The sequence below is a fragment of the Acidimicrobiales bacterium genome, from assembly GCA_030747595.1.
In the GTDB taxonomy this organism is placed as follows: domain Bacteria; phylum Actinomycetota; class Acidimicrobiia; order Acidimicrobiales; family MedAcidi-G1; genus UBA9410.
In genome coordinates this window covers 1-185,017 of sequence record JASLKK010000002.1, presented here as the reverse complement: position 1 = coordinate 185,017, position 185,017 = coordinate 1, and the positions used below count along the sequence as shown (strand labels likewise).

The 185,017-nt window shown below is 66.3% G+C and carries 175 protein-coding genes, 3 tRNA genes and 1 pseudogene; 69 read left to right on the top strand and 110 right to left on the bottom strand.

The features are described from left to right. Positions 1-530: ABC transporter substrate-binding protein (locus QF777_02235; GenBank protein ID MDP6910370.1), on the bottom strand; the 530-nt coding region annotated here is incomplete at its 3' end. Between the two features lie 412 nt (positions 531-942). After that, positions 943-1,809 (bottom strand): fumarylacetoacetate hydrolase family protein, encoded by an 867-nt coding sequence (locus QF777_02230; GenBank protein MDP6910369.1) that lies wholly within the window; start codon positions 1,807-1,809, stop codon positions 943-945. Positions 1,810-1,900: 91 nt separating this feature from the next. Between QF777_02230 and QF777_02225 the strand changes: the two genes are divergently transcribed. Both QF777_02225 and QF777_02220 read left to right on the top strand, forming a co-directional pair. Further along, positions 1,901-2,710, top strand: coding sequence for an acetoacetate decarboxylase family protein (locus tag QF777_02225; GenBank protein ID MDP6910368.1), 810 nt, complete (start codon positions 1,901-1,903; stop codon positions 2,708-2,710). A gap of 11 nt (positions 2,711-2,721) precedes the next feature. After that, positions 2,722-3,993: a cytochrome P450 gene (locus QF777_02220; GenBank protein MDP6910367.1), complete on the top strand. Its 1,272-nt coding sequence runs from the start codon at positions 2,722-2,724 to the stop codon at positions 3,991-3,993. A gap of 81 nt (positions 3,994-4,074) precedes the next feature. Here QF777_02220 and QF777_02215 read toward each other — a convergent pair whose 3' ends face one another. Genes QF777_02215 through QF777_02205 form a run of 3 tightly spaced genes read right to left on the bottom strand, consistent with a single transcriptional unit; the run spans position 4,075 to position 7,810 of the window. After that, positions 4,075-5,112, bottom strand: coding sequence for a hypothetical protein (locus QF777_02215; protein MDP6910366.1), 1,038 nt, complete (start codon positions 5,110-5,112; stop codon positions 4,075-4,077). Between the two features lie 29 nt (positions 5,113-5,141). Next, positions 5,142-6,311, bottom strand: a complete 1,170-nt coding sequence (locus QF777_02210) for an acyl-CoA dehydrogenase family protein (protein ID MDP6910365.1) — start codon at positions 6,309-6,311, stop codon at positions 5,142-5,144. Then, positions 6,308-7,810 carry an aldehyde dehydrogenase family protein gene (locus QF777_02205; GenBank protein MDP6910364.1) on the bottom strand — a complete coding sequence of 501 codons (1,503 nt, stop codon included), beginning with the start codon at positions 7,808-7,810 and terminating at the stop codon, positions 6,308-6,310. The genes QF777_02210 and QF777_02205 overlap by 4 nt, the downstream gene beginning before the upstream one ends. Positions 7,811-7,925: 115 nt before the next feature. On the opposite strand from QF777_02205, the gene QF777_02200 reads away from it, so the two are divergent. Then, entirely contained in the window at positions 7,926-9,347 is a 1,422-nt protein-coding gene (locus QF777_02200) for an aldehyde dehydrogenase family protein (GenBank protein ID MDP6910363.1), read from the top strand. A 42-nt stretch (positions 9,348-9,389) separates the two neighbouring features. Here the strand turns inward: QF777_02200 and QF777_02195 are convergent, their stop codons facing one another. Next, positions 9,390-10,277: an alpha/beta hydrolase gene (locus QF777_02195; protein ID MDP6910362.1), complete on the bottom strand. Its 888-nt coding sequence runs from the start codon at positions 10,275-10,277 to the stop codon at positions 9,390-9,392. 42 nt (positions 10,278-10,319) lie between these two features. Between QF777_02195 and QF777_02190 the strand changes: the two genes are divergently transcribed. Beyond that, positions 10,320-11,732 carry an amidase gene (locus tag QF777_02190; protein MDP6910361.1) on the top strand — a complete coding sequence of 471 codons (1,413 nt, stop codon included), beginning with the start codon at positions 10,320-10,322 and terminating at the stop codon, positions 11,730-11,732. Between the two features lie 6 nt (positions 11,733-11,738). On the opposite strand, the gene QF777_02185 is transcribed toward QF777_02190, so the two are convergent. Then, positions 11,739-12,368 carry a class I SAM-dependent methyltransferase gene (locus QF777_02185; protein MDP6910360.1) on the bottom strand — a complete coding sequence of 210 codons (630 nt, stop codon included), beginning with the start codon at positions 12,366-12,368 and terminating at the stop codon, positions 11,739-11,741. Positions 12,369-12,447: 79 nt separating this feature from the next. On the opposite strand from QF777_02185, the gene speB reads away from it, so the two are divergent. The 3 genes from speB to QF777_02170 are packed head-to-tail and all read left to right on the top strand — an operon-like array spanning position 12,448 to position 15,831. Next, positions 12,448-13,413 (top strand): agmatinase, encoded by a 966-nt coding sequence (gene speB, locus QF777_02180; GenBank protein ID MDP6910359.1) that lies wholly within the window; start codon positions 12,448-12,450, stop codon positions 13,411-13,413. Next, positions 13,406-14,629 (top strand): MFS transporter, encoded by a 1,224-nt coding sequence (locus tag QF777_02175; GenBank protein MDP6910358.1) that lies wholly within the window; start codon positions 13,406-13,408, stop codon positions 14,627-14,629. Before speB ends, QF777_02175 begins: the two co-directional genes overlap by 8 nt. Further along, positions 14,626-15,831 (top strand): aminotransferase class III-fold pyridoxal phosphate-dependent enzyme, encoded by a 1,206-nt coding sequence (locus QF777_02170; GenBank protein ID MDP6910357.1) that lies wholly within the window; start codon positions 14,626-14,628, stop codon positions 15,829-15,831. Before QF777_02175 ends, QF777_02170 begins: the two co-directional genes overlap by 4 nt. Before the next feature lie 28 nt (positions 15,832-15,859). On the opposite strand, the gene QF777_02165 is transcribed toward QF777_02170, so the two are convergent. The 6 genes from QF777_02165 to QF777_02140 all read right to left on the bottom strand — a co-directional run bounded on the left by QF777_02165 (position 15,860) and on the right by QF777_02140 (position 21,841). After that, positions 15,860-16,351: an Lrp/AsnC family transcriptional regulator gene (locus QF777_02165; GenBank protein ID MDP6910356.1), complete on the bottom strand. Its 492-nt coding sequence runs from the start codon at positions 16,349-16,351 to the stop codon at positions 15,860-15,862. Between the two features lie 10 nt (positions 16,352-16,361). Next, entirely contained in the window at positions 16,362-17,729 is a 1,368-nt protein-coding gene (locus QF777_02160) for an aspartate aminotransferase family protein (GenBank protein ID MDP6910355.1), read from the bottom strand. Positions 17,730-17,860: 131 nt separating this feature from the next. Beyond that, the gene (locus QF777_02155; protein MDP6910354.1) at positions 17,861-18,964 is read right to left on the bottom strand and encodes a spermidine/putrescine ABC transporter substrate-binding protein; all 1,104 of its coding nucleotides are present in this window, start codon (positions 18,962-18,964) and stop codon (positions 17,861-17,863) included. Positions 18,965-18,969: 5 nt separating this feature from the next. Next, positions 18,970-19,827, bottom strand: a complete 858-nt coding sequence (locus QF777_02150; protein ID MDP6910353.1) for an ABC transporter permease — start codon at positions 19,825-19,827, stop codon at positions 18,970-18,972. Then, complete coding sequence (locus QF777_02145; protein MDP6910352.1) at positions 19,824-20,744, bottom strand: ABC transporter permease; 921 nt, start codon at positions 20,742-20,744, stop codon at positions 19,824-19,826. Before QF777_02145 ends, QF777_02150 begins: the two co-directional genes overlap by 4 nt. Then, positions 20,744-21,841, bottom strand: a complete 1,098-nt coding sequence (locus QF777_02140; protein MDP6910351.1) for an ABC transporter ATP-binding protein — start codon at positions 21,839-21,841, stop codon at positions 20,744-20,746. Before QF777_02140 ends, QF777_02145 begins: the two co-directional genes overlap by 1 nt. Positions 21,842-22,058: 217 nt before the next feature. Between QF777_02140 and QF777_02135 the strand changes: the two genes are divergently transcribed. Both QF777_02135 and QF777_02130 read left to right on the top strand, forming a co-directional pair. Further along, positions 22,059-23,501 (top strand): FAD-binding oxidoreductase, encoded by a 1,443-nt coding sequence (locus QF777_02135; GenBank protein MDP6910350.1) that lies wholly within the window; start codon positions 22,059-22,061, stop codon positions 23,499-23,501. Between the two features lie 47 nt (positions 23,502-23,548). Continuing rightward, the gene (locus QF777_02130) at positions 23,549-24,958 is read left to right on the top strand and encodes an FAD-binding oxidoreductase (protein MDP6910349.1); all 1,410 of its coding nucleotides are present in this window, start codon (positions 23,549-23,551) and stop codon (positions 24,956-24,958) included. 133 nt (positions 24,959-25,091) lie between these two features. On the opposite strand, the gene QF777_02125 is transcribed toward QF777_02130, so the two are convergent. Continuing rightward, the gene (locus QF777_02125; GenBank protein ID MDP6910348.1) at positions 25,092-25,349 is read right to left on the bottom strand and encodes a glutaredoxin domain-containing protein; all 258 of its coding nucleotides are present in this window, start codon (positions 25,347-25,349) and stop codon (positions 25,092-25,094) included. Next, the gene (locus QF777_02120; protein ID MDP6910347.1) at positions 25,346-25,990 is read right to left on the bottom strand and encodes a TetR/AcrR family transcriptional regulator; all 645 of its coding nucleotides are present in this window, start codon (positions 25,988-25,990) and stop codon (positions 25,346-25,348) included. Before QF777_02120 ends, QF777_02125 begins: the two co-directional genes overlap by 4 nt. 67 nt (positions 25,991-26,057) lie before the next feature. Here QF777_02120 and QF777_02115 point away from each other — a divergent pair, with 67 nt between their 5' ends. From QF777_02115 to QF777_02095, 5 genes are read left to right on the top strand one after another with little or no spacing between them, the layout of a single operon-like run. Continuing rightward, positions 26,058-27,233, top strand: coding sequence for an acyl-CoA dehydrogenase family protein (locus tag QF777_02115; GenBank protein MDP6910346.1), 1,176 nt, complete (start codon positions 26,058-26,060; stop codon positions 27,231-27,233). Positions 27,234-27,284: 51 nt separating this feature from the next. Next, positions 27,285-28,403, top strand: a complete 1,119-nt coding sequence (locus tag QF777_02110; GenBank protein ID MDP6910345.1) for an acyl-CoA dehydrogenase family protein — start codon at positions 27,285-27,287, stop codon at positions 28,401-28,403. Positions 28,404-28,454: 51 nt separating this feature from the next. Beyond that, a complete protein-coding gene (locus tag QF777_02105) occupies positions 28,455-29,264 on the top strand; it encodes an enoyl-CoA hydratase-related protein (GenBank protein MDP6910344.1) in 810 nt (269 codons plus the stop codon). Positions 29,265-29,287: 23 nt separating this feature from the next. Then, the gene (locus QF777_02100; protein ID MDP6910343.1) at positions 29,288-29,974 is read left to right on the top strand and encodes a nitroreductase family protein; all 687 of its coding nucleotides are present in this window, start codon (positions 29,288-29,290) and stop codon (positions 29,972-29,974) included. Positions 29,975-29,983: 9 nt separating this feature from the next. After that, positions 29,984-30,931, top strand: a complete 948-nt coding sequence (locus QF777_02095; protein MDP6910342.1) for an LLM class flavin-dependent oxidoreductase — start codon at positions 29,984-29,986, stop codon at positions 30,929-30,931. Positions 30,932-30,961: 30 nt separating this feature from the next. Here QF777_02095 and QF777_02090 read toward each other — a convergent pair whose 3' ends face one another. The 6 genes from QF777_02090 to QF777_02065 all read right to left on the bottom strand — a co-directional run bounded on the left by QF777_02090 (position 30,962) and on the right by QF777_02065 (position 36,504). Continuing rightward, positions 30,962-33,055 carry an amino acid permease gene (locus tag QF777_02090; GenBank protein ID MDP6910341.1) on the bottom strand — a complete coding sequence of 698 codons (2,094 nt, stop codon included), beginning with the start codon at positions 33,053-33,055 and terminating at the stop codon, positions 30,962-30,964. A 9-nt stretch (positions 33,056-33,064) separates the two neighbouring features. Then, positions 33,065-34,075, bottom strand: coding sequence for an alpha/beta hydrolase (locus QF777_02085; protein MDP6910340.1), 1,011 nt, complete (start codon positions 34,073-34,075; stop codon positions 33,065-33,067). Beyond that, positions 34,072-34,509 (bottom strand): PIN domain-containing protein, encoded by a 438-nt coding sequence (locus QF777_02080; GenBank protein ID MDP6910339.1) that lies wholly within the window; start codon positions 34,507-34,509, stop codon positions 34,072-34,074. The genes QF777_02085 and QF777_02080 overlap by 4 nt, the downstream gene beginning before the upstream one ends. Continuing rightward, the gene (locus tag QF777_02075; GenBank protein ID MDP6910338.1) at positions 34,509-34,745 is read right to left on the bottom strand and encodes a hypothetical protein; all 237 of its coding nucleotides are present in this window, start codon (positions 34,743-34,745) and stop codon (positions 34,509-34,511) included. Before QF777_02075 ends, QF777_02080 begins: the two co-directional genes overlap by 1 nt. Positions 34,746-34,816: 71 nt before the next feature. Continuing rightward, complete coding sequence (locus QF777_02070; protein ID MDP6910337.1) at positions 34,817-35,953, bottom strand: TauD/TfdA family dioxygenase; 1,137 nt, start codon at positions 35,951-35,953, stop codon at positions 34,817-34,819. Continuing rightward, the gene (locus tag QF777_02065; protein ID MDP6910336.1) at positions 35,950-36,504 is read right to left on the bottom strand and encodes a hypothetical protein; all 555 of its coding nucleotides are present in this window, start codon (positions 36,502-36,504) and stop codon (positions 35,950-35,952) included. Before QF777_02065 ends, QF777_02070 begins: the two co-directional genes overlap by 4 nt. Positions 36,505-36,593: 89 nt before the next feature. Here QF777_02065 and QF777_02060 point away from each other — a divergent pair, with 89 nt between their 5' ends. After that, positions 36,594-37,916, top strand: a complete 1,323-nt coding sequence (locus QF777_02060) for an acyl-CoA dehydrogenase family protein (GenBank protein MDP6910335.1) — start codon at positions 36,594-36,596, stop codon at positions 37,914-37,916. A gap of 53 nt (positions 37,917-37,969) precedes the next feature. Beyond that, complete coding sequence (locus QF777_02055) at positions 37,970-39,901, top strand: alkyl sulfatase dimerization domain-containing protein (protein ID MDP6910334.1); 1,932 nt, start codon at positions 37,970-37,972, stop codon at positions 39,899-39,901. Between the two features lie 24 nt (positions 39,902-39,925). Here the strand turns inward: QF777_02055 and QF777_02050 are convergent, their stop codons facing one another. Further along, positions 39,926-41,215 (bottom strand): CoA transferase, encoded by a 1,290-nt coding sequence (locus QF777_02050; GenBank protein ID MDP6910333.1) that lies wholly within the window; start codon positions 41,213-41,215, stop codon positions 39,926-39,928. Between the two features lie 44 nt (positions 41,216-41,259). Between QF777_02050 and QF777_02045 the strand changes: the two genes are divergently transcribed. The 6 genes from QF777_02045 to QF777_02020 are packed head-to-tail and all read left to right on the top strand — an operon-like array spanning position 41,260 to position 48,368. Continuing rightward, positions 41,260-42,828 carry a trimethylamine methyltransferase family protein gene (locus tag QF777_02045; GenBank protein MDP6910332.1) on the top strand — a complete coding sequence of 523 codons (1,569 nt, stop codon included), beginning with the start codon at positions 41,260-41,262 and terminating at the stop codon, positions 42,826-42,828. A 24-nt stretch (positions 42,829-42,852) separates the two neighbouring features. Then, positions 42,853-43,914: a dihydrodipicolinate synthase family protein gene (locus QF777_02040; protein ID MDP6910331.1), complete on the top strand. Its 1,062-nt coding sequence runs from the start codon at positions 42,853-42,855 to the stop codon at positions 43,912-43,914. Next, positions 43,914-45,410 (top strand): aldehyde dehydrogenase, encoded by a 1,497-nt coding sequence (locus QF777_02035; GenBank protein ID MDP6910330.1) that lies wholly within the window; start codon positions 43,914-43,916, stop codon positions 45,408-45,410. Before QF777_02040 ends, QF777_02035 begins: the two co-directional genes overlap by 1 nt. 30 nt (positions 45,411-45,440) lie before the next feature. After that, positions 45,441-46,760: an FAD-binding oxidoreductase gene (locus tag QF777_02030; protein ID MDP6910329.1), complete on the top strand. Its 1,320-nt coding sequence runs from the start codon at positions 45,441-45,443 to the stop codon at positions 46,758-46,760. Positions 46,761-46,788: 28 nt separating this feature from the next. Continuing rightward, positions 46,789-47,565 carry an SDR family NAD(P)-dependent oxidoreductase gene (locus tag QF777_02025; GenBank protein ID MDP6910328.1) on the top strand — a complete coding sequence of 259 codons (777 nt, stop codon included), beginning with the start codon at positions 46,789-46,791 and terminating at the stop codon, positions 47,563-47,565. After that, a complete protein-coding gene (locus QF777_02020; protein ID MDP6910327.1) occupies positions 47,562-48,368 on the top strand; it encodes an SDR family oxidoreductase in 807 nt (268 codons plus the stop codon). Before QF777_02025 ends, QF777_02020 begins: the two co-directional genes overlap by 4 nt. Before the next feature lie 41 nt (positions 48,369-48,409). Here QF777_02020 and QF777_02015 read toward each other — a convergent pair whose 3' ends face one another. The 3 genes from QF777_02015 to QF777_02005 all read right to left on the bottom strand — a co-directional run bounded on the left by QF777_02015 (position 48,410) and on the right by QF777_02005 (position 53,690). Continuing rightward, positions 48,410-49,078: a GNAT family N-acetyltransferase gene (locus tag QF777_02015; GenBank protein MDP6910326.1), complete on the bottom strand. Its 669-nt coding sequence runs from the start codon at positions 49,076-49,078 to the stop codon at positions 48,410-48,412. Beyond that, complete coding sequence (locus QF777_02010) at positions 49,075-50,166, bottom strand: C45 family autoproteolytic acyltransferase/hydrolase (GenBank protein ID MDP6910325.1); 1,092 nt, start codon at positions 50,164-50,166, stop codon at positions 49,075-49,077. Before QF777_02010 ends, QF777_02015 begins: the two co-directional genes overlap by 4 nt. A gap of 86 nt (positions 50,167-50,252) precedes the next feature. Continuing rightward, entirely contained in the window at positions 50,253-53,690 is a 3,438-nt protein-coding gene (locus tag QF777_02005; GenBank protein ID MDP6910324.1) for a bifunctional proline dehydrogenase/L-glutamate gamma-semialdehyde dehydrogenase, read from the bottom strand. 79 nt (positions 53,691-53,769) lie between these two features. Here QF777_02005 and QF777_02000 point away from each other — a divergent pair, with 79 nt between their 5' ends. Then, a complete protein-coding gene (locus tag QF777_02000) occupies positions 53,770-53,916 on the top strand; it encodes a hypothetical protein (GenBank protein ID MDP6910323.1) in 147 nt (48 codons plus the stop codon). Between the two features lie 100 nt (positions 53,917-54,016). Here QF777_02000 and QF777_01995 read toward each other — a convergent pair whose 3' ends face one another. After that, complete coding sequence (locus QF777_01995) at positions 54,017-54,352, bottom strand: hypothetical protein (protein ID MDP6910322.1); 336 nt, start codon at positions 54,350-54,352, stop codon at positions 54,017-54,019. A 131-nt stretch (positions 54,353-54,483) separates the two neighbouring features. Here QF777_01995 and QF777_01990 point away from each other — a divergent pair, with 131 nt between their 5' ends. Beyond that, complete coding sequence (locus QF777_01990; protein MDP6910321.1) at positions 54,484-55,443, top strand: pseudouridine-5'-phosphate glycosidase; 960 nt, start codon at positions 54,484-54,486, stop codon at positions 55,441-55,443. 3 nt (positions 55,444-55,446) lie between these two features. Next, positions 55,447-57,075 carry an amidohydrolase gene (locus tag QF777_01985; GenBank protein MDP6910320.1) on the top strand — a complete coding sequence of 543 codons (1,629 nt, stop codon included), beginning with the start codon at positions 55,447-55,449 and terminating at the stop codon, positions 57,073-57,075. Between the two features lie 49 nt (positions 57,076-57,124). Here QF777_01985 and QF777_01980 read toward each other — a convergent pair whose 3' ends face one another. Together QF777_01980 and QF777_01975 are read right to left on the bottom strand one after the other, a co-directional pair. Further along, positions 57,125-57,490, bottom strand: coding sequence for a cupin domain-containing protein (locus QF777_01980; GenBank protein MDP6910319.1), 366 nt, complete (start codon positions 57,488-57,490; stop codon positions 57,125-57,127). Between the two features lie 35 nt (positions 57,491-57,525). Then, positions 57,526-58,626 carry an aromatic ring-hydroxylating dioxygenase subunit alpha gene (locus tag QF777_01975; protein ID MDP6910318.1) on the bottom strand — a complete coding sequence of 367 codons (1,101 nt, stop codon included), beginning with the start codon at positions 58,624-58,626 and terminating at the stop codon, positions 57,526-57,528. Positions 58,627-58,780: 154 nt separating this feature from the next. On the opposite strand from QF777_01975, the gene QF777_01970 reads away from it, so the two are divergent. From QF777_01970 to QF777_01960, 3 genes are read left to right on the top strand one after another with little or no spacing between them, the layout of a single operon-like run. After that, a complete protein-coding gene (locus QF777_01970; protein ID MDP6910317.1) occupies positions 58,781-60,034 on the top strand; it encodes an extracellular solute-binding protein in 1,254 nt (417 codons plus the stop codon). A gap of 46 nt (positions 60,035-60,080) precedes the next feature. Beyond that, complete coding sequence (locus QF777_01965; GenBank protein ID MDP6910316.1) at positions 60,081-61,010, top strand: ABC transporter permease; 930 nt, start codon at positions 60,081-60,083, stop codon at positions 61,008-61,010. Then, a complete protein-coding gene (locus tag QF777_01960) occupies positions 61,007-61,882 on the top strand; it encodes an ABC transporter permease (GenBank protein MDP6910315.1) in 876 nt (291 codons plus the stop codon). The genes QF777_01965 and QF777_01960 overlap by 4 nt, the downstream gene beginning before the upstream one ends. A gap of 21 nt (positions 61,883-61,903) precedes the next feature. Here QF777_01960 and QF777_01955 read toward each other — a convergent pair whose 3' ends face one another. After that, entirely contained in the window at positions 61,904-62,947 is a 1,044-nt protein-coding gene (locus tag QF777_01955; GenBank protein MDP6910314.1) for an ABC transporter ATP-binding protein, read from the bottom strand. Positions 62,948-63,008: 61 nt separating this feature from the next. On the opposite strand from QF777_01955, the gene QF777_01950 reads away from it, so the two are divergent. After that, positions 63,009-63,605 (top strand): TetR family transcriptional regulator C-terminal domain-containing protein, encoded by a 597-nt coding sequence (locus QF777_01950; GenBank protein MDP6910313.1) that lies wholly within the window; start codon positions 63,009-63,011, stop codon positions 63,603-63,605. A 152-nt stretch (positions 63,606-63,757) separates the two neighbouring features. Here QF777_01950 and QF777_01945 read toward each other — a convergent pair whose 3' ends face one another. Further along, a complete protein-coding gene (locus QF777_01945) occupies positions 63,758-65,443 on the bottom strand; it encodes a thiamine pyrophosphate-binding protein (GenBank protein ID MDP6910312.1) in 1,686 nt (561 codons plus the stop codon). Continuing rightward, the gene (locus QF777_01940) at positions 65,440-65,658 is read right to left on the bottom strand and encodes a hypothetical protein (protein MDP6910311.1); all 219 of its coding nucleotides are present in this window, start codon (positions 65,656-65,658) and stop codon (positions 65,440-65,442) included. Before QF777_01940 ends, QF777_01945 begins: the two co-directional genes overlap by 4 nt. A 68-nt stretch (positions 65,659-65,726) precedes the next feature. Here QF777_01940 and QF777_01935 point away from each other — a divergent pair, with 68 nt between their 5' ends. Next, positions 65,727-66,467 (top strand): SDR family oxidoreductase, encoded by a 741-nt coding sequence (locus tag QF777_01935; GenBank protein ID MDP6910310.1) that lies wholly within the window; start codon positions 65,727-65,729, stop codon positions 66,465-66,467. A 234-nt stretch (positions 66,468-66,701) separates the two neighbouring features. Here the strand turns inward: QF777_01935 and hisC are convergent, their stop codons facing one another. From hisC to QF777_01920, 3 genes are read right to left on the bottom strand one after another with little or no spacing between them, the layout of a single operon-like run. Continuing rightward, positions 66,702-67,793, bottom strand: a complete 1,092-nt coding sequence (gene hisC / locus QF777_01930; GenBank protein MDP6910309.1) for a histidinol-phosphate transaminase — start codon at positions 67,791-67,793, stop codon at positions 66,702-66,704. Beyond that, positions 67,790-69,259 carry an FAD-binding oxidoreductase gene (locus QF777_01925; GenBank protein MDP6910308.1) on the bottom strand — a complete coding sequence of 490 codons (1,470 nt, stop codon included), beginning with the start codon at positions 69,257-69,259 and terminating at the stop codon, positions 67,790-67,792. Before QF777_01925 ends, hisC begins: the two co-directional genes overlap by 4 nt. Positions 69,260-69,307: 48 nt before the next feature. Then, positions 69,308-70,099 carry an SDR family oxidoreductase gene (locus QF777_01920; GenBank protein MDP6910307.1) on the bottom strand — a complete coding sequence of 264 codons (792 nt, stop codon included), beginning with the start codon at positions 70,097-70,099 and terminating at the stop codon, positions 69,308-69,310. A gap of 163 nt (positions 70,100-70,262) precedes the next feature. On the opposite strand from QF777_01920, the gene QF777_01915 reads away from it, so the two are divergent. Beyond that, positions 70,263-70,799, top strand: a complete 537-nt coding sequence (locus tag QF777_01915; GenBank protein MDP6910306.1) for a VOC family protein — start codon at positions 70,263-70,265, stop codon at positions 70,797-70,799. A gap of 36 nt (positions 70,800-70,835) precedes the next feature. Here QF777_01915 and xsc read toward each other — a convergent pair whose 3' ends face one another. The 4 genes from xsc to QF777_01895 all read right to left on the bottom strand — a co-directional run bounded on the left by xsc (position 70,836) and on the right by QF777_01895 (position 75,634). After that, positions 70,836-72,602, bottom strand: a complete 1,767-nt coding sequence (gene xsc / locus QF777_01910; protein ID MDP6910305.1) for a sulfoacetaldehyde acetyltransferase — start codon at positions 72,600-72,602, stop codon at positions 70,836-70,838. A gap of 198 nt (positions 72,603-72,800) precedes the next feature. Continuing rightward, positions 72,801-73,979, bottom strand: a complete 1,179-nt coding sequence (gene argE, locus QF777_01905; GenBank protein MDP6910304.1) for an acetylornithine deacetylase — start codon at positions 73,977-73,979, stop codon at positions 72,801-72,803. A gap of 2 nt (positions 73,980-73,981) precedes the next feature. Continuing rightward, positions 73,982-75,166 carry a M24 family metallopeptidase gene (locus QF777_01900; GenBank protein MDP6910303.1) on the bottom strand — a complete coding sequence of 395 codons (1,185 nt, stop codon included), beginning with the start codon at positions 75,164-75,166 and terminating at the stop codon, positions 73,982-73,984. A gap of 60 nt (positions 75,167-75,226) precedes the next feature. Continuing rightward, positions 75,227-75,634 (bottom strand): DUF983 domain-containing protein, encoded by a 408-nt coding sequence (locus QF777_01895; GenBank protein MDP6910302.1) that lies wholly within the window; start codon positions 75,632-75,634, stop codon positions 75,227-75,229. Between the two features lie 73 nt (positions 75,635-75,707). Between QF777_01895 and QF777_01890 the strand changes: the two genes are divergently transcribed. Next, entirely contained in the window at positions 75,708-76,535 is an 828-nt protein-coding gene (locus tag QF777_01890; GenBank protein MDP6910301.1) for a phytanoyl-CoA dioxygenase family protein, read from the top strand. A 123-nt stretch (positions 76,536-76,658) separates the two neighbouring features. On the opposite strand, the gene QF777_01885 is transcribed toward QF777_01890, so the two are convergent. The 8 genes from QF777_01885 to QF777_01850 all read right to left on the bottom strand — a co-directional run bounded on the left by QF777_01885 (position 76,659) and on the right by QF777_01850 (position 85,021). Continuing rightward, the gene (locus QF777_01885; protein ID MDP6910300.1) at positions 76,659-78,188 is read right to left on the bottom strand and encodes a trimethylamine methyltransferase family protein; all 1,530 of its coding nucleotides are present in this window, start codon (positions 78,186-78,188) and stop codon (positions 76,659-76,661) included. Positions 78,189-78,317: 129 nt separating this feature from the next. Next, a complete protein-coding gene (locus QF777_01880; protein MDP6910299.1) occupies positions 78,318-79,193 on the bottom strand; it encodes a phytanoyl-CoA dioxygenase family protein in 876 nt (291 codons plus the stop codon). A 10-nt stretch (positions 79,194-79,203) separates the two neighbouring features. Further along, entirely contained in the window at positions 79,204-79,881 is a 678-nt protein-coding gene (locus QF777_01875) for a DUF1028 domain-containing protein (protein MDP6910298.1), read from the bottom strand. A 21-nt stretch (positions 79,882-79,902) separates the two neighbouring features. Beyond that, positions 79,903-81,054: an aromatic ring-hydroxylating dioxygenase subunit alpha gene (locus tag QF777_01870; GenBank protein MDP6910297.1), complete on the bottom strand. Its 1,152-nt coding sequence runs from the start codon at positions 81,052-81,054 to the stop codon at positions 79,903-79,905. 38 nt (positions 81,055-81,092) lie between these two features. Continuing rightward, entirely contained in the window at positions 81,093-81,506 is a 414-nt protein-coding gene (locus tag QF777_01865) for a RidA family protein (protein MDP6910296.1), read from the bottom strand. Positions 81,507-81,564: 58 nt separating this feature from the next. Then, positions 81,565-82,818, bottom strand: coding sequence for an acyl-CoA dehydrogenase family protein (locus QF777_01860; protein MDP6910295.1), 1,254 nt, complete (start codon positions 82,816-82,818; stop codon positions 81,565-81,567). A gap of 13 nt (positions 82,819-82,831) precedes the next feature. Beyond that, complete coding sequence (locus tag QF777_01855; GenBank protein MDP6910294.1) at positions 82,832-84,022, bottom strand: M20/M25/M40 family metallo-hydrolase; 1,191 nt, start codon at positions 84,020-84,022, stop codon at positions 82,832-82,834. 81 nt (positions 84,023-84,103) lie between these two features. Further along, positions 84,104-85,021: a LysR family transcriptional regulator gene (locus tag QF777_01850; protein MDP6910293.1), complete on the bottom strand. Its 918-nt coding sequence runs from the start codon at positions 85,019-85,021 to the stop codon at positions 84,104-84,106. 41 nt (positions 85,022-85,062) lie between these two features. Here QF777_01850 and QF777_01845 point away from each other — a divergent pair, with 41 nt between their 5' ends. From QF777_01845 to QF777_01830, 4 genes are read left to right on the top strand one after another with little or no spacing between them, the layout of a single operon-like run. Beyond that, positions 85,063-85,896 (top strand): phytanoyl-CoA dioxygenase family protein, encoded by an 834-nt coding sequence (locus QF777_01845; protein ID MDP6910292.1) that lies wholly within the window; start codon positions 85,063-85,065, stop codon positions 85,894-85,896. Then, positions 85,893-86,657 (top strand): alpha/beta fold hydrolase, encoded by a 765-nt coding sequence (locus QF777_01840; protein ID MDP6910291.1) that lies wholly within the window; start codon positions 85,893-85,895, stop codon positions 86,655-86,657. The genes QF777_01845 and QF777_01840 overlap by 4 nt, the downstream gene beginning before the upstream one ends. Beyond that, positions 86,657-88,402 carry a thiamine pyrophosphate-binding protein gene (locus QF777_01835; protein MDP6910290.1) on the top strand — a complete coding sequence of 582 codons (1,746 nt, stop codon included), beginning with the start codon at positions 86,657-86,659 and terminating at the stop codon, positions 88,400-88,402. Before QF777_01840 ends, QF777_01835 begins: the two co-directional genes overlap by 1 nt. Continuing rightward, entirely contained in the window at positions 88,399-89,436 is a 1,038-nt protein-coding gene (locus QF777_01830) for an LLM class flavin-dependent oxidoreductase (GenBank protein ID MDP6910289.1), read from the top strand. The genes QF777_01835 and QF777_01830 overlap by 4 nt, the downstream gene beginning before the upstream one ends. A gap of 32 nt (positions 89,437-89,468) precedes the next feature. Here QF777_01830 and QF777_01825 read toward each other — a convergent pair. The 4 genes and pseudogenes from QF777_01825 to QF777_01810 all read right to left on the bottom strand — a co-directional run bounded on the left by QF777_01825 (position 89,469) and on the right by QF777_01810 (position 91,293). Beyond that, positions 89,469-89,753: pseudogene (locus QF777_01825) on the bottom strand (peroxidase-related enzyme). A gap of 18 nt (positions 89,754-89,771) precedes the next feature. Then, the gene (locus QF777_01820; protein ID MDP6910288.1) at positions 89,772-90,020 is read right to left on the bottom strand and encodes a hypothetical protein; all 249 of its coding nucleotides are present in this window, start codon (positions 90,018-90,020) and stop codon (positions 89,772-89,774) included. Positions 90,021-90,023: 3 nt separating this feature from the next. After that, a complete protein-coding gene (locus QF777_01815; protein MDP6910287.1) occupies positions 90,024-90,527 on the bottom strand; it encodes a hypothetical protein in 504 nt (167 codons plus the stop codon). 25 nt (positions 90,528-90,552) lie between these two features. Then, complete coding sequence (locus QF777_01810) at positions 90,553-91,293, bottom strand: MaoC/PaaZ C-terminal domain-containing protein (protein ID MDP6910286.1); 741 nt, start codon at positions 91,291-91,293, stop codon at positions 90,553-90,555. Positions 91,294-91,399: 106 nt separating this feature from the next. On the opposite strand from QF777_01810, the gene QF777_01805 reads away from it, so the two are divergent. Beyond that, positions 91,400-92,725 (top strand): FAD-dependent oxidoreductase, encoded by a 1,326-nt coding sequence (locus QF777_01805; protein MDP6910285.1) that lies wholly within the window; start codon positions 91,400-91,402, stop codon positions 92,723-92,725. 245 nt (positions 92,726-92,970) lie between these two features. On the opposite strand, the gene QF777_01800 is transcribed toward QF777_01805, so the two are convergent. The 7 genes from QF777_01800 to QF777_01770 all read right to left on the bottom strand — a co-directional run bounded on the left by QF777_01800 (position 92,971) and on the right by QF777_01770 (position 98,202). Further along, complete coding sequence (locus QF777_01800; protein MDP6910284.1) at positions 92,971-93,696, bottom strand: VTC domain-containing protein; 726 nt, start codon at positions 93,694-93,696, stop codon at positions 92,971-92,973. Between the two features lie 6 nt (positions 93,697-93,702). Continuing rightward, positions 93,703-94,251 (bottom strand): DUF4956 domain-containing protein, encoded by a 549-nt coding sequence (locus QF777_01795; protein MDP6910283.1) that lies wholly within the window; start codon positions 94,249-94,251, stop codon positions 93,703-93,705. A 39-nt stretch (positions 94,252-94,290) separates the two neighbouring features. Further along, a complete protein-coding gene (locus QF777_01790) occupies positions 94,291-95,700 on the bottom strand; it encodes a CotH kinase family protein (GenBank protein MDP6910282.1) in 1,410 nt (469 codons plus the stop codon). Between the two features lie 138 nt (positions 95,701-95,838). Beyond that, a tRNA-Met gene (locus QF777_01785) sits at positions 95,839-95,915 on the bottom strand. A 47-nt stretch (positions 95,916-95,962) separates the two neighbouring features. Continuing rightward, the gene (locus tag QF777_01780; protein MDP6910281.1) at positions 95,963-96,775 is read right to left on the bottom strand and encodes a PhnD/SsuA/transferrin family substrate-binding protein; all 813 of its coding nucleotides are present in this window, start codon (positions 96,773-96,775) and stop codon (positions 95,963-95,965) included. Next, positions 96,772-97,428 carry a hypothetical protein gene (locus tag QF777_01775; GenBank protein ID MDP6910280.1) on the bottom strand — a complete coding sequence of 219 codons (657 nt, stop codon included), beginning with the start codon at positions 97,426-97,428 and terminating at the stop codon, positions 96,772-96,774. The genes QF777_01780 and QF777_01775 overlap by 4 nt, the downstream gene beginning before the upstream one ends. A 39-nt stretch (positions 97,429-97,467) precedes the next feature. After that, entirely contained in the window at positions 97,468-98,202 is a 735-nt protein-coding gene (locus QF777_01770) for an IclR family transcriptional regulator (GenBank protein ID MDP6910279.1), read from the bottom strand. A 106-nt stretch (positions 98,203-98,308) separates the two neighbouring features. Between QF777_01770 and QF777_01765 the strand changes: the two genes are divergently transcribed. After that, the gene (locus QF777_01765) at positions 98,309-100,771 is read left to right on the top strand and encodes an FAD-dependent oxidoreductase (GenBank protein ID MDP6910278.1); all 2,463 of its coding nucleotides are present in this window, start codon (positions 98,309-98,311) and stop codon (positions 100,769-100,771) included. Then, entirely contained in the window at positions 100,768-102,354 is a 1,587-nt protein-coding gene (locus QF777_01760) for a trimethylamine methyltransferase family protein (GenBank protein MDP6910277.1), read from the top strand. The genes QF777_01765 and QF777_01760 overlap by 4 nt, the downstream gene beginning before the upstream one ends. 37 nt (positions 102,355-102,391) lie before the next feature. On the opposite strand, the gene QF777_01755 is transcribed toward QF777_01760, so the two are convergent. After that, positions 102,392-103,324 (bottom strand): RsiV family protein, encoded by a 933-nt coding sequence (locus tag QF777_01755; protein ID MDP6910276.1) that lies wholly within the window; start codon positions 103,322-103,324, stop codon positions 102,392-102,394. Positions 103,325-103,493: 169 nt separating this feature from the next. Here QF777_01755 and QF777_01750 point away from each other — a divergent pair, with 169 nt between their 5' ends. Continuing rightward, positions 103,494-103,994 (top strand): hypothetical protein, encoded by a 501-nt coding sequence (locus tag QF777_01750; protein ID MDP6910275.1) that lies wholly within the window; start codon positions 103,494-103,496, stop codon positions 103,992-103,994. A gap of 95 nt (positions 103,995-104,089) precedes the next feature. Here the strand turns inward: QF777_01750 and QF777_01745 are convergent, their stop codons facing one another. Next, complete coding sequence (locus QF777_01745; protein MDP6910274.1) at positions 104,090-107,047, bottom strand: UPF0182 family protein; 2,958 nt, start codon at positions 107,045-107,047, stop codon at positions 104,090-104,092. A 98-nt stretch (positions 107,048-107,145) separates the two neighbouring features. After that, positions 107,146-108,249, bottom strand: coding sequence for a S16 family serine protease (locus tag QF777_01740; GenBank protein MDP6910273.1), 1,104 nt, complete (start codon positions 108,247-108,249; stop codon positions 107,146-107,148). A gap of 33 nt (positions 108,250-108,282) precedes the next feature. On the opposite strand from QF777_01740, the gene QF777_01735 reads away from it, so the two are divergent. Further along, positions 108,283-108,561 (top strand): hypothetical protein, encoded by a 279-nt coding sequence (locus QF777_01735; protein MDP6910272.1) that lies wholly within the window; start codon positions 108,283-108,285, stop codon positions 108,559-108,561. A gap of 12 nt (positions 108,562-108,573) precedes the next feature. Further along, complete coding sequence (locus QF777_01730; protein ID MDP6910271.1) at positions 108,574-109,365, top strand: HEAT repeat domain-containing protein; 792 nt, start codon at positions 108,574-108,576, stop codon at positions 109,363-109,365. Here the strand turns inward: QF777_01730 and QF777_01725 are convergent. The 4 genes from QF777_01725 to QF777_01710 are packed head-to-tail and all read right to left on the bottom strand — an operon-like array spanning position 109,362 to position 112,254. Then, complete coding sequence (locus QF777_01725) at positions 109,362-110,366, bottom strand: rod shape-determining protein (GenBank protein ID MDP6910270.1); 1,005 nt, start codon at positions 110,364-110,366, stop codon at positions 109,362-109,364. The genes QF777_01730 and QF777_01725 overlap by 4 nt on opposite strands. Positions 110,367-110,370: 4 nt before the next feature. After that, positions 110,371-110,637, bottom strand: a complete 267-nt coding sequence (locus QF777_01720) for a hypothetical protein (GenBank protein ID MDP6910269.1) — start codon at positions 110,635-110,637, stop codon at positions 110,371-110,373. Continuing rightward, on the bottom strand, positions 110,634-111,194 hold the full coding sequence (locus QF777_01715) for a molybdenum cofactor biosynthesis protein MoaE (protein MDP6910268.1): 561 nt from the start codon (positions 111,192-111,194) through the stop codon (positions 110,634-110,636). Before QF777_01715 ends, QF777_01720 begins: the two co-directional genes overlap by 4 nt. Then, entirely contained in the window at positions 111,184-112,254 is a 1,071-nt protein-coding gene (locus tag QF777_01710) for an NAD-dependent epimerase/dehydratase family protein (protein ID MDP6910267.1), read from the bottom strand. Before QF777_01710 ends, QF777_01715 begins: the two co-directional genes overlap by 11 nt. 90 nt (positions 112,255-112,344) lie before the next feature. Between QF777_01710 and QF777_01705 the strand changes: the two genes are divergently transcribed. Beyond that, a complete protein-coding gene (locus QF777_01705; GenBank protein ID MDP6910266.1) occupies positions 112,345-113,664 on the top strand; it encodes a zinc-dependent metalloprotease in 1,320 nt (439 codons plus the stop codon). Between the two features lie 18 nt (positions 113,665-113,682). Here QF777_01705 and QF777_01700 read toward each other — a convergent pair whose 3' ends face one another. The 4 genes from QF777_01700 to QF777_01685 all read right to left on the bottom strand — a co-directional run bounded on the left by QF777_01700 (position 113,683) and on the right by QF777_01685 (position 117,805). After that, positions 113,683-114,987 carry an MFS transporter gene (locus QF777_01700; GenBank protein MDP6910265.1) on the bottom strand — a complete coding sequence of 435 codons (1,305 nt, stop codon included), beginning with the start codon at positions 114,985-114,987 and terminating at the stop codon, positions 113,683-113,685. Between the two features lie 13 nt (positions 114,988-115,000). Then, positions 115,001-115,828: a 5'/3'-nucleotidase SurE gene (locus QF777_01695; protein ID MDP6910264.1), complete on the bottom strand. Its 828-nt coding sequence runs from the start codon at positions 115,826-115,828 to the stop codon at positions 115,001-115,003. Positions 115,829-115,917: 89 nt separating this feature from the next. Next, positions 115,918-116,586 (bottom strand): PhoU domain-containing protein, encoded by a 669-nt coding sequence (locus QF777_01690; GenBank protein ID MDP6910263.1) that lies wholly within the window; start codon positions 116,584-116,586, stop codon positions 115,918-115,920. 115 nt (positions 116,587-116,701) lie between these two features. After that, positions 116,702-117,805, bottom strand: a complete 1,104-nt coding sequence (locus QF777_01685) for a Na/Pi symporter (GenBank protein ID MDP6910262.1) — start codon at positions 117,803-117,805, stop codon at positions 116,702-116,704. 253 nt (positions 117,806-118,058) lie between these two features. On the opposite strand from QF777_01685, the gene QF777_01680 reads away from it, so the two are divergent. Then, positions 118,059-118,385, top strand: coding sequence for a WhiB family transcriptional regulator (locus tag QF777_01680; protein ID MDP6910261.1), 327 nt, complete (start codon positions 118,059-118,061; stop codon positions 118,383-118,385). Between the two features lie 181 nt (positions 118,386-118,566). Here QF777_01680 and QF777_01675 read toward each other — a convergent pair whose 3' ends face one another. The 3 genes from QF777_01675 to QF777_01665 all read right to left on the bottom strand — a co-directional run bounded on the left by QF777_01675 (position 118,567) and on the right by QF777_01665 (position 119,502). Continuing rightward, positions 118,567-118,854 carry a hypothetical protein gene (locus tag QF777_01675; GenBank protein MDP6910260.1) on the bottom strand — a complete coding sequence of 96 codons (288 nt, stop codon included), beginning with the start codon at positions 118,852-118,854 and terminating at the stop codon, positions 118,567-118,569. Positions 118,855-118,925: 71 nt separating this feature from the next. Next, positions 118,926-119,126, bottom strand: a complete 201-nt coding sequence (locus tag QF777_01670) for a twin-arginine translocase TatA/TatE family subunit (protein ID MDP6910259.1) — start codon at positions 119,124-119,126, stop codon at positions 118,926-118,928. 91 nt (positions 119,127-119,217) lie between these two features. Then, positions 119,218-119,502, bottom strand: coding sequence for a WhiB family transcriptional regulator (locus QF777_01665; GenBank protein MDP6910258.1), 285 nt, complete (start codon positions 119,500-119,502; stop codon positions 119,218-119,220). Between the two features lie 303 nt (positions 119,503-119,805). Between QF777_01665 and QF777_01660 the strand changes: the two genes are divergently transcribed. The 7 genes from QF777_01660 (at position 119,806) to QF777_01630 (ending at position 128,258) form a co-directional block, all read left to right on the top strand. Beyond that, positions 119,806-120,651, top strand: coding sequence for a MaoC/PaaZ C-terminal domain-containing protein (locus QF777_01660; protein ID MDP6910257.1), 846 nt, complete (start codon positions 119,806-119,808; stop codon positions 120,649-120,651). Between the two features lie 21 nt (positions 120,652-120,672). Then, on the top strand, positions 120,673-121,959 hold the full coding sequence (locus QF777_01655) for a family 1 glycosylhydrolase (protein MDP6910256.1): 1,287 nt from the start codon (positions 120,673-120,675) through the stop codon (positions 121,957-121,959). 118 nt (positions 121,960-122,077) lie between these two features. Further along, complete coding sequence (locus QF777_01650) at positions 122,078-124,216, top strand: hypothetical protein (protein ID MDP6910255.1); 2,139 nt, start codon at positions 122,078-122,080, stop codon at positions 124,214-124,216. 169 nt (positions 124,217-124,385) lie between these two features. After that, positions 124,386-125,225, top strand: coding sequence for a succinate dehydrogenase cytochrome b subunit (locus QF777_01645; protein MDP6910254.1), 840 nt, complete (start codon positions 124,386-124,388; stop codon positions 125,223-125,225). Between the two features lie 23 nt (positions 125,226-125,248). Then, complete coding sequence (locus QF777_01640) at positions 125,249-127,204, top strand: fumarate reductase/succinate dehydrogenase flavoprotein subunit (protein ID MDP6910253.1); 1,956 nt, start codon at positions 125,249-125,251, stop codon at positions 127,202-127,204. A gap of 32 nt (positions 127,205-127,236) precedes the next feature. After that, positions 127,237-128,034, top strand: a complete 798-nt coding sequence (locus QF777_01635; protein ID MDP6910252.1) for a succinate dehydrogenase/fumarate reductase iron-sulfur subunit — start codon at positions 127,237-127,239, stop codon at positions 128,032-128,034. Beyond that, positions 128,031-128,258, top strand: a complete 228-nt coding sequence (locus tag QF777_01630; GenBank protein MDP6910251.1) for a multicopper oxidase domain-containing protein — start codon at positions 128,031-128,033, stop codon at positions 128,256-128,258. The genes QF777_01635 and QF777_01630 overlap by 4 nt, the downstream gene beginning before the upstream one ends. A 447-nt stretch (positions 128,259-128,705) precedes the next feature. Here QF777_01630 and QF777_01625 read toward each other — a convergent pair whose 3' ends face one another. Then, the gene (locus QF777_01625; GenBank protein ID MDP6910250.1) at positions 128,706-129,584 is read right to left on the bottom strand and encodes an alpha/beta hydrolase; all 879 of its coding nucleotides are present in this window, start codon (positions 129,582-129,584) and stop codon (positions 128,706-128,708) included. Positions 129,585-129,633: 49 nt separating this feature from the next. Here QF777_01625 and QF777_01620 point away from each other — a divergent pair, with 49 nt between their 5' ends. Both QF777_01620 and QF777_01615 read left to right on the top strand, forming a co-directional pair. After that, complete coding sequence (locus QF777_01620) at positions 129,634-130,071, top strand: thioesterase family protein (GenBank protein ID MDP6910249.1); 438 nt, start codon at positions 129,634-129,636, stop codon at positions 130,069-130,071. Next, positions 130,068-131,027 (top strand): DUF368 domain-containing protein, encoded by a 960-nt coding sequence (locus QF777_01615; GenBank protein ID MDP6910248.1) that lies wholly within the window; start codon positions 130,068-130,070, stop codon positions 131,025-131,027. The genes QF777_01620 and QF777_01615 overlap by 4 nt, the downstream gene beginning before the upstream one ends. 25 nt (positions 131,028-131,052) lie before the next feature. Here QF777_01615 and QF777_01610 read toward each other — a convergent pair whose 3' ends face one another. Both QF777_01610 and QF777_01605 read right to left on the bottom strand, forming a co-directional pair. Next, positions 131,053-132,210 (bottom strand): hypothetical protein, encoded by a 1,158-nt coding sequence (locus QF777_01610; GenBank protein MDP6910247.1) that lies wholly within the window; start codon positions 132,208-132,210, stop codon positions 131,053-131,055. Next, on the bottom strand, positions 132,207-132,608 hold the full coding sequence (locus QF777_01605; GenBank protein MDP6910246.1) for a PEP-utilizing enzyme: 402 nt from the start codon (positions 132,606-132,608) through the stop codon (positions 132,207-132,209). The genes QF777_01610 and QF777_01605 overlap by 4 nt, the downstream gene beginning before the upstream one ends. A gap of 94 nt (positions 132,609-132,702) precedes the next feature. On the opposite strand from QF777_01605, the gene QF777_01600 reads away from it, so the two are divergent. After that, positions 132,703-133,050 (top strand): SCP2 sterol-binding domain-containing protein, encoded by a 348-nt coding sequence (locus QF777_01600; protein MDP6910245.1) that lies wholly within the window; start codon positions 132,703-132,705, stop codon positions 133,048-133,050. A 16-nt stretch (positions 133,051-133,066) separates the two neighbouring features. Here the strand turns inward: QF777_01600 and QF777_01595 are convergent, their stop codons facing one another. From QF777_01595 to sucC, 10 genes are all read right to left on the bottom strand, one after another. After that, positions 133,067-134,056 (bottom strand): malate dehydrogenase, encoded by a 990-nt coding sequence (locus QF777_01595; protein ID MDP6910244.1) that lies wholly within the window; start codon positions 134,054-134,056, stop codon positions 133,067-133,069. A 140-nt stretch (positions 134,057-134,196) separates the two neighbouring features. Continuing rightward, the gene (locus QF777_01590; GenBank protein MDP6910243.1) at positions 134,197-134,979 is read right to left on the bottom strand and encodes a PIG-L family deacetylase; all 783 of its coding nucleotides are present in this window, start codon (positions 134,977-134,979) and stop codon (positions 134,197-134,199) included. After that, a complete protein-coding gene (locus QF777_01585; protein MDP6910242.1) occupies positions 134,979-136,763 on the bottom strand; it encodes an ABC transporter ATP-binding protein in 1,785 nt (594 codons plus the stop codon). The genes QF777_01590 and QF777_01585 overlap by 1 nt, the downstream gene beginning before the upstream one ends. Next, the gene (locus tag QF777_01580; protein ID MDP6910241.1) at positions 136,760-138,619 is read right to left on the bottom strand and encodes an ABC transporter ATP-binding protein; all 1,860 of its coding nucleotides are present in this window, start codon (positions 138,617-138,619) and stop codon (positions 136,760-136,762) included. Before QF777_01580 ends, QF777_01585 begins: the two co-directional genes overlap by 4 nt. A 20-nt stretch (positions 138,620-138,639) precedes the next feature. Beyond that, positions 138,640-139,836 (bottom strand): NADP-dependent isocitrate dehydrogenase, encoded by a 1,197-nt coding sequence (gene icd / locus QF777_01575; GenBank protein MDP6910240.1) that lies wholly within the window; start codon positions 139,834-139,836, stop codon positions 138,640-138,642. Between the two features lie 111 nt (positions 139,837-139,947). Further along, positions 139,948-140,799 (bottom strand): tetrahydrofolate dehydrogenase/cyclohydrolase catalytic domain-containing protein, encoded by an 852-nt coding sequence (locus tag QF777_01570; GenBank protein MDP6910239.1) that lies wholly within the window; start codon positions 140,797-140,799, stop codon positions 139,948-139,950. A 47-nt stretch (positions 140,800-140,846) separates the two neighbouring features. After that, positions 140,847-142,433, bottom strand: coding sequence for a bifunctional phosphoribosylaminoimidazolecarboxamide formyltransferase/IMP cyclohydrolase (purH, locus tag QF777_01565; GenBank protein MDP6910238.1), 1,587 nt, complete (start codon positions 142,431-142,433; stop codon positions 140,847-140,849). After that, a complete protein-coding gene (gene purN, locus QF777_01560) occupies positions 142,430-143,053 on the bottom strand; it encodes a phosphoribosylglycinamide formyltransferase (GenBank protein ID MDP6910237.1) in 624 nt (207 codons plus the stop codon). The genes purH and purN overlap by 4 nt, the downstream gene beginning before the upstream one ends. 61 nt (positions 143,054-143,114) lie before the next feature. After that, on the bottom strand, positions 143,115-144,005 hold the full coding sequence (gene sucD, locus QF777_01555) for a succinate--CoA ligase subunit alpha (protein MDP6910236.1): 891 nt from the start codon (positions 144,003-144,005) through the stop codon (positions 143,115-143,117). Beyond that, on the bottom strand, positions 144,002-145,168 hold the full coding sequence (gene sucC, locus QF777_01550) for an ADP-forming succinate--CoA ligase subunit beta (protein MDP6910235.1): 1,167 nt from the start codon (positions 145,166-145,168) through the stop codon (positions 144,002-144,004). Before sucC ends, sucD begins: the two co-directional genes overlap by 4 nt. Before the next feature lie 165 nt (positions 145,169-145,333). On the opposite strand from sucC, the gene QF777_01545 reads away from it, so the two are divergent. After that, positions 145,334-145,822, top strand: a complete 489-nt coding sequence (locus tag QF777_01545; GenBank protein ID MDP6910234.1) for a hypothetical protein — start codon at positions 145,334-145,336, stop codon at positions 145,820-145,822. Further along, on the top strand, positions 145,819-146,532 hold the full coding sequence (locus QF777_01540) for an alanyl-tRNA editing protein (protein ID MDP6910233.1): 714 nt from the start codon (positions 145,819-145,821) through the stop codon (positions 146,530-146,532). The genes QF777_01545 and QF777_01540 overlap by 4 nt, the downstream gene beginning before the upstream one ends. A gap of 109 nt (positions 146,533-146,641) precedes the next feature. Here the strand turns inward: QF777_01540 and QF777_01535 are convergent, their stop codons facing one another. Then, positions 146,642-147,511, bottom strand: coding sequence for an MBL fold metallo-hydrolase (locus QF777_01535; GenBank protein MDP6910232.1), 870 nt, complete (start codon positions 147,509-147,511; stop codon positions 146,642-146,644). Continuing rightward, positions 147,496-147,906, bottom strand: coding sequence for a hypothetical protein (locus QF777_01530; GenBank protein MDP6910231.1), 411 nt, complete (start codon positions 147,904-147,906; stop codon positions 147,496-147,498). Before QF777_01530 ends, QF777_01535 begins: the two co-directional genes overlap by 16 nt. Before the next feature lie 60 nt (positions 147,907-147,966). Here QF777_01530 and QF777_01525 point away from each other — a divergent pair, with 60 nt between their 5' ends. Then, positions 147,967-148,755 (top strand): SDR family oxidoreductase, encoded by a 789-nt coding sequence (locus QF777_01525; protein MDP6910230.1) that lies wholly within the window; start codon positions 147,967-147,969, stop codon positions 148,753-148,755. 28 nt (positions 148,756-148,783) lie between these two features. On the opposite strand, the gene QF777_01520 is transcribed toward QF777_01525, so the two are convergent. The 9 genes from QF777_01520 to QF777_01480 all read right to left on the bottom strand — a co-directional run bounded on the left by QF777_01520 (position 148,784) and on the right by QF777_01480 (position 158,750). Continuing rightward, positions 148,784-149,569 (bottom strand): 2OG-Fe(II) oxygenase, encoded by a 786-nt coding sequence (locus QF777_01520; GenBank protein ID MDP6910229.1) that lies wholly within the window; start codon positions 149,567-149,569, stop codon positions 148,784-148,786. Beyond that, positions 149,566-150,765: a hypothetical protein gene (locus QF777_01515; protein ID MDP6910228.1), complete on the bottom strand. Its 1,200-nt coding sequence runs from the start codon at positions 150,763-150,765 to the stop codon at positions 149,566-149,568. Before QF777_01515 ends, QF777_01520 begins: the two co-directional genes overlap by 4 nt. After that, positions 150,762-151,388 (bottom strand): dTMP kinase, encoded by a 627-nt coding sequence (tmk, locus tag QF777_01510; GenBank protein MDP6910227.1) that lies wholly within the window; start codon positions 151,386-151,388, stop codon positions 150,762-150,764. The genes QF777_01515 and tmk overlap by 4 nt, the downstream gene beginning before the upstream one ends. After that, complete coding sequence (locus tag QF777_01505) at positions 151,385-152,815, bottom strand: MFS transporter (GenBank protein ID MDP6910226.1); 1,431 nt, start codon at positions 152,813-152,815, stop codon at positions 151,385-151,387. The genes tmk and QF777_01505 overlap by 4 nt, the downstream gene beginning before the upstream one ends. Positions 152,816-152,884: 69 nt before the next feature. After that, positions 152,885-156,010, bottom strand: coding sequence for a type I DNA topoisomerase (gene topA / locus QF777_01500; GenBank protein MDP6910225.1), 3,126 nt, complete (start codon positions 156,008-156,010; stop codon positions 152,885-152,887). Next, a complete protein-coding gene (nhaA, locus tag QF777_01495; protein ID MDP6910224.1) occupies positions 156,003-157,397 on the bottom strand; it encodes a Na+/H+ antiporter NhaA in 1,395 nt (464 codons plus the stop codon). The genes topA and nhaA overlap by 8 nt, the downstream gene beginning before the upstream one ends. 108 nt (positions 157,398-157,505) lie before the next feature. After that, entirely contained in the window at positions 157,506-157,952 is a 447-nt protein-coding gene (locus tag QF777_01490) for an ATP-binding protein (protein MDP6910223.1), read from the bottom strand. Further along, complete coding sequence (locus tag QF777_01485) at positions 157,949-158,329, bottom strand: STAS domain-containing protein (protein ID MDP6910222.1); 381 nt, start codon at positions 158,327-158,329, stop codon at positions 157,949-157,951. The genes QF777_01490 and QF777_01485 overlap by 4 nt, the downstream gene beginning before the upstream one ends. A gap of 247 nt (positions 158,330-158,576) precedes the next feature. Then, complete coding sequence (locus QF777_01480) at positions 158,577-158,750, bottom strand: hypothetical protein (protein ID MDP6910221.1); 174 nt, start codon at positions 158,748-158,750, stop codon at positions 158,577-158,579. 98 nt (positions 158,751-158,848) lie between these two features. Here QF777_01480 and QF777_01475 point away from each other — a divergent pair, with 98 nt between their 5' ends. Both QF777_01475 and QF777_01470 read left to right on the top strand, forming a co-directional pair. Beyond that, complete coding sequence (locus QF777_01475; GenBank protein ID MDP6910220.1) at positions 158,849-159,634, top strand: HAD-IB family hydrolase; 786 nt, start codon at positions 158,849-158,851, stop codon at positions 159,632-159,634. Positions 159,635-159,859: 225 nt separating this feature from the next. Continuing rightward, positions 159,860-159,955: transfer RNA gene (locus QF777_01470), tRNA-Sec, on the top strand. 75 nt (positions 159,956-160,030) lie between these two features. On the opposite strand, the gene QF777_01465 is transcribed toward QF777_01470, so the two are convergent. The 5 genes from QF777_01465 to glnII form a co-directional block, all read right to left on the bottom strand. After that, positions 160,031-160,996 (bottom strand): sigma-70 family RNA polymerase sigma factor, encoded by a 966-nt coding sequence (locus QF777_01465; protein MDP6910219.1) that lies wholly within the window; start codon positions 160,994-160,996, stop codon positions 160,031-160,033. Between the two features lie 233 nt (positions 160,997-161,229). After that, positions 161,230-161,694 (bottom strand): hypothetical protein, encoded by a 465-nt coding sequence (locus QF777_01460; GenBank protein MDP6910218.1) that lies wholly within the window; start codon positions 161,692-161,694, stop codon positions 161,230-161,232. Then, complete coding sequence (locus tag QF777_01455) at positions 161,691-163,418, bottom strand: NAD+ synthase (GenBank protein MDP6910217.1); 1,728 nt, start codon at positions 163,416-163,418, stop codon at positions 161,691-161,693. Before QF777_01455 ends, QF777_01460 begins: the two co-directional genes overlap by 4 nt. Positions 163,419-163,487: 69 nt before the next feature. Then, positions 163,488-164,114 (bottom strand): hypothetical protein, encoded by a 627-nt coding sequence (locus tag QF777_01450; protein MDP6910216.1) that lies wholly within the window; start codon positions 164,112-164,114, stop codon positions 163,488-163,490. Positions 164,115-164,340: 226 nt separating this feature from the next. After that, positions 164,341-165,429 carry a glutamine synthetase GlnII gene (glnII, locus tag QF777_01445; protein MDP6910215.1) on the bottom strand — a complete coding sequence of 363 codons (1,089 nt, stop codon included), beginning with the start codon at positions 165,427-165,429 and terminating at the stop codon, positions 164,341-164,343. Positions 165,430-165,540: 111 nt separating this feature from the next. Between glnII and QF777_01440 the strand changes: the two genes are divergently transcribed. After that, positions 165,541-166,926 carry a glutamine synthetase family protein gene (locus QF777_01440; protein ID MDP6910214.1) on the top strand — a complete coding sequence of 462 codons (1,386 nt, stop codon included), beginning with the start codon at positions 165,541-165,543 and terminating at the stop codon, positions 166,924-166,926. Between the two features lie 111 nt (positions 166,927-167,037). Continuing rightward, the gene (locus QF777_01435; GenBank protein ID MDP6910213.1) at positions 167,038-167,718 is read left to right on the top strand and encodes a response regulator transcription factor; all 681 of its coding nucleotides are present in this window, start codon (positions 167,038-167,040) and stop codon (positions 167,716-167,718) included. Between the two features lie 30 nt (positions 167,719-167,748). Here the strand turns inward: QF777_01435 and QF777_01430 are convergent, their stop codons facing one another. The 3 genes from QF777_01430 to QF777_01420 form a co-directional block, all read right to left on the bottom strand. Next, positions 167,749-167,934 (bottom strand): hypothetical protein, encoded by a 186-nt coding sequence (locus QF777_01430; protein MDP6910212.1) that lies wholly within the window; start codon positions 167,932-167,934, stop codon positions 167,749-167,751. A 68-nt stretch (positions 167,935-168,002) separates the two neighbouring features. Further along, entirely contained in the window at positions 168,003-168,377 is a 375-nt protein-coding gene (locus QF777_01425) for a Rid family detoxifying hydrolase (protein MDP6910211.1), read from the bottom strand. 89 nt (positions 168,378-168,466) lie between these two features. Beyond that, positions 168,467-170,122, bottom strand: coding sequence for a 2Fe-2S iron-sulfur cluster-binding protein (locus tag QF777_01420; protein MDP6910210.1), 1,656 nt, complete (start codon positions 170,120-170,122; stop codon positions 168,467-168,469). Between the two features lie 80 nt (positions 170,123-170,202). On the opposite strand from QF777_01420, the gene QF777_01415 reads away from it, so the two are divergent. Beyond that, on the top strand, positions 170,203-171,168 hold the full coding sequence (locus QF777_01415) for a hypothetical protein (GenBank protein MDP6910209.1): 966 nt from the start codon (positions 170,203-170,205) through the stop codon (positions 171,166-171,168). Between the two features lie 72 nt (positions 171,169-171,240). Here the strand turns inward: QF777_01415 and erpA are convergent, their stop codons facing one another. After that, the gene (erpA, locus tag QF777_01410) at positions 171,241-171,561 is read right to left on the bottom strand and encodes an iron-sulfur cluster insertion protein ErpA (GenBank protein ID MDP6910208.1); all 321 of its coding nucleotides are present in this window, start codon (positions 171,559-171,561) and stop codon (positions 171,241-171,243) included. 117 nt (positions 171,562-171,678) lie between these two features. On the opposite strand from erpA, the gene QF777_01405 reads away from it, so the two are divergent. Further along, positions 171,679-172,875: an Mrp/NBP35 family ATP-binding protein gene (locus tag QF777_01405; GenBank protein ID MDP6910207.1), complete on the top strand. Its 1,197-nt coding sequence runs from the start codon at positions 171,679-171,681 to the stop codon at positions 172,873-172,875. A gap of 22 nt (positions 172,876-172,897) precedes the next feature. Here the strand turns inward: QF777_01405 and QF777_01400 are convergent, their stop codons facing one another. Next, positions 172,898-173,386 carry an FxsA family protein gene (locus QF777_01400; protein ID MDP6910206.1) on the bottom strand — a complete coding sequence of 163 codons (489 nt, stop codon included), beginning with the start codon at positions 173,384-173,386 and terminating at the stop codon, positions 172,898-172,900. Positions 173,387-173,494: 108 nt separating this feature from the next. Here QF777_01400 and selA point away from each other — a divergent pair, with 108 nt between their 5' ends. Together selA and selB are read left to right on the top strand one after the other, a co-directional pair. Continuing rightward, positions 173,495-174,877, top strand: coding sequence for an L-seryl-tRNA(Sec) selenium transferase (gene selA / locus QF777_01395; protein ID MDP6910205.1), 1,383 nt, complete (start codon positions 173,495-173,497; stop codon positions 174,875-174,877). Between the two features lie 3 nt (positions 174,878-174,880). Beyond that, positions 174,881-176,599: a selenocysteine-specific translation elongation factor gene (gene selB, locus QF777_01390; GenBank protein ID MDP6910204.1), complete on the top strand. Its 1,719-nt coding sequence runs from the start codon at positions 174,881-174,883 to the stop codon at positions 176,597-176,599. 7 nt (positions 176,600-176,606) lie between these two features. On the opposite strand, the gene QF777_01385 is transcribed toward selB, so the two are convergent. From QF777_01385 to QF777_01375, 3 genes are all read right to left on the bottom strand, one after another. Further along, the gene (locus tag QF777_01385; protein ID MDP6910203.1) at positions 176,607-176,861 is read right to left on the bottom strand and encodes a WhiB family transcriptional regulator; all 255 of its coding nucleotides are present in this window, start codon (positions 176,859-176,861) and stop codon (positions 176,607-176,609) included. 100 nt (positions 176,862-176,961) lie between these two features. Next, entirely contained in the window at positions 176,962-178,263 is a 1,302-nt protein-coding gene (locus QF777_01380) for an NfeD family protein (GenBank protein ID MDP6910202.1), read from the bottom strand. Between the two features lie 129 nt (positions 178,264-178,392). Continuing rightward, positions 178,393-178,737 carry an anti-sigma factor antagonist gene (locus tag QF777_01375; protein MDP6910201.1) on the bottom strand — a complete coding sequence of 115 codons (345 nt, stop codon included), beginning with the start codon at positions 178,735-178,737 and terminating at the stop codon, positions 178,393-178,395. A 109-nt stretch (positions 178,738-178,846) separates the two neighbouring features. Between QF777_01375 and QF777_01370 the strand changes: the two genes are divergently transcribed. Beyond that, entirely contained in the window at positions 178,847-179,242 is a 396-nt protein-coding gene (locus tag QF777_01370) for a response regulator (GenBank protein ID MDP6910200.1), read from the top strand. A gap of 103 nt (positions 179,243-179,345) precedes the next feature. Next, positions 179,346-179,422, top strand: a tRNA-Pro gene (locus tag QF777_01365). Positions 179,423-179,977: 555 nt separating this feature from the next. On the opposite strand, the gene QF777_01360 is transcribed toward QF777_01365, so the two are convergent. Beyond that, positions 179,978-180,634, bottom strand: coding sequence for a PD-(D/E)XK nuclease family protein (locus tag QF777_01360; protein ID MDP6910199.1), 657 nt, complete (start codon positions 180,632-180,634; stop codon positions 179,978-179,980). Between the two features lie 76 nt (positions 180,635-180,710). After that, on the bottom strand, positions 180,711-182,801 hold the full coding sequence (locus QF777_01355; GenBank protein MDP6910198.1) for a DUF1810 family protein: 2,091 nt from the start codon (positions 182,799-182,801) through the stop codon (positions 180,711-180,713). A 504-nt stretch (positions 182,802-183,305) separates the two neighbouring features. On the opposite strand from QF777_01355, the gene QF777_01350 reads away from it, so the two are divergent. Then, a complete protein-coding gene (locus QF777_01350) occupies positions 183,306-184,289 on the top strand; it encodes a DUF1214 domain-containing protein (GenBank protein MDP6910197.1) in 984 nt (327 codons plus the stop codon). A 402-nt stretch (positions 184,290-184,691) separates the two neighbouring features. Beyond that, positions 184,692-185,017, top strand: a 326-nt coding sequence (locus tag QF777_01345; GenBank protein MDP6910196.1) for a hypothetical protein, incomplete at its 3' end; no start/stop codon positions are given.

The following is a 185,017-nucleotide window of genomic DNA, read 5'->3' as shown; positions in this document are numbered from 1 at the left end:
AACGCATCCGGGTTCACGCCCGTATAGGGGATCCCCTCACCCTCGGTGAACACGATGGCCCGCGTGATGCCCTGGTCCAGCGCCCAACGCGCTGCCGCCTCTGACATCCCGTAGTCGTCAAACGTCACTAGGTACGAGTTGATCGACGCATCAGCCAACGTCGGCTCCGTCGACGCCGCTACGAACAACGGCACCTGACCACCGGTCGTCTGCAAAATCGGCAACGCGAAGTCCGCGAACGGTGGGCCAATAAGGAAATGGGCGCCCCAGTCCAGCAGCTCCTGGGTAGCCAACGCAGCGTCGTCACCAACCTCAGCCACGCGGACCTCCACTGGGCTTCCGTTGATGCCGCCTGCGCAGTTGATCAGCTCCGCCACATACGGCACGACCTTCGAGCCCGGGATATCCACGAACCCCACAACGTCGGAGAAGTCCATCGCCATTCCCACGCGGATCGGGTCACCCGACGGTGCATCGGCGCAATCCGAAAGGTCCGCCGCCAAGACCGCGTCCACATCTAGACCCGACATCGCCGCTGCTGAGCCGTCTCCTGATGCAGCGGTAGTCGCAGGGGCAGCTGTTGTTGCCGGGGCAGTTGTTGTTGCCGGGGCAGCTGTTGTCTGTGGCTCCGACGCCTCGTCACTACTGCTCCCGCAGGACGCAGCTGTGACTGCCAAGACTGTTAGCAAAGCCATCGTGAATTTCGTTTTCATATCGGGTCACCCCTCCGGATGGAACTCAATTAGAGACCAGTTAGTACTTCAGAATCCTTGCATCTAAATCATTCGGGTAAATCATTCGGGTAAATCATTCGGGAGTAAACGACGGTCAACCGAGCGGCCTACTGATGCTCCTGACCTGTCGCGTCGAGCGGGTTTGCAACGACGGCGCCATATTTACATACAAAATCTAAATGTGCACTAGCCAGTCGTTGCCACCACTTCAGCGCTCTGGAGAGCGGATACCACGGAACTCCCAGTCGCCACCGAGGGCGGTCGATAGGACCTCTTCGGACTCGGTGGGCTGGGCACCACAGTCGTCACGGATGGGCACTGGACCGGTCACGATGGTGTTGGTAAGCGCCCCGATGCCCTCAACCTCCACGGTGACCACGTCGCCGGGCTGCACGGGCCGGGAGTTGGCCGGCGTGCCCGAGAAGATCATGTCCCCTGGGAGCAGGGTGATTGTGCGGGCCAGGTCGGCCACCAAGTAGTGCATGTCCCACGTCATCTCGTCGGTGTTGCCGTCCTGGGCCACCTCGCCATTGACCAGGGTGCGGATGCCCTTGCCCCGGAAGTCCCAGCCCTCGACCAGGCCCGGACCGACCGGGCACATGGTGTCCGAGCCCTTGACCCGCAACATCGAGCCAGCATCGGTGTCACGGAAGTCATGCAGGCCGTAGTCGTTGCCGATGCTGTACCCAGCGATGAAGTCGCCCGCCTCGTCGGGGCTGACGTTGCGACACAGTCGACCCATGACGATGACGATCTCACCCTCGTAGTTGAGCCAACGGCATCGCTCGGGTCGCACCACCTCGCCACGATGTGCGTTCAACGAGGACGTCGGCTTTTGGAAGTAAGTGGGCGCCGCCGGCAATGAAACCTGGAACTCCTCGACCCGGCTGACGTGATTGAGGTGAACGCAGAGGATCTTGGATGGCTCGCTAGGAGGCAGGTGCATGGCGTCAGCCTCCGAGATTCGGCGACCGTCGCTGGTCACCAACTCTTTGCCATCCACTGTCACTGGGACCACCGACCCGTCCAGCATGATTCGCCGGGTCTCTCGCGATCCGCTTCCGTCCGTGGCCACCCGCAGCTCCCAATCGGTCAATCCCGCGCTATTGGCGGGAGCAGCATCTTTGCATGGAAGTCGTTAGGGACCAAATGATACGCTCATCATCATGGCAAACCTCCAAGGCTTTACGTTCCCCCGCTCGGCCACCGGCCTCTCCTCACTGGTCCCCTCGCCTCCGTGGCACTACTCGGGCGACATGCTCACCATCGAGTACCGCACCGACCCAGCGGCCGTGGCTGAACTACTTCCCGAGCCGTTGACACCGGTTGACGACGACCCGGGCGCGGTGGCCATCATCTGGGCCGACTGGCAGTCCTGCTCCGACGACTTCAATGAAGTCGTTGATCCCGACCGACTCCAGTACAAGGAGTGCTTCGTCGTCGTCCGCTGCACCTACGAGGGCCAGACGTACAGTCGCTGCGTCTATATCTGGGTCGACAAGGACTACGCAATGTTGCGTGGCCACGTGCAGGGCTACCCCAAGAAGTTGGGCGACATCTGGGTCACCCGACCAGTCACGGTAGGCAAGGCCGGACCTCGACTTGAACCTGGCGGCCACTTCGGCGCCACCTGCTCGGCCTACGGGCGCCGACTTATCGAAGCCGAATTCACAATCACTGGCCCCAGCGACCACGCCGGCTTCGTGAACGCTTTGCCAATGATCCACCACCGATATTTCCCGGCCATCGAGGCTGACGGCACCGATTCGCTGCACGAACTGGTCACCATGCAGGGCTACGACGCTGAAGTCAGTCCGGCATTCACCGGCGACGTCGATCTCCGGGTATTCGAATCTCCAGTCGAGGAACTCAACCGCCTCGCTCCCAAGGAAATGATCGCCGGATACTGGCGCAGCGTGAGCGCTTCGTGGAACGGAGGCACCACTCTTGCCGATCTCCGCCCAGAAAGGGAATAGTGACCGGCAACATGGAGACGAAGGTGGCCCGTCACCCCTGGACACCGGACTCCGACGACGGCCACGTTGACCTGTCGTCACATGACACCTGGGTGGCCGGCACGCCGTACTCCACCTTCCAGCGAATGCGCGATGAGGATCCGGTGGCATGGGTCGACGAGGCTGACGGCTCCGGCTTCTGGGCCGTGACTCGTTACGACGACGTGGTCGACCTGAACCGACGGTGGGGCGACTTCACCTCCTACCAGGGCATCCGTCTCGAAGAAATGGATGCTGAGGAGACCGAGGCTCGGCGCACCCTCATGGAGCTAGACCCACCCGACCACACCAGGTTGCGCCGGCTCGTCAACCGGGGCTTCACACGTATGACAGTCGAGTCCTACGAGGAGCCGATCCGGGAGCTCACAGTCGAGATTCTCGATGAAGCACTCACCCTCGGCGAGTTCGACTTCGTGGCCGAGGTGGCCCGCTTGCTTCCGATGCGGATGCTGGGTCGGCTTCTGGGGATCCCCGACGACCATGCCGAGCAACTCGTGGAATGGGGCGATCAGCTCCTGTCCAACTCCGATCCCGAGTACACCGACCACGTTGTCGATCAGGTCGACACCGACGAATTCCGACTTATCCCTTTCCGCAGCCCAGCCGGCCTGGAGGTCTTCCGCTACGCGCAAAAGGCAGCTGCTGAACGGCGGGGCTGCCCCCACGACGATGTGATCTCCCGACTATTGGCGACGACCACCGACGGCGAACCACTTAGTGATCTGGAGTTCAACAACTTCTTCGCTCTGCTGGTCGCCGCTGGCAACGACACCACCCGGTACTCGTTGACCGAAGGTCTACGGGCGCTCGTAGACCATCCCAAGCAAATGCAGGCTCTACGAAATGAGCAGACACTGATGGGAACGGCAGTCGAGGAGATCCTGCGGTGGACCACGGTCACCACCCACTTCCGGCGCACCGCTACCAGTGACCAGCGGCTCCACGGCCGCACCATCCGAAAGGGCGACAAGGTCGTGCTGTGGTGGGCGTCGGCTGACTACGACGAGCGGAAGTTCGACGACCCCTACCGGTTCGACATCCGACGGGACCCCAACGACCACGTTGCCTTCGGGCGCAACGGGCCGCATCTCTGTCTGGGAGCGTGGTTGGCCCGCATGGAGATCCGCATCACCCTGCAGGAACTGCTCGCCCGCACCACCGACATCGAGATCGTGCACGCCTCGGACCGCCTGCGTTCCAACCTCATCAGCGGCACCAAGCACCTCACCATCCAGACCGCCTGAGCTCAAAGAGGCAGTCCTCCGAGCCGCGTACCTACCCGGTCCCGGCCGTCAGCCCAGGCCTGGCCTGGCCTGGCCAGTCATTCAGGTCAGATCTGGAACCAGGGTTCCGTCGACCACTACGGACACACCGTCGAGGGCCACCGTACAGTTTCGCATCGGCAGGTCGAAGTGGCCCCGGCAGAATCGGTCGGCCACCTCGTTGGCCCCGGTCGACCACAGGAAGTTCCCGGCGAAGGCCCGTAGCTCCGTGCCGTTCAGGTCGGCCTTGTCGTACAGCGGCAGGACATCCCACCGGCAGGCGTGGTTCATGCCCCAGCCCACGTGGCTGACCGCGTAGGCCTCCGGTTCGTCCCATGCAGCCAGGTACGACGAGAAGAGTTCGGCGTCCAACCCGTCGCCGTCAACGGACACGACGTGATCGTCCACCAGCGTGCAGGTGATCGGTGATCGCACGTATTCCTTGAAGGTCAGGTTGGCGTCACCCGGGGCCATGACAATGGTTCCCGAGGTAGAGCCGGCGGCCGGAAAGCAGAGCACCAGCCCGCCTGGCCAGTGGGCGATACCGCCCGGCTCGGTGACCGTGCCGTCCGACCCAGCGACCACCGCTCCAGCCAGGTGGACCGTGAGGTCGGTTCCGGCCACGGAGGTGACCTGCATGGTCGACGCCCCGGCCAGCAGTTGGCGTCCATGGGCCACCCGGTCGCTCAAAGATTCATCGTGGCCAACGCGGTCGAACACCTCCGGGTGCTCGTTGGACAACATCAGAATCCGGGCGCCGTCGGAAAGGATGGCCGGGCGTTCCTCAGCGTGCAGCAGGCCCTCCACAGTGCAGTCGGCAATGAAGTCGGCAGCTGCCAGTCCTGCCAGCACCGCCGGGTTGTGGGCGAGAGCCACCGACGCTCCGGTGGAGCGGATAGGGACGGGGCCCCGGTTGGGGAGCGTGGGCAGCACCACGGTCGACACCGCGGCACCGAGGCGTTGCAGGGCGACCACGGCCGCCTTGACCAGTTCAGGACGGCTGTCGTCCTCGGCCAGCACCACGGCCGTCTCGCCGGCGTGCACTGCACAACGGGCGAAGTGGTCGGAGAACGCCTCAATCCGATGCCACGGCACACTCATGTCAGTCCCCCCATCCCTTCCTGATCGGTTCAGTCGTCGTAGAGGCCAGCCCGGCCCAGTCGATCGCGCGTCACCTCGACGCTCCACGGAAGCATCGTGGCACCGCAGCGGGCGTCGCGATACATCCGCTCTAGAGCGCTGGGTCGCAGAAGCGAGCGGCCGCCACACACCCGGACCGCGGTGGACGCCACCTCAGGCGCCGTCTCCATGGCCGTCACCGTGGCCGACCAGGCCCGATGGAGTTGGTCCTCGGTCGGATCCACCCCTACCTCGCCAAGCACCCGGTAGGTCAGGGCCTGGGACCGTTCCCACGCCAAGCGCATCTCCGCCCACCCGTTCTGCTTCTGCGGGTGGTCCCGGCGTTCCGTCGACCCACCGTCGCCTCGCAGGGCGGCTGCCGTGTAGTCCAGCACCGCCCGCTGGATCCCCAGGTAGGAAAACGACAGCGTCATGTAGAAGTACGGCCAGCGGGTGGCCACCTGGTCGAAGCAACCAGGCGGCAGTAACTCCTGGTCGGCACGTACGAACACGTTGTCGAACAGCAAGTTCTTGGAAACGGTGCCCCGCATGCCCAGCGGATCCCAGTCGCCTTGGATGGTGATGCCCTCCGCGTCAGCCGGTACCCCGAGGAACCGGACCCGATCGTCGCCTTCGACCATGCAAGTCACGTTGTGACTGTCGGCGGCTTCGGACAACGAGGCGAAGATCTTGCGACCCGACACCCGGAAGCCCCCGTCGACGGGAACGGCCTGCGTGGCGAAGCCCGCGGTCTCCCCGGGTGCCCGCCCCTCGCTGAACGGCTGAGCGTGGATCGTGCCGTCCTCGACCACGCCACGCCACACGGCGGTGCGGCGCCGGTCGTGCTCCACTCGCTCCTCGTCACCCATCGAGAGGTCGTCGGCTATCTGGCCGATCAGCAACATGGTGGCTGTGTGCATGTTGAAGGTCAGCGCGGTCGAACCGCAGTGCCTGGCCAATTCCTCGGATACCAGGGCGTAGGTCGAGAAGTCCGCACCCAGTCCGCCGTGTTCCTCAGGGATGCACAGGGCAAGGAAGCCCGCCTCGCGGAGATCGGCGTAGTTCTCGTAGGGAAAGGCCGCATCCCGGTCGACCTGATCGGCCCGGGCCGCGATGGTCGGCCCCAGCGCTGCCATCTGGCCCACCAGCTCTCGCCGGCGGGGGGTTATCAGGTCGCTCATGTGGTGGTGTCCTCACGTATCTGGAGGGTCTTGAGGTCGGCGTGGAACTCCAGGGCGTGATCACCACCCTCGCGCCCCAGTCCGCTGATGCCCAAGCCACCGAACGGCGCCGTCAGGTCGCGAACCAGAAAGCAATTGACCCAGGTGGTGCCCGCCCGAAGAGCGCCACCCACCCGCTCGGCCCGCTCGGCCGATCCGGTGAACAAAGTGGCCGACAGCCCGTAGGCCGTTGAGTTGGCAAGCCGGATCGCCTCATCCTCGTCGACGAACGTCTGGAAGGTCAGGACGGGCCCGAACACCTCGTGTTGGACGATCTCGCTGTCATTGGACGCCGGCGCGATAAGGGTGGGCTCAACCCACAGGGCGTCCTCGGGCCGCCCGGTCCAACCGTCGGGGACATGACGGTGCCCACCCCGGAGCACCTTGTCGCCGGCCGCCAGCGCCCGCTCGATGAACCCCTCGACGCGGGTCACGTGGGTGGGGTGGATCATCGGAGTGATCGTGGTGGCATCGTCATGGGCGTCGCCGAGGAGGTGCTCGTCGGCGTAGGCGTGGAACCGGGCCAGAAAGTCGTCGGCCGCCGAAGCCTCGACGAGTAGGCGGGTCCCGGCCAGGCAGACCTGGCCCGAGTCGTCGTACTGGCCGGCTGCCGTGCGGGCCGCTGCATCCAGGTCGCTGTCGGCAAACACCACCAGGGCGCCCTTTCCGCCCAGTTCCGCGGTGAACGGCACGATGTTGGCCGCGGCAGCCGTCCCGATCGCCCGGGCGGTGGCCGGCGAACCGGTGAACGACAGGCGCCGCACCCGCCGGTCCGATGTCAGTGGTGGACCGATCTGGGACCCGATGCCCTGCACGACGTTGAGTACGCCGGACGGCAGTCCGGCCTCGTCGGCTAGGTCGGCCAGCAAGCTGGCCGACAGGGGCGACCACTCGGCAGGCTTGAGGACCACCGGGTTGCCGGCAGCCAGCGCGGGAGCCAGCTTCCAGGTGGCCAGCATGAACGGGGCGTTCCACGGCGTGATGACCACCGCTGGACCAGCAGGGAGTCGCTGCACACGGTTGGCGGTGCCGTTGGACGACCAGACCCGTTCCTCGTGCTGTTCGGCCAGTTCGGCGTAGGCCCGGAAGTTTCTAGCCCCCCGGCCGATGACCCGGTTGCGGAGGCTCTCGTGGCGCATCCCCATGTCGACGCACTCAACCGCCGCGATATCGGCCACCCGCTCGTCGATCAGGTCGGCCAGACGGCGGAGGTGGGGTGCCCGCCCGGCGGTACCCAGGGCAGCCCAGCCCTCGAAGGCCTCGGTGGCCGCGGCCAGGGCAGCATCCGCTGTGGCGGCGTCACCGGCCGACACCTCGGCCAGCACCGTCGACCAGTCCAACGGGGAGCGATTCTCGAAGGTGGTGGGCGACGACAGGCGACGCCCTCCGACGTAATGGTCGACGGAGACCGATACCCCAGCCACGGAAACCCGTGACCGCACTCCAGCGTCGTCGCCCATCATCGCCCTCATCCCAGGGCCCGGCGGACCCACACCATCAGATTCATTCGGGTCCGAAGTATCTGCATCAGTGTAGGTTGTCCCGGTCACACGCGCGTCCCCGGAGGTCTTCCCCGTGAGCGAACATCACCTGATGATCATCGGCGCCGAGCGCGTCGACGCCGACAAGGCCGACGAGGTCCGGTCGCCTTACGACGGTCGTGTCCTGGGCAGTGTCCCGGTGGGCACGACGGAACACCTCGACGCGGCCATCGCCACGGCAAAGGCCACTCTGGCCGCCGGAGCGATCCCCACCCACGAACGCGCCGCCATCTTGGACCGTCTGGCCGAGGCCCTTACGGCCCGACAGGAGGAGTTCGCCCAGAGCATCTCGGCTGAGGCGGCCAAGCCCATCAGCACTGCCCGCGTCGAGGCCTCCCGGGCCGTCGACACGGCCCGGTTCTCGGCCGCCGTGGCCCGGACCATGACCAGCGAAGCCCTGACGCTGGACGCCAGTCCGGCTGGTGAAGGCAAGACCGGCTTCATCAAAAAGGTCCCGATCGGCGTGGTCGGAGCCATCTCGCCGTTCAACTTTCCGTTGAATCTGGTGTGTCACAAGATTGCACCGGCGATCGCCGCTGGCTGCCCGGTGGTCCTCAAGCCGGCCTCGTCTACCCCGTTGACCGCCCTCCTGCTGGCCGAGGTCCTCCTCGAGGACTGTGGTCTGCCGCCGGGCTGGTTGAACGTGGTCACCTGCCCGGGCCGTACTGCCGCACATCTGGTCGAACACGATGACGTGGCCATGATCACCTTCACCGGCTCGCCACCCGTGGGTTGGAACATCCGAGCTACCGCCCCCCGCAAGAAGGTTTCCCTCGAACTCGGCAACAACTCGCCGATCGTCATCGAACCCGACGTCGACGTGGCTGCTGCAGCCGCCAAGTTGAAGATGGCGGCCTTCGGCTTCGCCGGTCAGACCTGCATCTCCACCCAGCGCATCTACGTGCACGAAGATATCGCCACTGCGTTCACCGAGGCCATGGCCGACCAGGCCCGCAGCCTCACCGTGGGCGATCCAGCCGATCCGGCCACCGATGTGTCGTCGCTCATCGACGGCGGCGAGACCGAACGGGTCGCCGCCTGGGTCGATGAAGCCACGGCAGCCGGGGCCACGCTGGTCTGTGGCGGCACCATGACCGACGGCGTTCTGGCCCCCACCGTTCTGGCCGACGTCACCGATGACATGAAGGTCAGTTGCATTGAGGTGTTTGGACCGGTGGTGGGCATTGCCACCTATACCGACTACGAGGACGCCCTGACCAGGGCTAACGCCAGTACCTACGGGCTACAGGCCGCTGTGTTCACCAACGACATCGGCAAGGCCCTGCGGGCCACCGAGGTCCTCGAGTACGGCGGTGTGCTCATCAACGAGTCGCCGTCGTGGCGGGCCGACCACATGCCGTATGGCGGCATCCGTGACTCGGGCAACACCCGTGAAGGCCCCGCCTACACGGTGCGCGAGATGACCGAGGACCGCCTCATCATCATCCAGCCCTGATCGCCTGTCGGCCCGCAGGCCGACAGGTACCAACCGAAAGGGTCAGAGGGTCTCGGCCCGGGCAACCAGCGCACTGATCGGATCAAGGATCTGAGGCCACGCCGCCTCGGGCATCTCGTGCCCCATGCCCTCTATCCACACCAGTTCGGCACCCGGGATTGCATCGGCGGTCTCCTGCCCACCCTGAGGCACGACGAGCGGATCCTCGGTGCCGTGGATGACCAACGCGGGAACCGTCACCTCTGCCAGGCCGGGGCGACGATCCTCGTCGGCCAGTGCGGCGAAGGCCTGACGTACGCCACCATCAGGGTGCCAGGCCCGCTTCAGGTTGGCCAGTGATTGCCGGCGGGCTCCCTCCTCGTCGAAGGTGAACCCCGTTCCGGCGTATAGGCGGGCAGCCGCGACTCCCGATGCCACGACCGTTTCGTGGTCCGACGGGTCCACGTCAGGAGCCTGCAGCGACAGGGCCACCTCCAGATCCATGGGGATGACCCTGGGCATCGACATGATCGAGGTCAGACTCCGGACCCGGTCGGGATGTCCGATGGCGATCCGCTGGGCGATCATCCCTCCGAACGAGGCGCCCACCACGTGCACCGAATCGAGGCCGAGGGCGTCTAGCAGGCCGGCAGCATCATCGGCTAGATCGGCCATGGCGTAGGGCGATTCGACGGACCCGCCACCCAGGAACGTGAGGAAGGCCTCGACCGGATCACCCACCGGGCACTGGTCGAACCACGTGCTGAGGCCGACGTCCCGGTTGTCGAATCGGATCACTCGGTGACCCCGGTGGGCCAACTGCCGACAGAAGTCCTCGGGCCACACCGTCATTTGGGCACTCAGCCCCATGATGAGCAGGATCGGCGGATCGGCGGAATCACCGAACTCTTCGTACTCCAGTGTCAGCCCATTGGACTCTGCTTGCGGCATGTCGCCGTCCTCCGCTCTCCGGGTGGTGGTTAGGTTGCCACGATGACTGATCCACTCTGGCAACGGACCGGCACCGAACTGGCCTCTCTGATGGCCAGTGTCGACGTGTCAGCTCGCGAGGTGATTGAGGCCCATCTGGAACGCATAGACGAGGTGAACGGCTGGCTGAACGCCGCCGTGCTGGTAACGGCCGATGAAGCCCGGGCCGCCGCCGACGCCACGGACCGGGCCCGGGCCGCCGGCGAGACACTGGGCCCGCTGGCCGGCGTCCCCTTCACCGTCAAGGACGGGCTGGACTTGGCAGGCCACCCAACCACCTACGGCATCCCGACCTTCGCCGACAACGTCGCCCCGGTCGACGACCCCACCATCGGCCGACTCCGGTCCGCTGGGGCCATCCCCATCGCCAAGACCAACCAGCCCGAGATGGCCATGCGGTTGGCCACCGACAACCCCTTGTTCGGCCTGACCCGCAACCCCTGGCACCCGGACCGTACGGCCAGCGGATCGTCCGGTGGCGACGCTTCGGCCATCGCCTCGGGCATGACCCCCATGGGCATGGGCAGTGACCTCGGCGGGTCAGTCCGCAACCCGGCCTACGCGTGTGGTATCGCTGCGACCAAGACCTCCCTCGGACGCCTGCCCGTACACGGCACGTCACCCCGCGCATCCGAAGCTCTGCTGGGACGGCAACTCATGGCCGTCGCCGGCCCCATGGCCCGCTCGGTGGCGGACCTCGAGGCGATGTTGCGAGTCACCGTGGGGCGCCACCCGCGCGACCCCCGGTCAGTCGATGTGCCCCACGACGGCAGGAACTTCATCCGACGGGCCGCCGTGCCCACCGACCTGCCCGGTGAGCCAATCCACCCTGATGCCCGCGAGGCCGTTCGCCGGGCCGGCGAAGCTCTGGCCGCCGCCGGCTGGGACGTCGTCGACGCCACCCCACCCGAGATGGAGCGGTGCTACGACGTGTGGGGTCGGCTCCTCGGCGAAGACTTCCCGATGACCATGGAGGCCCTGTCCGCCGTGATGTCCGACGACGGCGCCCACCTGATCCGCTCCTCGATGGCGTTCTGGCCGGCTGGTGAGGTGGCACCCCAGGAAGTTCATATCGAACGCCACCGCCTGGCCCGCCAGTGGGCCTTGTTCCTAGACGATTTTCCGGTGCTGGTGCTGCCCACCTGGTACCAGCCGCCGTTCGGCCATCACGACGACCTCTCCGATGACCTGACCGTCGTCCGGGCCCTCTACGACGGCGTCTTCACACCCATCACCCCGGCCAACGTGCTCGGCCTTCCCGCCACCCAGATCCCAATCGGATGCAACGCCGACGGTGTGCCCCTCGGCGTGCAGTTCATGGCCGACCGTCACCGAGAGGACCGCACCCTCGCGGCGGCCGCCGTCGTCGAGGCAGCCCACCCGCCCATCACTCCCATTGATCCCGTTCAGGATTGACCTGCGTTAAACCGGCTTGGTCGCCCGAACGACCTTGGCCGGGACGCCGGCCACCACCTCGTAGGTACCGGCGGCATCCAGCCCCAGAGCCACCATGGCCACGGCGATGGCTTCCACGTCGACCGGCGTCAACTCGGCCTCGTGACCGGCAAACTCTCCATGGTCGGGATGGGTCGGGTCGTCATAGTCCTCGTCGACCAGTACCAGCCGGCCGCCTGGCGCCAACACCCGCGCAAACTCGGCGAACGCCGCCTCATGGTCGACCCAGTGGTGCATGGCGTTACCCGCCCAGAGCACTTCAGTGGATCCCCCGGCCACCGGCAGGTCCTCGGCCACCCCGGGTTCGACGGTGATCCTCCGCCGACTCCGGTTGAATAATCGTCGCCCCCGGGCCACCAGGCGCATGGTGCCGCCCGGCTCCACGGCCACCACGTGGGCACCACGCCTGGCTGCCAGAACCGTGGCTGCACCCATGCCGGCTCCCACGTCTAGACCACGCTCACCGGGCTGAGGAGCTGCCAGGTCGACGATGGCCCGGTTCAGGTCGGTCTGCCAGAAGGTGCGGATCTTTCGAAGCCATCGAAGCTCAGCCATCAGGCCCTTGTCGTGTTCATGTCGGTAACTCTCGTGGACCATGGTGCGGAGCCTGCCATGGCCCGACCGCCACCACCGATTCGAGGCGACTCACCAGGACCACCCGTGGAATACTCCCCCGATGACCCAGCGATTCAAGACAGGGAACCCCCAACCCCTCGGCGGCAACGAGATGCCCCGCTTCGGCGGCATTGCCACCTTCATGCGCCTTCCCGGCACCACCGAGCCGGCTGACCTGGACGTCGCCGTGGTGGGCGTCCCCATGGACATCGGCACCTCCAACCGGCCGGGCGCCCGCTTCGGCCCTCGCGACATCCGCTCCGAATCGGTGCTGCTTCGCCCCTACAACATGGCCACCCGGGCCGCCCCGTTCGACAGCCTCCGCATCGATGACACGGGCGACGTGGCAGCCAGCCCCTTCGACCTGGGGGCCGCCGTGGATGCCATCGAGGCCCACTACGTCGACCTGCTGGCCCACGACGTGATCACCGCGTCAATGGGCGGCGACCACACCATCGTGCTGCCCATCCTGCGAGCCATGGCCAGTAAGCACGGCCCAGTCGGGCTGATCCACGTGGACGCCCACACCGACATCAACGACACCATGTTCGGCTCCAAGGTGGCACACGGCACCCCGTTCCGGAGGGCCGTCGAAGAAGGCCTGCTGGACAGCAACCGTGTCGTCCAGATCGGTGTTCGGGGCACCGGCTATGCGGCCGATGACTTCGACTGGTCGCGGGAGCAGGGCTTCCGGGTCGTTCAGGCCGAGGAATGCTGGCACCGCAGCCTCGAACCGCTCATGGCCGAGGTGCGCGAACAGGTGGACGGAGGCCCCGTCTACCTGAGCTTCGACATCGACGGCCTGGACCCCGCGTACGCACCCGGCACCGGCACGCCCGAGGTCGGTGGCCTCACCATGCCCCAGGGCCTCGAGGTGATCCGGGGTTGCCGTGGTCTGGACCTCGTGGGATGCGACCTCGTCGAGGTGGCCCCCATCTACGACACCACCGGCATGACCAGTCTGGTGGCCGCCAACCTCCTCTACGAGATGCTCTGTGTGCTCCCCGGCGTCGACGTCCGTGGCTGAGGATCTGACGAGTAACGGTGAGCCCTCCAAGACCGGGCCCAGCCTTGCTCCCTACTTCCTGATCCTGTTCGGGGCGTCAGCGGGGCTGGGGTCGATCATCGTGCTGCTTGCCGAGATCCGCAGTGAGCTCGGGTTCACCGATACCGGGATCGGCCTGGCCATCGCTGCGGGATTCGCGGCGGCCTTCGTGGCCAACATCAGCATGGCCCCCCAAGCCGACCGGGGCCGGGCCCCGGCCATGCTTCGCGGCGGCCTCGCCCTCGGCGTCGTCGGCATGGTGCTCTTGGCCGTCGGCCAGGATCTTTGGCACTACGTGCTCGGGCGGGCGGTCTTCGGCTTCGCCCTGGGCACTGCCGGCCCGGCGGCCCGACGCACGGTCATCGTGGCCGATCCGACGAACCTGGGACGCAACATGGGTCGCCTTGGAGCGTGGGACGTCGGCGGCTTCGTGGCCGGTCCGATGATCGCCTCCCTGCTGGCCGGTATCGGTGGCTTTCGGTTCACGTTCTGGGCCATGGCCGTCGCATTGGCCATGCTGCTGCCCGTCTCCTTCCGGGCCCAACCCGACACGGCGGCACGAGACGAGGAGGGCCTCGGCCTCAAGGGCCTGCTTCGCATCCGCCGCCTGGTGGGCGCCTTCTTCGTGGTGGCGGCCTACTTCGTGTTCATCGGTGCCTTCGAGGCCGTGTGGGTCCTCGAGATGGATACCCGCGGCGCCACCCAGACCACTCTGGCGGTCGGGATCACCCTGGCGGCTCTCCCCATCGCCCTGCTGTCCCCACTGGGTGGCTCGCTGGCCCAGCGGTACGGCGCCCGCCGGTGGGCCATCGGAGGCCTGGCCAGCATCACCCTGCTGACCACCTTCTACGGCGTCGTCCCCGGAGTGGCCGCCCTGGTGGCCATCACCATGGCCACCTCGGTAATGGAGGGCTTCACCTTCCCGTCGGCCCCCATGCTGGTGGCCGCCGCAGTGGCCGAGAACCGACAGGCCTCCGCGCAGGGCCTCATGGGTGCCGTCGAGGTGGCCACGGCCGCGGTGGCAGCCATGATCATTGCCATGATCTACGACAGCCACGGTGACCTCACGGCCTGGATTGTCACCGCCTCCACCATGGCGATCCTTTTGCTGATTGGTGCCATACTCACGCGACCCACCGACCGTCAGCTCGTCCAACCCGGCGTCCCCACCGACCCGATCAGGAGGCCCTTTCAATGACCAACGCCCTGCTCCACCCGTTTTCCCCACCGGCCATGCCCGAGGGCGACTTCATCGACATCGTCCGCGGCGAGGGCTCGCTCGTCTACGACGCCTCCGGCAAGGACTATGTCGACGCCATGGCCAACCTCTGGCTCTGTCAGGTCGGCCACGGACGTACCGAGATCATCGACGCCGTCACCGCTCAGATGCACCAGATGGAGGCGTACAACACCTTCGCTCCGTTCACCAACGGTCCCGCCGCCCGGGTGGCTGAGATGATCGTGGAGCGGTCGCCGCACCCCGACGGACGGACCTTCCTGGGTTGCTCGGGATCTGAGGCTGTCGACACCGCGCTGAAGATTGCCCGACTGGTCCAGCAACGCCGGGGCACCGAGGGTCGCCAGGTCATCATCAAGCGCACCAACGGCTACCACGGAACTAACTTCGGAGGGACGTCAGCTCAGGGCATCGCCCCCAACCGTGAGGGCTGGGGCGACCTGGTCCCCCACTTCCTGGAGGTCCCCCACGACGACCTAGAGGCCATGGCGTCGATCTTCGCCGAGCAGGGTGACCGGATTGCCGCTGTCCTGACCGAGCCGCTACAGGGTGCTGGCGGTGTCTTCCCACCGGCCGACGGCTACCTCGAGGGCCTGCGTCGCCTGTGTGACGACAACGGGGCACTGCTCATCTTCGATGAGGTAATCTGCGGCTTCGGTCGGACCGGCGAATGGTTCGGCGCCCAGACCTTTGGCGTCACCCCTGACCTGATCACCTTCGCCAAGGGCGTCACGTCGGGCTACCTCCCGCTGTCCGGCGTCATCGTGTCCCGGGCCGTCTGCGAGGAGCTCGAAGAGCCCGGCTTCCTGCTCCGAACCGGCTACACGTACTCGGGACACCATGCCTCGTGCGCAGCGGGCATAGCCAACCTCCAGATCATGACCGACGAAGGCCTTGATCAGCGGGCCAACCACGTCGGCGAAAAGCTCCAGGAGGGCCTGCGTGCCCTGGCGGCCGACGGACACATCGAATCGTGGCGGGGCATGGGCGCGGTGTACGCCGCGGAACTGGGCCGCGACTCCATCCCGGTACGAAACGCCATCCTTGAGGAGGGGGTGATAGTGCGGCCCATCGGGACCTGCCTGGCCATCTGTCCGCCGCTCGTCATTACCGACGACGAAATCGGCCGCGTCATCGACACCCTGGCCAACGCTCTGCGTTGACCAGACCGGTGAGACCGGGAAGCAAGCGTTAGCCGGTGCCCCAGGAGAACGTCATCTTCTCCATCTTGAGTATGGGAAACACCTCGGTGGAGGCCACGCCGTCGATAGACCGGATTCGGTCGTTGACCAGCGACAGCAGAGCCTCGCTGTCCTCGCACAGAACCTCGGCTAGCACGTCGTAGCGGCCAGCGGTGATCAGGACATACTCGGCCTCCCGACACTCAGAGACCGCAGCAGCCACCGCCCGGACGTCACCGGAGACGCTGATACCAACCATGGCCTGGGTGGACAGGCCGAGGCTGAGGGGATCGGTCACGGCCACCACCTGCATGACCCCACGCCCGATAAGCCGGTTGACCCGCTGACGCACCGCTGCCTGGGACAGGCCGACGCGTGGCGCTAGGTCGGCGTAGGACATGCGCCCGTCCACCTGGAGTTCAGTGATGATCGCTCGATCCTTTTCGTCGAGAGGGAAGACCTCGCTCGTAGACCGTCCCGGGGCCCCCGTCAGCTCGTTCACGATGCCGGTCCTACACGCCCAACTCAGCCATGGCTTCGGTTAGCGCCTGACGGAGTTTCGAGTTGATCTCCGCGAACTCATCTGGGCCGGCGATGAGCGGTGGCGAGAGCTGGATAACCGGTTCACCCCGGTCATCGGCCCGACAGATCAGGCCTAGTTCCAGAAGGCGGTTGGACAGGAAACCTCGTAGTAGATGCTCGCGCTCGTCGTCGCTGAACGAGGCCCGGGTGTCGCGGTCCCGAACGAGTTCGATGCCGTAGAAGTAGCCGGCACCACGGATGTCGCCGACGATCGGCAGATCAGCCAGATCGTCTAGCGCGGCCCGGAAGGCCGACTCGTTCGTCTGGACGTGGCCGATGATGCCTTCGTCCTGGAAGATCTGGAGGTTGGCCAGCGCCACGGCGCAGCTCACCGGATGGCCCGCGAAGGTAATGCCATGCAGGAACGAGTCGCCGGTGCCCACGAAGGGCTCGGCCACCCGGTCACTCACGATCATGGCGCCGAGCGGCGCGTAGCCCGAGGTGAGGCCCTTCGCCGAGGTGATCACGTCGGGTATGTAGCCAAACCGCTCGCACCCGAACATGTGGCCGATGCGCCCGTAGGCGCAGATGACCTCGTCGGAAACCAGCAACACGTCGTGACGGTTGCAGATCTCACGGACCCGGTCGAAATAGCCGGGCGGGGGCACAAAGCAGCCGCCGGCATTCTGCACCGGCTCAACGAACAGGGCAGCCACGGTGTCGGGACCCTCCCTGATGATGGCCTCTTCGATGGCGTCTGCCGCGTGCAACGAGCAGTGCGGGTCGTCCTGACAGGTCGGGCACCGGTAGTGGTTGGTCTCGGGCACCTTGATCGCACCGGGCACTAGCGGCTCGAACACCGTCTTGATGGAATCAAGCCCGGTGATGGACAGCGCACCCATCGTGGTCCCGTGGTAGGCGAGGTTCCGACTGACGACCTTGACTTTGTCGGGCTTGCCCTTCAACTTGAAGTACTGGCGAGCCAGCTTCCAGGCCGACTCGACGGCCTCGGATCCACCGGTAGTGAAGAACACCCGGTTCAGGTCACCTGGCGCCAGTCCAGCCAGAATGGCCGACAGTTCAATGGCCGTCGGGTGCCCGTAGGTCCAGATGGGGAAGTACCCGAGCGTCGCTGCCTGGTCCCCGGCCGCCCGAGCCAGTTCAGGGCGACCGTGCCCCAGTTGGCTGACGAACAAACCGGCTAGACCATCGAGGTACCGGTTCCCCTCGGCGTCCCACACGTGGCAGCCCTGGCCGCGCTCGATGACCCGGGTCCCGTCAATGTCGTTCTTGAGGACAGAGAAGTGTCCCCACAGGTGCTTTTCGGCCAGTTCAGCCAGGCGCTGGTGCTCGCTCATCGTCAGGTTCCCATCATCGTTCGTTTGTTCATCTCGCCGTCCCGCCGCCCGAAACCGGCGGTGGGCCCGCCCGGTCGGCGGGCCGAAAGTGCGTCTTGCACCCCGACCCGCCGACCGGAAGGGAGGAAGGATCAGCCGCGCGCCCTGGTCAGAGCGTCGGTGTACTCGATCTCGAACTCACCGGTGTCCTCGATGAACTCGAGGCGCTCCATCGTCGCCGCGGACGGGTAGATGATCTGGTTGTCGAGCACCTCCTGGTCGATGAACTCCTCAGCGGCGCCGTTGGGGCTGGCGTACCAGTTGAAGTTCGTCAGTTGCGCACCGTTGTGGGCGTCCAACAGGAAGTTGATGAAGGCGAAAGCCGTGCAGGGATGCGGCGCGTCAACTAGGACGGCCATGCCGTCCACCCAGACCGTGCCACCCTCGTCGGGCACGAAGTAGGTGTACTCGCTCTCACCCTCCTCGAAGTCCCAGAGGAAGTTGCCGCTGTAACCGTGACCGGCGATGGTCTCCCCGGCTACCACCAGCTCGCTGTACTGGTCCGAATCGAAGGCGGCGACCCGGCTGACGGCGTCGGCGATGACCGCCTCGGCCTCGGCCAGCTCGTCGGCCGACGTGGAGTTCAGTGAGTAACCCAGGTACTTGAGCGCTGCACCCATGGTCTCGCGTGGATCGTCCAGCAGGCTGATCTTGCCCGACAGGCCGTACTGCTCGGCGAGGTCGGCGTCGAAGAGCAGGCCCCAGGTCAGCGGGATGTCGTGCCCGGTCACGCCTAGGTCCACGCCCACCCCGGTGGTGCCCCACTGATAGGGCTGCGTGTAGGTGTTCCCCGGATCGAACGGCGGATCGGCGAACTTGTCGGCGATGTTGACGTGGTTGGGTACCGCGTCCTTCTGGATGGGCTGGATCAGAGCTTCCGACCTCAGGATTGAGATCATGTAGTCCGACGGGACGATTACGTCGTAGCCCGTTCCTCCGGGCGAGATCTTGGCAAACATCTCTTCGTTGGACGGGTAGAAGTCCTCGGTCACGCTGACCCCGAACTCGTCCTGGAACGCCGCGATCAGGTCAGGGTCCATGTACTCCGACCAGTTGAAGAACGCCAGGTCACCGTCGGTCTCACCGGCGTCGCACTGCTTGAAATCGCCTGCAGCTTCCTCAGAATCGCTGCCGCAACTAGCGGCTACGACGCTGAGGATGCCCAACAGGGCGACGATTCGAATCCACTTCCTCATTGCACTCACCTTTCCTCCCTCTCCGAGCCCGTTGCCCGGGAGATCACGAGCGACGCCATGACGAATGCCATGGACGCCGCCAACATCACGACCGACACGGAGTTCACGAGGGGGGTGACCCCCTTGCGCAACATGCCGAACACGTACACCGACAGCGGGGTACCTCCCACCGCGGAGACGAAGCTGGACACCACCACGTCGTCCAGCGAGATGGTCACCGCCAGCAGGGCCCCACCGATCACGCCCGGCATGATTTGGGGCAGGGTGACCCGGCGAAAGGCCTGCCAGCGGTTGGCGTAAAGGTCGGCGGCCGCCTCCTCCATGGAGGCGTCCAGGTTGGCCAGACGGGCCCTTACCACCACCGACACGAACGAGATGTTGAACGCCACGTGGCTGAACACCAGCTTCTCGAGGCCGTTCTGGAGGTTGACGCCGGGAATCCAGTCGAACCATGACGCCGTCTCGCTGAAGAAGACCAGCATCATCACGGCCATGGTGACGTCGGGGATGATGATCGGCAGGTAGAGGACAGCGTCGAAGGCCTTCTGGCCCCACCACCGGAACCGTTCGAGGGCCAACGCTCCAGCAGTGCCCAGCACTACCGAGATCAGCGTCGACACCACGCACACCTTGACCGACACCCAAATCGAGGACTGGATGTTGTCGTTGGCGAACAGGTCTGAGTACCAGTCCAGCGTGAAGCCGTTCCAGTTTCCCACCGCGTTGCTGTCGTTGAACGAGAAGACGCAGAGCACGACGATCGGGGCGTAGAAGAAGGCGAACACGGCCGCCGAGTGGCCGCGAAGCAGCCAGCGACTAGCCCCCTGGGGTTCAGCGGTCGACTTGGCGACGCCCTTGCTCACAGGTTCTTCCCCCCGGCCCGGAAGTAGATGAGTGTGCTGACGAGCATCACGCCGAGGACCACCACCGACACTGCCGAACCCACCGGCCCGTTCCGGGCCGAAAGGAACTGCAGCACGATGTAACTGCCCAGCAGGCCCTCCTTGTTGCCGCCCAGGATGGCCGGGGTGACGTAGGCCCCGAAGCTGGGCACGAAGACCAGCATCGAACCAGCAATGACGCCAGGGCGCGACAGCGGCCACACCACCCGGCGAAAGGCCGCCCAGCCACTGGCGTAGAGGTCACGGGCACCTTCCACGAGGCTCCAGTCGACGCGCTCGATGGCCGCGTACAGAGGCAGCACCATGAACGGCAGGTAGCCGTAGACGAGGCCCAGGATCACAGCATTGGAGGTGAACAGGATGCGTCCATCCCCTAGACCGAGCAACTCCAGGCCCTGGGTCACGAGCCCGTCGCTGTCAAGCAGTACCCGCCAGGCGTAAGTCCGGATCAGGAAGTTTGACCAGAACGGGATCATCACCGCGACCAGGAGCATGTTGCGTACAGCCGGACTGCGGGTCGAAATGAAGTAGGCCAGCGGGTAAGCCAGCACCAGGCAGATCAGCGTGGCCAGCACGGCCATCCACAGCGACCGCCAGGCAACCGTCATGATGATGTCGTCGCCGAGGCGGGCGTAGGCGTTCAGGTTGAAGTCGCGTAACTCGGTCCGGCCGGTGCTGGTGCGGGTGGCGAAGGAGTAGGCCACCACGAATCCCAGCGGGGCAACGAAGAAGATCAGCAAGTAGACGATGGTGGGCAGCCCCAGCAGAAAGCCCTGACGCGCCTTGGCGCGTTCGGCCTGGTGCTCCAGACCAGGTGTGGCCACCTCGGTGGCGTCCTCCAGTTCCGGAGCGTCGCCCGGAGGTGCCTCGACGGGCATCAGCCGGTCACCACCGCGGCGTGGTCGGGCTCGAAGGACACCGTGACGTCGTCGCCCACGTCCCGACGGTCGCCGGCCAGGGTGGCTGGACAACGGACCTCGAGGTGCATCCAGTCCACGCCGATGCCGTAGACCACGGCGTTGCCCAGGTAGGTGACGGTCTCCACCCGGCCCTCGACGCAATGACGATCCGTGGGCGCCTCGCCCCGGCGGTGCACGGTGAGTCGCTCGGGTCGGACGGTGACGGCCACTGACGACCCGGCCGGCTGGTCCGACGACAGGCGGAGGCGGTCGCCGTTCGACAGCACAACCTCCTCGCCGCTGGCCACCGTGGCCTCGAGGAAGTTGGTCTGTCCGATGAAGTCGGCCACGAACCGGGTGGTGGGCCGCTCGTAGATGGCCTCGGGCGTGTCGACCTGTAGGAGGCGACCCTCATGCATGACGCCAATGCGGTCACTCATGGTGACCGCCTCCTCCTGGTCGTGGGTGACGTAAACGAAGGTGATGCCGACCTCGCGTTGGAGGTTCTTGAGTTCGAGTTGCATCTGCTGGCGGAGCTTCAGGTCGAGAGCCCCCAGCGGCTCATCCAACAGGAGCACCTCGGGCCGGTTCACCAACGCCCGGGCCAAAGCCACCCGCTGCTGCTGGCCACCCGACAACTGGGTGGGCTTGCGGTGGGCCATGGAACCCATCTCGACCAGGTCGATGGCCCAGTCGATGAGGTCCTTGCGCTCGGAAGCGGGGACCTTGCGCATCTCGAGGCCGAAGCCGACGTTGGCGGCCACCGTCATGTGGGGGAAAAGCGCGTAGCTCTGGAAGACGGTGTTAACAGGTCGCTTGTTGGGCGGACGGAGGCCCATCTCCTCACCGTGGATACGGATAGACCCGGCGGTCGGCAATTCGAGGCCGGCCACCATGCGTAGAGTGGTGGTCTTGCCGCAGCCTGACGGGCCGAGCAGGGAGAAGAACTCGCCATCGGTGATGGTGAGGTCAATGTGGTCCACCGCAGTCACCTCGGTGCCCGAGCGATCGCCGAAGCGCTTTACCACCCCGGCCAACTCGACAGCTGGGCCCTGCCCGTTCGTGGTTTCGTTCATCGATTCGGTCCTCCCCGTCCCTCATCTGGACCCGCCGGACCCATTCTGGAGTACCGGCCGAGCCACTCGCCCCCGAGCACGGAAGGACTACTCTCCATGCCGTGCAGCACACTACTGAATCCGTCGTCGAGCTGCTAGTTATGCAATGGATTTCGTCGCTCAGTAGCATTTCTGCTACCTGTTCCGTTGGAATGACGGAGGCCGGCAAGGACAGCCGATGAGGGCAGATTCCTTCCTGACCGCCGCCGGAGGAGGCCCGCGCAGCGACGTGGTGGATGCGGCGCTGGCCGACTCGGCCCCCACGGTGCTCTGGCTGGACCAACCCGCCCGACCGGTTCCCGCTCCAACGCTAGATGGTCCGACTACCGCCGACCTCGTGGTCGTGGGCGGAGGTTTCACCGGATTGTGGACCGCGTTGTGCGCGGTCGAGGCCGACCCCGGGCGGACGGTCGTGGTCCTAGAAGCCAACGAGACTGCAGCGGGTGCAACAGGGCGCAACGGTGGGTTTTGCGACGCCTCACTCACCCACGGCCTGGAGAACGGGGTGGCCCACTGGCCCAAGGAGATCGCCGACCTGGTCCGACTCGGCGATGAGAACCTGGGCGACATCGTGGCCACCATCGACCGCCACGACATCGACTGCGGAGCCGAGCGGACCGGTGAGTTGAACGTCGCAGTCACCGACTGGCAGGCCGTTGAGTTGGCCGATGCCATGGACGTGCACCTCGCCCACGGCATCGAGGCCACCCTGCTTGACGCCCCGACCACCCGGTCCCGGGTCGACTCTCCGCTGTACCGGGCCGGACTGCTGATACCCAACCGCACGGTGATGCTGGACCCGGCCCGCCTGGCCTGGGGCCTGCGGACCGCTGCCGAGAGCCTGGGCGTCCGGTTCCACGACCACAGCGCCGTCCGGTCGTTGGAGGCCACCCTGAGCAGCATCCGGGTCGAAACCGACCAAGGCACGGTCACAACGGACCGGGCGGTGGTGGCCACCAACGCCTACCGATCGCCGATTCGGGCCATCCGAAAGAGGGTGGCACCGGTCTACGACCACGTACTGGCTACCGAGCCCCTGTCGTCGACGCAGTTGGCGTCCCTGGGCTGGATAGGCCGGGAGGGACTGTCCGACGTGGGCAACCAGTTCCACTACTACCGCCTCACCCCCGACAACCGGATCCTGTGGGGTGGGTGGGACGCGCTGTACCACTTCGGCAACCGGGTGGACCCGGGCCACGAACAAAGCGAGTCGACCACCCGTACCCTGGCCCGACACTTTCTGGCGACCTTCCCCCAACTGGAGGGCATCCGGTTCACCCACCGGTGGGGCGGCCCGATCGCCGCCACCAGCCGGTTCACCTGCACGTGGGGCACAAGCCACCGGGGGCGGGCGGCATGGGTTGCCGGGTACACCGGGCTGGGGGTGGGGGCCAGCCGGTTCGGTGCCCGGGTGGCCCTGGATCTGGTCGACGGAATCACCTCGGAACGAACTTCGCTGGAGATGGTTCGACGGGCCCCGTTTCCGTTCCCCCCGGAACCGCTGCGCTGGCCGGCCATCCAGCTCACCCGTCGGGCGATCAAGGACTGCGACCGTCGGGATGGACGACGCGGGCCCTGGCTGTCACTACTGGACCGCTTCGGAATCGGCTTCGACAGCTGACCGCCTGGTGGTCAGACTCGAACCGCCCGCCGCCTAGGTTCGACCCGATGGACAACCTTGAGGAACCCCGCGACGACCGTGCCGTCTCGTTCTGGCACGACACCGTGCCCGGGTCTCTCGACCCCCGCCCGGCCCTTCAAGGCGACCGGGATGCCGACGTGGCCATCGTGGGCGCCGGCTTTACTGGCCTCTGGACCGCCTACCACCTGCTGCGAATCGACCCCGGCCTTCGCGTCGTGGTCGTGGAACGCGAGATCGCCGGATTTGGTGCCTCGGGACGAAACGGAGGCTGGGCCCTCGGCGAGTACAGCATCAGCCCTATGGACTGGGCCGCCCGATCCACCCCGGAGGCCGCGGTCCGCCAGATGCGTGGACTGTACGACGCCATCGATGACATCGGCCGAGTGGCCGAGACCGAGGGCATTGACTGCCACTACGCCAAGGGCGGCTGGATCGACATGGCCCGCAGTGGCCCCCAGGCCGAACGGATCGGCGCCGGCGTAAGGGCCCGGCACGCCCTCGGGCTAACCGACGACGACGTTCATTGGGTCGACGGCGACGAGGCCCGTTCATTGTGCAACGCCACCGACGTGGTCGGCGGTTGGTTCAACCGACACGTGGCGGCCATCCACCCGAGCCGGCTGGTGCGAGGTCTGGCCGAAACCGTAGAACGTCTGGGCGGCACCATCCACGAACGGACCGCCGTGTCGGCCATCCACCCTGCCGACCCGACCAGTTCAGCCCGGCTGGAGACCGACCAGGGCACAGTGCGGGCCGACGTCGTAGTGCGGGCCACCGAGGGCTACACCCGGGACCTGGTCGGCCACCGCCGCACCCTCGTCCCTCTGTACTCGATGATGGTGGCCACTGAACCACTGCCGAACGCCGTGTGGGACGAGATCGGCCTGACCGACCGACCCACGTTCGGCGATGGCCGCAATCTCATCATCTACGGCCAACGCACAGCCGACGGCCGCATCGCCATGGGGGGAAGGGGAGCTCCCTACCAGTTCGGATCGAAGGTCTCGTCGACCACCGGGGTTCACCACGAGGTACATGACAAGGTCGAAGCCTCGCTGCGGCAACTGTTCCCGGTACTGGGTGAAGCGGCGATTACCCACCGGTGGGGTGGCGTCATGGGCCTGACCCGCGACTGGGTCCCGTCGTGTGGCTTTGACCGGCCCTCGGGCATGGCGTGGGCTGGCGGCTACGTGGGCGACGGGGTGGCCACCGCCAAACTGGCCGGGCACACCATCGCTGAACTGATCACTGAGACGGCGAGTGGCCGCACGGACCTCCCATGGATCGGCCACCAGGCTCGGAGGTGGGAACCCGAGCCACTGCGCTGGGTGGGTGTCACCGCTGGCCTTTGGATGGCCGCAGGTGCCGACCGGGCAGAGGCCCGCACCGGCCAACCGTCTCGTCGGGTGGAATGGCTGAACCGGCTCCTGCGGTAGCAGCCACGGCCACTCTTGCACCCCACCTGGGAGCCATAGGCCTTCACAGGATCAGCCTCAGCGAGCCCATCGATCTCGGTTCGACCGATGACAAGCCATAGGCCACGGGGTCGGATCCCACCGGCAGCGCGACCTAGGAGCCCGCCGTCAGGTGTGCAATTAGTGCATCGGGGGACGGGTTGGTGATCGCCCGGCCGTCGGGCAGGACGACCGTGGGCACCGTCTCGGCTCCGTCGTTCACCGAGCGGACGAAAGCTGCTGCCTCCGGGTCCTCCCAGATGTCCCGCAGTTCAACGTCGACACCCGCGCCCTCAAGCGCGCCCAGTAGACGGGTGCAGAACCCGCACATCCGACGCCAATAGACGACCGTGGTACCCGTCTCGTCAGTCATGGCCTCTCGGTTCCAGGATCAAGGACGGCCACCAGTGCGTCAGCCAGTCGGGCACAGAGTCGACCACGATCGGTAGCGCCCAACAACACCGGGTTGTTGATCCCCTGACCCAGCACGATGAGCAGGTCGGCCAGCTCATCCGGATCGCCGTCGACGATCCGCCCCGCCGCTTGGCCCAACTCCACCAACCGCCTATTAGCAACTCGGGCCGTACCCTCGTGACGTCGGTATGCATCGCGTAGCGAGCGACTCTCGGGTAGCCGGGCCAAGGCGGCTCGCATGACCAGTGCGTCGGCAGAGAAGGCTTCGCACAGGCCGTCAACCAAAGCGGTCATCGTCCCGGACAACCCGTGGTCCAGTAGGTGCTCCGCCGTCAGTGGGCGGGTACTGGCCTCCACCACCCCGTCTAGCGCCCGGTCGAAGGCGGCGGCCAGCAGGCCGTCACGCCCATCGGGAAACCGGTTGTAGATGGTGGCCACGCTCACCCCGGCGTCGGTCGCCACCTGCTCGGCGGTGAACGAGCCATCACTCCGTAACCGAGCCAGTGTGGCCTCCACCAGGGCGGCCCGGGTCCGGGCGGACCGTCCGTCAGGGGCCCGTTCCGGCCCGACGTTCTCGAAGGCGACCTCCTGACTAGACATACTCAAACTGTAGATCACTTCTATCTAGATTTGACGTTTCTAGAAGGATATTCTATATTTGTGCCCCATGTCCTCCCTCCCTAGGGTGACCGCGTCCGATCTACTCCCCGCCGCCCAGGCACTCGGACCGTCGCTAGCCGAACGCGCCGAACGCTCCGAGGCCGAACGCACCCTGCCCGACGACGTGGTGGCAGACCTACGCAATGCAGGGCTATTTCGCCTCCTCACCCCCGCCGACCTAGGCGGGCCGGAGGCCGACGTGGCCACCGCATCTCAGGTGATCGCCGAGGTAGCCCGCCACGACGGCGGCGCGGCGTGGTGTGTGATGATCGCCGGGACCACCTCCCTCATGGCCGGGTTCCTGCCTGAGGACGTGGCCTCCCTGGTCTTCGGCTCCCCAGACTCCTGTGCCGGCGGATACGCCGCCCCTGTGGGAACCGCCACCCCAGTCGACGGAGGCCTACGCGTCTCAGGGACCTGGGCATGGGGCTCAGGTACCCGCCACTGCAACTGGATCGGCGGAGGTGCCCGCATCGTCGACCCCGATGGAAAACCGGCCCGCCGGGCTGACGGCCTGGTAGCTCCGTTCGTGTTCTTCGACCGCGACGACGTCGAGCACCTCGACACCTGGCACGTCACCGGACTCTCTGGCAGTGGGTCGACTGACTACCGCGTCGAGGACACCTTCGTCCCCGAGGGCCGGTGGCTCCAGATGATGGACGCCACCCCTCGCCTCGACGGCCCCACCTGGCGCTTCCCCTTCTACGGAATGCTGGCCATCGGCATCGCCTCGGTGTCCATCGGCCTCTTGGATGGCGCCGTCGACCGATTTGGCGAGTTGGCCACAGCCAAGAAGCCCGAAGGCTCGAAACGAACGCTGGCGGAACGAGCCTCCGGGCAGGTGGCTCTCTCCGCCGCTGAGGCCACCGCCCGATCCACCCGGGCCTTCCTGCACGACGCCATCGGCGAGGCGTGGACCACAGCAGCAGCCGGCGACCCCCTCACCCTCGAGCACCGACGCAGCCTCAGACTGGCGGCCTGCGACGCTGCCCAGCGCTGCGCCGACGCCTTAATCACACTCGGACGTGAGGCGGGTGGAGCAGCGGTGTACCTCCGAGAACCGCTTCAGCGAAAGATCCGCGACGGCCAGGTCGCCGCCACTCACGCAATGGTGGCTCCCCGCATTCACGAGCTCACCGGCCGGCTGGCCCTCGGTCTCGAGACCGACACCACCCTTCTCTAGGGACTGGTCTCTAGGGTCTCCGGAACACCACTCCCCAACCGGCAGAAACCCGTGGACTTCACTCTTCCTCCCGACGACGATCCGAGACGCCTCGAGATACGCGTCTGGCTGGACACCCATCCACACCCCGATAGGGCCACGCTGGCCGCCGGTGGATTCATTGCCCCACACTGGCCCGGTCCATGGGGACGCGATGCCGATGCCGTCACCCAACTCATCATCGATGACGAGTTCCAGCGGGCTGGGGTTCGCATCCCCGGTGCCTCCATCGGTGTCGGCTGGGCTGGGCCGACCATCATCGCCGGCGGTACCCAGGCCCAAAAGGAGCGCTTCCTCCCACCGATGCTGGCCAACACCGAGGACTGGTGCCAATTGTTCAGTGAGCCCGAGGCCGGCTCAGATCTGGCGTCGCTGCGTACCAGGGCCGTGCGCGACGGCGACCACTACATCGTGAACGGCTCCAAGATCTGGTCCACCCGGGCCGATGTCACCGACTGGGGCATCCTGCTGGTCCGAACCTCCGACGACGGCCCGCCCCAGAAAGGCATCTCGTACCTACTGTTGGACATGACCACACCGGGCATCGAGGTCCGTCCCATCGTGGAGATGACCGGTGGCCGGCACTTCAACGAGACGTTCCTGACCGACGTGGAGATTCCTGTCGAGAATCTGGTGGGCACCGAGAACGAGGGCTGGCGCCTCGCCAAAGTAACGCTGGCTAACGAACGGGTATCCCTCTCCCAGGGTGGCGTGCTATGGGGCCGCGGCCCCGACGACCCAACGGTGCTGGACCGCATCCGCGAACTGGGCTGTGAAGACCCGATCCTTCGCCAACGGGTGGCTGACCTCTACACCGAGATGGCGGTGTTGCGCCTTCTGAACCAGCGGGTCATGAGCGCCCAGTTGACCGGCGGCGATCCTGGGCCGTTGTCGTCAATCCGCAAGGCCATTGGCGACAAGCACGGACAGAAGGCCATGACGCTGGTGAAGGACCTCGAGGGACCGTCGACCATGCTGGACGGCCACTACCCGTATGAGGAGGACGAGGACCTTTGGGCATGGGGGCACTACTTCTCCCGAGCACTCACCATTGGAGGTGGCACCAGCGAGGTCCAACGCAACATCATCGGGGAACGCCTTCTGGGGCTCCCCCGTGAACCTCGACCCTGACCCTTCCTGAACACGACCCCTAGAACGACCCAGAGAAACAGGAGACAACCGGTGTCCGACGATTCCCGATTCGACGAGTTTGAGTACATGCGGTTCGAGCGCGACGGCGACGTCTTGGTCGTCACCGTTGACAAGCCCGATGACGACCTGAACAAGGTCGATGCCCAGATGCACCACGAGTTAGCGCTGCTGTTCAAGGAGTTGCGCGAGGAACGCGAAGCCCGAGCCGTGCTGCTGGCTGGCACCGAACAGGCCTTCACCGCCGGCGGCGACTTCGCCTGGTTTCCCCGGTTCGCCGAGCCCGGCTATGCCGCCGACATCCGCTTGGACGGCAAGTCAATCGTGTGGAACATGCTCGACGTGCACCTCCCCATAGTGTGCGCGGTGACCGGCCACGCCATGGGCCTCGGGGCCAGCATCGCCCTGCTGGCCGACATCACCGTGATGTCCGATACGGCCCGCCTCGGCGACCCGCATGTCAAGGTGGGGATCGTGGCCGGCGACGGCGGCACCGTGGCCTGGCCCCTGGCCGTCGGCCCGCAGTTGGCCAAGCGGTACCTGCTAACCGGTGACCCGGTCACCGCGGCCGACGCCGAAAAGATGGGGCTGATCGTAGAGTCGGCGCCCGACCCCGAGGCCTGCATGGCTGCCGGCCTGGCGTGGGCGAAGCGCCTGGCCGCCGGTGCCCCCCAGGCTGTGCAGTTCACCAAGCAGGCGGTCAACACGTGGATCAAACAGACTTGCGGCCCCGCCTTCGACCTGTCGACGGCCCTGGAGACGGTGACCTTCGCGTCGGAGGACTTCCACGAGGCCCTAGCCGCCCTAGCCGAAAAGCGCGAGCCCCGGTTCACCGGGAAATAGTCGATCAGAAACTGGAGAGCACCATGACCTTCGAGACGGGCGGAGCCCGCGGCAACGAGATCGGGCTGTTGGACGGCCTGATGACCAACCGGGCCATGCGCCGGTACAGCGACGAACCAGTGTCCGACGAGGACATCTGGACCTGTCTGCAGGCCGCCGTTCAGGCCCCCAGTGGCGGCAACATCCAGCCGTACCAGTTCGTGGTCGTGCAGGACCCCGTGCAGAAAGTCGGGCTGGCAGAGATCTACCGACGCGGTTGGCGGCGCTACGAACCGGCTATCGCTCCTACCGAGTTCCCCAACGACGCGGTCCGCGAGGGCTGGGAACGCAACAGCCGGGCCACCGTGCATCTGGCCGAAAACCTCGAACACGTACCGGTGCTAGTGCTGCTGCTCATGCCGTCCATCGACATGACGGTCCACGACGACGAGGGACCGATGCCCGTCGGCCCGACCCACGCCTCGGTGTACCCGGCTATCCAGAACTTCATGCTGGCCGCTCGGTCCCTCGGACTGGGTACGGCGATGACCACGCTGCACCGAATCTATGAGGACGACGTGCGCGAGTTGGTGGGCATCCCAGAGCGCTACGAGGTCCTGGCCTTGCTGCCCCTCGGTCACCCCACCGGAAAGTGGGGCGTGGCTCCCCGTTATCGAGGTGCCGAAAAGATCACCTCATGGGACCAGTTTGGCGAGAAGCGAACGCCGTGAACCACGGGCATGGCTAACCAGCGGGCCGGGAATCACATGGCCCAAGGGGTTCGGGTCGGCGTGTCCATCCCGCCGGCTGGCTTCGCATCGCATGACGACGCAACGGCCTACGTGCACGGAGCAGCTGATGCGGACCTCGACCACGTGTTCACCGCCGACCACGTGTCGTTCTTCGACGGTCGCGGCATGGACGGCCTCATGAAGGTCTCATGGCTAGCTGGCCTACATCCCACCATCGGCGTGTACGTCGGTGTGTACCTGCTGGCCCTGCGCCATCCGGTTGCCGTGGCCCGTCAGGTGGCAACGCTGGCCGAACAGGCGCCTGGGCGACTGACCTTCGGTGTGGGCGTGGGTGGCGAGGACCGCCACGAAATGGAGGTGGTGGGCGTTGACCCGTCAACCCGTGGACGTCGTACCGACGAGGCCCTCGACGTGCTGCGACCCCTGCTGGCTGGCGAGGCGGTCGACCACCACGGTGAGTTCTACGACGCGCCTGACGTCTCGATCCGCCCCGCGCCGACCCCACCGGTACCGGTAACCGTGGGTGGCCGGTCCGACGCGGCTGCCAGACGGGCCGGTCGGCGGGGGGACGGGTGGCTTGCCTCATGGTGCTCGCCACGCCGGTTCACCGAAGGCGTGCACATCGCTGAGCAGGCGGCCGCTGCGAGCGGCCGTGACGCCGTGGCGTGGCGACACGGCTACCAAATCTGGGTGGGCCTGGGTGACACGCCGACCGAGGGTGCGGCGCTACTGGCCCCCGCCATGGAGAAGTTCTACGGCGCGCCGTGGGCGGCCTTCGAGCGCTACTCGCCGGTCGGCACGCCAGCCGACATCGTGGAGTGGCTCCGACCGTTCATGGATGCCGGAGCGGTCGACTTCAACTTGGCTCCCATCGCGGCGACCGACGCCGAGCAGGTAGCTGGTGCAGCCGAGATCCGCCGCCTCCTAGTCGACTAACCACCCATGCCAGCCCGCGCCAGCTAGTAGTCAACCCAAGGACGCTGGTGCACCAGAGACTGGCATCGCGCTCTCCGGACCGACCACCGTCAATTGGTCGTCGGCCTCCAACACCAGGTCGTCCTCGACGGGGAGGGCCACACCGAAGCGACTCACCGCAGCTACCGAAACCTCCTCGGGCAAACTCAGATCACCAATGCGCCTCCCAATCAGGCCCGCATCCAGGCCCTCGGGTAACAAGGCGTACTGGCGGACAGTCTGTCCGGGTAGCAACGCCGTCTTCACCTCGTCCTCGGTGGCCGCCTGCCCGCACGCCCGTGCCCCGGTATGCAAGAACCCCGCCAACTCTCCGGCCAGGCGGAGCGCCCGGCCTGGCTCGGCGGTCGTCCCAGCAAGGAAGAACAGGGCGTTGACCCGCTCCCCCGAACCGCCCCATGCTGCCGGAATGCGGATGCCCGACGACGCCCGAACGATGACCAACTGATCGACGTCCAGCACCTCGAACAGGGCCACCGGTGTAGCCGTCGGATGGTCCGACGACGGCTGGATCCACAACGACCCGGTCTCCAAGAACCGTTCGGTAACCCGCTCCGTGGGCACCCCGATCCGATCCGACAGCACCGTCGATGCACGGGCGGCCGCCTCACCGATGTCGGCTCCCTCGGGAATGGACAGCACCACAGCCCGGGCGATAAGGCCTGCGTAGTCGTCCCGGTCCCGAAGGCCGTGGCCAGCCATCGCCGCGCTGATCTCTCGCTCCAAGGAGTCGTCGGCCTCCCGACCCCACCGGCGAAACACGTGGCGGATGGCGCCCGCCCTCTCGGTACGCGGCGTGGCATACAGGTGGTGCCAGGCCCATCCGACAGCGGTCACCACGCCCACGAACACCAAGGCAGCTGATCCCAAACGGGAGATCAGGTACCCGGAGATGGCGATGCCGACCAACTGGGTCCAGGGGTACAGGGGCGACCGGAACGACGGCGCGTACGATTTGATCTCGGAGGCCCGCAACACCAGTACTGCCAGGTTCACCAGGCCCAAGGTGAGCAAAACAAAGGCGCTGGCGAGTTTGGCGATTGACTCGGCGTCGAAGGCCAGCACCACCAATGCAATGGCCGCCCCCGTGGAGACAACGCCGAACACCGGAGTACCGAACCGGCCCAGACCACCCATCCAGGCCGGAAGCAGGCCGTCGCGAGCCATGGCCATCGGGTAGCGAGCGGCGGCCAGGATGCCGGCGTTGACCGCCGAGGAAAAGGCGGCCAGCGCCGCCACCACGACGAGCCACACCCCCACCTTCGGGAGCACGGTCTCGGCCGCCGTGTGGATTGGCGCCAGATCGCCGTGCAGTACATCGGCCGGCACCACGGCCACGGTCACCAGTACGCCGAGGGTGTAAAGCACCGTTGCCGTAGCCAACGAGAGAGCCATGCCCTGTGGGATGCGCTGGCTGGGGTCCTCAACCTCCTCAGCGGCGCTGGCCACCTTGGTGAGGCCGCCGTAGGACACGAACACCAGCCCGATGACCGCCACCAGACCGGAACCCCCGTGGGTGAAGAACGGGTCCAGGTTCGAACCGTCGACCCCCCGATCGGCGGTCTCCCACAGCCCCTGAACCACGAACCACGCCATAGCTGAGAGGACGACCACCACGAGTCCCAGTTGCATCGACGCGCTTGCCTTGGAACCGACCACGTTGACCAGCGTGAACAAGCCGATCAGGACGAGGGCCAGCATCGTGGGGTCGACGTCCACGATGAGGACCAGGTAGGCGCTCATCCCGACCATGGCGAAGGCGTCCTTGAGGACGAGCGACAGCCAGGTCCCGAAACCGGCCACCGTCCCCACCGCGGGGCCGAGCGCCCGCTCCAGGAAGTAGTAGGCACCCCCGGCCTTAGGTAGTGCGGTGGCCAGCTCGGACACGCTGAGCATGGCCGGCACGGCCAGACACCCGGCCAACAGGTAGGCCAGCACGGCCGACGGTCCGGCCTTGGCAGCAGCCAACCCGGGCAGAAGGAACAGACCCGACGAGAGCATGGCCCCGGTGGACAGAGCGAAAACATGGCGGAGGCCCAGCGAGCGCGTCAGCCGGCCGTGGTCGCCCTTACGCTCGGACTTCCCCATGAATGGACCCTAGATGGTGAGCGAAGCCAGGAAGTCCAGCAGCGCCGCGTTGGTGCCCACCGCATCCTCCTGCTGCATCCAGTGACCTACCCCGGGCAGGATCACCGAGTCATGCAGGCCGGGCAGGGTCTCGCCGTAGCGGGCGATGCTCCCGGCTCCCCAGATCGTGGGGCCGTCCTTTTCCCCGCCGATGTAGAGGGAGGGCTGCCGGATCGAAGCTTCACGCCATGCCCGCAGGTCGACCCAGTCGTGGTCCACGCAGCGATACCTGTTGAGGCCGCCGGAGAACCCGGCACGGGCGAACTCGCCAACATAGAAGGCGATGTCGTCGGCGTCCTGCCATGCCAACGGGCCATCCGGATAGTGGAACCGGTCGTCCAGCCGGCCCCCCGGGGCTACGGCAAACCCAGCCGGTGCTCCCGGCATCGGGGGCGGCGCGTCGCCCGAGGCGCTGAAGATCATCCCCTCCAACCAGTGGGCCGGGTCGGTTCCGATCTCGGCTTCGGCTACCCCGGGTTCCTGGAAGTACTCGATGTAGAACATGTCGTCACCACCCATCATCCGGAAGATGTCGGTGGGCCTGAACTCGTTGGGCGGGGTGTAGGCCACGCTCAGGAGTGCCACCGCCCGAAAGACGTCGGGTCGGAGGAGCGCTGCCGTGCTGGCAATGGGCGATCCCCAGTCGTGGCCAACGATCACCGCCTCGGTCGCCCCGAGGGCCTCTACCACCCCGACGCAATCACCGACGAGGTCGACCAGCCGGTAGTCGTCGATCGCGTCGGGCGCTTCGGACGAGCCGTAGCCCCGCACGTCAATGGCTGCCGCCCGGAAGCCTGCGGCAGCGACCGCCGGTAGCTGGTGCCGCCACGAGTACCACGATTCGGGGAAGCCGTGAACGAACAAGACCAACGGGCCGACCCCCGAATCACCTCCCATCTCGGCCACGTGGATACGCGTGCCGTGGGCGTCCACGTCGTGGCGGGTCAGCCCTGTCGCGTTCAGATCATCCAGTGTCGTCATGTTTGTGGTTTCCCGTTCGTCTCCGCTGGATCCTCAACCCGGACCCCACGCACGAGGCTGCCATGGGCCATTGCCTCGGTGACCATCCGGTCGCACCCGCCAACCACCGCGGCCTCCACGGCCAGGGCATCACGGATGTTCAGGCCTACCTCGTCGGCCGCGTCGGCAGCAGCCAGCACAAGCGAGGCATCGGCGGGTACCACGGTGAGTTCAGCCAACTCCGCTAGGGCACGCCGGGCCACCATGGCCGAGAGGGGGCGTGCCATCTGGGTGGTGACGACTTCCAGAAACTCGGCCAATACCGGACCCGATACGACCAACGCGGGGCCGTCGGTAGCCCCGATCGACGCCCGGGCTGCGGCCTGACGTTCTGGCTCGTCATCGTCGAACAGCCTGGTCAGGATCGAGGCGTCCACGAAGGTCCGAGCCGCCATCAGGTATTCCAGCCCGGATCGGGGCTCGCTCCGGTGATGGGTCGACCGCCAGAACCAGCCGCCGAGGAGACCGACAGGGCCACGAGCCGGCGGCGTGCCGCATCCACCCGGTCGGCAGCCGAGTAGGCGGTCAGAAGTTCGCGAACCACGGCATTGACCGAGGTGCCTTCCTCGGCGGCCCGGACCCGGGCCCGGTGTAACAAGTCATCGTCAACGGCCAGGGTCAGGTTTGCCACGGGTCGACTTCCTTTCTCGAATCCCTAGAATCCTGTGTTTCACATATCTCGTGTAGCACAGGATTCTAGATTCAAGTCAGTTGTCGACCGTGGATCCAGTCCCTATCGAGGTAGCAGCCCTGTAGATATCGCTCAGGATCGGCCTCACCATGCCGGCCGTGAAGTACCCGTTCGTTGTCGAACACCAGGCACTCTCCGGGCGCCAGAGTGAACCGGTACTCCAGATCCTCACGATGCAGCATCTGGGCAAAGGTCCGGAATGCCTCGTAGAAGGCTGTCATCTCGTCGAACGGCTGGTCGAACGGTGCGGCTGACCGGTTGTTGTATCGGACAGCCCGGACGGCCCCTGCCTCGGGCCCACCCTCCTCCACCTCGATCAACGGGCCCCGATTTCGTAGATCGAAACCGTCTCCCGACCAGCGGAACGGCACGCTGCGGGTTGATAACAGTTCAAAGGCCCCCGGCTCCTCATCTCGTAACAACTCGGCAGCCCGGAAGCCGTCGACCAGTACCGTCACCCCACCCACGTCGCTGGCGACTAGGCAGTGCAGCAACTGGTACCCGGGAACCGGCCGGCGATACGGGTTGTCGGTGTGCACGTTGAGTGCCCGCGACGTGAAGGCCAGATTGGTCGGGTTGGCCTCGGCCCGTACGTGAAAGATCTCGCCGTAGTTGGTCTCGCGGACCGGGCCCCACAGGTTCGCCACGTCGACGATGTCCGCCCCCGTGCCAGTGGCGCCCGGCCCCTCAGCATCGTTCCCCACGGCCAAGCCATCCACGATGGCCAGGCCGTCGCGCACGAGTGCCCTGGTGATGGCCTGCCACGCCTCGAGATCCTGCCGATCGGTCCATGGCAGCCGCTGGACCGACAGGTCGGCAGCCCCCCAGGAGACCGGTCGCCCAGATGATGTGGTCACGGAACCGTCGTAGCGATTGGCTTCCAGCCATACCTCGTCATAGACGCTGGTCACGCCATCAGGGCCGAACGCCACCACCAGACGACCGTCGACCACCTCAGCCGACATTGCGGAGACTTCGTCTGCCAACTCGGTGACGTCGAAGAGGCGCTGGTCGTTGTCCCCGTGACGCGACGCCTCGTCCCGGGCGTTGTCCCTAAGCCACAGGGCGTGGAACCGCACCGGACCGGCGGCCATCTCGACGGTGACCACGTCGCCGGCCGGGCCGACCGAGGCACCGAGGAGGCTCATCGCCGCAGCTCCGGCGCACCGAGCAGGTACTCCCAGTGCTCAATCGGCGGGATCTCCAACCCGTCCACCCGGTTCCCGTCGATCTTGCCACCGTCGTCCCAGCCTCGAACGGCGAGTGCGGCGGCGGCGAACGGCTCGGATTCAAATGCCGCCGCCTCGACGGCCGACATAGGCCCACCCTGCAGTCGAAGGGTCCCCACCGAGGCCGGGCTCAACTCGGCCTCATAGCCCGGGTCCACGAAGCACCGGTACCGCTTGGCTGCCACGTGCAGGCGTACCGGCTCGCTCACACCGTCCGCGAAGCGCACGGCCACCCAGGCCCCGCCGGTCGTCCCGTGGTCGGTCACCCCGAATGCCGAGTCCGGTTCGTCCAGGAAGTGCCCCACGTCGTGCAGTAGAGCAGCCAACACCAGGGCGTCATCGGCGCCGGCGACATGAGCCAACGCCGCAGCCTGACGGGCATGTTCGGCCATCGTCACCCTCTCGCTGTAGGTCTCATGGCCCCGGGCGGCAAACAGCGCCCGCACCTGATCAGGCACCGGATCCTTCATGTCGCGCATCATGCCCGCTGGGGACCCCGGCGACCAGCGGGAATAGGTTCGACCCGTTCGTCCAACCCACACACCCCCGGAGAAACACCATGGCAATCGGCCCCGGCCTCCACATCGAAGATCCCAGCGATCCGTCCCTCGACCTGCGCATGTCCGACGGCGCCCGCCCGCTCTACGAGCAGGTGAAGGCCTTCATCGCCGAGGAGATCGAACCAGTCACCCTGAAGTTCCACCGTCTGGGCACCGAACGCACCGAGCACTGGGGTCACCATCCCGGCCAGATCAAGATTATCGAAGCCCTCAAGGTCAAGGCACGCGAGGCCGGCCTGTGGAATTTCTTCCTCCCCGACGCCGAAACCGGAGAGGGCCTGTCCAACTTGGACTACGCCTACATCGCCTCCGAATTGGGTAAGAACCCGCTGGCCTCCCAGAGCATGAACTGCTCGGCCCCCGACACCGGAAACATGGAGGTCATCGAACGGGTCGGCACCCCCGAACAGAAGAAGCAGTGGCTCGAGCCGCTACTCAACGGCGAGATTCGCTCGGCGTACGCCATGACCGAACCCGATCTGGCCTCCTCAGACGCCAAGAACATTGCCTGCCAGGCCGTACTAGACGGCGACGAGTGGGTCATTAACGGCACCAAGTACTACATCTCTGGCGCCGGCGACCCCCGCTGCAAGGTGATGATCACCATGGTCCAGACCAGCCCCGACGGACCCCCGCACCGCCGCCAGTCGCAGATCCTGGTCCCCATCGACACCCCCGGGGTCACCATCGACCACCCCATGCAGGTGTTCGGTGATGACGACGCCCCCCACGGTCACATGCACATAACGTTCAAGGACGCCCGGGTGCCGGCCGCCAACCTCCTGCTCGGCGAGGGACGGGGCTTCGAGATCTCCCAGCTACGCCTCGGGCCCGGTCGCATCCACCACTGCATGCGATCCATCGGTGCTGCCGAGCGGGCCATCGAGTTGATGTGTCGACGGGGGCTCCACCGCGAGGCCTTCGGCAAGACCATCTCTCACCTGGGCAAGAATATGGAGGTCATCGCCCGGGCCCGCATCGAGATCGAGGCCATGCGACTCATGGTGCTTCGCGCCGCCAAGGCCATGGACACCATGGGCAACGCCGAAGCCCGGGTCTGGATCAGCGCCGTGAAGGCCATGGTGCCCGAGAAGGTCTGCCAAATCATCGACGCCGCCATACAGATTCACGGCGCCACCGGTGTCTCCCAGTGGACGCCGCTGGCCGCCATGTACACCCAACAGCGCACGCTTCGCCTAGCTGACGGCCCCGACGAGGTACACCACTTCGTGGTGGCCCGCTTCGAACTGAACCGCTACCAGGACGGCCCCGGCGACATCCCTATGACCTCGCACACCGGCCCGGTGTTCGCCGGACCCTGATCCTCTAGCCCGCCACCGACCTGCTCCGCCCAGCCACAGGAATAGAGACCCCGATGACCGACGACCCGCGCGCCCATAAGCCGGCCGCCGCCCAGACCCGTACCGACCTCGAGGCCTTCGCCGCCTCGCTGCCACCCGACGACGGCACCGACGCCGCGGACGTGGCTCGGGGCTTCATAGCCACCCGGACCGATCCGGTCATCGACAAGATCGAACCCAACCCGTGGCTGCCCATCAGCTGGGATCTCTCGAAGTCGGACTTCGTCCACGGACCCTGCCCCGACACCGTCAACCCTTCGTTGTGGCGTCAGGCCGGATTCAACGCCCAGCACGGCCTCTACGAGGTGATCGACGGCTTCTACCAAGTGCGCGGGTTCGACACCTCGACTGTGACCTTTATCCGGGGTCACGAAGGGTGGGTGGTAATCGATCCTCTCACGACCACGGAGACGGCCCGGGCCGCCTTCGAGCTGGTCACCGAGCAGCTCGGCGAACGTCCGGTCACCGCCATCATCTACACCCACTCCCACATGGATCACTTCGGCGGAATCCTCGGCGTGGTCTCCCAAGAGCGGATCGATGCCGGCGAGGTGCCCATCGTGGCCCCCGAGGGGTTCGTCAAGGAGGCCGTCTCCGAGAACCTGCTGGCCGGGCCGGCCATGGGACGCCGGGCCATGTACCAGTTCGGGATGCTCCTCGACTGGGACGAGCACGGGCACGTCGACCAGGGTCTAGGCAAGGGCGTACCCACCGGATCGTCGTCCCTCGTGCCGCCCACCATCGAAATCACCGAGACCGGCCAGGAGTTGGTGCTCGACGGCGTCCGGATCGAGTTCCAGCTCACGCCCGAATCCGAGGCGCCAGCCGAGATGCACTTCTACTTCCCGGACTACCGGGCCCTGTGCATGGCCGAGAACTGCACCGGCACCATGCACAACGTGCTCACCCTGCGCGGCGCCCTGGTGCGCGACACGCTCATGTGGAGCCGTTACATCGACGAAGCCATGGACCGCTGGGGGGACGTGTCTGACGTGGTGTTCGCCAGCCACGGCTGGCCACACTGGGGCGCCGAGGCCGTCAACGGCTACCTGACCCGTCAGCGGGACCTCTACCGCTGGCTCCACGACCAGTCCATGCGGCTCATCAATCTCGGCTACTCACCCAATGAGATCTCGGCCAACATCGACCTGCCGCCCGGGTTGTGGGCCGATTACCACTGCCACGGCTACTACGGCACGGTCAGCCACAACGTGCGGGCCGTCTACCAGCGGTACATCGGCTTCTACGACGGACACCCTTCCAGCCTCGACCCCTACGAGCCCGTGGAGGCCGGTCGGCGCTACGTCGACTTCATGGGCGGGATGGATCAACTCCTGGCCAAGGCGCGCGAGTCCTACGAGGCCGGTGACCACCGGTGGGTGGCGGAGGTGCTGCGCCATGCGGTGTTCGCCGATCCGACGTATGAGGAGGCCCGGCTACTTCAGGCCGACGCCTTCGAACAGCTGGCCTACCGGGCCGAGGCCGGACCGTGGCGCGACATATACCTCACCGGCGCCCAGGAGCTCCGCAACGGTTCCATCGCCATCGAATCGATCAACCGTCCCCGGCCCGAGATGATCATGGGGATGGACCTCCAGCAGGCCTTCGACCTGCTGGCCGCGTCTCTCGACGGGGTGGCCGCGGCGGCCATTGGCCCGCTGACCGTCGACTGGTACCTCAATGACACGGGCGAATTGAACAACACGGTGCGCCTCGAACTGTCCAACGGCACCCTCCATTCACTGCCCGGCGCCACGCACGCGTCGGCCGATGTGGTGGTGCACGGCAACCGGAGCCAGCTAAATCGGCTCTTCGCCACGGATGCCACGGGTGTCAGCCTGCTCGACGAGGGCGCCATCACTGCCGAGGGCAAGACCGATCGGCTGCGGGCCCTGTTCGCCTGCGTGACGGACTTCCCCCGCTTCTACAACATCATCGAACCCTAGGCCTGACCCGATCTACTGGGCCGATCAGTTGGCGGTCTCGGCACGGATTTCGGCGCCGTGCTCGTCGTTGGACGGCGGGCGCCGGCGAACCGTCGGTGGGGTGGTCGACATCCGGATCGGTGAGCGAACCGACCGGAACGCCTCAGTTCGTCCACCGGTCGACCCACCGTCGTCCAGGACGGCGATCGGATCTAGACCGAGGGCCTCGGCATCCAGGAACGCCTGACGCACCGTGTTGATGGGACCAGCCGGAATGCCCGCGGCCCGCAGAACCACCAGCCAACCAGCGGCCGTGTTGGTGGCCAACACCGACTCGATCTCGGCTTCCAGGTCGTCGGCATTGACCATGCGTGCCGCGTTATCGGCGAACCGCTCGTCAGTCCGCCAGTCGTCGCGGCCAAGGGCCTCACAGAGCTTCTCCCACAGGGCGGGGCTGGCCGCCGCGATGGCCAGCACCCCGTCGGCGGTGCGGTACGGCTGGTAAGGGACGATCGACGGGTGGCGGTTGCCCTGACGCCCCGGGTCGGTGTCGGCCACCACGTGCCCCGAACCCACGTTGAGCAGCCCGGCCAGGGCAGCCGACATGAGCGAGACCTCCACGTGCTGGCCTTCGCCACACTCCCGGCGCTGCTCGACAGCCGCCAGGATGGCGATGGCTGCGTAGAGGCCGGTCAGGTTGTCGACCATGGCCGACCCGATCTTGGTCGGTTCGCCGTCGGCCTCGCCGGTGATCGCCATCACCCCGCTCATCGCCTGCACCAAAAAGTCGTAGCCAGCCAGCGTGGCACCATCACCGGCACTACCGAACCCGGTGACCGAACAGGTGATGACGCCCGGATGCTCAGCGGCCAGGGTCTCCCGGTCCAGACCGAACCGGGCCATGGTGCCGACCCGGAAGTTGTCGACCACCACGTCGGCGGCCAGAGCGAGCCGGCGGGCCACCGCCAGGTCATCAAGGTCTCGCAGGTCGAGAGCGATGCTTCGCTTGTTGCGGTTCAGGCCCAGGTAGTAGGTGCTCGTCGCCTCATCGCCATCACCCCACCACGGTGGGCCCCAGGTGCGAGTCTCGTCGCCCACCCCGGGTTGTTCGACCTTGACCACATCGGCACCTAGGTCAGCCAGAACCATGGTGGCCATGGGCCCGGCCAGCACTCGGCTGAAGTCAGCCACCCGAAGGTGCCCGAGCGCTCCAGGGGGCGGCTGCGAGCTGGTCTCATCGGTCACGAGCCGGAGTCTCGCAGCGCCACTCCCGCCGTACAACAGGCCCATGTTCGAGCGGACGCCGGGACCGAGCATCAGAAAAATGCGGCTCATCTCTTGCATTGGGGCTTGATCGTGGAGAGCATCCCGCAGTGACCATGACTCCGATCAACGAGCCGTCCACCGGATCGGCAACCGGTCCCGAACTGGGGCAGGTCCGTCGGGGTCGCGATGCACGAGCCGCCAAGCGCCGTACCCGGGTGCAGACCTGGTTGCCCGAACTGGAGCGGAAAATCCCTTGGGTGGACCTGCTGACTGAGGAACAGGTCCAGACCATCCACGACGCCTCCATGGACGTCATCGAGGAGGTGGGCATCGAGTTCCGCTGCCCCGACGCCATCGCCATGTGGACGGCCGCCGGTGCCTCGGTTGACGGCGTTCGGGTTCGCATCGACCGCGAACTCCTCATGTCGCTGGTCGGCACCGCCCCATCCTCGTACACCATGGTGGCCCGAGATCCCGCCCACACCGTGACGGTGGGCGACGGGAAGACCATCTTCACCCCCTCCTACGGCGCCCCGTACGTCCTCGGCCTGGACGGGGTCCGGCGCCCGGGAAGCATCGAGGACTTCCGGAACTTCACGAAGCTCAACCACCTCTCACCCGCCCTGCACATGTCGGGCGGCGTGGTCTGCGAACCCATGGACATACCAGTCCCCAAGCGACACCTCTACATGACCGAGAGCCTGCTGAAGTATTCGTCCAAGCCGTTCATGGGCGCTGTGACGTCGATGGAGCGAGCCGAAGACAGCCTCCACATGGCCGGCATCGTCTTCGGGCAGAAATTCGTCCGGAACACCACCGTCATGACCTGTCTGGCTAACGGCAACACGCCGCTGGTATGGGACAAGACCATGCTGGACAGCGTCCGAGTGTTTGCCGGCGCCAACCAGGCCACCCTGTTCAGCCCCTTCGTGCTCGGAGGGGCGTCGACCCCGGCATCAACGGTCGGCGCAGTGATCCAGGTCAACATCGAGGCCCTGACCGGCGTGGCCTTCTCCCAGCTGGTCCGGGCCGGCGCACCCGCCCTGTACGGCCAGTGGCTGTCCACTGTCTCGATGAAGACCGGTGCCCCACAGGCCGGCACACCGGAGATCTGCCACATGAACCTGCTCACCGCCCAGATGGCCCGCCACTACCGGCTGCCATCGCGCTGCAGCGGCTCGTGCACCAGCTCCAAGATGGTCGACGCCCAGGCCGGCTACGAGGCGGCCCGCAACATGTACGGCGTGCTCATGGCTGGCACCAACTTCGTACTGTCGACCACCGGCTATCTGGAGAGCGCCATGTGCCAGAGCTACGCCAAGTGGGTGCTGGACAGCGAGCAGTTGGAGATGATGATGCGCCTCGGCGGCGGTGTCTCGTTCAACGACCTCGACGAAGTGCTGGCCACCATGCGCGAGGTCCCCCCGGGCGGCCACCATCTGGGAACTGCCCACACGCTGGCCAACTTCCAGACAGCGTTCTCGATGCCCGAGATGATGAACAGCGACAACTACGAACAGTGGCTGGCCGATGGAGCCCTTAGTGCCGAAGACCGGGCCGCCGCCAAGTGCCGACAACTCCTCGACGAATATGAGGAGCCCCACTTGCCCGACGACGTCCGCAACGAACTCGAGGAGTACGTGGCCCGCCGCGATGCCGAACTCCCCAATCTGGTTTCCTGAGAATCTGGCCGAGAAGGACCCACCATGAACACTCCAACCGACCCACCCCTGCTCCACGGCGTCTGCGCCGCCATGAGCTCCCCGTTCGACGACTCTGGCGAGTCGGTAGACGAGGGCCGCCTCCGCGACCACATCGACAGCCTCGTGGAGGCCGGTGTGCACGGTCTAGTACTGGCCGCCGGCACCGGCGAGTTCGCCTTCCTCTCAGCCGACGAGAAGGAACGGATCTTTCGCATCGGCATCGACCAGGTGGCCGGTCGCATCCCGGTGATCTGCCAGACGTCGGCCATCACCACCGTGGATGCCATCGAGAACTCCCGGGCCGCCATCGACCTCGGAGCCAACGCCGTGATGGTCCTCCCTCCCTACTTCGAGGGGCCGTTCGAACGGGGCGTCCTGTACCACTCCGAGACGTTGGCCCGGGCCGTCGACGCCCCGATCGTCCTGTACAACATCCCGGTCCAGTCCGGCTTCGACATCACGCCGGACCTGTACCGCCGGCTCATCGCCATGGAGAACATCGACTACATCAAGGATTCCACCGGTGACCTCATCCGACTCCAGCAGTTGGTCGGGATCGGCGGCCATGTGCTGGCCGGGGCCGACCCGCTGGCCCCCTTCGCCCTCATGGCCGGCAGCGCCGGGTGGATTTGGGGGGCGGCCAACGTCATGCCACATGAGTGCGTGGCCCTCTACAACCACATCACGGCTGGCCGCCACGCCGAGGCCATGGGACTGTGGCGCCAGATGCTCCCCGCCAACCTCTACTTCTGGGACAACCCGCACGAGGCCGAGTACAACGCAGCGGTCAAGACGGCCACCAACATGGTGGGTCGCGCCATTGGTCCCTGCCGTCGCCCGGTCATGCCCATGTCCCGTCAGGGCCGAGTCGCTCTGCAGGCCGCACTCTCAACCCTCCCCGTCAACGGGGTCGACCGCGACCGCCTCGTCTTTCGCGAATGGGAGGAAGAGCGGGACTGGCTCGTCCAGATGACCAGTCGCGCCGGCGTGGGCCGTGCTGGAGCCAGTCGCTTCGAAGTAGGCAGTACACGACCGACCACTAACCAAAACGGGAGCAGCAACTGATGGCACTCGACCTCGCCGATCCGACCGCACTGGCCGCGTCGATCAACCCACCCACCCGGGCCGTCATCGGTGGCCGCAGCGTGGAGTCAGCCTCCAGAAAGACGTTCGCCACCCTCAACCCGGCCACCGGCACCGAGCTGGCCCAAGTATCGGAATGCGACGCCGAAGATGTCGACCGAGCGGTCACGGCGGCCCGAACTGCCTTCGAAGACGGCCCATGGGGCCATCTGGCCCCCGCCGACCGTAAACGCCTAATCCTGCGATTCGCCTCGCTCGTCGAGGCCCACACCGACGAACTGGCCATCATCGAGACCCTGGAAGCCGGCAAGCCGATCAGCGACTGCTCGGGACTGGACGTCCCCGACCTGGTAGCCACCCTCCGGTGGCACGCTGAGGCGGCCGACAAGCTCTACGACCAACTCTCGCCGTCGGGCCCCGGTCGGGTCGGCATGGTGGTGCGCGAACCCATCGGTGTGGTGGGCGCCGTGCTGCCCTGGAACTACCCGCTGATGATGGCCGGCTGGAAGATCGGCCCAATCCTGGCCGCCGGCAACACGTGCGTCGTCAAGCCGGCCGAGCAAACCTCCATGTCGACCATCCGCATCGCCGAACTGGCCATCGAGGCCGGCATCCCCGACGGCGTGCTCAACGTGGTCCCCGGATTCGGCGAGACGGCCGGGGCGGCCATCGGCCTACACCCCGACGTGGACTGCGTGGCCTTCACCGGTTCGACCGAGGTAGGTCGCCACTTTCTGCGCTACTCGGCGGACTCCAACCTCAAGGAAGTCCTGCTGGAGTGCGGCGGCAAGAGCCCGGTCATCGTCATGGCCGACGCCGATGACCTGGACGCCGCAGCAACCGGAATCTGCGAGGGAATCTTCTGGAACGGTGGACAAAACTGCAGCGCCAACTCTCGTCTCATCGTGCAACGATCAGTGGCCGACGAGCTACTGGAACGGATTGCCGAACGCAGCCACGACTGGGTGGTCGGCGATCCCCTGGTATCTGAGACGACCATGGGCGCCATGATCGAGGAGGCCCACCTGGACAAGGTGCTGGGCCACATCTCTGACGCCCACGAGGCCGGCTCGACGTGTCTGGTAGGCGGCAACCAGGTCCGTCAGGAGAGCGGCGGCTGGTTCGTGGAGCCCACCGTGTTTACCGACGTGGACCCCGATAGCCGTCTGGCCCGAGAGGAGGTCTTCGGACCGGTACTGGCCGTGACCACCTTCGACACCCCGGAGGAGGCCATCCGTCTGGCCAACGACACCGACTACGGCCTGGCCGGCACGATTCACACCACCGACCTGCGTACCGCCCACCTGGCAGCCCGGGCCATTCGGGCCGGCACGGTAGCCGTGAACTGTTACGGCGAGGGCGACATCACTACCCCGTTCGGTGGCTTCAAGCAGTCGGGCTTCGGCGGACGCGACAAGTCCATCACAGCCCACGAGCAGTACACCGAGCTCAAGACCATCTGGATGGACCTGTCTTGACCCCGCTTCAAACGAAGCTGTCCTGATTCCATGGGCGCCGTCACCCTCCTACCCGACGCCCGTCGCGACAACGGGTGGTTCGAGATCCTCAAAGAGGTGCCACCCGCCGCGCCCCTGAGCGGCCCGACCGAGGCCGATGTGGTCGTGGTGGGCGCGGGGTTCACCGGCCTGGCGGCGGCCCGGCGGCTCGGCCAGTTGCGCCCCGACGCCCACATCCTCCTGTTGGAGGCCGGGCGTATCGGCAACAACGCTGCGGGCCGGTCGTCCGGGTTCGGCATCGACCACGCCCACAACATCCGATCCGAGGGCTTCGCTGACACCGCCGAATTTGAGAAGCAGCAGATCGCCCTGAACCGGGCCGGTCTCTCGTACTTGGAGGAGGCGGTGACCGCCCACGGCATCGACTGCGACTGGTCGTGGACCGGCAAGACCCATGCCGCCTGCACCGACCGCGGCGTCCGGGACCTGAAGCACTTCGCCTCGACCCTGGACCGAATCGACGAGCCGTACGAACTACTGGACGCCGATGCCCTGGTTGACCGGCTAGGTATTGACCACTACCACCAGGGTCTGCACACACCGGGAACCGCACTCATGCAGCCCGCTGCCCTCTGTCGGGGCCTGGCCACCACCCTGCCGGACAACGTGGTGGTTCATGAGGAAACCCCGGTGACCTGGCTAAACGCCGGACCACCCCATGAGTTGTGGACCGACGGGGGCAGCGTCCGGACCCCCGAACTGCTTCTGGCCAACAACGGCTTCCTGGCCGGGTTCGGCTTCTACCGAAAGCACCTCATTCCGGTCGTCACGTGGGGCTCGATGACCCGACCGTTGACCGACGATGAGTCGACGTCGATCGGCGGGCACCGCACGTGGGGGGTCATCCCGGCCGCACCGTCGGGTACGACGGTTCGCCGGCTGGCCAACGGCCGGATCCTCGTACGGAACGTCTACTCCTACAGTCGCCACTCACTCGCCGGAGGGCGCCGACGCCAGCGGGCCGGCCGGTCCCACCGGAAGGCATTCGAGGCTCGGTTCCCCAGTCTCACCGACGTGCCGTTCGAATACACGTGGGGCGGGGCCTTGAGTATGGCCCGCAACGGCGAACCGGTCTTCGGGACGGTCGCTGACGGCATCACGGCCGCCAGCGTCCACAACGGCACCGGACTCGCCAGGGGCTCCATCTGCGGGAAGTTGATCGCCGAGATGATGTGTGGCGAAGGCTCCGACCTGCTGGACGCCATGCTCGGCCGGGGTCGCCCCAATAAGAACGTTCCCGACCCGGTCCTCGGGTGGGGCGTTGAGATGTACGCCCGTCGGCTGCGCCTACAGTCCGGCCGCGAGATGTGATCCGGATGCCGGAACGAGGAAAGGCCGAATGACTGATTCATCTACCGGGCCAGCCACCGGGCCACGGGTCGCCCTGATCACCGGTGCCACGTCGGGAATCGGCCGGGCGTGTGCCTTGCGCCTCGCTGCCGAGGGCTTCACCGTGGTGGTCGGAGGCCGCGACGCCACCCGGGCCGACGCCGTGGTGGCTGAGGTCACCGCCGCCGGTGGGTTGGCCACCACCGCGCTGGGTGACGTGGCCGACCCGACCTATGGAGACGAGGCCGTCGGGTCCGCGATACGGGCCCATGGGCGACTCGACGTGCTGGTCAACGCGGCGGGCGTCATCACGAGGGCCAACGCCGAGGGCACCAGCGACGAGGAATGGCACCGGGTCATGTCCACAAACGTGGACGGCCTGTTCCGGTGTACTCGAGCCGCCCTTCCGGCACTTCGGGCCGTCGGGGGCGGAGCCATCGTCAACATCAGCTCGACCAACGGGCTGGTAGGCGGACCCGGACTGGCCGCCTACTGCGCCTCCAAGGGGGCGGTCACCAACCTCACCCGGGCCATGGCGCTGGACCACGCCCACGAGGGCATCCGCATCAACGCCGTCTGTCCGGGAGCTGTGGATACCAGCATGCTCTACTCGGAACGTAACGACTCGCGAGAAGAGGTACATGCCATGAACATCGGCGGTATCCCCGAGGGGCGAATTCCCGCCGGTGACGAGGTCGCCCACGTGGTGGCCTTCCTGGCCGACGATCGGTCCCGACATGTGAACGGTGCCAACATCAGCGTCGACGGTGGGTACACCGCAGCATGAATGACGACCCGGAGGGAAACGGCCGGGTCACCGGCCGCATCGTCGTGGTCACCGGCGGCGCCCAGGGCATTGGGCGGGCCATCGTGAACCGATTCGCCGCCGAGGGCGCCACCGTCGTCATCGGCGACCTCACCGATCCGGGCAACCTGTTCCTAGAGAGTGACGCAGCCGGCCACCGTGAGTGGGTGCCCCTCGACGTCACCAACGAGATCTCGATCCTGGAGTTCGCCGAGTCGGTGGCCGCCGTCCACGGCGGCGTCGACGTACTGGTTAACAACGCCGGGATCATGGACACCCGGGCCCTCGCCGATGAGACTGTGGCCGGCTGGGACCTCACCATGGCCGTCAACCTTCGGGGACCGTTCCTCATGGCCAAGCACCTCGTGCCGCTCATGGAAGGCCGATCCGATCCAGCCATCGTGAACATCGGCTCCATCGAGGGGCTGGGGGCCAATACTCTCCACTCCTCGTATGCGGCTTCCAAGGCCGGTGTACACGGCCTCACCCGCGCGCTGGCCGTCGAACTCGGTCCGGCGGGAATCCGCTGCAACGCCGTGGCCCCCGGCTGGATCGACACCGAACTAAACCGGGGTTACGTCGACAAGCACCCAAACCGTGAGCAGGCGGTGGCCGACCTAGCCACGCTGCACCCAGTGGGCCGGATCGGCGAACCCGCTGACGTGGCGGCCACCGTGTCTTGGCTGGCCAACCCGGACGCCGGCTTCGTGACCGGCCAGGTGGTGACCGTGGACGGCGGTCGCATGAGCCGCCTACCAATCCCCGCCTCACTCTCCGACGACTGAGCCCAGCCAGCCGACCCCCAATCCGGTCGGGTCGGGAGTGGTCAGACCAGGTCGGGATTTCGCCAGACGATGAGAACGGCGTTGCCGCCCACCGCTGGATCGTCCATGTAGTCGGGGATGGCACAGATGGCCTCGAACCCGTTCTCGATCTGGAAACTGAGCGTCGGGTCATAGAGTTCACCGGCCCGCACCCGGTCCACGTACTGGTCGGCCGACATTTTGTCGATCTGGTCCTTGTAGCCGGGGATGACCCCTCCGGCCACGATGCCCTTCTTGCCGAGGCGCCGGACGACATCCTTGCGGAGGACGTACAACTCCTGGCCGATCCCAAGACGGCGATAACCGGGATCCACGGCGATGGTCACGCCGTAGTACCAGTCCGAGTCGTCGGAGTGGTTGCCACACGAGTTGGCGCCGATCAGGTCATCCAGCGAGTGATGCGGGTCGTCGAAGTCGAAGTCGATGAGGATCCCGACACCCATGCCGACCGGCGTGTCACCGTCGAGGGCCACGAATCCGCCATCGGGGAATGTCTCGCACAGGGCCAGGATGTCCGGCACCTCGAGGAGGTCCTCGATGCCGGCCGTGGGGAAGGCTGCGCGTTCAATGGCCGCCAGTTCCTCTGCCCAACGGGCATCAATGGGTGCGTAGGTGATCTCCGGCGCGGAAGGTCCTCTGGCCGGGCGGCCCGTCCCAGGCGGCGTCTTCATGCAGGAAAAGGCACGTGGACGTACTCGTTCTGACTGGGCAAGCCCCAGACGGCCCAGAAGTCCAGCGTGGCGGGACGCATGATCGCCGCACCGCTGGACTCGATGTGGGTCGGTTCGACCGAGACCTGACAGATGGCCTCGTCGTCGCGGGTCACGGCCATCAGATCCTCGACGCCGATGCCGTCGCGGTCCAACAGTTCGACGGCCCGATCGCGCCGACGAGTCGAGCTGGCCATCAGGCCATCCTGCTTGGGTGCCTGCCGGGCCAGCGCCTCGTCCCAGATGGCGTGGTTGGTATGGACCTGGGCGTTGTCGGCCAACGCCTCGGTAGGCCGGGCCGTGGGGAAGGCCTCGATCATGTGGCCGTCGCCGCTGGCGTCGAACGTCAGGAAGCTGTGGGCACCGGCGAGGTCAGCGTCGAGGATGGCGTCGCGGGCAGCCGCCGCCGAGTCGCAGGTGAGGGCATCACGCACCACCGACGTCCACATGACGCCCCGGCAGCCGTCGGTGGCCACCAGGTTGTTAATACCCACGCACACGCCGGCCTCGTTCATGCCTAGTTGGCCCAGGCATCCCGTGGTGGTGAACACCAGAGCGGCCGGGCTGTTATCGGGCCGGATCCGCAGCAGGACCACGTAGGGGGTGGCCGTGTCGTGCATATCCCACGTCTGGCCGTAGAACCCTTGCCCGTCACACCGTGCATCGGGGACGATGAACGCGGTGCAGTCATCCTCCTGGACCTCCAGGGGATGCCTCCCTCCGACCACCGATCGCACGGTGTCGACGAAGTCGGTGAATCCGCCAGCCACCACAGCCTCCTCGGGCGTGATGCCGGCGCCGTCGGCCAGACCACACAGTTCGGAATACAGATCCACCGAGTGCGCCTCGTGGGCCGGCAGGCACGATCGGGCGATGTCGAGCACCTCGGTCCGGTCGATCTCGCCGCCCGCCCAGAAACTCGATCCAGCGAGGCGGACCCGTTCATCGGCGTAGGCCCGGATCTCATCTGCGTGGGCCATTCCGTGGGCGTGGCCCATGGCCTCGTGGCTTCCGGCCAGATCCAGGATCCGCAGGGGAGGTCGTCTCATTTCGTCAGTCTGGCTCAACCCCTTGCTGGATGCAAGGGATTCCGTCGCCATCATTCTCATAGACGACGAATTTCGTTGTTAACAATTTATTCTGCCACTGTTTCCGTCGTGTGACTGGAGGCCACTAGGTTGCCGAACCGGTGCAGGGTCCGGCTTACCGACTGCTCCCGTAGGTGGTGTCGAAGCTCCAGACGACCGCTGGACGTGACCGTCTCATCAACCACGTCGACCTCGGCGGTCACCGCGGCCCGACGCACCGTCTCGGACACGAAGCCCACTGCTCGGATTCGGCCGAACCGATGAGCCGACATGGACCTGACGAACGACGCGTCGTCCTCATCGCAAGCCCGACTCACCCGGGGAACCACTCCACAACGAGCCGCGGCTGCCAGCACCCGGTCGACCTCGGCAGGCGTCCCTCCGGGGCCGATGCGGATAATCAGGTCGGGATGGGGCCGATACCGGTGAACGTTCGCCTCACAGAACAATCCAGCCTGATCCTGATCCGTGCCGTAGTGGGTCTCCCACCATTCGCCGTCGGATGCCTCAACGCCGGCGGCGTCCACCTCGTCGAGACCGCCCGTCGACTCCCAGGTGCCCAACTGCAGCAGGTAGTCGGGCCCACCGGCCTTCGCGCCGGTTCCGACCGACGACCGCTTCCAGCCCCCGAACGGCTGACGCTGCACAATGGCACCGGTGATCCCCCGGTTGACGTAGGCGTTACCCACCTCGACGGCGTCCAACCAGCAGTCGATCTCGGCGGGGTCCAGAGAGTGAATCCCGCCGGTCAACCCATAGTCCACCGCGTTCTGAACCTCGAGGGCCTCGTCCAGGTCGGCCACCGCAATCAGGCCGAGAACTGGCCCGAAGACCTCCGTCCGGTGGAACGACGAGTCCGGGCGCACACCAACCTTGATGCCCGGCGTCCAGTGCCGACCCCACTCACCTCCAGGCAACGGGTCCAGACAACGGGGCTCCAGCAGCCACTCCTCGCCGGGGGCCAGCACAGTCAGCGCGTCCAGCAACTTGCCGGTCGGAGCTCCGACGAGCGGAGCCAGCACAGTGGCCGGATCATGCGCCGGCCCGGGTCGCAGCGAGCGAGCCGCGTCCACCACCTGGCGAAGGAAGCGTTCGTCGCCGGCTACCGACCCGACCAGGATTCCCAAGCTGGCCGCCGAGCACTTCTGTCCTTGGTGACCGAACGCCGAGGCCACCAGGTCGGCGGCCGCCAGGTCCAGATCGGCCTGCGGGGTGACCACCAGGGCGTTCTTGCCGCTGGTCTCGGCGAACAGCCGGAGGTTCGGGTCCCAGCAGCGGAACAGGTCGGCCGTCTCGTAGCCGCCGGTCAGGATCACCCCGTCGGCGGTGGTAACCAGGTGACGGCCCACCTCGTCGTCCGGCGTCCGGACAAACCGCAGAACGTCGGTCGGCACACCGGCCGCCCAGCACGCCTCGGCCACGATCTCCGCACACCGGGGCGTTTCCGGCGCTGGCTTGAATACCACGGCGTTGCCGGCGGCCAGCGCGGCCAGCGTCCCGCCCGCCGGAATGGCCACCGGGAAGTTCCACGGTGGGATGACGGCCACCACGCCCAACGGGCTAAACCGAGCGCCGTCGATCCGCTCTAGTTCGGGCGCCCGCTCGGCGTACCAACGGGCGAAATCAACCGCCTCGGCGATCTCCGGTGCGGACTCGTCGAAGGTCTTGGACGCCTCATGGGCCATGGCCACCAGCAGCTCGTCGTGACGAACGAGGAGCTCGTCGGCCACCCGCTGCAACACGGCACGTCGGCCGACGCCGCCCAGGGCCGCCCACTCGGACTGCGCGGCCCGGGCGGCGACCAGCACAGCGTCGATGCCGTCAGGTCCGTCGACCGTCACGGTCATCGGAGTCGCCGTCGGCTGGAAGGTCTGCCCGGTCACCGCGTCGATGCGTCTTCGCACCGAGGGCAGCGTCGGATCAGTGTCCGGTTGATTCCTGAAGGCACCGTCGTTGGTCGCCCGCCCCGTACGGGTGGGTATTTCACGGCGAGAGGCCTCCCGGCGAGGCAGGTCGCCGACTTCCCACCGATCGGCTACCCCCCGGCGGAACCCGTCAGCCTGTTCGGCGAACTCGGGGGTCCCCGGTCGAAGGGTGAATAGGTGACGCAGGAAGTTGTCGTCCGCCGCGTTCTCCTCCAAGCGACGGAACAGGTACGCCACCGCCACGTCGAAGTCGTCGCGCCCGACAATGGGCGTGTACAGCAGCAGCCCACCGACCTCGTCGCGGACCGTCCTGGCCTGGGCGGGGGCCATCCCCTGAAGCATCTCGAACTCCACCCGATCGGCGACGCCCCGGCTCTCGGCGAGCAGGTGGGCCCACGCCACGTCGAACAGGTTGTGGCTGGCGAGCCCGATTCGCACCGCCCGGGCATGGACGGGTCGAAGCGCCCAGTCGACACATCGCTTGTAGTTGGCATCGACCTCGGCCTTGGTCTCGTACGGCGTCTGGACCCAGCCGTGCACGGCGGCATCAACTCGCTCCATGGCCAGGTTGGCACCCTTGACGAGCCGCACCTTCACCTCGCCACCCCTAGTGTCGTGGCGGGCCGAGGCCCAGGAGCTGATCCGCTTGAGCGCACCGAAGGCGTCGGGCAGGTAGGCCTGCAGCACGATCCCCGCATCGAGGTGCCGAAGTTCGGGCTCGTCGAGCAGGTCGGTGAACGCCCGGATGGTCAGCTCGAGGTCACGGTGCTCCTCCATATCGAGGTTCACGAAGGTAGGCCTCCCCGACGGCGTGGGGGCCACCGCTGCACGCTGGTACAGCACCCGGAGGCGTTCCTCAATTCGGGCCAGCGTGTCATCGAACGCCCACATGTTGATCTGGCTGACAATGGCCGAGACCTTGACCGAGACGTAGTCGACCTCGGGGTCTTCGATGAGGGCAAGTGTCTTATTGAACCGTCGGGTCGCCTCGTCGTCTCCGAGGACAGCTTCGCCCAGCAGGTTGACGTTCATGGCGTAGCCCTCGGACCGCCGCTCGACCAGGTGCTCGTGGACTGGGCCGGGCGCCGCGTCGACCACCATGTGGCCGACCAGTTGGCGAAGGCGTCGACGGGCCAGAGGCATCACGATTCGCGGCAGCACTGGGGCAAGGCGGGCGCCGGCCCGCAAGAGCAACCGATCGACACGGCTCAGGAATTCCGGCAAGTCGCCGTCGTCGACCAGGGCGGCCAGCTGTTCGGCGGCCAGCGCGTCGTCGCGGTGTCGGGCCACCCGGTCCACGAACCGCATGGTGAATCCCACTCCGAACGGGTCCTCGATGATGCCCTGCATCCGATCGGAAAGACGGGCCTCGGCAGGTTGCTCGTCCGCGTGGGCCTCGGTCAGCCAGCGGGCCACCACGGCCACCGCATCCTCGGCGAGCGACTCGGGATCGGTCCGGGCACGGCCGGACGGGGGCACGGCCCGCAGGCCCGCCGTCTCCCGATCCGGGGTCGACCCGTCGTGAGGGAGCACAGTAGAGGAACTCGGGGCCATCTGCATGACGTCATCCTCGGGAAACCAGCGTCGGTGGTCTTATACGATCCGCTCCCCAATGGTCACCGAATCGGACAATCCCCCGGTGGATCCCCCGGCCGACGAAGCCGGCACCCGTTCAGATGACCGATCTGATGTCGTGCCCGCTGTCGATCCGGGTGCCGTGTCCAATGCGCTGGACGCTGCCTTCCTGCCCGCCGAGGTGGCCGCCGAGTGCAGGTTCTCGGACTAGCCGAGCCTCACCCGTCAGCTCGAAAGACCCATCGGCCAGACACCGGCCCGATTCTGGTCAAGAAGGGCCGGATGGCCGCCCGTTCTCCAGAGAGCCGGATTCAGGCTGCGGCGCGCTCCACGCGGATCGGCACACCCAGCTCCCACAGGCCCAGGGCGTCAGCCATCGGTACGGGCCGGTTCACCTCGCCGTTGTGGTTCACGCCGTACAGCTCGGCCGACACGTCGTCGGCGTCGGCCTTGACGACCACCGTGTAGACGTCGTGGAATGCCTTGAGCCGGCGTTCGGCACCCCGCACGTTGGGTTCGGCATCCAGCACCAGCGTCGACGTGCTGGATGAATCGCCGAAGCTCAGCACAGCACCGCGGTCGTCGAACTCGACGGATTTCACGATACCGATCGCTGCCGGCGTGCTCTTGGAGTTCTTGCCTGCCACTGGTGTACCTCCTGGAAACCGAGCCCCATGCGATGCCGCTGAAAACCACTCCGGGGGAGTGGCCAGTCTACCGGGGGTGTCCTTCGGGCCCGACGGGGTAATGGAGGCGTGCCGAGGGGCACACTGGACCTGTGGACCAACCCCAACCCCGCCCGCCCGGTCACCCGGCCGATCATCTAGTGGTGGCCGACGAGGTAGCGGCGACCTTGGCCGACGGCCGGGCCGTAGTGGCCCTGGAGTCCACGATCATCAGCCACGGCCTGCCGTCTCCGCAGAACGTCGAGACAGCACTGGACTGCGCAGCTCGCGTTCGGGCCTCAGGTGCCGTCCCGGCCACTGTGGCCGTCATCGACGGATCACTCCGGGTCGGCCTCTCGGTCGACGAGATTGAGCGCCTTGGCAGTGGGGAGGCCGAGAAGGCCAGTCTTCGCGACCTGGGACACCTGCTGGCGGAAGGTCGGACGGGTTCCACCACGGTGGCCGCCACCATGTTCGCTTCCCACCGGGCTGGGATCCGAGTGTTCGCCACGGGTGGGATCGGTGGTGTACACCGCGGTGATGGTCAGGATATTTCGGCTGACCTCACCGCTCTAGCCACAACGCCGGTGGCCGTGGTATGCGCCGGAGTCAAAGCGGTCCTTGACTTGCCCCGAACCGTTGAAGCCTTAGAGACGCTCGGAGTCCCGGTTGTCGGGCAGAAAACCGGCGTGATGCCCGAGTTCTGGACCCGGGGCGGCGACCTACCGGTGTCGGTCCGTTCTGACCGTCCAACAACCACGGCCGGCATTCTTCACGCCCACTGGGGTTGCGGTCTACTCAGCGGAGTAGTGGTAGCTAATCCCATCCCTGTTAGCGACGAGGCCGACCCACAGACCATCGCTGATGCCATCGCGGGTGGTCTGGCCGCAGCCGACGCTGCCGGAGTACACGGTCGCGACGTAACACCCTTCCTGCTGGCGCATATCGGCCAGACCACCCACGGTGCCAGCCTCGAGGCCAACGTGGCCCTTGTGAAGCACAATGCCGCTGTAGCCGCCGAAATCGCCGCTGCGCTGGCCGCCCTTCCGACCCTTGGCGTGGGGAGAAACTAAGAGGTGGTCAACCGCTATCCCGAGCAGGGCACGATCATCACCGGTGGACCTGCCTATCCGCTCGCGAAAGGCGGCCTCGGGACCGTTGAGGCGGTCCGGATCGACGGTGGCCGGATTACCCACGTCGGATCGCTGGCCGGTGCAAGAGCCCTCGGCGACGCTCAGGTTGTCGACCTAGACGGCCGCAGCATCCTCCCGGGCTTTGTCGACGCCCACACCCACCCTCTTATGCACGGCCAGTGCGCCTCGTGGGCCGACCTGACCTCGGCGGCCAGCATCGACGAGGTGGTCAAACTGCTCGGAGAACACGCCCGAACCGAGGCCCGCTCCATAGGTCCGATTCGCGGCTTCGGCTACGACCACCACCGCCTGGCCGAGGGTCGGCACCCCACAGCCGTGGAACTGGACCTGGTGGCTGACAACCGAACGGTCACCGCAATGCACGTAAGTGGCCACGGATTCTCGGTGAACAGTCACGGGCTGGCCGAGGCCGGTATCACCGCGGCGGCGCCCACCCCGCCCGGTGGCGTCATCGACCGTGACGAGGACGGACGGCCCACCGGTCGAGTATTCGACGCCGCCTGTGACCTGCTCACCGGACCCGACGGGGTAAAACTCGGAAACCACGGCCCCAACCTCCACCTGCCGGACGACCCGGACGACCTGGCCAGCATGCTGGACGACGCTCAGGAGGCGTTCCTGGCTGCCGGAATCACCACCGTGGGCGACTGCCAGGTCACCGAACGGGAAATGCGGGCCTTCCTGGCCGCTCGGGACGCCGGGCGCCTCGCGTTGCGCGTGGTGATGTACGTCCTGTCCAGTCACGTCGACGGCCTGGACCGCCTGGGGATCGAGTCGTGGCTGGGGAACGACCGCCTGTCGGTCGGCGGAGTCAAGCACTACGCCGACGGTGCCCTGACTGGAGGCACCGCCTACCTACCGTGCGGCTGCGGGGCCACCCACGGGCACCTGTACCACGGTCCGGGCGAACTGGAAGACCTGCTGGTCGCCTCGGCCACTGCCGGTCGTCAGACCGCCACTCACGCGCAAGGACCTGAGGCCATCCAACTGGTGCTGGACGCTCTGGGCCGGGCCCCGCTGCGCCCCGACCTCCGGCACCGCATCGAGCACTGTGGATTCCCGTCTGCCGACCAGCTAGCCGAGATGTATCGGCTGGGAGTGGTCCCGGTCCCACAGCCAACCCAGGTCCACCTTTACGGGGAGGGTGTGCGCCGCGACCACCCCGAGGTGGCAGATGGCATGTACCCCTCAGGACGGATCGCCGCGGCCGGCCTACCCGTCGTGCTGTCCTCGGACGCCCCGGTAACTAGGCCATGCGTGATGCTGTCCTGCTGGGCAGCTGAGACGCGTCTGACCTCCGCGGGACGCGTCCTCGGCGATGAAAACCGGATCACCCGGGCACAATCCCTCACCGGCTACACGGTCGGCGGAGCCCACGCTCTGCGGCGAGACGACGTCGGGTCACTGGCCGTCGGGAACCCCGCCGACCTCGTACTCCTGGCCGACGACCCGTTCACTGTCGCCGTCGACCGTCTCCCGGACGTAGCCGTCCTAGAGACCTGGGTCGACGGCCATCCCGCCTGGACCCTCATCGACGGCCGCACGCCGTGAAGACCGCCAGCGTAGAAAACAGCTGAAGAGGAACCAGCGGCGGAACCGGTCAGTCGACCAGGTTCTCCTCTGTCGTAGCAATGAAGACGGCGAGGGTGCATCCGGTCTCGGTTCTCGAGTCGTGCCGGGTCCCTGCGGCCAGCAGCACCAGATCTCCCGGCCGGTATACGTGACCGTCGTGGTCAATCAGCTCGCCCTCCAGCATCAGGAACTGCTCGTCGCAGGTGTGCTCGTGGGGTGTAGTCCGCGTGCCCGGGTCCATGCGGTAGACGTGGAAACCGCCCCCCAGCGGGTACGACCCGTCAAGCTGCAGGATCCACTCGCCGGGCGACGGCTCGCCGTCGACGATGAACGGGACGAACTCGGCCTCGAACCGGTTAGCTACCCGGCGTTCGGCGGAACCGATGGGGTCCATGTGCGGCCCCTGCCACTCCCCGTGCCCGTCTACGGTCACGACTCTGCGGCCAGATCGGCGAGGTATTGCTGGGTGAAGTCCCAGCAGAGCGAGTCCCGGGCAGCGAACATCCCCCGGTCGAACGAGCGCGAGCTCACCCCCCGCTGGGTGCGTTCGCAAACCGCGTTGTCCTGGGCCAGGACCAGGTTGCTGAAGTCACAGACCGCGCTGGGGTCGAAGTCGTCAGACTCAACTGCGGAGGGCTCGAACAGGTACTCGATCTCGTAGTCGGTCCGCGCCGGCCCCCGGGGGATTAACCGGGTCAGGATCACGCTGGTGCCGGTGATGTCGACGAAGAGGTTCGGATAGACGAACGCCGAGAGGTAGGACCGTTCGTCGCCTGGCGTCATGGTGGCGATCACCGGGAGTGGGGCCGTACCGTCAGCCGTGAAGCTGTTGGCCCCCTCAGCTAACCAGGCACCACCGTCATCCCGGCCCTCGTCAATCACGTCACCCTGTTGGTGAAGGGGGATTATCTCTACCAGTTCGGGGTGGACCTGCGGGCAGTGGAGACACTCGGCATAGTTCTCCACCACAACCTTCCAGTTGGCGGCCACCGTGCTGGTCTCCAGCCTCCCAAGCCGGAGACGGTCCAGCTGCAACCGCTCGAACGACAAAATCTCGTCGCTGCTTTCGGCCAGCCAGTCCACCAACGGCGGAGGGTCGTTGGCCAGGCTGACGAAGAGCATCCCCTGCCAGCTCTCCACCGCAACCCGATGGAGTGGGAACGCCATACGGTCAAGCTCCTCCTTCGCCACGTTCGGGGTCGCCACCAACTCGCCGTCCAGCGAATAGCTCCAAGCGTGGTACGGGCAGGTGATCGCCGCTCCGAAGCCGCCCCCGCTGGCGTCACACAACTGCGAACCCCGATGCCGACACACGTTGTAATAGGCCTGTAGATCTCCGTCCCGATTACGGAGTACGAGGACGCTCTCAGCACCGACGTCGACCACCAGGCGATCACCCACGTGAGCCAGCCGCTCGGAGCGCCCGACGTAGCACCACCGCCGGTGGAAGACGCCCTCGAGGTCGGCGTCATAGACCGCTGGAGACCGATATTCCTCCCCTCGCAATGTGGGCTTCATCGCCGTAGACACGTATCCCTCCTCCCGGAACCCCAGTGGGCCCCGCCTTGTCATAGCTTCCCCCCGGGTCCGCCTGGACTCTGACCGAAGGCACTGACTGGCGAGTCAGTCAGTGGCTGACTATAGTGCCGCGCCATCGCGAGAACTACCACGAGGGGGCCCATCCATGAAGAACCGCCAGCCTGAACGCCGACGCCCGACCACCTCTGCGAGCCGCTCTCCGGTCAGTAGGCGCCAGTTCCTCGGTGGTTCCGCTATGGCCGCCGGCGGCCTGGTACTCGGCCCGTCGATCCTCGCCGCCTGCGGAAGCGACGGCGGTTCGGGCACAGCCCTGAAACTGGCCCGGCCCGACAAGCCGGTCACGCTTCCCAGCGTCGGGGACGCCGTGGCTGCTGGGAAAGCCCACGAAGGCGGAACCCTGCAGATACTCAACTACGTGGACTACCTCAACCCGGACGTGGTCGCCCGGTTTGAGGAGACCTACGGCGTCAAGACCGCCGTCACCACCTACGACACCGAGGAAGGGGCACTCAACAAGCTCCGCTCCGGTGCCTTCACGCCCGACCTCATCATCGGGATGACCGACTCCGTCCTATCCCGGCTGGTGGCTGCTGAACTTCTCCAGCCCCTCAATCACTCCTACCTGTCCAATTTCGGCAACGTCATCGAGGGCCTCCGCGACCCCTACTACGACGTGGGTGCCCAGTACACGACTCCGTACATCATCTATTCGACGGGGATCGGCTACCGGACGGACATGGACGTCGACACGTCCTACTTCGAGTCGGGCAACGGGTGGGACATCCTGTGGGACCCCGCCTATTCCGGTCGCCTCGGCATCCTGGACTCCTACCGCGATGTAATCGGCTCGGTGTTGCACCGCAATGGTGAGGACATCAACACCGGTGACCAGAAGGTCCTGAACGCCGCCCTGGAGGACCTCCGGGAGATGTCGGCTGCCACAAACCCGAAGATCGACATCCTCGCCTACACCGAGGTCCCCGCTGGAACACGCGTAGTCAACCAGTGCTGGTCAGGTGACATGCTCCTCGGTGTCTGGTACCTCCCGGAGGATGCCTCATGGACCGAACTCGGCTATTGGCAGCCCGACGAAATGGTGACCGGAAACGACGTCTTCTGCGTGGCTAGGAACGCCGAGCGTCCCGTCCTGGCCCATGAGTTCATCAATTTCTTCCTCGACGTCGACAACGCCCTGGAGAACTTCGGGTGGACGGGCTACCAGCCGGCCCTGGAGGCCCTGGACGCCCAGACGTTGATCGACTGGGAATACGTCCCGGCCAATCTGGCCAACGCCCTGATAACCCCGGCGCAGTACGCCAAGGGCAACCGAGCCGTGGCCCTGGAGCCGGACGTGGATGCCCGCTGGACCGACGTCTGGGCCAAGTTCACCGCTGGCTGATCCTCGGCCCACTGCCGGGCGACCCCTTTCTCGCTGAGCAACGACGGTGACCGGCGCCCCAACTTCCGTAACAACCTCCGACGGGTCACGACAGCGCGGTGACCGGGGCACCCTTTGGGGGCTGTTCGCCCTCCCAGGGACGGTCTGGCTACTGGTGCTGTTCGTGGTGCCGTTCTACGCGCTGGTCTGCGTGGCCTTCGGAGACATCGATCCCGTCTTCCGCAACGCCGTCCCGGCCTGGAACCCTCTCAACTGGAGCTTCGGCACTGCGGGCGAGGTCCTCGGCGAGATCTTCGGGGGGAGCCTCCGGAAGGTGTTCCTACGCACCATTTCCTATGTGGTGTGTGCCGTCGTCCTCTCGTTCTTCGTCGGCTATCCGGTGGCGTACTACCTGGCTCGGCACGCTGGACGATGGCGCGGCCTCCTCCTAGCCCTAATGGTCCTGCCGTTCTGGGTCAACTACCTGATGCGGATGCTGGCCTGGGTCAACCTGCTACAAGTTGACGGCTGGGTAACCCGGGCCTTCTCGGTGTTCGGGGTCCAGGTGAACTGGTTAGACGGCCAGCCGGTCACCGTGGTGCTGGGTCTGGTATACGGCTACGTCCCGTTCCTAGTCCTCCCCCTCTACGCCGCCCTCGAGCGACTCGACGGCCGGCTCCTTGAGGCGGCCCGTGACCTGGGGGCCGGACCAGGCCGGACCTTCCGCCTCGTGACCATCCCACTGTCGCGTCCCGGGATGCTCGGGGCCGGTGTGATCATCGCTCTGCCCATGTTCGGTGACTACTACACGAACGACATGCTGTCGCGGTCGCCGGCCACTGAGATGGTGGGGAACCAGGTCGACTTCTACCTGAACGCCACCACCCAGCCCCAGAAGGGGGCCGTCCTAGTCCTGGTGCTGTCGGCCCTTCTGGTCGTCCTCATGTCCTACTACCTGGTCAGCACTATGCGGATGCAGCGGGAAATCCGGGCATGAGCAGGCGACGAGGTCGGAACCCGTGGCGGCGGCCGATCGGCCTTGCCACCTGGACGTGGGCCTACGTGCTCTGGATGTTTCTGCCGGTAGCCATCGCCGTCTTGTTCTCGTTCAATGGCGGGCGTAGTCGTTCGGTCTGGCAGGGCTTCTCGCTGCGCTGGTGGACCGGGGAACCTAATGCCTCGCTTCTCCACGACGAGACCCTGCACAGTGCCCTGCGTAACTCGTTGGTTCTGGCTCTCCTCACCATGCTGGTGGCAACCCCGATCGGCATCGCTCTGGCTATAGGCCTGGCCCGATGGCGGTCCCGGACGGCCAGCGGCGCCAACTGGTTGATGTTGGTCCCGCTCGTCACCCCCGAGATCGTGATGGGCGCCTCGCTGCTGTTGGTCTTCACGAACCTGTACACCGGAATCCCGCTGGGACGACCAGCCCAGCTGCTGGGCCACGTGACCTTCTCCATCTCGTACGTGGTTGTGGTGGCCCGCGGCCGGCTCCTGTCGATCGGACGGGACTACGAGGAGGCGGCTCGAGACCTGGGCGCTAGCCAGCTCCAGGCCATCCGACTAGTTCTCCTACCGCTGCTCGCCCCGGCCATCTTCGCCGGTTTCGTGATCGTGTTCGCCATGTCGATCGACGACTTCGTAATCAGCGCCTTCCTATCCTCGGGGGCTGGGTCGGAGACGGTGCCTGTCCGGATCTACTCGGCCGTGCGGACCAGCTCTACGCCAGCGCTAAACGCCCTAGCCTCGTTCCTCGTCGCCTCCACGCTGGTTGCCCTCGCCCTTGGAGCCAGCGTCATGTCGTGGTTCCGGCGTCGTCGCGGAACTAAGGAGTCGGCGCTGGCCGACCTCACCTCAGTCGGCATCTGAACCCAACAGTCTGGAAATCGGCTAGCTGGCCAGCAAGCGGAGGGCGTCGACCGGCATCTCCGCGTGGGTAGCACCTTCGCCTGCCACCCCGCCGCTATTGGCCAACAAGGCATGAAAGGTTACGTCCCCGCTCCTGAGATGGACCTGGGTGGTGGCACCAGTGAAGACCCGCCGCTCCACTACAACGGGCAGTCCGTTGTCTGGCTCTCCTTCGACCAGCCGGACCCGCTCGGGCCGAATGACCACGCGACAGCGCCCTACTGGTCCGTCACCTGTCGCCCGAAGCACTCGGTCCCCAACCTGGACCCTCCCCCCGCCCAGGTGTTCCACATCGAGGAGGTTGGCCACGCCCAGGAAATCGGCCACCGAACCGTCGATCGGCTCCTCATAGACCTCCCGAGGGGTCCCCACCTGCACCAGACGGCCCTCGTCCATCACGGCCAAGCGGTCGCTCATCGTCAACGCCTCCTCCTGGTCGTGGGTGACGTACACAAAGGTGATTCCGATCGCCTGCTGGAGGCTGCGTAACTCCACCTGAAGGGCCTTGCGGAGTCGGGCATCCAGCGCCCCCAACGGTTCGTCGAGCAACAGGACCCGCGGCTCCAGTATCAGGGCTCGGGCCAGGGCAACGCGCTGCTGCTGCCCTCCGGAAAGTTGGTGGGGGCGCCGGCCCTCCAAGCCACCGAGTTCGACCAGGTCCAGCGCCCGGGCGACCCGCGTCCCCACCTCATCGGTTGAGACCTTCTGGAACCGAAGCCCGAAGGCCACATTGCGCTCCACGGTGAGGTGGGGGAAAAGCGCGTAACTCTGGAAGACGGTGTTGACCGGGCGGTGTTCCGGCGCTAGGTCGGTCACCTCCTCACCGTCAATCCACACCGAGCCCCGGTCCGGCCGTTCGAAGCCCCCAATGATGCGCAGCGTTGTGGTCTTGCCGCATCCCGACGGCCCGAGGAGTGAGAAGAACTCCCCGGACGCTATGTCAAGGTCGATGCCCCGGACCACGGCCACGTCGTCGAACCGCTTCTCGAGGTCGGAAAGGACCACGTGGCCCGTGGCGACCGCCATTGGCGCAGCGTACCGGCTCGGACTGCGATGAACTGACGGGTCAGTCAGTATGGTGCAATCGGTGGAAGAGTCGCAGGGGCACAAGCCGGCCGTCGAGAAGCGTCGAATAGAGATCCTTGAGGCAGCCTGCGCGGTCATGGGCAAGCAGGGGATCGCCGCCACTCGGGTGGGCGACGTGGCGAAGCACCTCGGGATCTCGACCGGTCTCGTCCACTACCACTTCGACACCAAGGATGAACTCCTAGCCGCCGCGTTCAGGCACGCCGCCGAAAAGGAACTAGCGGCTTTACGGATTCTGGTGGAAACCGGCGGAACACCAAGAGAACTCCTCGACATAGTGATCAACAATTTCTACCCAGCCAGCGGCTTTTCTAGCTGGCGACTATGGATCGAGGGCTGGGCGGTCGCGCTGCAGTCCGAGTCCTTCCGGCAGACGGTCATGGAGTTGGACGAGGCCTGGGTCGAGGTTCTCGCTGAAGCCCTCACAGACGGTGTCGCCTCCGGGGACTTCTCCTGTGTCAACCCCCGGGACTCAGCATGGCGACTGGCCTGCCTAATTGAGGGGTTGGCCATCCAGCAGGTAGCCCACGGCGGGGTGATCAACGATGTCGAAACGCGACGCTTGGTTGCCGACGCGGTCGAGGCCGAGATCGGCTAGCCCCTCGCTCGACAGAATCCGGCCTGGTAACAGGTCATCAAGCCTGGTCCTCCAGCGGACGAACGCTTCGGAGCCACCGACGGCGTCGAGCATGTCGGTCACCGGAGCGTCGGCAGTGAAGCGACACAGAAGGTTCGAGATCCGCCACACGATCATTCCGGTCCGTCGGAGTTGCGCACGCCCTGGACCGTAAGGCGGGGGGTTAGCTGCTCGGTAGCAATCACCAGGTGCAGGAGGGCACCGGTGTCTGAGGCCAGTGCCCGCTCGAAGGCTGGTGCAAACCGGTCAGTCCGGTCGACCCGCTCGGCATGCATGCCGTAGGCACCGGCCAGGGCAACGAAGTCGGGGTTCACGAGATCGGTGGCCGAAACACGACCCGGATGGTGCAACTCCTGGTGCATGCGGATCGTCCCCCACGACGAGTTGTCCAGCACCAGGACGATGGGGCGGGCGTCGGCCTGCAGGGCGGTGCCCAGTTCCTGGATGTTCATCTGCACGTCGCCATCGCCAGCAAAGCAGATGACGATGCGATCCGGGTCGACAATCTTGGCCGCCACGGCAGCAGGCAGGCCGTAGCCCATGGTCCCGTTCTGGGGGGCCAGTAGCCGGGCCTCGGAACCGTAGAGCATGAACTTGTTGGGCCAGACCGAGAAGTTTCCGGCCCCGTTGGTGACCACCACGTCTGACGGAAGTCGTTCGCGCAACCACGCCGTGACCTCACCCATGTCCAGGTCTCCCAGCTGGGATGGACAGTCCAGAGTGGCCTCAAAGGCGGCCCGTCGTCCGGTCCGCCATCCCGCCCAGCGCGCACGATCCGCGCCCGCCGGAACGGCTCCCGCTAGCAGGGCAGCGGCCATGGCATTCGGGCCTGCCTGAACGGTGGCCACCGGTGTCACGACCTTCCCAAACTCGTACGCCGACGGGTGCATGTGCACGATCTGCTGGTCGTTGGGGCGACCATCCGTTCCGAAGAGCGTGTAGACGGCAGTCGTCATCTCGCCGAACCGGCAGTTCAGGGCCAGCACCACGTCGGCGGTCTCCAGGGTCTCCCGCACGGCTGGCGGCATCCCTACCCCCGCCTCACCCGTATACCGGGCGTTCGTGTTGTCGAACAGGTCGTGTCGCCGGAACGAGACGACCACAGGTAGATCAGCGGCCTCGGTGAAGGCGGCCAGCGAAGTCCGCCCGACATCGGTCCATCCGCCTCCCCCGGCGAGGACCACAGGTCGCTCGGCGCCAGCCAGAACGGACTGCACCGCAGCCACCCCACCATCTGTGGGGTCCTGCTCGGTGACCTCTACCGCCGGACCCGGTTTGGCCGTCGTCAGGTCACGCAGGACGTCCTCCGGCAGGGCAACCACGACGGGCCCCGGCCGGCCGCTGGTGGCAATGGTGAACGCCGCGGTTACCACCTGGGGTAGGTCTGCGGCGTTGTCCACCTCGACCACCCACTTGGCCAGGTCGTCGAAGAACGACGTGTACTCGACCTCCTGAAAGGCCTCCAATCCCCGATGGGGACGCCCCACCTGGCCGACGAATAGGACCATGGGCGTCGAACCCTGGTCGGCGGTGTGCACCCCGATGGATGCGTTGGTGGCCCCGGGTCCCCGGGTCACGAAACACACCCCGACCCTTCCGGTGAAACGGGCCCATGCCTCGGTCATATAGGCAGCGCCGCCCTCCTGGCGACAAGGCACGTACCGGAGACGATCCTCTACGTCGTGGAGAGCGTCCAGGACCGCCAGGTAGCTCTCGCCGGGCACCCCGAACGCCGTGTCGACCCCCTGGGCCAGGAGGCAGTCGACCAGCAGGGCACCGCCGGTGCGACGTCCGGTCATCCGTCCCCGCCGGACCCGCCGCCAGGTGACCCGTCATCAGAAGGCCGGTCCCTGCTGGCCAGAAATACGACGCAGGCCGATAGGAAGAGCACCGATCCGATGGTGAACAGGACGTCGCCGATCCGGATGGACGCCACCACGAACACCAATGCACACGCCAAGAAGAGCCACCAGCTCAGCCCTTCGGTGTCCCTCCAGAACGGCTGTGATCCCATGGGCCATAGCCTGCCAGTTCCAAACGTTGGGCTGCGACGTGGCGGCCGGCCACGACTACCGTCCGACCATGGACTTGGGCATTGCCGGACGTACTGCGCTGATCACCGGGGCCTCTGCCGGCCTTGGTCTGGCCTCTGCGCAGGCTCTGGCCGCTGAGGGGGTACGGGTAGCATTGGTCTCGCGGTCAACCGAAAAGCTGGCCGCCGCGCTACCCACTGTTGCCGGCGAGCCGGTCTCCGTCGCTGCGGACCTGACCGACGACGAGTCGATCGACGCCATGTTGTCCGAAGTAGTGGCAACCCTCGGCCACGTGGACATCCTGGTGGCCAACGCCGGCGGACCGCCTCCAGGCACGTTCACCTCCACTGACGACGACCTCTACCCGGCGGCCCTCCAGTTGAACCTGCTGGCCCACGTCCGGATGTGCCGGGCCCTCATCCCGCCCATGCGCGAGCGAGGTTGGGGACGGGTAGTGGCCATCACTTCGGCCACGGTGCGCGAACCGTCCCCGAACCTGATGCTTTCCAACACCGCCCGGGCCGGACTGACAGCGTTCCTCAAGACCACGGCCACGGAGGTGGCCGGCGACGGGGTGACGGTCAACTCGGTCCAGCCGGGCCTGCACGCCACCAGCCGCCTGCGCGAACTCTACGACGACCTGGACGCCGTAGCCGCCGACCACCCCATGGGGCGGATCGGCGACCCGGGCGACTTTGGGCGGATCGTGGCCTTCCTGTGCTCGGAGACCGCCAACTATGTCAACGGCACCGGCCTACCGGTGGAGGGCGGTTCTCTCAAAGGGTCCTGACCTTGTTTATTTGCAGCAGGTTCCCTCGCGAAGACGCCACCCACAGCAAACCGGAAAGCAGTACTCGGCAACCGCCGAAGATCCCGTTGAACGTCAGCGAACTCTTCGCTCCACCCTGCCCTTTGCCAGCCGAAAGTGGCTGAGATGATCACCATACGCAGCGTGTCCAATCCGGATCCTCATCGGTGCGGGCATACCTCCGCCCCGGCTGAATCGCGGCGGGACGGACCGCCGTCAGTCCAGGTCGGCCAGTACCTCCAGAAACCGATCGTTCTCGGCTGGTGTGCCTATCGTGACCCGGATCCCCACTCCTGGAAACGGTCGGACCACCACGCCCCGCCGTTCCAAAGCGGGAAAGACCTCGTCGGTACGCTCACCCAGAGGCAGCCACACGAAGTTGGCGTGGGCGTCGGGCACCTCCCACCCAGCGTCCCGCAGAGCCACCGCCACCCGGTCGCGTTCCGAGGTCAGCCGGTCGATCACGACCTGCACCTCATCACGGGCGGCAATGGCGGCTAACGACCCCACCTGGGCCAGATGGTTCACGGCAAACGGGATCAGGACCTTGTCGATCTGCTCGGCCACCGACGGGTCGGCCACGCCATACCCGGTCCGGAGGGCCGCCAAACCGTAAGCCTTGGAGAACGTCCGCAGCACCACCACGTTGGGATGATCAGGCACCAGGGCGGCGATCGGATCACCCAGGTCCGCGGTCACGAACTCCCGGTAAGCCTCGTCGACCACAACCAGCACGTCGTCGGGCACCCGCTCCACCAGCGAACGGATCCGATCCACGTGCAGCGCGGTCCCAGTCGGATTGTTGGGGTTGGCCAGCACCACCAGCTTGGTCCGGCGCGTCACGGCCGCGGCCAACGCATCCAGATCGGCGGTGTGTCCAGCCAGCGGAACCGCCACCTCGGTGGCCGCGGTGATCGCCACATCCACCGGATAGGCCTCAAACGACGGCCACGGATAGACCACCTCGTCTCCAGGGTCGACGTAGGCCAAGAAGAGCTGCTGAAGCAGGCCGACTGACCCGCAGCCCGTAACTACCCGTCCGACGTCGACACCCAGCCATCCGGCCAGGGCATGACGGAGCTCGACCGCCCCATGGTCGCCGTAACGGTTCACCTCGCCGACCGCCGCGGCCACCGCCTTGACCACCGATGCCACCGGCGGGTACGGGTTCTCGTTGGATGACAACTTGACCGCTTGGGCCTCGTCGGTCGAATCGAGGCCGTGCTCGTCGGCGGCCATGGCCACCGACTTTCCGGGCCGATACGAGGCCATGGCAGCGACGGATGCCCTCGGTCGCCCCACCGTCATGGCGTCTCCTCCTCGGTTGGCTGGTCAGCGGTCGACGGGACGGGAGCGCAGTGTGCACCCCGGCCGGGATTGAACAGGTCGTTTGGGTCCAGTGCCGCCTTAACCCGACGCATCATGTCCAACTCCACGGGCGACTTCTGACGTCCCACACGGTCCAGGAGGTCTTGGCCCACACCGTGTTCGGCACTCACCGTGCCGCCCATGCTCCACAGCAGCTCGTCGATGGCGTCGGTAATCGTGGCAGCCAGATCGGAATCCATTCGGCTGCCCCGCTCGAGGGCGGGTACGACGTAGAGGTGCAGGTTGCCGTCGCCTAGATGGCCGAATGAGTAGACGACGGCATGGTCGCCACACATCTCGACGGTCACCGCCTCGACGGCCCGCTGGAACTCGGCCACGCGGTCAATGGGCACCGCGGCGTCGAACTTTGCCCCCTTGGCGTCGAACAGGGTCTCGGGCGGAAGTTCGTCGCGCATCAGCCAGAGGTTCTCCTCCTGGGCGACGGTCATGGCCACCGTGGCGTCCACCACCAGGCCGGCACCGAGCGCGTCGGCCAGAAACCCCTCGGCAGTGGCGTCCATCGAAGAGCTACCGGAAAACCGGGCCAGCAAGTACCAGTCCGCCACCGTCGCCAGCGGACGCAGCACACCGAACGCGCCAATGGTGCCGGCCACTCCGGTCTCGGGGACCAGTTCAAAAGCCGTCAAGCCGCCGTGGTCCCGCGCGCAGGCCATGGCAAAGAGCTCGTGCACGGCATCTAGGTCGGACAGCGCGGCGAACATCGTGCGGTGGTGGTCCTGTCGGGGGTAGAGGCGTAGCACCGCCTGGGTCACGACACCCAGTGATCCCTCGCCTCCGATGAACAGGTGCTTGAGGTCGTACCCGGTGTTGTCCTTTCGCAGCGCCCGCAGCCCGTCGAACACCTCGCCGTCGGCCAGCACAACCTCGAGTCCCAGCACGCTGTCCCGGGCTGGCCCGTAACGCAGCACGTTTAAGCCACCAGCGTTGGTCGACACCGCGCCACCCACCGTGGCCGTGCCCCGGGCCCCCCAGTCCATGCCCAGCTCCAGATCTACCGCGGCGGCCGCCTGCTGGACCTGCTCGATGGTGCAGCCCGCCTCGGCGGTGATGGTGAAGCGGGCCGGGTCGACCGAAACGATCCGGTTCATGCGGGAGGTGGACAAGAGGACCGATGGACGATCCGTGGTGGGAACTGAACCACCAGACAGCGACGTGTGGCCTCCCTGGCTGACGATGGCCACGCCGGCCGCCGCGCACAGTCGCACCACGGCCCGGACCTCGTCGACTGAGTTGGGTCGGGCCACCAGGAGCGGCGTCCCGGAGAACACACCCCGGTAGTCGACGGTCAGATGCAGCGCGTCGGACGGCTCCAGCCATCCCCCGGCGCCAAGGATGGCCTGTAGTTCGTCGACCAGTCGTGCTTCCGGCGAGGAGACCTCAAGCATCGGCGCATCGTAGGACAACCCCACAAGGCCGATCCGTTGAGGGACCCGTCAGCCGGTGCCGTACACCGCGCCACCGTCAACCTTGATGACCGAGCCGGTGGCGAACGACGAAGCGTCCGACGCCAGGTACAGCGCCGCACCAACGATCTCGTGCGCCTCGCCGGCCCTCCCCAGGGCCAGCCGACGGCGGAACCCCTCATGTGCGCTTTCCGGCCAGTGGGTGGAGATGTCAGTCAGGAACGGGCCGGGTTGCAGGCAGTTGACCCGCACCGTCGGCCCGTAGGCCCGGGCGAACGACTCGGTCAACGAATGTACGCCAGCCTTGGCAGCTCCGTAGATGGCCTCGACGGCCGTAGGCGCCGATGCCGAGATGGAGCTCACGTTGATGATGCTCCCGCCACCGTCGGCCACCATCCGGGTACCAAAGGCGGCCGACAGGCGAAACGTGCCCCGTAGGTTCACGGCGATCGTCTTGTCGAAGAGCTCAGGCGTGACCTCCTCTAACGACGGGTAGAGCGGTGAGCTGCCGGCGTTGTTGACCAGCACGTCGCAACGGCCGAAGGCCTCATAGGTGGCCTGGACCAGGGCATCGCACTGGTCCCAGTCGCCGACGTGGCACACCACCGGGAGGATCCGGCGGCCCGTCGCCTCGGCCACCTCGTCAGCGAGGGCGGTGCAGTTCTCGAGCTTGCGGCTGGCCACCACCACGTTGGCTCCGCACCGGGCGAACGCCTCCACCATGGCCCGGCCTAGTCCCCGGCTCCCTCCGGTCACCACGACCACCCGATCGGCCAGATCGACGAGTTGCTGTTCAGGGTGGCGTTTGATCAGGTCCGGCACAGAAGCGATTCTGACAGCCCGCCTAGGGTGCGCCCATGACCGGAGCGGGTGACCACGATCGGGGGGTCCTCCCTCTACCAATCGCCATCCTGAACGGCCGCAAGTCACTCAGCATGCGGTTCACCCCCGACACTCGACATCCGGTGCGCGAGGATCAACAGCCATGACCGATGGATTCCGCACCCGGGGCATCAATCACCTGGCGTTGGTGTGTCGCGACATGGCTGCCACCGTGGCCTTCTACGAGGGCGTGCTGGGCCTGCCGCTGGTCAAGACCATTGAGTTGGGCGGCGGTGGGGGCCAGCACTTCTTCTTCGACTGTGGCAACGGCGACTCGATTGCCTTCTTCTGGTTCACCGATTCCCCACCGGCCGCTCCCGGGGTGGCCTCTCCAGCCGCCATGCCCGGCGAGGGTGACTTCCGCACGGCCCACGGCTCGATGAACCACGTGGCCCTCGATGTCGACCCCGCCGACATCGACGGTTACGTCCAGCGCCTACGCGACGCGGGCGTGCCCTGCACCGAAGTCATGAACCACGACGATTCCGAATGGGGAGTGGCCGCTGACCCCGGAGGAAGCGTGTTCGTCCGGTCGATCTATTTCATGGACCCTGACGGCATCCAACTGGAGTTCGCCGCCTGGACGCGCACCCTGGGGCCCGGCGACGTGTCTCACGCGCCGGCCCGAGGGTCTGACTGACGCCTTCGCCGGCGGTCCGGCACCACGGATAGAGGCTTAGACGAAGTCGGCGTACTTCTCGAGGTGGCGCACCGGGGTGGACAGTGCATCCTTGCGGAATGGGTCCCCCAGTTCCTTGGTGCACATGACCTCGATGACCGTGGTCTTGCCGTCGTTCATCTGGGCGTCGATAGCGGCTGTCAGTGCGGGACCGACGTCCTCCAACTGGTTCACCCTGACGCCCTCGGCTCCCATGGCCCGGGCGATCTCGGCGTAGTTCTCCTCGCCGTCCAGTTCGCCGGCCACGAACCGGTGGCCGTAGAAGTCGACCTGATTCTTCTTCTCGGCACCCCACTGGCGGTTGTGGAAGACCACCGCGGTAACCGGAATGTCGTGGCGCACTGCGGTCATCGTCTCGACCATACTCATGGCCCACGCGCCGTCACCGGCGTACGAGACGGCTGGTCGATCCGGAGCAGCGGCCTTGGCGCCGATGATGGTCGGCAGGGCGTAACCGCAGTTGCCCCAGCTCATGGCGGCGAAGAAGGAACGGGGCTCCTCGAAGCGCAGGTAACTGTTGGCAACCGAGTTGATGTTGCCGATGTCAGTGGACACCATGACCCGGGCCGGCATGGCCTTCTCCAGCTCGCGTAGGACCTGGCGGGGGTGCATCCAGTTGTCCTTCTCCTGGACGGCCTCCTTGATCATGTCGATGCTGAAGTCATCGGTCTCGTGCGTCCAGTCGTCCAGCTCGGCTTCCCAGTCAGCCTTCTCGTCGGCCATGAGCTGGGCCCGCTCGACCGTCGTAGCGTCGCAGGCCAGGGTGCGATCAGCCAGTCGGTCGGTGAGAGCAACGGCAGCCGCACCGGCGTCGCCGCAGATCCCGACAGAGATCTTCTTGACCAGGCCGAGCATCTTGTGGTCGGCGTCGACCTGGATGATCTTGGCGTCCTTGGGCCAATAGTCCATGTCGTGCTGGGGCAGGGTGCCGAACGGGCCGAGGCGGGTTCCCAGCGCCAGGACGACGTCGGCCTGGGCGATCAACTTCATGGCAGCCTTGGAGCCCTGGTAGCCCAGCGGGCCGCACCACTGCGGATGGCTGGCCGGGAACGAGTCGTTGTGTAGGTAACTGTTCACCACCGGGCAGCCCAGGCGCTCGGCCAGAGCAACGGCCTCGGCCATGGCGTCGCCCATGACCACGCCGCCGCCCGACACCATCACCGGGAACTTCGCAGCAGCGAGCATGTCGGCTGCAGCGTTCAGGCTGTCGTCGCCTCCGGGGCCACGATCGAGCACCATTGGCTTAGCGATCTCCACGTCGATGTCGCCGTAGAAGCGGTCGCGGGGGATGTTCAGCTGGGTGGGACCGATCTCAGACATGGCCCGGTCGAAGCAGCGGGCGGTGATCTCGGCCATACGATTCTCATTGGCAATGTGACCCTGGTACTTGACGAACTCCTGGAACATCGGGAGTTGGTTGGCCTCCTGGAAGCCTCCTAGGCCCTGGCCCATGGTCCCGGTCTCCGGGGTGATCATGACCACCGGGCTGTGGGCCCAAAAGGCCGCGGCGATGGCCGTCACGCAGTTGGAGACGCCGGGGCCATTTTGGCCGATGACCACCCCGTGGCGACCGCTGACCCGGGCATAGCCGTCGGCCATGTGGGCAGCACCCTGCTCGTGGACTACAGGCACCAGGCGGATGCCGGCCGGAGCGAAGATGTCCATGGCGTCCATGAACGCCGAGCCCATGATGCCGAACGTGGTGGTGACGTCATTGGCCACCATCGTCTCGACGAAGGCCTCGCTGGGGGTCATGCGGGTCATCGGTGCACTCCTACCGGGTGTGGGTTCGATCAGACACGCCACCGGGAGCAACTCTCGAGCGCGTGGAAGTGAGAGCCTATAACGGATCCGTGAGACTGTCTAGAGCCATCGTGCGATGGTCAAATCACCTACGACGGCCTGCTGGGAACTTCCACGACAGGGCGTCCCGGATGACCCGAGTCCCCGGCCATGCAGGCCTCAGTCGGTCAGGTGGCTGCCCAGTCCCAGGAGCAGTTCCAGGCAGACCTCGAGGTCGGACACCTCGACGAACTCGTCGGGTCGATGGGCCACAGCGATGTCACCGGGTCCCCACACCACCGAGGGCATCCCGGCCGCCTGGTAGAGACCGGCCTCGGTCCCGTAGGCCACCACCCCGACCGGTGGATCACCACCCAGCAGGGACCGCATGAGGTCCAGAGCCGGGGACGACTCCTCCCATTCAAGGCCGTCGATCTCACACACCGCCTCGGTCTCGATGGCGGCTTCAGGGTGCACGGCGCGCATCTCGGCCAATAGCCCCGACTCAAGTGCAGCCATCCGGTCCTTCACGAACCCGGCGTCGCTGCCCTGCACGGGGCGCATCTCCCAGTCGAACGAACAGCCCCCGGCCACTGTGCAGCGAGCCAGCCCACCGTTGATCACGCCAACGTTCGTAGTGGTATGTATCGGCTCGAACCGACTACCGGCCGGCGCCCGCTCGACCAGTTCTTCCTCGAGGCCCAGCAGACCGCCGATCCAACGGGTGGCGTAGTGCACGGCACTAACCGCCTCGGCCGGGCGGGAACTGTGTCCGTTCATACCGGTGACCGTGGTGGTGTACTCATAACAGCCCTTGTGGGCCCCAACCACTTTCAGGCCGGTCGGCTCGCCGACGATGGCCACGGCGGGCCGGGGCGCGTCGGCCAACGAATCAATGAGGATCGGAGCGCCGTGGAAACCGTCCTCCTCGTCGAAGGTGAGGGCCACGTGGACGGGCCGAACCAGATCGAGCGCCGCCCATCGGGGGACCAGGGCCAGCACGCAGGCCAAGAATCCCTTCATGTCGGCCGTGCCCCGCCCGTAGATGCGGTCGCCACGGCGGGTGGCAGTGAAGGGCGGCGAGGTCCAGTCACCAAGGTCGACGGGGACCACATCACTGTGGCCGGCCAACATGATCCCGCCGTCGACGACCGGTCCGATGGTGGCGAAGAGGTTGGCCTTCGTCTTGGTCTCGTCATGCGAGAGCAGAATCTCCGAGCAGTACGGCCGGAGCAGATCCTCCACGTGGGCTATCAGGTCGACGTTCGGGGTGAGGGCGACCGACGGGAAGGCGATCAGGCCGTCGAGGATGGCCAGCATCTGATCGACTGGTGACCCGTCAGTGGTCGGCGCAGGCACGGTCACCCCTTCACGTGGATGCCGCGAGACACGTCGGCCAGTGGCTCGCCGGGACCGTTCTCGACGACCACGAAGCTCTCGGTGATCTCCAGGCCCCAGGTGTCCATCCAGAGGCCGGGCATGAAGTGGAAGGTCATGCCCGGCTCCAGCACCGACTCGTCGGTATCTCGCAGCGAGATGGTCCGCTCCCCCCAGTCCGGCGGGTAGCTGATGCCAATGGGGTAACCACAGCGGCCCTCCTTGTGGAAGCCAGCGTCCTCCATCACCGAGAAAAAGGCTCGGGCCATGTCGCACGCCCGGCTACCGGCCCGGGCCGCGCCCAACCCTGCGTCGAGGCCGTCAAGCACGGCCTTTTCGGCCCGGCGCATCTCGTCGGGCGGGGTGCCTAGGAACGACGTCCGGCACAGCGGTAATTGGTAGCGACGGTGAGCACCAGCGATCTCGAAAAACGACCCCTCGCCGCTCTTCAACGGCTTGTCATCCCAGGTCAAGTGGGGGGCCGAGGCTTCGGCTCCAGTTGGCATCATGGGTACGAAGGCCGGGTAGTCGCCTCCGAACTCCTCGGTGCCCGATACGCCGGTGGCGTAGATCTCGGCCACGAGGTCGCACTTTCGCATACCCGGTTCGATGATGTCGCGGATCCGGGCGTGCATGCGTTCCACGATCCGGGCGCCCCGCCGCATGTACACGAGTTCCTGGTCGGACTTGACCCCGCGCTGCCAGTTGACGAGCGCCGTGGCGTCCACAACATCGGCGTCGGGCAACCTGGCACACAGGTTCTGGTGAGCGGCCGCCGAGTAGTAGTAGTTGTCAAGTTCAACGCCGACCCGGGCCGAACCATGACCCATCCCGTCCAAGAGGTCAGCTAACTGGCCGAAAGCGTGCTTCTCGGTCGACATGACATGGTCGTCGGAGTAGTCAAGTATCCGGGACTCATCCATGTAGACGGTGAGGCGGGCGCCATTGGCGTCCATACGTCGTCCCCACCACCACGGCTCGCCGTCGTGAGTGACCACCACGGCCTGCGGGGTATAGAACGACCACCCGTCGTAGCCGGTCAGCCACGACATGTTTGACGGGTCGGCGGCCACAAGAACCTCGATGCCGTGAGCCTCCATAGCTCTACGCACCTTCGCCAGGCGCTGTGCGTACTCCTCACGGCTAAACGGAAGCTCAACATCTGGCATGGTTTCCCTCTCCTCTCGGGTGTCGGCCCGGCTCGGTCATTGGGCTGAGGTTCGCGAAGGCTAGATCGGACGCGTGCCCACCGAGGGTGGGTCATCCGGTGGCAGAACGAGAACAACCATGGCCGTCCAGAGGCTGCGGCTAATCGGGGCGAAAGCCAACGGTGCCACCAGCGAAGTAGCGACCGTGGGTACCAGGACCTCGAGCACCTCTGGGTCGGGCCATGCCACGACGAACGCAACGACCAACACGATCAGGATCGCCACAGTGGACAGGACGGTGTTAACAGCCACGGCGCCGATCCAGTGACCGTGAGTGCGCTCAAAGACGAGCCCACAACTGGGGCACGCCTCACGGATCCGCAACCAGCCCCGACGGGACGGACGGCGGAACAAGCCCCGTCCCCCACATCCCGGGCAGGCTGCCACGATCCCCCTGGACAGAACCCGCATCCGACCTGCTCCGTCCATTATCCGAACATACTGGCGACCCGACCTCACCCACCGGTGTGGAACACCGGAGCCTCGGCTACCGTCCGCGGCCGTGCCGATACTCACCGACGAGCAGGTCTCCCGGTACCGGAACGACGGCTGGCTCGCCCCGATCAACGTACTTACGACCGCCGAGGCCTCTGCTGCCCTAGCCGCCCTCGAAGAGGCCGAAGCCCGATTCCCCGAGGACCTGCATGGTGACCACCGCAACAACGCTCACCTAGTCCTGCCGTTCCTGGCCGACCTGGCCCTCCACCCGACAATCCTGGGCTGCGTTGCGTCACTCGTGGACCGGCCCGCTGCCCTGCTCAATTCAGTGCTGTTCATCAAGGACCCGGATGCCACGGCCTACGTAAGTTGGCATCAGGACTCCACCTACATGGGGATCGAGGGGACCGACATGGTCACAGCCTGGCTGGCTCTAACTCCCAGCACGTCGGAAAACGGCTGCGTGGCCATGGCCCCGGCCACCCACCTAGACGGCATCCGCCCCCACGAGGACCGGTACGGGCAAGACAACATCCTCACTCGAGGTCAGCACGTGAGCGGGTTCGACCCCGACACGGCTGTCGACGTGGTGCTCCAGCCCGGCCAGATGTCGCTCCACCATCCACACCTGATCCACGGGTCACGGCCCAACGAATCCGATACCCGACGGGTGGGCGTGGCCTTCCAGTCCTACATCGGCGTCGACGCCCGCCCGGAACGAGGTGAGCACCACGTGCTGGTCGTAGGCAACGACCCCGTGGATCCGGCGTTCCTCGTCGTGCCCCGACCAGAAACCGAGATGACTGACGACGGCCGAGCAGTCCGGGCGTCGGCCAACGCCGCCCTGTCCGATGTGTTGTACCACGGCGCTACCGAGCGACGCTCCTACTGACGCCGTTCCTCCCGATCAGCCCACCAGCACCTGAGCCCGCCACATGAATTCGAACACGTCGACACCCACCCCGGCGATGACAAGGGCAGGGTGAAACTCAAGGTTCAGTTTCGGTATAGATGCTCAATACCAAGCGTCATCTTCGGAACCCTTGCGTTCGGCCATGAACGCCTGCAACTCGGAATCCGTCCCCGGATCGATCTCCGGCGGCTCGTAGTCGGCCAGCATGCGCTTCCAGAGGGCGTTGGCCCGCTGCTGCATGTCCCGCCCCCCATCCTCGGCCCACTGCTCGAAGGAGTTGGTGTCGAGGAGTACTGAGTTGTAGTTGGCTTCCTCGAAGTGGGCCAGGGTGTGGGCAGTCCCCAGATGGGCCGTTCCCGGCCCAGCCTCCCGATAACCCTCAACGGCCAACGAGTCGTCGTCGACCACTAGACCCCCCATGCGTCGGGTGAGCATCCCCAGGTGGTCGGCATCCATCACGAACTTCTCGTAACCGGTGACCAGCCCGCCCTCCAGCCAGCCAGCGGCCTGGTGCACGAAGTTGGCCCCAGCGTAGATGGACGCCCCCATGGCGTCGGCCGACTCCATCATCGCCTGGGCGTCGGCCACCTTGGACGCCGTGTAGTGACCGCCGCAACGCAGTGGCAGTCCCAGTCGGCGCGACAGCTGACCCATGGCGTAGGTGGCTAGTACCGCCTCGGGCGTCCCGAACGTCGGTGCTCCGCTGCGCAGGTCCATGGTGGTCAAAAAGCTGCCGTACACCACCGGTGAACCAGAGCGCACCAGTTGGGCCAGAGCGATGCCCACCATGGTCTCAGCGTGAGCCTGGGCGATGAGCGCCGGCTGGGTGACCGGACCCATGGCACCCCCGATGATGAACGGTGAAATCACGTTGGCCTGGTTGGCCCGGGCATAGGTCTTGAGCGCCCCGGTCATCACGTCGTCGAACACCAGCGGCGAATTGACATTGATGTTCCCCTGGACAACGCAGTCCCGTTCGAGGCGGTCGGCTCCGAAGACGATGCGGGCCATGGCGACAGAGTCCTCGGCCCGCTCCGGCGCCGTCACCGCACCCATGAACGGCTTGGTCGACCAGCGCAGGTGGGCGTACACCATGTCCAGGTGCCGCTTATTGACAGGAACGTCCACTGGCTCGCACACCGTGCCACCTGAGTGCTGCAGCCACGGCGACACGTAGGCCAGCTTCACTAGGTTCTCGAAGTCGACCAGCGTGGCGTAGCGCCGGCCGTCGTCGAGGTCCGACACGAACGGTGACCCGTAGGCCGGTGAGAAGACGACGTGGTCGCCACCGACGGTGACCGTATGGCGTTCATCGCGCCCGTGCATGGCGAACTCGGCCGGCGCCGTGGTGCACAGGCTCCGGGCCAGGCCTGGATCGAACCGCACCCGCTCCCCCTCGACGCGGGCACCCACCGCCCGGAACAGTTCGACAGCCTCCTCGTCCCCCCGGATTTCGATGCCGATCTCATCGAGGATCCAGTCGGCGTGGGCCTCGAGGCGGTCCAGCGACCCCTCGTCGAGCAGGTCGTAGGTGGGGATGCGCCGGCGAGGTTGCAGCACCCCGGCGACCGATTCAGTCGCCCGTGCAGCAGCGCGCGCACCCCGGCCTCCTCGACGGCGCTCACCGATCATCGACAGCCCCACATCTCAGACGACCCCACTTCAGACGATCGCTTCAGACAGTTTCGGTACGGTAATCGCTTCGAAGGCTTCGGGTTCACGATCGGAGCCGGTCGTCGACTGCCACCGGTCGACGTACCGTCACCCTCGCCCCGGATCTACTACCGAGGCCTCCTGCTGGGTGAAGAACGACGCTCCCGTCGGCGGTTCAGGCAGGTCCATCTCGAAGTCCCCGGTCCGGACCCGACCGGGGTCCGAACCCCGTACGAACAATCCCTGATGGGCCGTGGGCACCGGATTGGGGCCATACGGCACGGCATCGCCCGCCCCGTAGACACAGATGAACAGGGTCCGGGACCGATCCGACCGGTTGGGGGCCGAGGCGTGGGCCAACCGGGTGTGCATCAGACACACCGAACCCGCCGGGCCTGTGCACGATACGGCAGCATCACGCATCGCAGCGACGGCGTCTGGACAGATGGCGCCCGTGAAAACCCCGTCGTGCCACAGCGAGTGAATCGGGCCGTTGTGCGAACCAGGAGCCACTTCCAAGGGGCCGTTCTCCACAGTCACCTCGTCGACCATCAGCAGGGCGGTCATCAGGTCAGCGTTGGAGTGCGGGGTGAACGGGAAGTCCTGGTGCCACTGCACCTCGGTGGCCGCCCCCGGGAGTTTGGTGTTGACCTTGGTGTGGTGGAGCCGGACGTCGGGACCGATCAAGTCAGCCACCATGTCGACCATGGCGCTGTTGGCCATGACCTCGCGGTGGGCGGCTGAGACCTCCGTGGGCGCCGAGACCCGCCGCAACGCCGGCCGGTCCTTCGAATGACCCGGCTGCACGTCGAACCGGGGGCGCCCGTCGATCGTCTCCCCGTAGGGCCCGGTGTGGGCCCGACTCTCCTCGACCCAGCGGTCCATGTCGGCGCGCAGTGCTGCCAGTTGATCCGGCGTGACTGCGTTGGGAACCGTCAAGACTCCATCGCGCCGGAACGTTTCGACCTGTTCGTCGGTCAGCACCGGTATCGACTCACCGGTCGCCGGCCACGCCGTAGCTGGGCGCCACCCCCGGATCTACGGCCCGGTCCAAGTAGGGCTGCATCTGGGGTTCGTAATCGGTCCACAGACGGCGCAGCACGACCACTGGGTCGTCTTCGTTCCAATCGCAACGCAGGTCGACCAGTGCGAAGGGTTGCTCGTGGTGGACCAGAAGGGCTGCTGAGCGAACTGGACCCTCCTCTCCACCAGCGGCTAGCCCGGCCTCCAGGCCAAGTAGCAGGCGGTCGGCCAGGTGGGCGCCAGGGTCGGCCTCGAAGCCGGCCACCATGGCGGCAGGAACCTCCGGTGTCGACAGCAGATTGCCCGCTGCGATGCAGTGGTCACCCTCCACGACGCGGTTGGTGCCCAAGATGTGGGCCCCGGTGAAGTGTCCAGTCCGACCGGCCATGTCGACCACCGCCAGTTGTCGGTATTCGGCGTTGGCTCGACCGTCCATGACGGTGGCCACCGCCTCGGCGGCCGTTTCACCGGCCTGTAGGCACTCGAACACACGGGTGGCCAGAGTCGGGTCGGTGATGTTCTGGGTAGCCACGGCGCCCACGCCGGCTCTGGCATGGGGGCAACGCGACCCCACACAGATGGACGAGGTAGTGATAGCCACCCCGGCCATACCGGTCCTGGCACAGTGTCCGGTGATGGAGAAGGTCATGGTGGGCTCCCGGGTCGGGGGTCAGTCGGTGGACGTCAAGCGGTCGGCCAGATAGCCCATGAAGTGGTGGAGTTCATGCTCGAGCCAACTCAGCGGACCAGGTGTGGCCAGCGGCGAGCGGGATCCGACGTGGATGCCCTCCACCACCTTGCGGTCTTCCTCGCAGACCGCGGTGAAGAAGTCGACCATCTCGGTGATCCACGCTTCGGGTTCGACCAGCGAGGCGTGCACTTCGGGCGCTAGGGCAATCCCAAACCGCAGCTCGACCTGACCGGTTCCCCGGGGTCGTAGCGATAGGTACCAGAGGTGGTCGGGGGCGAGGATGTACATGTGGGCGGGGAACACCGTCGGCATGAACGTGGTGCTCCGCCACGCCCCCTCCAGTCGGTCGTTGTCCGGATGGGCGCGCCCATACACGGCGTTCTCGTCCTTCTCGAACATCTGGTACGTGAACGCTCCGTGGCTCTCGTCGGGGAACACCACCGAGTCCATGGGCATCCAGGTTCCGAGCGTGACCCGGTGGGTGACAGGCAGGTGGTAGCCCTCCATGAAGTTCTCAGTAAGGAACTTCCAGTTACCGTCCCACACCTCGTCCACCCGGTGGATCGGCACGTAGTCGGCTAGGCCGTAGGGCGCCACGAAGCCCTCGATGGGAGCCAGCAGATCGGCCACCGACGGGGCATCGTCGTCCAGAGTGCAGTAGATCCACCCCTCCCAGAGTTCGGTGCGGATCTCGGGCAGACAGATGTCCACCCGGTCGAATCCGTCGGTGCGCTCCATGTGGTTTGTCCCCACTAGTTGCCCACCTAGGTCGTATGTCCACGAATGGTACGGGCAGGTAATCCGGCGGGAATTCCCGTCGCCGGCCACCAAGGTCATCATCCGGTGCCGGCACACGTTGGAAAACGTCCGGACCCGATCATCACCGTCGCGGACGCAGAACACCGGCTGGTCGGCGATCGACCAGACCAGGTGGTCGCCCACCTCGGGGATCTCGGCGGCCAGCCCGGGCGACACCCAGTCCCGTCCGAAGGCCCGCTCTTGTTCGAGGGCCAACACCGCGTCGGAGTGGTACATGGCCGGTGGCATGTTGGTAGCCGCCGACAGCGGCCCGTCGGCCACGGTGCGCAGACCAGACAACAAGGCGCCAGTCTCAGGCTGGGGGGTCGTCACGTGGAGATCCATTCGGTCAGGCCGGTCAATCGAATCGGTCAGTCGGGGATCACCGCGGTGACCTCGATCTCCACCACCCACTCGGGGCGAGCCAAGGCGGACACGATGATTCCCGTCGAGCACGGGTGGACGCCCTGGAGCCACCTTCCCATCTCCTGATAGACGGCCTCCCTGTATCGGATGTCAGTCAGGTAGACGACGATCCGGCAGATATGGGACATCTCCGAGCCAGCCTCGGCCAGCAGCATGGCGATGTTCTCCATGGTCTTGGCCGTCTGGGCTCCGGCGTCGCCAGTGTGCAACGACTCCCGGGTGTCGAGGTCCTGGGCGACCTGGCCCCGCAGGAAGACCATGGTTCCGCGGGCCACCACACCCTGGCTGAGGTCGTTATCGAGGTTCTGCTCGGGGTACGTCTCCTTCGTGTTGAAGGGGCGGATGCGCTGATGGGTCATGGCGTCGGACGCTTTCTCATAACTGACGGCGTGGATGGCGGCGTTCGGGTGGAGCAGATCATGCCCCAGCGGTGGCCTGGGCCGTAGCCCCCGCCCCCTCCTCGAAGGGAGTGGATCCCCCGCGGCCGCCCTTGGGCAAGAAGCCCTTACCGAGGGCCAATTGGGCCAGGCGCTCCACGTAAAGGTCGTCCCTGAAGTGGAGGGTAAAGGTCCGGGCGTCACGCATCATCTGGCCCAGCGGGTACCGCTCGTGGCAGGCCCGGGCGCCTACCAGGTCGAATCCTTGGTAGGGGATGGTCAGTACCGCGTCCTTGGCCAGATGCATAGTGCGCACCGCATCGGCCTCGCACTCGTCAGGATCGTCGCCCCGGTCCAGCCGGGCCGCTGTGGCGTACAGGCAGGATCGGGCGGCGAATAGCTGGGCGTCCATCTGGCCTAGCTTCACCCGTACAGCCTCCGACCCAGCCAGGTCGGGGCGCCCGCCGATGTAGTCAGTCAGGAAGTCGAAAGCCCCCTGGGCCGAACCCAGGTGGTTGGCGGCGTATGCACAGGAGAAGGTGCGTTGGTCCTCGGTGACCCACCCGCCAGGGGTGCCCACCACGTGGCTGTCGGGCACGAACACGTCGTCGAACTTCACGCCACAGGAGATGGTGGATCGCATACCCAACATCTGCCAGTCGTCCAACAACTCGACGCCCTCCCAGTCCACCTCCACCACCGCGAACACCATCCGACCCGCATACGGCGTGTCACCCTCCACGGCACACCACACCATCAGGTACTTGGCGGCAGCGGCGACCGAGGCGAATCCCTTGCGGGCCGTCAGTCGGTAACCGCCGTCGACTTGGGTCAACTCGGACTCGAGGACCTCAGCGCCGTTCTCGTACAGGTGCGCCTCCGAGCCCAACGAGGCACAAAAGGCCCCATCAGCGATGTCGGGAAGGAACCGGTCGCGCTGCTCAGGCGTGGAGTGGAAGGCGATAATGCCCGCCGCATGGTTGTGCACCTGGAGCAACTGGGCAGTGTTGGTCTCCCACCGGGCCATTCGCTCCAGCACCTTGTACCAGGGACTGAAGCGACCGGGCAGCCACCAGCCAGCGCCGCCGTACTCGGTGGGGAGGCAGAGGGCGTGTAGACCGGCAGCCTTGGCCTCAGCGAAGTTCTCGTGCGGGAACTCGACGGCTTCGTCTAGAGCGCGAGCGCGCTCCCGCCAGACCGGGCCCAGGGCATCGACCCGGGCTAGGACCTCGCCGGTTTCGGGGGACTCGGGCCACGGGTCGGTGGTGAACTTCTCTTCGGTAGCGGTACTCATGGGGGGGTCTCCCTTAACTGAGACGGTCAACTGGGACAGTCCCTGCAACGGCCGAGCCGTCGTCGGAACAGAAACGGTGGATGGTTCGACGCAGCACGTCACCGCACCGCTCAAGTTGGTCGGGGGCCACCGTCTCGTTGGGACGGTGGGCGTCTGCGATGTCGCCGGGTCCGACGATGACCGACGGCACGCCCAACCGGTCGGCGTAAAGGCCGGCCTCGGTACCAAACGCCACGGTGCCCGGTGCGCCGCAACCCACCAGGTCGGCCATGGCGACGACCGGGGCCAGCGAGGGATCGGTGTCCAGGCCCGGGTAGCCAATGAACAACTCGGAGGTGGCACGTCCGCCCACGGCCGACAGTCGCCGATCGGCGTCGGCCACCGCGTCCAGGACACCGGCCAGCACCTCGTCGGGATCGGTGTCGGCCCGATGACGCACCTCGAACTCGAGCGTGCACGACGGGGCCAACACGTTGACCGCCACCCCGCCGTGAATCGATCCCACGTTGGCGCTGATGCCGCGATCGGAATCGTTCAGGCCTTGGACCAGCGCAACCAGAGCAGCGCCCTCGTGTACAGCGGTCGGTTCAGTCCCGGCCCGGCTGGAATGCCCGGAAGCCGCAGTGAGATCGATCCGGTGGGCGACCTTGCCGGCGTGGGCGTTGCATAGTCGCATCCCCGTAGGTTCGCCCACCACCACGACCTCAGGGGCACACGTTCCGGCACCCGTGGACCCGGTAGCCAGCACGTCGAGCAGACCCCGTACGCCGATGCAGCCGACCTCCTCGTCGTAACTGAGGCCCAGGTGGACCGGGGCCCGGAGGGAGTCAACGTCGATCTCCTCAAGCAGCACGAGTGTGGCGGCCAAGAAGCCCTTCATGTCGGTGGTACCGCGGGCGGCAAGTCGTCCGTCCACCTCGGTGAGGACGTAGGGATCTGTATCCCAACCAGTCCCGGCGGGAACCACGTCGGTATGACCCGACAACAGGATCCCGCCCGGTGCATCCGGACCGAAGCGGAGGTGCAGGTTGGCTCGCCCCGCCTCACCGGACACCACGTCGACCGCAGCGCCGATCCTCCGGGCCCGATCCGCGTAGTGGTCGATGAAGTCGACGTTGGGAGAGCAACTCTCGGTGGGGTACGCCACTAGCTCCCCCAGCAGGTCCGCCACAGCAGGGATCGAAGGGATGGAGATCGAAGGCACCCCCAAATGCTGGTGCATGTCGAGCCATCCGTCAAAGGGATGCTTTTGATCTACTGGATTCGTATTACCTATATAGAACGGTCAGTCTTCCAACTGTCGTGGGAATCGCAGCGACGAACTGGCGAACTCCGTGAAGGCATCCAGCACGGCCGGACCACGATCAGCGCTCCGGCAGGCCAAGCCAAGGCCCAACGGCGGTACGTCGGTCCTCAACGAGACATAGGCCACCCGGGAACCGTCCTGGGCCTCGTCCCGCGCCGGGACGTGGTTGCCCAGCGACCACCCAAACCCATTGCCGACCAGCGAACGCACCAACGAGAGGTCGGTCACCGTCATGGCCGGACGCATCGACACCCCGGCAGCCAGAAACAGCGACGTGTAGTACTCGCGGCTGGTCGACAGGTCCAGCATCACGAACGGGTCGTCGACCAGTTGATCGAGGCCCACCGCTACCTCAATGGCCAGTCGGTGGTCAGCGGCCACCAGCACGTGGGGTGCCGAATCGGCCAACCGGACGAAGCGGATACCGGAGCCCAGCCCCAGGTCGTAGGTCAACGCCGCATGAAGCGCACCGGACGCCACCGCCTCCAACAACTCGGCCTGGGCCCCGGTCCGAATCTCCACATCCACCCCCGGATGCCGGTCACGAAACCGACGGACCAGAGACGGCACCACGATGGGCGCAGCGGTGGTCAGAGAACCCAGCACCAGCCGCCCCGCCGAGCCGTCCGACGAGGCCGACATACGCTCTTCGAGTTCGGCCGCCCGGGCTAGCAGCTCCCGGGCCTCCACCAATAGCGCCTCGCCCTCCGCCAACAGGCCGAGGCCACGACCCCGGTGCCGCACGAACAGTGTCACCCCGAGAGCCCTCTCCAGCTCCTGCAGCGAGGTCGACATGGCGGGCTGGGACAGCCCGATGGCCCGGGCCGCCCCGGTCACCGAACCATGCTCGGCAAGGGCCACGAAGTGCTCCAACTCACGCAACGTCACCTTCCGCATCCCCCAAGCATCGCGGAGATGGGGCGACGTATCCTCCCCGGGTGACCGACCACGCGACCGCGCCTCCCATCTCCGACGAGTTGGCCGACGCGTTCGCCGCCGACGGAGCCGTGCACCTTGAGGGGCTGTTCGCCGACTGGGTCGACGAGTTGGCCGCCGGAATAGCCCGCAACGAGGCTGAACCCAGCGAGTTCTTCGACGACAACGGCACCGCTGATGACGCCGGACGCTTCTGGGACGACTACTGCAACTGGTCTCGCATCCCCGAGTTCGAGCGGTTCGCTTTCGATTCGGGCATTGCCGACGTGGCCGCCGGACTGATGCGCTCCGAGACCGTGCAGTTGTTCCACGAGCACGTGCTGGTCAAGGAGCCGGGTGCGCCCCGTCCGACCCCCTGGCACTGCGACGCTCCTTACTACTTCGTGGACGGCCCACAGACGGTCAGCATCTGGATCCCACTGGACCCCGTGCCGACAGAGGCCACCCTCCGTCTGATCCGCGGGTCCCACCTATGGGACGAGGCCGTCCATCCGGTGAGCTGGACCACCATGACCGGCTTTTACGGCGACGACCACACGACCCACAGCGGAGGCTTCCAGCCGGCACCAGATCCCGACGCCGAACCCGACCGGTTCGAGGTCATGGAGTGGGCGTGCGAGCCGGGCGACGCCGTGGCCTTCCACTACCGGACCGTCCACGGCGCCCGAGGGTCGGCGAACCTCCGGCGGGCGTTCTCGCTGCGCATGGTCGGAGACGACGCCCGCTACGTGCAGCGCCGGGGCACCACCTCGCCGCCGTTCGACGGCCACGACATGGTTGACGGTCAGCGCCTCCGCGAAGACTGGTTCCCCATGCTGCCCCTCGGATTCGGGTGACCGCTGCCAGCCCGCCGCTGGTCCTCATCCACGGGATCGGGCTGGACCGGACCATCTGGGACGGGATGCTCCCGGCGCTCGAGGCTGATCGTCAGGTGGTGTCCTACGATCTCCCGGGCCACGGTGTCGCCCCGGACCCACTCGTCGAGCCCACGCTGCGGGCCTTCGCCGACCATGCCATCACGGTCATGGATGACCACGGCATCGACCGGGCTGTGCTGGTCGGATTCTCTCTGGGCGGCATGATCAACCGTCGGGTGGGCATGGACCACCCGGACCGGGTGGCCGGTCTGGTGGTCATCGCGTCGCCGCATAAGCGGAGCCCCGAGGCTCAACGCCTGGTCGAGGAGCGGGCCACCGCCACTGCGCGGTGGGGCATGGCGTCCACCATCGACGTCACCCTGGACCGTTGGTTCACTCCGGAGTTCCGTGACGATCAGCCAGAGGTGGTGGCCGACGTCCGTCGACGTGTCCTGGCCGCCGACAGCGAAGCCCTCGCCCGGGCCCGTCATGTGCTGGCTACTGGCGTCGACGAGCTGGTCCGACCAAATTTCCTACCTGACCTGCCTCTACTCGCCATGACTGGGGACTACGACTCAGGCAGTACCCCCGACATGGCCCGGGCCATCGCCTCCGAGGCCTCCTCCGGGGAGGTCGTCATCGTCCCCGGGGTCCGCCACCTTGGTTTGCTGGAGGCACCCGACCGGTTCGCCGATCCCCTTGTGCACTTCCTCGCCGGATCGGGAAGACTCCCCGGCTGATGGCGACAGACCCGCAACGACGTACCGAACCGCAGGCCATGTCCGGTGGCCTTGCCGCGGTAGAAGCCCTGCAGGTCGAGGGGGTCCGCCACGTATTTGGACTGATCGGCTCGGCTGCCATGGAGTTGTTCGACGGGCTCCACGACGCCGACGACATCACCTATATCGGTGTCCACGACGAGCGCACCGGCACGCACATGGCTGACGGGTACGCCCGGGCCTCCGGCAGGGCCGGGGTAGTCCTAGCCGGGCAGAACGGCCCCGGTGCCACCAACTTGGTGACCGGAGTGGCCCAGGCCGCGGCAGCCTTCTCGCCGGTGGTGTCCCTGGCTGGTGCACTGGCAACCAGCCACGTCTACCGCGACGCCTTCCAAGAGGTCGATCAGGACGCCCTGTTTCGCCCCATCACGAAGCGGACCTGGACCGTCCCGTCTACCGAACGGATCCCCGAAATGATTCGCGAGGCGTTCCGGGTCGCGTTGTCCCCCCGGCGAGGGCCCGTCCACCTGAACCTCCCCCGCGACGTGCTGGCCGGCACCGCCAACTTCGACCCGCCGTGGGACCCCGCGGCTACCCGGGTGGTCGACCTGCCAGCCGGTGCCGACGTGCCGGTGCAGCAGGCTGCTGCCCTGTTGACCACAGCTGAGCGGCCGGTCATCGTGGCTGGCGCCGGGATCAAAAATGGGGGTCGATTCGCCGAGGTGATTGACCTGGCCGAGAAGCTGGACGCCCCTATCGCCACCTCGCCCGGCCACGGAGATGCGATCCCCGCCGACCACCGGCTGTGCGCCGGGCAAATGGGTCCCCGTGGCAATCCGGTGGCGTCCCGTCTGGTGTGCGAGGCCGACGTCATCCTCGCCCTGGGTACCCGGCTCGGGTTCAACTCAACCTTCTATTCGTGGGACAACGTCAACCGGAACGCTGCGATCATCCAGGTGGAGGTCGAGCCCACGGCCATCGGCCGGTTCTTCCCCGTCGAGGTCGGCATCCACGGCGATGCCCCGACGGTGGCCGGGCAGTTGGCCGCCGCCCTAGTCTCCGTTAGGGGAGACGGGACCACAGACGCCAAGTGGGCCCGGACTTTCGCCGACGACCGGGCCGCCCACCAAGTCAGGCGTGAGGAGCAGGCATCCAGCGCCTACCCAATCCAGCCCTCGGGCCTGTTCCGCGAGCTGCGAGCCGTACTGCCCCGTGACGCCATGATCACCTTGGATGCCGGGACGCTGTGCCTACAGGCCACCGACGCCCTCGACCACTTCGAGCCTCCCTGCCTGTTCAGTCCCCTGGACTTCGGCCTCGTAGGCTTCTCTTTCGCCTGCGGCCTTGGCGTAAAGCTGGCCCGTCCCGACCGCCCGGTGATCAGCCTGATGGGTGATGGCGGATTCGGTATGACGCTGTCGGAGCTGTCCACGGCGGTCAGCCATGACATCCCTACTGTCACCGTGGTCATGGACAACGGCTGCTGGGGCGCCGAAAAGGCCTACCAGCGCGACTTCTTCGACGGCCGATACATCGGCGCAGACGTGCACAGCCCCCCGTTCGAACGGGTCGCCGAACTCTACGGAGCCGTCGGTCTACGAGCCGAACGTATTGACGAGGTGGGCGAGGCCGTCCGGGCTGGGCTTGAGTCGGGTCGCCCCGCCGTGGTCGTCGTCGAGGTGGACGGCGATGCGCTCTATAGCTTCCGACGCGACTCGTTCGCCCATCGAACCCCCACCGACCCCAACTCGGAGAAACTTTCATGAAGTTCCAACTGGCCATCAACCTGGAGCGGCTCGACGACTCGCTCGCCATGGACGACGTGGCCCGCCACACCCTCGAGATGGTCCAGATGGCCGAGGCCGGAGGATTCACCACTGCATGGGCCGCTGAGCACCACGCCCTTGAGATGACCATCGCCCCCAACCCGCTGCAGATTCTGACGTGGTGGGCCGGCCATACCAGCCGGATCCGCCTGGGCACCGCGGTAGCCGTGGCCGCCTACTGGAACCCCATCAAGCTGGCCGGCGAAGCGGCGTTCCTGGACCTGGTGAGTGACGGCCGCCTCGAGTTCGGCATCGGATCGGGGGCCTACCAGCGCGAGTTCGACCGGATGCGCCCCGGCCTTAAGCAGTCCGACGCTTGGCGCTACATGCAGGAGATGCTGCCCGTCCTCAAAGAGTTGTGGGCTGGCGACTATGCCCACGACGGTGAGTTCTGGTCGTTCCCGACGTCGACATCGGTACCCAAACCAGTCCAGCAGCCCCACCCGCCGATCTGGGTGGCCGCCCGGTCACCCATCACGTTCGACTACGCAGTGGCCAACGGGTGCAATGTCATGTCGTGGCCCATCGCCCGACCGTTTGCCGAGGCCGAGCTCTACAGGGAACAGTTGGACGCCTCGATCGCCGCCTGCCCCGAGGCACCCCGGCCCACATGGGCGCTGATGCGCCACACCGCGGTGTACGACTCGGCCGATCAGTGGATGGTGCCCGTGAAGGCCGCCCAACAGCAGCTCAGCCAGTTCGAGAACCTGTTCAAGAACCTGGGCGACGTGCAAGACGGATTCCCGGCAACCATCCCCATGGACCAGGTGACCAACGCTGCGGACTACGAACCGGCCACGTTGAGCGAAAATCTCCTATTCGGCACCCCCGACGAGGTGATCGCCAAACTCCGACGCTACGAAGTGCTCGGCGTGGACGAGTTCATCTACTACGCCAGCCTCGGCCTGGGGCTCAACGAGCAGAAGCGGTCCATGGAGCTGTTCTGCGACGAGGTCATCCCCGCCTTCAGCTGATCCCCAGGTCCCCGTGACCCGACACCGACCGGTCAGTCCTCAGGGATCCACGACTCCATCGACACGCCAAGGCCGTCCACGATCCGGTTGGCGTAGGCGTAGTAGGCCACCACCTCACAGATGTCGAGCACGTCGCGATCACTGAAGCCGACGGACCGCAGGGCCTCCACGTCGGCCTCCACCATGTCGCCGGGATGGGCGGTCAACTTTTCCGCGTAGGCCAACATCGCTGTGCGCTGGTCAGACAGGCCAGCGGTGCGCCAGTCGTCCTCGATGGCGGCCAGCAGGTCGTCGTCCTTCAGGAGTCGGCGCAGACCGCGCCCGTGGTGAACCGTTCAGTAGTGGCAGTCGTTGTACCGACTGACTACTAGGGCCACCAACTCGCGTTCGACCTTTCGCAGCGTCTTCGTGCCGGCCATGGCCGACCGGTAGACGGCGAGGTGCCCGGCCAGAGCGTTCGGGTTAAGGGAGTGGATCTGCATGACGTTGTCCACCCGGCCATAGGCGTCATCGACCACCTGGCCGTAGAGGTCGGCCAGCGGGCCCTCCCACTCGTCCTCACGGATGGTTTGGATCCAAGCCACTGGTCAGTCCTCCCCGGCACCCGGGCGGCCCTGGCCGGGGGCGACGGTCCGGGCCAGGATGCCCAAGGTGGCCCGTAGGTTGGTCTCGCTAATCACCGGGAAGATGGCGTCGACGGCCGCCTCCCAGTCTGGGTGGACGTCGGTCCAGTCGTAGGTGGAGGTGACCAGGGTGCCCCCGTCGATTGGCTCCAGGTCGTAGCCGTAGACGTGGCCGATGGGGGGCTGCAGGTTGGCACTCTCGATGCCCCAGGCAATAGCCCGGTCAACCTCGAAGCGGGTGACAACCACCTCTACCTCGTACTCACCCAGGGGGAAGTCCTGCAGCGAGTCGCGGTCCATCTGTACGGTGAATCGGTCACCAACCGCCGACACCGGGTCGCCGTCAGCCGACATCAGCATCCCGGAGGCGTCAATTGATACGTGCCCGGCCGGACTGGCCAACACTTCGAAAATGGTTCCGGGTGATGCGCAGACCGCCCGTTGAACACAGATCTGTCGTTCGTCCATGGTCAAAGGTAGGCCCGCTGACCGGTCAGAGGGCGGTCGGCGTCAGGCTGACCAACGCCTCGTGTCGGACAGCCGCCACAGAGCCGCCGTCGACCGAGATATTGACATCAACCACGGCGCGGATACCCCGCCGGGTCTCGAACCGGTCCACCACCTTCGCCTCGACCAGTGCCGTGGCCCCGACCCGGACCGTTCCATAGTGGACGATCCGGCTAGAGGTGTGGATCCAGGGTCCTTCCACCAGGTGGCGGACCATCACCCCGTTGGCCAACGACGACCACAGACACGGATGCACGATCCCCGCGGTCGCATACAGGGCCAGGTCGTCTCCAGCCCGTCGGGCGTAATCGACCCAGCCATCGGCCAGAGATTCGACATGTGCCGGCAACGGCTCGCCGTCCCATTGGCTCCCATCGTCGATGGTGTCGGCTTCGGGCCGGGCGACCAACCGGGCCCGTAGCTCCCCACCCACCAGGGCCTGAATCTCGACCGACCCGTCGACAGCCACCACGGGAACGCAGTCCACCGGGTCATCGGCCAGCACTGGGGCCACGAACGCCACGGTGGACGAACCGTTGGCCAGCCAGGCCATCCCCCACGCTTCGACGATCGGCCTAGTCAGGTAGGCGTGCACGGTGGTCCCGGCCACGATCGCCGCTGGAAAACCAGCCGCCCTCGCCCCATCGTCGGTATGGATCGGGTTGTCAGCGTGCTCGGGCAGGTTCCGGGCCGTCACCGACCAAGTACGTGGCGTGGCCGTCGTCATAGGGCCCAGAACCTACCCCCGGGAGACCTCCGGTTTCCCACAACGAACTAGGTTCCGACGGACCTGAGCGCCGTCCTCAGGGTGATACGAATCCAAGGAGGAAGCGGTGACCCACGAGACAGCGCCGTCGTACGATTTCGACGCCGTCATCATCGGCGCCGGCGTGCTCGGCGGCGCCATCGCCGTCGAACTGGCCCGCCGCGGCCTGCGAACCCTGAACGTCGACAAGGCTCCTACGGCGGGTGCCGGGTCGACGAGCAACTCATGTGCCATCGTGCGCTTCAGCTACTCGACGGTTCCCGGCGTGTCCCTGGCCTGGGAGGCCATGCACTACTGGACCGACTGGCCCGCCTACATCGGCACCGACGATGAACTCGGGCTCATCACCTTCAACCGGTGCGGCCAGTTCAACCTGCTGGTAGGCGGAGACGACCACTCGGCGACCGTTCGGGCACTGTGGGAACAACTGGGCATCCCCTTTGAGGAGTGGACGCTCGACGACCTCACCCAACGGATGCCGGTGCTCGATCACGGCCTCTACGGCCCGCCCAAACGACCTGACGACCCCCACTTCTGGGACGACGCGCACGGAACCGTTACCGGGGCGTTGTTCTCGCCGGACTCCGGGTACGTGAGCGATCCCCAGCTGTCTTGCCACAACCTGCAACGTGCCGCCGAGGCGGCGGGCGGGGAGTTCTGGTTCAACGCCGAGGTCATCTCAGTGAACCGGGCCGAGGATCGGGTCTCCGGCGTGACGCTGGCCGACGGTCGCCGGGTAGCGGCCCCGATTGTCGTCAACGTGGCCGGCCCCCACAGTGCGGTCATAAACCGAATGGCCGGCGTTCACGACTCGATGAACATCAAGACCCGGGCGTTGCGCCACGAGGTCCACCACGTACCAGCGCCACAGGGCTTTGACTTCATGGCCGACGGCATGGTGGGCGCCGACGACGACACCGGCTTTTACTTCCGACCCGAGACAGGCAACAACGTGTTGATCGGCAGCGTCGATCCGACGTGTGACCCCCGGGAGTTCGTCGACCCCGACGACTACGACACCAGCCTCAGCCAGGAACAGTGGGAGGCCCAAGTGCTGCGGGCCAACCGCCGCATGCCCAACCTCGGGGTGCCCCATGAGAAGCGGGGCGTAGTCGACCTCTACGACGTGTCCGATGACTGGCTACCCATCTACGACCGCACCGACCTAAACGGTTTCTACGTAGCCATCGGCTCCAGCGGGAACCAGTACAAGAACGCCGGAGCCGTCGGCCAGCTCATGTCCGAGCTAATCGCCGCCGTCGAATCCGGACACGACCACGACGCCTCACCGGTGGTCATGACCGGTCGTTACACCGGTTGGGAGATCGACATCGGCTTCTACAGCCGCAATCGGGAGATCAACGCCGATTCGTCCATGTCGGTCCACGGCTGACGGCCTGGGTCGACATGATCGCCGAGGCCGACGCATCGCCACTGACCACCAGACGCGACCAAGACCCCGCTCTGGACCGGACCTCCTCGTTTGATGGGGTCTCGGTAGGTTTGTGTTTGCCCAGTATGTGAAGGGTTTCTGGGCTGTGGGGCCGGTGTCTGTCCCAGCAAAGTGCTGTTTCTATCCCATTTGGCCTGACCGCTCGGAGTGAGCATGAAGAGCGATGAGCAGTAAATCCAGTGCGCTCAGCTCACGTGCTGGTCCAGGGTTCGGTGCCATTTGTTGGCAGGGAGGTTGGGGCGCAGGGCGGCCAGCCCGGTGCAGTACTTGGAAAGCCGGATCGGCCGGTGGCCCTGTGCCCAAAGCCAGCGGTCGAACCGGCTAGGCGGCCCAGCGGTCTTGGTTTCGAGCACCACACCGACCACCGATGCGGTGGAATCGTCCCGGTCGATGCAAGTGACGGCCCGGTCAATGGTGAGGCGGGAGGGGCCGTCGAGGTCGACGAGGGTGGAGCGCCGGTACCGGGTGGTCAAAATGGGGACGAGCCTCTCAGCGGTGCCGGCACCGACCACGCCGTCAACGAACACCCGGCCGGCGGCCGAGAACAGATTGGCCCCGGCGCTGTCGGCCGGCAGTCGCAGTTTGGCGTTGCGACCTCGTCCTGTCCGGACCTTGACCTCCAGCATCGCTGAGCCGGCGTCGACGTAGTGGCGGTGGCGCACCTTGAACCGGCGTCGACGGCGATGGGCGGCCGCACGGTAGGACACCAGATCCGGGGTATCGAAGTAGAGCGACTCGTAGCCGAAGTCGCGCTGCCCGTCGATCTCTAGGGCCAGTACCTCTGGCCACAGTTCGCTGACCAGCTGATCCACGAGCGTCGGCGCTACCACGTACTTGCGGTCGCGGCGGGTCTGGAGGCCGGCGATATTTCCGATCTCCGCCAGCGAAACCGACGGCAGATCGTCGATCATGGCCGGTCAGCCGCCATTCATCCGGTAGCGCACGTCAACGATGGTGCTGTCGTTCACCAGATCGATGCGGCGTACCTTCAGCCGCACCACGGTGCCGCCCAGCATGGACTCGAGGCGGGTAACCAACTCGGTCTCGTCGGTGTGGGCCCGGTCGAGGGTGACAGTCTGGTTGCGGTTCCTTTCGTAGAGCCTCGGATGATCACCGACGTAGACGGCGACCAGAGTCGCTCCCATAAGAGTTGGGGTTGCCCATGCCGGGTCGATCGGCATGCCACCCAGTAGACCAAGGGCAAGGGCGGTGAAGTAGTAGGCGACCTCCTGCTGGCCCAGTTCTGAGGAGCGCAGGCGGATGATTGACAGCACGCCGAACAGGCCCAACCCAAGGCCGAGGTTCACCGTGCTGCGTGTCAGGGTCATGGCGATGCCGAGCAACCCGACGTTGATGCCGAGCAGTGCCACCACCATGTCGCGCCGGCCGTTGCGGGGGAAGTACAGGACGAACACCAACACCGCTACGGCAACCAGGTCGGAGACGATTAGCCAGGGTGTTGACATGGGGCAGTTACCTGTCTTCGGGGTCGTTCGCCAACAAAGTTAGGCGTCGGGGCCGTCTAGAGGCGACCGGGCGATGGACCGGGCATGGTCAAGAGCGGCTAACAACTCTTTGACAGCGCCGGCCCACTTGCGTACCGACACGGCGTCGTCGTGGATGTCGGCGGCTTCGGCGGTGGCGTCGGCGATCTGGGTCGCCCAGGCTTCAATCTGGGCTGTCACGAGTTCCTCGGCAAACGGTCCGTCGAGGAACTCGTTGAGGAGCCGTCCGTAGTCGTCGTCGAACATGGCCCAAGCGGCGAACAGCGGGTCACAGGCTGCTGATCGCTGCAGCAAACCCCAATCCCCGTAACCGAATGGAAGGCAGTTGGCGGTGATTTCGCCCCAGGCGTCGGCCACCGGGGTGACCGGGTTGGAGTCCTTGACGATGTTCTGAAAGGCATTGTCGAGGTCCCATGGGATGAGGTGCAGCGTGCCGGCCGTCGGGTCCTCGTACCAGTAGTAGTTGTGGGGGCGGCACCCGTCGAAGCAGTACCAGTGGAAGGGGCCGTCGTCGTTGCGGATGGTGCGGTCGACGACCGCCCAGGCCAGCACTTCGTCGATATCCATCCACCGGTCGACCACCTCGGCCGCCTCACCCGGCCCAGCAGCCTTCACCTCGGAACCGAAGTTCTTGATCAACTCGATGGAGGGGTTCTCGTCCTCGTTGGTCTTGAGCGCCTCCACGAATTCAAAGTCGTTAGTAATGGTGTCGCCGTCCCAGTTGAGCGGCCACACCTCCTTGTAGAGATTGCCGGTGCCGTCGTCGAAGTTGTGGCGGGTGAAGCGGCCATCGACCTGCTCGGTGAGGGCGAACACCCCGAGGTAGGTGCCGTTGACGATCAGTCGGGCGTGGACCGACCGGGGGGCCGGCACACCCATTTCACGAAATAGCCAGTAGCCGAGGCGCTCGTGCATCTGCGACGGGTCCAGGTTCATGGTGTGGAACTGCAGGCGCCGCAGCCCGTGGAACTCCCGGTTCGAGTCATCCCAGTTGACCTTGACCTTCATCGACAGCTTGGTGCAGACCTTGTGGCCGGACGGGTCCGACCAGTCCGGGTCGGAGAGGCAGCCGACCCATGCTCCAATCGAACCCTTGTACCGGATGCCGACCCGGTCGATGGTCTCACCCTCGAAGGTGAGCGAGCCCAGCACCCACTCCTCGGCCGACGGGTTTCGGTCGATCTGGGCAAGAGCCTCGTCGGACAGTGTCAACTCGAACGTGTGCAACCGCTCCTGGTCGAAGATGTAGCCGGAATCGTCGGCAGCGAGCACCGACACGTTCCCACCGGCTGTGGTGGTGGTCTCTGTGGCGGTGGTCGTCGTTTCGGCGGTGACGTGCGTCGAGACAACCGTCGTGGTGGTGCTGGGCGCAATGGAGGCCGTAGAGGAGCAGGCGGTAAGCAGAAACACGCCCAAAACTGTGCGGAGTGAGTTCAGATGCACTGGTTCACCGTAGGTCGTGACTGTTCTTCTGACACTCAGCCACTTCAGCGAACGATCCGGAGAACCAGAAGGGCCCGGAACCGTTGTGATCCCGGGCCTTCTGCTTGGTGGCGGGGGCAGGATTTGAACCTGCGACCTTCGGGTTATGAGCCCGACGAGCTACCAGACTGCTCCACCCCGCAGAAAGGAGGGTAACGGCGCCCCACTATCGCTCCTACCCGACGGTCGATCAGCGAACTGTCGGATAGCCAGCGGCTTCGGCTGCGGTCAGGCGTTCGGTGATCACCCTGTAGTCCGTTGTCGATCGGGGCCGGTAGCCGTAGAGGTGCAGCGTTTCCCGGACCGACAAGTCGAGGTCGGCGACCGCTTCAGCGACCGCTCGGTTCAGCCGATCGCGTAGGCCAACATTGGCCCAACCGGTGACCAGCGGGGGCGCCGGCGTGGGATCGGTCCAAGCCAGGACCCGTAGTTCATCGACAGCGGGTTCATGGTCGAGGCCCAGCCGCCAGCACACTTCGTCGATGCTTGCCAGGTCGGCCCGGCCCTCGGCCGTTGCCCGCATGGACTCCCGGTGCGAACCCGTCTCCACCACCTCGCCGAAGAACCGGGCGTCGGCCGCCAACGGTGCGACCTCGGCCGCCAGTGCGCCATGGCCCGACTGCGAATACCGACCGTTGATGGCCACTGGTCGCCCTCGAAGGTCGGCCAACGAGTCGGCCGGGTCGTCGTTACGGCACACCAGCACCGAGCGGTAATCGCCGGGCCGACAGCCGTCCACCGCATGATCCAGGACCCCGAGTACCTCGACTCTCCCAGCGAAAGCTCCGACCACCTGAGAGCCGCATGTCTCGCCGACTAGTAGGTCGGGGTGCGACCAGAGGTCCTCCGCAGCCGCTGGCCGCCAGAGCGTCGACGGTGCCTCCAGACCGGCTGCCCGGATCCGGGTGGCGATGGCCCGCCACAGGGCATCCACCTCAGCGGATACCTCGGGCCAGTCGTACATGGGGAGCCCAGCAACTGAGCCGGGTTCAAGGCCGGTCACCACTGCCGGACTGCCGTCCAGGTTGGCTCAGCGTTGGGCACAGGCCCGTAGTCCCAGTACTTGGTCTGGTCCAGCACGACCTCGTCGGACGATCCGACACCACCGGGTAACCGCCCATTGTGGATACGCACGTCGCGGTACAGCGTGGGCGACATCCTTACCGCACCCTTGTGGACCCCGCTGCCCCGCCAGTCCTCGGCATCGGACGGCACCGAGTGCAGGACCAGGTTGGCCCAGAACCCATCGTGCATCTCGATCGTCGAGTAACTGGCAATCCCCGGGTGGTTGCGGAACTCGGCCGTGAGTTGGGCATCCAGATCGTCAATCAGGTCGGCCTCCGGATCGAGCCCACCCTCAGACGCCAGTCGACGGCTCCCAAAGAACCCCACCACCTCCAGGTCACACCCATCGACCAACCGTTCCAGGTCGCACGGCACCAACCGACGCTTCAGGCCGTGCACCCACCAGATGATCGGCTCGTACGGCACGACATCGGTCGTCCCGTCTATCCACAGTCGAGCCAGCGCCCGGACATCCTGAAGCATGTAGGCCAGCAACCCCCGGTCCGCGGCGTAAAGGCCGGTGGCGGTGCACGAATGGCCGTCCACCACCTCAGCGGGCCCGATGACTACCGGTTCAGCGTCGACCCCCACACCCGTGGAATCTACGGAACGGCCACCCAGACCGCTCAGCTAGCCCCCCAGCAATGCCCCCACGCGCTCAGCTGTCTCCCGGACGACCCGTTCGATCTCGGTGGTGTCGGCGTCACCGGGGAACCTCCAACCTGGGCCGTAGACCGACACCGACGCCACGGCATCACCGTCCGGGTCGCACACCGGCGCCGCCACTCCGGTGATCTCCTCGGAGAACTCACCCAACGTCCAAGCCACGCCCCGCCGGCGCACCTCACCCACCCGTTGGCGAAGGCCCACCAATGTGGTCACAGTGCGCTCCGTGTACTCCGCCAGCCCGTTGGCCGCGTACCCGGCCACCTGCTCGTCGGTCCATGACCCCATAAAGGCCTGGCCCGCCGCAATGGTGTGCAGCGGGAACCGTTGACCCGTCCAATCGGTCACCTGTACGGGCCCGGGTGCCGCCACCTGGGTCACGTAAAGCCCCTCGCCACCATCCATCACCGACAGGGCCGCCGACTCACCCAGCCGCCCGGCCAACTCCCTCAGGTATGGCTCGGCCAGGTCGCGCAGCGTCCCTACCGGCGCCCCCGCTGCGGCCAACGCCCGCAGGCCCGGCCCGATCACGTACCGCCCGGCCTCGTCCACCCGTTCCACGATCCCTAGCTCGTCGAGGCTGGACAGGATCCGTGAGCACGTCGACTTGGCCAACCCGGTCGTCCGGGCCACCTCGGAGACGCCCACCGAGTCGCTCTGGCCCGCCAAGGCCCGCAGCACACTGAACGTTCGCTCAATCGTCTGGATTCCGGTAGTCTAGGACACCACTCACCGGAACGTTCCATTAAATGGAACAGTCTCTGGGCGGCCATCCCTGATAAGTCGCCCCGAAAGGCAGGCCACCATGCGCAACGACGCGCAGTGCGTGATAATCGGGGGCGGCGCCATGGGCGTCGGCCTCCTCTACCACCTGGCCCACGAGGGCTGGACCGACACCCTCCTCATCGAGAAGGGCGAACTCACGTCGGGCTCCACCTGGCACGCCGCAGGCCTCGTCCCGCACTTCATCGGCAGCCTCAACATGGCCAAGGTCCACGCCTACGGCGCCGAGCTGTACACCACCCTCGAAGCCGAGACCGGCATGTCCACCGGCTGGCACGGTTGCGGCGCGATCCGCCTCGCCGTCAACCACGAACAGGCCGAGTGGTACCGCTACGTCGACGCCATGCTCGATTCGATCGGCATCGAGTCGCACCTCATCGGACACGACGAGATCCGCGCCATGGCCCCCCTCATGGAGTCCATCGACGACGTCGTCCTGGGATTCCACACCCCCCACGACGGCTGGTCCGACCCCACCGGGTCCACCAACGCCATGGCCGTCGGCGCCCGCCAACTCGGCGCCCGAATCGCCCGCCACACGCTCGTCACGGACGTGACCCAACTGCCCGACGGCCGCTGGCAGGTCACGACCCAAACTGGAGACGGGAACGCCAGCGAACAGCAACAGATCACCTGCGACCACGTCGTCAACGCGGCCGGCCATTACGCCCCCCAGCTGGGCGCCATGTCTGGCATCGACGTCCCCATTGTTTCGATGATCCACCAGTACCTCATTACCGAACCGCTCGACGCCATGAAGGCATGCGACGTTGAGATGCCCGTCATTAGAGACCCCCGCTCATCGTGCTACTACCGCCGCGAGATCGACAGCCTGCTCATCGGCCCATACGAGACCCGCGACTCCATCACCTACGGCGTCGACGGCATCGACTGGAACCTTCACTTCCACCTGACCCCACCCGACCTTGAACAGCTCGCACCGTGGTTGGAGATCTCCACCGAACGCTTCCCGGTGTTCGCCGAAGCAGGTATCAAACAGGTGGTCAGCGGCCCCATCACCCACACCCCCGACGGCGGCTACCTCATGGGCCCCGTCGCCGGCGCACGCAACTACTGGATGTGCGCCGGCGCCTCCATCGGCATCACCCAGGGGCCGGGCGCCGGGAAGTACCTCGCCCAGTGGATGGTCCACGGCCAGACCGAGATCAACGTCCGCGAAATGGACCCCCGCCGCTTCGGCCCGTGGTCCGACCAGCAGTACACGATCGACAAGTCCGTGGACGAATACCACGAGATGTACCAGGTGCGGATGCCCGGCGAGTACCGCTCGGCGGGCCGCCCCATGAAACGCACGCCCATCGCCGATCGACTCGATGCCCTAGGTGCCCAGTGGCAGGACGTCTGGGGTTGGGAACGTCCCCGCTACTACGGCGAACCCGAGGACTACTCGTGGCGGCGCTCCAACGCCCATGACATCGTCGGCGCTGAATGCCATGGCGTGCGCAACCGGGTGGGCATCGCCGACCTAACCGCCTTCGCCAAGTTCGGCGTGTTCGGCCCTGACGCCGCAGCCCTCCTTGGCCGCCTCTCGGCCAACCGGCTCCCAACCCGCCATAGCGGCATCCGCCTCATCCACATGCTTACCGAGCACGGCGGCATCGAGTGCGAGATGACCGTCACCCGCATGTCCGACGATCGCTTCTACCTCAACTCGGCCATCGCCGGCTCCACCCACGACCTCGACTGGCTGCAGCAGCACGTGCTCCCCGACGAGGACGTAACCATCGAGGACTGGACCGACCAGATGGGGATCCTCGCCGTGACCGGCCCCCTGGCCCGCGACGTGCTGGCCGCCTGCACCGACGCCGACCTGTCATCGGATGCCTGGCCGTGGCTGACCTGCCAGCAGGTCGAGATTGGTGGGGTGGACTGCATCGCCCTGCGGGTCAGCTATGTCGGCGAGCTCGGCTGGGAGATCCACCACCCCATCGACCAAATGCCCCAGTTGTACGACACCCTGGTGGCCGCCGGCCAGCCCCACGGCATGGTCCACTTCGGCTCGTCGGCCATGAACGTCATGCGAATGGAGAAGGCCTACAAGGCGTGGGGCGGCGAACTCACCACCGAGATCACCCCTATCGAGGCTCGCCTCGAGCGCTTCGTCGACCTCGACTCGGGCCGCAACTTCCTCGGCCGTGATGCCACCCTGGCCCGGCGCCAACAGGAGGGCGACGCCGGCCTCGACATGGTCCTCGTGTACTGCGAGGTCGACACCACCGACTCGGACTGCCGGGGCAACGAACCCTGCTACGACCCGGTCGGCGACGGCTCGCGCTGTATGGGCATCACCACCGGCGGCGCTTGGGGCCACACCGTCGACCGATCACTGGCCTTCGCCTACGTCGAACCGGCCTTCGAATCACCCGGCTCTACATTCGAGATCACCCTGTTCGGACAACGCCACACCGCCACCGTGCTGGACCGTCCGGCCCACGATCCGACCAACGCGAGGCTGCGAGCATGAGCGCCACCACCCCTACTCCCGGGAAGCGTGCCGGCCGGACAGGGGGCCGGGCCGCACGTGTCGCCGCACGGACCGCCGGACTGTCCGACGACGAGAAGGCCGTCCACCCCGGTCAGTCCGGTGGCGCCTTCAAGCCGCTGACCGATTCGGAGTGCCGCACCGTCTACGAAACGGCGCTGACCATGCTCGAGGAGTTCGGCATGGGCACCCCCATCCCCGAGTTCATCGAGGTCGTGGTCCCAGCCGGCGGCTGGCTGGACGATGACGAGCGCCTCCACTTCCCCCGATCCCTCGTCGAGGACGCCGTCGACATGGCCGCCAAGGAGTTCACCTGGCACGGTTATGACGACGACCGCTCCATCGTGGTCGGCGGCGACCGCGTCCACTTCGGCACCGCTGGCGCCGCCGTCTCGGTATGGGACCACGAGACCCGCAAGCACCGTCCATCCGACCTCCAAGACGTGTTTGACGTGGCCCGCCTCGTCGACACCCTCGAGCACGTCCACTTCCACGTCCGCACCCTGGTAGCCCGAGACATGATCGAGTCACGTGATCTCGACGTGAACACCGCCTACGCGGTGGCCATGGGCACCACCAAGCCAGTGGGCACGTCGTTTTTCCAGCCCGAACACGTAGTCGAGGTGGTCGACATGTTCGATGAAATGCTGGGCGGGCGACCCGGATCCTTCGCCGAACGGCCGTTCTGCGTGGCCAACAACACATTCGTCGTGCCGCCGCTTCGCTATGCCGAGGACGCCGTGCGTTCCATGGTCGCCCAGGTCCAAACCGGCATGCCCATCAACCTTCTGTCGGCCGGGCAGGCCGGCGCTACGTCGCCCGCCGCGCTAGCCGGGTCGCTCGCCCAGGCCCTCGCTGAATGCCTGTCAGCGCTTACGTGCGTGAACCTGCTCAACCCGGGCCATCCATGCGTGATGGGCCTGTGGCCGTTCGTGTCCGACCTCCGCACCGGTGCCATGACCGGTGGCTCCGGCGAGGAGGCAGTTCTCAACGCGGCAGCGGCCCAGATGGCCAACTGGCTGGGCCTTCCCTCCGGCGTGGCCGCCGGGATGGCCGACTCAAAGGTTCCCGACAACCAGGCCGGCCACGAGAAGGGTCTGACCGTGGCCCTCGCCGGGCACGCAGGCGCCAACCTCGTCTACGAATCAGCGGGGATGCTGGCCAGCCTTCTGGCCTGCTCGTACGAGGCCCTGGTCATCGACAACGACATGCTGGGCGCCGTCAACCGGACCGTCCGCGGCATTGAGGTCACCCCCGACACCCTCTCGATCGAGACCATCAAGTCAGTCATATTCGGCGCCGGCCACTTCCTCGGCCAGGACCAGACTCTGTCGCTGATGCAAAGCGAGTACATCTATCCGGAGGTCGGCGACCGGCTGAGCCCAGCCGACTGGTTCGACGCCGGAGCCACCTCAGTTGACGAACGGGCTCGGCTCCGGGTGCACGAGATACTCGGTTCACACTTCCCGTCGCACGTGTCGCCCGACTTGGACGCCCGGGTCCGCGACCGGTTCGACATCAGGCTCCCGGTCGGAGCGCTCACCACATCGACCCGCTGGGGCTGAGGCGATCGGTGGCGACTCGCTCCGGACCTCGGTCAAATCAGCCCGCCGAAGCAGCGAGGTGCCCGGCTGGGCCATCCGGATCCACCAGCCCAGCCAACGACGCCCATCGCACAGTGGCATCCGGCATGCCGGCAGCGCCCGGGGCCACCTGGTACCGACCAAACCGGACCACCAACTCCGCAACCGTCAGACCGAACACCGAGTAGTTCGACGCCTCGGACTCCAGGCCCCGACCGTCCGGCCACAGGCCCATATCCCCTAGACCGTCCACCAGGTCCTGACGGGCGAAGAATCCGACCGTCTCCAGCCATGGGCTCCCCGGTACAAACAAATCCTCGAGGCCCAACTCGTCACCCATCTGCAGGTCAACCAGCACCGAATCCACCCGATCGTCTACACCGGCCGCGCCCGACCACTCGATCCGGAACTCGTACACCACGCTGACCAACCGGTCGTCCAGGAGGTAGACCTTGCCCGACCCCCGAAGCGAGTCGCCACCGATCACCTCACCTGAATCCTCGCCTGACCCCTCACCAGACCGTTCGGACATGGCCGCTACGAACTCGGCCCGCATCGCCTCGGTCGGACGCCGGAGCGCCACATTCACCGGGTGGTCCAGTTCCAGCCCATCTAGTTGCGGGTAGCTCAGGTTGTATGACCCCGCCCCACCGACCGTCCCGGCCATCGAATCCACGTACACCGAACCGTGCGCCGCTCCCGAAGCAAACCCGCCGTCATTGGCACTACCACCGGATTCAAGGATCGTTCCCTCAGGCAGCGAACTGGTCGGTTCGGGCTCCGGCTCCTCGACAACCGGCGCCTCGGTCGGTTCCGGCGTATGCCCGATGCCGTTGGCCACCATCTCGCGACCATCAGCAGCTGCACAACCGACTAGCAACAGCGTCCCCATCAATACGGCCAACACGCCGGTCCACATGCGGACCCTCCCGCAGGTCATCGCATCCACCATCGCCGCGCCCCGACGGCAGTCCCCGGACCGACCCAATCGGTTGGCTCAGACAGCGGCAGGGAGCACCGGAAGATCACGCACGGGAGGGTAGTCAGGCGGCGCCGGACAACTTGAACAAGCCATTCCGTGGGCGACCTGTCGGAAACCCGCTCGTCGCTAACATCGACCTATGGTCATCCGTCGGAACTCCAAGCGAGTCAAGTCCCATCGGGGTCGGCGACCCGTCGCCCAGACCGTGGCCAACGGACCCGGCGCCGACCAGACCCTCCTTGATTTAGTCAACGGTCTCCGCGAGATCGCCGAACGCGTCGACGTCCTGGAGCACCGGTTCGACGCCCTTGGCACCTCGGCCGCCATCGACCCCGACGGCGAGGACGTCATGGACCTCCGACTCCACGTGGCCCGGCTGTTCGCCGAGGTATCCCGGGTCACCGTCGGTCTCGAGGCCCGTATCGCCGAGGTGGCCGGCCATGCCGGCGTGGCAATGGCCGGCGACCCGGTCAGTGCCACCCTGTCTACGGTGGGCCTGCCCATCACCACTCCGGCATTGGCCGGCGACGAGACCTTCGAGGACCTCACCGCCGACTCCCCGGCTCGGGCCCGGGGTGCCAACTCCCCCTCGGGCACGTCCACAGCCCGCCGCACCAGCGGCTGGCAACCCGCCGACTGACCCCGGCAGGACTCGGTCAGATCTCACCGGCTGACCTACTCACCCAGCGGGGATGAGCCGGCCGGGATGAACTAGCGAGACGGACCCAATTCGAACTAGCCGGCCAAGTCCTCCACCAGATCCTGCATCCGGGCCTGAATGCGCCCGAACTCGGCCCAGTCGGCCGGATCCTCCGACAACGCAGCCGCCGACGCCGCCTGCAGGCGAGCCAACTCGGCCACCAGATCAGCCAGGTTGTCAGGCACCGATGATCCCGTCCCGATGCTGCTGTCCGACGAGGACCCGCTCCCCGAAGCAGCATCGCCCGACGAGCCCGATCCCGTTCCCGTGGCATCGGTGGCGGTGTCGGCGCTAACCCCAGTCGAGATGCCCCGAAACAGATCGCCTAGCGATGCGCCGGTCAGCTCCTCGAGAGCCTCCTGCAACGAATCGGCCATCACAACCTGCTCGCCGACGGCCACGATGACCCGTTCCAGTTCCGGCACCGTGCTATCGCCCTCGGCCTGCACGTACAGCGGCCGGACGTAGAGAATCGAATCCTCGATGGGTACCAGCAACAGCTCGCCGAACAACACCGACGACCCACGCTGGCTCAAGAGGGTCTGGAGACTGGCCACCGCTTCGTCGTTCCGTATCCGTTCCTCGGCCAACGCCGGGCCGTCGAAATTCGACGACGGCGGCCGGTAGACGACCAGCTCGCCCAGTCGATCCCCGTCGCTGCGACCCACCAGGTAAGCAGCCAGCTCTTTGCGGGCGTCGTCCTCGTCCAACGGCACGTACGCCCGCATGATGACGAACTCGGCGTCTTCAGACGACCCTGCATCGTAAACCCCGTCACCGCTGGCGTCATCGCCCTCCGGCAGCGACACCATGGTCCGGTACGGCGCCATCCTCCGGTGGCGGGTCCCAACCTGAAATCCCTGTTCATCGACCAGCATCACGTTGGCCGCACCCTCTCCGGTCCGGCCGGGATCCTGAGAGACCGCCCACTCGGAAGCCCGCTGGTAGAAGTTCTCGGTGTCGTCAACGTGGTAGGCACCCCAGATCTCGGACTGGAGTCGGAACAAGTCCTCGGCGTACCGCAGGTGGGCCACCAAACTCGCCGGCATCTCCGAGAGCGGCGTGAAGAGTCCGTCGAAGGCCGACGAGAACGCCGCCACCAGCGGGTCGGTCTCATCGACCACGTACAACACGACCTCGCCGGTGAACGCATCCACCGTGGCCTTCACCGAGTTCCGGACGTAGTTAAGGCCGTGACGCAGCCCACTCGACTTCGGTAGCTCGCCCACCGACGCCGGCTGCGAATACGGGTAGCGGTCGGTCGTCGTGTACCCGTCGACCACGTAGTAGATCCGACCATCGGCCAGCACCGGGTACGGGTCGGCATCGAAGTGCAGGAAGGGCGCCAGCTTCTCGACCCGGCTCCGGATGTCACGTACGTAAAACACCCGTGACTCGTCGGTGATGAAGTTCGAGATCAGTGGCTCCAGTTGGCCGAACCGCAGGGCGAACGCCACACGCCGCACTATCGAACCCATCCCCACGCCACCGTCGCCGCCAATGTCGGCATAACGGACAGCCTGCGTCTCCTGATTCTCATCGGTGAAGTCGACCTCGTCTCGGGTCGCACCGACCACCGCGTAGCCACCCAGACCCTCGCCCATGTACAACTGCGGCCGGTCCAGGACCACGTCCACCGTCGGGTCGATCGACACCGGCAAGTCGCCGACCAGGAAGTCCGGGTCGCCCGAGCCCTTGACTCGACTCACCGGCGCCATGGCCACGCCATAGCCGTGCGTGAACGCCACGTGCTGATTTTCCCACGATCGGGTCTCGTTCAACTCCAGCTCACGGGTACCGAGCAGCACCTGGGTGGTCTCGCCGTCGATCGTGTACCGATCAGTGTCCATCTCGTCGGCGAAGGTGTAGAACTCGCGCTCTCCCTGAAGCCGGTCGAAGGTCCCCTGCACCACGAGGGGATCCAGCGTCCGGATGTTTCGCACCGTGCCCGGATTGGCCCGCAGGTCAGCCGCCGTAACCCGGTTATCGAAGTCGGTGAGTTGCACCTCGATCATGGCGTCTAGGCCGTAGGCCGCACGGGTCGCCGTGATGTTGCGCTCGATGTACGGCGCTTCCTTCTCGGACTCCGCAGGCTCCACCCGGAGGTTCTGGATGACCGCCGGATAGATGTTCCCCATGATCAGGGCCACGAAGGCCCACAGGCCGACGGCCAGCGTGGGCAGCACCCAACCGCGCCGCCTGATGTTCACGATGAGTAACGCCACGGCGAACAGCGAGATGAGGATCAGCAGGTTGATGGCCGGCAGTTGGGCCTTCACGTCGGTATAGGTTGCGCCGGTCACCGCGCCGCGGTCCGACGTGGTCAACTCGAACCGGGCCAACCAGTAGTCGGCGGCCCGCACCAGGGCGACAAGTCCCAGCAACACCGAGAGGTGGGCCTTGACCGCAGGCTGCACCCGCTCACCGGTCGTCTGGAGGCGGATCCCGCCGTTGATGTAGTGAAACAGCGTGGTGACGACCAGCGTCACGATCAGCGTGGCGAACACCCACCCGACCACGAACGACAAGAACGGCAAACGGAACACGTAGAAGCCGATGTCGCGCCCGAACTGGGCGTCGACCACACCGAAGTCCACCCCGTTGGTGAACAGCAGCCACTCCTCCCACCGGCCGCTCACCCCGAACCCGGCGATCAATGCGAATAGGCCCGACAGCACGAAACGCACCAACCAACGACGCCGACCGACGATCAGGTGGTAGTTCCGCAGAAGGTCCTCTTCCGGACCCGGCGGACGGATGGGCGGTGCGAGGCGGTCAGCGACCGTGAGGTTGGTGAACAGGATCCCGAAGAACAAGGCGGTGAACAGGGCCACTAGCACCACCTGGGCGCCGAATACCGATACGAACACTCCCTCGTGTCCAAGGGCGTCGAACCAGAGGTAGTCGGTCCAGAAGCCGGCGATTCCCCGCAGCGACAGCATGAGGATGAAGAACGTCGACACCACCACGCCAGCGATCACCCGGATCTTCATGGAGCCTCCAGACCGGCGACGGACCCGGGGGAAGGGACGTGGACCTGGCGGCGGGGCGTCTTCTGGGCGCATGGACTCAGCCTACGGCCGATGACCCGTCAGCCAGTCGGGAGTCGGAGGTTCTGGGTCTGACCACCGTGTCGAGCCAGCGCGGCCAACGCGTCGTCGAGTGTGGCCACCCCTTCGACCGGCATGTCCCCTGCGTGCTGTCGAGCCTGGTCGGCCTCAGACGTCGGCACCAGGAACAGATCCATTCCCCCGTCGCGGGCCGCCACCACCTTCTGGACGATTCCGCCTATCGAACCGACCACGCCAGTCGGGTCGATGGTGCCCGTGGTAGCCACCTGCAGCCCACCGGTCAACTCACCGGGCGTAATCAGGTCCAAGATCGACAGTGTGAGGGCCAGCCCAGCCGAGTTTCCGCCCACGCTGCCAGTGTTGACCAGCACATCGATCGGCAGATCCTCGACGTCCTCCCACCGAGTTTGGGGCGCCACGCCCATGAACCCCACCGTCTGGTCGTCATCACGGGCCCCCAACACGACCGACACCGTTCGTGACGCCCCACCCCGGACCGGCTCCACCTCGAGATCGACGACGTCGCCCGGACCACGGTCCCGGATGGCCTCCACGAGGTCCATGGCCCTCAGCACCGGTGCGCCGTCCACGGTCAAAATCACGTCGTCGATGGTCAACAGACCGGTCGACGGTCCACCTACCTCGGCCAGCCCCACGCCGGTGGCCCGAAATGGATCCACCCCGAGGTACCGCAGCGCCACGGCGACCGCCGTGGACTTTGAGACACGCATCAACTGCATATTGAACGTCCGGTTCTCGTCCCGGGACCGACCGCCGAGAACACGGTCCTCTTCGATCAGCGTCAACGACGGCTTCATCCGGGCTTCGAGCCACTCCCAACCGTTGACCGTGGCGTCTTGGCGGACCGTCGTGAAGTGGATCTCGCCGGTGGCGTTGAACCGCTGACCCGTGGTGATCATCACCTTGGTACTCAGCGGCTGGACCGACCCGGGCCGGAACACGAAGTAGGGGACCCGAACGAACGTGGCCAGCAGCGCGGCGGCCACGAGCAGCAAGACGATGGCTCCCCGGAGTGGGTGGGACGGCGGAGACGGCGGGTCGTCCGCCAGTAGGTTCTCCTCCATGGACGCCCAGCCTGCCATGGTGCCGACCAGCAACCGCATCGGGTCTACGGGCCGACACGTGGATGAACCCCGATGAGCCGCCGATCCTTTCTGAACCGATCCCTGCCGCCCACCGGCGACCTGGAATACGCCGTGGACCGACCGTGGAGCCCCGGCGCCCGTCTCGGCATCTGGTTCCATCCGCCCCATCGAGTGGCGACCGGCCGGCGGGCGCGGATCCGCTGGTGGCACCGCGTCCGCTCCGTCGTCCTACTGGCCTTCTTCGTCGTATTTGGAGGCATCGCTCTGGCCACCGTCGTCGGTGTGGGGATCTTCCTTTCGGGTTTCCTCATCGAGCGGGCCATCGGCTGAGAAGCCGCCCCGGTGACCAACCCCAACGCGAACAACGAATCTGACCCCGACGGGCATCCCGGCGAGAATCCTGCGCCGCCCATCAATCGGCACGTCCATCCTGATCCGCCTCCCACGCCGGAGGTGGCCGAGCGTCGCCGACATGCCGTGCTGGCTGGGCACACCGGCGACGTCGAAACGGCCCGCTCCCTTCGTCTCGACCCCGAGCCGGTGGTTCGCGCCGCCGCCCTCGGCGCCCTGGCCCGCGCCGGTGGGCTCACCGACGACGAGTTGGCCGGCGGGCTCACCGACACCAACGCTGCGGTTCGCAGACGCGCCCTGGAGATCCTCGGTGCCCCCGAAGAGCCAGTGAGCAAGTCGGCCGGCGCCCCATCTGGGTCATTGGCCGATCTGCTGGCCCGCCTGCTGGCTGACCTGCTGAGCGATCACGACCCCACAGTGGTAGAGGTGGCCTGCTGGGCGGCCGGCGAACACCCCGGCAGCGCCAACGTGCTGGTCAGACCTCTGGTGGCGGTGGCCGGTACCGGATCGGGCCCCGAGGCCGAACGACCCGGCCATCCTGACCACCTATGCCGGGAGGCAGCGGTGGCCGCCCTCGGCGCCCTCGGTCACGAAGCTGGACGGGAATCGGTCCTGGCCGGACTCACCCAGAAGGCCACCATCCGCCGCCGGGCGGTGCTGGCCCTGGCCGCTTTCGAAGGCGACGATATCGAAGCCGCTCTGGCCGAGGCACTGGACGACCGGGACTGGCAGGTCCGCCAAGCTGCCGAGGACCTCCTAGGTGTGGATCCCGGTCCCGGCTAGCGCCGGCCTTCCATGAACATCACCCGCATGGCCTCGAACGACTCGATGCAGTGGCCGGCACCCAGCACGACGCATTCCATGGGAGTCTCGACCTTCACCACCGGTACGCCCGCATCCTCGGCGATCCGTACGTCAAGTCCCCGTAGCAGACTCCCCCCGCCCACCAGGCAGATCCCGTGGGCCAACAGGTCCTGAGCCAGCTCCGGTGGAGCCTGGGCCAGGCACTGAACCACCGACTCGACCATGGCGGCCACCGGCTCCTCGATGGCCCGACGGATCTCCAGCGGGGTTAGCACCACCGTCTTGGGGAGGCCGCTCATGAGCTCCCGTCCCTTGACCTCCGCCCGGCCCTCCTCGGGCGTTGGCGCCGCCGAACCGATCGTCCACTTGATCTCCTCGGCGGTGCGCTCGCCGATGGCCAGTCCGTACTCCCGACGCACGTACGCCTGGATGGCGGCATCGATGTCAAACGACCCGACCCGCACCGCCTCGAGGGCCACCACCCCCCCCAGTGAGAGCAACGCGGATTCCGACGTGCCACCCCCGATGTCGACGACCATGTTCCCGACCGGTTCGGAGATCGGCAGGTTCGCGCCTATCGCAGCGGCCAACGGCTGCTCGATCAACTGGGCGTCGGTGGCGCCGGCCCGACGCGCTGCGTCGGTGACCGCACGCCGCTCTACAGCGGTGATGGCCGACGGGACGCAGATCAGGACCTTCGGCCGGTTAAACCGGCTCACCCCAACCCGTTCCAACAGCAGGCGAACCATCCGCTGGGTCACCTCAAAGTCGGTGATGGCCCCCTTGCGGAGTGGCCGCTGGGCCACCACGTGCTCCGGTGTGCGGCCGATCATGTGCCACGCCTCGTCGCCCATGGCAAGCACCTCGCTGGTGCGCTCGTTAATGGCGATCACCGATGGCTCAGCCAGCACCACCCCCTCACCTCGGGCATAGACCAGGGTGTTGGCCGTGCCTAGGTCGATGGCCAGGTCCCGTGCCATGAGGTCAGCGCCTCTCTGATCCGGTGTCGGAACCGGATCCGGGCTCTTCGGACGAAGCGTCTCCGAGCACACGGATACCACCGGTCCCAAGGGCACCCGGTCCGCGGGCGGGCGCTCCACCGCCGGGGCCATGCCGAAGGGCCCGCAGATTGGCACGTGCCTGGTTCGGGTCCTCAACGGCCTTCTTCGGACGGCTGAACAGCCAGACGACCGCCGAGAGCACGACGGCCAGACTGACCCCACCAGCCAAGAACAGGACTGCTGGATTCACACGGCCTCCTGGGGACTGTCCTGTGGCGCCGAGCCTGGCACCTCGATCACGTGCTGGGCATCCACACCCCAGTGCTCGCCACCGGCCCACGCCTCGCTCTTCCAGATCGGCACAGTTTCCTTGAGCGTGTCGATGCACCACCGGCCGGCGTCGAACGCGGTGTCCCGGTGAGGCGACGACACGGCCACCACCACGGCCGTCTCGCCAATGGCCAACGGTCCGGTCCGGTGGATCAGGGCGATGCGACCCAGGTCAGGCCATCGGTTCCGAGCCTCGCCGGCCAGTCGCCCTAGCCTCGGGACCACCTGAGACTCGTACGCCTCGTATTCCAGTGCGGTGACCTCCGGGCGCCCCTCGGCATGGTCCCGGGCGTCACCACGGAACACCACGACGGCCCCACAGTCGTGTCGCCCGATCCAACCGGTTACTTCGTCGACGGGTAGTGGGCCGTCCGTCAACGCCACCCAGGTCTCGTCGTCCGGACCGTCCACTAGATCGGGGACAACACCCGGACCGGCCCCAGAGGGACGGCCATCAGAAGGGGTCTCACCGGCCATCGGTCGCATCGTAGGGTGCCCGACCCGACCCCCGGGGGCGGCGGATCAGACGCACTATTAACCGGCCCAGGATGAGCACCAGAACCCCAGCTACGGCCAGTGAGACCTGCTGGCGAGCCTGGGCGTCCATGCGGTCCAGCAGGCCCGGTTCGTGGCCGGCCACGTAGGCCTCCTCGTTGGAATGGGTGGGTACCCAGCCGAGATTCCGGAGACGGTCGTTGGCCACCACCCACGGGTGAACCGAGTAGGGGAACACCCCCGGGGGGGCCGGAGACAACCCGGCCTTCCATAAAGCCCGGGTCACCAGGGCAGCTACCGGACCGGGCAGACGTAGCCGGGGACCGGGACCACCAAGCTCGGCCATGACCTCCACGCCGATCCATCCGTCGGGCGCCACGTTCAACGGTCCGTTGTAACGGGCCTGCACGGCACACACCGCGGCGGACGCTAGGTCGTCGGAATGCAGAAACTGCCCCAACGGCTCGCCCTCGTCGCTACGGATGGATGCCGCGGCGCCGACGACGGTGGCCAGGCCGCCCGGACGCTCCTCGGCGACAGTCACCGCTGCACGCAGCACGGTCAACGCACGGTCGTCTGACTCGGCGGCCCACGCTCCGGCCAGCTCCTCCATCCGGGCCCTATGCACGGCGAAGGCAAAATCCGGGCACGGTCGTACCGGAGCGTCCTCGGTCAGCGGCACCGGGTTGTCGGGCCACGCTCCGTAGACCATGGCCGAAGAGCGGACGACAAGATGAGTCACCCCGGCATCGGACGCCGCAGCCAGTAACCGTTCCACGACCGCCAGGCGGTCGCGGCCCTCGTCGGTGTCCTGATCACCAGCAGTCACCCCGGCCGCCAGGTGAACCACTACCTCGACGTCGGCCAACTGTGAACGCAGGTCAGTGACCGCCAGGTCGACCGTACGTAGTTCTATTTCGGGCGCTGGCGCAGTGCTCGACCGTCGATCCAAGCCGATGACCTCGTGCCCGGCCGCGGCCAGGCCTACACAGAGCTGCCGTCCGACCGCACCGGTCGATCCGGTGACCACGACCCGGCTCATCGGGAACGGCCGGTACTCATAGGGAGCGGCAAGTCCGCCGGGTGGCGGATCGCGGGTAGTCGGGGGAAGTCACTCCCATAGAGTGCCCTCGTGAGCCCCGAGGATCCACCAGAGGACCCGTTCGCCGCCTTCACCCAGGCGTTCGGCAGCATGTTTCCCGGAATGGATGCGGGGATGCCTTCAGGTACCGGCCTTCCCGGAATGGGCCAGGCCGGCGCCGATCCGGCCCGCCAGATCGCCATGGCCATCGCGTCAGAAGGGGCCAGCGAGCCGAACGTCGACCCGATGGTCCGCATGGAGTACGAGTCCCTACTGCGGGTCGCTGAACTCCAGGTCGCGTCCTGCACCGGCCTCACCGTGGCCCGCTCGGGCGCACTGTCGATCCGACCGGTGACTCGAACCGTCTGGGCATCATCGTCGGTCGACGCCTACCGGCCGTACCTATCCAAGATGGCCCAGTTGCCGACCGATCTGGCTGGTGATCTCGGCGTCGGTTCGGGTCTTGAGATAGACGGTGAGCCGATCGACCCCGATGATCCCCGCGGCGAGCAGACCCTCCAGTGGCTATCGGGCCTCATGGCAGCCATGGCACCAATGATGGCCGGGATGACCACCGGCACGATGGTCGGTCGCCTCGCCCTCCGCAGTCTCGGTACCTACGACCTCCCCATCCCCCGTCCGACCGGCGGATCCGACGCCGACACCCTGCTCATCGTGTCCCCCAACGTCGAGGCGTTCAGCGCCGACTGGAGCCTTCCCGCGGACGACCTTCGGCTTTGGATCTGTCTCCATGAGGTCGCCCATCATGCGGTGCTCGGCGTTCCCCACGTCCGTCACGCCATCGGCGACCTCTTGGCCCGTCACGCCGGGGCGTTCCGAACTGACCCCGCCGAGCTAAGCGACCGACTGGAGCTGGGCCTCGAAGATCTCCCGGGCCTCAACCCTACGAATCCCGATCCGGCTGCCGGAGCCGACGCACTGGCCCGTCTCCAGGATGCGCTGGACCCCGAAGCCGTACTGGGCGCCGTGCGATCTCCTGAACAAGAAGTGCTGCTGCCCCACCTTGAGGCCCTGGTGGCTGTGACGGTCGGAGTAGTCGACCATGTAATGGACACTGTGGGCACCGGACTCATCGGCTCGTACGGCCAGGTGACCGAGGCGCTGCGCCGCCGCCGAGTGACCACGTCCGACGCCGACCGTTTCGTAGAGCGCATCCTCGGCCTGAACCTCACCCAGGAACAGGTCGACCGTGGGTCCGCCTTCGTGACCGGTGTCGTGGAGCGGGCGGGCGAAGATGGACTGGCCCTGCTCTGGACCGAGGCCCGCAACCTCCCCACCCCCTCAGAGGTGGACGCCCCTGGGCTATGGCTGGCCCGCCTTGAACTTCCCGATCCGCCGTCGGACGACTGACCGGTCGGGATCCGGCGCTCAGCCCCCGCCGGGGTCGCCGCGCCGCCAGAAGCCGAACTGACCATCGGGCCGGTCCGGTTCGTCCGGGGTCTCGATGCGTGGAATCGGCGGTGTTGCCAAACCGAACCAAGTGAGCGCCGCAGCGAACAACGCCGCAATGAATAGGTAACCGACCTCGATCGACAGCGGAAGGAACACCGCGAGGAACGCCCCGACGGCCCATGCCAGCTGGAAACGACCCTCGAACTTGGCAAACGACCGACCGTGGTTGGTGCCAGGCGCATCCCGCTGGACCAACGAGTCGAAGGCCAACTTGGCCGTCCCACTGCACATGGCCACCGTGCCGCCGACTAGGACGGCCCCCCAGAGCCCTCCCAACCACACGGCCAGTCCCGACAACGTCACCCCAACGAAGAGCACACCGCGAATGATCCGTTCTTCCAGAAGGCGAGTTCGCAGGACCGGTGAGAACTGGGCGGCGGCGAAGGCTCCCAGCCCGACCGAGGCGAGTACCAGGCCAAAGTGCCAAGCCGGTGCGGGTGCGGCAGCCAGCACGGACTCACCTCGGACCAACCCCGAACCCGCACCAGCCGGTCGGCCGACCGACTCGATCGACACACCGCCACCACCACCTCGGAACTCGAAAGCCAGCAAGAACGATGTGAAGCCGACCACGGCCCGTAGTAGCCCTATGGCCAACGACGCTGTGAGGATCCCGCGCTGGCGAAGCACGGCTCGTTCGCCGGCCGACACCGGCGCGTCGGCCACCAGCACCTTGGGCACCTGGACGGCGGCCACCATTGTCAGGCCGTAGCCGATAACCGCCACCACGGCCGGCGACGACGAGCTGAACAGCAGGGCGATGCCTCCGATTCCTGCGCCCACCATCGAACAGACCGCGCTCAACATGGCCAGTTTGGCGTTGGCCTCGACCAACTCGATGTCGTTGCGGACCAGCGACGGCACCACCGCGCTCTTCGCGATTGAGTACGTCTTCTGCATCACCAGCAGGCCGAAAGCCAACGGAAACAACAACAGCCCATCGATGTGTTCGATCATCTGCCAGGCGATCAGCATCCGGGCCAAGATCGACGTAATGATCATGCCCCGACGACCACCCTTCACCCGATCGACCAACGGGCCCAGGAGTGGGGTGACCACAGCGAACGGTGCGATGGTCAACAGCAGGTAGAGGGCGACCCGCCACCGGGCCGCATCGGGGTCGATGGAGAAGAAGATCGAACCGGCGAGGGCCACGGCCAGCATGGCGTCGGACATGGCGCCCAGGCCGTGGGTACGGCCGAATCGGGTGAACGGACTCACGGGGTGGCCGGGCTCATCGCGGCCTATCCTCACCGCCGATGTCTCGCTCCCACTCGGCGAGAGGCAGGTCCAGACCGAACGCGGACGCCGGGGTGATCGGCGTGACGGCGGCCCAACCCGCACGGATCAGCGCGGTGTCGCTGTCGTCTGGCATCAGTTCCTCGTTGGCCACCAGATCGAGGTCCAGCCCCGTACTGTCACGGCCGGTGATCACCGTCCGTACGCCACCGACGGGGGCGAGTTCGGCAAATCGGACCCCCCGGAGGTCAGCCAACGGAATGTCCGGGGTGTTCACGTTGAGCACGGTCCGGGCCGGTGCATCAACTAGCCACGGCAGGACCACCCGGGCCACCCGGGCGGCGGTCTCCCAGTGGACGTCGCCAGGTGCCCCCGTCGCCCCCGTCTCACCGGTGACCGTGACATCTGCGCTTACCGCCATACCGGATAGGCCAAAACGTTCACCGGCTAGCACGGCACCGATTGTCCCTGAGAAAAGGGTGGACCGGCCGGTGTTCGGCCCACGGTTGATGCCGGCCACTACCAGCCCGGGCGGCGGACCAAAGCCACCTAGATCGGCCAACATCGAGATCAGGGCCGGCGGGGCGCCGACCGAGTAACCGATCAACGGGCCGCCAGTCGGACCAGCCACACCGGGCACCTCCACCCGCCGAACCGAGACGCGATCGGGATCATCGAGTGGGCCCAGGCAGGCCGAGGCACCGCTCCAGTCGGTGGACGGGGCCGCGACCACCGGTTCGTGGCCAGCATCGGCCACCGTCGCGGCGAGCGCGTGCAGGCCCGGTGAGGAGATGCCGTCGTCGTTGGTGACCAGTACACGCACGGTTCGACCCTAGGAGCGGTTCATGATGGACAGACCCGCTTTTAAGCGACCGACTCCCTAGCCACCCGTTCCCGAGCCACTCGAGCCGGTCAGACCCGGGTGTCGTCGGACTCGTCGTGGTAGTCGAGGCGATCCACTGGCATGACCACCGCGGTCACCACGTTCACGCTGTGAGCGGTGATCCGCTTCAGGAACCGGAACAACAGTGCACGTGGCACGGCATGTGACGCCGGGTCGGTGGCGTGCACCAGGTCGGTCACCAGAGCGTCAAACTTGCGACGCATCTCGTCCCCCTGGGCAATGAACGCCCGGGCACGCTCCTCGTCACGAACGGTCAAGATCTCGCCCATGAGAGCGATACGAGAGGAGATCTCGTCACGGAAGCCGAGGATCAGCCCGAGGTCTGCGTCATCGGCGAACGACACGCCCTCCTCGGCCAGGTCAAAGACGTTTTTGTTGTAGTCACCGATCCGCTCGAGATCCTTGATCATGTTCATGAACACGAGCATCTCGGTGGCATCGGCGCCGGCATGGACCGAAAAGTGGACAACCAACTCACGGCGGATCTCCATCTCCGTGATGTTGATCTGGCGATCGGTCCGCCGGACCTCGTCAGCCACTGAGGACACCGACCCTCCGGTGATGGCGTTCATGGCCAGGTCGAACGTATGTCGGGCGTCGTTCACCATCCGCTGGACCTGGGCCTCGATGTGGTCGATACCGCTGTCATCGGGGCGGCGGAAGAAGCTCATGACCATGGGAGGGACTCCTGACGGGTTAGGGGCAACGGTACCAGCGAGGTTTGACCGTGCTTCAGGTCGCGGCCGGATCCCCCTCGGGATGGCGGGCTGACCGTCGAACGGACGCGCACACTCATCGGAGGAGAAGAACGCCGAGAAGGGGGACGACCACGAACATGCCTAGGGCGTAGCCAATGGCCGTGCTTCTTCGCTCCGCGGCGATGTCGGACATACCGGTGGCTAGACGCAACGGCAGGTTCCGTAGGACACGGATCGGGGCGACGAGCAGGCTCCCGCTGAGGTTGAACAGGGTGTGCACGAGGGCCACGGTGACCGCGGCAGGGTTTCCAGTGGCCAGCGAGGCCAGCAACGCTGTCACCGTGGTGCCGACGTTGGCTCCCAGGGTTACCGGATAGATGTTCTCCAACGTCAGAACGCCCGACGCGGCGAGTGGCACCAGCACCGAGGTCGTGATGGACGACGACTGCACAGCAATGGTGATGACCATGCCCAGGACGATGGCCACGATTCCCGAACCGGCCCCGAGAGCCCGGTTGATGGCCGCCTCCACTCGGTCGGCCACCAGCAGCCGCATGTTCTTTGTGATGTAGCCCAGCGCCACGAAGATGCAGGCCAGACCGACGACGATCATCAGCCCGCCCTTCCAGTTTCCGTGGGCACCCAGGTCGTCGAGGACGTCCTTGACCAGGCTGGCCGGCTTCTTGACCGCAGCCTTCAGCGGGCTGTCGAAAGCCGCCCCGGAACTGCCCAGCACACGCTCGGTGATCCATTCCGCTGTCTCGGACAGGTAGCCGGTGGCCAGCTCGATGGGCAGGAAGATGGCCACCGCGAGGATGTTGAAGAAGTCGTGCACGGTGGCCGCCGCGAAGGCCCGCCGGAACTCCTGGTCGCGCCGGACATGGCCGAGCGAGGCCACCGTGTTGGTAACCGTGGTCCCCAGATTGGCACCCATGATCATCGGCACGGCCTCGTCGGGGCCTACCACCCCAGACGCCACCAACCCAACGATCACCGACGTCGACACCGATGACGACTGGACTAGGACAGTAGCCAGCAGACCGACGAAGAGGCCGGCGAGGGGATTGGACACCCCCTCGAACAGGCCGTCCACAAAGCCCTTGCCCATGATCTTGAAGCCGCCACTGAGCAGCTCGACCCCGGTCAGGAAAAGGTACAGCAGCGCCAGGACGAGGAAGCCCCGCAAGAGGGTCACCATCTCGCGTTGCTGGTCAGACAATGGCCGCAACGAAGGCGGACCCTGCGACGGGGAACCGTGGTTCGGGGAAGACGTGTCAGGAGCCACCGGGGCCGAACCCTAGAAGACCGGCCCGGCCATCGCGCCCTTTACGGGGGTTTTCGGTCCGATGTGAGAGAACTCTCCCTGCAGGCACACCTGCATGGGCGGAGCGACCACTCTCCGGGTCGCCCCCACGGAGAGCACGCAAGCAGAAAGCAGAGCACCGAGAACCATGAGCACCCAGTTGCTGGAATTCAATCCCATCAGTCCCCTAGCCGAATCACCCACGGCAGAAGGAGCGGCGTCGACCTGGATGGCGCGCGGCGCCTGCGCCCAGAGCAACCCGAACGTTTTCTTCCCCCACGACGGTGTAGGCGTGGAGATCGCCAAGGCGATCTGCGCCGACTGCCGTGCAACCAGCCCCTGTCTGGAGTACGCGCTGGCCAATCGGATCGAGCACGGGGTCTGGGGTGGCTGCTCGGAGCGCCAGCGTCGACGCATCCTCCGGGACCGTCGGGCCGCCGCCCGTTCGACCGGTCTGGTGGCCGTGGCGGCCTGATTCTTGTTCTGATCCCGGTGCGCTGCCACGAGGCAGCATCCGGCCGATCACGGGGCGTTCCCCTCTCGCCCCGGTGCAGGGCCTCCCTGCGGCAGTGATCCCGACGAGCCAATCGTCGGGGTTGCTGTCGTTTTGGCCACAGCCGGCGAACCAGAATGGAGCCGATGTCAGAAGCCGAAGCTCAGGCTGAGGCCTGGCTCTCTTCTTCCTCGTAGCCGAGGTCCCAGGAAATGAGCACGTTCTCGCGCTCGGCGTCGCGGTTGATTCGTTCCCGGTTGCGTCGGAACTGCGGATCGTGGGGCGGCAGCAACATCAGCCGGGCCTGCACACGATCACGGAACAATTCGATCATCTGCGGATCACCGAAACTGGACCGGACCTCCCAGTGGGGGGCTGACGGACCGAGGTAGACGACGTTCACGTCGCCGACTGGCGGCTGGGGTGGGAGATCGTCGGGGAAGGTGCTCATGGGCGGGGAGTGTACCGGTGGCCCACCGGGGCTTGGCTGGGGTCGGCAGTTCGGGACGCCACGTGGGGCGCCTACTCCTGGTCCTTCTCCGGTTGGGCCTCCGACTGTTTGTCGGCTTCTGCCTGACCCTCGGCGAGCCCCCGCTGGAGCTCCTTCTGGGCCTTGCCGAGGTTGCGGGCCAGCTTCGGTATCTGGTTCCCACCGAATAGGACTAGGGCGATGATCGCCACGATGATCAGTTCCTGGGTCCCCAGGAATGCAAGCATGTTCATAGAGCGACTCTACCTACCGGTCCGGCTACTGGCCCGGTCACCCGATTGCCCGGTCACTCTGACGCTCGGTGTCGGCCCCGGGGGACGATTCTCAGACGGCCTCAGCGGTCCGGGCGGCAGCCTGCCGTTCGAGGGCCCGCTGGCGACGGATGCGGCGACGTTCCCGCTCGCTCATGCCACCCCAGATACCAAACTTCTCGCCGTTGGCCAGCGCATACTCCAAGCAGTCCTCCTGCACGATGCAGCCCCGGCACACCTCCTTGGCTTCTCGCGTACTCGCCCCACGCTCGGGAAAGAACAGGTCGGGATCCACACCGAGACAGTTCGACGAATCCTTCCAATCGGTATCCAGGTCGGGCTTTGCGATGATCCCCATGTTGCTGATCCGCCTTTCACCGGTCGATCGACCGGTCGTTCCGGTCACTGGGGCCAGTCTCGGTCCCCCAGAACCCCCCGAAGGGTTCCGTCCATGGAATTACACCACTGTGATTCCCCGAATTGCAAGGAAAATCTGGGATTTCCCAATCAATTCAACATCGGGATCGAACTGTCCGACGCTGTTCCACAAAGTCCACCAGTACGTCCCCGAACAGCAAGCACCAGTCGACCAGCCCGTAACGTCATCGGTACCATCCATCGTGCCTCGTCGGGCGCGCCCTACACAGACCCGGAAGTGACAATGCCCATCAACCCAGACGCCGTTGGATCAGTCGGCGAACCGACCGAGATCTCCTGGACCTCCAAGCAGAGCCTGCTGTACTCCCTCGGTATCGGTGCCGGCGTGGCCGACCCGACTGGCTTCGAACTGGAGTTCACGACCGAGAACTCCGATGGGATCAACCAGCGGTCCTTTCCGACCCAGGGTGTGGTCATGGGCGGAGGCGGAACCCCCGACTTCGGTAGCTTCAACCCGGTCTTCCTGCTACACGCTGAACAGTCCATCACCTGTCACCGGGAGATTCCCGCCGAGGGCACCGGCATCGCCACCGGGAAGATCGGCCCGATCTGGGACAAAGGCAAGGCGGCGCTCGTCTACCTCGAGACCGACGTGACCGACTCCGATGGCAAACCACTGTGGTCGACCAGCGCCGGGCTCTTTCTGGGCGGCGAGGGCGGCTGGGGCGGGGACCGTGGCCCGTCAGCCGACTGGGCGGCGCCGGACCGTGGTGCCGACCATGTCGTCTCCTACGCCACCCGGGCCGACCAGGCCCTGCTGTACCGCCTCAACGGCGACCGCAACCCGCTGCACTCCGACCCGACGTTCGCCTCGGCCGCCGGCTTCGACAAGCCGATCCTCCACGGCTTGTGCACCTATGGATTCACCGGCAGGGCACTGCTCCACGCGACATGTGGTTCGGACCCGGGTCGATTCGGCGGCATGGGCGGCCGATTCAAGTCGCCGGTCATGCCCGGCGAGGTACTCGACGTCCATGTGTGGGAGGTCGACGACACCACCGTCCTCTTCCAGACCCGGGTCGGCGACCGCGTGGTCTTCGACTCCGGTGTGATGGAACGCCGCCCCTAGACAACCCACGGTTCCACGGCGATGAGCCAACCGGACTTTCTATGGGGGGTGACCGACTCGTCCCTGTCGGTCGAGGGGGTGGCACCGACCGCCGACTGGTCGCGCTGGGAACGAGACGGACGAGTACCGACCTCAGGTGACGGAGCCGGGTTCGCCATCGACCACGCCGACGACCTCCGGCTGACCGCCGCACTGGGATTTACCGACGTCCGCATCACCGTCGAGTGGGCCCGACTCGAACCCCGACCGGGGGTGGTCGACACCGACGCGCTGGACCAGGCCCGGGAGGTCTTGACTGCCGCCGTCGAGGCAAAGCTACGACCATGGGTCACGTTGGTCCACGGGACGCTCCCCGGGTGGTTCGCTGACGACGAGCGAGGGTTCGCCGAGCCAGCGAGCCGAAGCAGCTGGTGGGCCCGCCACGTCGATCGCACCGCCGAGGCCCTCGAGGATCTGGCCGCCGGCTGGGTCCCCATCGAGGACCCCATCGGATCAGCCTTCCGGGGCCACCTGCTAGGTATCCGCCCCCCCGGTAGGACCAACCCCGAGGCGGCCCAGGTCGCTATCGAGGGCGCACTCGAAGCAACCTTCGAAGCGTGGCGCCTCCTGCAGAGCGGTGACGCTCCGGTCATGGGCGTATTCGGCGCGCCGTCAGTGTTCGCCACATCCCCCGAGGGAACCATCGGTGGGGACCGGGTCAGGAGTCAGGCCGGGCAGCAGGCTCTGGACCTGGCCCGTGACCAGACCCTCCACTGGGAGCAGGTGCTCTGGGATCCGTGGCTGCGGGCCCTGAGCGACGGTGAGATGGCCTGGCCTTGGCGCTCTCCGGTGGACCGGCCGGAGTTGGCCAACGCCTTCGACCTGGTGGGCGTGGTCGGGGACCATCCGGTCGCCCTGGATGGCAACGGGACCACGTGGCCCTACCCGGCAGGTGCCCGGGTCGACGCCACCGGTGGAGCGCCCCTCCCCGAGGAACTCGGCGTGGCCCTCCGGAGGATCCACGACCGGCTCGATGAGCAGAAACTCGTAGTCGCCGGATGGGGCGTGTCCACGACCGACGATGACTGGCGCAACGAGTTGCTGCGCGACGTCGTCGCCCAGGTTGAGTCGGCGGCGGTCGACGGGATACCGGTCGTGGGCTTGTTCCACGACGCGCTCCTCGACGGTTACTCCACCGCAGGCTGGGGGCCGGTCCCGGGCTTTGCCGGGCCCCGCGGGCTAGTGACCAGGAATCGACGGCTCAAGGAGAGCGGACGCTGGCTCTCCGAGCACATCACCGGCCGACCACCGGCCGGCTCCCTGTCCTAGCGGCTGGCTTGCTCCTGAGCAGGTTCCTCGGGACCCGTCCTTTCCGCCACCGCCGGAGCATGGCGGCACCATAGGCAGCGCGCCTTGATCAGGATCCTGCCGGGCGTAGCGTCTGGACATGGTGCATCGGAGCATGGACGCGCCCGGGGCCCTGCCCGGACCATGGCGGGCTATCGAGGCCGACGAAATGCTGCGGCGCGATTTCCCCCTCGAGGACCTCGACGACGGTGACTGGCCCGAGGTCACGGTGCCCGGTGCATGGCGAAGCACCCCGGCCTTCGCCGACGCCGACGGGCCACTCCTTTACCGCACCCGATTTTCCACCCAACCCCCGGACCTAGATCGGCGAACGTTCTTGGAGTTAGCCGGGGTCACCTTCCAGGGGGACGTGTGGTTGGACGGTTCGTACCTCGGCCCCACCGAAGGCTCGTTCACCCCCCACCTCCTCGAAGTGACTGAACTAGTCCGGGCCCGCTCCGACCACCTGCTGGCCGTGGAGGCCACCTGCCCACCGGTCGGGAACCCGGACGAGAAACGCACCCTCACCGGGACGACCCAGGGCGGCCGGGGCATCGCCCCGTGGAACCCCGGTGGGATCGGACGCCCGGTTCGGCTGCGAGAGACCGGGCCGGTCCCCCTGCTTCACGTCCGGGTGGTGTGTACCCGCGCCACCGAGTCCGTCGCCACCCTGACGTTTCGCGCCGTGGTCCACACCGATCGGCCCCGGGCCGCGGTGTTCCACACCCGGGTCCTGGGCGTCGACCACCGCTACCGTCAGTCGTTGGCCGGCGGCGAAAACCGGGTCGAGTGGTCGATCCGTATTCCGCGCCCACCATTGTGGTGGCCCGCCGAAATGGGCGACCAGCCACTACACGACGTGGAGCTCGAGGTGGCCACCGAAGACGGTCGGGTCAGTGACCGGGTGGTGCGACGCACCGGCTTCCGGTCAGTCCAGATGCACAACCACGTGTGGTCGATAAACGGGGAACGGATCTTCCTCCGAGGGGCCATCGTCCCTCCGCTGGACCGAGACCTGTCTCGAGTGACCGACGACTCGGCGATGGCCGACGTGGCACTGGCCAGCAACGCCGGACTCAATCTGCTCCGCCTGATCGGCCATGTGTCGGCCACCGAGCTGTACGACGAAGCCGACCGGGCCGGGATGCTGGTGTGGCAGGACCTTCCACTGACCGGCGGCTACCACCGGGGGGTCCGTGGCCAGGCGGCCCGTCAGGCCCGCGACGTGGTCGACCTACTGGGCCACCACCCGTCGGTGATCGTCTGGTGTGGCCACGACGCCCCCGATCCCGTGGACCGAACCCGGGCCGTTCCACGCCAGATGGACCAGCAGCTCCCCACATGGAATCGAACGGTGCTGGACCGCACGGTTCGCCGCTCTCTCGATCAGGCCGATCCTTCTCGCCCGGTGATCAGCCACTCCGGGGTGCTGCCCAACCCGCCTCGGGTCGACGACGCGACCGGCCACCTCTGGTTCGGGTGGTATAGCGGACGGCGGGGAGACCTCGCCGGATACATGGACCGGGTACGTCGGGCCGGTCGATTCGTATCGGCCTTCGGTGCCCAGTCCGTACCGGTGGATTCTCCAGCCCTAAACGATGGGACGCTGAATCCCGGATCGTGGCCCATTATCGACTCTGACCGACTGGCCGGCTTCGGAGCCGAGGTCGATGTGCTGGTACGCCGCGTTCCCCCTGCCAATTGGGCGGGGCCCGAACAATGGGCGGCCGATACCCGTCAACTCCAGGACCGCCTACTGCGGATTCAGATCGAGGCCCTGCGCCGCCGTAAGTATCAGCCCACCGGAGGATTCACGCTGGACCGACTCCTCGACGGAGCACCGGCCATCTCCGGATCGCTGGTCGACCACCTTCGGAACCCCAAGCCGGCCTACGCCACGGTGACCGCGGCATGTGCTCCGACCATCGTGGTGGCCGATCCACCGTTGGAGTCCATTGCCCCCCGTTCCACCATGACAGTCCAGGTGGTGGTCGTCCATGACGGTCGGCTCCCTGTCGAACGCTGTCGGGTGAACGCCCGGCTCCGGATCGGCTCCGAGGGTCCGGTCATCGAACGATCGTGGGGTGGCGCCCTCGAAGCCGACTCGGTGACCCTGATCGGAACCCTCGAGGTGTCCCTCGGTGACGCTACCGGAGCCGTCTCCCTCGAGTTAGACCTGACCGTCGACGGAACAAGCCTCGCCGCCAACCGCTACGAGGGTCGGATCGGCGCTGACTGAGCCGGAGACGGAGGTGATTGAGTCGGAGGTCGAGGCGACCCGGACCCCTGTTGGCGATTGGGCATCTGAAGTGGCGATCGGCTCAGAGGTGGCTATCCCCAGCGCGCTACTCTCACCTCTGCGAACGCCTCACCCCGTCGCACCGGGGCCATCGCACGAGGAGGGAACCATGGCCCAAACCACTGAGCAGCGCTACCGCGTAACGCCGGTCCGACCGCGGGGCCGCCAGTGGCCCTTCCCTCTGAACCTTTACCAGAGCGCGGTGGGTCGCAAGTGGGTCATGGCCCTCACCGGAATCGGCCTCATCGGGTTCGTGCTGGTCCACATGATCGGCAACCTCCACCTGTATGAGGGCCCAGCCCGGATGCACGAGTACGCCGAGTCGCTACGGACTCTGGGCGGGGGCCTGGTGCCCAAGGGCACTGTCCTGTGGCTGATGCGGGCGGGCCTGCTCACCATGTTCGTCCTGCACTTGCACTCGGCCATCACCCTTAGTCGGATGAGCGGCAACGCCAGCGAGAAGGCCAGCATGATCAGCGGAGCCAAGAAGTACGAGGGTGGGCGGGACCACATTGCCGCCACCTTCGCCAGCCGCACCATGCGCTGGACCGGCCCGATCATCGCCCTGTTCATCCTCTACCACCTGGCCGATCTGACCTGGGGCTGGTGGCTGGGCGACGACTTTGTGGCCGGCGATCCGTACCACAATGTGGCGACGTCACTTGGGGCCCTGCCGGTGGCCATCCTCTACGTGGTGGCCAACATGGCGTTGGCGTGGCACATCTACCACGGGGCCTGGTCGATGTTCCAGAGCCTCGGCGTGAATAACCCCCGTTACAACCACCTGCGACGCACGTTGGCCACCAGCTTGGCCGGGCTGATCCTCGTCGGAAACCTGAGCTTTCCGATCCTCACCCAAGCCGGCCTCGTCGACGATGACGGGCGCCAGTGTCCGGCCGACGCCACATACGTTCTCGAATGTCTGGCCGACCAGGCATCGGACCACTAGGCGACGGAACGGCAGGAGACACCATGAGCAACGCAACCCCGCCTGACCAGGTCACGACGAGCCCGGCCCTGAACAGCAAGATCCCTACCGGCGATGTGGCCGACATGTGGGAGAACCACAAGTTCTCAATGAATCTGGTCAACCCCAACAACAAGCGCAAGTTCGATGTGATCGTCGTCGGTACTGGTTTGGCCGGTGCGTCGGCAGCTGCCTCGCTCGGCGAGTTGGGGTACCGGGTGAAGGCCTTTACCTTCCACGACAGCCCTCGACGTGCCCACTCGATCGCCGCACAGGGCGGCATCAACGCGGCGAAGAACTACCCAAACGACGGCGACTCGGTCCACCGACTGTTCTATGACACCGTCAAAGGTGGCGACTACCGCTCCCGGGAGGCCAATGTCCACCGGCTGGCCGAGGTCTCGGTCAATATCATCGACCAGGCCACCGCCCAGGGCGTACCGTTCGCCCGCGACTACGGCGGCCTGCTCGACAACCGCTCGTTCGGTGGCGCCCAGGTGTCTCGGACCTTCTACGCCCGTGGCCAGACCGGGCAGCAACTACTCATCGGCGCCTACTCGGCCCTGATGCGCCAGGTGGCCGCCGGGACCGTCGAACTACACAGCCGCGCCGAACTACTCGACGTCGTCAAGAAGGATGGTCGGGCGTGCGGCATCGTCACCCGTGACCTCGTCTCCGGCGAGGTCACGCCCCACTCGGCGCACGCCGTGGTACTGGCTACCGGGGGCTACGGCAACGTCTACTTTCTGTCCACCAACGCGATGATGTGCAATGTCACGGCGGCCTGGCGGGCCCACAAGAAGGGCGCCTTCTTCGCCAACCCCTGCTACACACAGATCCACCCAACCTGCATACCGGTCAGCGACGACTTCCAGTCCAAGCTCACCCTGATGTCCGAATCGCTGCGCAACGACGGTCGCATCTGGGTACCCGATGCAAACGACGACGCACGCATGGCCGCCGAGATCCCCGAGGCTGAACGCGACTACTACCTGGAACGCAAGTACCCAGCCTTTGGCAACCTGGTACCACGTGACGTGGCGTCGCGTAATGCCAAGACTGTGTGTGATGAGGGCCGGGGCGTAGGCCCATTGAAGAACGGCGTATTCCTTGACTTCCAGGCAGCCATCGCCCGTGACGGCGTGGATGCCATCTCCGAGAAGTACGGGAACCTGTTCGACATGTACCACCGGATTACCGGTGAGAACCCATACGAGCAGCCGATGCGGATCTACCCGGCCATCCACTACACGATGGGTGGCCTGTGGGTGGACTACCACCTGATGACCTCGGTGCCTGGCCTGTACTCGATCGGTGAGTCCAACTTCTCGGACCACGGCGCCAACCGCCTCGGAGCGAGCGCCCTCATGCAGGGCCTGGCTGACGGCTACTTCGTGCTGCCGTACACCATCGGTGACGATCTGGCTGGCCTACTCGGCCAGTCTGCGGTACCTACCAACGACCCTGTGTTCACCGAGGCGATCGCCGGTGTGACCGATGAGCAGAATCGCTGGCTGTCCGTCAACGGGACGAAGTCGGTCGATTACTACCACCGAGAACTCGGTCGCATCACCTGGGAACACATCGGCATGGGTCGCACCAAAGCCGGCCTCATCCAGGCCCTCTCAGAGATACCGGCCCTGCGCGACGAGTTCCACTCCAACGTACGGGTACTGGGCAGCGCAGAGACTCTCAACCAGTCCCTCGAGAAGGCCGGCCGGGTGGCCGACTTCTTCGACCTAGCTGAACTCATGGCTCGAGACGCCCTGGAGCGGGAGGAGTCATGCGGCGGCCACTTCCGCGAAGAACACCAGACGGCCGAGGGTGAGGCCCAACGCGACGACGAAAACTTCGCCCACGTAGCGGCCTGGGAGTGGAACGGCGAGGGCACGGCTCAGACCCGCCACCGCGAAGAACTGACCTTCGAGAACGTGGCGCTGGCACAGCGCTCCTACAAGTAGGCCCGGGCCAGAGAGGAACAGGGGAAACCAACATGTCTTCAGGGCCAGTTTCTTCAGAGCACGGCACCATTATCAACGTCACCCTCAAGGTGTGGCGGCAGGACGGGCCAGACGACGCCGGTCGCTTCGACGTGCACCAACAGGCCATCAGTACCGATGCCTCCTTCCTCGAGATGCTCGACCAGCTCAACGAACAGCTCAACGATGCCGGCAACGAGCCAGTGGCCTTCGAGAGCGACTGCCGTGAAGGCATCTGCGGCACGTGTGGCGTGATGATCAACGGGCGGGCGCATGGTCCGCAGAAAGCCACGGCCACCTGCCAGTTGCACATGCGGGAGTTTCGCGACGGCGACGAGATCGTCATCGAACCGTTCCGGGCGGCCGGCTTCCCGGTGCTGCGCGATCTGGCGGTCGACCGTTCACCGCTGGACCGCATCATTGAGGCCGGCGGCTACATCTCGGTCAACACGGGGGCGGCTTCTGACGCCAACCTCACCCCCGTGCCCAAGGTGGCCGCTGACATGGCGTTCGACGCCGCGGCATGCATCGGTTGTGGGGCCTGCGTGGCGGCGTGCCCGAACTCGGCCGCCCAGTTGTTTACCTCGGCCAAGATCGGCCACCTCGGACTCCTACCCCAAGGCCAGGCCGAGCGGTGGAGTCGGACCGAGGCCATGGTCGAAACCATGGAGGAGTTCTTCGGCTCGTGCACCAACCACGGTGAGTGCTCCGAGGCGTGCCCGAAGGAGATCTCGCTGGACTTCATTGCCTTCATGAACCGTGACTACATGAAGGCCAAGGTCAAGAACCGAGCGCTGGCCGGCCAACGCTGACCCGGCACCGGGGATCGGATCATGTCCGCCTCCCTGCAAGGTCGGCTTCCCCCCCCCTCGACCATCCGTACCTGGCCGACACCATCAACGTGGCGCCCGACGAGCGCTATCCGGTGCTGGTCCGTTCCGACGAACTCGGTGTCTGGGTATGGCACTGCCAAATCCTCAGCCATGTGGATTGGAATGACGGGATGTTCGGCATGGTCACCGGGGTGATCTTCTAGGAGGCCTGGGTTACAACCCATCTCCAGAATCGATCATGCATCCGGTTGACAGAAGCATGCTCCGGCGCGACGGTTGACGTGCCACCCGATTCCGCGACCATCCCGACGCTCCACCGACCGGGGCACCGGGCATACGGCGGATCTGGAGGTGGACGGACACGGCAGCAACCACGAGTGAAGGGGAGGAGATCACATGCAACCTGAACCCTCCCCCTCGTCGATCCCGACCCCAACGATCGCCCCGTTCGGGGCATCGACGGGCCCGCCCTGCCGATCACCGCCCAACGGGTGAGTTCGAGGCCCGCCGAACGAGTTGGTCCCCTCACGCTCTCTCGACCAGAGCCCTACTGGGCCACGGAGAACGTTGACGCGCGACGGCTCGAAACCGGGCCCGGCGATGGCGGCGTCCTTCCACCCGCCGGAAGGGCGTCGCCTTCGCGTTCAGGCTCAACTAGCCCGGTTCAGATGTATCCGGAGACGCGACAACAGTTCGGGCACCAAGCCGTCAGGTAGCTCGTGGCCGAGTTCCTCGACCAGCCAGAGCTCGGCACCCCGGATCCCGTCGGCGAGCGCCAGAGCATGCTCGACGCTGAACACCGGATCGGCCGTGCCGTGCACGACCAACGTGGGTCGCTCGATCCCATCCAGACGATCCAGACGCGACGGCGAAGCACTGACGGCCACACCGTGGCCGGACTCCGGGTACCAGCAGCGATCCACCTCGGCCACCGCTATCTGGAGCCGATCGGTGGTTGGCACCGGGTGACGAGACCCGGCGAACCACTCGCCCTGCTCCACAATCCACGCCGCCCGGGCCGCTCCGGTCTCGGGAGGCTCGGCGAACAACCTCTCGGTCATCCGATCCACCAACCAGTCGGCGGCCATCGGAAGCCGATCGTCACCCAGGCCCGGGGTCGAACAGACCAGGGTCAGGGTGGCCACCCGGTCGGCATGGTCTAGCGCCAGCAACTGGCCGACCATGCCACCCATGGATCGACCGATCACGTGGGCCCGGTCAATCCCGTGGGCATCCATCACGGTCAGTGCATCATTGGCCAGGTCGTCCAGGGTGTAGCCGACATTCGTCGGGACCTTGGTTGACAGGCCGCTGTCACGATGGTCGTAGCGGACCACCCGGTGGCCGAGGGCCGTCAGGGGCTCGATGAGCGCCGGCGTCCAACTGGTGCAGTGGGTATCAGCTCCCGCCACCAGCAGGATCGGTAGGGCTTCCGTCTCCCCATCACGGTCGACGGCACCAGCACCGAGACCCGTCGACTCGAAGCATTCCGAGAAAATCTCGACGGCAAACGACGTCGGTTCAGTCACGACGTCGAGGGTACCGGTGACCTCCGGGGGCGGGGCTAGCGTCGCCGCCGTGTCCCACCGCCACCCTGTGAAGGTTCGTTTCTACGAACTCGACCCCTACGGCCACCTGAACCACAGCGTCTACGTGCAGTTGTTCGAAACCGGACGGGTTGAGCTGCTGGACGAGGCCGGTCTGGGCCTCCAAGGCTTAGAAGGCGAGGGCTACCGCTTTGTGGTTACCCAGATCGCCACGAGGTTCCTGGCCTCTGCGATGGGCGGTGACACTCTGATCGTGGAGACCGAGGTGCTGGAGATCCGACGTGCCTCGTCACGATGGGGGCAGCGGATTCTGCGGGCTGATCTCGAAACCGGGACCGAACACCTGCTAGCCACCCAGGAGGTGGTCGCCGCGGTCACTGGGAGCAACGGTCGACCCACCCGCCTACCAGCGACCATGGCTGACCGCCTCAGTCCGTATCTGGTCGCCGACACGACGCCTACGACATGACCGGCCAGGACAGCGGGGCCGGCCACCGCGAGAGCACCGGCCAGCAACGCTCTCCCGGGTTGCGGGAGGCGATGGGGATGGTCGGGAGGGGTGCGGCCATGGGAGCAGCTGACGTGGTGCCCGGGGTCTCGGGCGGCACCATCGCCCTGCTCACAGGTATCTACGACCGCCTTATCGGCAGCCTCGGAGATGGCGCCCGAGGACTCGGCCGCCTCGTCCGAGGCGACCTACGGGGGGCCGTCCTCCAACTGCGCCGCCTCAACTGGACGTTCATCATCCCGCTGCTGGTCGGCCTGCTGGGTGCCGTGGCGCTGCTCGCCGGAGTGGTCGAGGGTGCCCTCATCGATCACCCGGAGCCCATGGCCGGCCTGTTCCTCGGGCTGGTGACCGCCTCGGTGATGGTCGCCCAGCGAGAGGTGGCATGGACCGTCTGGCGCCTAGTCGTCACGGGGATCGTCGGCCTCACCCTGTTCGTGGCCCTCGGATGGCAGGGCCCCCCGGTGACCGATCCATCGGCGCTCGCCCTGTTTGCTTCGGGCGCTGTGGCCATCTGCGCCATGGTCTTGCCCGGAATATCCGGATCGTTCCTCCTGCTCATGCTGGGCATGTACGCCACTGTGATTGACATCGTCGACGAGCGGATGCTGGCCGACGCGGCGATCTTCGGAGCCGGAGCAGTGGTTGGCCTCTCCTGCTTCTCCACGGTGCTGTCGCGTCTGCTCGACGAGCGGGCAGACGACGTGCTGGCCGTCATGGTGGGCCTGCTCATCGGCTCTGGCCGGGTGTTATGGCCATGGCCCCACGGTGTGGGGGTCGTGAGTCGCCACGCCGATGACGCTGTCGGAGGTGCCGGGCTGGGTTGGCCCGATACGGCTGGTGGACTGGCGGTACCAGTCCTGCTGGCCGGTCTGGCCGTGGTCGTGGTGCTGGGCGTGGAACGTCTGGCTCGTCGGTGAAGTAACCCCTGGCCGGACACCGGGTTCACTCGTAGGGGGGGAAGGGATCGGTGTCGGGATCACTGTCCGGCGGATCACCGTCGGCGGTTACCAACGGGTAGAGATCGTCGGGCGTGTCGCGCGGACACGTCCAGTCGATCTCGTCGGCCACCCCGGCCAACTCGGCGAAGGGTCGTAGAAAGGTGAAGTAGACGTAGGCCCCACAGGCGATCCGCTGGTCCCGCTCCATGGCCACGATGTCGCGGTAGTGCTGCTTCTGAGCCGCCCGGCAAGCCGCTGCCACCCGGTCGAGATCGTCATCGGTCAGCGGTCGGAGGGATCCATCCGATCCCCCATCAGGCCCCACCCCGTCAGTAGTCCACAGGCCGAAGCCCACCAGATGGTCCAGATAGTCCTCCGGCGACGACACCGTGGTGCCATAGTCGGTAATCGACACGTCAACGTCTTCGTCCAGCACGAGGGCAGCCGTCAGGTTGGAGAACGGAACGGCGTCGGCCACGCCGGACCACGCGAAGTCGCTGCGTCCCAGTCGGAAGTAGTCGCGTACTACCAGCGTTCGTCCGTCACCCAGGGGGTACGGCCCGGTGTCGCCGTGCCCCACCCGGGTGTCGAAGTAGAGGAGGAACAGGTGGTTGATAATGGTGGCGTTGGCCCGGCGGATCCGGTCCCGACGCTCGTGATCGACCGGCGTCGTCCCGGCGGTCAGGGCCTTGACCGTCCCGACGTCCATCACGTCCAGACGGTCGCCCACCTCCGCCGCGTGGAGGTGGGCGCCACCGCGGTAAGCCTGCGAGGTCCGGGCCCAAAAATCCAGCACCATGTCGGCTCGGGCCAGACCGGCCGAGCCGGCGTCGATCGTCGGCTCGACCATGTTCATGACGTTGCGGCCGATGAGGAAGAAGTTGGCAACTCCCCACAGGAACACCGAGTCGGCCTGGCAGCCGGGCCGGCGTGCCATAGCCCCAATCTCCTCGGGGGCGCGGGCAGCGGTGATGACCTCTACAGCCGACGGATACCGCAGGAAGGCCTCGATACACGAGACCGTTACATACTGGGTGACCGGAATGAGCTGGGATGAATACGCCGTGCGCTCGGCCACCAGGCGCTGGGTGACCGGATTGATGGCCCGGATCCGACCGTTGACCCGGTCACGCACAGACGTGTCGATCTCGGGTTCGCTCACGGGGTCGCAGTCCGGACCACACCGTCGACGCCCGCCCCGTCCAACTCCACCACGGTGTCGTTCGCCAGCTCAGCCGCGCCCTCGGGTTCTCCCTCGGAGACACCCACGGTGTCGAACTCGAAGGCGATGACCCCGGGGATCCGGTATTCCCGACTGATGATCCCGATATGGCTCCGGATGGTCCCGCCCGTGCACACCACGCCGGTCAACTCGTCGAAGATGGGGCCCAGGAAGGTGGCCCCAGCATCGCGGATCACGGCCACCACGCCCTCCGCCCCCGTCTCACGGTCCATAAGGTCCAGAACGTCCTCGGCGTTCTCGAGGCGAAGCCACCGACCGCGCACGGTTCCGAAGTCGTAGGTCTTCTGTCCCCGGCCGACTTCCCGCTGCTCCGTCATTGGGACGGGACCGTAGCCGTGACGACCCGACCACCGACACCAGGCCGACCCTTACCCTCCCATCAGGCTGTGGCCCGCTCCTAGGCTCTGACAGATGGCCGAACCGCTCACCGATGCATGGATTGAGGCACTGGCCGACGCGGCCCGCGGACGGACGGTGTCCACCGGTATCACCCTGGTCTTGGAGTACCGGGTGGTTGACGGCCCCGCGTGGCACCTGACGGTGGCCCACGGCGAGATCCGGGTGGATGCCGGCCCGGCCGAAGCACCCGATGTGTCGTTTCAGGCCGAACGGGCCACTGCCCTGGCCATGGCCGACGGATCTCTGGACCCGCTCCGTGCGGTAATCGACGGCGATCTGCTCCTGCACGGTGATCCACGCACACTGGTCGCCAACCGCGATGTGCTCGACGACCTCGGCGACCTGTTCGCCAGCTGTTGAAACGGCAGTCTTCGACCTAGACCAAGCCGAGGCCCCGGACCATCTCGCGCTCGGACTCCAGCTCAGCCACCGAAGCGTCGATCCGGGCACGGGAGAACTCGTTAAGTTCTAGACCCTGCACCACCGACCAGCGGCCATCTATGCACGTGACGGGCAGGCCACATAGCAGCCCCTCGGGCACGCCGTAGCTGCCGTCGGATGGCACACCCATACTCACCCAGTCACCTTCACCGGTGCCCAACACCCAATCGTGTACGTGGTTGATGGCCGCGTTGGCCGCCGACGCTGCGCTCGATGCGCCCCGGGCAGCGATGATGGCTGCCCCGCGTTGCTGCACAGTGGGAATGAACTCGCCCTCTAGCCAAGCCTGGTCGTCGATGACGGTCGCCGCCGACCGGCCGCCCACTTCGCAGTGGAACAGGTCCGGATACTGGGTGGCCGAGTGATTACCCCAGATCGTCATTCGGGACACGTCGGCCACTGGAACGCTCGCCCTCTGAGCTACCTGGGTCATGGCCCGATTGTGGTCCAGACGCATCATGGCGGTGAAGCGTTCATCGGGAACGTCCGGCGCGCTATTCATGGCGATGAGGCAGTTGGTGTTGGCCGGGTTACCGACCACCAGAACCTTCAGGTCGTCGGATGCGTGATCGTTCAGTGCCCGACCTTGCACGGTGAAGATGGCCCCATTGGCCTCGAGTAGATCCTGGCGTTCCATGCCCGCACTCCGGGGGCGGGAGCCGACCAGCAGTGCCACGTCGGCACCCTCGAAGGCGGTACCCGGGTCATCGCTCAGGACCATGCCGGCCAGCAACGGGAAGGCGCAGTCGTCGAGTTCCATGGCTACGCCGTCGAGCGCACCCATGGCCGGTGGGATCTCCAGCATCTGGAGGATGACCGGCTGGTCTGAACCTAGGAGCGCACCACTGGCGATGCGGAAGACGAGGCTGTAGCCAATCTGACCGGCGGCACCGGTGACGGCGACGCGAATGGGTGTGGCACTCATGGTGGGCTCCTATTTCGGGGAGACGGGTTTCTGGGACTACTGGTTACTGGAATGCAAGCGGGGCCTGCTCGCAGGAGGTCACACCCGAGGCTACCGATCGGTTCCCGAGCGGTCCCCACCGCGCCCGGGTGACAGAGGGCTCAGGTTCCAGGGCCGGAGCAGCCGTCAGGCAGCCAATCGGGCGGGAGAAGGAAGACCTCGGCGGGGCGGGTGAAGTGGGCCAGAAACTCCGCCGGCAGCACCGGTCGGCGTCCGTCCTCCGATCGGATCTGGCTGGCGTAGGCGTCGATGCCGGCCCGCTTCCTGTCCAGCAGGTCACTGTCGAGGTCGAACCGGGCAGCCTGCGGGAACGGAATCTGCGGGCCACTGGGATCGTCCCAGTTCCATGACCAGACCGGAAACGAAATCAATTTTACGCCGGCGTCGGCGGCCACGATGGCAGCCACCCGCCCGCACACGTCGTGATCCGGATGGCCGTCGCTAGGCCACGGCGCCAGACAGACGGAGGCTCCATCCAGCAGCGGTACTAGACCTGCAGCGAGCGCGATGCCCCAGGCGTCAGCATCCCCGTGGGCACCGAAGTCGGGTAGCGACAGCCTCGTTCGGGTGGGCTCGATCCCCGCGGCCACGTAGGCCGCTGCAGTTTCGGCTAGACGTCGCTCCACTAGGTCGCGCCGACCGGCATCGGACAGATGCGGATGGGACAGCTCGCCGTCGGTAGCGGCCAGCACCCGGATCTCTGTACCGGCGTCGGACGCCGCAGCCAGCGTGGCGCCAGCGGCCAGCAACTCGTCGTCGGGATGGGGGGCCACCAGCACGATCGGACCGTCCGGTGGCCAGGGGTCAATTTCCGGCAGGCGAGCCACCACGTCGTCCCAGTCGGTGGCCCTGCGACCGGCCACCGGATCGAGCGGTGCCACCATCAGGACAGTTGCCGGGTGCCGCCCAGCCATGAGGCGTACAGGCCGGCGTAGACCCCACCCCGCTCCACCAGTTCGGTGTGGGGTCCGGACTCGACGATCCGACCATCATCGAACACCAGTACCAAATCAGAACGCTCGGCGGTCGACAACCGGTGGGCCACACTGACCGTGGTTCGCCCGGCGGCCAGCCGCTCCATGGCCCGCTCCAACGTCGTCTCGGTCTCCGGATCCACCGCCGAGGTCGCCTCGTCGAGCACCAGCAGGCCGGGGTCGGCTAGCTGCGCCCTCGCCAGGGCCACCAACTGGCGCTCACCGACCGACAACCCCTCGCCCCGTTCACCCACCCGGGTGTCGATCCCGTCCACCAGACCGGACACCCAAGCGGTCAGTCCGAGGGCCTCGACCGCGTCGATCACGTCGGCATCGGTGGCGCCCACCCGTCCGTACCGGATGTTCTGGGCGACCGACGTGTCGAACAAGAAGCCGTCCTGAGGAACCATCCGAATAGAGCGACGGCGATCCTCCGGCGAAGCGTCCCGGAGGTCCACCCCACCGACGCGCATCCGGCCTCCGGTGGGGTCGGCCAGACGGGTCAGCAGGCGGGCGAAGGTGGTCTTTCCTGATCCGGTCTCGCCCACCACGGCCACCGACGCGCCGGCGGCCAGATCGACGTCGATCCCGTGGAGCACCGGACCACCGGTCCGGTAGCGGAACTCGACTGCCTCGGCCCGCACGGCCAGTGCCCCAACGGGCAGCGGCAGTGGTGTGGACGGATCGATCAGGTCCACCTCGGTGTCAAGCACATCGAGGATCTTCCACCAGCCGGCCAACGCCGTCTGGGTCTGGTCGAGCACTTCTCCAAGCTCGCTGATTGGCGCCACCAGCAGGTTGCACAGGAAGATGAAAGCCACCAACTGGCCTGAGCTCACACCCCACGCATCGCCCCACCACACGCCGGCGCCGATAACCGCGGCAATAGCCGTCACCCCGAATACGTCGCTCAACGGCAGGATCAGCGAGAAGTACCGGGCGGCCTTCATCTGCTGGTCGAACTGGGAGTCAATGGCCGCTCGAACCCGACCCCGCATGGACTCGCGATGGCCGTAGGCCCGAACCACCTCGACCCCGTGGACCGACTCAGAAACGATCCCAAGGGTGTCTGATACCCGGGTCCGAAGATCCTCGTACGCCACCAGTTGACGGGACTGCATCCACCGCAGGATGGGCAGCAGCGGAAGGTGCAGCACCAGGACCACCACAGTCAGCTGCCACGAGTAGACCGCCATGATGATCAGCACGGTGACTATCTGGACCGAGTCGATAATCCAGGCAATGGCCCCCCACTGGGCGAACTGGGTGAGCGTCTCCACGTCGCTGGTCACCCGGGCGGTGAGCACACCCTTCCGTGATGTCGTGTGCTCGGCCAGGCTCAACCGGTGGAGGTGTTCAAACGTGCGGACCCGGAGGCCCAGCAGGACGTTCTCGGCGGTGCGGACGAGACGAAAGTAGGTCACCTTCCCCAACTGAATGCTGGCCACCACCAGCACCGTGGCCCCAACACAGAGCGCCACCGCTCGACCCATGTGTATGCCGTCGTTGGTGATCGACAGGTCCATCACGGCCTGAATGAGCAGCGGTACCAGAAGTTTTCCTCCGGCCACTGACATCGCCATGGCCACCGTCTGGGGAAGGCCCACCCGCAGTTCGGGCGAGGCCGCCATGCCGCGGCGCAGCACCGATAGGGCACTCACCCCCTCGATGCGACGGGGATCAGCGTCGCTCACCGGGGCTCCCCGATCGGTCTAGACCCAGTCGGGCCCACCGAACCAGTCGCCACCGAAACCCCGCCCGCTAGTTCGTAGGCCCTAGCCAGAGCCGCATAGCCCTCCACCTCGAGGAGTTCCTCGTGGGTTCCCGAAGTAGCGATCCGACCGCCGTCGAGGAACAGCACCCGGTCGGCCAACCGAATGGTGGCCAGACGATGGGCCACCACTAGGAGGGTGGGACGCGCCAGTGGGGAGCCCGCCACTAGCCGATCCGACTCGTGATCGGTGGGGCGACGCAGTGTGTTCAGGATCCCCGCCTCGACCACCGGGTCGATGGCCGACGTGGCATCGTCCAGCACCAGCACGGCGGGGCGTCGGAGCAGGGCCCGGGCAATAGCCAGACGTTGCCGCTGGCCACCAGACAGGGTCACTCCCCGCTCACCGACCACGGTGTCCAGTCCCTCGGTAAGGCCGGCCACGAAATCAGTGGCCGCCGCGACGTCCAGGGCAGCAGCCAACTCCTCGTCGCCTACATCGCGACCCAGCGTCAGGTTCGCCCGAACCGTGTCAGCGAACAGGAATGTCTCCTGGAGGACGGTGGCCACCGAGACGGCCACCCCCTCGGGACCCAGTGTGGTGGTCGCCTTAGCTCCAATGCGGACCTCGCCGCTACTTGGGGGTACCAGGCCGGCCAGCAGAGCCACCACCGTGCTCTTTCCCGAGCCCGTGGCGCCGACGAGGGCCACCGACTCGCCGGGCTCTAGTCGCAGGTCGAGGTCACGGAGCACCTCGAGACCGTCGGGATGGGTGAAGGCCACGGCCTCGAACTCGACGACAACCGGTCCTGCGTCATGTCGGGCGGAACCCGTGCTGGCCTCGGGCCGGGGCTCGATCGCCTCGGCCAGCACCCCGTCGATCCGATCCATAGCCACCACGGACCGGGGCATCTCCTGGAACAGGAACCCCAGGATCTCCATGGGCAGGGTCAGGATGCTGAACAACGACATGGCCCGGACCACCTCGCCAATGGTCACCGAGCCGCTGTCGACCAACCACACCCCCACCAGCAGCAGGACGATGATCCCGATCTGGGGCAGCGAATAGTAGAGGGGGGCGTATCTCGAGCGGAGCCTGCCAACCGCCAGACGGTGGTTCCGGAGGTCATTGGCCGCATCGGAGAATCGGTCCACCTCGGCGGCCTCCCGACCCAACGTCTTGACGATCAGAACGCCATCCAAGCTCTCGTGGGCAATGCCTGACAAGACGCCAACGGCCTCCTGTCCGGCGGCGGCCGGAGCCTCCACCTTCCGGGTGAATCGCCGATTCAGAAGAGTCAACGTGGGAAACATCACCACGGCCACCAAAGCGAACCACGGGTGAACAACCAGGAGGCTGACGAGGGATGCCACAGCCAGCACGATCACCGACAACGAGAAGGCCAACGGCTTGAGCATCGAGGTCGCTACCTCCACGTCGGCATCGGCGTGGGCCAGCAACTGGCCAGCGGGCCGAGCCCGGTGGAAGGCCAGGGGCACATCCAGGAACCGGTCGGTGACCGCCTCACGCCACGTGCGCTGGGTACTCACGGTGGCCAGCATGTTGAACCAGCGGCGAACCATGATCGACAGGGCCCTGACCACCCCGACAGCTACCACCACGGCCACAGCGATCAGCAGCGAGCGTCGCGACACGCCGTCGTCATCCAGCCCAGGGACGATCACCTCGTCGGTGATCCGACCGATCACCACCGTGAAGCCCACCACGGCTAGGGCGAACACGTTGGCCCCCATGATGGCCGCCGCATGGGACCACGGATGCAGACGCAGTGACCGCCAGATCAGCCGTCCTCCGCGACGCACCACACTCTCGGGCACGAGGTGCCCGGGTCGCGTACTCAGAGCCGGTCGACGACGGCCGAGGCGAACTCCGAGCACTTCACCTCGGTCGCACCGTCCATCAGGCGGGCGAAGTCGTAGGTCACGACCTTGTCGGTCACTGCCGACTCCACGGCTCGAACGATGTCATCGGCCGCATCCTGCCACCCGATGTGTTCGAACATGAGCACGCCCGACAGAAGCACCGATGACGGGTTGACCTTGTCCTGTCCGGCGTACTTGGGCGCCGTGCCGTGGGTGGCCTCGAAGATGCCGTGCCCGGTGACGTAGTTGGCGTTGCCACCCGGGGCAATGCCGATTCCCCCGACCTGCGCGGCCAAGGCATCAGACAGATAGTCGCCGTTGAGGTTCATGGTGGCGATCACGTCGAACTCTGCCGGTCGGGTCAGCACCTGCTGGAGGGCTATGTCGGCAATGGAATCCTGCACGAGGACCCGATCGCCCGGGTCGCCGTCACAGTCGTCCCAGCCCACCGCCACGTCAGAGAACTCCTCGCGGACCAGTTCGTAGCCCCACTTCTGGAAAGCGCCCTCGGTGAATTTCATAATGTTGCCCTTGTGTACCCAGTGGACCCGGGGAAGCCCGCGATCCACCGCGTACTGCAGGGCCGCCCGCTGAAGGCGCTGCGAACCGGTCTTGGAGATCGGCTTGATACCGATGCCTGAATCCTCACGGATCCGCCACCCGAAGGCGTCCTCGAGAAGCTCGCGCAACTTGAGGGCGTCGGGCGTCATGGCCTCGACCTCAAGGCCGGCGTAGATGTCCTCCGTGTTTTCACGGAATATGACCATGTCGACCAGTTCAGGGTGCTTCACCGGCGATGGGACACCCTGGAACCAACGCACCGGGCGGAGGCACACATATAGGTCAAGAATCTGGCGAAGGGCCACGTTCAGACTGCGAAATCCACCGCCGATCGGCGTGGTCAGCGGGCCCTTGATGCCGATCAGGTACTCGGAAAAGATGTCGACCGTCTCCTGGGGAAGCCAGTCACCGGTCTCGTTGTAGGCCTTCTCACCGGCGAGGACCTCCTTCCACTCCACGGTGTGGCCGTGCTTAGCCGCGGCGGCGTCCAATACAAGGCGGGCCGCCGGCCAAATGTCGATGCCGGTGCCGTCGCCTTCGATGAACGGAATGATCGGATCGGTGGGCACCTGCAAAGCGCCGTCGACACCCATGGTGATCTTGTCTGCCATGGTTTGACCCTACCGATTCGAGGCCCCGAGGGACCCGTCTGGTCCGGACGGCGGTCGATGCGTCAGACGGGGTCGCGCTTGGTGCCGAACCGAACCGGCTCGGCCTGAGCCTCAGGCGCGTTCGGCGGCCTCGACAGTGTTGCGAAGGAGCATGGCCACAGTGGTCGGCCCCACGCCACCAAGGCGCGGCGTGATCCACGAGGCGACCTCGCCGACCGACTCGTCGACGTCGGCCAAAAGCTTCTTTCCTTCCCAGGAGATCCCGCCACTCACCACGACCGCACCGGGTTTGACCATCTCGGGCTGGACAAAGGACGGCACGCCTAGGGCGGCCACCACGATGTCGGCCTCACGGGTCAGATCGGCCAGGTCGGGCACCGCCGAGTGCACCACGGTCACTGCGGCGTTGGCCCCCGGTGCCTTGGTGGTCAGGAGCAGAGACAGGGGTCGACCAAGAGTCGGGCCACGCCCGATAACCACCACATGCTTCCCGCTGATCTCGATGTCGTAGTGGACGAACAGGGCCTGAATGCCCGCCGGGGTGCACGGCACGGGGCCGTCCTCCTGGAGGACGAGGCGACCCAGATTGGTGGGGTGCAGGCCGTCGGCGTCCTTGGCCGGATCCATGGCCAACAGGGCGGCGTTGAAGTCGAAACCGTCGGCCACCGGATGCTGGATGATGTAGCCGTGGACCGTCGGATCCTCGTTGAAATTTGCCACCGCCTCGTCGAGGGCCGCCGGAGGGTCGCCGGCCACCACCTGGATGTGGTGGGACGCGATGCCCACCAACTCGCAGGTCTCGTGCTTCTTGCGGACGTAGCCGGCGCTCGCCCCGTCGTCCCCAACGAGGATGGTGCCCAGGCCCGGGGTAATCCCGGCGGCCTTCAGAGCGTCGACCCGGATACGGACGTCGTCGAGGACAGCCTTAGCGACCGGTCCTCCTTCGAGAAGTTGTGCACTCATGGGCGGGAACGCTATCGGCGCCCGCCCGGCCCTTTGCCTGGCGCCGATCAGTGGCGAAAGTGCCGTTCCCCGGTGAAGACCATGGCCATACCCTGTTCGTTCGCCGCCGCGATCACCTCATCGTCACGTATCGACCCGCCGGGCTGGACCACCGCGCTGGCCCCCGCCTCGGCCGCCGCGTCCAGGCCATCACGAAACGGGAAAAAGGCGTCACTGGCGCATGCGCCACCAGCGGCCCGCCCGGCTGCCTTGTCCGCGGCGATCCGTCCGGCATCGCGGCGGTTCTGCTGGCCGGCGCCGATACCCACCGCCCGAAGGCCCTTAGCCAGCACGATGGAGTTGGAGTTGACCCGGGCAGCTACCCGCCAAGCGAAGACCAGATCGGCCCACTCCCCAACTGTGGGTTCTCGCTCGGTCACCACCTGCCACTGGGACGGCTCGGCGACCAGCCGGTCAGCAGTCTGGACCAGCAGACCTCCGTCGATGACCCGTACGTCGAGTTCCGGCCAGGTGGGCGGCTCGGCCTCAAGGATCCGTAGGTTGGCCTTCTGCTGGAGGTGGGCTAGGGCATCGGATTCATAGTCTGGTGCCACCACCACCTCGGTGAACACCGTCGACAGCGACTCGGCCATGGCCAAGGTCACCGGTCGGTTGACGGCCACAATCCCGCCGAACGCCGAGACCGGGTCGCACTCGTGGGCCGCCACGTAGGCCTCGGCGATGTCAACACCGACCGCCGCCCCGCACGGGTTGGCATGCTTGATGACCACCGCCGTCGGCTCGTCGGCACCCGCTGTCACACCAGGATCACCCAGGGCGTGGACCAGACGCCACGCCGCCTCAGTGTCCAACAGGTTCAGATACGACATGGCCTTGCCGCCGTGCACCACCGCGGTATCCCACCATCCCGACGAACCGACTGTGCGGTACCGGGCCCCCACCTGGTGGGGGTTCTCGCCGTAGCGGAGGTCCTGAACGCGCTCCAGCGCCAGATGCATCGACGGCTTGAGCGGATCGGGATCACTGGCACCAGACCCGTCCGCGTCGGGCCTGCCCGAATCCGGTCCGTCGAACCACTGGACGATCGCGGCGTCGTAAGCCGCAGTGTGAGCAAACGCCTCCCGGGCCAGCTGGTGGCGGGTCGCATCCGATAGCGACCCGTCAGCCCGCAGTTCAGCCAACAGACCGTCGTAGTCGGCCGGGTCCACGACCACGCCGACGTGGGCGTGGTTCTTGGCCGCGGCACGGACCATGGTCGGCCCACCGATATCGATCAGTTCGATGTGCGGATCCGACGAGAACGAGTAGAGGTTCCCCACCACCAGGTCGATGGGGGTGATGCCCCGCTCTCGCAGGTCGCGCACGTGGGACGGGTCGGATCGGTCAGCCAGGATCCCTCCGTGGACCATCGGGTGGAGAGTCTTGACCCGCCCACCCAGCATCTCTGTCACCTGGGTGATCTCAGCCACCTCGATCACTGGAATGCCCTCGCCGGCCAGAAGTGATGCCGTCCCGCCACTGGACACCAGTTCCCACCCCAGATCCACCAGGCCACGGGCCAGGTCCACGATGCCCACCTTGTCGTAGACAGAGAGCAGGGCACGACGGGAACTGGGCTTGGTGGCGGGGCTCACGAGGTGGCTCCTTTAGTTGCGGGCTCAGAGGCGGATGCGGATCGAGACTGGACCGATTCGAGCGAGATATCGCCATCGAGGACCGCCCGCAGGGTGTCGACGTACAGGCGACGCTCGACCACCTTGATGCGTTCATGCAGCGAGACCTCGTCGTCGTCGGGACAGACGGGCACCTCCTGCTGGGCGAGAATCGGACCGGCGTCCACCTCGAGGGTGGCAAGGTGGACGGTGCAACCCGTGACCTCTACACCCGCTGCTAGGGCATCACGCACACCGTGCCAGCCCGGGAAGGCCGGCAACAGGGCCGGGTGGGTGTTGAGCACCCGGCCGGCAAAGCGGTCGTGGAAGGGCTGACCAAGGATGGTGCCGAAGCCAGCCATGGCCACCAAGGTCACACCCCGTTCGCCCAGCCAGTCAGCCAGCATGGCTGAATAGCTGTCACGGTCGAAGTCATCGCTGAAGGAGTGGCGGCGGATCACCACCGTCTCGATGTCGTGTCCAGCGGCCCGCGAAACCGCGGTGCACGGTCGATCCGAGACCACGAGGGCCACGGGCAGGCCGGCGTCGACCATGGCATCCAGGATCGAACCGGTACCCGAGACCAGTACCGCCAGCGACATGTTGACGACCGTACCAGCGACAGTTCGGACGGCTTCCGGGCGGTTCGGCTCAGTGGCCCGCTCAGCCACCCATTTCAGAGACGATGTCAGCCATATGTTCGCCAGCCTCGGTGGGGTTCAGACCCACCCGCACACCAGCATCGCGTAGGGCTTCCATCTTGGCGGCCGCTGTGCCCCGTCCACCAGAGACGATGGCACCGGCGTGGCCCATCTTCTTTCCTGCGGGCGCCGTCACGCCGGCCACGTAAGCCGACACGGGCTTGGTCATGTGTTCGGCAATGAACTCGGCGGCCTCCTCCTCGGCAGACCCTCCGATCTCACCGATCATCATCACGGCCTTCGTCTCAGGGTCGGCCTCGAAGGCCCGGAGGCAATCGATGAACGACGTGCCCGGAACGGGATCGCCACCAATGCCCACGCACGTGGTGCAGCCGATGCCCTTCTCCTTGAGTTCGTACAGCGCCTGGTAGGTAAGCGTGCCTGATCGGCTCACGATGCCGACCGGTCCGCCGGGCAGGGCGATGTGGCCGGCGGTGATGCCGATGTTGGCCTGTCCCGGCGAGATGATGCCCGGGCAGTTGGGGCCCAGCATCTGGACACCGGGATGGTCGCGCTTCAGCCGGTTGTAGAACTCGGCCTCGTCGTGGGCCGGTACACCCTCGGTGATGGCCACGATGAACTCCACACCACCCTCGGCAGCCTCCAGCACGGCGTCGCGCACGCCGGGGGCCGGAATGAAGATGCACGAGGCCGTAGCCCCAGTCTCGGCGACCGCCTCGGCGACCGAGGCGTAGATGGGGATGCCATCCACGTCGGTTCCGGCCTTACGGGGATTGGTTCCGGCTACGACCTGCGTGCCGTAGTCACGATTCAACAGGCCGTAATAGCGACCCTGGCTGCCGGTCAGGCCTTGGTAAACGACCTTCGTGTCGACGTCGACGAAGATGCTCATCGGGCACTCCCCTCGTCGTAACCCGCACTGGCCAGACCCACGGCCCGACGGGCCGCCTCAAGCATGGTGGGCGCCATCTGCAGACTGTCGGACAGGTGTGGTTCGAGGATGGCCCGACCCTCGTCGGCGTTGGTGCCGTCCAAGCGGATGACGATCGGGGCGTCGATGTCAACCCGTTCGAGGGCGCCCACAATGCCGTTAGCGACTTCCTCGCCACGGGTGATGCCTCCGAAGATGTTGATGAAGATGGACCGCACGGCCGGGTCGTTGTTGATGACCTCCAGTGCTCCGGCCATGACATCGGCGTTGGCGCCGCCGCCGATGTCCAGGAAGTTCGCCGGGCTGCCGCCCACTTGGTTGACCACGTCGACCGTGGACATGGCCAGGCCGGCACCGTTGGCGATCACGCCTACCGAGCCGTCCAACCCCACGTACTGCAGACCCCGGGCATGAGCCGCCGTCTCGCGTTCGTCGCGGGTCTGGGTCTCGTCGAAGGCCGCGTAGTCCTCGTGGCGGAACGTTGAGTTGGCGTCGAGTGTGACCTTGGCGTCCAGCACGTGGACTCGACCCTCGGGGGTCAGGATCAACGGGTTGATCTCGACCAAGTCGGCGTCACCCTCGACGTAGGCCGTGTAGAGCTGCTGGAGGATGGCCACCGTTCCTTCGAAGGCAGCTTCAGGTAGGGCGGCGGCGATCACCCATTCGCGCGCCGTGGTCTCGTCGAGCCCGTCCACCGGATCTATCCACACCTTTGCGATGGCGTCGGGGTTCTTCTCGGCCACCGTCTCAATCTCCACGCCGCCTTCAGCTGACAGCATGCCAAGGTGCTTCTTGGCTGACCGGTCCAGGGTGAACGAGGCGTAGTACTCCTCGGCTATATCGGACGCCTTCTCAATCCAAACCCGCCCTACCACATGGCCACTGATGTCCAAGCCGAGGATGGACGTGGCGTGGGTACGCACGTCGTCGATTGTTGCGGCGAACTTGACGCCACCGGCCTTTCCCCTCCCGCCGGTGTGGACCTGGGCCTTGACCATGACCGGGGTACCGAGACGTTCGGCCGCAGCCACCGCCTCGTCCACCGTGAAGGCAATCTCACCGTCAGAGACGGGCATGCCGTAGCGGGCAAAGAACTGCTTTCCCTGGTACTCGAACAGATCCACCCGGTCGCCTCCCGACGATTCCAGCCGGCGCGCATCCGCCGACGTCGACCGGTCGATCCTAGGCTCGGGTCCTGATAGCCCTCCCGTTGGGGAGGTGTGACGTCCACCCCAGCCCACTGACTGCCCACCCACCGAAGCTGAGAAGGGAAACCACATCCAGTGACCGTGGCCCGAGGACTCCAGCTCAACATGAAACGGGCCCTGATCGTGACAGCGGTCGGTCTCGCCGGCGCTCTGGGAGCCCTGGTGGTTGTCCTGCAGCTCGCCGGATCGTCGGACGCCATCGAGGTGCAGTTGGGCGACCCCGACTTCCGGGGCATCCACGCTGCCAACCTGGCCGCCGAGATTGCCGACAACGGACCCGTTCCCTTCCCCGACCTGGTGGGCAACGAGCTCCCAATCTGGGTCCATCACCACGGCGATGATCCGACCGTCGGCTGGGTCGCCGTGTCAGCCCGGGTCCCGGGTAGTACCGGATGCCTAGTCCAGTGGGACACCGACGGTGGCGCGACCGGAGACGGTGTGTTCGTGGACAGCTGTGATTCGACGAGTACCTGGCCGGCCGACGGCGCGGGACTGACTCCCCTGGCGTGGACGGTGCTAGCGGGAGAACTCCGCATCGATGTAGCCCGAACCGCAGGAACAAGCCCGTGACTGAACGTCTCTACCTGCGCGACGCGGAGCTCCGGTCATTCGAAGCTGAGGTGGTGGCCGTGGACGGTAATCGGATTGAACTGGACCGCACGGCCTTCTATGCCACCAGCGGAGGCCAGCCGCATGACACCGGCCATCTGGTGTGGGCCACCGGTGCGGCCACCGTCACCGACGTTCGGACCATCGACGGACACCTCCTGCACACGGTGGCCGGTCCGATCCCCACCGTCGGAACCCCGGTGGCTGGCGAGGTGGATGACGAACGACGCCGCCAGATGATGCGTACCCACACCGCAATGCATGTTCTGTGCGGCGTCATGTGGAAGCACTGGAAGCGGGTGGTGACCGGCGGCAACATGGATGCCCTCTCGGGCCGAATGGACTTCGAGGTCGACCAGTTACCCGAGGGGTTTGCGACAGAAGTCGAGTCTCTGTGCAACGCCGAGATCGCTGCGGACCGGCCCATCGAGGTGTCATTCATCGCTCGCGGTGCCGCCGTGCTGGACCGCGAGCTCATCCGCACCAAGGTCAGTCTGGTTCCCGCCTCGGTGACGGAGATCCGGGTAGTGGACATTGTTGGCCTAGACAAGCAGGCCGACGGCGGTACCCATGTGTCATCCACCGGTCAGGTAGGTCGCCTCGAGGTAGTCAAGACCGAGTCAAAGGGGAAGGGCTTCAAGCGGATCCGGTTCGTCCTCCACGACGCCTGACCGACCGTTCCTCACTACTGTCTCCAACGTGGTGCTGTGGCCCCCCTTAACCGGTTGCGGCTCGGTGACCCGGACCGCCGACGTCGAACCCGGCGACCATGTGGCGGGATTAACCGAGAGTGACTGACGTGAGATCCCGGGCCACCACGACCTCGCCCTCATAGCCACCACGTCGGATCTCATCGACAAAAAGTGCCTCGTCTGCCGCCGACGTCGGAGGCGGGATGAGGTGGGTGAGCATCAGGGTCGGCACGTCGAGTTCCTGAGCCTGGCAGCCAATCTCCACAGTGTCGGCGTGGTAGTCGAGAATGAACCTCCGGTGCTCCTCTAGCTTCTGGATCTCGCTGAACCGCATCGCCTCGTAGACCAGCACATCAGCTCCGGCGGCCAGCTCGGCCATCTCGTTGCACACCAGGGTGTCGCCCGAGATCACCACCACCCCGTCTGGCGTCTCGATACGAAAGCCGACAGCCGGGTGCACCGGTTCGTGACGGACCTGACCGGCCACCACCCGGACATCACCGGATCGCCAGACCTCGGTGGGCACTGCCGGGTAGTCGAAGGGCACGGCGTCGACCCGGGGACCTTGCTGGCGCCCGGTGTGGGCTAGGCGCACCTCGAGATCCTCAGACCACCGGTCGGCCAGACCCTCGACGAACCGAACACAGGGGCCCGCCGGCACGACCACCGGAAGGGCCGGCAGGTTCTGGTCGCGGTCCATGACCCATCGGGTCAGCAGCACGTCGTCCAGCCCGACGAGGTGATCGGAATGGTGGTGGGTCAACAGCACGGCGGCGAGCCCACCCGGACTCGTGCCAGCACCCAGCAAACGCATCACCGTGCCCCGACCCGCATCCACCTGGATACGGATCGGATCGCCACCGTCTGAAGGCTCCCAGGCCACCAGAACCCCCGGTCCAGCCCGGTCGGGCGTAGGGATCGGGGTTCCCGTGCCGGTCACTGTCACCGTCGTAGCCATGTTCCCTCCGCCCTCACCGGGTCATGCCGCTCAGGCAGTCCCGCAACCTCCAGCAGCGTGTCATGAAAGGCGACCGATCCGAGCCGTCGGCCAACCGTCGAGTTGGTCTGGGCGTTGACTCCCGGGCCCCACCTTCCGAACAATCCGAAGGTCGGTTCGCCCCTTGGGGTGCCGGGGATCCGGTTCAGCGGAGTGAGTAGCCGATCCGGGTCATGGACCCGGTCGAGGTAACGGTTCACTTTGATGGACAATTCACCTGCCGTGAACGGGTGATCCTCCACGCTCAGCAGCCGCACGACCCGACCACCTTCCAGGACGACCTCCCAAGCACAGGTACCCGGGCAGTCGTGGTGGGAGGCACCGCGTACTACCTCTGAGTAGTCCGCTAGCGCCATCTCCACAGCCTGTCAGAGCGACCCGGTCTTGGCACAGTGCAGATGTGCGATGCTCGGCCTATGGAGACCACCATGGGACGACTTGCCGGCAAGGCCACCTTCATCACCGGCGCGGCGGCCGGCATCGGACGGGAGTCGGCGCTGCTGTTCGCCGCCGAGGGCGCTGCCGTGGCGGTGGTCGACCGGGACAGTGACAGCGCGGCCCACGTGGTAGACGAGATCACCGAGGCAGGGGGTACGGCCGTCGGGCTGACCGCTGACGTGGCCGTCGAAACATCGGTTGCCGCAGCGATCAACGACGCTGAGGAGGCCTTCGGACGCCTTGACGTGGTCTTCAACAACGCCGGGATCATGCTCGCTGCCGACGGCGACGCCCAATCCACCGAGGAGGCCGTCTGGGACCTGACCATGGACGTCAACCTCAAGGGCGTGTGGTTCGGCTGCCGTCACGGCATCCCGGCGCTGCGTCGATCCGGTGGCGGGTCGATCATCAACACAGCCAGCTTCGTGGCCCTGGTGGGAGCCGCCACACCACAGCTGGCGTACACAGCGTCCAAGGGCGGGGTGCTGGCCATGACCCGCGAGCTTGCGGTAACCCACGCTCGGGAAGACATCCGGGTCAATGCCCTGTGTCCGGGACCGTTGCGAACCGAACTGCTGATGTCGTACCTGGACACCGAAGAGATGCGGCAACGTCGCCTTGTGCATGTACCCATGGGCCGCTTCGGCGAGGCGGCCGAGATCGCGGCAGCGGCCCTGTTTCTGGCGTCTGACGAATCGTCGTACGTGACCGGGACCGACTTCTCCGTGGACGGTGGACTGACCGCCGCCTACGTGACGCCCGAATAGTGGACCGGCCCGCCGGGACGCTGGACGTTCAGGACGTTCGTCCGTAGAAGGTCTGCAGGGCCGAATCCGAAAGGGCCACGTCCGGCTGGTCGTTGAACGCGAATACCACCAGCAGGCGGGTCACCGAGCCCTCGGTCGAGGTCACCCGGTGCATGGCGTTGCGTCCCCGGAACAGAACTAGGTCGCCGGGAGCGAAGGCCAGCGTCTCCACGGAATAGTCGCCGTCGAGCACCGCTCCCACCGTGCCAAACGCCATTTCTCCGGCATCGGCGTCGCGCACCCCGGCCACGTACTCGAAGGCTCCACCGGCCTCGGGGGCCTGGAGCAGCATGGTCACGGCAAAGGAGGAGTTGTCGAAGTGCCAGCCCAGCTCACGTCCGTGGGCCGCAAAGTGGACGTTGATCGACGACAGCTCGTCGGCGTACGGATAGACGGCGTCGATACCCAGTACCGCACACAGAAACTCCCGGAAGGAAGGGTCGTCGTAAACGGTCCGTAGCGGGGAGTCGTCCGGAATCTGGTCGTCGGCTATCAGGCCCTTGGACGACACCACCTGACGGTTGAACGGGTGGTCGGCAGCCAGCGCGGGGTCCGGCGGGGTTAGGTACACGTTGTGGGTCGACGCGGCGTAGTACGCCTCGGCCTCCCGGGGCGCTGAGTCAGCCACCACCCTGGCCACCGCCTCGGCGGTGAAGAAGCCTTCGAGCACCAAGGCGCCCTCGGCATCCAACACCTGCCGACAACGCTCTCGGTGGTCCGGGTCGTCCAGCAGATGGAACGACCCATCCATCGGAGAGGGGTCGGCGAGGATCATTCCAGGTCCACCCCGACGGCCCGGAGCGGCTCGGCCAAAGCATCGGCCGACGGCAAGTCCAGAAGGAGGGCCTGAAGCAGCAGGGTCTCGTTGGGATTGCGAACCAGATCACCAGTGGCCTCGGTGATCCGCTCGGTGGCCGACAGGAACGCCTCGGACCCTGAAGACAGAACCTCTGCGCAGAGGTTCTCTGTCAACAGGCCGACCCGCGCCAGGTAGGCGCGGCTCAGGGTGGCTAGGCCGAAGCGGAGTTCGTCATCGCGGTGCCGTCGGACCTCCCGCTTTTGACGCTCTCCCAGCTCACGGCGACCAGATCCACGGGTACCGAACGCCTCCTCGCGCTCTGTCAGGGCCTCAATCTCCTCTCGATGACGGGCTTCCAACGGCTTTTGGGCAGCGTCGATGAGCTCCCGCAGCTCGGTGACCAGTACGGCCACCGAAGCGCCCGACCCGTCCAACCGATCGGGCACGGAATGCCAGGCATCCCGTCGGCCTAGGAAAGCCGGGTCGGCGGCCAGTAGCCGAGCCCGGGTCACGCTGCCTGCCGCGGCTTCTGCCAACCCGGTGATCCGATCGGCGGACACCCCGTCGGCTAGCAGAGTCTCAGCCACCACGACATCGGGTATCGGGGGTAGGTCGACACGGATACAGCGGGAGGCGATGGTCACGTGCTCGTCAGGCACCTCCTCGGCCAGCAGGACGAACACCGCCGAGGCGGGTGGCTCCTCGATCGTCTTGAGCAGGCTGGCCGCCGCAGACGGTTCGGCAGTGTCAAAGCGGTCAACCACGATGACCTTGTGGGCGGCCTCGATAGGCGACCGCCAGCCCTCCACGGTGATCCGCTCGGCGTCGGCCACCAGCAGTGCCCGGCCCTCAGGCTCCACCAGGATCAGGTCGGGATGGCGCCCGACGGCGGCCAGACCCCGATGTCGATTCCCCTCCTCGGCAGATCCACCCTCCTCAGCTCCAATGGGTGGACCGGCTAACCCGTTCCCAGCAAACAGTGAACCGGCGAAGGCCCTTGCCGCCTCGGCCCGGCCGGCCCCCGGAGGCCCTATCAGCAGGTAGGCGTGGACCGGGTGCTCGGCGGCCCGACGCAGCAGCGCCACCGCCGACTCCTGACCCACGACCGTGGCCCAAAGCGCCGTTTCGTCCAGCAGGGTGGTGACGGCCAATGCACCAGTGCTGGCAGTCACGAATCCCACCGCGGATTCAACCAATCGTCGACCATCGCGGCTACCCGGTCCGCTACCTCGTCGACCGTGCCGTCACCGTCGATGATGACCCAGCGGTCCGGGTCGGCGATCGCCATTGCCCGGTACGCGTCAGCCACCACCCCCTGCAGGTCGTCGCCGGCCTGCTCGATCCTGTCCAACTCCCCTTCGCGGTCTTCACCCAGTCGGCTGCCGGCCACCGGCGCCGCCACCTCGATCAGGACCACCAGATCGGGAGCCAACCCGCCGGTGGCGAACTCGTTTACCTCGGCGACCGACCCGGCACCAAGCCCACGACCATGGCCCTGGTACGCGATCGACGATGCCACGTAGCGATCCGATACCACGTCACGGCCGGCAGCCAGGGCGGGTGCCACCACCAGGTCCACGTGCTGTGCTCGGGCGGCTGCCATCAGTAGGGCCTCGGCCCGATCCACCGGGGCCTCGCCAGCCGGGTCCAGCACCAGATCGCGGATCTGCTCACCCAGCGGCGTTCCCCCGGGTTCTCTGGTGAACAGCGCCCCAAGGCGTTCGGCCAACAACCGGGCCTGGGTGCTCTTGCCCGTGCCGTCCGCCCCCTCGACGGCGATGAACCGACCAATCACGGCACATCCTCCCCGCGGCGAACGCCGGCTTTCAGCGAGCCGACGGCCAGCGCCCCTGACGCCAGGATGATCAGCGAAGCCAACCACAGTGTCAGGCGCACCCCAGGCACATCTATTCCCACGCCGAACAACTCCACGTGGCGGTTCCACAGGACACTAGATAGCCGGTCTAGTAGATCCTCCATGAGCGGCCCGACGACCAGGGCCAGTAGCACACAGCCCCGGACCAGCAGGTAGAAGGTCGAGAAGATTCGGCCTCGCAAGTCGTCGTCCACGTTCTCGTGCAAGAGGGTGAACCCGAGGACGTAGACCGACCCAGCACAGATCCCGATCCCGAACACCATGGCCGTCGACACGTGAACCTGGCTGATCGACGCCGCCAAGGCCAGAAAGATCCCCGCGCCGACCAGGGCCCTGCTGAAGGTACGGGCCTTGTCGAGACGTCGCTGCAGCAGTGAGACAAGTCCGACGCCAGCGGCCACACCCAGACCGAGTGCCGTAATGAGTACGCCCAGACCCGACTTTCCGGCACCCAAGACCTCGTCGGCGTAGATGGCCCCGAGAGGCACCAACATCCCGCCTCCCATGAGGCCGGTGGCTAGACCTATGTTCACGGTGCGGACCACCGGGTTCACGAAAGCGAACCTCCAGCCTTCGCGCAGCTCGGCGATCGGGTGGGACAGGGCGGCCCGGCGACTCTTCGCAGCGTCCTTCTCGGCCCGGGGACGCTTAGGCAGATTCAGTGTCAGAATCAGCCAACCGGTGACCAGGAACGAGAGGGCGTTGGCGTAGAAGGCCAGGCCCATGTCGTCAAGTCGCACGTTGTCGGCCCACGACGAATCAAACAGGGCCGTGGACAGTCGCCCAAACAGGGCCATGAGCAGCGCCCCGAGGGGAAAGGTCCCATAGGCAGCGACCAGCGACAGGGAGTTGGCCGTGGCCAACTGGTCGGCCGGGACCACGTGAGGCACCGATGCCTCCTTGGCAGGACCCCACAGCATGGTGAACGCCTCCAATAAAAGCGAGGCGACGAACAAGCCGACCAGGGTGTCCACGAACGGCAGGGCCAGCATCACCATGGCCCGGCCCACATCACAGGTGACCATGGTGCGCTTGCGGTCCCACCGGTCGACCAGAACGCCGGCTACCGGACCAAAGAAAAACCCGGGAACAATGCGGGCCGCTAGCACCAGACTGAGGGCAGCTCCCTCGTTACCCGAACCCAGCCGGATGGCCAGGATCGAGATAGCTAAAAGTCCCAACCAGTCGCCGGTCGCCGAGACGACCTGGGCCATCCAGAGGCGGAAAAATGCCGGAGTGCCGAACAGGCGGGTACGTAGCGGCGGACGACCCGCCAGCGGCAGGAAGGGAGTGAACTCGTCTCCGGGGCGGGGGTCGCCCGGGTCCCGTCCCGTCGCTCCAATCACCCATCCATTCTATGGGAGAGGAGTCGACCACCCGGGGGCGGTCGATCGCCGGGCGCAGCCAGCCACCAATCAACGCTTCTTCTTGGCTGGGCCCTTCATACGTCGTTCAGCCAACAACTCTGATGCCCGTTCGTCGGTGAGCTCCTCGACAGCGTCGCCGCGCTTCAACGAGGCGTTGAACTCCCCGTCGGTCACATAGGGGCCCCAGTTGCCGTCCTTGAGGAAGATCGTCTTCCCGCTCTCGGGATCGGTACCCAACTCGCGCAGCGGCGGCTTCGGGGCGTTACGACCACGTCGCTTTGGTTGGGCCAGGAGCGCCAGGCACTCCTCGAGCGTGATCGTAAGGAGCTTCTCTTCAGTCTCGATGTTGCGGCTATCCGACCCCTTCCGGAGGTAGGCGCCGTAGGGACCGTTATGCACGGTGACTTCGACCCCGTCAGCCGGATCGGTACCCACGGTCCGGGGCAGGCTCAGCAACTCAAGCGCCTCGTCGAAGGTAATGCGATCCAACGTCATGGTTTGGAACAGCGAAGCCGTCTTGGGCTTCGGGACGTCATCGGCACCGGCCTGGCGGTCTAGTTCATCGAGAAGTGAATCGATGTCTTCGAACCCGTCCACCGCGTCAGAAAGCTTCTCCAGGTTCGCGAGGCGAGCCTCGCCACCGTCATCAGCAGCCCGGATCTCAGCTCCATAGCCCGAGGATTCCAGAGCCGCCTCGATCACGGCACGCGGCCCTTCGGATCGCAAGCCAGCCAACTGTTCCCCGAGGGACAGGAAGGCTTCGATGCCGGCACAGGCCTTGGCCGAGAGACCGAGGGCCTCTGTGTCCCGCAGGACCTCCAACACCGGCAGCCCCACTTCAGTCGCCTCGACAACCTTCTTGAGAGCCAACGCGCTGACCCCGCGCGCCGGCACGTTCAGCACCTTCTTCGCCGCGGCCAGGTCGAGCCGGCCGGCAGCCAGACGCAGGTAACCGAGCGCCACGCCGATTTCCTTGCGGTTGCCCGGAAGGGCCATGAGACGACCGGCCGGCGACGACGGTGCAGGGCGTTCGGGTGGACGGCCGAGCGACACGTAGGGGCCAAATCGTCCGGAACGTGCCACGACCACCAGTCCCGTGTCGGGGTCGGTACCCAGCTCCCGGTCAGCCGGAGCGTGCAGGAACTCGAGCGCCCGGGCCACCGTTAGCTCGTCGGGCGGTACGTCATCGGGGATCGACGCCGTCTCGTCGCCCACCTGAACGTACGGGCCGAACTTGCCGAAACGGGCCACCACCGGCTCGCCGTCGGGCGTCGCCCCGAGTTCAACGGTGCTTACCCCCCGGGGGTCGATCTCGCCGAGGCGGGTAGTGACCTTGGCGTGCAGACCGATGTCAGCATCGGACCCGAAGTAGAAGGCGTGCAGCCACGGAACGCTCTCCGCCTCACCGTTGGCGATGTCATCGAGGTCGTCTTCCATACCCGCCGTGAAGTCGTAGTCGACGAGGCGGGGGAAGTGCTGTTCCAGCAGGTTGGTGACGGCAAATGCACTTAACGTCGGCACCAGCGCCGTGCCCTTCTTGAACACGTACTTCCGCTGGATGGTCTCCATGATGGAGGCATAGGTGGAGGGCCGGCCCACGCCGTGTTCCTCCATTCCTTTGACGAGCGAGGCCTCGGTGTAGCGGGCCGGGGGCTGGGTGGTGTGGCCTTCTGCGGTTGCCGACACCACGTCGATAACCTCGCCAACGGTCACCGCTGGAAGCACCAACTCTGTGGCGTCGCCGTCATCGTCGTCGGTGGCCTCGGCACCACGACGAGGGGATTCGTCACGGGTCTCCTCGTAAGCCCGGCGGAATCCTTGATGTTGGATGACGGTTCCGCTGGCCGCCAGCGTGGCCCGGGACCCAACCCCGTCGACACCCGTGCCCGACGCCAGATCGGCCCCCATTCGGAGGCGGACTGTCTCGCCGGTGGCGTCGGTCATCTGGGAAGCAACGGTGCGGCGCCACACCAACTCGTAGACGTCGGCCTCAGACTTGGGAAGCTCGCCACGGACCGTATCGGGGTGACGGAAGCGGTCGCCGGCCGGCCGAATGGCCTCGTGCGCCTCCTGGGCATTACGGACCTTGTTGGCGTAAGTCCGGGGCGCGTCGGGGACGTGGTCGGAACCAAAGCGTTCGGTGGCCTCGGTCCGGGCGGCCCGCACCGCCGTGTCCGACAGCGTGGTGCTGTCGGTCCGCATGTAGGTGATGTACCCCTTCTGGTACAGACCCTGAGCGGCATGCATGGCCCGCGATGCAGAGAGCCTGAGGCGTCGGCCTGCCTCCTGCTGGAAAGTCGAGGTGGTGAACGGTGCCGACGGTCGGCGCCGGTACGGCTTGGGTTCGACGGCCTCGACGGTGGCGGGTCGCCCCTCCAGATCGTCACGTACGGCGCCCGCTGACGTCTCGTCTAGGACAAGAACGTCGGCCCGCGGTGGGTGTCCGTCATCACCAAAGTCCCGCCCGAGGGCCACCCTCCGACCGTCAACCTCTAGGAGGCGCGCGGTGAATCCTGCTCCCGTGCCCTGTGAGACACGGGTTGCCATGGCACAATTCAGGTCCCAATAATCGGCCGAATTGAAGGCCATCCGGTCACGTTCGCGTTCCACGATCATGCGAGTGGCCACACTCTGCACGCGACCTGCCGACAGGCCCGCACCGATCATCCGCCAAAGCACCGGTGAGAGCTCATAGCCGTAGAGACGGTCGAGGATCCGACGGGTCTCTTGGGCGTCGACCAGTCGTCGGTCCAACTCACGGGTGTTGCCCAACGCCTCGGTGATGGCCCCCTTGGTGATCTCGTGGAAGACCATCCGATGGACCGGGACCTTGGGGTTGAGGACCTCAAGCAGGTGCCAGGCGATGGCCTCACCCTCGCGATCCTCATCCGTAGCCAGATACAGGACGTCAGCCTTCTTCAGCAGGCGCTTGAGATTCGCCATCTGCTGTTTCTTGTCGGCGTTGACGACGTAAAGCGGCTTGAAGTCGTTGTCGACGTCGACGCCCGTCTTGGCCCACGGCTCACCCTTGTAGGCGGCCGGAACGTCCGAGGCACGCATGGGCAGGTCCCGCACATGGCCGATGGAGGACTCCACCACGAAACCGTCACCGAGGTAGCCGGCGATCGTCTTGGCCTTGGCCGGGGACTCGACGATGACCAGTGCGTCACCCATGGGTTGCCCCCTCATCAGTGGATCGGGCACCCAGCAGGATGGCCACGCCGCCCAGGGCTGCGACCATCGAGGCTAGGAGGATGCCCACCTTGGCCTCGTCCTGTATCGCCAGGTCGTCGAAGGCCAGTCCGGTCACGAACAGCGAGACGGTGAAACCGATCCCGGCAATGGTCGAGATCCCGACGATATGCCGGATAGTCGCCCCCGACGGCAACGCCGAGATGCCCAGCCGTACTGCTCCCATCGTGAACAGGCTGACACCCACCGCCTTGCCGACCACCAACCCGATGGCCACGCCGATGGTCACCCCGGAGCCGAGCGCGTCGCGTAAGGAGTCCCCACTGATCTCGATCCCTGCGTTTGCCAGCGCAAAGACGGGGATAATTATGAACCCGGTTATGGGGTGAAGTTGGTGTTCGAGCCGGGACGCCACAGAGACCGACTCGTTCATCCGGAACTTGGCCTCCCGAAGGCCGTCGGCATTCAACGACCCGACGTCGATGGGTGCTACCTCGCCCGGCTGGAGGAGGACACCGGCCGGGGCCAAGAGTCCCATGATCACCCCGGCGATCGTGGCATGCACCCCAGAGCGGAACATGGCGTACCAGAGCACCGATCCCAACACGATGTACAGCGGCGTGTACCAGACCTTGAACCGGGTCAGGAGAACGACGGCCACCGTGGCGGCGACAGCCAGCACCAGCCACTCGCCGGCCAGGTCGCTGGTGTAGAAGACGGCGATCACGAGGATCGCCCCGATGTCATCAACGATGGCCAGCGACAGCAAAAAGACCTTCAGGGGCGTCGAGATCCGGTTGCCTAGCAGGGAGAGCACCCCGACGGCGAAGGCGATGTCGGTAGCCATAGGAATCCCCCAGCCGGCCGAGGCGTCACCCGACGAGTTGAAGGCGAAGTAGATCAGCGCCGGGACGACCATGCCGCCTAGTGCCCCGGCGGCCGGGAGCAGGGCGGCCCGACGGTCGCGCAGATGACCGGTGACCAACTCACGCTTGATCTCGAGGCCCACCACGAAGAAGAAAATGGCCATCAGGGCATCGTTCACCAGTTGAACCAGCGTCAGCGGGTGCCCGTGGTGTTCGAGTCGCAGATCGCCGATCCCTAGATGGACCTCGGTGTGCCAGAAATCGTGGTAGCTACCCGACCAGGGAGAATTGGCCCAGAAGAGGGCCGCCACGGTGGCCACCATGAGCAGAATGCCGCCGGCCGCCTCGATGCCCAGGAACCGCATGACAGGTCGGCCGATGGTGCGCGCCAGAGGACGGTCACTGCCCAACCATGTGGGTCTGGATCCAGATTGTGGACCTGACATCGTTGCTTCCAGCACTCCCTCGGGGTTCGTCTCCAGCGGGATCAGGTTGATCTCCACCGCCGTTGCGTCGCACGAACGGTAACCGTCACCCTGTGCCATCACTATGGATGCCCGCCTTTGGACACCAGCTTCAGGACTGGGGGCGCTGTTCCTCGGGGGGGCTGGTCAACCGGGGCGGATCGTGAGACGGACCGTCGTACCGTCTGGACCGCTTTCTACCTCAGCCCTGTCGGCTAGGCGATGCATCAACGCCACACCGAGGCCCGACTCGTGGCGAAGCCGCTCCGGGGTCTCCACATCGGGCAGGTCCGGGATCGCGTCGGGATCGAACCCGGGGCCGTGGTCCACCACCTCGACCAACACCTTGTCGTCCCCCACCCGACATCGGATTAGGACACGGTCTGACGCACCGATCGCGTTCTGGGCCTCGATCGCGTTGGTGACTGCCTCGGATACCACGAGTCGGAGGTCGGCCACCCGTCCGGGCTCGAGCGGTGATTCGGTACCGCCGCCCGGGCCGGCGGCCGCACCCACCACGGCACGTACCAACTGCAGAAATTCGGGATGCGGAGGGACGGTCAACTCGATACCCGCCACTGGGACCCCGTTCATGCCAGCGCCCGCCCATCCATGGCCGCCGCGGCAGCGTCCACGTCCCGGTGCAGAGCGAACACCCGGTCGAGGTCGCACATCTCGAACACGCGACGTATCCGAGGTTCAGGACACACCACCACCAGATCACCGTCGTGTGCCCGGAGCCGCCGAAGGGCGCCGACTACCACGCCGAGGCCCGCTGAGTCCACGAAGTCGACCGCCGTCAAGTCCAGGACCACCAGCCGAGCGCCACCGTCCACCACGGTCACCACGGCCTGACGAAGACTGGGAGCGCCAGCCATGTCGAGATCACCCAACACGGTCAGCACCACGGCAGCCGGGCCAACCGAGGTGTCGGACGGACGCAGGTCACGGCTGAGGACGTCGAGTTGCACCTGTCTGATTCCCCTCCGTGTGGTCGATCCGGCCCGGCTCGGTTCGCCACCAACGCTAGACCACCGATCCGACCCCGGTCCCTCACAAGAACGACCTGCGGACTTCTCTGAAGTCAGGCCGTCATGTCGAGAAAGGCCTACCTCACTTCAGGAACATCACGGCCAAGGCGGTCAGCACCACATCAGGCAGCGTCGGATCGATCAACGGCGTGTCGATCCGAACCAGGTGGTGGATAGTCGCCGTCGTTCAGTCGCCATCGACCACCCGCTTGACGTCGATGTTCTGCGGATTCAAGCTTGCAGAGTCGATCACCGCGTCCTCCACCCGGTGCGACGGCGACTGTCCGCCGCTACCCGGACCCCTTTCGAGCATCGCCGTCCCCCGTCCGCTCTTCACCGGCCAGTAGATCTCGATCACCACTCCCACGCGATCGTTCGACCCCGATGGAGGAGCAGGAACCGGTCTAACCCCTGACGGTGCCCAGTCCCGACCCGAGGCAGCGCAATAGGATCGGATTCGTGGAGGCGGCCTTCTTCGACCTCGACAAGACGGTCATCGCGAGGGCGTCGATGGCCGCGTACGGGCCGGCACTCCATCGGGCCGGCTACCTGAGTGCACCAATGGCCCTCCGGGCCGCCTGGGGTCAGGTTCTGTTCCGGTTCTTCGGCGCCGACGAGGGGAGCATGGCCCGGGCCCGCCAGACCGCCCTCCGCCTGGCCGCCGGCTGGGATCAGGAAACCCTGAAGCGGTTCGCCCGTGACCATCTGGCTGAGGTCATCGAACCCATTGTCTACGACGAGGCCCTCGACCTCTTCGCCCACCACCGTGCCGAGGGGCGCCTGCTGATCCTGGTGTCGGCGTCACCAGTAGAGATCGTGGCCCCGCTGGCCGAGCACCTCGGTGTCAACGAGTTCATCGCCACCACCCCAGAGGTCGATGCTGACGGCAAGTACACCGGGGAGGTCGAATTTTACGCTCAAGGCCCAGACAAGGCGTACGCCATCAAACGACTGGCTGCCGACCGAGGCATCGACCTCGCGGGATCGTGGGGCTATTCGGACTCGGTCACCGACCTGCCGATGCTGGACGTGGTCGGCCATCCGGTGGCCGTGAACCCCGACCGGGATCTCCGTCGGACGGCCGAGATCCAAGGTTGGTTGATCCGGGAGTTCGAAAATCCAGTGCCCTTGGGGGACCGGGTTCCCATTGATCGGAACTGGATCGCGGCGACCACACTTTCCGCTCTGATGGTGGCCGCCATTGTGGCCCTGGCGCGCCGTATCGGACGCCGGCGGGCCGACTGAACCGGCCGGGCTGACCGAGCGACAAGACCAACTGGCCTAGCCACCCGTCAGGTGCTCTAGATCGAGCGGACCTTCTTGACCGCGACGGCAACCAAGGTGCCGAGCACAGCCAACATCACAAGCTTCTTCATGGTCCTCATGCTAGGTCCGGACCCCGCGTCGCGCACGGGGTAGTTACCCGTTGCGAAGTGGTGGGATCACGCCCGATCCCGTACCGTCACCGATGGAGGTGTCTGAGTACCTGGTGGGCTCCCCCGCCTTCAAAGCGGGTGGGACGGGCGACCCCCGTCCGGCGGGTTCGATTCCCGTCCACCTCCGCCAGTCGCCGCCCGACCCGATGAACGAGTCGGGCGGCCGGCCCGTTGGTGGGACGGTCCGAACCTGGTGGCTGGTTTCTCAGACCGCCAGCAGGTCGCGTGCGCCTGTATCGCTGCTCGGGTGACGGAGCTTGGACATGGCCCGGGCCTCGATCTGACGGATCCGCTCCCTGGTCAGGTTGAAGTGCTCCCCGACCTCCTCGAGCGTGCGGGGCTCGCCCCGGTCCAGCCCGAAGCGCAACTTCAGGATCTCCCGTTCACGGGTATCCAGCGGTGCCAGTAGACGGCTGATCTCCTCGGGCAGCAGCGAGGTGGCTGCGACCTCGAACGGCGACTCGGCCGCCCGGTCCTCGACAACGTCACCTAGTTCGGCATCACCGTCCTCGCGCAACGGTTCGCTCAACGACAGCGGTTCGGCCGCGAAGCGCAACGCCTCGGTCACCTTCTCCTCGGGCATCTCGACCTCGGCCGAGAGCTCAGCAAGCGTGGCCTGACGTCCGAACTTCAGCTCGAGGCGGGACCGTGCCTTCTGTAAGCGGGCCAGGGTGTCGCCGGCATGCACCGGAAGGCGGATGGTCCGTCCGGTATTGGCAATGCCACGGGTGATGGCCTGACGGATCCACCACGTGGCGTAGGTGGAGAACTTGAAGCCTTTGCGCCAGTCGAACTTCTCGACGGCGTGCATCAGACCGAGGTTCCCCTCCTGAATGAGGTCCAGTAACGGCAGCCCGGAGGCCTGATACTTCTTGGCGATGGAGACAACCAGTCGGAGGTTGGACTGGACGAACGTGCGCTCGGCCTCCTCGCCCCGCTTGATATTGCGCTTCAGCTCACGCTTGCGGACCGGCGTGAGGCTGTCGCCCTTGGCAGACATCTCGGCCCGGCCCTCGGTGCCCGCTTCGATCTGCTGGGCGAGGCGAACCTCACCCTCCTTGGTCAGCAGTGGATACTGACCAATATCGGTGAGATACAGCCGGACGAGGTCTTCCTCGTCCCGTTCGACCCGCTCCTTGGCCACCCTCGTCTCCTCCAGCCGGGGGAACATCCGGCCCGTCTTACGGGACCGTCGTTCACCGAATCATTCGCCTGTCAACAAACCCGATCGGCTCGCCCCGAAGAGCGAACGGTGGGTCGGATGACAACGTTGCCCCCACTCCCCCGATCGACCGTCACCATATCCACGACCCTCTCGATGCCAACACGAAAAGGTGACCGGCGTCACGAAGCATGACGATACCGATGGAGACTGTCATGGATAGCCCGCCACGGAACAATGGTTCATGGATAGCGAGGCCGGTCCGCGAGATCGGCGAGCACCAACCGCAGCACGCGACGCGCCGGTGCATCACCGACCGGCGAGAGTCGATCGGCCAGTCCCACTAGGTGGGCCACCACGCCGTCCAGAACCGGGGCGACAGCCGCCGTCCGCGCCGAGGGCGCCACATCGAGCATGGCCAGCACGGCGGCCAGTCGAACCGGGTCCGAGGCTGCGTCGCGTACCTCGGCCAACAACACCGACTCGGGGACCTGGTCGCGCCACCATCCAGCGTGCTCGGTGAGACGCGCCGAAAGGGAGGCCATCGCGGCGGCCGAAGCGAAATCGGCCCCGTCGGTCGACCAATCTCCCAACTGTCCGGCCAGCGCCTCGCAGAGGTCGGCCAACTGCATGAACTCGCGGGCTCCACCCTCGGTGGTGAGTGCTGTCGGTCCCTCACCCAACGGCGCATCGGTCACGGCAGTCACCCACGGAAGTGGTTGACGATCGGCATGCGACGGTCGCGGCCGAAACCACGTGTGGTCACCTTCGGACCGAGCGGCGTTTGGCGACGCTTGAACTCCGCTCCGTCCACGAGGCGGACCACCCGGTCCACCAGATCAGGGTCGTGGCCATCGGCCACAAGTTCGGCTCGGGTTCGATTGCCCTCCACGTAGGCCTCCAGCAGCGGGTCCAACACGTCGTACAGCGGGAGGCTCTGGTCGTCGGTCTGGTCGGGACGTAGCTCGGCCGACGGGGGCTTGGTGAGGATGTGTTCGGGAATCACCGGCTGTCCGTCCATCCCCGGTTTCCCGGCGTTGCGCCACCGGCATAGGTCATAGACCCTGGTCTTGTAGATGTCCCGGATCACCGCGTAGGCCCCCGCCGTGTCGCCGTACAGCGTCGAGTAGCCGACCGCCGACTCGCTCTTGTTGCCGGTGGTCAGCACCATCCATCCGTGGGCATTGGACAGGCCCATCAGTAGCACGCCTCGGATACGAGCCTGCAGGTTCTCGTCGACGAGGCCGGTCGGGCCCCCCTCGATGGCTCTGGCCAATACTCCGGTCAGAGCCAAATGGGCCTCCTCGATGGGAAGGACGTGGGCATCGATTCCCTGAGAGGCGACCAGTGCCTGGGCGTCGTCCACCGAGTGGTCGCTGGAGTAACGCGACGGCATCAGGACCGCGTGGACGTGGTCTGGGCCGAGGGCGTCGGCCGCGACGGTGGCCACCAGCGCCGAGTCCACGCCACCCGACAGGCCAAGACACACGTCGGTGAAGCCACTCTTGATGACATACCCGCGGGTGGCGGCCACCAGTGCCCCGTAGAGCTCGGCCGTCTCGTCCAGTGGGGCCAGCGCAGGCACCACCAGATGGTCCGGCCGTTCGACCTCCTCGGAAACCTCGATCACCGGCAGGGCGGTGCCCTGCGGGGAAGCATGATCGTTCACGGGGTCGGCTCCAGCTCTGGAGGCATCAACATCGACGATCACCACGGCCTCATCGAAACGCGGCGCCCGGGCCACGATTCGTCCCGAAGAGTCAGCCACCATCGACCCGCCGTCGAACACCAACTGGTCCTGGCCGCCGACCAGGTTCAAGTAGACCACCGGTCGGCCCGAGGAGGCAGCCGAGGCGGCCACCACCGACTCCCGGGCAGCCTGTTTGCCCAGATGGTAGGGCGATCCGTTCACCGTGGCGATGAGGTCGGCACCACCGGCCACCAGGCGTTCGACCGGGCCACCGGCCACCCACAGGTCCTCACAGATGGCTAGGCCCACCCGCACCCCGCCGATGCGGTGGAGCACCAGCGGAGCGGTGCCCGGAGCGAAGTCCCGTGCCTCGTCGAACACGTCGTAGGTGGGGAGGCACTCCTTGTGGTACGTCCCGACGATCCGGCCACCGTGGCAGACGGCCACCGCGTTGTAGGCCGGGCCGTCCGGCCCATCGGGCCCGACATCTGCGAAGCCAACCACCAGGGTGCACGAACCGCTCGCCGCGGCCACCCGTTCGACGGCCTCACGACTGTGGACCACGAAGCCGGGCTTGTGGACGAGGTCCTCGAGGGGATACCCGGTGACCGTCATCTCCGGATAGAGCGCCAGGTCACAGTCGGCCACCTCATCGAGGGTGGCCAGCACCCGGTCGACGTTGCCGTCCAGGTCGCCGACGACCGTGTCGATCTGCACCATCGCCAGCCGGACCCGGGTCATGGTCCCAGCGTACCGACGGGCTTCCACCGCCCGAGCCGTGGAGGGGACGAAAGCCGGGGCGGACTCCCGTCAGGAAGCTAGACGGCGCATCGACCAGTGGAGACCGGACGGACCACCACGACGGGTGGGGTGCTCGCCGTTGACTCGGGACTTGGCCCTCTCCTCGGCGCCGGCGAGGATCTCGTCGGCCCGGTCACGGTCCAGCTTCTCGTCGGCGACAGCCTGTTCGATTCGCTCGGACGCCGTAGCCACCAACTCAGCCACCAACTCGTCGACCCGATCGCCGGCCAGCTCGGCCAAAGTCGCGCCGTCACGCAAGGCCATACCGAGGCCTCTCCGATCCATCTCCAGGAAGTCGGCCACCTGAATGGAGAAGTGGGTCCGTCGATCCCACTTCTGCTTCATCTGACCCTGGCCTCCGAAGCGTTCGCCGTAGCCGAACTTTTCTCCGGCCCTCTCACCCTTATCCGGGCGATCAGCATCTCTGTAATCGGCGAACTGCTCGCGCCTCTCAGTCATCCGTGCCGCCCGGTCCATCCGTGCGCCGGCCCAGGCATCAGCCGAAGTATCCGCCGGGGTTTCCGCCGACGAATGAGCACCAGCCGTGCCGATCGGCGACAGCGTGGCCACCAGAACCGATCCCGCCATCAGCGACACCGCGGTAGCGACCACCCTGATCGTCATCTTCTTATTCATCGCCTGCTCCAGTTCTCCCAGGTCTCGATGTACCGGGCTCCGTGGCACCGTCGGTCGGCGGCCTGGAGACAACGATGCAGGGGCCAGATGAGGAGACGATGAAGGCCAAGAGAGAACCGGATAAAGAAAACCCGCCGAAAACATCGGTCAAAAGGCTGATGCCCCGAGCGTGGAACCCGGGGGCATTGAACAGCGACCGGCAAAACCGGTCGAATGTTTGGACCGATCAGCCGGCGAGGGCCTCACAACAGGTGTTGGTGATCAGACGGGTGACCACGTACGGATCCATGTTGGCGTTAGGGCGACGATCCTCGATGTAGCCCTTTTGATCTAGATTCACCTGCCACGGGATGCGGACCGATGCGCCGCGGTCCGACACGCCGTAACTGAACTGGTCGAAGCGCTGTGTCTCGTGCGCGCCGGTGAGGCGCTCCTCGGAACCCAGGCCATAACCGGCAATGTGCTCCGCCGGCTTGCCCTCGGCACCCAGCGACTCGCACGCCGTGATGATGGCGTCGTAGCCCTCACGCATTGCGTTGGTAGAAAAGTTGGTGTGCGCACCGGCACCGTTCCAATCACCCTTGATGGGCTTAGCGGCCACCGAGGCGTCCACTTGGAAGTCCTCGGCCACCCGGTACAGCAGGTAACGGGCCATCCAGAGTTGGTCGGCCACGGCCACGGTGTCAATCGGACCGACTTGGAACTCCCACTGGCCGAGCATGACCTCGGCGTTAGTACCCGAGATGGCCAGGCCGGCGTCGATGCAGGCCTTGGTGTGCGCTTCGACGATGTCACGGCCGGCGACCTCGATGGCGCCCACACCACAGTAGTAGGGGCCCTGCGGCGCTGGATAGCCCTCAACCGGCCAACCCAAGGGGCGACCCTCCTGGAAGAAGGTGTACTCCTGTTCGATGCCGAAGATCGGTTCCTGGTCGGCGTACTTCTCGAATGCCTCCACGCAGGCAGCCCGCGTGTTGGTGGGGTGCGGGGTCATGTTCCCGTCGGGGAGGCAGACGTCGCACAGCACGAGGATGTCTTCACCGCCACGGATCGGGTCCGGACACGAGAACACGGGTCGTAGCACACAGTCTGAGTTGTCGCCGGGGGCCTGATTGGTGCTCGAACCGTCGAAACCCCAGATGGGGAGGTCCTGTGGGTCCTCGATGATTTTGGTTTTCGAACGAACGTAGGGAAGCGGCTCGGTGCCGTCGATCCAGATGTACTCAGCCCTGATGGCCATGGTGATCTCCTGATCCTTGGGTCGGTCGGTGGGTCGATTAAACAGACCTGGTCGGCCGGCCGCGTTGCCGGACACGTGAAACCTACGGGGGGAGCGGTTTCATGACTGTTTTCTAACTGTGAACGCCATGTGAACGACGCGCTCTGGAACTGGTACTCCCAGCTCCGACGGGCCCATGCTGGACCCATGAACACAGAGAAAGCTGGCGAAGACATAGACAGCGGACCGGATCGCGAACACCGCCAACGCGACCAGCAGGCCTACGTCCTACGCACAGTCGAGGAACGCGGCGTACGCCTGATCCGACTCTGGTTCACCGACGTCCTCGGTCGTCACAAGTCGGTGGCCATCTCCCCGGCCGAGCTGGAGACGGTGCTCGACGAGGGCCTGCAGTTCGATGGCTCGGCCATCGACGGCTTCAGCCGCGTCCAGGAGAGCGACGTGCTGGCCCGACCCGACCCGTCCACCTTCGAACTCCTCCCGTGGGCCGACCCGGCCGAACCGTCGGGGACAATCTTCTGTGACATCACCAACCTCGACGGGACCTCGTTCGAAGGCGACCCCCGCCAGGTACTGCGTCGCAACGTGGATCGGGCCCGGGCCGCAGGCTTCGAGATGTTCTGTGCGCCAGAGGTCGAGTTCTTCTATTTCGCTGATTCGGGACCCGACCCCCAGCCGCTCGACCGGGCGTCGTACTTCGACCTGACCACCACCGACGTGGCGTCGGACCTCCGCAAGCAGACCCTTCACATGCTCGAAGCCCTATCCATCCCGGTGGAGTACTCCTTCCACGAGGACGGCCCCAGCCAGCACGAAATCGACCTCCAGTACACCGAGGCCCTATCCATGGCCGACTCGATCATGACGCTGCGTCTCGCCGTGAAGAAGATCGCTATGGACCGCGGGGTGTACGCCACGTTCATGCCCAAGCCCCTCAACGGCGTTCAGGGCTCGGGCATGCATACCCACCTGTCGTTGTTTCAGGATGGGCAGAACGCCTTCCACGACCCTGATGCGACGGATGGCCTGTCGGCCACCGCGAGGTCGTTCATCGCCGGTCTGCTGCACCACGCCCGGGAGATCACCGCGGTCACCAACCAGTTGGTCAACTCCTATAAGCGGATCAACGAGGGCTACGAGGCGCCGCGGTATGTCTCATGGGCACGCAATAACCGGTCGGCACTCGTCCGGGTTCCCATTCCCAAGCCAGGCAAGGTGGATTCGACCCGGGTCGAATACCGGGCGTTGGATCCGGCGTGCAACCCGTACCTTGCCTTCTCGGTACTACTGGCCGCCGGCCTCCGGGGCATCGAAAACGACCTGGAGTTGTCCCCCGAAGCAGCGGTGAACCTCTATGACCTGAGCCGTGACGAGCAGCGAGAACTCGGCGTAGACAGCCTTCCGGGCAACCTGAACGAGGCGCTGGACGAGATGGAGGCCTCTGAGTTGGTGCGCGAAGCCCTCGGCGATCACATCTTCGAGTGGTTCCTGCGAAACAAGCGGGCCGAGTGGAGCGAGTACCAGCGGCAGGTCACGCCGTTCGAACTCGACACGTACCTCCCCAACTGGTGAGTCCGAAAGCGAGCCCCCTCTGGAGCCCTGCCTGAATCCCGTAGAGGCACGGACGGAGTCGAACAGGCAGACTGAGAGCGCTGGACACCAACGGTGACCCGCGGAACCACCATGGACCCTCTCCTCGTCTTCCCAAATCCTCCACCACCGGAACTGGCCCAATGCCTGGATCTGGACGGGTGGTCCTGGAAAGCCGTTGCCAACGCCGACGCCGCCATGGCCGAGGAACCCGACGAGGGTTGGTCAGGTGCGGTCGTGGTGGCCGACACCGACCCCGAAGGGGCGTTCGCACTGTGTCGGCGCCTCCGCAAGGTGGAGATGCCGCTGCAGCCGCTGCTGGTCCTGGTGGGAGGTGGCCAACTCGACGCCCTCGAACTTCGCGACGATCTCTTCGACGACTTCTGTCTGACCCCGTTGCGTCCTGCTGAACTGCGGGCTCGGATTGAGCATCTGTTCTCGCGGACTGGCCGTGGCACGCGCCCGGAGTTGGTGGAGTACGGGCCACTCGCCCTGAACCTCGAGACCTACCAGGCTGCCATCGACGGCGAGCCGCTCGACCTCACCTACATGGAATACGAGCTACTCAAGTTTCTGGCCGCCCATCCCGGCAAGGTGTTCACCCGCGAGACCCTGTTGAGCCGGGTATGGGGCTACGACTACTACGGAGGCGCCCGAACCGTCGACGTCCACATCCGGCGGCTCCGGGCCAAGCTCGGCGAGGAACACGCCAACCTGATCCACACAGTGCGATCGGTGGGCTACCGGTTCGGCCAGTCCCGCTGGGGCGTCTGACCCCAGCACACGCGGCCAACCCTCTAGCCGTCAGCCTCCGAGCCCCGCCCAAGGATCGGTCTCGCTCAGTTCGAGCAGTTCCGATCCCTCATGGGTGGTGTCCACGTCCTTCTTGAGTACGCCACCCAGCAGAGCGGCAGCCAACGCACCGGTCATCAGGATGCCGACCGGCATCACCACGACGAGCAGAAGGATCATCAGGACGGCACCGAGCATGGCCGCAGTCTGCCATCTCGGACCGTGGCCGGCGCACTCTCGCGCCGTCGACCGCTACGGCCAACGGTTCAGCCGACGTAAACGATGGCCTCCACCTCGAAGATGGCGCCCAAGGGTAGGGCGGCCACGGCCACGCACGAACGGGCCGGACGGCTGTCACCGAACGCCTCACAGTAGATCTCGTTCATCGCCGCGAAGTTGCCCATGTCGGTAAGGAACACCGTGGTCTTGACCACCTGATCGAGCATCGCTCCGTTTGCCTCGACCTGAGCCCGCAGGTTGGCCAACGCCTGGGTGGCTTGGGCTTCAAGACCGTCCCCGGCGAGGCTGCCGGCAACCGGACCATCAACGGTGCTGCCATCGACGATTCCAACCTGCCCGCTGACGAACAGCAGATCGCCGGCGCGGACGACGGGGGTGTAGGGGCCAGCGGTGTTGCTCATGGAAGAACTCCTTTGCTCGGGGACTGGGTTGCTCGAAGGGGACAGGATTCGTGGGTGGGTTCTGGATCCTTCCACAACCCGACGGATGGCTAGCCGGTCGGCAGGTCCGGAGGGCATCCCCTATGACACCACGTCGCAGCGGCCACCGCGGCGAACACGGCATCCGATCCGTTGATCGGCGTACCGTCGTCGGGCAGCACTTCGACGACGACCGGCGGGGTCTCCGTCGCCCGGACGATGCCGAAGGACCGGATGGTCAGGTCGTGGACAACACCATCACCATCGACCGACAAGCCCTCCGAGGTGATCCAGCTCCACGCCATGTGGGCCGCACCGATGCAGTAGGACCGCAGCACCACCTCATCGAGCGGGTCGCCACACCGGACAATGACCCGGATGCCATCGTCGTCGACAGTTGCCATGGCTTCGGCGCCGGCGGGTGACACCACAGGTTGGCCGGGCGTCATCGCTCCAGCACCAGTGAGAAGGACCACGGCTTCAGCCCAGCCGGCAGCCCGCACGTTGGGGCTGGTCGGTGGCCCGACCACATCGACCTCGACAACGTCCAGACCGGGTGCCACGGCAGCCACCGCATCGACGATCCCCGAGGTGCGAACCACCCGGAGGATGCCGGTTCCATCCACCGAGGCCCCGCCGGCCACCGGGGGACGCTTAGGACCGAATTGAACGGTGTCCTCCCGCGATGGGGCGACCAGAACGGTTGAACCATGGGCGTCGGCCAGAACCCGGGCTACCGCGGGCAGTGGAGAATCAACCTTGGCCCCGAAGGCCCCGCCGTTGGCCAAGGGCCCGACCGGTTCGCTTCCGGGCATGCACCAGGCAGCATCGGTCTCCAGCGGAGCCGGTTCGACCCACGCGGTTCGCAGGACACTGGCCCAATTACCGGCGGGGGCCTCCAACGGCGGCACGACGTCGGCCGTGGTCCGACGGCCCTGGACCTTGCCTGCTTCCCGGCGGGCAGCGGCCAGCGTGTCGGCAACCACCCAGGAGCCGGGATCGTCGACCGGTCCGTCACCGGGCACGGCGACCAGGGCCTCGACCGGAGCGGTGTCGGCCGCAAACCCACCACGACCGAGCGCCACCTCGGGGCCCACCTTCTGAGGACTACGTCCCTCAAGGGTGGCCCGACGGGCTGAAGCGTCCCGGTCGACGGGTTCGCCCGACGAGATCCCATCCGTCGTCCGGATGCCAACGCCGACCTCCCAGGCGTCGAGCACGGTCTGCCAACCGGTACAGCGACAGAGATGGGCGTGCAGGGCGCGGGCCGCACGATCGCGGTCCGGCGGAGCCTGATCGCTCAGGGCCCGAGCACCCAGAGAATGGTCGCTCGGCAAGTCATCGGGAACCGAGCCCTCCAGCCCGGCGAAACGCATGATGATGCCTGGCGTGCAGAATCCGCACTGGCTGCCACCGGTAGCACAGAAAGCGTCAGCCCACCGTTCACCGTCGCCCTCGGGTAGACCGTCCAGCGTGGTAATCGACCGTCCAGCGACGCGTCGCAACGGGGTCACGCATGACACCCTGGGCTGACCGTCGACCAACACGGTGCAACAGCCACACTGGCCTTGGGGGCTGCACCCATCCTTGACCGACCGATTACCGACTGGACCCCGAAGTGCATCGAGCAGCGTCTGGCCGTCGTCGGCCACCTCGACCGGTTGACCGTCGACAGTCAGACGCACCGCTCCCCGGTCCAGCGGGTCCTCCGGGGTGGGCGTGTCCATCCGAGGAGTGTGCCCGGTCACCACTACGGTCACCGACCTCACCACTACGGTCACCGATCTCACCACTACGGTCACCAACCATGCAGGACCCCACCGGCACAGAACCACAGCCGACGGGTCGGCGTCAGGTCCTGATCGGGCTGGCCGCTGGCACGCTTCTGGCCGCCTGCGGTGGTCGCTCCGCCAGCACCTCGGCTGGGACAACCGCCCCGACCGCGACCATCGGTTCGACCGTCTCTGCCGGCTGGCGGCTGGGCGCCCGGTTCGCCGACGGGTACGTGGCCCCCAGCGCCCTAGTCGCCGGTTCAGCCCAGCGCGCGCCCTACGTCCTCCTGGGATCGGACGGCTGGCCCATGGGCACCGAGGGGCCGGACCATCTGGACCTCACCGTCCGACGCGCAGGTGCGAACGGCGCTGCCGACGGACCGGTGGTGGCCACTCACACCGTCGAACGCCACGGCGGCGACCACGCCACCCCGTACTTCCCGCTGGTGTTCCAGGTCGACGACCCGGGCGACTATGTCGTACACCTGGCTACTGGAACCACCGGAGACGTCGGGATCGAGCCCCACCATCTTCGAGTTGTCGGCCGAGAGGAGACCACGCTCATCCAGGTGGGAGACCGACTTCCGGCGGTGGCCACCCCGACTCGGACCGATCCAGCAGGCGTCGATCCAATCTGCACCGAGCCCAACGGCCCGTGCTCGTTCCATGAGGTCTCCGTCGCCGAAGCGCTGAGCCAACCGGGCCCCGTCGCGCTACTGGTCTCCACACCGCGGTTTTGCCAGTCCGACGTCTGCGGACCGACCGTCGGCCTACTCCGCTCAGCCCTGCGGGTCCAGTCTGAGCCCTGGTCGGCGGTACATGCCGAGGTCTACATGGCTCCAGAGACCGGGGACTTCACCACCACGCCGACCGTGGCGGCGCTCGGCCTGGCCTTCGAACCAAGCCTCGTGGTGGCCGACCTCGACGGGATCGTCACCGCAGCCCTTCACTTCACCATGGACGCAACCGAGGTGGCTGACGCCCTGGCCACCGCTGTCTGAAAACCACGAAAGCCGTCGCCACGGGGCGCCGGCAAGTGGTCGCCCCGCAAGGCGATCAGAATGTCTGGTTACTCAGCTGAATGACTGACCGCAGCCGCAGGTTCGCTGGGCGTTCGGGTTGTCGATTGAGAACCCGGCCTCGTTCAGGCCGTCCTTGTAGTCCAGCGTGGCGCCCTCGAGCAGTTGGGCGCTCGACTGGTCGACCACCACTCGCACGTCGCCGTAAGCCTTTTCTAGGTCGTCCTCGGCCCGCTCAGTATCGAAGTACATCTCGTAGCTGAAGCCCGAGCACCCACCGGGGCGAACGGCCACCCGCAGAGCCAGGCCCTCTTCAGATTCACCAGCGATGAGCTGACCCACCTTGGTGGTGGCATCGTCGGTCAACGTGATCATCGATTCCTCCCGAAGTTGCGGTGACTGTCGGTATGAACAGTTTACCCACGGCCCTACCCCGATGGCCACGGAGGATCCGACGCCGTCGGCCAGCGGGCATGCTCATAACATGGCGGCATGGAGCCTGAACCCGGGGATGAAACGCTTCCGGGCGGCACCAGTCCGACCGAGGCCGATGTCCTCGGCGTGCTCCGGGGCGTCATCGATCCCGAGTTGGGCACCGACATCGTCGAGTTGGGCATGGCCCGTGCCGTGGCTATCGACGACGACGGTCGAGTCGACGTCACCATTGCCCTGACCACCTCGGGTTGTCCTCTCCGTGCCCAGATCCAACGCGACGTCCGGGCCCGGGTTGCCGACCTGCCCGGCGTGTCGTCAGTCCACCTCTCGTGGGATGAACTCAACGCCGAAGAGAAGGCCACGGCCATGGCCCGGGCCCGATTCAACGTGAGCCGCAACGCCCCCGACACCGAGGTGCCGGCGACCACCAAGGTCCTGATGGTGGCCTCGGGCAAGGGAGGCGTCGGCAAGTCGTCAGTGACCGTGAACCTGGCTGCCGCCATGGCCGCCCGGGGCATGACCGTCGGCGTCATGGATGCCGACATCTGGGGCTTCTCGATACCACGCATGCTGGGCGTCGAGGGTCGCCTCGGTGGGTCTCCCGAGGTTGGCAAGATCGACCCCATTGAGGTCCCAATCGGGGACGGCGTCGTGAAGGTCGTGTCGATGGGGCTTCTCGTCGACAACGAGGAGTCGGCCCTCATGTGGCGGGGCCTGATCCTGAACCGGGCCGTCCAGCACTTCTGCGAAGACGTGGCCTGGGGCCCGATGGACTACCTGCTGATCGACATGCCGCCAGGTACCGGGGACGTACAGATGGGTCTAGCCAAGATGCTCCCGCAGGCCGAGATGGTGGTGGTGACCACACCGGCCCTGGCCGCCCAGAAGGTGGCCGTGCGGGTGGCCAACATGGGGCGGGCCAACTACCTGCGAATCGTCGGAGTGGTCGAGAACATGAGTGCCTACGTGGCACCCGACGGCAGCCGCCATGAACTGTTCGGCGCCGGAGGCGGTGGCGCTCTGGCCCAGCAGGTCGGAGCCCCACTGCTCGGAAGCATCCCGCTGGACGGGGCGGTGGCTACCGCCGGCGATACCGGTCGCCCAATCTCCCTCGGCGAGGGTCCGGCGGCCGATGCCTACCGGGAGATCGTGGAACACATCGTCACCGAGGCGGCTCCACCGGTAGACATGGCGGGCTGCAGCGCCCGGCTTCTGGCCGCCGCCGAGGACGCTCTGGACGCCGCCGGGGCCTGAGCCAGAATCCGTACAACACAACTCAGTCGAGCCGACCTGGCTCGTCCAGTCCGTCGGGAGTCCCGTCCTCCCAGGAGCCGGCGTCGATGATTCCTCCGGACGAGGGATCCTCGCCACGCCACCCGTACCGAAAGGTGGTACCCCCGCTGGCCATCGAACGAGTCAGCCGGCGGGTGGTCATGGCCCGTATCACGGCCCGTGTCGGCGGAAACAGCAGGGCCAGGCCAACAGCATCGGTTACGAACCCCGGGGTGAGCATGAGAGCACCGGCACCCAGAACCAGCAGACCGTCGACGATCTCGCGGCCGGGGATCCGGCCCTGAGCCGCCTCCGCCTGGGCCCGACGCAGGATGCCGAGGCCCTCACGTCTTACGAGCCACGCGCCCACCACACTGACCAGCACCAGCAACCCAATGGTGTTCAGTACCCCGGTCGAGCCCGCTACCTGAACGATGACGGCCAACTCCACGATCGGTGTCACTACGAACACCAGGAACAGGATCAGGAGCACGGCCGCATGTTAGAGCGGCCCGATACGGGTACCCCGATGCGGGGCCCTGTGGAGGGAACACGGCGAGCCGGGCCCGGACGGGAACCATCCGCCTATCCTCGCGACTACATGACCCGCCCCTCAGAAAGTTCCCCCGGCCCGGCCTCTGACCGGCCCCCCAGCGTCGACCGTCTGGCCCGATCGCTGGCCGACATCGGCCTGCCCCACCCCCTACTGGTCGACGCGGCCCGCACCGCGGTGGCCGAAGCGGTGGCCGCGGGCGAACCGGCCAGTGCCCTGGTTCGGGCCCGCGAGCTGGCTGAGGCCACGGCCCGGGCCCTCCTGTCCGACGTGGTCAACGCCACCGGCGTGCTGTTGCATACCAATCTGGGCCGGGCACCCTGGAGCCCTTCTTCAGGCGACGATCGGCGCTACACGACGCTGGAGTTCGATCTGGCTAGTGGTTCACGGGGTTCTCGGCAAGATCGGGCCCCCGCGCTGCTGGCCCGGGCGTGCGGCGCCGAGGCCGCCATGGTGGTCAACAACTGCGCATCCGCTGTCTTGCTCGTGCTGGCTGCTCTGGCTGCCGGGCGGGGAGTGGTGGTGTCACGCGGCGAGATGGTCGAGATTGGTGGCGGCTTCCGGATCCCCAACGTGATGGCCCAGTCGGGTGCCCGTCTGGTCGAAGTCGGGACTACCAACCGGACCCGCATCGGTGACTTTTCGGCCGCCATCGCGTCCGACCCCGACGTGGCCCTGACCTTGTCCGTCCACCGGTCCAACTACCGGATCGAAGGCTTCACCGAGTCGGCGTCGGTGGCTGAACTGGCTGCTCTAGACGTGCCGGTAGTGGCCGACATCGGGTCGGGCCTGTTGGATGCCGCCTGCCCGTGGTTGGCTGACGGTCCACCGGGGTGGCTGGCCAACGAGCCGGCAGCCCGTCAGACACTGGAGGCCGGAGCGGCGTTGGTGACGTTCTCGGGCGACAAGCTGCTGGGCGGACCCCAGGCTGGGATCATCGCCGGTCGAGCCGACCTCATCGAGGCGTGCGCCGCTCATCCGTTGGCCCGGGCCCTTCGCCCGGGAAGCCTCGTGCTGCAGTCTCTTCAGGACCTGGCACTGGCCTATCTAACCCGGGACGGCTGGTCCATTCCGTTCTGGCGTATGGCCACCGAGCCAATCTCCGACCTGCGGGCCCGCGCGGAACGGATCGCTGCCAATCTGACACCCGATCTGGTCGCCGACACGGTGGCCGTGCCTGGCGGGGGAACACTGCCCGGCGTGGAGATCCCTTCGGTCGGACTGGTCCTCGCCGGTGACCGGGTGGCTGAGTTGCGTGCCGGTTCACCCCCCGTGGTGGCCCGGGTGACTGACCATTCCACCGTGCTTGACCTCCGGACCGTGCATCCTGACGATGACGACGTGATCGCTGCAGCCCTCGCCGGCCTGACACCCGAGCCGACCCCCGTGCAGACAACTACCAACCGCACCCCCTCCAGCGACAGGCGCTGACCGGTGCACGTCGTTGCCACGGCGGGCCACGTCGACCACGGCAAGTCGACCCTCGTCGAAGCCCTGACGGGAACCGATCCCGACCGGTTCGCAGAAGAGAAGGCCCGGGGCCTGACCATCGACCTGGGGTTCGCAGCCACCACGTTGCCCTCGGGGGCCGCCCTGTCGCTAGTCGACGTCCCTGGCCACGTTCGGTTCCTTAAGAACATGCTGGCCGGGGTGGGTGCCGTGGACGCCTGCCTATTCGTGGTGGCGGCCACCGAGGGCTGGAAACCCCAGTCCGAGGAACACCTGCGGATCCTCGAACTACTGGGCATCGGCCACGGCGTGATCGCCCTGACCAAGGTCGGCCCGGCCGACGAGGACCTGGTCGACCTGGCCCGTCTGGAGATCATCGAGCAGGTGGAGGGCACGTTTCTCGAAGGGGCCGCGGTGGTGGCCACCGACGCACCGACCGGGCTCGGCCTCGACGATCTGCGAGTCGCCCTCGACGACCTGGTGGGCGTTACGCCCACCGCTATGGACCACGGCAGGCCCCGTCTGTGGGTCGACCGTGCCTTCTCCGCCAAAGGTGCCGGCACCGTCGTCACCGGCACTCTCTCCGGTGGTGCCCTGCGGGTCGACGATGAGTTAGCCATCCACCCCGCGGGTACCGCTGTCCGGGTGCGATCACTAGAGAATCACCACGCCAGCCACCTCGAGTTGCCTCCCGGTAGCCGGTGTGCGGTCAACCTGGTCGGGGCCGCCCATGACGAGGTGGTCCGCGGTGACGTACTCGTTCGATCTGACCAGTGGCACCACACGACGGTGTTCGACGCCTCACTCCAGGTGCTGGAGCGGCTCGACCACCCGGTCTCAAGACGAGGCGCCCACGTCCTCTACCTCGGCTCGGGTGAGCACCCGGTGAGGATGCGCATCCTCGGCCCCGATGCCCTCGAGCCAGGATCCGAGGGTTCGGTCCGGATCCACCTGCCCCGACCACTTCCCCTACTGCCAGGTGACCGGTTCGTCCTACGCGAATCGGGTCGGTCGGAGACGGTGGGCGGGGGCGAGGTACTCGACGTAGATCCGACCGAAAAGGCCTCCGCCGCCCGACCCGACCGCTCCGTGGACCGGGTGGTGAAAGAGCGGGGCTGGGTGGACGCCGACGAGTTGGAACGACTCACCGGTGAACGTAGAGATCCTGACGTCGACCGTTGGGTCGTCAATCCCGAGATGCTCCATGGGACGCTCGAAAGGCTGCGAGACGCCGTTGATTCCGTCGGTCCGCTGGGTCTCGAACTGTCTCGGCTGAATCCCTTTGAGCGGGCCGTCGCCGGGCTTCTAGGAGATGCGGTGATCGAAGCTGGCCGGCTGGTTCCGGTGGGAGCCGTCGATCCGCTGGCCGACCACCCGTTCGTGGCCGCCCTGGCTGCCTCACCGTTCACCCCACCTGGACCGGACGGGGTCGACCGCGGCGAGCTACGGGAACTGGTCCGACGCGGCGACCTGATCGAAGTGGAGGGAATCTTCTATTCCGCCTCGGCCATCGATGCGGCCGCCCGGCTGGCCGCCCGGCTACTGGTCGACGATCCCGACGGATTCACCGTCTCGGTATTCCGGGAGGCGGCGGGCAACACCCGTAAGCACGCCATGCCGTTGTTGTCCCATCTAGACAGCACCGGCATAACCAGACGGCGCGGCGACGTCCGGATCGCCGGCCCACGCCTCCCCGTTCTCTGACACAGTTTCAGATCTCGAGCAGCACCCGACGTTCAGACTCATTGGTACCACCCCAGATTCCATGGGTTTCGCCACGGCCCACAGCGAACTCGAGACACCGTCCGACCACCACACAGCGATCACAGATCGCCTTGGCCCGGAGTTCCCGAAGACGCTTCTCGTCTCGGCCCTCACCGCTGCCCGGCGGGTAGAACACCACGGCCTGCGGTCCTCGACAAGCTGCCTTCACCTGCCACTCTCGGAAGTTGCCGTTAACCGGCATCCGCACACCCCTCGTGGTCTGTCGGCCCGTCCGATCGGGCCGTAGGCGACGAACCTATGACGCGCGTGCCGGCCGGGACAAGGGTGAACTGCCAGCTAACTCAGCGACGTCGATAGTCGCGGGCGGCGCCGTCGACAGGCTCGACCTCCAGCCACAAGCCGTCAACCCCGGTCACCCGGATGTCGCCACCGGGTTCCACCGGGGTGGCCCGGTTGGTGGTGGCCCGCCACACGGCGTCGCGCACCCGGACAGTGCCATTGGGCGAGAGCTCGTCCTCGGCAGTCCCCTCCTCGCCGATGATCCACTCCCGACCGATGGTGGGTGTTGAGAACCGGGTCCGGACCATGGTCGGCATTCCGCCCACCACACCAGCCACCGTGCCCAACAGGCCGACGGCCAGAGTGATCCAAGAGAAGGACTGTCCCTCGAAGAGGAACACCGAGCCGGCTACCAGGGCGATTGTTCCGATGATCGACCAGAGACGCGGTACACCGGCCTGGACGTCGATAGCGAAACCCACGAAAGCGAAGACGAGGACGCCCACCGCCCAACCCCGAGCAGGGAGCACGCCGAGGCCATAGGTCGAAAGGAGGAAACACCCGGCGCCGATGACACCGGCGATGCCCACCCCAGCCGTGTACAACTCGAAGACCAGCAGACCCATGCCGATCAGCAGGAGCAGGTACGCCACCGCCGGGCTGGCCACCGTATGGAAGAACTGTGCCACGACGTCGAGTTGACGAAAGCGGGTCGGGGTGACCGGCTGGACCGAAGGGCCATCGTCGCCGTCAACCGTTCGGACCTCGAAGCCGGGCACGCCCACCAGCTGTTCTAGGAGCACCGGTGCAGAGCGAGCCAGGCCCCGTTCGATGGCCTCCTCGTAGCCCACGGCCCGGTCCACCAGATCAGTATCGACGGGCAGGCCGAAAGGAAGGCCGAAGCCACCGCCCAACACGGACTCGCCCAGTGCCCCGAGGTGAGCACCCGGCGCGATGCCGATGTCGTCGCCAAGGGCGACCAGTCGGGCCATCGGCCCGGTGGCCTCAGCGCCCGACGGGCCGACCCAAAACGAGACCGGTACCGGTGCGGCGACGATCAGTTCGGCGAGACGAACCAGTTCGGCCTCATCGACCACCGAAGTAGTGCTGTCGACCTGGAAGACCACGGCCACCGTTTCGACTGGATCGAGGGACTCCAGGACGTCGGCCAGCATGTCGACCAGTACCGGGTCTAAGAAGCCATGGACCTCCACGACATCGACTACGGCCGGCGGGGTATGCACCCCGTCCTCGTGTTCGGAATGCGCGCCAGCGGTCGGCGCGCCCAACACGATGACGGCCGTCATGGACAGCAGGCCAACGAGCACACGTCGGAAAAGGGAGAGCGGAAAGAGGTATCGCATCACGGGTCCGGGAGGAGGGTAAGACAACGAGTCGGGCAAGCCTACGGACCGGTGTGCGTTGGCAACCTGCCCGGGTCAACCTGCTCCGGCTGGTGGATCTCCGTGGGTCGTATCCCTCAGAACTACTGGTCAGGTACCAGCCTCGCCGAGCGCCAGTGCGGCCTCCTCGACGGTTTCACGCACTGGCACGATCCGATCAAAGCCGGTGGTGTGCAGCAAGCGAATCAACGCCGGGCGATTGCACGCCACGGCCACGTCTCCGTCGTTCTCCCGGGCACGTCGGATACCACCGATGAGCGCACCTAGGCCAGCGGAGTCCATGAACGGGACATCGGAGAGATCGACCAGGATGAAGGCCTCGACAGACAAATCGGTCAACGACTCCCTGAACTGAGCCACCGTGTAGGCGTCGAGTTCCCCGGCTGGTCGGCACAGGACATAGCCATCATGTCGTTCGACCGTGATCTCAAGCATCCGGGTCGCCTCCTGACCGATCGACGTGCGCGGAGAGCACGTCCGTTGGGGGCAACGTAGTCGGCGGCGGGCGGTAACGGTCACCGACCCCCCCGGTACGCTCCCGCCCATGAGCGAGACCGCTGCCTCACCGACGGATACTTTGACGGTTCTCGTGGCCACCGATGCCGACCACGTCCACGACGAGGTGGATGCTGCTCTGGAGGGCGACCACACGGTGATCCGAGTGCACACCGGAGCCGAGGTGCTGGCCGCGGTGGCCGCCCACGGACCGGCGATGGTGGTGCTCGACCTCCAGATCGGAAACATGGGTGGCATGGCCACTTGTATGGACCTTCGCCTCGAGCAGCGGGCCGATCGGATCCCCGAGCAACGGATCGTGATGCTCCTGGACCGCGATGCGGATGTCTTCCTGGCACAGCAGGCCGAGGCAGACGCCTGGATGGTCAAGCCGGTCGACGCCCTCATCTTGCGACGCACCGCCCGCGATTTACTCGCCACCTGAACACACCCGTGATCCACGGACGGCGACCTGACCGGGGCCATCCGAACTGGCCCGGTGGTCACGACCGGTCCCCGTAGGGCGCCGGTACCCTTGCCCGCTGAAACGGGTAGTGGCGCAGCTTGGTAGCGCGCCTCGTTCGGGACGAGGAGGTCGTGGGTTCAAATCCCGCCTACCCGACCAGGGGGTCTCGGCAGGTTATTGAAAACGGCTCGGCAGGTATTGGCCACGCAGAGTGGTTGATATGCGACCGGTTGGAAAGTCGATAGCTGCGCTGAACTGGGCTCCGTACATGAGTAAGACCGTCCGGTCCGGGTAGGCCGATGCATGGATCTGGGTCCTGGCTCCTGTGAAATTGGCGACCGGGCTCGGCGTTGGGAGCCGGTGGCCGATCTACGAAGTTTGTTGGTGCCCGTCGATCTGAATGGCGGTGAATCGGACTACAGCAGGAGGAATCGTGCCCGAAGGGCTCAGCGCCGTCGGCGAAAGAAGGAATTCATTCCAAATCGCTTCTTAGCCTTCCGATTCGAGTCAACCGACGAACTGCAACGCGCCAGGTCCGACGGCTGGGTGAAAGGCTTCCAGAAGGGGATGCGCAACTCGGATGGTTCCCAACGCCGGGCGAAGGTCCAGGTCAATCTTGATCAGATCCCTGATCAATCAATCATCATTGACTTGAGGCGATAAAGCTGGGCGTGTCACACGCCTCCCGGAAGCCGCCGGAGTGATCTTCAAGTATCAGGCCGTCAGCCGATTCCGCAGGAGGCACCATTCGCAGCCGGACCTTGTTGGGGCCCGGCCTGGGGATTTGATGAGGGGCACGAGCCGCTCAAGGAACCTTTGAAACCATCCGTCCTCGATCTCTACGGGGATCCAGGTGCTCGAAACGAGGTAGGCGCGGCCCTTTTCGGTATCGACCATCTCCTCGGGGGCGAACACGAGGAGCCCTGCCACGGAGACCGTTTCGGGGTCCCCGGAGGCCGGCTTGCTAAGAGCCCACTGGTAGGCGGCGAGTTGTGGCCGGTAGGCGTCGCCGAGCTGGGGGGACGCGGTGCTCGACTTGAAGTCGACGACGCCGACCGAGCCGTCGTCGAACCTCAGGAGGGCGTCCATGCTCCCGCGGATGGTGAAGTCAACGCCGCCAATGGTGTGGGGCGCCGACTGGACCCGTCCTCCGTTGTGGAGTGTCCCCGGGGGCAGGCCGTCGTCGACGTCCGAAGTCGGACGGTCGGCGAAGTATCGGCGTTGCTGGCTGTCGAGCTTGGAGAAGATCCCCGGGAACGGCCCCTGGGGCCAGGTTTCACCGTTGACTGCTTCAGCGAAGCACCGGTCACATCGGCGGTCTTCGTAGTTCAGGCTGCTCGGCGAGAGCCGGACTTCCCGTCTGGTCACCATCGGTTGCCACCTCCCAGCGTGTCGTCTCGCCTGCGGGTGTTGTTGTCCAGCCTCGGACGTTCAAGCACAGATCCTGTCACCGCTGAGCCTCTTCCGCTGCCAGGGTCCGCTCCTCGCCGGCGTCGCAGAGGGCGCACAGCTCGTCAAGGCGCCCAGAAGCAACGATCTCTTCGATGGCTTTCTTTTTCATCGAGTCCCAATGGCCGAGGTGGTTGCGGATAGTTGCGACAGATGGGGCTTCTGGCCGTTTCTTTAGCCATTGCTGGAACTCGACGAGCGACCCGTCGTGCTCTGGCGAGAACAGAAACTTGACGACGAACTCCCTTAGTTCGATCTCAGACCACTTGCGGGTGTAGTTGTCGCGAGCAGATTCTCCGCATTGGACGCCAGCTGCTTCGCACGCCTCTTTCCAGGACCCGAATCGCAGGTAGAAGACCTGACCAGTGGGGCCCTTGATTTGTTCCAGAGTCACCAATTCGTCGTAGGCGGCAACGGTCAGCGGTGTCGATCTGGTAGATGCGGCCTGGAGTGCTTGCAGAAGTTGTTCGTCCGACCAGTTCTTTACCTTCGGTGAGGTTCCCTGGCCCCAAACAAGCTTGGTGCCCAGCCGATCGAGATTGCGGCGCACGTCGATTCGACTGACGCCCGCTTTCTCAGCGATCTCGTCGAGACTCGATCCCGGCATGGAAGTGACTGTCTCGCGAATTGACCCTTTGAGCCTCTCTGCTCTCAGTTCGCGAATGTGGCCACTGTCAAGTTTGCCTACCCGCTTGATTGAACGTCGCACAGCTTCGGCAGACATGCCGACCGTTTTGCCGATCGCTCGGTTGCTCGCCCCAGCGATCCTTTGCTCGACCATCCAAGCGTTTCGAGCTTCTCTAACCACAGCTTCTGAGAGCCCCGTCGACTCGACGATGCGGTGAATGCTGGATCCGTCCGACACCAGGGGCCAGACCAGGCCTTTTGCTTCCCGTTGTTTGTATTCCGCTCGTTGTGCCTGATCTGCCAACGCAGAGCGCAGTTCGCTTCGGCCCGTCGGGAAGCTGCTGACTTCGCCTAGTCGCCAACCGAAGCGTTCAAGCCCAGCTCGTATCTTTGCTGCCTTCCCGGAACCGAGGTGTCTGATCGCCATCAACTCTTCTTCGGTGCGCGAGACAAGCTGTGCGACCCCCCGGATGTCGTTTCCTTCCAGGAAGCTCGCGAGCGTGGGGTCGAGGCCCAAGTCTTCGAGTGGCACGTCGTCTTCCGGCGCGAGGTTCTGTAGCCAGTCTTGGCGGCTTTTCTGAGACTCGTGGCGGGCAGGTGGAGGTCCGACATAAAGCCGGTTGCGGGGAATCTCGTCCACAGGCTCGACATCGTTGGCCGTGAACACCAGCGAATCGGGAATCGCGGCCCCGCTCTCGAACTCCGACGTAATTGAATACTGATATATCCCGGGCCGCCGCCAGACCGCAGGCCAAGTCAGGGCATTCTCCTCAACGCACCAATTGTGCACGAAGCGCCAATTGTGGTCGGGAGGCCACACGGAGTCGCCACAGTGGACGCACTCGACCGGAAACATTTCTTGCATCTTGGCTCGGTTCTGGGGGTCCTCCAGCGATTCCTCGAGTTGCCGGTAGAGCTTCGAGACGTGGTCGCAGGAGCGATGGCCGTCGCGCGACGCCGCGACCAAGATCGCGTCACAGTTGGCTATCAGGGTGGCGTAGCTCGCTGGCGAAAGGGCATAGCACCAGCCAGCCAGCCGTCGAAACAGCGTGACGGAGCAACGAACCTTCTTGGCGTCGGTTTCGCCGAAGATTTCATTGAGAGTGCGGCCCTGGCCGCCATTGCGTCCCCGGGGTTCGACCTGATCACGGATCGCCTGAATGCAAGCGAAGTAGTGCTTTCCGAGTTCAGGGTGGCAGAGGAACGCGATCGCTTCATAGAGACTCTCGAGGGCGAACTCCTGCGAGGTGGATGAACCGTCGCTGCCCTTTCCGTGGTGGGAAACCTCGCCAAAGATCTGGGGCAGAATCCACCAGATCCAATGCTCATGCTTTTTGCCTTCGTGGATCTGGCGGAGCGCGTCCTTGAAGCCGCCCTTTGCTTGCCGATGCTTGGCCAGGTATCGCTCGAGACGCGGGAAGGCTCGAAGAATGTCCGGGAAGGAGATCTGAGTTGGCTCCACTGGCCCAGTCCGCCCGGAACAGGTCGGATCCCAGGGGACGGTGCAGTTATTGACGGCCCCCCGGGGAGGGTCGTCCGATGGTGTGGTGTGATGCGTAATTGTCATACAGCCATACTATCTATAATAGGGCCAAAGTCCTCCGCTGAAAGCAACTTTAGGTAAGATATCCATCTATAACAACCTAAATCAGTCTCTTTGTCTTCCGACGCTACGACGAGGCGGCAAAGGGTGCGGGGCGAACGTTTCCGGAGGCCCGACGACGTCTCGGACGGGGAGTTCGCCCGCTACGTCGAGTTCACCTGGACCTCGGTCGACCAGTGACGTGTCCCAGCCCGGAGTCTGGTGGACTGGCGATGATCGGGGGCGATCCCGGGGGGAGGAACAGACATCGACGAGACCGGTGACGGGCATCGACCCATCGCTGCCTGGCGGCGCTTCTGCGACGAACTCGCCGAGGCCGGCGACCTACTGCTCACAGAGCCGGCACTCGGTCGGTCCGATGTCATGGCCGATGGCGTCCGGGCTCTCAGCCGCTACACCGCCCTAGCCCTCGAATCGCTCCTGGAATCCGCCGATGCCGACCGGCCCCGGTTCATGGACCTGCAGACCCCGATCCGGAAGTTCATGGGGGACAACCCCGACCAGACATACAGAAGGGCGACGATCACCGGGAACGGGACGTACGTGGTGGAGGGCAGCATGGGTGGCGCTCTGGCCATGGAGGTCGCCGTCTACGGCGGGGGCGGCTTCATGACGGGCGGTCGACGCCTCGTCGGAGCCATCGACGACTCGACCATGGACGTCACCGAGGACGGTCGCTACGAGGTACTGCTCTCCCCGGATGCCTCAGGTCCCAACGCGATCCGCCTGGAGGCCGGCGCCTCCTCGGTGCTGGTTCGCACCTACTTCACAGACCTCGACGTCCGCCTGCGCCATCAGATGCCAGCGATACGACGGGAATCGGCCACTCCGCCGGCCCCACTGCCCAGCGAGCAGTGGATCGAGGACCACCTCGCCCTGGCGGGCCTGTTCGTCTCGGGTTCCCTCGGCTGGTGGATGAACCTGAAGGCCGAGCAGGCATCGACCAGCCTCAATGAGTTCCCACCGATGCGCGACGACGGCGACCTGCTCACGCCTGCGAACGTCCGGTACCGCTCCGGCTACTGGCGCCTGGCGCCCGAAGAGGCATGGGTGATCGACATCTCCACTGACGGACGAGCCGACTACTGGAGCGCCGTCCTGATGAGCGTCTGGGGCGAGACCGTCGACTGGCGGGAACGGCCCGCTGTGGTCAACAACGCCACCGCAGTCCCCGAACCGGACGGAACGGTACGGATCGTCGTCGCACACCGGGACCCCGGAGTCCCGAACTGGCTGGACACAGGAGGCCACCCGGAGGGATCCGTGGCCCTTCGCTGGTTCCGGTCCGATGACGACCTCCCGGAAGTCATGACAGCGGTAGTGGACGTATCCGATCTCGCAGGCTGAGAGGAGAGCGGCGCGAAACCACCACACCCCTACAACGAAAGGGTTTCAAGGGTCGCTCCGATGAGGCCGGGAACACGTTTCAGGTGAATCGGGAACGCGCTAGGGGCGACTCAAGCTCAATTGGCAGAGCACCAGGCCCTTAATCCGCAGGTTCCGGGTTCGAGTCCCGGGGGGCGTACAACATTAGGTAGAACTTGCGAAACCCCGGTTGAGGCCCAAATTCTTTCACAGCCTGAGGGGGGCGGGGGCGCCATCGGAGCCCCCAGGTGTAGATACGCGTCAGGCAGCTCTTGGGTTAATCGTTATGCCGGGGAATAGTGTTTCCCAATCGACACCTACCCCAATTGGTTCTGGTACCCCTCAACAGACAACCCTCCAGAATGGACTGGACAGGTTGTCGGTGTGTTCCGAGAGGCGCGATCCAAGATCGACTCTGCCGACGTCCAGGGATTAGGCAGCGACGGAATCCTTGCTGAGGTAGCTGAAGGCCTCGAGGGCATTGGATTCGAGGTGGAGTCCGGAAAGCGCGCCACACAGAAAATCCGCCGCCCCGTCCTCTTCGGATCACAAGGCATCCCGCGGGTCACATACGAAGTTGATGGGGTACACGACGATTTGGGCATCGTCTTTGAAATAGAAGCCGGTCGGGGCTGGATGGGTAATGCCTTCTACCGCGACCTCATTCGAACCTCGCTGATCGTCGGAGCCAAGTACCTGATGCTGGCGAT

What these genes read in the sequence shown, in the direction of transcription:
- QF777_02225 (MDP6910368.1), top strand. Translation starts at nt 1,901, where the DNA reads ATGGCAAACCTCCAAGGCTTTACGTTCCCCCGCTCGGCCACCGGCCTC.
- QF777_02220 (MDP6910367.1), top strand. Translation starts at nt 2,722, where the DNA reads ATGGAGACGAAGGTGGCCCGTCACCCCTGGACACCGGACTCCGACGAC.
- QF777_02215 (MDP6910366.1), bottom strand. Translation starts at nt 5,112, where the DNA reads ATGAGTGTGCCGTGGCATCGGATTGAGGCGTTCTCCGACCACTTCGCC.
- QF777_02210 (MDP6910365.1), bottom strand. Translation starts at nt 6,311, where the DNA reads ATGAGCGACCTGATAACCCCCCGCCGGCGAGAGCTGGTGGGCCAGATG.
- QF777_02205 (MDP6910364.1), bottom strand. Translation starts at nt 7,810, where the DNA reads ATGGGCGACGACGCTGGAGTGCGGTCACGGGTTTCCGTGGCTGGGGTA.
- QF777_02195 (MDP6910362.1), bottom strand. Translation starts at nt 10,277, where the DNA reads ATGCCGCAAGCAGAGTCCAATGGGCTGACACTGGAGTACGAAGAGTTC.
- QF777_02190 (MDP6910361.1), top strand. Translation starts at nt 10,320, where the DNA reads ATGACTGATCCACTCTGGCAACGGACCGGCACCGAACTGGCCTCTCTG.
- QF777_02185 (MDP6910360.1), bottom strand. Translation starts at nt 12,368, where the DNA reads ATGGTCCACGAGAGTTACCGACATGAACACGACAAGGGCCTGATGGCT.
- speB (MDP6910359.1), top strand. Translation starts at nt 12,448, where the DNA reads ATGACCCAGCGATTCAAGACAGGGAACCCCCAACCCCTCGGCGGCAAC.
- QF777_02170 (MDP6910357.1), top strand. Translation starts at nt 14,626, where the DNA reads ATGACCAACGCCCTGCTCCACCCGTTTTCCCCACCGGCCATGCCCGAG.
- QF777_02160 (MDP6910355.1), bottom strand. Translation starts at nt 17,729, where the DNA reads ATGAGCGAGCACCAGCGCCTGGCTGAACTGGCCGAAAAGCACCTGTGG.
- QF777_02155 (MDP6910354.1), bottom strand. Translation starts at nt 18,964, where the DNA reads ATGAGGAAGTGGATTCGAATCGTCGCCCTGTTGGGCATCCTCAGCGTC.
- QF777_02145 (MDP6910352.1), bottom strand. Translation starts at nt 20,744, where the DNA reads ATGCCCGTCGAGGCACCTCCGGGCGACGCTCCGGAACTGGAGGACGCC.
- QF777_02140 (MDP6910351.1), bottom strand. Translation starts at nt 21,841, where the DNA reads ATGAACGAAACCACGAACGGGCAGGGCCCAGCTGTCGAGTTGGCCGGG.
- QF777_02135 (MDP6910350.1), top strand. Translation starts at nt 22,059, where the DNA reads ATGAGGGCAGATTCCTTCCTGACCGCCGCCGGAGGAGGCCCGCGCAGC.
- QF777_02130 (MDP6910349.1), top strand. Translation starts at nt 23,549, where the DNA reads ATGGACAACCTTGAGGAACCCCGCGACGACCGTGCCGTCTCGTTCTGG.
- QF777_02125 (MDP6910348.1), bottom strand. Translation starts at nt 25,349, where the DNA reads ATGACTGACGAGACGGGTACCACGGTCGTCTATTGGCGTCGGATGTGC.
- QF777_02120 (MDP6910347.1), bottom strand. Translation starts at nt 25,990, where the DNA reads ATGTCTAGTCAGGAGGTCGCCTTCGAGAACGTCGGGCCGGAACGGGCC.
- QF777_02115 (MDP6910346.1), top strand. Translation starts at nt 26,058, where the DNA reads ATGTCCTCCCTCCCTAGGGTGACCGCGTCCGATCTACTCCCCGCCGCC.
- QF777_02100 (MDP6910343.1), top strand. Translation starts at nt 29,288, where the DNA reads ATGACCTTCGAGACGGGCGGAGCCCGCGGCAACGAGATCGGGCTGTTG.
- QF777_02095 (MDP6910342.1), top strand. Translation starts at nt 29,984, where the DNA reads ATGGCTAACCAGCGGGCCGGGAATCACATGGCCCAAGGGGTTCGGGTC.
- QF777_02090 (MDP6910341.1), bottom strand. Translation starts at nt 33,055, where the DNA reads ATGGGGAAGTCCGAGCGTAAGGGCGACCACGGCCGGCTGACGCGCTCG.
- QF777_02085 (MDP6910340.1), bottom strand. Translation starts at nt 34,075, where the DNA reads ATGACGACACTGGATGATCTGAACGCGACAGGGCTGACCCGCCACGAC.
- QF777_02080 (MDP6910339.1), bottom strand. Translation starts at nt 34,509, where the DNA reads ATGGCGGCTCGGACCTTCGTGGACGCCTCGATCCTGACCAGGCTGTTC.
- QF777_02070 (MDP6910337.1), bottom strand. Translation starts at nt 35,953, where the DNA reads ATGAGCCTCCTCGGTGCCTCGGTCGGCCCGGCCGGCGACGTGGTCACC.
- QF777_02065 (MDP6910336.1), bottom strand. Translation starts at nt 36,504, where the DNA reads ATGAAGGATCCGGTGCCTGATCAGGTGCGGGCGCTGTTTGCCGCCCGG.
- QF777_02060 (MDP6910335.1), top strand. Translation starts at nt 36,594, where the DNA reads ATGGCAATCGGCCCCGGCCTCCACATCGAAGATCCCAGCGATCCGTCC.
- QF777_02055 (MDP6910334.1), top strand. Translation starts at nt 37,970, where the DNA reads ATGACCGACGACCCGCGCGCCCATAAGCCGGCCGCCGCCCAGACCCGT.
- QF777_02050 (MDP6910333.1), bottom strand. Translation starts at nt 41,215, where the DNA reads ATGAGCCGCATTTTTCTGATGCTCGGTCCCGGCGTCCGCTCGAACATG.
- QF777_02045 (MDP6910332.1), top strand. Translation starts at nt 41,260, where the DNA reads ATGACTCCGATCAACGAGCCGTCCACCGGATCGGCAACCGGTCCCGAA.
- QF777_02040 (MDP6910331.1), top strand. Translation starts at nt 42,853, where the DNA reads ATGAACACTCCAACCGACCCACCCCTGCTCCACGGCGTCTGCGCCGCC.
- QF777_02035 (MDP6910330.1), top strand. Translation starts at nt 43,914, where the DNA reads ATGGCACTCGACCTCGCCGATCCGACCGCACTGGCCGCGTCGATCAAC.
- QF777_02030 (MDP6910329.1), top strand. Translation starts at nt 45,441, where the DNA reads ATGGGCGCCGTCACCCTCCTACCCGACGCCCGTCGCGACAACGGGTGG.
- QF777_02025 (MDP6910328.1), top strand. Translation starts at nt 46,789, where the DNA reads ATGACTGATTCATCTACCGGGCCAGCCACCGGGCCACGGGTCGCCCTG.
- QF777_02020 (MDP6910327.1), top strand. Translation starts at nt 47,562, where the DNA reads ATGAATGACGACCCGGAGGGAAACGGCCGGGTCACCGGCCGCATCGTC.
- QF777_02015 (MDP6910326.1), bottom strand. Translation starts at nt 49,078, where the DNA reads ATGAAGACGCCGCCTGGGACGGGCCGCCCGGCCAGAGGACCTTCCGCG.
- QF777_02010 (MDP6910325.1), bottom strand. Translation starts at nt 50,166, where the DNA reads ATGAGACGACCTCCCCTGCGGATCCTGGATCTGGCCGGAAGCCACGAG.
- QF777_02005 (MDP6910324.1), bottom strand. Translation starts at nt 53,690, where the DNA reads ATGCAGATGGCCCCGAGTTCCTCTACTGTGCTCCCTCACGACGGGTCG.
- QF777_01980 (MDP6910319.1), bottom strand. Translation starts at nt 57,490, where the DNA reads ATGGACCCCATCGGTTCCGCCGAACGCCGGGTAGCTAACCGGTTCGAG.
- QF777_01970 (MDP6910317.1), top strand. Translation starts at nt 58,781, where the DNA reads ATGAAGAACCGCCAGCCTGAACGCCGACGCCCGACCACCTCTGCGAGC.
- QF777_01960 (MDP6910315.1), top strand. Translation starts at nt 61,007, where the DNA reads ATGAGCAGGCGACGAGGTCGGAACCCGTGGCGGCGGCCGATCGGCCTT.
- QF777_01955 (MDP6910314.1), bottom strand. Translation starts at nt 62,947, where the DNA reads ATGGCGGTCGCCACGGGCCACGTGGTCCTTTCCGACCTCGAGAAGCGG.
- QF777_01945 (MDP6910312.1), bottom strand. Translation starts at nt 65,443, where the DNA reads ATGACCGGACGTCGCACCGGCGGTGCCCTGCTGGTCGACTGCCTCCTG.
- QF777_01940 (MDP6910311.1), bottom strand. Translation starts at nt 65,658, where the DNA reads ATGGGATCACAGCCGTTCTGGAGGGACACCGAAGGGCTGAGCTGGTGG.
- QF777_01935 (MDP6910310.1), top strand. Translation starts at nt 65,727, where the DNA reads ATGGACTTGGGCATTGCCGGACGTACTGCGCTGATCACCGGGGCCTCT.
- hisC (MDP6910309.1), bottom strand. Translation starts at nt 67,793, where the DNA reads ATGACGGTGGGGCGACCGAGGGCATCCGTCGCTGCCATGGCCTCGTAT.
- QF777_01925 (MDP6910308.1), bottom strand. Translation starts at nt 69,259, where the DNA reads ATGCTTGAGGTCTCCTCGCCGGAAGCACGACTGGTCGACGAACTACAG.
- QF777_01915 (MDP6910306.1), top strand. Translation starts at nt 70,263, where the DNA reads ATGACCGATGGATTCCGCACCCGGGGCATCAATCACCTGGCGTTGGTG.
- xsc (MDP6910305.1), bottom strand. Translation starts at nt 72,602, where the DNA reads ATGACCCGCATGACCCCCAGCGAGGCCTTCGTCGAGACGATGGTGGCC.
- QF777_01900 (MDP6910303.1), bottom strand. Translation starts at nt 75,166, where the DNA reads ATGCCAGATGTTGAGCTTCCGTTTAGCCGTGAGGAGTACGCACAGCGC.
- QF777_01895 (MDP6910302.1), bottom strand. Translation starts at nt 75,634, where the DNA reads ATGGACGGAGCAGGTCGGATGCGGGTTCTGTCCAGGGGGATCGTGGCA.
- QF777_01885 (MDP6910300.1), bottom strand. Translation starts at nt 78,188, where the DNA reads ATGATCGGTGAGCGCCGTCGAGGAGGCCGGGGTGCGCGCGCTGCTGCA.
- QF777_01875 (MDP6910298.1), bottom strand. Translation starts at nt 79,881, where the DNA reads ATGACCTTCTCCATCACCGGACACTGTGCCAGGACCGGTATGGCCGGG.
- QF777_01865 (MDP6910296.1), bottom strand. Translation starts at nt 81,506, where the DNA reads ATGACCCATCAGCGCATCCGCCCCTTCAACACGAAGGAGACGTACCCC.
- QF777_01860 (MDP6910295.1), bottom strand. Translation starts at nt 82,818, where the DNA reads ATGAGTACCGCTACCGAAGAGAAGTTCACCACCGACCCGTGGCCCGAG.
- QF777_01850 (MDP6910293.1), bottom strand. Translation starts at nt 85,021, where the DNA reads ATGCGGAAGGTGACGTTGCGTGAGTTGGAGCACTTCGTGGCCCTTGCC.
- QF777_01835 (MDP6910290.1), top strand. Translation starts at nt 86,657, where the DNA reads ATGGCGACAGACCCGCAACGACGTACCGAACCGCAGGCCATGTCCGGT.
- QF777_01830 (MDP6910289.1), top strand. Translation starts at nt 88,399, where the DNA reads ATGAAGTTCCAACTGGCCATCAACCTGGAGCGGCTCGACGACTCGCTC.
- QF777_01815 (MDP6910287.1), bottom strand. Translation starts at nt 90,527, where the DNA reads ATGGACGAACGACAGATCTGTGTTCAACGGGCGGTCTGCGCATCACCC.
- QF777_01810 (MDP6910286.1), bottom strand. Translation starts at nt 91,293, where the DNA reads ATGACGACGGCCACGCCACGTACTTGGTCGGTGACGGCCCGGAACCTG.
- QF777_01800 (MDP6910284.1), bottom strand. Translation starts at nt 93,696, where the DNA reads ATGATCGACGATCTGCCGTCGGTTTCGCTGGCGGAGATCGGAAATATC.
- QF777_01795 (MDP6910283.1), bottom strand. Translation starts at nt 94,251, where the DNA reads ATGTCAACACCCTGGCTAATCGTCTCCGACCTGGTTGCCGTAGCGGTG.
- QF777_01765 (MDP6910278.1), top strand. Translation starts at nt 98,309, where the DNA reads ATGCGCAACGACGCGCAGTGCGTGATAATCGGGGGCGGCGCCATGGGC.
- QF777_01760 (MDP6910277.1), top strand. Translation starts at nt 100,768, where the DNA reads ATGAGCGCCACCACCCCTACTCCCGGGAAGCGTGCCGGCCGGACAGGG.
- QF777_01755 (MDP6910276.1), bottom strand. Translation starts at nt 103,324, where the DNA reads ATGGTGGATGCGATGACCTGCGGGAGGGTCCGCATGTGGACCGGCGTG.
- QF777_01750 (MDP6910275.1), top strand. Translation starts at nt 103,494, where the DNA reads ATGGTCATCCGTCGGAACTCCAAGCGAGTCAAGTCCCATCGGGGTCGG.
- QF777_01745 (MDP6910274.1), bottom strand. Translation starts at nt 107,047, where the DNA reads ATGAAGATCCGGGTGATCGCTGGCGTGGTGGTGTCGACGTTCTTCATC.
- QF777_01740 (MDP6910273.1), bottom strand. Translation starts at nt 108,249, where the DNA reads ATGCGGTTGCTGGTCGGCACCATGGCAGGCTGGGCGTCCATGGAGGAG.
- QF777_01735 (MDP6910272.1), top strand. Translation starts at nt 108,283, where the DNA reads ATGAGCCGCCGATCCTTTCTGAACCGATCCCTGCCGCCCACCGGCGAC.
- QF777_01725 (MDP6910270.1), bottom strand. Translation starts at nt 110,366, where the DNA reads ATGGCACGGGACCTGGCCATCGACCTAGGCACGGCCAACACCCTGGTC.
- QF777_01715 (MDP6910268.1), bottom strand. Translation starts at nt 111,194, where the DNA reads ATGGCCGGTGAGACCCCTTCTGATGGCCGTCCCTCTGGGGCCGGTCCG.
- QF777_01710 (MDP6910267.1), bottom strand. Translation starts at nt 112,254, where the DNA reads ATGAGCCGGGTCGTGGTCACCGGATCGACCGGTGCGGTCGGACGGCAG.
- QF777_01690 (MDP6910263.1), bottom strand. Translation starts at nt 116,586, where the DNA reads ATGGTCATGAGCTTCTTCCGCCGCCCCGATGACAGCGGTATCGACCAC.
- QF777_01685 (MDP6910262.1), bottom strand. Translation starts at nt 117,805, where the DNA reads ATGGTGACCCTCTTGCGGGGCTTCCTCGTCCTGGCGCTGCTGTACCTT.
- QF777_01680 (MDP6910261.1), top strand. Translation starts at nt 118,059, where the DNA reads ATGAGCACCCAGTTGCTGGAATTCAATCCCATCAGTCCCCTAGCCGAA.
- QF777_01675 (MDP6910260.1), bottom strand. Translation starts at nt 118,854, where the DNA reads ATGAGCACCTTCCCCGACGATCTCCCACCCCAGCCGCCAGTCGGCGAC.
- QF777_01670 (MDP6910259.1), bottom strand. Translation starts at nt 119,126, where the DNA reads ATGAACATGCTTGCATTCCTGGGGACCCAGGAACTGATCATCGTGGCG.
- QF777_01665 (MDP6910258.1), bottom strand. Translation starts at nt 119,502, where the DNA reads ATGGGGATCATCGCAAAGCCCGACCTGGATACCGATTGGAAGGATTCG.
- QF777_01660 (MDP6910257.1), top strand. Translation starts at nt 119,806, where the DNA reads ATGCCCATCAACCCAGACGCCGTTGGATCAGTCGGCGAACCGACCGAG.
- QF777_01655 (MDP6910256.1), top strand. Translation starts at nt 120,673, where the DNA reads ATGAGCCAACCGGACTTTCTATGGGGGGTGACCGACTCGTCCCTGTCG.
- QF777_01650 (MDP6910255.1), top strand. Translation starts at nt 122,078, where the DNA reads ATGGTGCATCGGAGCATGGACGCGCCCGGGGCCCTGCCCGGACCATGG.
- QF777_01645 (MDP6910254.1), top strand. Translation starts at nt 124,386, where the DNA reads ATGGCCCAAACCACTGAGCAGCGCTACCGCGTAACGCCGGTCCGACCG.
- QF777_01640 (MDP6910253.1), top strand. Translation starts at nt 125,249, where the DNA reads ATGAGCAACGCAACCCCGCCTGACCAGGTCACGACGAGCCCGGCCCTG.
- QF777_01635 (MDP6910252.1), top strand. Translation starts at nt 127,237, where the DNA reads ATGTCTTCAGGGCCAGTTTCTTCAGAGCACGGCACCATTATCAACGTC.
- QF777_01615 (MDP6910248.1), top strand. Translation starts at nt 130,068, where the DNA reads ATGACCGGCCAGGACAGCGGGGCCGGCCACCGCGAGAGCACCGGCCAG.
- QF777_01605 (MDP6910246.1), bottom strand. Translation starts at nt 132,608, where the DNA reads ATGACGGAGCAGCGGGAAGTCGGCCGGGGACAGAAGACCTACGACTTC.
- QF777_01600 (MDP6910245.1), top strand. Translation starts at nt 132,703, where the DNA reads ATGGCCGAACCGCTCACCGATGCATGGATTGAGGCACTGGCCGACGCG.
- QF777_01595 (MDP6910244.1), bottom strand. Translation starts at nt 134,056, where the DNA reads ATGAGTGCCACACCCATTCGCGTCGCCGTCACCGGTGCCGCCGGTCAG.
- QF777_01590 (MDP6910243.1), bottom strand. Translation starts at nt 134,979, where the DNA reads ATGGTGGCACCGCTCGATCCGGTGGCCGGTCGCAGGGCCACCGACTGG.
- icd (MDP6910240.1), bottom strand. Translation starts at nt 139,836, where the DNA reads ATGGCAGACAAGATCACCATGGGTGTCGACGGCGCTTTGCAGGTGCCC.
- QF777_01570 (MDP6910239.1), bottom strand. Translation starts at nt 140,799, where the DNA reads ATGAGTGCACAACTTCTCGAAGGAGGACCGGTCGCTAAGGCTGTCCTC.
- purN (MDP6910237.1), bottom strand. Translation starts at nt 143,053, where the DNA reads ATGTCGCTGGCGGTACTGGTCTCGGGTACCGGTTCGATCCTGGATGCC.
- sucD (MDP6910236.1), bottom strand. Translation starts at nt 144,005, where the DNA reads ATGAGCATCTTCGTCGACGTCGACACGAAGGTCGTTTACCAAGGCCTG.
- QF777_01535 (MDP6910232.1), bottom strand. Translation starts at nt 147,511, where the DNA reads ATGGCTACGACGGTGACAGTGACCGGCACGGGAACCCCGATCCCTACG.
- QF777_01530 (MDP6910231.1), bottom strand. Translation starts at nt 147,906, where the DNA reads ATGGCGCTAGCGGACTACTCAGAGGTAGTACGCGGTGCCTCCCACCAC.
- QF777_01525 (MDP6910230.1), top strand. Translation starts at nt 147,967, where the DNA reads ATGGAGACCACCATGGGACGACTTGCCGGCAAGGCCACCTTCATCACC.
- QF777_01520 (MDP6910229.1), bottom strand. Translation starts at nt 149,569, where the DNA reads ATGATCCTCGCCGACCCCTCTCCGATGGATGGGTCGTTCCATCTGCTG.
- topA (MDP6910225.1), bottom strand. Translation starts at nt 156,010, where the DNA reads ATGGGTGACGCACTGGTCATCGTCGAGTCCCCGGCCAAGGCCAAGACG.
- QF777_01490 (MDP6910223.1), bottom strand. Translation starts at nt 157,952, where the DNA reads ATGAACGGGGTCCCAGTGGCGGGTATCGAGTTGACCGTCCCTCCGCAT.
- QF777_01465 (MDP6910219.1), bottom strand. Translation starts at nt 160,996, where the DNA reads ATGTTCCCCCGGCTGGAGGAGACGAGGGTGGCCAAGGAGCGGGTCGAA.
- QF777_01455 (MDP6910217.1), bottom strand. Translation starts at nt 163,418, where the DNA reads ATGACCCGGGTCCGGCTGGCGATGGTGCAGATCGACACGGTCGTCGGC.
- QF777_01450 (MDP6910216.1), bottom strand. Translation starts at nt 164,114, where the DNA reads ATGAATAAGAAGATGACGATCAGGGTGGTCGCTACCGCGGTGTCGCTG.
- QF777_01440 (MDP6910214.1), top strand. Translation starts at nt 165,541, where the DNA reads ATGAACACAGAGAAAGCTGGCGAAGACATAGACAGCGGACCGGATCGC.
- QF777_01435 (MDP6910213.1), top strand. Translation starts at nt 167,038, where the DNA reads ATGGACCCTCTCCTCGTCTTCCCAAATCCTCCACCACCGGAACTGGCC.
- QF777_01430 (MDP6910212.1), bottom strand. Translation starts at nt 167,934, where the DNA reads ATGCTCGGTGCCGTCCTGATGATCCTTCTGCTCGTCGTGGTGATGCCG.
- QF777_01425 (MDP6910211.1), bottom strand. Translation starts at nt 168,377, where the DNA reads ATGAGCAACACCGCTGGCCCCTACACCCCCGTCGTCCGCGCCGGCGAT.
- QF777_01420 (MDP6910210.1), bottom strand. Translation starts at nt 170,122, where the DNA reads ATGGACACGCCCACCCCGGAGGACCCGCTGGACCGGGGAGCGGTGCGT.
- QF777_01415 (MDP6910209.1), top strand. Translation starts at nt 170,203, where the DNA reads ATGCAGGACCCCACCGGCACAGAACCACAGCCGACGGGTCGGCGTCAG.
- erpA (MDP6910208.1), bottom strand. Translation starts at nt 171,561, where the DNA reads ATGATCACGTTGACCGACGATGCCACCACCAAGGTGGGTCAGCTCATC.
- QF777_01405 (MDP6910207.1), top strand. Translation starts at nt 171,679, where the DNA reads ATGGAGCCTGAACCCGGGGATGAAACGCTTCCGGGCGGCACCAGTCCG.
- selA (MDP6910205.1), top strand. Translation starts at nt 173,495, where the DNA reads ATGACCCGCCCCTCAGAAAGTTCCCCCGGCCCGGCCTCTGACCGGCCC.
- QF777_01385 (MDP6910203.1), bottom strand. Translation starts at nt 176,861, where the DNA reads ATGCCGGTTAACGGCAACTTCCGAGAGTGGCAGGTGAAGGCAGCTTGT.
- QF777_01380 (MDP6910202.1), bottom strand. Translation starts at nt 178,263, where the DNA reads ATGCGATACCTCTTTCCGCTCTCCCTTTTCCGACGTGTGCTCGTTGGC.
- QF777_01375 (MDP6910201.1), bottom strand. Translation starts at nt 178,737, where the DNA reads ATGCTTGAGATCACGGTCGAACGACATGATGGCTATGTCCTGTGCCGA.
- QF777_01370 (MDP6910200.1), top strand. Translation starts at nt 178,847, where the DNA reads ATGAGCGAGACCGCTGCCTCACCGACGGATACTTTGACGGTTCTCGTG.
- QF777_01360 (MDP6910199.1), bottom strand. Translation starts at nt 180,634, where the DNA reads ATGGTGACCAGACGGGAAGTCCGGCTCTCGCCGAGCAGCCTGAACTAC.
- QF777_01350 (MDP6910197.1), top strand. Translation starts at nt 183,306, where the DNA reads ATGGCCGATGGCGTCCGGGCTCTCAGCCGCTACACCGCCCTAGCCCTC.